Source organism: Porphyromonas sp. oral taxon 275, assembly GCF_018127745.1.
Classification (GTDB): Bacteria; Bacteroidota; Bacteroidia; order Bacteroidales; family Porphyromonadaceae; genus Porphyromonas.
The window spans coordinates 864610-1095295 of sequence record NZ_CP072333.1; the positions used below are offsets into that span (position 1 = coordinate 864610).

The following is a 230686-nucleotide window of genomic DNA, read 5'->3' on the forward strand; positions in this document are numbered from 1 at the left end:
TCATCCCCCCCGATATGGAAGTACTGGCCTGGGAAGAGGGGGACTACCTCGTCGAGGACGTCCTGGATGAACTGGAAGGTCGATTCCTTACCCGCGCAGAAGACGTCCTGCTCTACGCCCCAGATGTTGCGCACCTGATAGACGCGGCGGTAGGGGAAGCAGGTCAGCTCAGGATAAGAGGCGATAGCCCCCATGGCATGGCCTGGTAGCTCTACCTCGGGAACGATGGTGACGAAGCGGTCGGAGGCGTACTTGACGATCTCCTTGATCTGCTCCTGAGTATAGTAGCCACCATACTCCTTGCCGTCGCCCTCGATACGCTTGGAGCCGACACTGGTCAGGCGAGGGTACTTCTTGATCTCGATGCGCCAGCCCTGATCCTCCGTGAGGTGCCAGTGTAGACGGTTGATCTTGAACATGCTCAGGAGGTCGATGTGCTGCTTCATATCCTCGACGGTGAGGAAGTGGCGGCAGACGTCGACCAGCGCACCGCGGTACTCGAAGCGGGGTTCGTCCTGGATGGTGACCGCAGGGATGCTCCAGCGTGTCGTCTTCACGAGGCTAGGGGACTCGACCTCAGCAGGCAGGAGCTGCAGCAGGCTCTGCATCCCATAGTAGAGGCCTGCGCCCGTGCGGCCTACGACCTCGACCCCGCGGGGGCTGCTCTTGAGCTGGTAGCCCTCGTGCCCAAGCGGTAGGCTGGGATCAATGCGGAGGTAGATCGCTCCGGGCTGAGCACTAGAGGAGGAACGAACGGGAAGCTGGTAGCCCGTGGAGCGCTGGAGCTTCTCGGCGAAGAAGCGCGCGATGATGTAGGCGGAGTCGCCCTGGGCCAGCAGCGGGGTCTTGGCCGTGAGGGCGAAGCTCCCCTTGCCCTGGATGAGTTCCTTGGGCTGTGGGATGATATTGATCCCTTGGTTGTAGGAGGCAAGGGAGGTCTTCATGGGTGCAGCCGTCGCGAGGTAGCCCAAGCTAAGGGCACAGGCTAGGCTGACGAAGAGCTTGTTCATTGATCGTGGTCTTGAGTGTCTATAATGGGGAAGGCTCAGAGAGCCCAGCCAGCGTGAGGCTGGAGCTCTCTGAGTCCTCGACGAATCAGCAGTGCTGCTAGTAGGCGAACATGGGATAGGTGACCATCAGCTCGTTGACCTCACGACGTACGGCAGCGATGACAGCCTCGTCCTCAGGGGCGGAGAGCACGCGGTCGATGAGCGATACGATGTAGTCCATCTTGTCCTCCTTGACGCCGCGCGTGGTGATGGCAGGCGTACCGACACGGATGCCCGAGGTCTGGAAGGCCGAGCGGGAGTCGTAGGGCACCATATTCTTGTTCACCGTGATGTCGGCAGCTACCAGTGCCTTCTCGGCGACCTTACCGGTGAGCTCAGGGAACTTGCTGCGCAGGTCGATCAGCAGGCAGTGATTGTCCGTGCCGCCCGAGACGACGCCATAGCCACGGCGTACGAAGGCCTCACCCATGACCTGGGCATTCAGCTTGACCTGACGGCCGTACTCCTTGAAGGAGGGCTGGAGGGCCTCATAGAAGGCCACAGCCTTAGCTGCGATGACGTGCTCCAGTGGGCCGCCCTGCACACCTGGGAAGACAGCGGAGTCGAGTAGGGCAGACATCTTCTTGATCTCACCCTTGGGCGTGGTCTTGCCCCAGGGGTTGTCGAAGTCCTTACCCATGAGGATGATGCCCCCACGAGGACCGCGCAGCGTCTTGTGTGTCGTGGAGGTCACGATGTGGGCATACTTCACGGGATTCTCCAGCAGGCCTGCTGCTATGAGCCCAGCGGGGTGCGCCATATCGACGAGGAAGATCGCCCCGATCTTATCCGCGAGAGCACGGATGCGGGCGTAGTCCCATTCGCGTGAATAGGCCGAGCCCCCAGCGATGATCAGCTTGGGCTTGTGCTCCAGGGCGCGCTGCTCCATCTGCTCGTAGTCTACGTAGCCCGTATCCTCGCGGACGTTATAGTCTATCGCCTTGTAGAGGAGCCCCGAGCTATTGACGGGCGAGCCGTGAGAGAGGTGCCCGCCGTGAGCGAGGTTGAGCCCCATGAAGGTGTCTCCGGGGTTGAGGCATGCCAGGAGCACAGCCATATTGGCCTGAGCCCCTGAGTGCGGCTGCACGTTGGCCCACTCGGCGCCGAAGAGCTCCTTGATGCGGTCGATGGCGAGCTGCTCGGACTGGTCGACCACCTCGCAGCCACCATAGTAGCGCTTGCCAGGGTAGCCTTCGGCGTACTTGTTCGTCATGCAGCTGCCCATGGCCTGCATGACCTCATCGCTGACGAAGTTCTCCGAGGCGATGAGCTCAATGCCCTTGAGCTGGCGTTGGTGCTCCTCTTCGATGAGCTTGAAGATTGCTGAGTCGTTCATAGTTCCCTTAGTTGTTGATGATGTATAGAGGTGGGGCGTAATGTCCTCACCTAGCCCCTCGGGAGAGGCTAGGACAAAGATAAGGATACCTCCGTAATTATCCTAGCCCGCGCGGCCTAAAATTTAGAGCTCGCCTCCTCATTAGCGAAGAGCTGGTCTGCTAAGCCTAGAACCTAGGCTGTGAGCCTTGGCGAACGCGAGGTCGCAGCGGCGTAAGCACCTTCGTCTAAGGGAGCTCGAGCAGGCTCGTATCTAGGCTAAGAAAACTAGCTCAAGCCCGGTCAGCGAAGGTTGAGAGGCAAGGGAGCGAGGCCTGAGCTAAGGGCGAGCTCGGTGAGGGTTATCCCTCAGCTCGCTGACTCATATCCCTCGGGCTCGTGACCGACGTCCCTCAGCGAGTCCACTGATATGCCTCAGCTGAGCACCAGCCTTAGCCGCAGCGTGCCTAGGTATGGGTCGTCGCCCGAGCGGAGCAAGGAGGATGTGGCCTTGCAGTAGCTGCGCTGCCTGCTTCCTCCTAGCTCAAAGATGGCTGAGGCTTCGGGCGAGGAACTTGGCCTTCCTAAGACTGAGGTGCTTCGAGCCTCCTCCTTGCTCCCCTTTGTCCGAGTATGAGCGAAGCCCCGAGTACCATGCTGTACTTGGGGCTTCGTATTCGAGGTAGGGGAATGAGGGAGCCTGGCTTGGCCTCAGTCCTCTAGGCGGCTAGCGGTAGCGGAGCCAGCGCCAGAGCTCCTTGAGGCCGGGGCGCTTGCCGTAGAGTAGGATCCCTGTGCGGTAGATGCGCCCTCCGAGGTAGCTCGTGCCGACGAAGGAGGCGTAGAGCAGCGAGAGGCTCAGAGCCAGCTGCCAGAGCGGTACGCCGAAGGGGAGGCGTACCATCATCACTACGGGCGAGGTAAGCGGGCACATCGAGGTCCAGAAGGCCAGCGAACCGTTGGGGTTCTCTGCCCCAGCCATCCCCGCATACATGGAGAAGACCAGCAGCAGTACCAGAGGCATCATCAGCTGGCCTGCCTCCTCATCCGAGGAGACTGTCGCGCTCATCGCCGCCAGGATGGAGGCAAAGAAGAGGTAGCCCCCGACGAAGTAGAGGAGGAAGGAGATTAGGATGCCGACATAGTCCAGACGAGCCAGCTGGCTGAGGATGGCGCTCCAGCCCTCGGTAGAGGCCGCCGCGGCCAGCTTGGGGTCGAGCGATATCCCTAGAGCGTGTGTCGCTACTCCCGCACCTACGAGGATGAGCAGCGCCCAGATGAGGAGCTGGAGGATGCCGACGAGTCCGATCCCGATGATCTTGCCCATCATGAGCTGCTGCGGGCTCACGGAGGAGACCATGATCTCGACGATACGGCTCTTTTTCTCCTCCTGCACGCCCTGCAGCACCATCCCGCCGTAGGTCATTATGAAGAGGTAGCTGAGGAAGGTCAAGACGATGCCCACGATGCTGAGGACCTCACTCTTGGTCTCACGGCCTCCTTGGGGAAGTTGGTTCCCAGCTGCGGAGAGCTCCTCTCCTCCTTCGTCTCCGCCGCCATCAGCAGGCTCGATCTCATCCCAGCGATAGGTGCGTACCTGGATGTGCGCCTGCGTCTTGGCGATGGCCTCGCGTAGCTCGGGGATGTGATAGGAGGCGATGCGCTGCTGCGTCACATACTCCGATAGTCGGGCACTCAGCATACGCTCCAGCCCGAGCGGTAGCTGCTGGTGCGAGAAGAGCTGCACCGCCTCGGGGTGTACACTGAGGTCATCGGTAATGGCGAGGATGGCTGGAGCGGAACTTCCCCCCTCGGTCTTGTAGCTGTCGAGCGGCTTGTCCCCAGGGATGAAGCGATAGGTCTCGTCGCTCTGGAAGAGGGGGGCGTACTGCCCGGTAGCATCGAGGACGATGATCTCCTGCCGCTCCTTGCCCGCCTTGCTGAGCCAGATCGGGGTGGCCCCGATCCCCAGCATGAGGATGGGGAAAAGGAGGCTCATGACCCAGAAGGATCTCATGCGGATGCGCGAGCGGAACTCCCGCTCGATGACGAGGTATAGCTTATTCATGAGCGAGAGGATGGCTGAGGGACTGACTGACGGCGCTGAGGAAGATCTCATGCATAGAGGGTAGCTCTCGCTCGAGGCTGCACAGCTCGAGTTCCGCAGGGAGGCTCGAGACGAGCTCACGTAGGGAGAGCCCCTCGGCATCGAGCCACAGAAGGCCGCCCATGCTGGAGGCCTGCCGCTCTAGGATACGGACGTCGGAGGTGACGGACGGGGGGAGCACTCCATCATAGGCCAGGCGTACGCGTCCCGTGCTGTAGCTGCGACGTACCTCCTCGGTCTGCCCTCTGAGGACGATCTGCCCCTGATTGATGAGGACGATGTCGTCACAGAGCTCCTCGACGCTCTGCATGTTGTGCGTCGAGAGGATGATGGTCTTGCCCTCAGCCTTGAGGCGGAGGAGCTCCTGCTTGAGGAGCTCGGCGTTGATGGGGTCGAATCCGCTGAAGGGCTCGTCCATGATGAGGAGCTCAGGGTCGTGGAGCAGGGTGCAGACGACCTGCACCTTCTGCTGCATCCCCTTGGAGAGCTCATTGACGCGCTTATCCCACCAGTCGGCCCCCTCGAGCCGAGCGAGGAGCTCGCGGGCTCCTCGCTCGGCTTGGCTACGACTCATCCCCTTGAGTCGAGCCAAGTAGACGATCTGCTCCCCGACCTTCATCTTAGGGTAGAGCCCACGCTCCTCGGGTAGGTAGCCGATACGGCTGAGGTCCTGCTGCTGCAGTAGGTGGCCGTCGAAGAAGACCTCGCCGCGGTCGGGCGCTGTGATCCGGTTGATGATGCGTATCAGGCTGCTCTTGCCCGCGCCATTGGGCCCTAGAAGGCCTAGGATACGCCCTTGGCGCGCGCTGAGCGATACCTGATCGAGGGCGACCTTGGTATCGTAGTGCTTCGATACCATGTCGATCTCTAGGAGGCTGGGAGCTGTCATAGAAGGGTGTCGATAATCAGTGGAGGAGGGCTAGAAGGCCTCGAGGACGGTGTCTAGAACGAACTGGAGCGCGTTGTCCTTCGTCGAGAGCTGTAGGGTGACCTCGCCCTGCGTCCTGTCCGCGACCATGAGGACGTACTGTAGCTTCTGTAGGCGCTGGTAGGCTACAGGCTTGGTCATAGCCTGGAACAGAGGGGTGAGGAAGGAGCGCTGGATAAACTGCTCGAGGTCGAAGAAGAGGTAGGCATGCTTGCCCTTGATCTGCTCGGCGTAGACAGGTGTAGGGCGGCCAACCTGCGGCTGCAGGAGCTCGCCGACACGTGCACTGCTGATCAGGTAATTGATCCCATTGCGATGCCCCATGTCGAAGGTCATCCCATCATGCTGTATACGGTACTGATGCGCTCCTGTAGAGTCTACTGCAGCGAGTCCTTCCGACCCGATCCACTTGGCTACGCTATCTATGGCGTCGGGCTGTGTGCTCTCTGCATAGGCATAGGCATTATTGCTAGACCCAAGCTCGGAGATGGCCAAGACCCCCTCTCCACTGATGAGGGAGTTGAGGAGCATCATATAACCCAACTCTTCTGTATTAGATGTCGCGACTAGGCCTAGCTTCTTCATAGCTGCTGCCATGTTACTATTGATGCCGACTACGAGGTCGGGGGACTTGGGGAGATACTTGTCGAGGGAGCCCGTGATGCTCTGGGCGTAGATGAGCTTCATCCTATTCTCGATCCTTTGCTGTTCTACCTTGTCCTTGTATACGGGCTGTGCTGTGACACGCAGTCGTCCCGATTCAAAGTTCGCTCCGAAGACCATCTTACTCACCTCTGTGGCGGCGTAAGCTGGCAGCGTCGAGCTCTTGTCGAGGCTCTTTAAGTCTAGGTAGATACGGATATCGCCCTTGGTCTGCTGGAGCTGCTCGAAGTACTTCGTCTCAGCGAAGGACTGCCCTTTCTTCGGCTTCATCGTCTCCTGGAGGAGTTGCTTGATCTGTGTGCCGACCTCAGGGACGGCGATGAGGAGCGTCTTCTTGTCGTAGGCTACGATCTCTTGCTCCTCAGGACCCGACTTGGGACTAAGTAGGGTGTAGCCCTGCTCCTCTGTCTGCTTGAACTCTGTACTGCTGAAGAGCTTCTTGAGCTGCTTCTCGAGATCGTCGCGGTCGCTTACGCGCATCAGAAAGGCCGCCTTGGCACGCGGGCTATGATAGAAGTAGATGGGGGAGCGGAGGTCGATCCCTAGCTTCTGAGGCTCAGAGAGGAGGCTCTGTAGGAAGGGCTTGGTATCGGGCGATACGAGTCCTTTCTCCAGCGCTTGCTGGATCTTGGCCTTGCGCGTCTTGTCCTCTAGGCCAGCCTTCTGCGCTAGCTGGTCGAGGTGGATGGCGGTGACGAGCTCAGCATCTCGAGGGATAGCCTGCTCGTAGGAACTGGACTTGCTGCAGCTCGCTAGGAGGAGGATACCTAGGCCTAGGGTGCATGCCGTGCGGTGTAGACGTGTGATGTACATAGTGTTTCCTTTTAGAATGAGTGTATTCCGTGCTGTAAATGTAGTAATTCTATAGCAATCTAAGCTGCAGCCTTCCCTCGTCGCTTAGTGTGCTGTCGCATGGGGGCAAAGGTGACCTAGCCCAAGTGTAGAGGAGGAGCAAGCAGACAGGGGGTAGAGACCTGCTGGGGACTCGAGCAAAGGGAGCTAGAAGCCCCAGCAAGGTGACAGCGTAGTCCCAGCTTCGCGAGGGATATCAGTCAGGGAGCTGAAGGCTATCCCTCACGCCCGTCACTGACGTCTCTCAGCCCCCTGACTGATATCCCGCATGGAGGCTCAGCCTAGAGCTACATAAGGCTGAGCCTTAGCCTAGGCTATAATGCAACTCGCCCCTAGATGTACTGTGACATCTAGGGGCGAGTAGGCAATGTAGGGAGCGGGCTTACTTGTACTCAGACCAGCTCTTGATCTGGAGCTCCTCGACAGGGAGCGTGCAGAAGGAGGTGATGAAGGCCGAGGCCAGGCGCGCGTTGGTCAACAGCGGGATGTTGAGGTCGATGGCAGCACGTCGTAGGCGGTAGCCATTGGTGAGCTCGCCTGCGGTGAGGTTCTTGTTGATATTCACTACCATGTCGATCTTCTTCTCGTGTAGCAGGTCCAGTGCCTGTGGGTGCTTGCCCTCATCGGTCGGCCAGTAGACGAGCGTGGAGGGGATGCCGTTCTCAGCCAGCATGTCGTGCGTGCCCTGCGTCGCGTAGAGCTTATAGCCACGGGCGTGCAGCAGCTGGGCCGCGTCGAGCATGTCGACCTTCTGCTTGTAGCCTCCCGTGGAGAGCAGCACGCTGCGCTCGGGGATGCGGTAGCCGACGGAGAGCATGGACTTCAGCACCGCCTCGTTGGTATCGTCACCGAGACAGCCGACTTCCCCCGTGCTCATCATATCGACCCCGAGGACGGGGTCTGCCTTCTGTAGGCGTGCGAAGGAGAACTGGGAGGCCTTGATCCCCACGTAGTCGAGGTCGAAGGCACTCTTATTGGGCTTCTCCACGCGCTGACCCAGCATGATGCGGGTCGCCAGCTCGATGAAGTTAATCTTGAGCACCTTGCTGACGAAGGGGAAGCTACGGGAGGCGCGCAGGTTACACTCGATGACCTTGATCTCATTGCCCTTGGCGAGGAACTGGATGTTGAAGGGACCCGAGATGTGTAGCGCCTCGGCGATCTGGCGACTGATGCGCTTGATGCGGCGCACCGTCTCGACATAGAGCTTCTGCCCTGGGAACTGGATGGTGGCATCGCCCGAGTGTACCCCTGCAAACTCGATATGCTCGCTGATGGCGTAGGCTACGATCTCACCGCGCTGGGCTACGGCGTCGATCTCGACCTCCTTGGCGTGCTCGATGAACTGGCTTACGACCACGGGGTGCTCCTTCGATACATCGGCTGCGAGCTCGAGGAAGCGATAGAGCTCCTCCTGATTGGAGCAGACATTCATCGCAGCCCCCGAGAGGACGTAGCTGGGACGTACGAGTACGGGGAAGCCCACCTCCTCGATGAAGCTGTCGATATCGGAGAGGCTGGTGAGCTCCCGCCAGCGGGGCTGGTCGATCCCGAGGCTGTCGAGCATGGCGGAGAACTTGTGTCTGTCCTCGGCGTTATCAATGTCCTCGGCCTGCGTCCCGAGGATGGGGATACGCTGGGAGTGGAGCTTGAGGGCAAGATTATTGGGGATCTGTCCGCCCGTCGAGAGGATGACGCCGCGCGGGGTCTCTAGGTCAAGGATATCTAGGACGCGCTCGAAGGTCAGCTCGTCGAAGTACAGCCTATCGGTAATGTCGTAGTCGGTGCTGACGGTCTCGGGATTGTAGTTGATCATCACCGAGCGGAAGCCCTGCTGACGGATCGTCTGCAGCGCATTGACACCGCACCAGTCGAACTCTACCGAGCTGCCGATACGGTAGGCGCCCGAGCCGAGGACGACGACCGAGCGTGCATCCCCCTCGTAGTCAATGTCGCTCACCGTGCCGCTATAGGTAAGGTAGAGGTAGTTGGTCTCGGCGGGGTATTCGGCCGCGAGGGTGTCGATCTGCTTGACCACGGGTACGATGCCGAGCTTCTTGCGCAGGGCGCGCACCTCGAGCGCCTCCTTGTCCCGAGCCTTGATACCCTGAGCCTCGAGGACGAAGCGAGCGATCTGGAAGTCCGAGAAGCCCTGGCGCTTGGCGTGGCGCAGCAGTTGCTGGGGTAGGGCTGCGATACTTGTCTGCTGGTGCAGCTCCTCTGAGGTGCGCACGATGCTCGACAGCTTGTCGAGGAACCAGCAGTCGATCTTGGTCAGCTGGTGGATCTGCTCCACGCTATAGTCAGCACGCAGTGCCTGGCTGATGGCGACGATGCGGGTGTCGGTCGGGGCCTTCAGCGCCTCGTCCAGCTCGGCACCCGAGAGCTCCTTGGTATTGTTGCCCACGAAGCCGTGCATGCCCTGGCCGATCATACGTAGCCCCTTTTGCATCGCTTCCTCGAAGGTGCGGCCTATGGCCATCACTTCGCCGACGGACTTCATGCTACTGCCGAGCTCGCGGGAGACGCCGTGGAACTTGCCGAGGTCCCAGCGGGGGATCTTGCACACGACATAGTCCAGAGCGGGCTCGAAGAAGGCAGGCGTGGTCTTGGTCACCGAGTTCTTGAGCTCGAAGAGCCCGTAGCCGAGGCCGAGCTTGGCGGCGACGAAGGCCAGCGGGTAGCCCGTCGCTTTGGACGCCAGAGCCGAGGAGCGCGAGAGGCGCGCATTGACCTCGATGACGCGGTAGTCCTCACTGTCGGGGTCGAGGGCATACTGCACATTGCACTCGCCGACGATGCCGATGTGACGGACGATGCGGATGGCGATCTCGCGGAGCTTGTGGTACTCGTTGTTGGTCAGCGTCTGCGAGGGAGCGATGACGATGCTCTCCCCGGTGTGGATGCCGAGGGGGTCGAAGTTCTCCATATTGCAGACCGTGATGCAGTTGTCGTAGCGGTCACGGACGACCTCGTACTCGACCTCCTTCCAGCCCTTGAGACTCTTCTCGACGAGCACCTGGGGGGAGAAGGCGAAGGCCTTGCTGCAGAGCTCGTCCAGCTCCTGCTCGTTGTCACAGAAGCCACTGCCGAGCCCCCCGAGGGCATAGGCCGCGCGGATGATGACGGGGTAGCCGAGGCTGGCGGCTGCCCGGCGTGCCTCCTCTAGGGTCTCCGCTGCATGGCTCTGGATGGTCTTGACAGAGATCTCGTCCAGCTTGCGGGCGAAGAGGTCTCTGTCCTCCGTGTTCATGATGGCCTCGACGGGGGTACCGAGCACCTGCACCTGGTACTTGTCGAGGACGCCACTCTGGTGTAGGGCGACGCCGCAGTTGAGTGCCGTCTGTCCGCCGAAGGCCAGCAGGATCCCCTGAGGGCGCTCCTTCTCGATGACCTTCTCGATGAAGAAAGGCGTCACGGGGAGGAAGTAGATCTCATCGGCTATACCCTCCGAGGTCTGTACGGTGGCGATATTGGGGTTCACGAGGACGGTGTGGATCCCCTCCTCACGCATGGCCTTCAGCGCCTGCGAGCCCGAGTAGTCGAACTCCCCAGCCTCACCTATCTTGAGTGCTCCAGAGCCGAGGAGCAGCACCTTCTGTATCTTGTTCTTGTCGCTCATATCCTTGGTAATCGTTTAGTCGTAGTGTCGTGCCTAGAGCAGCTGGAGGAACTCCTCGAAGATGAAGACCGTGTCGGTCGGCCCGCTGCAGGCCTCGGGGTGGAACTGGGCTGAGAAGTAGGGGAGCGTCTCGTGGCAGATCCCCTCGTTGGTGCCGTCGTTGAGGTTGATGTACTTGGCGCGCCAGCCTGGGCCGAGCGTGGAGGCATCCACTGCGTAGCCGTGATTCTGGCTGGTGATGTAGCAGCGCGTCGTGCCGACCTCCTGCACGGGCTGATTGTGACTGCGGTGGCCGTACTTCATCTTCGTTACCTTGGCGCCAGCGGCTGCGGCGAGGAGCTGATTGCCCATGCAGATGCCGCAGATGGGCTTCTTGCGCTCCAGCGCCTTGCGGATGTGCTCGACGGTGATGCTGCACATATTGGGGTCACCGGGTCCATTGGATAGGAAGAGCCCATCGTAGTCGATCTGGTTGAAGTCATAGTCCCAGGGCACGCGGTAGAGGGTGATCTCGGGGCGGATAAGGTTGCGGATGATGTTGTTCTTGGCGCCGCAGTCGACGAGGACGACCTTCTTGGGACCATTGCCGTAGACCTGTACCTCCTTGGGCGAGACCTCCGCTACGAGGTTGCGTGCGTTGGGGTCGTCGAAGGGGATGTCTGTCCCTCCCTCGAGGATGATCTTACCCTTCATCGAGCCCTTCTCTCGGAGCGTCTTCGCCAGCTCCCGGGTGTCGATGCCCGTGAGGCCGAAGACCTGCTCGCTGCGTAGCCACTGGCCGAGCGAGCTCTGAGCGTTCCAGTGGCTGTGCTCCTCGGAGTAGTCGGAGACGATGATGCCAAGGGGATGGATCCTGTCGCTCTCGCGGAAGTAGGCGATCCCGTGCTCGTCGAGCTGGGGGGAGGGTACGCCATAGTTACCTACTAGGGGGTAGGTCATTACGAGGATCTGCCCGCGGTAGCTCGGGTCGGTAAAGCTCTCGGTGTAGCCCGTCATAGCGGTAGTGAAGACGACTTCGCCTGCTACGGGGGCCTCGTGGCCGAATGCGTAGCCTTCGAAGCGGCTACCATCATCGAGGATCAGCGTGGCTCTTTTGTACTCTTGCATAGGACGTGTATATATGAAGGTAGGTGAGTGACTACTGCGCTACCAGACCCCTAGATAAAGAAAAAGCCGCCTCGCAAGCAGTGCTTGACGAGCGGCCTCTATATCTTGTCATGCTCTCGGGGAGCAAGGATCTAAGTATCATCGTATCGGTGTAGATTAGTGATAGCGGGGGAGGCTAAGCGCCTGCCCTTTCGGGCAAAGGTACGCAAAAAAGCCAAGATGGCAAGCCCCAGCGCCGTGCCCTAGCCTAGAGGGCCAGCACCGCCCCTAATGCAGCGAGGCTCGCCTCAGAGGAGATCATCCTCCGAGGCGAGCCTCGCTTGTCTTAGCCGCTAGCCCTAGGGCAGGCGGCTAGGCTAGGGCAAGCCTACTTGATGCGCTTGTAGCCGTAGACAGCCAGGTCACCGAGTTCCTCTTCGATGCGGAGGAGCTGGTTGTACTTAGCCATACGGTCGGTGCGGCTGAGCGAACCGGTCTTGATCTGGCCAGAGTTCGTAGCGACAGCGATGTCAGCGATCGTAGCATCCTCGGTCTCCCCAGAGCGGTGCGAGGTGACAGAGGTGAAGCCGTGGCGGTGAGCCATATCGATCGCGTCGAGGGTCTCGGTGAGCGTACCGATCTGGTTGACCTTGATGAGGATGGAGTTACCGCAGCCCTCGGCGATACCACGACGGAGGTACTCGACATTCGTCACGAAGAGGTCGTCACCTACGAGCTGGATCTTCTTGCCGAGCTTATCGGTGAGCTTCTTCCAGCCTTCCCAGTCGTTCTCAGCCATACCGTCCTCGATGGAGTCGATAGGATACTTCTCTACGAGCTCGCTGAGGAAGGCTACCTGCTCGTCGATGGTACGCTTGACACCGTGCTCACCTTCGAACTTGGTGTAGTCGTAGATACCATCCTTGAAGAACTCAGAGGAGGCGCAGTCCATAGCGATCGTGATGTCCTTGCCAGGTACATAGCCAGCCTTCTCGACAGCCTTGAGGATAGACTCGATAGCGTCCTCCGTGCCATTGAGGGCAGGGGCGAAGCCACCTTCGTCACCTACGGCCGTGCTCAGACCGCGGTCATGCAGTACCTTCTTGAGGGCGTGGAAGACCTCAGCACCCATGCGGAGACCTTCGCGGAAGCAGCATGCACCGACAGGGCGGATCATGAATTCCTGGAAGGCGATAGGAGCATCCGAGTGCGAGCCCCCGTTGATGATGTTCATCATGGGCACAGGCAGTACGTAGGTGTTGGTACCGCCGATGTAGCGATAGAGGGGGATGTCGAGGTACTGGGCAGCAGCCTTAGCCACGGCGAGCGAGACGCCGAGGATAGCGTTAGCGCCGAGCTTGCTCTTGGTCTTGGTGCCGTCAAGGGCGATCATCTTGAGGTCGATCTCACGCTGGTTGAGGGCGCTCATACCATAGAGCTCAGGGGCGATGACGTTGTTGATGTTCTCAACAGCCTTGAGGACGCCCTTACCGAGGTAGCGGTCCTTGTCTCCGTCACGGAGCTCCAGAGCTTCGTTTTCCCCTGTGGAGGCACCACTAGGTACAGCAGCGCGGCCGATGATGCCGCTAGCCAGATGTACGTCTACCTCTACGGTAGGATTCCCACGCGAGTCGAGGATCTCGCGGCCGACGATCTTAATAATTTCCATATCTAAACTAGAATTAGTAAATCTGATACTAAGGCAAAGATACAAATCTTAGCGCAAACTAGAACTAATTATTTAATCGCTCTGCTCAGCCCCCGCTTGGAGCCTCGTCCTAAGGCCTTGCGAAGCATCCCTTTTCCTTTGCTTTAGCGCCCTTCCCAGTGAGCTGCGGGGCTGCTTCGAGCCCCTTCCGTTGGGTTGCTGCTGGGCCCCTTAGCGCCCTCCTCCTCCCCCAGAGCGCAGGCTGACGGATATCCCTCAGCGCTCTGACTGCTATCCTTCAGGCTCGTGAGGGACGTCCCTCAGCCTCGTGACTGATATCCCTCAGCGAAGCCCTCCCTTAGCCCTCAGCACAGCGCGTAGCCGCCCCGCCTACCGCGCCTTACTCCTGGGGCTTCGTCGCGTGCCACCCCTTCCCTCCAGTTGGCCTCCTTTCTCGTGAGGCTGGAGCAGCGCAGAGCCCCTTTGCCCAAGGCATAGAGCGTATGCACTAGATGACTTATCTTTGTGAAGGCGCTCGGGACACCGGCGCCCGAACACCTATACTAAGCACATCTCATCAAGATGCCGAAAATCAATGCGAAGCAGGTCCTCACAGACGCTGCGCTGATCCTCTTCGGATCCTTCTTCCTCGCCGTAGGCTACAGCCTGTTCTTGACGCCAGCGCATATCAGTCCTGGTGGTGTGTATGGTCTGGCTATGGTGCTGCGCGAGCTCGCCAAGACGCTCTTCGGCCTAGATCTCGGTGTCGGGACGATCGCCCTCTTCTTCAACATTCCTCTCTTCCTGCTCGCGATGCACGGCCTGGGTAAGTGGTCGGCGGTCAAGACCGTCGTCACCTTCCTTCTCGTCGCCCTCTTCTCTGACCTCATCGAGCTGTGGGCGGCGGGCAAGCCTCTGGTTGAGGAGCCCATCCTCTGCAGCTTCTACGGCGGCGCCATCCTCGGGATCAGCGTCTGGATGATCTTCCAGGCACAGAGTACCTGTGCGGGCACGGACACGTTGGCGCGCGTACTCTCACGCATGTTCAATACGAAGGTGGGGACGCTCATCATGATTATTGACTCGCTGATCGTCCTGCTCGGGCTGTGGGTCTTCGAGGACTGGAAGGTGCCCCTCTACTCCTGGATCGCTATCTTCATCTACAGTAAGGTCGTCGAGGCACTGCAGCCGCAGAATCCCCACAAGTCAGTCTTCATCATCTCTGACCGTATGGAGGAGCTCCGTGAGCAGCTCGTCGGACGTATGGGCGTACGTGGGACCTTCCTCCACGGCAAGGGGATGTACACGGGGCAGGAGCGTGAGGTGCTCTTCATCATCATCCAGCGCAAGAACTTCCAGCCACTCAAGAACCTCGTCCTCGAGCTCGACCCCAAGGCCTTCATCACCACGGCCGACGCCTCCAACGATACCCTTCCCATCCTCATCTGATCTCTATCGCTATGCTTCACCGCTGTCTACTCGGCCTCGCGGCCCTGCTCCTCTCTGCTGCCTCGCTCCTAGCGCAGGCGCGCCCTCAGGTACTTGTCGAGACCTCCAAGGGGCCCTTCATCCTCGAGCTCTTCAATGAGACGCCCATCCATCGGGATAACTTCCTCCGCCTCGTCGACAGCCGTGCCTACGAGGGTGTGCAGTTCCACCGAGTGATCAAAGACTTCATGATCCAGACGGGGCACCTCGGTACGAAGGGGCTCAATCGTGATGCTCCGCTGCCTCAGGACTCTACTGAGGGCACGATCGCAGGCGAATTCCATCCCGAGCTTTTCGTCCACGTCCGTGGGGCCCTCGCAGCTGCCCGTCAGCCCGACGATATCAATCCCGAGATGCGCAGCTCGGCCTGCCAGTTCTACATCGTCACGGGCAAGTACTACACGGACTTCGACCTCAAGGAGCAGGAAGCGGGGCGGAGCTGGAAGTACAGCGAGGAGCAGAAGAAGCAGTATATGTTTGAGGGCGGAGCTGCCCACCTCGATGGCACCTACACGGTCTTCGGTCGTCTGCTGGACGGCTGGGGGACGGTAGACAAGATCCAGCGCCTCGAGACGGACAACGAGGACCGCCCGCTGAAGAACGTCATCATCAAGCGCATGAGTCGCTATACGCCTAAGGCGAAGTAGGCAAGCAGACAAAAGGCGCGGGGGCTGCCAGATCCGATCGAGATCCAGCAGCCCCCGCGCCTTTGATGTCTATCGGCACAAACTAGAGGAGCGGTGCGAAGAGACGCATGAAGGACTCGGCGAAGCGCACCCGCCAGCCGCGCTGTGCCCAGCTCTCTGCCTCTAGGCGGAGGCAGGAGCGCTTGTCCTCCTCGAAGATCTGCCTCAGGCGTCGTGTCATACCCTCGTCGTAGAGGATGCCCGCGATCTCGAAGTTGTGCTCCAGACTACGGAAGTCCATATTGGCCGAGCCGATCGAGGCGATGCGCTCGTCGATGAGGAGCAGTTTGGAGTGGAGGAAGCCCGCTTGGTAGCGGTAGACTTCGACCCCAGCCTCGAGGAGCTGCGCGAGGTAGGAGTTGGCCGCGTAGGTCGTCAGTCGAGAGTCCGTACGGTCGGGGATCATCAGCTCGACCTTGACCCCTGCCAGCGCTGCCGTGATGAGCGCGTTGTTGAGATTCTCCGTCGGGAGGAAGTAGGGGGTCTCGATGGCGATGGAGCGATTGGCGCGGCTGATAAGGTAGATGATGGCCTGCTCGAGGACGTGCCAGTGGGTGAAGGGGCCGCCCTGGACGAACTGGATGGAGGGCGAATAGGCATTAGCTAGGGCGTTGGGGTCGAAGTAGCGATCCATGTTCACCACCTTGCGCGAGACAGTGTACCAGTCACTGAGGAAGGAGCTCTGCAGTCCTGCCACCGCTACCCCCGTGATGCGGAAGTGCGTATCACGCCAGCGCCCGAGCTGGTTCCCCGTGAGGTAGCGCTGGGCAAAGTTCATCCCCCCGACATAGCCGATGGAGCCGTCGATGACGACGATCTTGCGGTGATTGCGGTAGTTCACCGTCGTGGAGAGTAGAGGGAAGGCTACGCGCATGAAGGCATAGACCTGTATCCCCGCCTCGCGCATACGGCGCCAGTAGCTGCTGGGGACATCGTAGGAGCCGAGGTGGTCGTAGATGATGCGTATCGTGACGCCCTCCTCGGCCTTGCGGACGAGGAGCTCCGTCAGGCGGTCGAGCACCGTGTCCGCACCGAAGATATAGGCCTGTAGATGGATGTACTCCTCGGCTCGCTCGAGGTCGACGAAGAGCGCCTCATACATATCATAGCCCCAGGTGTAGACCTCCATGGACTCGAGCTGGAGCAGCGGGCTGTTGGAGTTGCGCTGTAGCAGCTGTATGATCTGCTGGTGCTCCTCGGTGACCTGGCGACGCTTGAGCAGGTGCTCGGGGAGGGCTAGGCGCTGAGGGCGCCGCATCAGACGCCGATAGAAGCGCCTGCTGATGCTATGCAGTCGCCGCTGGTCCTGCCCGAAGACGATATAGGCCATGAGGCCGAAGACCGGGATCAGCCCCACGATGAAGATCCAGGCGGAGGCCTTCAGTGGGTTGCGGTTCTCGCTCAGGACAGTCGCGATCACCCCGAGGATGGTGAGTATGTAGGCAATCACTAGCCAGGCGGAGAGCTCCATAGTCCGATACTAATTAGCAATGAGGAGGCGGTAGCGATCCAGCGGGTGCACACGATAGCGCAGTAGGGGGCTACGGGCTGGGCCTGCAATGGGGGCGCCGAGGCCGCTTAGCAGCTCGTAGCTGCTATGGCAGGAGGGGCAATCGAGCTGCCTGTCTCGCAGCTCGAGGCGTACCAGCTGCCCCAGCTCGTGGGGGCAGGCCAGGTCGTAGGCGAAGTAGTCCGCTTGGCCCGTGAGGCCGTGGACGACCGCAAGCCCGCGGAGGCCTATGCGGGCGCTAGCCGTCGGGGGCTCGGTGACTGTGGCGATACCTCCTGGGGAGAGGAGCGGGCGGTAGCGGCTATCCTGCAGCTCGAGGCGACAAGCGACGGAGCCTGCAGGAGACACCGGTCTATCGGTCTCACTGCAGGCTCCGAGGAGGAGGGCTAGACCGAGGAGGAGGTATCCAGCTCGGAGGGGCTCCATGGCGTCTAGTAGTTGTAGGGGATCATCGCCAGCATATCAGCGAGCTTGTCTACGCCTTCCTGTAGCTTGCCACCGATCATCTTCTTGAGGAAGAAGTTGAGGTCGGCGCGTAGCGTGAGGCGGAGGCGTGTGTCTCCTGGGGCTGGCTCGAGGAGCTGTATCCAGATCGTGAGATCGATCGGGGACTGGTCGGTGGCGAGCTTGATCGTCTCCTCGGGGCTGCGCTCCACGATACGCAGGACGAGGCGTCCCGCAGCGGGGATGACGAAGGCACAGCTGTCGTTGTCTATAGCCTCGATGCTGATCTTCTCGCGTGCCTCCTCGGGCAGTCGATCCTGAATGGAGGCGAGGCCCCCGAGGTTGGAGAGGCGATCGTATACACGGCTGCGCGAGGCAGCGATAGTCTTGATATTACTTACGTAGTCACTCATTGTGGATTCCTATTGATTAGCTACTGACGGCGGGGCTAGGGGCGTCCCGTCCACTGGTCGGGGGCCTTACGCCATTCCTTGAGCAGGGCCTCATCCTCAGGGCTGATGTAGCCTGTGGCCAGTGCCTGAGCGATGACGGCGTCGTAGTGGCTGAGGGTGACCAAGCGAAGGCCTGCTGCGGCAAAGGCCTCCTCTGCCTGTGGGAAGCCGTGGGTGTAGACGGCTACCATCCCGAGGACTTCGCTGCCTGCACGACGCAGCGCCTCTACGGCCTTGAGGCTGCTGCCGCCCGTGGAGATCAGATCCTCGATGACGAGTACGCGGCTCGCGGGGGGCAGCTCGCCCTCGATCTGGTTGCCCATGCCGTGATCCTTAGCTGCAGGACGCACGTAGACGAAGGGCAGCCCCAGGAGGTCTGCCACGAGGGCGCCCTGAGCAATAGCACCCGTAGCTACCCCGGCGATGACCTCGGGCTCGCCGAACTCCTCACGGATGGCAGCTGCCAGCTCGGTCTTGATCAGGCTGCGGACCTCGGGGTAGGAGAGGGTGACGCGGTTGTCGCAGTAGATGGGGGACTTCCAGCCTGAGGCCCAGGTGAAGGGCGCGTCGGGTTGGAGCTTGACGGCCTTGACCTTCAGGAGCGCCTCGGCGATGCGCTGTGCGCGTGATGTCGTATTCATTGATCTATATGAGTAGGGTTGGTGTCGTAGTACTTGGTGCTAGAGCTCAAGGGTGAAGCGGTCGGCGTCTGCCCAGACGGGGAACTTACGCCGCAGCTCGCTGAGGGGCTCGTAGCTGAGGCTGCCACAGACCACCTCCTCGGCACCTGCTGCAGCCTCGGCGATGACCTCACCCCTCGGGGTGATGAGGGCGCTGTCCCCTGTGTAGATGAGTCCCTGTGGGTCGGTGCCGACGCGGTTGACGCCAACGACGTAGCAGAGGTTCTCCATTGCACGGGCTCGTAGCAGCGTCTGCCAGACGGCGCGGCGGGGCTTCGGCCAGTTGGCCACCACGAGGATGAGGTCGTACTCCTTATCCACGTTGCGGCACCATACGGGGAAGCGCAGGTCATAGCACACCAGCGGAAGAATGTGCCAGCCTCGATAGCTGAAGATGCAGCGCTCGGTGGCGGGCTGTACGTAGCCGCGCTCTCCACCTGGGGCGAAGAGATGCCGCTTGGGCTGCAGCTGTACCTGTCCCTCCTCGTCGATGAGGAAGAAGGCATTGTACAGCTGCCCCTCGAGCGCAGTGAGGAGGCTTCCCGCGATGGCCTTGCCGTAGCGGCGCGCTAGGCTGCTGAGCTCCTCCAGCTGTCGTCCCTCACGATCTGCATAGTCGGCTGCAGTGGCCGAGAAGCCCGTGAGGATGGTTTCGGGGAAGACGAGCAGGTCGGCAGTCTCCTGACCTCGGAGCTGCTCCTCGATATAACGGAGGTTGGCCTCGGGCTCATTCCATAGGATGGGGCACTGGACGGCGGCTACTCGGAGCTCAGAGCTCGGCTGCATGATGCGGGTGATGGGGCTTAGGGGGTGAACTGCTCGGGGTACTTCGCCTGTTCGGCGCTGTAGCGGCTGCGGATGTAGGCAAGGTCGCGCTCGAGGTCACCCGTAGGATGGAAGACCTCGGTAATGCCTACGACCTTATCCTTATAGTTGATGACCGCGAGCTCTATGGGGAGGCCTGCAGCCTGTGCTATATGGTAGAAGCCGCTCTTCCACTTCTCGCCTCGCTTACGCGTGCCCTCGGGGGTGATGGCGATGTGCATCTCGCCGCGCTGACGCAGCAGCTCCTGGATGCGCTCCACGGTCTGGCTGCGCTCCGAGCGGTTGACGGGCACACCACCTAGGGCTCGAAGAATGGGTGAGAGGGGGAAGAAGAACCAGTCGCTCTTCATCAGGAAGCCCGAGCGTATACCTACAGCCCAGGAGAAGAGTAGACCGATGAAGAAGTCCGCATTACTGGTGTGCGGGGCGACACAGATGACGCTGCCTGCAGGATGATCCTGCGGCAAGGCCTCGACCTTCCAGCCGAGGATGCGGAGCAGTGTCTGTGCAAGTTTCTTTCGCAAAGTCGTATCGATATCTTGTGATGCGGGCTAAGGCCTTAGCCCTTGATGCCGTAGATCCCCTCGACGAAGAGGTCAAGGCGATCCGAGAAGTCCGCCACGTGCTGGGCGATGTGCTGACGCAGCCCACGGTAGTAGGCTCGGATAAGGCGGGGATTGTCCTTACCGTCGGGGTGAGCCACGCGGCGGAGGCTGTCGTCCGTCAGCACCATGATGTCATCCATCAGTTCCTCCAGCTCCAGCTCCATGCTCTGACCTGTCGCCAGAGAGCGCAGGATGATCGCTTCGTCGAAGAGCTGGGTCACCTCTAGGATGATTTCTTTCTTGAGTTGTCGCTTACTAGCCATAGTCCTTCGAGTGGGCTGGGGGATCAGGAAGCCTAAGGAGAGCTCCCTCGCTTGGCCCCTCGCCACAAGGTCAAAGATACTAGAAATCCCGCTATTCCCTACCGCAAGGCCTTTGGACGCGGCTCGTGAGGGATAGCTCTAGCACGTCGCGTAGGCTGCGGGGGAGCACATTCCACGGAGCGCTCGAGGGCGCTATCTCCCTAGACTAAGCGCTGATGTCGGTGAGGAAAGAGAGGGATGCCTAAGTATCTTCACGCTAGTGGTGAGCGGCTTAGACGCCTAGAGCGGCTGCTCGCTGGCACGCTGTGTCCAGGGACAGAGTAGCGCCTCGAGGAGGTCGATGAGGACGAAGATGCTAAGCCCAATCACGCTCAGCAGGGCGATCCCTGCATACATATCTAAGTAGTCGATGCGCATCCAGGCGTCCGTGATGTAGTAGCCTAGCCCAAGTGTCGTGCCGTAGGTCTCGGTGACGAAGAGCACAGATATGGCAGTGCCTAGCGCGATGCGCAGGGCGGAGAGAAAGGCGGGCAGTACCGCGGGCAGAAGGATGTGCCGTAGGCGCGCGCTCCAGCTAGCTCCGAGGCTCTGCAGGAGGGCGAAGTGCTCCACAGGGATCTGCAGGAGGGCATCGCGCATCGTCACCGCCAGCTGGAAGAGGATAATCAGGACGATCATGATGACTTTGGTCGCCTCGCCGAGCCCAGCTAGGAGCATGACGACGGGCAGTAGAGCCAGCTTCGGAATGGGGTAGGAGAAGTAGATGAAAGTCGAGAGGCTACGCCCGAAGCGCGGCAGGCTGACCATGCCGAGTGCGAGGAGCCAGCCGAGGAGGCTCGCCAAGGCAATGCCCCAAGCGATGCGCGCAAGGCTCTGCAGGCTGTGCTCTGCGAGAGCCGTCCAGTCCATCTGCAGCATGTGTCGGTAGACCTGCCAGGGGGCGGGCAGCACCTCGCTGTGGAGTGCTAGGTAGCCGATGATCCAGAGGACGTGTAGGAGCAGCGCCCCCAAGGCGAGCTGTAGGAGGTGGGATCTAAAGCGTCTCATAGCTCTGGCGTAGTCGCTGGGTGAGGAGCTCGAGGCTCGGTGAGCTAAGATCGGCCAGGAGCTGGCTGGGCTGTCCTCCGAAGACAAGGGTGCGCCGAGAGAGCTCCAGCGTTTCCTGAGGACTGTGCGTCACGATGAGGGTCGGGGTAGGGTAGGCGTGCCAGAGCTCGAGGAAGAGCTGGCGCGAGCGCTCGGCCGTGGAGATGTCCAGCGCGGAGAAGGCTTCGTCCAGCAGCAGTAGATCGGGCTGCATGAAGAAGGCTCGGGCTAGGGCGATACGCTGGCGCTGGCCACCGCTGAGCTCCTGTGGATAGCGGTCGAGGAGCGTACTGAGGCCTAGGATGTCGAGGATGGCGCGCTGCTGCTCGGGCTGGACGAGGCGCTTGCCGAGGGCGGCGGGGAGCTGGAGATTATCGCGCACGCACTTCCACGGCAGGAGGCCGTACTGCTGCGGGACGAGGGCGATCTGCTGGTGCTGTGGGTCGAGTGGCTGCCCCTTGAGTCGAAGGCTGCCGCTCGTAGGCGTGAGGATGCCCGCCAGGGTATGCAGGAGGGAGGACTTGCCGCAGCCTGAGGGGCCCATGATGCAGCAGATCTCATCCTCGGCCAGCGACAAAGAAAGACCAGAGAGCACCGCGGTTTGCTGGTGCCCTCTGGAGGGGTAGCTGATGCTGAGATCGGTAATCTCTAGTGCCATGTGTCTCGTGGGCGAGTGCTTACTGCAGGTCGGGGAGCGGAGGCACGAGCCCTGTAGCCTGATAGCTGTGGGGGACGAGCTTCTTGGTCTTCATCCACTCGAGGATGGGGGCAAAGTGCGTCGTGTCGGGGCTGGCGGCTGGATGATAGTCGGGGAGCTGCAGCTGTAGGGCTACCTCGGGGGGGATGCCTAGGAGCTGGACGATAGAGCCCACCCACTCCTCACGCGGGGCCTCCTGCATGTAGGCTATAGCCTCATTATAGCCCTTGATGAGGGAGACGACGGCGGAGCGCTTGGTCTCGTAGCTCTTGCGGAGAAGGGCGAGGCCTGTGATATGTTCGATGATCCCATCGGGTAGGCTGACCACACGCAGCCCCTTCGTCGCAGCGAGGGTAGCGAAGGGCTCGGGCAGGATCGCTGCGTCGAGCTCACCCGAGCGCAGCATCTCTAGGCGGATGGGTACCTTCTGCACCTCCACGGGCGTGAAGGGGAGGGTCTTGCCCTTAGGGGATACCAGCGCCTTCTCCGTAGCGTACTCGATGACGGTGTGGGAGGAGAGGCCGATATGCTTGCCTTCTAGGTCGGAGAGGCGCATGAGATCTTCATTGTGCCCGAAGACGAGGCGGAAGCTCCCCTGAGTAGCCACGGGGAGGACGAGCTCCTGCCCCTTGCTTTGCAGCAGCATAGCGCTCATGTAGTCTGTGATCGATCCGTCCACCGAGCCCGTCTGTAGGGCGGCATCGCGCTCCATAGGAGAGGAGAAGCGGACGAGCTCCACGGAGTCGTCGAAGAAGCCATGCTCGGAGGCAATCGCTATAGGGAGGTAGTCTACCGAAGGCATGATCCCCAGGATGAGGGCGGGCTGTGCGCCTGCCTTGCGTCCTCCAGTGAGGCACGAACTCAGGATCCCCGCGGTGAGCGCGAGGCCTAGGGCGAGAGTGCCTAGAAGGGCCTTCCGATGCTTGGGCTGCTGTACCATGACTAGTTCTTTGATGATTTGCTTTGCTTACGTTGGGCCGCAGCGTAGTAGCGGCAGAGGGAGCTCAGTCCGCACTCCGAGCACTTAGGCTTGCGAGCTAGGCAGACATAGCGCCCGTGGAGGATGAGCCAGTGGTGCGCCTTGGGGATAAGCTCCTCGGGGATGTACTTGATGAGGGTGAGCTCGGTGGCGAGCGGCGTCCTGGAGTTCGTCGTCAGCCCGATGCGGTTCGCCACGCGGAAGACGTGGGTGTCGACGGCCATCGTCGGCTGCTGGAAGATGACGGAGGCGATGACGTTGGCGGTCTTGCGTCCGACCCCCGGCAGCTTCATCAGCTCCTCTCGCTCCTCGGGTACCTCACCGCCGTAGTCCGCGACGAGGCGCTGCGCTGTGCCGACGAGGTAGCCCGCCTTGGCCTTGGGGTAGCTGATGCTGCGGATGAGCTCGAAGATGTCCTCCACCTCAGCCTGAGCCATCAGCTCAGCCGTCGGGTACTGGAGGAAGAGGGCGGGCGTCACGAGGTTCACCCGCTTGTCCGTGCACTGTGCCGAGAGGATGACGGCCACCAGGAGCTCGAAGGGGCTGCGGTAGTCCAGCTCCGTCTCGGCCACTGGCATGTGCTCCTCGAACCATGCTATGACGCCCCTATAGCGCTCGCTGCGTGTCACGCCTTATTCTTGTTGCTAGCGCCCCGCGCCCTTGAACTGCTCGAGGAAGCGCACATCGTTCTCCGAGAAGAGACGCAGGTCACTCACGCGATACTTGAGGTTGGTGATGCGCTCGATACCCATGCCGAGGGCGTAGCCGGAGTACTTCTTGCTGTCGATACCGCAGTTCTCCAGCACGTTGGGGTCCACCATGCCGCAGCCGAGGATCTCGACCCAGCCCGTGTGTTTGCAGAAGTTACAACCCGTCCCCCCGCAGATGTTGCAGGAGATATCCATCTCGGCAGAGGGCTCGGTGAAGGGGAAGTAGGAGGGGCGCAGACGGATCTTGGTATCGGTGCCGAAGAGCTCCTGCGCGAAGTAGAGGAGGACCTGCTTGAGGTCGGCGAAGGAGACGTTCTGGTCGATGTACAGCGCCTCTACCTGGTGGAAGAAGCAGTGCGCACGGTAGGAGATGGCCTCATTGCGGTACACGCGCCCTGGGCAGATGATACGGATCGGTGGCTCAGAGGACAGCATGGTGCGCGTCTGTACAGAGGAGGTGTGCGTGCGCAGCAGCGTGCCAGGGACATTGCTCACAAAGAAAGTATCCTGCATGTCGCGTGCGGGATGATCCTCTGCGAAGTTGAGCGCGGAGAAGACGTGCCAGTCATCCTCGATCTCGGGACCCTCGGCGATAGAGAAGCCGAGGCGGGAGAAGATCTCCGTGATCTCCTGCTGGACGAGCGTCAGCGGGTGGCGCGTACCGAGGGGCGTGGGGTAGGCGCTACGTGACCAATCGATGTCGCTGTGGCTCGTCCCTTGGCCTGCGAGTGCTGCACGCAGCTCGTTGATGCGGCTCGTGGCGAGCTCCTTGAGCTCGTTGAGCTGCTGCCCGACCAGGCGCTTCTGCTCACTCGGCACGGTCTTGAAGGCATCGAAGAGCTGGGGAATGAGTCCCTTCTTGCTGATATACTTGATGCGCAGCTCCTCCAGCTCCTGCGCGGTCTGTGCGCTGAGCGCGAGGAGCTCGGCCTTTAGCTGTTCTATTCTCTCTTGCATGATGGTGCTTGACTTGTTGCGCGCAAAGTTAAGGAATTCCGCGCACCTACCTGGGGAGGAGTGTGGCAGCATCAGGTAGGAGTTCTCGTAATGAGCGCGGGACGAGGCTCCTTGGCCCTCGGGAGCAAGCGCCCTCCTAAGCTCAAGGGAGGCGGAGCCCTAGGGGGAAGGCTCGTGAGGGATATCAGTCAGCGAGATGAGGGACATCCCTCACGCCCGTCATGGACGGCCGTCAGCTCCTCGACTGCTATCCCTCAGCGAGCCAGCTCTTGGCTAGGGGCTCTCTAGCTCCCTGAGGTCGCATGCCGGAGAAACTTGGTCTAGCCTCCTTTGCTTCCTAGAACAGAAGCTACCTAAGGCGCTCCGCAAGAGCTGAGCTTCGCGACCAACTAATGCCCTGCGGCGGCATGTCGCTTCACCTCTAGGAGCTGCCGCAGGGCTGTCTCCGCAAGGTAGGAAATTTCCGTGCGCAAGAAAATAAATTTCTGTGCGCACACAAATAAATTTTCTTGCGCACGGAAATTTGGGTCCCTCCCGAGGCCTGGCGATGGCGCTCACAGCAGCGCGTGCCTTCATCCTTCATATACGGAGCGCGCCCCACGGAGTAATGTCTCCGCGGGGCGCGCCGTAGGGATGTACTAAGGGCGAGCCTTAGATGATCGAGTGCTTCTTGGTGAACTCTACGATCTCATCGATGTAGCCGAAGGCCAGACCCGTGACGGTGTCGGCGCAGCCGTAGTAGATGGCGATGCGGCCCGTCTCAGCGTCGTGCAGGGCGGCGCAGGGGAAGGTCACGTTGGGCACATCACCCATGCACTCGTACTGCTCGCGTGGGGAGATGAGGTAGGGGCCGGAGCGGAACTTGACCTTCCAGGGCTCGTCGAGGTCAAGCAGCGCGGAGCCGAAGGCGTAGACGAAGCCATTGCAGGAGGCCAGTACCCCGTGGTAGATCAGCAGCCAGCCTTCGCTCGTCTCGATGGGGATGGGCCCCGCACCGATTTTGGTGCACTGCCAAGCGCTGTCCTCGAAGGGCGCAGGGCTCATCACGTGACGATGACGACCCCAGAACTCGAGGTCGGGCGACTCGCTGTAAAAGATGTCGCCGAAGGGTGTGTGGCCGTTGTCGCTGGGGCGGCTCAGCATGGCGAACTTGCCGTTGAACTTGCGGGGGAAGAGTACGCCATTGCGGTTGAAGGGCAGGAAGGCGTTCTCCAGCTGGTGGAAGGTCTTGAAGTCGAAGGTATAGGCTACGCCGATCGTGGGGCCGTGGTAGCCGTTGCACCAGGTCACATAGTAGCGGTCCTCGATGAAGACGACACGGGGGTCATAGCCGTAGACCCACTCCCCGATCTCCTTGTCCTCGCACTCGAAGGTCAGGGGCTCGGGGTTGATATTCCAGTTGATGGCGTCGTCGCTGAAGCCTACGTGCAGGCGCATACGGCGGTTGGTGTCATCGCAGCGGAAGACCCCAGCGTAGCCTTCGCCGAAGCGGACGACGGCGCTATTGAAGATGCTATTGGAGGTGGGGAGGAGGTCGCGAGGGATGATGGGGTTAGCGCTGTAGCGCCATACAACTTCCTTGGAGCCCTCGGGGCGTTCTTCCCAGGGCATGTTGGGGAGAGCCTCCCCGACGATCTTGAGCTTGCTCATATACGAGATATAATGAATAATGAACGGAGGATAATGCTTAGGCAGCTGCCTCCTGCTTGGTGCTGTGAGCGAAAGGCAGGCGCAGGGAGAGGAGGATGACAGGGACGGTCACCAGCAGGACGAGGTAGAAGAAATACTCGTATCCCAGGCGCTCGGCGAGCCAGCCGCTCAGCATCCCTGGAATCATGACGCTGAGGTTCATCAGGCTATTGGCAAAGGCGTAGTGCGCCATCTGGTACTTACCCGGGGCGATCTGCTGCATCATGAAGAGCGTGATCCCGACGAAGCCGAAGCCATAGCTGAAGTACTCGAAGACAATCCCCGTGGCGACCCACCAAAGGTTCTGCGGCTGGTAGATAGCGAAGAGTAGGTAGACGACGAAGGGGATGTTGAAGATGCAGACCAGGGAGAAGAGCGTGCGCTTGAGCCCAAGGCGAGCGATGTAGTAGCCCGAGAGGATGGAGCCGAGGATGAAGGCGATCGTGCCTGCCGTACCGTAGATGAGGCCGTAGTGCTCGTTGCTCAGCGCTAGCCCGCCCTTGTCCAGACCATCCTTGAGGAAGATGGGGGCAATCTTCATCGCCAGCCCTTCGCCGAGGCGATAGAGGAAGATGAAGCCTAAGTAGAGCCATATGTAAGGCTTGGTGAAGAAGCTACTGAGGATCTCCATCAGCTCCTTGAGCCCCTCGTCGGCACTCAGCCGATCTCGCTTGGGCTCCTGGGGGAGTACCACCATGTGGTAGAGAGCCAGCAGCAGCATGATGCCCGCACAGATGCCCATGATGATCATCCAGGCCTTGGTCAGCCCGAGGCTCTTGGAGAGCGTCCCCGCTAGATAGACGAGGCCGCCATTGGTGAGGATCTTGGCCAGGTTATAGAAGGCGCCCTGCCAGCCCGCGTACACACCCTGCTCCTGGGTGCTGAGCTGCTGCATGTAGACGCCGTCGCCAGCGATGTCGTGCATAGACCCGCTGATGGCCATGACGCCCATGATCCCGACCGTCACGGCAAAGAAGCTAGGCAGTGGCAGAGCGAATGAGACGAGCCCAAACATCAGCGCCGTCACCGCCTCCGTCATATAGACGTACTGGCGCTTGGTGCCGAAGAGCTCCATGCAGAGGCTGAAAAGGGGCTTGAGCGACCAGGGGAGTACCAGCAGGGAGGTCCATAGCGTCACGTCCTTCTTGTCTACCCCGAGGTCGGTGAACATGAGTACCGAGACGAGCGACAAGGCTACGTAGGGGAGCCCCATGCCGAAGTAGACGCTAGGTACCCATGCGATGGGATTGAATCGTTTTGCCATTGTGCTGGGGCTTTAGTCCTGCTGCTGTCGTGCCGCCTGCAGCGTATTGAGCATCAGGGAGACGATGGTCATCGGCCCTACACCCCCTGGGACGGGCGTGATGAAGCTCGCCTTGGGCGCTACCTCTCCGAAGGCGACGTCTCCCGAGAGGCGGAAGCCGTTCTTCTTCGTTGCATCGGGGACACGCGTCGTACCCACGTCTATGATCACCGCTCCAGGCTTGACCATATCGCCGCGCAGGAACTCGGGGACGCCCAGTGCCGCTACGATGATGTCGGCCTGCAGGCAGAGCTCCTTGATGTTGGGGGTACGGCTATGACAGACGGTGACGGTGCAGTCGCCTGGGTTGCCCTTGTGTAGGAGCAGTTGGGCCATGGGCTTCCCGACGATATTACTACGCCCGAGGACGACGCAGTGCTTGCCTCGGGTGTCGATCTCGTAGCGTCGGAGGAGCTCAATGATCCCTTGGGGTGTGGCGGAGACGAAGCAGGGGAGGCCGATGCTCATACGCCCTACATTGATGGGGTGGAAGCCGTCGACGTCCTTGGCTGGGTCTACGGCCTCGATGATCTTCTGCTCGTCGATATGCTTAGGCAGAGGGAGCTGTACGATGAAGCCATGCGCGTCGGGATCCTCGTTGAGCCGCTTGATCTCAGCGAGCAGCTGCTCCTGGGTGACGTCGTCCTCGAAGCGTATGAGACTGGAGCGGAAGCCTACCTCAGCGCAGGTCTTGATCTTGGAGGCTACGTAGGTCTCGCTGCCGCCGTCATGACCGACGAGGATAGCGACGAGGTGAGGGGCGGGCTTGCCTGAGGCCAGGCGTGCAGCGACCTCCTGGGCGATCTCCTCCTTGATGCGGGCACTGGTCCCCTTACCATCTAGGAGCGTATAGCTTTGTTCTGCCATAGTAATGTGTTTGTATTGTCGAAGCGTAAATGCGTTTCAAAGATAGCTAAAAAAGGACAAAGGACGAGCGGTCAGCCGCCCCTCGGAGGGGATAGCTGACCGCTCGTCCTTGTGGCACCTGTAGGCTCTGGCGGCTACTTATTGCTTACGCCGAGCTTCTTGGCGATATCGTCGGGCAGAGCCTTGCGGTTGATGACGATGTTCATCGTCTTACCCTTGACGAAGTTATAGGAGGCATACCAGTGCCCCTTGTACTTACCGGCCTCGCCCCAAGAGTTCTTGACGAGGAAGAACTTACGCCCGTTCTGATTCTTCGCCGTGCCGTAGATGACCATGCCGTGGTCGTCCGTCAGCTCGTAGTTGTCGAAGCCCTGCTGGCGGTACTCCTGCGTGGGGTTGATCTCGGGGACGTTGGCTGAGTGGATCACCTTATTGATGTAGCTGGCGCGGTCGTTGACGCTCAGGCCTACCCAGCGAGCCTGGTCGGAGCCCTGCGTCTGGATCTCCTCGAGGTCGGCTAGGACAGCGATCCCGTCGCGGGTGAAGCCGCGCTCACTGACGTCCGAGCCCCAAGCGATGGTGAAGCCCTTGTCAATGGCGTGCTCCATGACGCGCATGAACTCGTCGATGGGCAGGTTGTAGGACTCTGACCAGCGCCAGTTGTCCTCGATCTCGAGGGCGAACTTGGAGTAGAAGGGGTGGTGCGTGAAGGAGGTCAGCGATACGTAGTCGTCCGCGTTGAGCCCGATGGCCTCGGCGTAGCTCTTAGGCGTGTACTTCTTTCCATTGTAGGTGAAGCTCTCGGGGAGCTTGCCCAGGTAGCTGTCGATGATCCCTTCGTAGGCGGGATACCAAGCTGTGGAGAGCTTGCCGTTGGGCTTGGCGACGATAGCGTCGAGGAAGCCCTTGAGCCCTGCCTCCAGCTCGCTGTGCTGATTGCGCGCCGTACCGTAGTTCAGCCCCATCATCACCGAGCGGGGTACTGCCCCGTAGTGCTTGAGGACGTAGAGTACGTCGTAGAAGGAGCCGCCCTGGCCGTAGTTGAGCTTGCCGTGCAGGCGTACATACTTACGCCCCTTGTCGCGGTAGGAGTGGCTGACGACAAACATTTCGGAGAGGTCGAAGTTACCCTTCCCTATACGGATGAGCTCGTCCTCGAGGAAGCTCTGTGCCGAATAGGCCCAGCAGGTTCCTGAGTTTGCTTGGTCCTTGACCGAGGTGATACGGGCGTCCTTCACGGTCGTGAAGACGTTGGCCTCGCCATCCGTCTTGGGCTGCTGAGGCGTCTGCGCCCATAGTCCAGCGCTGAGACTCACTACAGCGGCTAGTGCGATTAGTTTCTTCATCTCCTTTTACTTCGTTTTGTGTGAAATAGTTTCAGACTAAGGCTCCCCAGGGAGGAGCTATGTGTCCAAAGATAGCTAAATATCTGCTATCGTCCTAATGTGGAGGGCTGCCCGCCTTATCCTGGCGCATCGTGCTGCCCAGGCCTCATTGCCGCTCTCCACCCGCGAGGGATGAAGGGACAGGCCTCTGCGGGCCTCCTCACCCAAAGCCAAAGAGGGGAGGCGAGCCGTGTGTAAGCGTACTCCCCGCAGGGTAAAGTGAGACTGAAGGAATGCAGCTCATGTACCCCAATATAATGAGGAGGAAGGTCGCTGCTCGTGCGGCAGCGGCGCGAAGCTATAGGGAGAGGTGCCGTGAAGGATATCAGTCAGGGAGCTGAGGGACGTCAGTCACGAGCCTCAGGGATAGCAGTCAGCGTGCTGAGGGATATCCCTCACTGGAGGTGCGGCTTGCCTATCGCTTTGCTGGGGCACTTGGCTTGCCACACTGAGCGGGGGCTGAGGGCTAGGCGTCGAGGACGCGTGTGACGAGCTCCTTGTAGAGCTCGGAGCTCGGGATACTAGCGTCTACGCCCTTGGAATAGGCGTCGAGCAGGCGCAGCTGACGGATGATGGCGAAGACCTGAGCCGCATTATAGTTCGTCCGCGCGAGGTTGTAGTCACGGGCAGCGTAGGGTGAGATCTTCAGCCCCGCGGCTATGCTACGCTCGTCCCGAGCACCCATATAGTGCACGGCCATGAGGTTGCTGAAGAAGCCGAAGAGCATGGCGAGGATCTGCTGGATGGGGTGGTTGCGCTCGTTGGCCGAGAAGTAGAAGGCGATGCGATAGGCGCGGGCAGCGTCACGCTTGATGAGGGCAGACTGCAGCTCGAAGCCGTTGTACTCCTTGCTCACCCCTATATACTGCTCGATCTCGTCCAGCCCCACCTGACGCTGTTGCCGGGCACTCAGCGCGAGAGCGATCTTCTCGACCTCGCCCAGGATCTTCTCTAGATCGTTCCCCGTGGCCTCGGCCATGAGGCTAGCTGCCCGTGGGTCTATGGCGAGCTGCTGCTGGGCAAAGCTCTTAGTGATGAAGTCGGGGAGCTTGGAGTCATAGATGCGGCTGGACTCGTAGACGGCACCAGCGGCCTCGAGGCGCTTGTAGAGGGCCTTGCGTTTGTCGGGCTTCTTCTTGTAGCACAGCACCAGGCAGGTCGAGGAGGGGAGGGCCTCGAGGTGCTCTGCCAGGAGGTCGAGGTCCTTGATGAGCTGGGCCTCTCGCACCACGACCAGTACCCGATCCCCCATCATAGGGAAGCGCATGGCCTCGGTGAGTATGTCGCGGGCTCCGACCTCAGCGCCATAGAGCACGCTGAGGTTGAAGTCACGCTCCTCCTCGGGGATCAGCGTGTCCAGCAGGAGCTGTGCCAGTCGGTCGATGTACAGCGGCTCCTCACCGGCTAGCAGATAGGCGGGAGCAAGGGACTTAGACTTGATCGCTTTGGTCAGCTCATCATAGGTGGGCATAGGGCTCGCATTAGGTGCCGCGAGGGCGTGACTGATTATTTAGGTATCTTAGCGCTTAGTCTCATCTCAGAGACAGCACAAAGATACGCATCATGGAGCTAAACCTGCCTAGCTACGAGCCACGCCTCAGCCAGCGCTCGGGCAAGACCTATATATATGATGAGCTACGTCGCAAGGCGGTGCGCCTCACCCCCGAGGAGTGGGTGCGCCAGCACTTCGTGCACTACCTCCTCAGCTATCTAGGCTACCCCTCAGGGCTGATGATGAATGAGGTGGGGCTGGAGCTCGGACAGACCAAGAAGCGCTGCGATACGGTCGTCTACGACCGCCAGCTGCGCCCGCTGATGCTCCTCGAGTACAAGGCGCCCCAGGTGCCGATCACCGACAAGGTCCTCCAGCAGATCGTCCGCTACAACTATGCCCTGCGCGTCCCCTACCTAGTCCTGAGCAACGGCCTCACACACTACGCCTGGCGCATCGACTACGAGGGGCAGAGCTACAGCCCGCTGCCGCAGCTGCCCCGCTATACGGAGCTCTAGCCTCCGACACCACAGAAGACACAGCCCACTACCTTATCTCCCCACCATGGAAGCCTTCCTTCACTACCTCTGGCTACATCAGCGCTACGATCAGCTCATCCCTACGGGAGCGCTGGCTGGTGCACGCATCGAGGTGCTCGACCCAGGCGAACTGAACCTCCATGCAGGCCCCGACTTCTTCGCCGCCCGCATACGCATCGACCAGCTCCTATGGGTGGGCTGTGTCGAGATCCATCATGCCGCCTCCGAGTGGTTTGCCCATGGGCACCACGCAGACCCTGCCTACAGCTCGGTGATCTTGCATGTCGTCGAGGTCGACAATCGGCAGGTGGCGGGGCTCAATGGACAGGAGCTGCCGACCTGCCTCATCCTCGTCCCCCGCACTCAGCCCGAGGAGCAGGCGGCGCTGGTCGAGCAGCTCTACAGCCGTTCCTCAGCGGAGGCGCTCCTTAGCCTCAGTGCAGAGGAGCGCTCCAGCCTCCTCCTTTGTCTCTATAGAGCACGCATGCAGGCCAAGGTGCAGGCCTGCGCGCAGCTGCTGGAGCGTGCCTCGGGAGACTGGGGGCAGTGCTTCTGGGCACAGCTGTTACGCTACTTCGGCGGCGCGCTCAATAGTGAGGCCATGGAGCGCCTAGCCTTTGCCCTGCACCTGCACCTACTGCAGAAGCACAGTGACCGCCTGGATCAAGTGGAGGCGCTCCTACTGGGGCAAGCTGGGCTCATCGAGGTACTGCCCGAGGGCGCCTATAGGACGCAGCTCGCCGAGGAATATCACTTCCTGCGGCATAAGTACGAGCTTCGCGCGCTGGGAGCAGGCACCTTCCGCCGTGCACGGACGCGTCCCGCCAACCTCCCCGAGCGTCGTCTGCTGCAGCTCGCTGCCCTCCTCACGCGCCGTGACTTCCTCGGGGATCGCTGCCTGAGAGCAAAGACGCGCCGCGCGCTGCACGAGCTCTTCACACTACCCGCTGCTGGGGCGGAGGTCGAGGGACAGCCAGCACGCGCCGCGATCACGGGCAGCCTCTGCGACCTCCTGATCATCAATGTCGTCTTGCCCTACCAGGTCCTCTACGCGCAGCGGCAGGAGGGTCTGAGGGACGCTGCCCCAGATCTCGAGCTCCTCAGCTCTATCCCAGCCGAGGACAATAGGGTGACGCGCCTCTACCGAGCGGCAGGGCTAGAGCTGCGGGATGCCCTCGATAGCCAGGCGATACTCCAGCTGGAGCACTACCGCGAGGCGCGGGAGCGTAGGCTGAAGGGCTAGGCAAAGTCCTTCGATCCCCATAGCTAAGCCCGAGGTCCCCCGATACAGATCCGCCCCCACCACGAGCCCATACATGAGCTCGCGGTGGGGGCGGATGTCTTTTGTCCCAAGGCGGCTGCTAGAGCGAGAGGCCGAGGGAGAGGTAGTAGCTACGGCCTGGGGAGGTCGAGCCCGTGACGTTCAGCGTCTCGGGGTGGTAGTCGAAGAGGTTGTCTATCCCTGCCCCGAGACGAACGTGATCGCGCCAGGCGATGCCCGCATGGAGGCGGGAGAGGGTGAAGCCCTCATGCCGCACGGCGAGGTAATCCTTGAGGTCGGTATTGTACTGAGCGGTCTCTACGCTGCTCGACCCACGTAGGGTATAGCTAGCGCTGAGGGCGTATCGACCTAGGCGATGCTCCCAGCCGAGCGTGCTGGTGAAGTTGTGCGGACGCGTGCTGGCGAAGGGGAGCCTGCGTCCAGACTTACTCATCACGCGGTCGAGATCCCGTAGCCATACGTAGTCCCCAGCGAAGTGGAAGCCTAGCGGCAGACGCCAGCGCAGGCTAGCCTGCAGGTTCAGGAGCTGCGCCTTGGTGGAGGTATTGCGATAGCGCTGGGTATCGCCGCCGTCCTCCTCGACCATGCTGATGCGGTTCTTAATCTCATTGTAGGAGGCGATGAGGGTGAGGTTGAGCTGCTGTGTCTGCCACTCGGAGGAGAGGCTAAGCATACGGCTGGTCTCGGGGCGAAGCCCGTCGTTGCCCTTGATGAAGAACATCCCGAGGTGGTCCCAGCTCATGAAGAGCTCCTTGATCGAGGGCGAGCGGAAGCCCTCCGAGTAGGAGGCTCGGAGGCGCATACGGTCTACGCTGTAGAGTACCGAGAGGCGCGGAGAGAGGTGCCCCCCGAAGCGGCTGTGGCTGTCGTAGCGGAGTCCGCCCACCACGGAGCAATGCTCAGTCGCATGCCACTCCCCTTGGGCGTAGAGCGAATAGAGCGCGGCGCGGCGTGTAGCGCCGTCCTCGGAGATGCGGTTGCCCTTGAGGTCCTCGGCGTAGAGCTCGCCACCGATATTGGCCAGTATGGGTGTGGAGCCCTCCTTACCATAGTTGTACTGCAGGCGTGCCGTATGGGCATGGAAGAGGAAGACAGGGCTCTTGCTACCTACGTAGGTGTACCAATAGGAGCGGTCGTAGAGCTCGTTGTTGTAGTCCAGGCTTAGGCTGGAGCGGTCGGAGAAGGCGTAGTAGCCCTTGCCGCCGAGGTTGTGTGTGCGGTAGTGATTGCGCGTGGCGCCGTCCTGCTCCTGGTCGCGGAAGCTGTAGCGGACGAAGGCCGAGAGCTCGAGTCGATCCCCCTCGGGGCGGTAGCGAAGGCTCTGGCCGAAGTATTGGGTCTTGCTCCCCATCACCGCGTTCTGCGCCAGCTGGTCGGTCGCCCCACTACGTGTGGGGATGGTGTAGCCCTTCAGGTCGGTGTAGCCGAGCGAGGTGCTGCTGTAGAGCCCCTTGTAGCGCGCCATGAGCCCTGCCGTATAGCGTGTCTGCCCCTCACTGCTGTAGTCGAGGCCAGCAGTGGCCTGGAGCCGCTTGCTCGCCTTCTTGGTGATGAAGTTCACTACGCCACCTATAGCATTGGAGCCATAAAGGGCGGAGGCAGCCCCACGGATGATCTCGATGCGCTCGATGGTCGTCATGTCGATGCGATTGAGGTCTACCACCCCGTTCCCCTCGGAGGTGATCTTCTCCCCGTCGATGAGGAAGAGGATGTAGTCCCCCGTCATGCCCTGGATTGACACGCGGTACTGTGCTCCGTGGACGGTAACGTTGACCCCTGGGATGGTCATCTGCAGGGCATCGGCTGCCGAGCGTGGCTGCACGCGCTCCAGGTCCTTGCGACTGATGACCTGGGTCATGATGGGGAGCTTCTTCAGTAGGCGCGGGGTCTGTGTCCCCGTGACGACGACCTCTGAGATGGCGTAGCTGCGCGCGACGCTATCCTGCGTAGAGGTCTGTGCCAAGAGCTCGGGCGACAGGCTGAGCGCCGAGAGGGAGAGGAGAGGTAATACTAAGCGCATGGGGTAGGCTTTAATGGGACGCCCCAAGCACGAGTCGGATCGAGGTCGTGCTTGGGGCATACCGTAGGGGCGTGTGGCCTAGGGCCGCATCGCTGCTAGTCGATAGGGTATACGTACTGGAGGGTAATGACGGCCGTCACATCGGCCTTGCCATTGAGGATGCCCTTATGGGAGAGTACCTTGACCTTGGCGTGCTTCCCAGTGGCCGTACGCACGATGTAGACCTTGTCGCTGACCACCGTGCTGGGGCCGCCTGTATTGCTCCCGCCGAGGTGTACAGAGAGGTCCTGGACGATGGCGCCGCGGCGGATGATTTTGAAGACAGGCATAGGGCTACCGGGGACCTCCTTGAGCTCACGCGTCGTGGTGAGGACGAGGTTGGCAGGCGTGTTGACGTAGGAGTCGAAGAGGCTCTTCGATGGATTGCCGCCGCCAAAGTGGGGGGAGGCTATGAGCTGGGGCTGCATCTTGTCGGTCTCCACGCTCGCGGGGACGGGGATGGAGGCATTGATGTTGGTCTCCGAGGTCTCGTAGGCGCCACCCTTGCCCGAGCCTGAGGTGCCGCTATTGGTGCGGAACTCATAGCGGTGCAGCCCGAGGTCCCAGCTCTGGTCCTTCTTGATGGCCTCGTCGTCGTACTTGGCGGTCTTGACTACCTTGCCCTGCTCGAAGGAGAAGTACACATAGTCGGTATAGCTGGTCGCGTCGATGACGACGGTCTTGGCATTCGCCTTGGAGGGTTCGTCCTTCTTACTGCAGCTCGAGGCGAAGAGGGCGAGGCTAGCGCAGGCGGCTAGTAGAGAGATTCTTTTGATCATTGCGGTTAGGTGTAATCGAGATATTGAGGTTCCTAAACTACGGGTGCAAAGGTACGCTAGCTCCAGAGCCTTCGCCATACCCTCATGTAGTGATTTCGACTTCCTCGGCTACCTATCTATAGTTAGCTCGGGCGCTGCCCTTAGCTTGCTGCCGACGGCTCCCGAAGCAAAGGGAGCTCCCCGAAGGGGATCACCTAATATGATACGGAGAGGCGTCCTCTATATCGGTGCGCGCAGCCCCTCTCATATCGGGGGCTCGCTGACTGATATCCCTCACGGGGCTGACTGGCATCCATCAGGAGCTTGACTGATAGCCCTCAGCGCTCTGACGGATATCCCTCAGCCTCGGGAGAGATAGGGTAGGGCTCCGCCTTAGCCTTGCGGTGCTAGCCTCGAGCCCAAAGGCCCGCACTTGCCAGCCTTCCCCAAGAGTGCTTCTCCTGGGTGCAAAGCACCTCCGGACTCTCTATGCTGTAGGGGATCATTGCCTTAGCCCCAGGGGGAGGGCGCAGCAAAAAGATTCATGCTCTCTATTGGGAATTTAAGCACGACCTTGGGAAAGCCAGTAGATATTCCGTACCTTTGAGCAAAGCGAACTAACAACATCAACAAATCTACCATTACTATGGATCTGATTCAGGACATTATCGATAGAGCTAAGGCTAACCCTCAGCACATCGTATTCCCCGAAGGGACAGAGGAGCGTACTCTTAAGGCAGCAGACCGCCTGCTGCGTGACGGTGTCGTCCGTCTAACCCTCATCGGTGACCCCTACGCTATCCGATCTCGCGCACACGACCTCGGTCTACGTAATATAGATAAGGCCGAGCTCCTCGACCCGAAGAAGCACGCCAAGAAGGAAGCCTATAAGGAGCTCCTGCTGGAGCTGCGCCGTAGTAAGGGCCTCACCGAGGAGCAGGCTGCTATCCTCGTCGAGGATCCCCTCTACCTAGGCTGCCTCATGATCAAGGCCGGCGATGCCGACGGCGAGCTAGCTGGTGCGATCAATGCTACGGGGGACGTGCTGCGCCCAGCACTGCAGATCGTCAAGACGACGCCAGGCATCAGCTGCGTCAGCGGGATCTTCCTGATGTTCCTCCCTCATGGAGACTACGGCGACAACGGACTACTGCTCTTCGCTGACTGCGCCGTCATGCCCAACCCCACTGCGCCCGAGCTCGCACAGATCGCGATCTCCTCGGCCGACTCGGCTCGTGCCATCGCAGGCATCGAGCCCCGCATCGCTATGCTGAGCTTCTCGACCAAGGGCAGTGCCCACCACGAGATGGTAGATAAGGTCGTCGAGGCTACGCGCCTGGCTAAGGAGCAGGCTCCTGAGCTGCTGCTCGATGGAGAGCTGCAGCTGGATGCAGCCCTGGTCTCCAAGGTCGCCTCGCTCAAGGCTCCCGATAGCCTCGTAGCAGGCAAGGCCAATGTCCTGGTCTTCCCCTCCCTCGAGGCTGGGAATATCGGCTACAAGCTGGTGCAGCGCCTAGCTGGGGCAGAGGCTGTTGGGCCTATCCTGCAGGGTATGGCTGCCCCCGTCAATGACCTGAGCCGTGGAGCTTCGGTCGAGGACATCTACAAGATGGCTGCCATCACCGCCAATCAGGCCATCGCCCTGAAGGCCAAGAAGGCCTAGCTCCGCCCCCTTAGTCTCACCATCCCAGGATAAACCTTATGAAGATCCTAGTCCTCAACTGTGGGAGCAGCTCGCTGAAGTTTGCCCTCATCGAGCTCCCTACCTACCGTGTCCTCACCTCGGGGAATGAAGAGCGTGTCGGTATCAACGACTCCTTCATCCGCTTCAAGCGTCCCGACGGCACCAAGGAGGAGCGTCACCTACCCATCCCCGACCACACGCGTGGTGTAGAGATCATCCTCGACATCCTCCGCGAGGAGCACTTCGTAGCCTCCTTCGATGAGATCGACGCTATCGGCCATCGCCTCGTGCACGGAGGTGAGCGCTTTGCCTCCAGCGTCCGTATCAATGCCGAGGTCCTCGAGAAGCTCCGTGAGTGCGTGCCCTTGGCTCCGCTGCACAACCCTGCCAACATCCTCGGGATCGAGGCCGTGACCAAGGTGCTGCCCCAGGTGCCTCAGGTGGGTGTCTTCGACACGGCCTTCCACCAGACGATGCCCGAGCACGCCTTCATGTACGCGCTGCCCTACGAGTTCTACTCGGAGTTCGGCATCCGTCGCTACGGCTTCCACGGTACGAGCCATCAGTACGTCAGTGAGGTAGGGGCCGAGCTGGCAGGCATAGACCTAGCGAACTCCAAGATCGTGACCGCCCACGTGGGTAGTGGTGCCTCTATGGCTGCGATCCTGAACGGTCGCAGCATCGATACCTCTATGGGACTGACGCCCAACGAAGGCCTCATGATGGGTACGCGTGCTGGGGACATCGACAGCGGGGTACTAGACTTCCTCCTGGCGAAGAAGGATTACCGTCCCGAGTTCATCGCGCCTTACCTCAAGAATGATAAGGAGGTGGGCAAGACTGAGCTGAGCCTGCAGGACCTGACGCACCTCCTGACCAAGAAAAGTGGGTTGGAGGGCATCAGCACCCAGGGCTCGGATATGCGCGACGTCGCTAAGGCCGCCGAGGGAGGTAGTCACCGCGATCGTCTAGCCATCACTATGCACGCCTATCGAGTGAAGAAGTACGTCGGCGCCTACGCTGCCGCGCTGGGTGGTCTAGACCTACTGATCTTCACCGCTGGGGTAGGGGAGAACCGCCCCCCTATGCGTACCGAGGTGTGCCAGGGGCTGGAGTTCCTCGGCATCAAGATCGATGAGGAGCTGAACCAGCAGGCCATGGGCCGCACGATGCTGATCAGCGCCCCCGATAGCCGCGTTAAGGTCGCTGTCGTAGCCACCGACGAGGAGTATATGATCGCCAAGGATACCTACCGTATCGTCAGCGAAGGCTAGCGACCGCCTTCCTATATAAATAAGGAGAGGGGCAGAGAGCGTCTGTAGCACGCTCCCTGCCCCTCCTCTGTTGTTCTTTGCTTTTTCTTTACCTTTGCCCTAGGGAGTTCTTAGAGCTCCCCATCGTACACGATAACAAACTATGGCTATAATTATGGAGAACAAACAGGAACTTGACTGGAGCTCGCTCGGCTTCGGCTATCATCCCACCCACTACAATGTACGCTGCTACTGGCGTGATGGTGCCTGGGGCGAGCTCGAGGTCTCTGACTCGGAGATGATCACGATTCCGATGGCGGCTACCTCGCTTCACTATGGACAGGAGGCCTTCGAGGGACTCAAGGCCTTCCGTGGTCGTGATGGCAAGGTACGCGTCTTCCGCCCTGAGGAGAACGCCGCGCGCCTGCAGTCCACCTGCCGAGGCATCCTCATGCCCGAGCTCCCTACGGAGCGCTTCCTCGAGGCGATCGACCGCGTCCTGGAGCTCAACAAGGACTTCATCCCTCCCTATGAGAGCGGAGCCTCGCTGTATATCCGTCCCCTACTGATTGGACTAGGGAAGCAGGTCGGGATCGCCCCTGCCAACGAATACCTCTTCCTCGTCTTCGTCACCCCCGTAGGGGCGTACTTCAAGACGGGCTTCCGCCCCTCGCCCATGGCGATCATGCGTGGCTACGACCGAGCTGCACCCCTGGGTACGGGTACCTATAAGGTAGGGGGGAACTATGCCGCTAGCCTCAAGTCCGGTGTCCTCGCCCACGAGCTGGGCTACTCCGCCGTCATCTACCTCGATGCAAAGGAGAAGCTCTACATCGATGAGTGTGGCCCTGCGAACTTCTTCGGCATTCGTGAGAACACCTACATCACCCCTAAGAGTAGCTCTATCCTGCCCTCGGTCACCAACAAGAGCCTCATGCAGCTGGCTCAGGATATGGGGCTCAAGGTAGAGCAGCGCCCCGTGCACGTCGATGAGCTAGCGACCTTTGAGGAGGCTGGCGCCTGCGGTACCGCTGCGGTCATCAGCCCTATCCTGCGTGTCGATGACCTCGATGAGCACAAGCAGTACATCATCAGTAAGGATGGCAATCCTGGCCCTATCTCGACGGCCCTCTACGAACGTCTACGTGCCATCCAGTACGGCGACTACCCAGACGAACATGGGTGGGTGCGCCTCTACGAATCGCTCTAGGCCTGGGAGGAAGATCCTCTAAGGCTGGGGTAACAATAGCCTAGCCAGCCTAAGGCGTCCCTAGTATCACCATTAAGACAAAGGAACAATGAAGAAAATCCTCATCCTCACCACACTCCTCACACTGACCGCCTATACGGCCAGCTCCTGCGGCAGCAAGAATGATGAGCCTAACAAGGAGATCACCGAGCCCAACAAGGCCAAGCCCGAGGCGTCTGCTGCAGCGTCTTCCGTAAAGATTCGTCTGGCAGCAGGTCAGCGCCTACAGATCGTCGCACCCAGCACGGGGCTGACGATCTCGGGGGCTACGCAGGAGGGTAACAGCTTCGTCGCGGGGGCCAGTGGCCTCGTCGGCATCGATGGGATCCGTGACACGCTGAGCATCGAGATCCCCGAGGCTACCGAGCTTGTCCTCGACCAGGATCTCCCCAGACTGAAGAAGCTCGCCGTATCAGCTACGGGCTCCAAGCTCGCCAAGCTCTCCTTCAAGGGGCTCCCTAATCTAGAGGACTTCTCCCTCGTAGGAGCAAATACGCAGGAGGCTCTAGACTTGTCGCACTTCGGTAAGCTCAAGCATCTGACCATCGGCCGACGTCCTACTGCGGACATCGAGAAGGCCGACCTGAACTCGCTCCGCCGCTGGCTGAATGACAATATGAATGATGTCAGTACGACGCTAGGTAAGCTCGTACTACCGCGTAGCCTTGAGACGCTCCTTCTGTATCGTCCCGTCTTCGCCGTCGAGGGCTGGGCGCAGCTCCCTGAGCTGAGAATGCTCGTCCTGCATACGCCCGATGCGGCTAAGCTGGGTACGATCGATCTCGTCGAGAGCAAGAAGCTGCAACGCTTTGGCTTCTCGCATGTTTTAGGATTTACCCCCTTAGCTCGTCTCGCCCTGAAGAACAAGCCACAGCTGCGCGACCTCTTCTGGGGGCCTTCGATCGCTATGGATGTCGTCGAGCTAGATGGGGCCAATCCGAAGCTGGGACCTGTAGGACAGGCTCGCGTTCGTGACCTGCAGCTCCACAACCTAAAGCAGGCGACGATCCTTGGCCTTGTAGGGTATCTAACTCAGGGCCTACAGAGCCTAGACCTCCGAGAGAACCCTGATGTTACCGAAGCTCAGCTCGTACAGATCATCGAGAAGCTCCCTGCCTACAAGGCAGAGCTGGTGCTCTCTGGGAACCAGGCTACCGAAGCCGTGCGCAAGGCTCTCTCTAAGGCTACGACCTGGAGCCTCAGCGTGAAGTGGTAGCTCCACACTCATCTATATATAGGTATCCCTCTAGCGTACGGCCACAAGGTCTAGGCTAGGGGGATCCTTATCTTGATACCCATCGAAATGCTTATCTTTGCCTCAGCGCACACGAGTGCACGAGACGTCGATATATAACTATTATACACATAAGACACATGGAGCAAAACGATCTCCTCGCCCAGGTGCGAGCTAAAGCCAGTGCCTGGCTTGCCCCAGGCTATGACGCTGAGACGCGTGCTGAGGTACAGCGTATGCTAGACAACCCCGATACAACAGAGCTAGTGGAGGCCTTCTACAAGGACCTAGAGTTCGGCACAGGTGGGCTGCGTGGGATTATGGGCGTAGGCTCTAATCGCATGAACCGCTACACGGTAGGGGCTGCGACGCAGGGGCTAGCCAACTACCTCAAGCGCGAATTCGCCTCGCTCCCGCAGATCGCCGTAGCTATCGGCCATGACTGCCGCAACAATAGCGATGTCTTCGCCCGCATCACGGCAGAGGTCTTCTCCGCCAATGGCATCAAGGTCTATCTCTTCGAGAGCCTCCGTCCTACGCCAGAGGTCTCCTTCGCTATCCGCGAGCTGGGCTGCCAGAGTGGGGTGATGATCACCGCCTCGCACAACCCCAAGGAGTACAACGGCTATAAGGCTTACTGGAGCGATGGTGCCCAGATGATCGCCCCGCACGACCGCAATACGATCATCGAGGTGAACAAGGTGACCAAGGTCGAGGATATCCGCTTCGAGGCACGCCCCGAGCTCATCGAGTACATCGGGGAGGACTTTGATAAGAAGTTCATCGAGCGTGTGGCTAGCCTCTCCGCTCCCCAGCGCGAGTCCATCGCCCGCCACCACGACCTCAAGATCGTCTATACGCCCATCCACGGCACGGGCGTACGTATCATCCCTGAGACACTACGCGCCATCGGCTTCACCAATATCATCAACGTCCCTGAGCAGGATGTCGTCAGTGGCAACTTCCCCACAGTCCACTCGCCCAACCCCGAGGAGCCCGCTGCGCTTGAGCTCGCGATCCGTAAGGCTGAGGAAGTAGGAGCAGACCTCGTGCTAGCCTCTGACCCCGATGCTGACCGTATCGGGGTAGCCGTCCGCAACACGGAGGGCAAGATCGTCCTCATCAATGGGAACGAGATCTGCTCCCTGCTGGTCTACTATGCGATCATGAGCCGCAAGGAGTCTGGTCGCCTGCAGCCCCAGGACTACGTGGTAAAGACCATCGTTACGACTGAGCTGACCCGCGCCATCGCAGAGAAGAACGAGGTAACGCTCTTCGACTGCTACACGGGCTTCAAGTGGATCGCCGACGTCATCCGTCAGAACGAAGGCAAGCGCAACTACATCGGTGGCGGAGAGGAGAGCTATGGCTTCCTTCGCGAGGACTTCATCCGCGACAAGAGTTCGGTCTCGGCCTGCGCCATGTTCTGCGAGCTTGCAGCCTGGGCTCTGGATAAGGGTCTCTCGATCTACGAACTGCTGCAGCAGGTCTTCCTTGAGTACGGTCTGTACAAGGAGCAGGGCGTAAGTGTCGTCCGCAAGGGCAAGAGCGGCGCCGAGGAGATCGAGGCTATGATGAAGAACTTCCGCGAGAACCCGCTGAAGACACTAGCAGGCAGCCCGGTCGTTGAGGTGCTTGACTACGCCAAGCTCGAGGGCCGCTGGATCGACAAGGGTGAGGTATTCACGCTCGACATGCCCACGACGAGCAACGTCCTCCAGTACAAGACGGCGGACGGTACCAAGGTCTCTATCCGCCCCTCGGGGACGGAGCCTAAAATCAAGTTCTACATCGGGGTGCGCGGCAAGCTCACCAAGATCGAGGAGCTCGCCGAGGCCGAGGCAGCGTGTCTGGACAAGATCGCCACCATCCGCCAGGAGCTAGGAATCTAAGGTGCCCAGGCTATATGTCGCGCCTTTATCCTCATTACCCTAGAGCTTAGGCTTCTTATTAGTAGAGCCTCCTGTATCCCCCGAGCGGGATGCAGGAGGCTCTTTAGCTATCTGCATGAACATCTATCTCTGTCCTTCCTCCGAGCTCTATCCGCTCTACCATCGCCTAGGCTGCTGTGTGATCGTCGTCGATATCTTCCGCGCCAGTACGACCATGGTGACAGCGCTGGCCCATCGAGCACGCAGCATCATCCCCGTAGCTAGTACCGAGGAGGCCGAGCGCCTGGGGCAATCTGCAGACTGCCTCGTCGCAGCAGAGCGAGACACGCGCCGCTGCGCCTTCGCCCAGCTGGGCAATGACCCTGCCGAGTATAGCTACGAGGCCGTAAGCGGCTGTGACATCGTCTTCACGACGACCAACGGTACCCGCTCCATCACCATCGCCCAGCAGCATGGGGCTGAGGAGCTCCTCGTCGGGGCCTTCATCAATCTCAATGCGACCCTAGAGCATTGTGCTGCCGCGGGGCGCGACATCCTCGTCCTAGCTGCAGGCTGGCGCGGGCAAGCCTCTATGGAGGATATGCTCTACGCGGGAGCCTTGGCCCATCGAGCTGAGAAGCTCGGACTAGGCCAGGCGGCTGACGACGCTACCCGCATGATGTGCGACCTCTGGCGAGCACATTGTCTGAGCCTAGGGGAGCGCGTCCGCTACCTCAGAGAGAGTGAGCACTATCAGCGCCTCGTGGCCTCGGGCTTTGCTGACTCCGTCCCCTATTGCCTCAGCCTCGATCTCCATCCCTTGGTAGCCAGGATGGAGGGCGATAGACTCCTCGCTCTGAACGAACACCCAGCTTATACCTAACTCATACCTATTTCATGATCCGATCTATCACGACATGCGCCCTAGGTCTCCTGCTCCTCACGGGAGGGCAGCTAGAGGCGCAGCAGCTGACTCACGGCAAGCGCTATAGCGAGATCAGCCTGAGACGGCCTATGCTTATCGACTCGGTCAATGTGCAGAATCGCCCCTTCGACCTCCTGAGCCAGATCAAGCAGCCCTATGCCCTCAAGGAGCATAATGCCCAGCCCATCGCGGCCTCAGCGGGGGGGATCTTCTCCGTGCCCAGGGCGCCGAAGGGAGACGCCGCCACGCTGAGCATCTACTCCTTCAACCTCGTCTCCCCAGGCTACACGCGTGGCAAGATCAAGCTGCATGGCCGCGGACGCTATGCCCTCTACCTCGGGGAGCGCCTCCTGGGCTCCAACGAGCAGCGCCCCGCCACCTCAGACTCCGAGCCCGCCCTCTCGCTGCCGCTGAGCCTCGAGGCGACGCATGGCACGCTTCAGGTGCGCGTCCTCGGGATGCCAGGGGATAGTGTCAGCGGAGACTTCCGCCTGGCGTATGAGCCTGAGGCGAAGTTCGCCCCGCTTGACTCCGCTGCTAGCACAGCGGGTACCCGCTACATCGACTGGAACTATATCACGCATGGTAAGCAGCTCTACTCCGCTGCGGTGTCCCCCTCGGGGCGCTACGTCCTGGTGACCTACTCCGACCGAGCTCCAAAGAAGGGTGCCACCTATCAGGAGCTACGCGATGCCTCGGGCAAGATCATCCGCACCACGCAGCACCTCTCGGGGGCTCAGTGGATGCCCAAGCAGGATATGCTCGTGCTGCAGCGCTACAATGGTCTTTCGCAACAGCTGCTCAAGATCAACCCTGCCACGGGCGAGAGCTCGGTGTGGGTGGATCAGCTCCCGGGCACCAGCTATGCGATCGGTCCCGATGAGCAGACCCTCTACATCTACCAGCAGGACAAGGGCCCAGAGAAGCACCCCATGGCCATACGCCGCCTCTCACCCAATGACCGTATGCCAGGCTGGCGCCATCGTACGAGCATCTACCGCTACGACATCCGCACAGGCGCCTATACGCCGCTCCTCTACGGGCTGCACTCGGCCTCCATCCAGGGGATAACGGAGGATGGCAAGCAGCTCCTCATCTCGGAGCACAAGACCAAGTGGACGGAGACGCCCTACAATCAGACGACGCTCTACCGCTACACGCCCGAGACGGGACGCATCGACACGATCTTCCGCGATCAGTTCAATATCGCTGGTACCTCCTTCATCCCTGGCACCGATGACCTGCTCATCGAGGGCTCACCCGATGCCTTCGGTGGCATCGCCAATACGCTAGGCCGTACGGCCAACGGCTACGAGCACGAGCTCTTCCGCCTGCATATCCCTACGGGCAAGGTGACGGCACTGACGCGCGACTTCGACCCCAACGTGGAAGCTGTCCACTACGTGGGGAAGCTCCACGCCTTCGTCTTCACGGCGGAGAACGGCAGCCGCAAGTCGCTCTACAAGCTCGATGTCCGCAGCAATAAGATCAGCCAGATCCCCACGAGCGAGGAGGTCGTCCGCTCGCTAGGCGTGGCCCGCTTCGGTAGTGACCTCTGGTACATCGGGCAGAGCCTCAACAACGCGAGCCGCCTCTACCGCATCGCAGGGGCGAGCAAGGAACAGCTCGTCTGGGACCTCTCGGCCGAGAAGCTGCGCGATGTACGCTTCACCGCTGCCAAGGACTTCGTCTACACCACACCCGATGGCGTGAAGATCGATGGCTGGTACTACCTGCCGCCCAACTTCGACCCCAAGAAGAAGTATCCGATGATCGTCTACTACTACGGGGGCACCGTGCCCCTGACGCGTCAGCTGGAGACGACCTACAACCTCGCGATGTTCGCAGCTCAGGGCTATATCGCCTACTCGCTGAACCCACGAGGCTGCACAGGCTACGGGCAGGCCTTCGCTGCCGACCATCTGAATGCCTGGGGCACTAAGACGGCAGACGATATCATCGGGGCTGTCAAGACCTTCGCCGCGGAGCATCCCTATGTCGACATCAAGAAGATCGGCTGCTGTGGTGCTAGCTACGGCGGCTTCATGACGCAGTACCTGCAGACCAAGACGGATCTCTTCGCTGCTGCCATCAGCCACGCAGGGATCAGCTCCATATCCAGCTACTGGGCTGGGGGCTACTGGGGGGTAGGCTACAGCTCTGTGGCCTCGGCCTCCAGCTATCCCTGGAACAACCCTGAGCTGTACACCAAGCACAGCCCGCTCTTCAACGCCGACAAGATCCACACACCGCTCCTGCTGCTACACGGCACCTCAGACGTCAACGTGCCCCCCAGCGAGAGCACGGCGCTCTACAATGCGCTGAAGATCCTCGGTCGCCCTGTCGAGCTGGTTGAGTTCACGGGCGAAGACCATCACATCCTCGAGCCCGAGCGCCAGGACATCTGGATCCGTACCATCTGTGCTTGGTTTGCCAAGTACCTGCAGGACAAGCCCGAGTGGTGGGATATGCTCTACCCTCGTACGCCCTACGATAAGTAGCAGTGCCTCGCTCCCCTAAGTAGAGAGCGCCTCCTCCGATACTAGTGATCGGGAGAGGCGCTCTTCTTTTTTGCTTGCCCTCCGTCGCACAGTGGGGGACGAGCCTCCGCTTGTCGCGCGAGGGTTAAGGCTAAACAATGCTCGCCGCTTGCCTGGCCTCCTTCGGCAAGGAGCAAAAGGAACAGCTTGTAAAGGCTCACGTCGTCATCCCTTGCTCGTGTCAAGTAGGGGAGCGGTCCTCCCAAGAATGCTATCTCATCGCTGGGAGAGGGTGGTATCCCTGCTGCTGCGGCTGCTCGCAGATATAAGGGGGAGGACTGCTGAGGGATACCAGTGAGGAAGTTGAGGGGTGTCCGTCACGAGCACGAGGGATATCTATCCAGAGGCTGAGGGATATCCTTCACGGAGCTTAGCCTAGGCGATCGCCTCCTTGCTTCGCTGTGCGCCCTTGTCTGGGACAGCTTGGGTGAGCCGCTGCGACTTATCTATTAGTTCGAGCTCCCGCCTCTGTACTTAGGGCTTTGCTTCGCAGTGCCGCTTGGCGAGCCCCAAAGGCCATCCTTCCTCGATCCGATACGGATAATGCCTTGGCCTTTGCTTGTAGCAAGGGTAGGCTAAGGCTTTGTCGTACCTTTGCGGCATGAATAAGATCGATAGACAGACCTTGCTGGCGCACCTGAGCCTCCTTGGGGATGCCTGTTGCTGGGGACTGATGGCACCGCTCGGGAAGGATGCGATGCAGCATGGGATCACGGGCTTCACCTTGGTAGCCTGCCGCTTACTCGGAGGAGCTGCTCTGTTTTGGATTGCTTCGCTCTTCGCCCCTAAGGAGGGCGTAGAGCGGAAGGATCGTTATCGCTTCATCCTCGCGGCGGTCTTCGGGCTGCTGTGCAACCAGTGTTGCTTCACACTCGGGCTGAGCCTTACGAGTCCCGTGAACGCAGGGATCGTCACGACGACGATGCCTATCTTCGCGATGATCCTCGCGGCGCTGATCCTCGGCGAGCCCATCACGGGCAAGAAAGGCCTAGGCGTCTTCCTAGGCTGTACGGGCGCGCTGCTCCTGGTCCTCGGTAGCTCTCGGGCAAGTGGTACCGCTCCTGGGGGCAATATCTGGGGCGACCTGCTCTGTATGGGTGGCCAAGTGAGCTACGCACTCTATCTAGCGCTCTTCAGCAAGCTGGCACGGCGCTACTCCGTCTTTACAGTCAATAAATGGATGTTCCTCTGGGCCTCGATCATGGCGCTTCCGCTGACCGTGGGAGAGCTAAGCGCCACGCCCTGGAGCTCCCTCAGCCTCAAGACGGGCCTAGAGGTAGGCTATGTCGTCTTCTTCGGCACCTTCGTCAGCTACCTCCTCATGATCAACGGACAGCAGAGCCTACGGCCGACAGTGGTGAGCATGTACAACTATGTACAGCCCATCGTGGCCGTCGTGGTGAGCGTGGTACTCGGGCTGGCCTCCTTCGGCTGGCTGCACCTCGCGGCCATCGTCCTCGTCTTCCTCGGGGTATGGCTCGTGACGATCTCGCGCGCCAAGGCCGAGGAGAAGCGTGCCGCTTGAGGCAAGGCGCTCATCTTGGCTGGGCTAGCCTTCCTCTAAGACGTAGCTCCGCCCACCTTAGAGCCCCGAGAATCACGAGGCTAGGCTGAGCGCAAAAAGAGCAAATACAGAGCCCAATATATCGCTGCTCGAGCTGCTCGCATAGCCCCGCTATAGCAGGCTTCTGGGGTGCTTGATAAGGCAAGAAAGGCAGTGGTATAGATGGAATCTATTACCTAGGCGCACAATATCTCATTTATGTGTTATCTTTGTGCAGTCAACATAGCAATAGGCGCACTTATTGAAGAAAGAATTCCTTTAATAGGAGGGCGTACTGAGAGGACTAAGGAGTGAGGGCTATGGAGACACGGAGCGAGCGGCTCTCACGCTGAGCGCTCAGAGCATAGAGACAAAGAGTATCAAACATTTATACAGTTATGGCAAAGCTTAAGAAAGAAGATCTGCTGGAGATGTACCGCAAGATGGAGGATATCCGCAACTTCGACAACAAGGTGAACCAGCTGGTGCGCCGAGGCGAAGTCCCTGGGATGACCCACTTCTCCGTAGGGGAGGAGGCCGCTAACGTCGGTGCTATCTGCGGGCTCGAGAAGGGTGACCTCATCACCTCCAACCACCGTGGTCACGGTCAGAGTATCGCTATGGGGATCGACCTCAATGGCATGATGGCTGAGATCATGGGTAAGGCCAATGGTGTCTGTAAGGGTAAGGGTGGCTCGATGCACATCGCAGACGTAGACGCTGGTAACCTCGGTGCCAACGGTATCGTAGGTGGTGGTATGGGTATCGCCATCGGTGCAGCCCTCACGCAGAAGATGAAGAAGACGGGCAAGATCGTCATCTGCTGCTTCGGTGATGGGGCTACCAACGAAGGCTCCTTCCACGAGACCCTCAATATGGCAGCGATCTGGGATCTTCCCGTGATCTTCTACTGTATCAATAACGGCTACGGTATCTCTACGCCCATCAGCTCCGTGATGCGCACCAAGCACGTCTATGAGCGTGCAGCTGCCTACGGCGTCCCCGGGGTCTTCATCGAGGATGGTAACGATGTGATGGCCGTACGTGAGACCATGGATAAGGTGATCAAGGACGTCCGCGCAGGCAAGGGTCCCGTGCTCGTCGAGGCTATCTCCTACCGCTGGTATGGCCACTCGACCTCCGACCCCGGTAAGTACCGCACCAAGGAAGAGGTAGACGAGTGGAAGAAGAAGGATCCTATCCTCAAGTTCCGCAACTATCTCGTCGACAAGAAGCTCGCCACGACCGAGGAGCTCGATGCCCTCGAGGCTGCTAGCCATGCAGCCGTTGATGAGGCTGTCGACTTCGGCCGCAAGGGACCAGAGCCCGCTCCCGAGTCTGCCTTCGAGGATATCTTCACCGAATAGCATTCGGGCCTTCCATTAACCCCAAGCAAACAAGTAGACTATTATGATAGAAGGACAAGAAACAAAGGTGATGTCCGTGCGTGACGCCATCATCGAGGCTATGAGCGAAGAGATGCGCCGTGAGGAGAACGTCTTCCTCATCGGTGAGGACGTCGGTGTCTATGGTGGTGACTTCGGTACCTCTGTAGGGATGCTGGAGGAGTTCGGTAGCGAGCGCGTCCGTGATACCCCCATCTCGGAGAATGCCATCTCGGGTGCTGCCGTAGGGGCAGCTCTGACGGGGATGCGCCCCATCGTGGACGTGACCTTCATGGACTTCATTGTCTATATGATGGACAACATCGTCAACCAGGCTGCCAAGACGCGCTATATGTACGGTGGTAAGGGCTCGGTACCCGTAGTCTTCCGCTGTGCTGCTGGCTCGGGCCTTGGTTCGGCTGCTCAGCACTCGCAGAGCCTAGAGGCGTGGTTCTGCCACATCCCTGGCCTCAAGGTCGTAGCCCCTGGTACCCCTGCTGATGTCAAGGGTATCCTCAAGGCTGCCATCCGTGATAACAATCCCGTGATCTTCCTTGAGTACAAGGCTCAGTACAACATGAAGGGCGAGGTACCTACCGACCCCGACTTCGTACTGCCCATCGGCAAGGCTGACCTCAAGCGTACGGGTAAGGACGTGACCGTCGTCACCTACGGCCGTATGCTGGAGCGTGTCCTCAAGGCTGCCGATATGGCCCTGGAGAAGGGCATCGAGGTTGAGGTCGTCGACCTGATGACGCTCATGCCGCTGGACAAGGAGGCGATCATCAACTCCGTGAAGAAGACGGGCCGCGTGCTGCTGGTCAATGATGCGCACAAGACGGGCGGCTTCCTCGGCGAGATCGCAGCCGTGATCACCGAGAGCGATGCCTTCGACTACCTCGATAATCGCATCCTTCGCCTTGCAGCCGAGGATATCCCTACGCCTTACAACCACTCGCTGGAGGTCGCTATGCTCCCCGATGCCAACCGCATCCTCGAGTACATCGAGCGCCTCTACACCAAGCGCTAGTTCGCCAATCATGCAGATATCGTGTATAGCCCTCCCACACTGTGCGAGGGCTATGCACCTTAATGAATAATCTATATATGGGAAATGATAAACTAAGAGCCACACCTGCGGCTCGCTCACTGGCACACCGCATGGGGGTCGAGCTGAGCGAGATCGTCGGCTCTGGCTTCAAGGGACGCATCCACGCTGAGGATGTAGCTGACTTCAGCTACGAGCAGGGTGGGGGGATCACGCCCCTAGCAAAGAAGATCGCAGAAGTCTTTGGTCTGGATACTTCCTCCATCAAGGGGACGGGCTTTCGTGGCAAGATCCGCCGTGCGGACGTCGCTGCGGCACTGGGTGATCGCTATACGACCAACCTTGAGCAGATCATCGATCCCTTCACGGCTACTCCCTCTGCTGCTAAGGCTGCTCCTGCGGCTGCTGCGCCCAAGGCCGAGGCTCCCGCTGCTCCTGCAGCTGCGGCACCTGCAGCCCCCGAAGGTGGTGTCGAGATCGTACCGATGAATATGATGCGTCGCGTCATCGCCAAGCGCATGAGCGACAGCTACTTCTCCGCACCGACCTTCGTACTGAACTACGAGGTCGACATGTACGAGGCTACCAAGCTCCGCAAGCAGCTCCTCGAGCCCATCAAGGAGAAGACGGGGAAGAAGCTCACGGTCACGGACATCATCTCCATCGCCGTGGTGCGCACGCTGATGAATCATCCCTATATCAACGCTTCGCTCTCGCCCGACGGCTCTCAGATCGAGCTGCACCACTACGTCAACCTCGCTATGGCAGTAGGTATGGACGAGGGTCTGCTGGTGCCCGTAGTGCATGGCGCTGAGAAGCTCAGCCTCGTCGAACTGATGCTCCGCCTCAAGGACATCACCGAGCGCGCCGTGGGCAAGAAGCTGACGCCCGCCGATCAGGAAGGCAGCACCTTCACCATCTCCAACCTCGGGATGTACGGCGTCGAGTCCTTCACCTCGATCATCAACCAGCCTAACTCGGCCATCCTCTCCATCGCAGGTACGAAGGAAATGCCTGTCGTACGCAATGGCGAGGTCGTCGTCCGTCCGATCATGAAGATGAGCCTCACCTCCGACCACCGCGTCATCAATGGGCTGGCTGCGGCTAAGTTCATGCAGGAGCTCAAGGCTACACTGGAGTCGCCACTGCCTCTCCTCGTTTAATCCCTCTCATACGAACCACAAAAGAAGATCCTAAATAGATATGGCAACAGAGATCATCATGCCCAAAACGGGCCTAGACATGACAGAAGGTGAGATCGTAAGCTGGCGCAAGAACGAGGGTGACCCCGTGCAGGCTGGTGAAGTCCTCCTAGAGATCATGACCGATAAGACGAGCATGGAGCTCGAGGCAGAGGCCTCCGGCGTCCTGCTCAAGATCACCCACCAGGCAGGCGAGACCGTGCCCATCGCTGAGGTCATCGGCTATATCGGTGAGGCAGGCGAGAGCCTCGACACCGTCCCCTCCAAGGATGAGATCATCCCTGAGAAGAAGGAAGGCCCCGCACACGAAGGTGCTCCCCAGCCCCTCATCCACCTCGACGGCTCCTATCACCTCTGCGTCATCGGTGGTGGCCCTGCTGGCTATGTAGCTGCTATCCGCGCTGCTCAGCTCGGTGCTAAGGTCGCTATCGTAGAGAAGGCTGAGTTCGGTGGTACCTGCCTCAATAAGGGCTGTATCCCTACCAAGACCTTCCTGCGCAACGCTGAGATCCTCGACGGGGTAGCTCAGGCAGCTGCTCGCGGGATCAACTTCGCTGACATGAGCTTCTCTGTCGACATGAAGAAGCTCGTCAAGTACAAGGATGGTGTCGTCAAGAAGCTCACCGGTGGAGTCTACTCGCTGCTCAAGAGCAATGGCGTAGAGGTCTTCCGCGGTGTCGGTAAGATCAATCGCGACAAGGACGTCGTCGTCGACGGTAAGGACATCATCAAGGCGGATAAGATCATCCTCGCTGGTGGCTCCAAGGTTGGCCGCATCAATATCCCAGGCATTGATCACCCCGCTGTACTGACCAGCGATGACATCCTCAGCCTCGAGGAGCGTCCTGAGAGCCTAGTCGTCATCGGTGGCGGTGTCATCGGTGTCGAGATGGCCGAGGCTCTGGTCTCGCTCGGGACGAAGGTCACCATCATCGAGATGGCAGACTACATCATCCCTGCTCTGGACAAGGAAGTATCGCAGACGCTACGCGGCGAACTCGAGAAGCGCGGCGTGACGATCATCACCGGTGCCGCCATCGACAAGATCGAGGACCGCTCGGGCAAGCTCGCTGCTATCCTAAAGGATGGCCGTGCGATCGAGGGTGAGAAGGCGCTGCTCTCCATCGGTCGTGTGCCCGACCTCGAGGGTGTCGGCGAGATCGAGTTCGAGATCGAGCGTGGTCGCATCAAGGTCGACAAGTATATGGAGACGAGCGTCAAGGGTATCTATGCTCCTGGTGACGTCAACGGTCTGAAGATGCTTGCCCACACGGCCTTCCGCATGGGTGAGGTCGCTGCTGAGAACGCGCTGCACGGCAACGAGCGCGAGCTGAAGATGCTCTCCGCTCCCTCCGTTGTCTACACGCGTCCCGAGGTAGCTACCGTCGGTCTGACCGAAGATCAGGCTCGCGAGCACTACGGTGATATCCGTGTCGGTAAGTTCCCCTTCGTGGCCAACGGCCGTGCCCTCGCCTCTGGTGAGACCGAAGGCTTCGTCAAGGTCATCCTCGACAACAAATATGGCGAGATCCTTGGGATCCACATCATCGGCGCTATGGCTGCCGAGATGATCAGCCAGGCTTCGCTCATCATGGAGATGGAGGCTACTGCAGAGGAGGTCATCGCTACGATCTACGGTCACCCCACCTATTCGGAAGCCCTCTACGAAGCGATTGCTGACGCTCTTGGTCTGGCTATTCACCTGCCTGCCAAGAAGAAGTAGGCTTCGCCTAGTTTCCACTTACGACGGCCGCCCGATCTACTCCAGCAGTAGGTCGGGCGGCTGCTTTTATGCTCGCTTCCTTTGTGGGGCGCCTTCGCTCAGCCTCAGATGCCAGCTAGGGCCCAAACCTTCCTCCGCTGCTTATGATTTGCTCTAAGCTAAGGGAAGAAGATAGCCCAGCAGTTCACGAGCATAGGAATAGGGCTTCTAAGGGATATCAGTGGGGGCGCTGAGGGACGTCCCTCACGAGCGTGCGGGCTATCAGTCAGGAGGCCGAGGGATATCCCCCGTGGAGCTTGCAGCAGGGCTTCCCTATGGAGGAGTCCTTGGCAGAGCGCTGCGCACTCATGCTAAGTCTAAGCCCTTCAAGAGGCTTAGGGCAAGCTCCCTTAGCAGGAAGAGAAACAATAGGAGCCTGTTACACCTAGGTCGAAAGGTAAAGGAGACGAAGCCCGTAGCGTAAAAAAACAAAGCCCCGAGCAGTATCAGTGCTCGGGGCTTTGTCTTTAGGGAAATAGGGTGGAGCGGCTCTAGGGCAAGGCAGGACGCGGGACTACGTACTCTAGACTGACATTCGGGATCCAGCCATGACGTCCATCGGGCAGGGTGATAGGAATGCGCTGGAGGGCTGTAGAAGGCTCACCCTTGATGCGAATGAGCGTACCCTCATGCAGGCTAAAGAGCGCCTCGGCATCCGCGTCTCCCGAGGCAAATACCGAGATCTCGGGATGGATAATGACCGCTCGATGGCGAGCCTCGTGCTGCTCGTGCACCCAGTGAAGGATGAGGGCCAGCGTGAAGAGGCTCAGGGCAAGCGAGCCCAGCCCCGTGTAGAAGCTCCAGCGGCGAGCGCTGCGCCGCCTCACGAGGAAGAAGCGCACGAAGGCTGCCGCTGCCAGTGCGAAGAGCAGCAGGCTGAGGGCTATCAGTAGGGGCAGGGGTAGGGTATAGGCCATCTGCTCCCCAGTACGCTCTACCCAGCCTTTGCCGTCGGCCAGGCGGTCAATGCTCTTGGCTCGGATGAGCTGACGATTGGCCTGGGCTGCTTCGTCTCTGGGATCAAGCTGTAGGCTACGCTCTATATAGAGGCGTGCGTGCCCTAGATCCCCCAGCTGATAGTAGCAGGAGGCTAGATTATAGTAGATGCCAGCACGTGGCCCCTCCTGCTGGAGAAGTTGCTCGTAGCGAGTGATGGCTTGCTTGTAGTCCTTGCCTTCGTAGAGGCTGGCTGCCTGCTCCCAGGGCTTAGCCTCGGAGGCAGCAGCCGTGACGCTGCCCACCGAGAGGGTCAGGGCAAGCAGGAAAGCGTGAAGTCGCTGTGTCATGAGTGAGATCTCTATCGGCTGAGGTGATGACTATCCATATGACTGATGAGGCGTGCCGTATCGTCATAGAGCTGCTGCATATCGCCCTCCTGGGCTGGTGCGTAGCGGGCGAAGTCTGCCGCGTCAAGTAGGTCGGTGATCTGCGTGATCAGTTCGTCAGGCAGCTGACGCTCGCGTAGCAGCTCGGAGATGCTGCTGCGGCTAAGCTCGGAGAGGGGCAGACGGAGCTTATCTCCGAGGTAGCCCCACAAGGCCTTGGTCAGCTCTTCGTAGAAGGCTTCACGCTTCCCAGCTGTAAGAAGCTCGTGCGCCGTACGCAGGCGACGCGTCGCGACCTTGCTTGCCTTGCTCGCACGATAGCCTACGCTGTCAGCCAGCAGCGCCCGATGTCGGCGCAGCAGGACGTAGCTGAGGAGTGCAGCCAAAGCGATAAAGACGAAGGAGAGGTAGTAGACGAAGCTCTGCACGAAGCCGAGGCCACGGATGGCACGGGCTCCCAGCTCTTGCTTGAGCGGCGCGAGGCTGAGGAGCTGCTGATCGGCGCTGACGACTTCATCCTGGGGGGCATTCTTCCCCTGGGCTATATCGAGGCGGAATGATTGGCTGCGGATCGTCTCGTAGCGCTGCGTCTGCGGGTTGAAGTAGCTGAAGCTGACGGCCGGGATCGTCACGATCCCGACGCGCTTGGGGATGGCATAGTAGTCGATCACCTTATGCCCCTGGACATTGTTCGCCCCGACCTTCTGCTCGTAGCTCTCCTTAGGGTCATAGACCTCGAAGGTATCGGGGAACTTGACCTCGGGGGCCTTCGCGAGCTTTAGGTTGCCTTGCCCCTGCAGGGTGATGCGTAGGGTGAGCGCCTCATTGGTCTTGAGCTTCTTGCTCAGGAGCTCAGCCTTCATCGTGAAGGCTCCCACAGCTCCAGAGAAGTCTGCGGGGCGGCCTTCAGTAGGGAGCGGCTTGACCGAGATCGTCACGGGAGCGGAGCTGACCGTGCGCTCCATGACGCTGGTAGCCCCAATGAAGAAGTCATCTTCGTCCTGAGCCATAGGTGCTGGGACACGCAGCCCAATCTCGCTGGCAGGGATGGTCAGCTGACCACTGCGCTGGGGGAAGAGTACTTCTTGACGCATGACGACGGTACGCCAGTTGCGCCCTTGATAGCTCTCGAGGACAAGCTGTCGGCGTCCATCATCGGGCTCCATCTGTGAGAAGAAGCCCTCGTACTCGGGGGCCTTGAGCGAAGCGATCTCGAACTCCGTGGAGGCATACAGCTTGTACTGCATCGGGATGGCCTCCTGCTCGTAGACCGAGCTGCGCCCAGGGATAGCGCGGTAGAGGTAGTGCCCTACGCTGCTGGCCTGGGCAGACTGCTGCCCAGGCTCCCCTGGGAGGACCTTGATACTGGCCCCGCGTACCTGGACTTGGCGTCCTCCCACAACGGCCGTCGTGGGGGCGATGGAGACTGTACCTACCTTATCGGCCAGGAGGGTATAGGTAAGCTGCGTGGAGACCGAGCTGGTGGTCCTACCATTGACGCTGCTGAAGGAGCTGGAGGTCTGACGCGCTGGGCCGTAGAGGAGATTGAGGCCCGTGAGCTTGGGGGCATCGAGGCGCTCGAGCTCAGCCGAGCCCTGCAAAAGATATACGAGCTGAAAGGGGCGTCCCTTGATAACAGTCGCTGGCACCTCGACCTTGATGGTCTGAGCTGCCAGGGAGACTAAACCTAGGAAGGTCGCCGCACCAAGTAGGGACGTACGGCGGAGAGGCGTGCGAGATATACTTACCATCGCTTCTTGTTCTTGTTGCTATTCTGACTCTGCTCTTCCCGCTGGCGCTGCTCTACGCGTCGGCGTGTCTTCTCGTCGTCGGAGCGGAAGGAGTTGAGGAGCTGCTCGGCTTGCTCCTTGGACATCTGTCCAGGGCGAGGCTCAGCGGGCTTCCCGCCCTGCTGCTTGTCGTCCTGCTTCTGCTGAGCGTTCTGCTGCTGGTCCTGCTTCTTCGGATCCTGCTTGTCCTTCTGCTTGTCTTGCTGTTGCTGTTGCTGGTCCTGCTTATTCTGCTGCTGCTTGTTATCCTTCTGCTGCTCCTGCTGCTTGAGGAGACGCTGCGCTAGGACTAGATTGTAGCGCGTGCCCTCGTTCTGAGGGTTGCGGATCAGCGACTCCTCATAGGCCTCGACGGCCGCACGGTAGTCCTTCTGCTTCATCGCTACGTTGCCGAGATTGTGTAGGACGTCGGCCTGATGACGCTGAGGGAGCTGCGCAGACCCCGCCAGACGCTCGAGGTAGCTCTTGGCCTGATCATAGTGCCCCTCCTGATAGGCGGAGTTAGCCAGGCCGAAGTTAGCCTTAGCATAGAGGCTGTCCTTGAGCAGAGCGCGTCGATATTCGGCTGAGGCAGCGGCATAGTTCCCCTTCTTGTAGAGCTTGCCCGCACGGCGGATATCGCTCTTGATCCACTGGGCCGAGCTGCTGCCATAGGTGAAGGCAGTGAGGCAAAGGATATAGATGAGCTTACTTCTCATGACCGAAGATGTTGTAGCGGATGAGGAACTTGTTGCGGCGTCCCATAATGCCGAACTCCAGGACGAGGAGCACGAAGGCTGCCCACAGCCACGACTCGTAGTCCTCGATGGCGCTGCTATCGGAGCCCCCCGAGACACTGCCCTTAGGTAGCTCGTCGAGCTGCTTCTTCAGCTCCTTCACGACACTCGCCTGTGAGGCTGAGCTGACGAAGACGCCTTCGCCCGCCGAGGCCAGCGACTGGCACATCTCGGGATTGAAGCGCGTGACGACCATGTTGCCCGTCTCATCGGTCAGGGGTCCTCCGCTCGTGGGGATATTGCCCCCCTCGCTGGTGCCGACCCCCACTACATTGATGCGGATGCCAGCAGCCTTAGCCGCCTTGGCCGCCTCGAGGGCATTGTCCTCGAAGTCCTCACCGTCTGTCAGTACGATGATGGCCTTCCCTAGGTCCTTGCGGTCAGAGAAGGACTGACGAGCGAGGTCGATCGCTGCGCCGATGGCCGTACCTTGGTCGGAGATCATGTTCGGGGAGATGTCCCCGAGGAACTCCTGGGCGGTGCTTAGGTCGGTGGTGATGGGGAGCTGGACGAAGGAGCTACCAGCAAAGACGATGAGCCCCACGCGGTCGCTCTTCATCTCGTCGAGCAGCTTGGATATTGTCCGCTTGGCGAACTCAAGTCTATTCGGGGCAATGTCTTCGCAGAGCATCGAGTTGGAGATGTCGAGGCAGATCATTGCCTCGATCCCCTTGTTGTCCTCGCTAGCACCCGCAGTACGGCCTGCGATCTGAGGACGTGCCAGCACGATGAGCAGTAGTGCCCCAGCCAGGAGGATCATCAGGTCCCTCAGGAGCAGCTTGCGTCCCGTAGCCAGCGGCATGATGAGCTGCTGCATCTCAGGGCTAGCATAGCGGGCCAGCTGCCTGCGACGCTGGAAGAAGCGCCACACAGCCCAGCCCAGAAGGGGCAGGAGCCCCAGGAGGAAGCTGAGATACTCGGGGGACTGGAAGTGTATGTTCATACCCTAGGGATTGAGTCGGAAGATGGTAGAGCGTAGCAGCCACTCCAGGAGTAGGCACAGTGCTGCGATGAGGACGAAGAAGGCGAACTGCTCGTAGACCTTGTGGTAGCTGCGTGTCGAGAGCTTGGTCTTCTCTAGACGGTCGATCTCCTTGTAGATCTTGGCTAGGGACTGATTATCCGTAGCGCGGAAGTACTCCCCGCCAGAGATCTCCGCGATCTGACGCATCGTGGGCTCGTCGAGGTCGACGGGCATATTACGCACCACGGTGCCTACAGGTGTCTCTATAGGGTAGGGGGCTTCGCCTGAGCCTGAGCCTACACCGATCGTATAGACCGATATGCCTAGCGTCTTGGCTAGCTCTGCAGCCATAGAGGGAGAGATATTGCCCGTGTTGTTCGCGCCGTCTGTCAGGAGGATGACGACCTTGCTCTTGGTCTTGCTGTCCTTGAGGCGGCTGATGGCCGTAGCCAGCCCAGAGCCGATGGCCGTCTGATCCTCGATGATCCCGGGTTTCATTTGGCTCAGCCTATTGACGAGCGTCGCGTGATCCTGCGTGAGCGGGCAAGCGGTGAAGCTCTCCCCTGCAAAGACCACAAGCCCGATATTGTCATTGGGGCGATTGGCGATAAAGCGCATGGCGACCTCCTTGGCAGCCTCGACGCGGTTCGGTTCGAAGTCCATGGCGAGCATGCTCGTGGATATGTCCATCGTGAGCATGATATCGATACCCTCCACCTGACTCTCCGTCCAGCTGGTGGAGCTCTGTGGACGAGCAAGGGCAATAATGATGGCCGAGAGCCCGAGGAGACGTAGGATGAGGACGAGGTGCCGTAGACGTACGCGCCAGCCAGCGCCTGCCCCTTGGAGTAGCTGCAGGGAGGGCGTGCGTAGCGTAGCCTGCTGCTTGCGCTGCCAAAGGATGTAGAAGAGGGCTAGCGCGGGGATAAGGAGCAGCAGCCACAGGACGTGGGGATGGAGGAAGGTCATGCCGTCACCTCCTTTCTCTCTGAGCCCTCAGGACGCTGAGCAGCATAGAGCTCACTCGCCAGCTCTAGGGCTAGACGACTGGACTCGTGGGCTTCGCTAGGCATCGGGAGGCTCTTGGCGAACTTCACGAAGTCCGCTTGGGCGAAAATCCCTTCTAGGTGCCGCAGTATACGAGGATCGACTTGGCGACCGCTCAGGGCTGCGATGAGCTCCGAGCTAGTCAGCTCGAGGGCCTCAATCCCCCATAGCTCGAGGAAGTAGTGACGCAGCCCCTCGGTCAGCAAGGAGTAGTAAGCCTTGAAGTCCTGCTGGGTCTCCAGCGGAGCCTTCGCAAGTGGGGCGAGCCGCTTCTGCAGCTGCTCTAGAGGCGTATAGGTACGGACTGGGATAGGCTTCACGGGCTTCATATACCGCGCCCTCCTCTTGTACTCGTATACGAGGATTGCAATGAGGAGCAGGCCTGCTATGACGTAGCTAATCCAGCTTGACCAAAGGATAAGGAAGAGATCCAATAGGGTATAGGGCTCCTCCCAGGGATCCATGATGGGCTTGAAGTCGTCGGGCTTGGAGACATCTACCTGTGGGGCGATGACGTTTAGGGCTAGCGCCTTAGAGCTCGCCTGCCCAGAGGGAGTCTCGACGATGATGGGAGGGAGGTTGACAAGTGTCGAGTCGAAGGAGGTCACGATCATACGCGCCTTGATCTCCTTGACCCCATTCCCTATGTCGAGGGTGTCGAGAGCGCCGAACTCAAGGACACGGAAGCGCGCATTGCCCGTGCTGTCCTCGCTGAGCCAGAAGCGTGTCTGAGGTAGGTTGTCCGTGCGGATAATCATATCTATAGCCGCGGGCTCCCCGATGCGTATCTCGGGACGATCCAGGCGCGTCTGTATAGAGACGTTCTGCCCCGAGGCTAGATGGACAGCCCCCAGCATCAAGATACCTGCTAAGCTATAGCGTCTTGTCTGTAGTGACATAGTGTTAGGATCTGCGTCCGAAGAGGCGTAGGAGCTCGGGCGTATAGTCTCGACCCGCAGCGAGCTCGATGTGGTCGACTCCCGAACGAAGGCAATTTTGATGGAAGGCTGCGAGCTGGGCCTCTAGCTGCTGCTCATAGGCCTCCCGTAGGCTACGGGAAGAGGTGTCTACCCAGCGGCACCGCCCAGACTCAGCATCCTGGAGCTGCACCAGCCCAAGGCGTGGCAGCTGCATCGCCCCCGCATCATAGGTACGGATGGCGACCAGGTCATGACGCCGAGCAGCGAGGCTGAGCGAGGTACGATAGTCTGCCCCCCAGTGCAGGAAGTCAGAGATCAAGAAGGCGGTGCAGCGTCGCTTGATGACCTGATTGAGGTAGCTCAGAGGGACGTTGAGGTCCGTCCCTTGGCTCTTGGGCTCGAAGGACAGCAGCTCACGGATCAGGTAGAGGATATGCTTGCGCCCACTACGTGCGGGGATGAAGAGCTCTATCTGATCGGTGAAGAAGATGGCCCCTACCTTGTCGTTGTTCTGTATCGCGGAGAAGGCGAGCGTAGCCGCTAGCTCGGTATTGAGCTCGCGTATGCTCTCGCTTTGCGTCCCGAAGGCGGTGCTACCCGTCATATCTACGAGGAGCATGACCGTCAGCTCGCGCTCTTCCTCGAAGACCTTCACAAAGGGATGCGCATAGCGTGCCGTGACATTCCAGTCGATATCGCGTACGTCATCGCCGATCTGATAGTTGCGCACCTCGCTGAAGGCCATACCGCGTCCCCTAAAGGCCGAGTGGTACTGCCCAGCAAAGACCTGCTCGGAAAGCCCCCTTGCCTTGATCTCAATGCGGCGAACTTTCTTGAGTAGCTCTGTGGCTTCTTGCTTCGATTTCATCTATACCTGTTTCCTGCTCCGATCTTACTTGTCCAGTGTCCTAGTGGGCGACTCCCGCTAGGGCACCTCTACCTTATTAAGGATCTCCTTGATAAGCTCGTCGGCCGAGAGATTATTGGCTTCGGCTTCGTAGGAGAGGCCTATGCGGTGGCGCAGGACATCGTAGCAGATGGCGCGCACATCCTCGGGGATGACGTAGCCGCGGCGCTTGAGCAGCGCGTAGGAGCGAGCCGCGAGGGCAAGGTTGATCGAGGCGCGAGGCGAGGCACCGAAGGAGATGTAGTTCTTGAAGTCCGCCAGTCCGTACTCCTCAGGGCGGCGCGTGGCGTAGACGATATCGACGATGTAGCGCTCGATCTTCTCGTCGATGTAGACCTGGGAGGCCGTAGCGCGCAGGTCGAGGATATCAGCGATGCTGACGACGTGCTTGACCTCGACGGGCTCAGGGCGTATCTGCTGGCGTACGATGAGCGCCTCCTCCTCCTTGCGAGGGTAGGAGATAAGCACCTTGAGCATGAAGCGGTCTACCTGTGCCTCGGGTAGGGGATAGGTACCCTCCTGCTCGATGGGGTTCTGCGTCGCCATGACGAGGAAGGGGTTGGGGAGCTTGAAGGTCTGCTCACCCACCGTCACCTGATGCTCCTGCATGGCCTCCAAGAGGGCACTCTGTACCTTGGCTGGAGCTCGGTTGATCTCGTCGGCGAGGATGAAGTTGGAGAAGATCGGCCCCTTCTTTACCTGGAAGTCCTCGTGCTTCTGGCTATACATCATCGTCCCGATGACGTCGGCAGGCAGCAGGTCGGGGGTGAACTGGATACGCTTGTAGTCGGCCTGTATCAGCTGGGCAAGCGTCTTGATCGCGAGCGTCTTGGCAAGGCCAGGCAGCCCCTCCAGTAAGATATGCCCTCCCGAGAGCAGGCTGATGAGGAGGGAGTCCACGAGGTGTTCCTGCCCGACGATCGCCTGACGCATCCCCGTGCGGAGGGCATCGATGATGTGGCTCTTGCGCTCAATCTCGGCCGTGAGCATGCGTATGTCTACTGATTCCATATATGTCTAAAGTCTAGTGCGTGCTATGATTTTACTTCTTGTTCCAAAGGTTGCGCTGTAGTACTAACGCACGCCTCACCGAATTCGTATCAAGGGCGTTGATACGGTATTTGGAGGCTGCGGGCAGCGTGATACGCTTCCCTAGTGGGAGCTTGTCAGGGTCCTGTAGCTTCGCCTCGTTCTCCTGATAGATGTAGACCCAAAAGGCCTTGTGCCCATACTTCTGATAGGCAAGGCGTGTCAGGCGATCTCCTGGACGCAGCACGCGTGTCTCCGTGCTGTCCCCTCGAAGCCTGGGCTCTAGGGCTCGGGCCAAGCTATCCCGACGAGCACTGTCTAGCCGCAGCTGAGTGCTATCTAGCTGGGCGGATTGGGTAGGACGTGCTGAAGGAGGGGCGGGGAGTGTCGGCTGTGTTTTCTTCGGCTTAAGCGAAGCCGAAGACTGGGGCCTTAGATGCACATTATATAGGTAGTAGCCTCCGAGCCCGAGGAGTAAGCCAGCGAGTAGCCCAAGTAAGAGTAATGCCCACGAGTAAGGGCGGGGCTTTGCCTCCTCTGAATCAGGGGCGATCGTCACAGCAGGCTGTGAGCTTTCTCCCACCAGTGTGTGAGCCTCCTGACTGACGTCAGTGACGGCCTTGACTGGTAAGGGGAAGCTAGGCCCGTCCGCTGCTGGGGATACGCCCTCTGTAGATGGGGCTTCCTTCACCGATAGCGTATCGGCTTCGTGTACCGGGGCGACTTCCTCAGAGAGGACAGTAGGCTCCTCCGGTATAGGTTCGGGCTGACGTGCCTCGTAGCGTAGCGTCGAATAGCGGCTAGCTAGGGATTCAAGGGAGCTCAAGGGGCGCTGCTCCAATTCCCCCTGGGGGAGGTAATCGGGACCAAGTCGTACGGGGACGAACATGGCGAAGGGCTTGTTCAGCCCCTCTGCAAAGCTGGAGCTTAGCTGCAGCGTATAGCCTTCGGGAGCTAGGCGGAAGATACCCAGTCCAGGCCAGTGCAGGAGCTGATGCTGCTCTAGGAAGGTAGCCCAATGGCGAGGCAGGAGCTCCAGCCAAGCGGAGACGAGCCCAAGGCTAAGTTTGCAGGCTTCAGAGAGGGCCGTGGCGAGGGCTGGGAGAGCAATGCTCCCCCCCTCAGTAGCTTCGGCCTCGAGCTCTAGATGCAGCTGCGGAGGGATGAGCCACAGCTCTCCGTCGGGGAGCTCCGCGATCCATTCGATCTCGGTGCGCAGGCTCCAGCAGCCCAGCTCCTGTAGGTCTAGCGTCTGACCCGCCAGGAGGCGCTGCTCGAGCTGAGCGCCCAGCGCCTGCAGCAGCGACTCTACCGTCGTCAGCTGCAGACCAGCGTGCTCCGCTAGACGCAGTACCCAAAGTTCCTCCTGCAGCATCTTAGCTAGGCCTTGAATTGTCCGTAGAGATCAAAGGTGTCGGCGGAGGTGATCTCGATGGGGTAGAAGTTCCCCACCGTGAGCTCGGTCTCCTTAGTGACCAGGACCTCCTGATCGACCTCGGGGGAGTCGTACTCGGTGCGCCCGATGTAGTACTCATCCTCGGCTCTATCGATGAGGACCTTGAAGGTCTTGCCTACCTTTGCTGCATTGAGCTCGGTGGCGATCTCCTCCTGAGTGCTCATCAGTCGATCCATACGCTCCTGCTTCACAGCAAGGGGGATGTCATCCTCGTACTTGTCATAGGCGAAGGTCCCCGTCTCGTGTGAGTAGACGAAGGCACCCATGCGATCGAAGCGAATATCACGGACGAACTGCAGGAGCTCCTCGAAGTCCTGCTCCGTCTCCCCTGGGTGTCCCGTCATCAGCGTCGTACGCAGGTGCAGGCCAGGGACGGACTCGCGCATATAGCCGAGCAGCTCGTAGGTCTCCGCCTTCGTCACGCGGCGACGCATCTGTTCCAGCATGGGGTCACTGATATGCTGTAGGGCTATGTCGAGGTAGTTGCAGATGTTCTCACGCTCCCGCATCACGCTGAGGATCTCGCGAGGAAAGTCCGCGGGATAGGCGTAGTGCAGGCGTAGCCACTCGAGCCCTTTGACATCAGAGAGCCGCTGCATGAGCTCGGCTAGGCTGTTCTTCTTGTAGCGGTCGAGGCCATAGAAGGTAAGGTCCTGGGCTATGAGCTGGATCTCCTTGACGCCCGAGGCTACGAGGGACTCGGCCTCAGCGACCAGCTCCTCCATGGGGCGAGACTGATGCTTGCCCGTGATGAGCGGGATAGCACAGTAGGAGCAGCTGCGGTTGCAGCCCTCCGAGATCTTCATATAGGCGTAGTGGGATGGGGTCGTGATGCTACGATTGCCCCCGAGTGGGTCGTGGTGGTACGCCTTCCCGAGGTCGGTAAGGAGGTTCTTCCAGTTGAACTTGCCATAGTAGCCATCGACCTCGGGGATCTCTGCCTTGAGCTCGTCCATGAAGCGCTCCGTGAGGCAGCCCATGACATAGACCTGCCCGATGCGCCCCTGCTTCTTGGCCTCGACCATGCTGAGGATCATGTTGATCGACTCCTCCTGGGCATCACCGATGAAGCCGCAGGTATTGAGGACAACGATCTCTCCGTTGACTGTGGGCGAATTGTGCTGGACCTTGTAACCGTTTGCCAGGAACTGGCGGATGAGCTGCTCCGAGTCCACTAGATTCTTGGAGCAGCCTAGAGTGATAACGTCGACTTTATTCTTTCTCATTCTCCGAATAAGGAGTCTACAAATGCTTTCTTTCGGAAGAGCTGAAGGTCGTCAATGCCTTCGCCTAGTCCGATATACTTTACTGGGATCTTGAACTGATCGGAGATACCGATGACGACACCGCCCTTGGCCGTGCCGTCGAGCTTAGTGACCGCTAGGGCGTTGACCTCGGTGGCTGCGGTGAACTGCTTGGCCTGCTCGAAGGCATTCTGCCCCGTGGAGCCATCGAGGACGAGGAGGACCTCATGTGGGGCATCGGGGAGGACCTTCTGCATCACGCGGCGGATCTTGGTCAGCTCGTTCATCAGCCCTACCTTGTTGTGCAGGCGGCCTGCCGTGTCGATGATGACCACGTCACTGCCCGCCTTGACTGCAGCGCTGAGCGTGTCGAAGGCTACCGAGGCAGGGTCGGCCGACATATGCTGCTTGATGATGGGCACACCTACACGCTGCGCCCAGATGTCGAGCTGCTCGATGGCGGCTGCGCGGAAGGTGTCTCCCGCCCCGAGCATCACGGAGTAGCCCTGCCCTTTGAACTGATGGGCCAGCTTGCCTATGGTCGTGGTCTTACCCACGCCGTTGACACCGACGACCATGATGACGTAGGGCTTCTTCCCCTCGGGGAGGGCAAAGCTCTCTCCATCCTCCGAGCCGCTCTCCAGTAGGAGCTGGGCGATCTCGTCACGAAGGAGGGCGCTCAGCTCACTCGTGGAGACGTACTTGTCTCGGGCTACACGCTCCTCTATTCGCTTGATGATCTTGAGGGTCGTCTCGACCCCGACATCACTCGTCACGAGGATATCCTCTAGATCATCCAGCACGGAGTCGTCGATGGTACTGCGCCCAGCCACAGCTCGAGCGATCTTACTGAAGACGCTCTCCTTGCTCTTGGCGAGCCCTTCGTTAAGCTCTTCCTTCTTCTTACGGGAGAAGAGTCCAAATAGTCCCATGATCCTTGCTTTAGTTGATGAATCGATGATGTGGGCAGTCTCCACTCCCCATGCGGTAGGGTAGTGGAGACTGTCCTTCGGTGACTAAGCCTCGCAGCTGGCGCAGGTCACCAGGTTGGTGAGCATATCCTTGGAGACACTATTGCTGCGCTGATAGTAGAGCCCCTTCACCCCGAGCTTCCAGGCCTCGATGATGAGGCGGTTGAGGTCCTTGATCGGCATCTCGGGCGGGATGTTGAGGTTGAGGCTCTGCGACTGGTCGATATACTTCTGACGGATGGAGGCCTGCACGATGATGTCCTTCTGAGAGATCTCGCGGAAGGTCTTGAAGACCTCCTTCTCGTGGTCGCTCAGGAAGTCGAGGTGCTGCACCGAGCCTGCATTCATCATGATCTCACGCCATACCTCATAGGTATCCTTGCCCTTGCTCTCGAGGAGCTCACGCAGGTAGCGGTTCTTACGAATGAAGTTCCCCTTAGCCAGCCCTACCTTATAATAGTTGCTCGAGTAGGGCTCGATGCCAGGGCTGACCTGGCCGAGGATGGAGGAAGAGGAAGTCGTCGGGGCGACAGCTAGGCGCGTTGTATTGCGGTACTTGACGCCCTGATAGCTGCCTTCCTCGAAGATAGGCGCTGGCCCGAGGAGCTCTGCCAGGCGCAGGCTCTCGGCCGTGGTCTTCTCCTGGAGCTGCTTGAAGATCTCGGCCGTCAGCTGGTTGGCCTGGAGTGACCCGAAGGCGATCATCTTGCTCTGCAGGTAGGAGTGCCAGCCGAGGACGCCGATGCCGATAGCGCGGTGACGCTTGGCGAAGTTAGCCGCGTACTTGAGGAACTTCTTACCCTCCGTCTTGGCGATGTACTCGGAGAGGATGCCGTCAAGGAACATCACCGCCAGCTCGGGCAGATCGCTGTCGCGCCACTCATCGTAGAGGGCGAGGTTGAGCGAACAGAGGCAGCAGATGAAGGTCTCCTTGTCCGAGTCGGGCAGAGCGATCTCGCTGCAGAGGTTGCTATGGGTGATGTTGCAGCCGAGGTACTGATAGATCTCGGGCTTGTTGATATTATTCGTGTCGCTGAACCAGATGTAGGGGAGTCCCTTCTCTCGGCGCGACTCGAGGACGCGTGCCCAGATCTTGCGCTTGGCCTCATCGCCCTCGATCATCTCTACCATCCAGTAGTCGGGGACGCATACGGCGTAGAAGATATTCTGCAGCTCGTTACCGATGTCCTTGATGGCAAGGAACTCCTCGATGTCCGGATGGTCAATATCGAGATAGGCGGCGAAGGAGCCACGACGCGAGCCCTGCGTGACGACGGTCATCACCGTGTCAAAGAGCTTCATGAAGGATACAGCGCCTGTGGACTTCCCATTGTTGGCGATCGAAGCCCCACGGCCGCGGAGCGAACCGAAGTAGGCAGAGGTCCCCGCACCCATCTTGGTGTGCATCATCACCTCGCCGAGCTTGGTCGTGATGTCGGCGATGCTATCCCCGATATAGCATCCCTGGCAGGATATAGGCAGCCCACGAGAGGTGCCGGCATTGGTCCAGATAGGGGAGGAGAGGGACAGCCATCCCTTGTAGATGGCATCCTTGAATCGCTCCTGCAGCTCGGGTGTGCCGAGCTCGCCCAGGTGCTGGCACACCGAGGCTGTGATGCGGTCTATGGCATCGTGTATCGTCTCCCCGTTGAGGAGGTAGCCGCGATCGAGTACCGCACGGGACTCATCGTTGTACCACCAGGGTTCTTGTCTTGTTTGGTTCATCTTGTCTCTAGGCTAGGGGCTAGAATAGGTCGTTAGCGGTGACGGGTTTGTCGTGCTTGGTGTAGGCGGTCGGACGCTTGGCGAAGAAGTCGTCAAGGTCGTTGGCGAACACGTACTCATCAAACCACTCCATGGGCATGTATTGTTCGGTGCTGATGTTGTAGACCTGCCCGTAGGACATCTGCGTCAGGGCCTTGTCGACACGGTACTTCATGAAGTTCAGCATGTCCTGCTTGCTGAAGAAGTCCAGCTCCCCAGGCTCGTAGATCCAGTTGAGCAGCTCCTCCTCGTAGCTCAGGTAGCTACGCACCATACGCTCTACCTCGCTGTAGTCGAGGCGAAGGTCTGGGCGCTCCTCGAAGATCTTATTAATAATGTATACCCCCGCATCGGCGTGGCACTGCTCATCGATACTGCTCCAGGAGACCATGTTTGCCGTGTTCTTCAGCATACCACGGAAGTGGGAGAAGGCCACCATATTGGCGAACTGCGAGAAGAGCGAGGAGTTCTCGATGACGATGGTGAAGAAGAAGAGCTTATGGATGAAGTCCTGCTGGCTCGTCAGATGCTCCTCCGTGAGCTCCAGCTTGCGCTTGAAGACGGGCACCTCAAGGATGCGCTTGAATTCCTCCTCCAGCCCGACGACCTCCAGGAGACGAGCATAGGCCGAGGAGTGGCGGCATTCGGATTCGCTGAAGGTAGCCCCGAGGTCGTTGAACTCAGGCTTGGGGAGGAAGTCGTAGAGCTTCCCCCAGAAGGTCTTGACCGTCACCTCTACCTGGGCGATGGCCAGGAGGCTTCGCTTGATGACCTCACGCTCCGTGTCGCTGAGCTGCGTCTTGAAGTCCTGTATGTCGTCGCTGAAGTCCACCTCCGAGTGTACCCAGAAGGTACGGTTCATATTGTCGATGAAGACCTGAACCTCGGGGTACTCGAAGGGCTTGTACTCCGTGCGCTTATCGAAAATCATAGTTATATCTGTTTGGCTGAATAGGTTTGGCTCTAGTCCATACGCCCCTTGTAGTCGCTGTAGTCAAAGGTGCGTAGCAGCTCTACCTCGCCTGAGCTCCTCAGCAGACTGATGCTGGGGTGGGAGATCCCGTTGAACATCGTAGTCTTGACCGTCGTGTAGTGCAGCATATCCTCAAAGATGATCTGCTCGCCGATCTCTAGGGGGTGGTCGAACTCCCAGTAGCCGATGAAGTCGCCACTCAGACAGCTATTCCCCCCGATACGATAGCAATGGGCCTCGGGACGATACTCCCCGCTGGTCTTAGCCCCGCGGATCGCAGGCTGATAGGGCATCTCGAGGCAGTCAGGCATGTGGCAGGTGAAGGAGACGTCGACGATGGCTGTACGTATCCCGTGGTGCTCCACGATGTCGACGATGCGAGAGGTGAGGAAGCCGGTCTGCCAGGCGAAGGCACTCCCAGGCTCGAGGATGAGCTGGAGCTGGGGATGACGTGCCTTGAACTCCTGCAGCACGCGCACGAGGCGCTCCACGTCGTAGCCCTTACGCGTCATCAGGTGTCCGCCGCCCATATTCAGCCACTTGATGCGGGGGAGAATATGGGCAAAGTTACGCTCGATGAGGCCAAGCGTTACCTCGAGGTCCTCTGCCGAGCCCTCGCAAAGGGAGTGGAAGTGCAACCCCTCGATCCCCTCGGGGAGCTCTGAGAGCTCGCAGGCAGGGACGCCGAAGCGTGAGCCTGGGGCACAGGGATTATATAGGTCGGTCTCGACCGCTGAGTACTCGGGATTGATGCGCAGCCCGAAGGACACGCTGCCGTCACGTGGCATCAAGGGGCGCATACGCTCGATCTGCGATAGCGAGTTGAAGCTAACGTGCGAGCTGTAGCGTAGGATCATGGGGAACTCCTCCTCGTTATAGGCGGGACTGAAGGTATGCGCCTTAGCGCCCATCTCCTCATAGGCTAGCTGCGCCTCCCATATGGAGCTGGCCGTGCTGTGGGCGATGTACTCACGTATGATGGGGAAGGTCTTCCACAAGGCATAGGCCTTGAAGGCTAAGATGATCTCCACGCCTGCACGGTCGGCGACACTACGGATAAGGCTTAGGTTGGCTCTCAGCTTATCTTCCTCGAGGACGTAGCTCGGTGAAGGTAGCTTGAGGGTATCTAGGGATGGGGCTTGAGTCACTGTTGTTACCTTTCTGTTGATTGAGCTGCAAAGATAAGTAATAATAATCGGAGCGCTTCGGAGAGGCTGACTGTGCTTAATGCTAGCTGCGATGCGTCCGCTCCCTGAAGGGAGGGACTGCCAAGGGGGAGGGCTGAGCTGTCTATGCTATGCGTGCAGCAATCACCGCCACATACTAATTAAACATAACACAACTAATCATTTGATAGGCTCTGCGGAATGAGCTGATGGATTGCTGTGCGGCACGGCGCCCGTTTATCGGACCTTTGTCCCAAGCCGAGGGACTAGCCCTTGGAGGGCAGCTGGAGAGCCCCGACTAGGTCACTGACTGAGGCGAAGCCATGACGGCGCATATAGTCCTCGATGCCGTCTACGATCTTGACTGTGGCCGTGGGGTCGACAAAGTTATAGGTACCGACCTCGATCGCGGAGGCCCCTGCGAGCAGGAACTCGATGGCGTCACTGGCAGTGGCGATCCCTCCCATACCGATGATGGGCAGCTTGATCGCCTGCGCCGTCTGCCAGACCATACGCAGCGCTATGGGCTTGACCGCAGGTCCCGAGAGCCCTCCTGTGACCGTCGAGAGGACGGGACGGCGACGCTCGGCATCGATGGCCATGCCGAGGAGCGTATTGATCATAGAGACGGCATCCGCCCCCTCTGCCTCTACGGCACGGGCGATCTCGGTGATGTCCGTGACATTGGGCGAGAGCTTGACGATGAGCGTCTTGTCGTAGACGGCGCGTACGGCGCGCACCACGGAGGCAGCCCCAGCACAGGTCACGCCGAAGGCCATACCGCCCTCCTTGACATTGGGGCAAGAGATATTGAGCTCGATGGCAGGGATGCGCTCTAGGGCATTGATGCGCTCTGCCGTAGCGATATAGTCCTCTACCTGCGAGCCACTCACGTTGACGATCATAGCCGTATCGTAGTCCTTGATGCTCGGGTAGATGTGCTCACAGAAGTAGTCGACGCCCTTATTCTGCAGCCCTACGGCATTGAGCATCCCCGCTGGGGTCTCGGCCATACGCGGATAGGGATTCCCCTGGCGCGCATGCAGCGTCGTCCCCTTGACCATGATCCCGCCGAGGCGCTGCAGCTCTACGAAGTCCTCGTACTCTAGGCCATAGCCGTAGGTGCCCGAGGCCGTCATGACGGGATTCTTGATGTAGAGCCCTCGCCCGATATGTACGCGCGTATCTAGTGTATTCATCATCACTTATTTCTTGAGTAGGCGGGAATCGAAGACAGGCCCCTCAGTGCACACACAGGTGTTGCCCTGGTCGACGAGGTCCTCCACGCAGCAGAGGCAGGCTCCGATACCGCAGGCCATAGTGTTCTCCAGGGAGACGAAGCAGGGGATCCCACTTGCCTCGGCGACCCGTGCTACCGCGAGCATCATCACCTTGGGCCCGCAGGTATAGATGCGATCAAAGGCTCCCTCCGAGAGAATGGGATGATCGGTCACCCTGCCCTTGAGGCCATCCGAGCCGTCATCCGTCGTATAGTAGACATCCCCCAGCGCCTCGAAGTGCTCGCGCAGCACGATATGCCCTGCTGTGCGCCCCCCCAGGAGAATGCTCGGGCGGAGGCCACGCGCGGCAAAGGCCCGCGCCAGATAGAGCATAGGCGCTATGCCGACACCTCCACCGATGAGCAGGGGGCGATGTACGCCCTCCATAGGGAAGGTGTTGCCCAGCGGGAGCAGGAGGCTAAGCTCCGTACCGTCGGGGAGCTGCGTGAGGACAGAGGTGCCCGTGCCCACCCGTGCGATGAGTAGCCATAGCTCGCGCTGCTCGGGCAGCACATTACAGATCGATATGGGGCGTCTGAGCAGGACAAAGCCACCAGGTACAGCGACCTGGACGAACTGCCCCGGGCGCATCTCGGGGAAGTCTCCAGCCTCACGGGGCAGCACCAGGCGCAGCAAGTGGTTGCCTGCACCCAGTGCCTGCGTCTCCACGAGCCTAAAGCGGAGGGAATATTTTTTCATTGATCTATGCGTAAGGATTAGCTCTACAAAGATACTCCTTATTATATAGAGCCCCCAGCGCTACTCTGTAGGGAGCTCGCTGCGGAAGCGCTCGAAGCTATGATCACTGTAGTAGATGGCGATGTGGTCTATGCTCCTCGTGTGGCTGAGCGCTGCCAGCTCGGCCTTCAGCCGCTCGATCTCTAGGCACTGCGCCTCCAGCCGATCCAGCAGCAGAGCTAAGGCTGGACTATCTGCTGCAGCATCCGCACGAGGAAGCTGACTCGCCCCCTCGAGGGGAAGCGCCTCACCGCCTCCGAAGAGTAGCCAATAGGGATCCAGCTCCTCAGCGCTATGCGTCGCGATAACCTTATTGATGATGGGGACATTGATCTCCTGCTTGGCATTGAGGATACCCGAGAGGGTCGATTGAGCTATGCCCACCTTCGCAGCAAATTCCTTTGCCATCATCCCACTTCGTTCGTAGAGCTCTCGCAAGCGTTGAGAGATAGCTCCGAGGTCGAGAAAGTCTGCCATTACGTCTCTGTTTTAGCGGTTCCAAACTGTGATACAAAGATACACAATTAAGTATTCGCGATTAGCTAATTCTGAATTAAGAAATCGCTCATCGCGAAGCTCGATCTAAGTCAAACAAGTGTATTTCCACTCTTTGCAAAGCCCTAACTGACACAAGTAAAACTTAACAAATCAAGGACAAAATACTGGGAAACAATACACTAAGCATTTCACCACAAGACGCAGGCCTCTATTCAGATACTCCAATGAGCAAGCGTACTAAAGCGTTTCGTGATACTACGGCTTAGAACGAAATGAATGCAAGATACTTACGTCACCCGATCGACAGCTAAGTCGCGGCGGCAGTTCGACCTACCGAACCGCTACCGCCCCACCCGATGCAACCCCGCTCCCCTACCCTTCAATTCGCTCCTTCGATTTATGGATATGCGCTATTCGGAATATACTAAGCGCTTGCTGATTGATAAAATTCGGGATCATCAAAGCAGTGACAGCTTGTCACGCTCCTTATACAAAGGCTCAGCTCCTAAGCCTTCGGGAAGAAAGCAGACTGCAAGCACGAGTGGCAGCCCGAGGCGAGACGTAGTCCAGTCCAAGCTCGGAGAGCAGCAAGCCCTCCCCAAGCGAGGCTAGAACTTCGGAGGCAAGATGAAGGGAAAAGGAACGAGCTATGCCGAGCGGCAAGGATAGGCCTCGGCTCCGTGAGGGACATCAGTCAGCGCCGTGATGGATAGCAGTCAGCTCGCCGAGGGATATCTGTCAGCAGGCTGAGGGATATCAGTCACGGCGCTAGGCGTCGTCAGTCAGACGAGCGAGAGAGGAAGTTCAGACTAGACAGCCAAGCCTGGACGGAAGCCAGCAGGATGAAGCTGGAGCTTGAGAGGCTAAGCGAAGAGAGGCGAGAGGCGGACAGCAAGGCCCTTGAGAGCACCACACCGCACGCTTCTTCAGCTCCTCAGGCAAGGAGGCGGAGCAAGTCGGGATTTGTCCGCCACGGCCTTTTTTCGTACTTTGGCTTAGCCCTAGGCGGCTGTCCCCAGCATGATGGAGCTAGCCTGCCCGTGGCCCCTTATCCTAAACTCGATACATTATTATATATATGGAGAGAAGCATCAAGATCAACTACCAGGTGCTCCAGCGCAGCGAGCTATCCGAGGAGCAGCTACGCCTAGAGGTCGCCGCACTCAAGGCGGCCGAGGGAGCCTACGCCCCCTACAGCCACTTCCATGTAGGGGCAGCCGTTCTGCTCGATAATGGCGAGATCGTGACGGGCTCCAACCAAGAGAACGCTGCCTACCCCTCGGGGATCTGCGCCGAGCGTACGGCCCTCTTCTGGGCAGCCTCCCAGTGGCCCGAGGCGGCAGTAGAGTGCCTGGCCATCGTGGCGACGAACGAGGCTGGGCGCGTCCCCTTCATCTCCCCCTGCGGTGCCTGTCGCCAGGTCATCCTCGAGACCGCTACCCGCTACCACCCATTCCCCGTGCTCCTCTGCGGGGAGCAAGAGGCCTTCCTGCTGGAGGACTCCCGTCAGCTGCTGCCCTTCGGCTTTGATGGTAGTGCCCTATAGCCCCTAAGACCACCCGCTATGACCCATCTCAGACGACGGGGACAGCACTTCCCCTACATAGAGCGCGACACGAGCTGGATGTACTTCAATCGGCGCATCCTCATGGAGGCCATGCGCGAAGACCTCCCACTGCTTGAGTGCTTCAACTATCTCGGGATCTACTCCAATAATCTAGACGAGTTCTTCCGCGTACGCGTGGCCTCCCTCAGACGCGTAGTCGACGCTACGACAGAGGCGACCGAGCCCGAGCGTCGCAAGGCCAGGGAGACGCTGCGCAGCATCCTGAGGCTGAACCAAGAGTACTCCGAGATCTTCGAGGAGACACTCGAGGCGCTCATGCGTCGCCTAGCCGAGGAGCACATCCACTTCGTCAACGAGCAGGAGCTATCGCCTGCGCAGGCCGAGGAGGTCCTAGACTTCTTCATCCGCAAGATCAATGGCACGACGAGCCCGATCTTCATCAATAGCCCGACCTTCAGCCCTGAGCGCCACCTCCGCGAGACACTCTACCTGGCAGTCGTCCTGTGGCACGAGGCCACGGAGCCCGAGGAGAAGCACGAGATCGCCCTCTTGGAGGTGCCGACGAAGGCGCTGGGGCGCTTCTTCCGCCTCAAGGATCAGGGCGGCGAGAGCTACCTCATGTTCCTCGACGACGTGCTGCGCTACTGCCTCCCCTATATCTTCGTAGGGACGAACTATGCCCGCTACGAGGCCTATGCCTTCAAGTTCACCAAGGACGCCGAGTTCGAGATCGAGCAAGACCTGCGCACCAGTGTCATCGAGAAGGTCTCGCGCGGCGTCAAGCGCCGCAAGCGTGGCGAGACGGTACGCGTGGTCTTCGACGCCGCTATGCCTCCAGACGTCCTGAAGCGACTGAGCGATATGGCGGAGCTCAACTTCAGAGACACGCGCGTCGGGGGCGGGCGCTACCACAACATGCGCGACCTGATGACGCTCCCCGACTTCGGGCGCCGCGAGCTGCGCTTCGCCCCTCAGCCCCCGCTGCGCCCCTCGGCACGCTGCTACCGAGAGAGCCTCATCGAGCGCATCCTGCAGCGTGACCTCTGCATCCACCTCCCCTATCAGAGCTTCGACTACATCCTGAGGCTACTGCAGGAGGCGGCGATCAATCCTCTCGTCACCGAGATACGCATCTCACTCTACCGCGTAGCGCACAACTCCAAGGTCATCCGCGCGCTCACCGCCGCTGCGCTCAATGGCAAGCGTGTCACCGCCGTCATCGAGCTGCTCGCCCGCTTCGACGAGGAGTCCAATATCGGCTGGAGCAAGAAGATGCAGGACTCGGGCATCAACGTAGTCTTTGGGCACGAGAAGCTGAAGATCCACTCCAAGCTCATCTACATCGCCACCAAGCAGGGCAATATCTCCTGTATCGCCTCGGGCAACCTCCACGAGGGCACGGCTGAGCTCTATACTGACCTCATGCTGATGACCGCCCACGAGGGGATCTGCGCCGATGTGGCACGTGTCTTCGACTTCATCGAGCGCCCCTTCCTCACCACCAAGTTCAAGGAGCTGCTGGTGGCGCCGAACGAGCTGCGCGGCAAGCTCTACCAGCTCATCAACCGCGAGATCCGCCTCGAGCGCAGCGGACGTAAGGGGCTGATCCGACTCAAGCTGAACCACATCGTCGACGAGCGTATGGTGCAGAAGCTCTACGAGGCCTGCCAGGCGGGGGTCCAGGTGGAGCTCTGCCTGCGCGGCAACTGCTCCCTCGTCCCCGAGGTCCCAGGCTACAGCGAGGGGCTCTACATCAATGCCATCATCTCCCGCTATCTGGAGCATACGCGCATCTACATCTTTGGCAACGACGGGGCTCCCCGCTACTTCGTCGGCTCCACGGACTGGATGCCGCGCAATCTCGATAAGCGCGTAGAGGTCATGACGCCCGTCTACGACCCCGACATCCAGCGTGAGCTCGACCTCATCGTAGAGGCAGGGCTCGCCGATACCTCCCAGGGCTACTATACCCGCGAGGGCGTCGTCCATGCCCGCCGCGAGGAGCTCCCCCCAGGCACCGAGCCGTACAACTCACAGCAGGTGCTCTACCAGTATTACAGCGATCGACAAGCCAAGGAACATGAGTAAGTCCCACTACGCAGGTATAGACATCGGCTCCAATGCCGTGCGCCTGCTCATCAAATGCCTCAACGAACCCGGGAGCAGCGAGCCCCTATCCAAGGTGCAGCTCGTGCGCGTGCCCCTTCGCCTCGGGGAGGACGCCTTCACCGAGGGGCGCATCTCCAAGAAAAAGGCTAAGCAGCTCGTCTCCCTCATGAAGGCCTATAGCTCCCTGATGGAGATCTACGAGGTGACAGCCTGGCGCGCCTGTGCCACCTCCGCCATGCGTGACGCGGAGAACGGGCAGGAGCTCGTCGAGCGCATCTACGAGAAGACGGGCATCAAGATCGAGATCATCGACGGCAAGGAGGAGGCTCGCCTCATCTCGGCCGACCTGATGCGCTCGCTCGCTGGGCGCGATGGCGACACCTATTTATATGTAGACGTCGGTGGGGGGAGTACGGAGCTCAACCTCGTCCAGGGCGATCAGCTCATCGACTCGCGCTCCTTCGACATCGGTACGATACGCCAGCTCAATGGGCGGGTGCGCGACGAGGTGCGCGAGGCCTTCGCGGGGCACATCCACGAGCTACATGCACGCTTCGGAGAGTTGCAGCTGGTGGGTACTGGGGGCAATATCAATAAGCTCCTACGCCTGGGTGCCCCCTCCGAGCGCGCCAATATCAACATCCTCTCGGTCGATAGCCTGCGTGAGGTCGCCGATCAGCTGCGTCAGCACACGCCCGAGGAGCGCATGCAGCTCTTCCGCCTCAAGCCCGACCGCGCCGAGGTCATCGTACCCGCAGCAGACATCTTCCTCACCGTCTCCGAGCTTACGGGCGCCAGCGAGATCATCGTCCCGACGAAGGGGCTCGCCGACGGTATCGTAGATTCCATCTGCCCTATCCTGGCAGGCTAAGCATCCCCAGCGAGCGCCCCTAGCGACTGAGCCGCCCCGTAGACCACCTCGTCCGCGGAGCGGCTCAGCACTTCGCTAGCCCAGCCCTCCTAGCTCTATCGCACATCACGTAGAGCCTACGCCCCTTTCCCCCTCCTCTCTACACAAAGCCTCTTCAAGGGGACGACAGCGAGGGTAAGACCTGCCGCAAGCGGGCACTCCTGAGCGATTTGCCTAGGCTCCGAGCAAGCAGAGACCCCAGCTCCACTGCAGTTAAGGCTTTTTGTTACCTTTGCAGCCGGAGGTGCGACGAGCCTTCCCCAGCATTATATACGTAGGTGCAGCCAAATCAGACGATGAACCTAGTCATAGTAGAATCCCCCAAGAAGGCCGAACTCATCCAAGGCTTTCTCAAGAAGCATAAGCTCAACAACTATAAGGTCATGGCTAGCGCAGGTCACGTGCGTGACCTCAAGAGCCATTCCTTCAGCATAGACGTAGCGGACAACTTCCGTCCCGAGTACGTCATCACGGAGGACAAGAAGAACCTTGTGCGCGAGCTGAAGGAGCAGGCCAAGAAGGCCGACATCGTCTACCTCGCCTCCGATGAAGACCGCGAGGGAGAGGCCATCGCCTGGCACCTCAAGGAGGCGCTGGAGCTGAAGCCAGAGAAGACCAAGCGCATCGTCTTCCACGAGATCACCGCCGAGGCCTTCCTTCACGCCCTAGAGCATCCCCGCGACATCGACATGCACCTAGTGGACGCGCAGCAGGCGCGCCGCGTGCTTGACCGCATCGTGGGCTTCGAGCTCTCGCCCGTACTCTGGAAGCGCATCCGTCCCTCGCTCTCCGCAGGGCGTGTGCAGTCCGTAGCCGTGCGCCTCATCGTAGATCGAGAGCGCGAGATACGCAGCTTCGTCGCCCAGAGTAGCTATCGCGTGCAGGCCGACTTCCTCCTCCCCTCGGGGCAGACCCTACACACCGAGCTCAATGAACGCTTCGCCAGCGAAGCCGAGGCCCAGGCGCTGCTCGAGCGCTGCATCGGTGCGCCCTTCCAGATACAGAGCATCACCCGCCGTGCAGGTCGCCGCTCCCCCGCCGCACCCTTCACTACCTCTACGCTGCAGCAGGAGGCCGCGCACAAGCTCGGCTACTCCGTCTCGCAGACCATGCGCCTGGCGCAGTCGCTCTACGAGTCGGGCTACATTACTTATATGCGTACCGACTCGGTGAACCTCTCGCAGCAGGCGCTGGCGGCTATCGGCCGACAGATCGCCCAGCATCCAGGCGTCGAATACCATCAGCCGCGCCAGTACCATACCCGTAGTAAGGGAGCCCAGGAGGCGCACGAGGCTATCCGCCCCACCTACATCGACCGCGCTCAGATCGAGGGCAGCGCACAGGAGCAGCGCCTCTATGACCTCATCCGCAAGCGCACACTAGCCTCGCAGATGGCCGACGCCCAGCTGGAGCGCACGACCGTGAGTATCCCCGTCGAGGGGACAGAGCATGCCTTCGTCGCTCAGGGCGAGGTGATCACCTTCCGAGGCTTCCTAGACGTCTATATGAGTGCCGGGGATGAGGAGCAGGGCAAGGCCAACCGCATCCTCCCCCAGGTCGCCGAGGGCGAGGCACTCAGCCTCCAGAGTCTGCAGGCCGAGGAGCGCTTCACCCAGCGCCCCGCCCGCTACACCGAGGCCTCCATGGTCAGCAAGATGGAGGAGCTAGGCATAGGCCGCCCCTCGACCTACGCCCCGACGATACAGACCATACAGAATAGAGGCTACGTCGAGCGCGGTGACCGCCCTGGTAAGGAGCGTAGCTATACCATTCTCCAGCTGCAGGACGGCCAGATCAAGCGATCGACCAAGACCGAGATCTACGGCGCCGACAAAGGCAAACTCCTACCGACAGATGTCGGCATCGTCGTCAATGACTTCCTCGTCGAGCAGTTCCCCAACATCGTGGACTACAACTTCACGGCGCGTGTCGAGGAGGACTTCGACACCATCGCCGAGGGAGGCACGCAGTGGGATGGCGTCATCGGAGACTTCTACACGGGCTTCCATCCCGAGGTGGACCGCGCTATCAGTGAGCGTAGCGAGCACCGTGTGGGGCAGCGCGTACTAGGGGTAGATCCCGCCACGGGGCTACGTGTATCGGTGAGCATAGGCCGCTATGGCCCCATGGCGCAGCTCGGGACGCAGGAGGACGAGGCCAAGCCTCGCTTCGCCTCCCTCCAGTCGGGGCAGTCCCTCGAGACCATCACGCTGGAGGATGCGCTGGAGCTCTTCAAGCTACCCAAGGTCATCGGCCAGTACGAGGGTGAGGACCTCCTCGTCGCCACGGGACGCTTCGGTCCCTATGTACGCCACGCAGGGAAGTTCTACAGCCTCCCCGAGGGACTGGACCCGCTGAGCTGCACCGCCGACCAAGCCATCAAGCTGATCCAGACCAAGCGTCAGGCCGAGCAGCAGAGCCTGCTGCGTAGCTTCGATGAGGATCCCGAGCTTGAGATCCGCACGGGACGCTTCGGCCCCTACATCAAGTACAAGGGCTCGAACTACAAGCTCCCCAAGGACAGAGATATCCCCTCCCTCAGCTACGCGGCTTGCCTCGAGCTAATCCAGAGTAGCGGCAGCAAGCCTAGCCGCAAGGGCTCGAGCCGTGCACGCTCCAGCGCTACGACGAGACGACGGAAGTCCTGATGCGTTACTTCATCAACCTTCTCTATAAGGGTACGGCGTATAGCGGCTGGCAGACGCAGCCCGACGCCCCGACGGTACAGGAGACCATCGAGCGTGCCTTGACCTTGGTCTCTCGCAGCCCCAAGCCTATCAGCATCGTGGGCGCAGGACGTACTGACGCTGGGGTGCATGCCCGTGCCATGGTAGCGCACGTCGATCTCGACCTAAGCCCTGAGGAGGCTGAGGAGCTACGCTTCCGCACCGACCGCTACCTGCCCCACGACATCGCCCTACGCAGCATCGTCCCCGTCAGCGAGGACGCGCATGCCCGCTTCAGCGCTACGGCCCGCACCTATCGCTACTATCTGACGACGAAGAAGAACCCCTTCGCCGAGGAGCAGATGCTACGCATGCACTTCGACCTTGACTTCGAGCGCATGAATGCCGCAGCCGCCCAGCTGATGGCGTACAGCGACTTCACGAGCTTCAGCAAGCTACACACCGACGTCAAGACCAATAACTGCCGCGTCACCGAGGCCTATTGGCAGGCAGGGGCCCACGACGGCGAGTGGGTCTTCACCATCACGGCAGACCGCTTCCTCCGCAACATGGTGCGCGCCATCGTCGGCACGCTGCTGCAGGTCGGCAAGGGTCGCCTGAGCCCCGAGGACTTCGCTGCCATCATCGAGTCCAAGGACAGAGGCCGAGCAGCCGCCTCTGCCCCAGCACATGCCCTCTATCTAGAGCATGTCGCCTATCCCCCCTCCATTTACCTATAGCCCTATGCGTATCCTTACGATCATCCCAGCACGCTATGCCTCCACCCGCTTTCCCGGCAAGCCACTAGCCAAGATCGGAGACAAGGAGATGATCCTCCATGTCCTTGAGCGGGCCAGTCGTATTAGCCCCAGCCTCTACGTCGCGACCGATGACGAGCGCATAGCCAGCTGCGTACGGCAGGCGGGCTACGAGGCCATCATGACCTCGAGCGACCTACGCTCGGGCACAGAGCGCTGCATCCAGGCCTATGAGCGGCTGGGCCAGGAGGCCGACATCCTCGTGAACCTGCAGGGAGATGAGCCCTTCATCGCCGCCGAGCATATCGAGCTGCTGCTCTCTGCCTTCGAGAATCCCGAGGTAGACATCGCTACCCTAGCGCAGCCCTTCGGCGAGGAGTGTAGCGATGAGGAGCTGGCGAACCCCAACGCCGTCAAGGTCGTACGCGGCCAGCGTGGACAGGCGCTCTACTTCAGTCGCTCGGTTATCCCCTACCTAAGAGGCGCGCAGGAAGGCTGGGCTCGCCAGCATCGCTACCTCAAGCACATAGGCCTCTACGCCTTCCGCACCAAGATCCTCTCCCAGCTACAGCAGCTCCCCGACTCCCCGCTGGAGCTCGCCGAGAGCCTAGAGCAGCTGCGCTGGCTCGATGCAGGCTATTGCATACAGGTGCAGTACACCGAGCTCGGGACCGTCGGTATCGACACGCCTGAAGACCTCGAGGAGCTCAGCGCGCTGATCCTCGAGCGCGGCCACACGCAGGACTAAGGGTATGATAGACCAGCAGACCCGACAGCGCATCATCGATACGGCGCAGATCCTCGATGTCGTCAGCGACTTCGTCAGCCTACGACGTCAGGGGATCAGCTACGTGGGTCTGTGCCCCTTCCACAGCGACCGTCACCCTTCCTTCTACGTCACTCCCTCCAAGAATATCTGCAAGTGCTTCTCCTGCGGTGAGGGCGGTACGCCGCTCAACTTCATCATGAAGCACGAGCAGCTCTCCTACACCGAGGCGCTGAAGTACCTGGCGAAGAAGTACAACATCGAGGTCGTAGAGCGTGAGGAGACCGAGGAGGAGAAGCAGCGCAACAACGAGCGCGAGAGCCTCTTCATCGTCAATGACTTCGCTGCGAAGTTCTTCCAGCAGCAGCTGACGGAGACCGAAGAGGGCCGCAGCATAGGTCTCAGCTACTTCCGCGAGCGAGGGATACGCCCCGAGACCATCGAGAAGTTCGGCCTGGGCTACTCTCCCGAGGACAAGTCCGCCCTCAGCACACAGGCGCAGAAGGCAGGCTACAGCCTCAAGCGCCTCATTGACGTAGGGCTGTGCTCGCAGTACGAGGATAGGCCTGGGCTCGTACTGGATCGCTTCCGTGGGCGCATCATCTTCCCCGTGCGCAACCTAAGTGGACGCTACGTAGCCTTCGGGGGACGCGTCATGAGTAGCCAGGCCAAGACGGCGAAGTACGTCAACTCCCCCGAGAGTATCATCTACTCCAAGAGCCGCGAGCTCTACGGCCTCTACTGGGCTAAAGGTGCGATCTCCAAGGCCAATAAGTGCTACCTCGTCGAGGGCTACACCGACGTCCTCTCCATGCACCAGGCAGGGATAGAGCACGTCGTCTCGAGCTCGGGGACGGCGCTTACCCTCGATCAGATCCGCCTGCTACGACGCTTCACGCCGAATATCACCGTCCTCTACGACGGCGATGCTGCGGGCATCCGCGCTGCCCTCCGCGGGATCGACCTTCTGCTGGAGGAGGGCTGTCGTATCAAGGTCGTCCTGCTCCCCGAGGGCGAGGACCCAGACTCCTTCGCCCGCAGCCATAGCCCGAGCGAACTGAAGGCCTTCCTCGATGCCGAGGAGACGGACTTCATTCACTTCAAGATCCAGCTCTATCAGGAGGAGATGCAGCGCGACCCTATGCGCCGTGCCGAGCTGATCTCGGACATCATGCGCAGCATCGCCCTCATCCCCGACAGCATACAGCGCGCCGTACTACTCCAGTCCTCGGCGAGCCTGCTGCGTATGGACGAGCAGCTGCTGATCTCTGAGGTCAACAAGCTACGCCGCCAGGGCATCACCGCTCATCCCTATGCCACAGCTCCAGCTCGTCCCGCCCCGCTAGCGCAGCCACAGCAGAGTGCAGCGACTGCAAGCCCAGTGCCCCAGCCCAGCTCGAGTACCCCCGCGGCTGCAGCAGCCGACAGTGGCCCAGCCCCCCTAGCCTCTCCCCCAACTCCTTCCCAGTCCATTGCCCCAGCGGAGCGAGAGCTCATGCAGCTGCTCCTGCTGCATAGTAGGCAGACGATCCTCATCGGTACGGGACTGGCTAGCCCCGATGAGGAAGGTCAGCCCTACCCTAGCGAGCCCACAGAGTTCGTCCTCGGCCCCTTCGTCCAGCGAGAGCTAGAGATCGATGGCCTCAGCAGTCTCTACACGCCCCTCTTCGCCCACTTCATGGAGGAGCTCCAGGCATTGCCCCCAGAGGGACAAGATCCACTGAGCTACTTCACCAACCACCCCAACCCCGACCTACGTAGTCTCTCCACCGAGCTCCTTAGTGGTAGCGAAGCGCTCGAATACCGCCCCAGCTACACCAGCTCCCTAGCCTTCACGCGTATGATGGGCCAGAGCTCGGAGGCTGACGCCGAGAGCCAGCTCCTACAGCAGGCCGAGGAGACGCTCTACTATGGCTCCCTCACGATGCGCGTGTGCAATAGCTACAAGATGGCCATGCTGATCAAGTACATGGTGGAGATCAACCAGCAGATCAAGCAGGCCCAGCGCGCGGGGGATCTAGAGACCCTCACCGAGCTCGTCCAGGAGCTCAGCCTGCTCAACGAATCCAAGCGCCGCCTCTCCGCCCTGCTCGGAGACCGCACCATCGTGGGCTAGTCAGCCTATCCCTAGCCGCGGCCTAAGCCTAGCCCCGACAGCCCACATTCACCTTTACCCAAGCAAGATGACCGTACCCTTTCTTCCTGGCGAGCTCGAGCTACTCCAGGCGATCAATGGCACGCATAGCCCCTTCTGGGACGCAGCCATGTGGCTGATCTCGAACTTCGCCGCATGGATCTACCCAGGCCTCGCCCTACTCTTCTTCCTCTTCTGGCGCAAGCCCACGAGCGAGGCCCTACTCCTCCTACTCTGCGTCGGGCTCTGCATCGCGCTAGGAGATCTGATAAGCTCGGGTATCGCGAAGCCCTTCTTTGCCCGTCTCCGCCCCACGCACAGCCCTTGGCTGCAGGAGGGACTGCACTACGTCTACGGCTACCATGGGGGAAAGTACGGCTTCTTCTCGGGACACTCGGCCAACTATACTTCGGTAGCTACGCTCCTCTGCCTCACCTTCCGCGACCGCCGCTTCTCCTTAGTGCTGGCTGTGCTCGTTGGCTGGGTCGTCTATAGTCGTATGTACCTCGGGGCACACTTTCTCTCGGATTGCCTCGTAGGCATCGCCGTAGGGCTCGTGGTAGCGCAGCTCGTCTACCGCATCTACCTCTGGCTGCGTAGGCAGCTCCTCTCCACGGGCAAGCGTCAGCCTCAGGCGATCTACCGCCCAGGGCTAGGCTACCTAAGTCTCGCGCTGGCGATGACCATCCCCCTGACGCTGACCATGGCGCTGCAGGTGAGCCGCATCGTGCGAGATGCACTGGCAGCGGCGGCCTAAGACGCACATCCTCCCAAGCAATAAAGCGGGGCGGCTACACTACTGTAGTCGCCCCGCTTCGTTTAATGAGGCTCTGAGCACCCCTCGGGTGCATAGATCAGTTGGACTGCATGCTGCTGATAGAAGACTTAGCCTCGCCCAAGGAGACGGTCACGAACTAGGCTGATTCGCCTAGCTCAAGCCACCGATAGAGTGGCTTCGGTTAAGTAAAGCAAGCTGCCATCCTTCGACGAGCTTACCGAGGGATATCCCTCAGCCGCCTGACAGCTGTCCCTCTCGCCCGTCATGGATGCCCCTCAGCCCCCTCACTGATATCCCTCAGGAGCCCCTCCCCCATAAGCGAAGCGCCCCGCTGGAGCTATATGCTCCAGCGGGGCGCCTAAAGGATGAGGAAGGCGGACTATCAATCCGTCAGCCCTCGGCGGATAGCCTAGCGCAGGCTCAGCTCCTCGATGAGGCGGGGGCACTTACCCCACTTGTCGATGGTGAAGAGGACGTAGCGGATGTCTACGACGATCGTGCGCTGCAGCTGGGGCTCGAACTCGATATCACCGCTCATCGCATCCCAGTTGCCGTCGAAGGCAAGCCCGAAGACACGCCCGTTCTTATCGAAGACAGGGCTACCCGAGTTACCACCGGTGATATCGTTGTTGGAGATAAAGTTGACATGCAGTTCGCCGCTCTTGTCCGCCCAGCGTCCCCAGTCCTTCTTCTTCAGCAGATCGAGGAAGGAGTCAGCGACCACATAGTCGGGGTTCGCGGCGTCGGCATTCTTCTCCAGGATACCACGAGGCGTGGTGAAGTAGTCGTACTCCGTAGCGTCGGCAGGCGAATAGGGCTTGATAGAGCCATAGCTGAGGCGCATGGTCGAGTTGGCATCGCTAGGCATGGGCTTCGAGGGGTTCATCTGCTGACGGCCTGCGAAGTAGAGGCGATTACCACGGCTGATGGCCTCATCGTAGCGGTTCAGCTCCTTGCCGAGTGGGAGGATGATCTCACGCAGGCTCAGAGCGAGCTTGTAGGCAGGATCCTCCGCGAGGACGTGGGAGAAGTCCTCACGCTCGATCGCAGCCAGCACCTTATCCTTGTAGGGGACGATGCTCTTAGCGAAGAGGGCCTTAGCATAGGCCTTCGTGTCGCCCTTGTAGTCGCGGTCGATCTGGGCGAAGAGCGCCGCTACACGCTCAGAGCTGACGCGCTGGCGCAGGATGTCGAGCATCGCGGGGAGGACGCGCTCATCGAGGCTGGGGACGTAGTTCTTGTACACATCCTCGATACCGGCCTTGATCTTAGCGCCATTCTCGGCCATGTCCTTGTAGCGGATGTCCTTGAGCCCGTAGGCAAGGGCCGCAGCCTCCATACCGCTATAGGCCTCGGTGAGGTAGGTATAGTCACGCATCAGCGCCGCCTGCCCCTTATAGGCCTGCTCCATCTCGGAGAGAAGCCCCTGGTAGACCTTGGTAGCCTTGCCACCCTGGGCGACCCACTGGTTGAAGGCCTGCTCCTCGGCGCGCTTAGCCCCGAGGACATCGAGCTTGACCAGGGCCTTGTTCATCCCGATGGAGTTCTTCCAGTAGTTGGAGCTGCGGGCGTACTTGGAGGCGTACTTGATGCGCGTCGCCTGATCGGCCTGCATCGCGGCCCACCAGAGCTCCTGCTTGGCGCCACGCACCTCGATACGAGGGGCGTTCTGGTCCGCCATACGGTTCTGGATCGCGAAGGAAGGGATATAGCGACTCGTCGATCCGGGGAAGCCGATGGTCATCGCGTAGTCGCCCTTCTGATAGCCCTCGGTGGAGACCGTAGCGTGGTACTTAGGCTTGTAGGGGACGTTGTCCTTGCTGTAGTCAGCGGGCGCATTGTCCTTGCCAGCGTAGACGCGGAAGACGGAGAAGTCCCCCGTCTGGCGAGGCCACATCCAGTTGTCCGTATCACCGCCGAACTTACCTACCGATCCCGGAGGAGCAAAGACAAGGCGGATGTCGGTGAAGACGTCGTAGGTCAGCAGATAGTACTTATTGTTGGCGTAGTAAGGACGCACCTCGATGCGCTTGTGGTCCGACTTGAGGCGGCGTCCCTCAGCGATCTCCAGCGCATCACAGATCTTGCGGATCTGAGCTAGGCGGTCGAGCTCATCCTTGGGCTTCTTGAGCTGAGCGAGGATCTCCTTGGTCACATCCTTGATCGAGCTCAGGTAGCTGATGGTGAGGCCCTCGATGGGGAGCTCCTCGGAGAACTGCTGCGAGACGAAGCCGTCACGCAGGTAGTCATGGTCGACGGCACTCACCGACTGGATAGCGTCGAAGCCACAGTGGTGATTGGTGAAGACCAGCCCCTTATCCGAGACGGTGACCCCCGTACAGCCGCGTCCGAAGATGACGACAGAGTTAGCGACGCTGGGCTTATCCAGCGAATAGAGGGAATCAATGGGCAGACGGAAGCCAAGCTCCTTCATCTGCGCAATGTTCTCCTTCGTGAGCTCGTTGAGGAGCCACATCCCCTTGTCGGCACGTGCCTGTACGCCCAGCGAGAGCGCAGCGACACCGAGGACAAGAGCCTTGCGAAGTAGTTGCTTCATTGGTTCATTATTATAGGGTAATCGTGAATGTACGTATCGTCCGAGAGCGGCTAGGCCTCTAGCCCATCTCGGCGCAGGAGCGCTGCGATGCTTGCCTCCTTGCCTCTGAAGGCCTGGTAAAGCACGGCGGCATCACGCTTGTCGCCATGAGAGAGGATCTCGCGGCGGAAGCGCTCGGCCGTCTCCTGAGAGAAGATCCCCTCCTCCTGGAAGGCGGCGAAGGCGTCGGCGTCAAGCACCTCGGCCCATTTGTAGCCGTAGTAGCCAGCGCTATATCCTCCAGAGAAGATGTGCCCGAAGGAGGTGCTCATCAGGCAGGGAGCGGGCGCTGCTGGCAGCAGGACAGCCTTAGCCCAAGCCTCTTCCTCAAAGGCCTTCGCGTCCAGATCCTCGGGCAAGGCCTCCCTAATCCCATGCCAAGCAAGGTCAAGGTAGCCGAAGCTCAGCTGGCGGCAGGCAGCATAGCCCACGAGGAAGTGGCGTGCACGATCCATACGCTCTAGGAGCGACTCGGGTAGCGCCTCGCCGCTCTGATAGTGATAGGCGACGCTCTCGAGCCAGCGACGCTCGTCGAGCCAGTTCTCCATCAGCTGGCTAGGCAGCTCGACGAAGTCACGGACGACGTTCGTCCCGCTCAGCGATCGGTAGCGACAGGCCGCGAACATCCCATGCAGGGCATGGCCGAACTCGTGGAGGAAGGTACGTACCTCCCCTGGCGTCAGCAGCGCAGGGCGCTCAGCCGTAGAGGGCGTGAAGTTCATCACCAGGACGATATGCGGACGATGGTCCTCACCCGTAGCCTCGTGATACTGCTCCTGCAGGTTGTTCATCCAGGCCCCACTCTGCTTACCCTCCCGAGGGAAGAAGTCCGTATACAGCAGTCCGAGGTACGAGCCTTCACGGTCGTGCACCTCGTAGGTATGTACGTCGGGATGATAGACGGGGAGGTCCTTGCGCTCATGGAAGCTGATGCCATAGAGCGTCTGGGCGAGGCCGAAGACGGCCTCCGAGACGTGGGAGAGCTCGAAGTAAGGACGTAGCTCCTCCTCGTCCAGCTCATAGTAGGCTTGCTTGTAGCGCTCAGCCCAATAGGCCCAGTCCCAGGGCTGTAGCGGGAGTGTCTGTCCCTTCTTCTGGGCAAAGGCTGCGACCTCCTCCAGCTCCTGCTCGGCTACGGGCTTATAGGCCGCCAGTAGCTCGTCCAGCAGCTTGTAGACAGCTTCGGGAGAGCCTGCCATACGCTTCGAGAGGACCTTCTCAGCATAGGAGCCCGCACCTAGGAGCTGGGCGTACTCCAGGCGGAGATTAGCCAGACGGCGAACGATGGCTCGGTTGTCATACTCATCGTCCTTAGCCCCTAGGCTCATCTTCGCCACGTACATCTGCTCTCGGAGCTGGCGGTCGGGGCAGTGCGCCATGAAGGGGAAGAAACTCGGGGCCGCGAGTGTGAAGACCCAGCCCTCGAGCCCACGAGCTCGCGCAAGCTCGGCTGCAGCCTCTAGGCTTACAGCGGGTAGACCTGCCACCTGCTCGGAATCGGTGAGGTGCAGGCTGTAGCGCTGCTGATCCTTGAGATTGTTCTGCCCAAAGCGTAGGCTCAGCTCGCTCAGCTCCTGCTTGACCTGACGGAGTCGCTCCTTCTTCTCGGGCTCTAGGGCCGCCCCACTCTCACTGAAGTACTCCCAGGTACGCTGCAGCAGGCGTGCATCCTCCTCGTCTAGGGCCAGCGAGGCACGCTGCTCCCAGAGCTGGCGCACGCGAGCGAAGAGCGGCTCGGAGAGGAGTATATAGGAGGAGAGCTCGGAGAGCTCGGGCGTCAGCTCCTGGCTGATCTCCATCAGCTCGTCGCTCGCCTCGGCATGCAGGAGGTTGTAGAAGATCCCCGAGACCCACTCGAGCTCGGCGCCGCTACGCTCCAGGGCAAGGATCGTATTGGCAAAGGTCGGCTCCTCCCTCTGGGCGATCAAGGCGTCGACCTCCACACGCTTAGCTGCGATGGCTCGGCGGAAGGCCTCTCGGAAGTCCCCAGCCTGCACTTGGTCGAAGGCATAGGCTCCGTGCGGTAGGGTGCTGGACGAATAAATGCTATTCATACACTAGGATAAAAAGACAAGAGGCTACCTGCCCTCGCTCCTCCGTATCGGGAGGAAGAACGGCAGGTAGCCTCTAGGCGCACGCAGCGAACCTTAGGCGGCAAGCCTAGAGGATCGGTCAGCGTGTGATTGATTAGATACGGTCGTTCGAACCGAGGACGTTGAGCACCTTGTGCATGTACAGCTTCTTGAGCGAGTCACGAGCTGGGCCGAGGTACTTGCGGGGGTCGAACTCTGCGGGGTTCGTAGCGAAGACCTTGCGGATAGCAGCGGTCATAGCCAGACGGCCATCGGAGTCGATGTTGATCTTGCAGACAGCGCTCTTAGCAGCCTGACGGAGCTGCTCCTCGGGGATACCGACAGCATCCTTCAGTGCACCGCCGTACTGGTTGATCGTAGCGACCTCGTCCTGGGGCACGGAGCTGGAGCCGTGGAGCACGATGGGGAAGCCAGGGATCTGCTTCTCGATCTCAGCGAGGATGTCGAAGCGGAGGGGGGGAGGTACGAGGATGCCGTTAGCATCGCGCTTGCACTGCTCGGGCGTGAACTTGTTAGCCCCGTGCGAGGTGCCGATCGAGATAGCGAGCGAGTCTACCCCCGTCTTGCTGACGAAGTCGATCACTTCCTCGGGCTCGGTGTAGGTGTGGTGCTCAGCTACGACATCGTCTTCGATACCAGCCAGGACACCGAGCTCACCTTCTACCGTGACATCGTACTGGTGTGCGTAGTCTACGACAGACTTGGTCAGCGCTACGTTCTCGTCGTAGGGCAGGTGCGAGCCGTCGATCATCACAGAGGAGAAGCCCATCTCGATACAGCTCTTGCAGAGCTCGAGGCTATCGCCGTGGTCGAGGTGGAGAGCGATCTGGGGGTTGGGGCAGCCGAGTTCCTTAGCGTACTCTACAGCACCCTGTGCCATGTAGCGAAGGAGAGTTTGGTTAGCGTACTTGCGTGCGCCACTGGACACCTGAAGGATGACAGGAGACTTCGTTTCAACGACAGCGCCGATAATTGCCTGGAGCTGCTCCATGTTGTTGAAGTTGAATGCTGGGATAGCATAGCCACCCTTGATAGCCTTAGCGAACATCTCGCGCGTGTTCACCAGGCCGAGTTCTTTGTAACTAACCATTGTTGTTATAACTGTTAATCTAGGTTTGACTTCGTAGTTGGACTTCGTTGTCTATACCGCAAAGATAAGGCAAAAAAGGATACGGCCGTCGCCTTTCCTTAAATTATTCACGAATCTACCTAATCCTTGCTAGTCAGCGTAGTAAGACGGCTAGCTCTGCGGTCTCGAGAGACGCGGAGCTAGCCGTCGCGATATGGCTGCGAGCCTCGCTCCGTGGAGCGTCACAGCGAGAGCTGACTTAAGCGTTCAGGTCGAGAGCTGCGCCAGCCTTGAACTTGACCGCCTTGCGTGCGGGGATCTTGATCTTTGCCTTGGTGGCGGGATTGATGCCTTCGCGAGCGGGCTTATCCTGAACGGAGAAGGTACCGAAGCCTAGGAGAGAGACCTTCTCACCCTTCTGCAGCTCCTCTGCGACTACTGCTGCGAATGCATCAACAGCCTTGCGAGCCTGTTCCTTGGTCAGACCAGCCTTCTCAGCTACGCCTGCGATGAAATCAGTTTTGTTCATAAACAACGATCTTATTATAGGTTGGACAAATTGCGTTGCGCCTTATGCTCTGGCTCGGCCCCTTCCCTACTGAGCGGAGGCCACTAGTCCAGTACTTTGTGTATCCAAATGTACTACAAATCTTGGACTATGCAAGCCCTGAGCCGCTTAGGGACTCAAACTGCTGCTCCAGAGGCTAGCTAGCGGCCTAGGCTAGCGCTACTTCGGCTGCGTCAGATAGCGTAGCTCACCAGCCCCCGTCAGCTCTGCGTGCGTGAGTCTATACTTATTGCTATACAGCTTATTAGCCACTTGGATCTGGGTGAAGTAGTCGCCTCGCTCGGCTCCCGCAGCGCCCTTATGGATGACCAGCTTAGGCTGCTTGTAGTACTTAGAGTCCAGATGGATCGTGACCTTGTCAAAGACGGGCGTCGTCAGCGCATAGCTCGTACTACCCGGACAATCGGGGTAGAAGCCGAGCATACTATAGATGGCCCAGGCGCTCATCGCACCCGTATCATCATTGCCAGGAATGCCGCTGGGGCTATTGTGGTAGTACTTTTCGAGGAGCTCCTTCACCAGACGCTGCGTGCGCCATGCCTCCTTGGGGAAGTAGGTGAAGAGGTAGGCGTAGGCGATGTCAGGCTCATTGGCGGGGTCATAGTTGCCCTGATCGAAGATCCCCTGCAGCTTAGAGACGAACTTCTGCTCGCCGCCCATCAGCTTGCTCAGCCCCTTGATGTTGTGGGGGACGAAGAAGCTATAGTTCCAAGAGTTCCCCTCGTGGAAGCCAGGGTTGGGCTCGAAGTCACGCCCCAGCGTAGGATTGAAGGGCGTGAGGAACTTGCCATCGGGCAGGATAGGACGCAGCAGCCCCGTCTCCTTGTCGTAGTAGTGGCGGTAGCCCTGAGCCCTACGCTCGTAGAGCTGCGCCTCCTTGGTCCTGCCCAGGCCGCGGGCGAACTGACCCAGATTCCAGTCTGCTATATAGTACTCCAGTGCATGGGAGACGGAGTTGTCGAACTTCTCACGCAGGGGCACATAGCCTCGGCTCAGGTAGTCATCGTTGTCGGGGCGCAGCAGGTTAGCCTTGCCCGGGGTATCGGCACCCTTGCGCATGGCCTCATAGGCCAGCTGCACGTCGAAGTCACGGATCCCTCGCTGCCAAGTGTCATTGAGCACGATGATCGAGGGGTCACCCTCCATCGTCATCGTCTCCTGCGAGTAGAGCTCCCACTTCGGGAGCCAGCCCCCCTCCTTATACATATCGAGCATCGTCTGCACCATCGCTAGTTGCTTGCGCGGATAGAGCAGCGAGAGCAGCGGATGCACATTGCGGTAGGTATCCCACAGCGAGTAGACGGTGTAGCGATCGTGCTGTGTCTTGCCCGTCTTGAGGCTGCCCATCATCGGGTACTCGCCGTTGACATCCTGCAGAATATTGGGGTGGATGAGCAGGTGGTAGAGTGCAGTGTAGAAGACCGTACGCTGCTCCTGGGTCCCGCCCTCGACCTCGACGACACGCAGCGCGTCCTCCCACTGCTGCTCGGCAGCTGAGCGGACGGCGGCGAAGTCCAGGCCGGGCTGCTCGGTCTGCAGATTGAGCAGCGCATTCTCCTCACTGACGAAGGAGACGCCCGTCTGCACGTAGATGACCTCTCCGGGCTGCGTCTGGAAGGAGAACCATACCCCGACGTCGTTGCCGCTCATCTGCTTGCGGTAGTTGGGATAGAGCTTGTAGCGGCCATGATCCTTGTCCCACTCAGCCTCTACACCCTGCATCGGGGGCTGCTTCTTCCAGTAGCCGCTCTGGGGAGCACGGCGACTGATACGGATGGCAAAGTACTGGTTGAAGACTGCCTGCGGATTGTAGCAGAAGGTCCCCATCAACTTGCTCCCCACGAGCGTCGAGTCATTGAGGAAGCGCACCGTCGCACCACTCTCATTCGTCAGCCCCTGACCGAGGTTCACGAGGATATGGCTCGGGCCGCCCTTGGTGAAGGTAAAGGCCGTGATGGCCGTACGGGGCGTAGCACTCACCTCAGCACGCACCTGATGCTTGTCAAGGGTCGCACTATAGTAGCCCGGGTGAGCACGCTCCGCACTCAGGGTCGTCCCGTACTGCGTGTAGTCCACGTTGAGCTGCCCCGTCGAGGCGCTCACAAGGATACTCCCCAGCTCGGGGCAGCCTACCCCACTGAGGTTGACATGGCTGAAGCCCGTGAAGTACTTGTTGTCCGCCGTATAGGGCGTACTCCACCAGCGGGCATCCTTGTCATACTTGTTCAGCTCTCCTCCGCCCATCACGTTGAAGGGGGTGATGCTCATGAGCCCGTTAGGTACGACAGCACCGGGATTGGTCGTCCCGAAGTTGCTCGTCCCGATGAAGGGGTTGACTTCATCGATCAGTCGGCGCTGCGACTGAGCTGCAGCGCCGAGGCTAAGCAGCAGCACGAGGGCTACCGCCCTCACGGGTCGCGTCTTCTGTAGATTCATTCGTATATTCTTGTATGTATGGATACGTGTCTGTTAGCTGCAAACATAAGGAAAAGCAGGCAACTATGCGGTACGGACGTCTGAGCGAGCAACGCCGAGGCCGCATCCGCATCGCAAGTTCGGCGGGTAAGTCTTAGGCCTCACTTCCCTCTTGAGCGAAGCACCGAGCCAAGCCAAGGAGCAGTATTCTACCAAGGGATCCAGCCTAAGCGAAGGAGCAGACGGCAAGATCTCGGCCAAGCGCACCCAGCGGCGGCGCGCCAGGAGGGGCAGCGAGGTGCTAGTCTTGCCCTAGCTTCGCGAGGGATATCCCTCAGCGGGCTGACTGACGCCCTTCACGCGCCTGACTGACGTCCCTCAGCCTCGTGACGGATATCCCTAAGCAGCCCCCTCCCTAGAAGCTGACAACGGCGACGCACAAGCCGTACCCCAGCGCAGCAAGGATCAAGCACAGCAGACAGCTGCTTTGCTTGCTCCTTACCTACTGCTACGGGCAAAGTTATCCCATTAGGGGCTTGGCCCCTTCTCTGAGTGACGTAAATTCTAGGAGATAGCTAAAGCCTTCCCTGAGGTATCCATCCTATCTAAGGATACCCTTAGCTTACAGCGGGGGAAAGGCGCAGGCGGAGTATGCGCTGCGTGTACTCGGTGACTCGGTAGCGACGATCGGCCAGGTGCCCCACGAGCCAAAGCACTTCGTCTCCACGACACAGGAGGAGTGCAGCTCGGCGCTCGGCAGGGGCGAACTTCCCATCAATGAAGATGCGCCTCAGGAGCTTCTTCCCCTTCATCCCATAGGGGTACAGCACATCGCCCTCACGGCGATGGCGTAGGACAAGACGGTCAGTACCCAGCGCCTCATAGTCAAAGGCCGCCTCGCCCTCCGCCAAGGGAAAGAGCTGCGCTAGGTCTCGAGGTCGAGGCTCGATCTGCCAGCTCAGGCACTGCCCGCTCGGCAAAGCACACTCCCCCGCCTCCCCGATCGAGAGCTCCTGCTGGTAGACCTCCTCGGAGGACTGCACTCGGGGCCGCAGCTCGAGGTAAGTCTGCCCGCGCAGCAGCTGGTGCGTCGGGCTATCGAAGCGAGCCCCTGCGTGTCCCACATGCAGCTGGGCCATCACGCCACGCACGGTCTCGGGGCTGAAGCCGTAGGGGCGCAACAGCTCGTAGAGTAGCGCCTCGGGGTACTGCTGTTCGAGGAGCCTCATGATGTGGATGCCCCGAGGCTCCAGCACGTGCTGACGCAGCTGCTCGACTCGCTCGAGGTAATAGCATTCGCTCGCTCTGAGGTGCGCGATAGTGCGGGTGGCAGCCTCGGCGAAGGAGGGATTGAGTTGCTCGAGCAGCGGGATGAGCCTATGTCGGATCAGGTTGCGCTTGTAGCGCGTATCGGCATTAGAGCTATCACTGCGGTAGTCCTGCCCTTCGGCAGCTAGGTAGTCGAGGATCAAGGTGCGGGGGCAGTCCATGAGCGGGCGAATGATGCCCTCCTCGACCTTGTGGTAGGGCATGCCGCTGAGGCCGCGGATGCCTGTGCCCATAGAGAGATTGAGCAGCAGCGTCTCCACCTGGTCATCAGCATTGTGCGCGACGGCTACGACGCTCGGTGTGGGGTCTGCGGCACGCTGCTCGGCGAACCAGCGGTAGCGAAGCTCACGCGCCGCCATCTCGATGGAGATGCCACGCTCCCGAGCATAGCCGCCGGTATCGAAGCTCGTGACGCGCAGCGCTACCCCGAGTCGCCTACAGAGCTCCTCGACAAAGCGCTGGTCGCCCTCACTCTCCTCTGCCCGCAGGCGGAAGTTGCAGTGCAGGGCTACAAGCCTAGCCCCATAGCCAAGACGCAACATAGCCATCAGCAGAGCGAGCGAATCCGGTCCTCCACTGATGGCTATGTATAGGATCCCCGCTGGGGGTAGTAGCTGCTGCTGTCGCAGCGTCAGCTCAACTTGGTCGAGCAGGGCATGCTGCAGCATAGCGAGCTAAGATGGGCAGCCTGCTAGTGCTGCTGATGAGCCTCCTCTACGAGCTCGGGGTCGACGAGGATACGCCCGCAGTATTCGCAGACGATGATCTTCTTATGGAGCTTGAGGTCTACCTGACGCTGGGGTGGGATCTTGTTGAAGCAGCCACCACAAGCATCGCGATCTACGGGCACGACGGCCAGGCCATTGCGTGCACCCTCACGGATACGAGCGAAGGCATGCAGCAGGCGCTCCTCGATGTGCTCCTCGAGCTGGAGGGCCGTAGCACGTAGCGCCTCTTCCTCCTGCTTCGTCTCGCTCTTGATGCGAGCTAGCTCCTCCTCCTTGGCCGCGAGGTCAAGACGACGCTCAGCGATGGCCTCACCGAGGGCAGCGATACGCTCGGTACGCTGCTGCAGGTCGCCTGCGGCCTCGTTGATACGCTTCTGCGAGAGCTCGATCTCCAGTCCCTGGAATTCGATCTCCTTCGAGAGGTTGTCGTACTCGCGGTTGTTCTTGACGTTGTCTAGCTGCTCCTTGTACTGGGCGATCTTAGCCTCTGCCTCCGTGATGCGTGCCTTCTCGGTGGCGACCGCATTCTTCTGGCGCTTGTTGTCCTCCTCGAGGTGGGCTAGGCGGGTCTCCATGCCCTCGATCTCGTCCGAGAGATCCTGTACCTCTAGGGGAAGCTCTCCGCGAAGCGTCTTGATGTGATCTATCTTCGTGTAGGTCTCCTGCAGGCGGCTCAGGGCGATCAGCTTGTCTGCGACGCCACGATCGGCTGCGGCTGCTGCCGCAGGTGCTTCAGCAGCAGGGCTAGCAGTCTTGGTAGCAGCCGCCTTCTTTGCTGAGGATGTCTTCTTTGTAGTTTCTTTCGTAGCCATTATAGTGCTATGACGCTATTTATAGGGTTGGAGTCGATCTCGCTTTGGTAGACCGCAAAGGTAGCTAATTTCTGTGACAATAGCTCGGTAAAGAGCTGTGCGCTGATGCGTTCGCTCTCGTAGTGGCCCACCGTCGCAAGGATGGGGGCGGACTCGCAGTCGAAGTAGTCGTTGTACTTCGCCTCTCCTGTGATCAGGATATCTGCCCCAGCTCGGCGCGCCTCGGGCCAGAGGAAGGCCCCAGCCCCACCACAGAGGGCGACACGCTGGATCAACCGCGTCGCCTCAGCTCGGCTATAGCGCAGCTGCTCGGTAGCAAAGTAGCGCTTCACCTGGGCAAGGAAATCACCAAGAGCTACGGGCTGCGGGAGCTCACCGACAATGCCTGCGCCCGTAGTGCCGCGCGTATCAAGGAGCTGCGTAAAGCTATAGGCGGGGACCTCGTAAGGATGTGCCTTGAGGAGGGCTGCCTCCACGCGAGCTCTGAGGTGACTCGGGAGCACCAGGCTAAGCCGCTCCTCGGGCTCGTAGTGCAGCGCTCCGAGCTCACCGACGTAGGGCTGGGCACCTGCCAAGGGGCGGAAGGAGCCTCGTCCCGAGCAGCGCCAGCTGCAGCGGTCGTAGCTCCCTACCCGACCTGCACCCGCTGCCCACAGCGCCTCTGCCACCGCAGCGGTAGCGGCCTCGGGGACGTAGACCGTGAGCTCCAGTAATCGGTCGGTCTGGGGAAGCAGGACACGCGGCTGCAGTAGGCCGAAGTCCTGAGCGAGACGCCAGTTGAGCCCCTCGGCGGCATTGTCCACCGAGGTATGCGCTGCGTAGATCGCTAGGTCATGCTTGAGGGCGAAGCGCACGCAGCGCTCTATATAGGATGAGGTGCCGAGGCGCTTGAGCCCCTTGAAGAGCAGGGGATGATGGGCGATGACGACATTGCAGCCGCGCTCTACGGCCTCCTGGAGCACGGCCTCGGTGATATCCACGCAGCAGAGTACCCCAGTGGCGATCGCCTCGGGGTCGCCTACCTGCAGGCCACAGTTGTCATAGCTCTCTTGGAGCGAGGAGGGGAAGTGCTCCTCGAGCACCTCCCATATCTGGGCGACACGTAGCATCATACTAGTTATCCGAGTCTTGTTGGGGACGAGGCTTCCTTGTCTTGAGGCGCTTGAGGCCCGTCATGAGGACGATCACCGAGACCAGACCAAAGAAGAAGATGAAGAGATCCGTCCCCCACTGCCCGAGGAAGGGCTTGTAGAGGCGGCCTGCGTGCAGCTCCAGTGCGGCCTGCCACAGGGAGTAAGGTGTTTCGTTCAGCTCCTTAGGTTGGGCGACAAAGGAGGTCGCAGCGCTGAAATCTCCCCCTCGGAGGAGCCCCTGATCGTAGAGGAAGACGCGATCCTCGGCAGGCGTCGCCCCCAGGATAGCCCCAGCGATGAGGTGCCCGCCTATAGGACGTGAATAAGGATCGGCAAGGACGGTCTCCCCACTGAAGTAGTCTCGGGGGGCGTCATCTTGCTTGGGGGTGAAGCAGCTCATCCCGCTGAAAGAGCCGATCACCCAGCTGCTATCCGCACGCTGCTCGAGCACGTTGACCCCCATAGGGCTGACCTGAGGCTGCCCCCACCAGTACTCGGGCTGTCCCTGCAGCGAGGCAGGGAGCATGAAGAAGCCCTCACTCGTGGAGAGCAGCCAGTTATCCTCGACCTTATTGTAGCGCAGGGCACGCAGGCGCTCGAACCATGGGTTGTCACTCCCCAGCTCGCTCCACCCAGCAGGGCGCATCTCATTGAAGATCAGCGGCAGCATCAGGGGCGGACGAAGCACCCAGCCCGTGACGACGACGAAGGTCGTCAGCCAGATGAGGCGCTTCCCGAGGAACTTGTGCCAGCGGAAGTGCCAGCCCAGTCGGCGCATCAGCCCTTGCTTGCGCTGCACGCCCTCGGGGCTATGCTTGCGGGACTTCCAGCGCTTGAGCCGCTCCTTATATAAGGTATAGAAGATCCCTGTCAGGCATAGGAGCATGATGACGACCCCTATGAGGTCGACAACGAGTCGCCCCACGAGGCCGAAGTACTCTCCACTATGCAGCGCCCAGACGATACGGAAGAGCGTGATCTCCCCCGTATAGGTATCATGCGCCTCCCAGGAGATGGGCTGCCACTGGCTCTGCCCTGGCGCACGGAGGTAAAGCCGTGAGCGCGAGAGCAGCAGTAGGCTATCACCATGCGCTACGAGGTCGGCAAGGCGGCCATGCACACCCTCGGGTAAGGGCTGCTCCTGCCAGCGCCGACGCTGCTGGTCGAGGCGGTAGATGCGGAACTGTGAGGCCAGCCAGATATCACCCGAGCGCAACTGAGCCATGCTCATCACCTTGCGCTCGTCACCCCCAGGAGCGAGGCCATCATTGAGCGCTACGGCGGGAGCCTGCATCGCGCTATCGCTCCGCCACACGCCCGCCGACCCATAGAGGTAGCTGTCCGTAGCTGTGCGCAGGGCCGAGCGTACTGCTCCGCCACTCCAGTTGGTATAGCTGTACTCGCTGGGCAGGAGAGCACGCGGGACATCGACCGAGCGCAGGAGCTCACGATGGTTCAGGAGGATCCCCGACAGGGCAGCCAGGAAGAGCAGGACGCAGAGTGGTAGCCCAAGCCACTTGTGCAGCTGGCGAGCATTTGGCCGCCTCATAGCGCAGTAGCAGCTAGAGCCTTCCGCTGGTTGCGCAGCGGATTGGCGTACATCGTGAGGATGCAGTGTCTGAGGAAGGCCTTATCAGGCTCAAGCCCCTCGGGCAGCTGCACCAGCTGGAGGCGTGCCTCGATGTAGCGCAGGGCCTCTGCTCGCTCCTCGGCCGTGTAGTGCTCGGAGCTGTCCGTGCCCTCGAGCTCGTCGTAGGCGACGTAGTTGAGCGGATAGAGGACATAGTAGCGATGGATCTCCGCATCCATGAGGCTCGCCAGCTCCTCTACGCTCAGCTCCGAGGCGTCGGCGGGTAGTAGCTGGTTTAGGGGACGGCCGATGTGGAAGATCACGCGTCCCTTCCAGCCCTGGATCCCCGTGCGCATATTGATGCCATCGTCGGCAGGGCTCTTCTTGTAGCCCGCGACGTCACGCTTGAGCTGCATCTCCTGCGCCTTGAGGTAGTCACAAGGGTCGTACTCGTAGCTGCAGGTCACGGGGACGATGTTGAGCGAAGCTAGGGCGGCGGCAGGCTGACGCTCGGGACTACCCATCGCCAGCATCTTGAGGAGCGCTGGCTGCGTATGATCCGAGGAGTCCTTCGCCCTACCCTCGCGCTGCGCGATCCAGATGCTCTGTCCCTCGGCCACCGCCTCGTGCATGTACTCGGAGAGGAGCTTGGCCGCGAGCAGCACCTGACGTCCCTGCAGTCCACGACGCACGAGGAAGCTCCCATTGAGCTTAACCAGCGTCTCCACCCAAGGATAGATCATCAGGTTGTCCCCGATGGCGATCTGCGGATACTTAGCCCCTACGTCCGCCAGGAGTACGTTGAGGAAGGCCGAGTCCAGCACGATGTCTCGGTGATTGGAGACGTAGGTATAGGCGCTGCCTGGGCGCAGCTGCTCGGTTCCTGTGAGCTCGACGCTGGTGCAGCAGCCACGCATCACCTGCTTGACCCAGTGGTAGCTGACCCGCTGCTTGAAGTCCTCCACGCTGCGGCAGCTGCGCAGGAGCGCGCTGAGCTCCTCCCAGCTCCAGCTGAGGCCCAGGCGCTCGTAGATCGCGCGCAGCTCGGGCAGCGCGATGAGGCCCTCGATGGCACCCGGCACCTCCTCGGGGAGCAGCGGGCGTATATCGTCGTACTTAGCGTAGTCCATGATTACACATATATAAAGGGGTTAATGCTGGGCGGGACGAAGGCCCTCCTCAATGAGCGCCGTCAGCACCTGGGACATCTCGAGGCCTGCGGCGCGCACCTGCTGGGGGATGAAGCTTGTGGGGGTCATCCCTGGGGTGGTATTGACCTCGAGCAGCGTGGGATAGCCGTCGGCCTCGATGATGAAGTCCACGCGGATGATCCCACGGGCATCGACATAGCGATAGATCTGCTTGGTCAGCTCCTGCACCAGCTTGGTCTGCTCGGGACGGATGCGGGCGGGCGTGATCTCCTCGACTGCTCCATTGTACTTGGCGTCGTAGTCGAAGAAGCTATTCTTCGGGACGACCTCGGTCACGGGCAGCACCTGCAGTCCTCCGCCAGCCTCATAGCAGCCACAGGTAACCTCTGTGCCCGAGATGAAGCGCTCGAGCAGCACCTCCTCACATTCGGTGAAGGCCTCGTTGATAGCAGACTCGAGTTGCTCGATGGTGTTGACGCGTGAGGTAGCCACGCTCGAGCCACCCGCGTTGGGCTTAGCGAAGAGGGGGAGCCCTAGCCTATCGAGGATATCGGCAGTGCTGGGGCGCGGGAGATCCTTACTGAGGCGCAGCGAATTGGCCGTACGCACCTGAGGGAAGGAGGAGAGGAAGTGATTGCAGTAGTACTTATTGAAGGTCAGCGCCTCCGTCAGCACCCCCCCCGTATTGTAGGGGATGCCGAGGAGGTCTAGGTAGCCCTGCAGCAGGCCATTCTCTCCAGGCGTACCGTGGATCGTGATATAGGCGTACTCAGGACGGATGCGCCCTTCGGGAAGCTGGCAGCTGAAGTCATTCTTATCTATAGGATAGCGCTCGCCCGAGCTGAGCTCTACCCACCAGCCCGTGCGATCGATCAGTACGAGGTAGGGCGTGTAGCGCTCTCGGTCGATCCAGGACAGGATACCTGCAGCGCTGCGCAGGGAGACGGGCTGCTCGCCCGAGAAGCCGCCTGCGACGACGGCGATAGTACGTGGACTCATCTGTTGAGTTTATATAGTCTGAGTTTGGTTCGAGATTTAGCTTACGTATACAAAGGTAGGCCTTTCCCCTAGCTACGGCAAAGGCAAGGCTAGCCCTATAGGCTACGGCACCTAGTCTAGGGCCTCCCAGCGAGGCCCAGGCAAAGGCGCAGCGAGGCGACAGTCCTAGCCCAGCTCCGTGAGGGATATCCCTGAGGAGGCTGATGGATATCCCTCACGCGCTCTGACGGATATCCCTCAGGAGCCTCCCCCCTTATATGTGCCTGCCGCCCCTGCCTATTCGCCCCAGGGCCTTGCCCCGCCTGTGAGGGCGAGCGAGGGCGGCATGACACGCCCCGCCCCACAGCTTCGGCAGCGGCACTCCGCTAGTCTTTGGCGCTTTTCGTACATTTGCATTCACAAATCATAACCATAGGGCGCATCCGTGCCTATACAATAGACAAGCGAACGATGAATATATCCTACGACCTGCTACGCTCCTATGTGGCTACCGATCTGAGCCCCGAGGGAGTAGCAGAGGCGCTCACCTCGATCGGCCTTGAGACCGGTGGTATCGAGGAGGTAGAGTCCATCCCTGGCGGCCTGAAGGGGCTGGTGCTGGGGAAGGTGCTGACCTGCGTCGAGCACGAGAACTCCGACCACCTCCACGTCACGACCGTCGATGTAGGGGACGAGGAGCCCCTGCAGATCGTCTGCGGAGCGCCTAACGTAGCCGCAGGCAAGGGCGTCGTCGTAGCTACCATCGGCACGGTGCTGCCCGCAGGAGAAGAGAGCTTCACCATCAAGAAGGGCAAGATACGCGGCGTCGAGAGCTACGGCATGCTCTGCAGCGAGGTAGAGATAGGCGTAGGCACAGACAACTCGGGGATCATCCTCCTCGAGACTGACAGCATCACCCCAGGGACGCCCGCGGCGAGCCACTACGGCGTCAGCTCGGACTACATCCTCGAGGTAGACATCACCCCCAACCGCGTAGACGCCACCTCGCACTACGGCGTAGCACGCGATCTGGCTGCCTACCTGACGCAGCAGACGGGCTCTGTAGTCAGCGCTCAGCTCCCCGAGCTCAGCGCCTCTCCCAAGGCTGGCAGCTGCCCCCTACCCGTCTCGGTCCAAGTCCCCAGCACGCTCTGCCCCCGCTTCCAAGGGCTCGTTATCCGCGGCCTCAAGGTCGGGGAGAGCCCCAAGTGGCTGCGCCAGACGCTGGAGCGCATCGGGCTGAAGCCCATCAACGTCGTGGTAGACGTCACCAACTTCGTCCTGCACGAATACGGACAGCCCCTACACGCCTACGATCTCTCTAAGGTCGGGGCTGGGCTACGCGTCAAGCTCGCCGAGGAGCAGAAGATGACGCTCCTCGACAAGAGCGAAGGCCAGCTAAGCGGACAGGACCTCGTGATCGCCTCCACCGACGGGACGCCGCTCTGCGTGGCGGGTGTCATGGGAGGGCTCGACTCGGGCACTACGGAGCAGACGACGGAGATCTTCCTCGAGGCAGCGAACTTCAACGCCAGCTCCGTACGCAAGACGGCACGACGCCTTGGCCTAAATACCGACTCCTCCTTCCGCTTCGAGCGCGGGCTCGACCCCGAGCGCACGACCTGGGCGCTGCTGCGTGCTGCGAGCCTCATCCTCGAGCTCTGCCCCGGCAGCAGCATCGACGGCGGCCTCTTCGACCACTATCCCGAGCCCAGCGAGCCCTATGCGGTGACGCTGGACCTGGGGTACATGCACCGCCTCATCGGGCAGGAGATCCCCGAGTCTGACGTAGCCCGCATCCTCGCCAGCCTCGAGATTGAGGTCACCGAGCGCCAGGGCAAGCTCTGGTCGCTGCGTGTACCCCGCTACCGCGTCGACGTCACGCGCCCCAGCGACGTCGTCGAGGAGATCCTCCGCATCTATGGCTACAACCGCATCGAGCTGAGTGGCTACATCCATGCCAACCTCAGCCCTAAGGGCGCCGTCGACCGCTCCTACAGTCGCAAGCTCCTCCTCTCGGAGCAGCTGACGGGCGCGGGCTTCAACGAGCTGCTCAATAACTCCCTCTCCTCCGAAGCCTACTACGAGGGCCTCACGAGCTACCCTGCCGAGCGCCTCGTACGCCTGGTGAATCCGCTCAGCGGCGAGCTGAACGTGATGCGCCAGACGCTGCTCTTCGGCGGACTGGCGGCCATCAGCCGCAATCTACGCCGCCAGCAGCGCAGCTTCTACTACTATGAGTGGGGCAACTGCTACGAGGCCGCACCCGAGCAGACCAAGTCCGACGCGACGACCCTGGCAGGCTATCGCGAGCGTCAGACGCTGGGCCTATGGGTCGCAGGAGAGCGTGTCACGGGCAGCTGGGCACACCCTGACGAGGCAGCCTCCCCCTTCGAGCTCAAGGCACAGGTAGAGCATATCTTCGAGCGCCTAGGCATCGCCCTCTCCGGGATCAAGACGAGCTTCGTCGAGCGCGATATCTTCGCTGGCCCCGGCTACGCCTATAGCACCTATGAGGGCAAGGAACTCGTCGTCCTCGGGCAGGTACATCCACGCCTCGTCGCCGCATGGGACATCGAGCTACCCGTATACTTCGCCTCGGTCGACTGGGAGCAGATCAATCGACTCGCCGAGCGGGTCAAGCTCGAGGCCAAGGAGCTGGCGAAGTACCCCATCGTCAAGCGTGACCTTTCCCTCCTCATCGACAGCAAGACGACCTTCGCCGAGCTCGAGCAGGCTGCACGCCGCGCCGAGAAAAAGCTGCTCAGGAGCGTCAGCCTCTTCGACGTCTATGAGGGGAAGAACCTCCCCGCAGGTAAGAAGAGCTACGCCCTCTCCTTCTACCTCCAGGACACGGAGCGCACGATGAGCGACAAGCAGATCGACGCCATCATGAGCAAGATACGCAAGAGCCTCGAGGACGGCTTCGGGGCCGAGCTACGCTAGTATAAAGACTGATTGACAACACTATATTCACGACATACACATTATGGGAAGAGCATTTGAATATCGTAAGGCTCGTAAGATGAAGCGCTGGGGTAATATGGCCCGCGTCTTTACCAAGCTCGGCAAGGAAATCACCATCGCAGCTAAGGCTGGCGGTCCTGACCCCGAGACCAACCCCCGTCTACGCGTCCTGATGCAGACTGCCAAGAAGGAAAACATGCCCAAGGACAACGTAGAGCGCGCCATCAAGAAGGCGACGTCCAAGGACTTCTCCGACTACAAGGAGATGAACTACGAGGGCTATGGCCCCTTCGGTATCGCCATCTTCGTCGAGACCGCTACGGACAACACGACGCGTACCGTGGCCAACGTGCGTAGCTACTTCAACAAGTTCGGTGGCAGCCTCGGCACGACGGGTAGCCTTGAGTTCCTCTTCGAGCACAAGTGCATCTTCCACATCGTCAAGAAGGAGGGCATGGACATCGAGGAGCTGGAGCTGGAGCTGATCGACTATGGCGTCGACGAGCTGGAGGACGATGAGAACGAGATCATCCTCTACGGGGCCTTCAGCGACAACGCGCAGATCCAGGCCTATCTCGAGAGTGCTGGCTACGAGATCACCTCGGCGGAGTTCGTCCGCCTGCCCAATGACACCAAGCCTGTGACAGCTGAGCAGCGCGAGACCCTCGCCAAGCTCATCGACAAGCTCGAGGAGGATGAGGACGTGCAGAACGTCTTCACCAACATGCAGGAAGAGGAAGAAGAGGAATAGCCTCCCTCCCCTCTGACAGAAGACAAGCACCCCCAGGGAAGCCGCACGAGCTGGCTTCTCTGGGGGCGCTCACATTATGGGTTGGAGGCTGAGGCCTATAGGCTGCGCGGGGCGAGCGCCCTACCCTAGGGCATGCTGAGGGATATCAGTCAGGAGGCTGAGGGACGTCCATCACGGTGCTGAGGGGTAGCAGTCAGCCCGCCGAGGGATATCAGTGACGAGGCTGCCTCTTGCCCCTGCCCCACGCTCCCCCACAGCTGGCGGGACGGGGAGCTACGCCCTAGGATGCATCACGTGCAGACCTTGAGGCAGATATAGTCCTTTTTCGTATCTTTGCCTTAGTACGCCCTGCCCTGGCTGCTGGACGCTGACGCTGCCCCACCGGGCCGCATCTTAGTCCCCCCGAGCACCGTACAGCATATCAGCCTACTAGACATATTCAACATCGCGATAATGAACACGCTACAACTCGACCTCACGGGAATCTATCCCTTTGTATCCCAGGACACCGTCTACAGCTGGGCAGACAAGAGCAATGCCTACCAGGCCGCCCTACATGCGGGCACAGGCCTCGGCAATGACTTCCTCGGATGGATCAAGCTCCCCAGTGAGATCAGCGAGCAGGACTTCGACGCTATCGAGGCAGCCGCTCGCACGCTACAGCAGCACTGCGACTACGTCATCAGCATCGGCATCGGGGGTAGCTATCTAGGCGCCCGTGCCGTCATCGAGGCTCTGAGCCCCAGCTTCGCCCCCAAGACAGACGCCCCCCAGGTGATCTTCGCTGGGCACAATATCGGCGAGGACTACCTGAGCGAGCTCGTCAGCTTCCTCCGCGGCAAGCGCTTCGGCATCATCAATATCTCCAAGAGCGGCACCACTACGGAGCCCGCCATCGCCTTCCGCATCCTCAAGGCGCTCCTAGAGGAGCAGGTCGGCAAGGAGGCCGCTCGTGAGCGTATCATCGCCGTCACGGACAAGGCTAAGGGCGCCCTGCGCAGCCTCGCCACCCAGGAGGGCTACCAGACCTTCGTCATCCCCGACGACATCGGCGGCCGCTTCTCCGTACTGACCCCCGTAGGGCTGCTGCCCATCGCCGTAGCAGGCTTCGACATCCGCGAGCTCGTACGTGGCGCTCGGGATATGTCCGCCCTCGTAGGGGAGGATGTAGCCTTCGAGCAGAACCTCTCCGCCCTCTATGCCGCTGCCCGCAACAGCCTCTACCAGGCAGGCAAAAAGATCGAGATCCTCGGTAACTACCACCCCAAGCTGCACTACATCGGTGAGTGGTGGAAGCAGCTCTACGGCGAGAGCGAGGGCAAGGACGGTAAGGGCATCTTCAACGCCTCGGTAGACTTCTCCGCCGACCTGCACTCCATGGGCCAGTGGATCCAGGAGGGCGAGCGTAACATCTTCGAGACGATCATCAGCATCGCCCAGCCCGACAGCGAGCTGCGCATTGCCCCAGATGCAGAGAACCTCGATGGGCTCAACTATCTAGCGGGCAAGCGCGTCGACGAGGTCAATAAGATGGCCGAGCTCGGCGTACGTATGGCACACATGGACGGCGGCGTGCCCAACATCCGCATCACTCTCCCTCAGCTCAACGCCTACTACATCGGCCAGCTCTTCTACTTCTTCGAGAAGGCTGTCGGCATCAGTGGCTACATGCTCGAGGTGAACCCCTTCAACCAGCCCGGCGTAGAGGCGTACAAGAAGAACATGTTTGCCCTCCTCGAGAAGCCCGGCTATGAGGAGGCTACCCAGGCCATCAAGGCACGCCTCTAATCCACTTACCTCAATGAGTATAGGATACAACAACCAGCTCCCCGAGATCATCATGCCTGAGTATGGTCGCAATATTCAGAACATGGTCGAGTACTGCAAGGGGCTCACGGATCGCGACGAGCGCAATCGCTGCGCCCACGAGATCGTCCGTGCTATGGCTGCCCTCGCCCCTGAGAAGGAACAGGGCTTCGGCCGCGAGACCATCTACTGGGACCACCTGGCGATCATTGCTGACTTCGAGCTCGACGTAGACTATCCCGAGGGCACGATCACGCGTGAGAAGATCGACCTCAAGGCCGACAAGCCCGAGTACCCAGGGGCCGAGATCAAGTACCGCTACTACGGCCGCTTCATCGAGGGTATGATCCAGAAGGTCTGCGCCATGGAGCTCGGCCCCGAGCGAGCAGCCGCCGAGTACTTCATCGCCCTGCAGATGAAGCGCGACTACATGACTTGGAACCAGGGCAACGTCGAGGACTTGAAGATCTTCAAGGACCTCTTCGAGCTCTCCGACGGACAGATCCTCCTGACGCCCGAGAACTGCAAGCTCAACATCAACCCCAACACTATTGACCGCCCTGGCAAGCTCCAGAAGCCACTCAATAGTAAGAAGGGCAAGAAACGCTAACTACGTACACATATACTCTAGCAACACTAGCGCATGGCATCATACGTCATCGAGGGCGGCTACTCCCTACAGGGGAGCATACGCCCCCAGGGCGCCAAGAACGAGGCCCTACAGATCATCTCCTCTGTCCTGCTCACCCCCGAGCTCGTCACGATCCACAACATCCCGAACATACTGGATGTGAACAACCTCATCGACCTGCTACGGCAGATCGGGGTGAAGGTCAGCCGGCTCAACGACGAGGGCAGCTACAGCTTCCAGGCAGACGAGATCAGCATCGACTACCTACATAGTGAGGAGTTCCTCAATCGTAGCCGTGCCCTGCGTGGCTCCATCCTGATGGCAGGTGCCCTCCTAGGACGCTTCGGCTATGCGCTCTTCCCCAAGCCCGGGGGCGACAAGATCGGCCGCCGTCGTCTGGACACGCACCTGATAGGCTTCCAGGAGCTGGGCGCTAGCTGCCGCTACGACAGTGACAAGCAGAGCTACGTGCTGGAGGCCAGCCAGCTCAAGGGTAAGTACATGCTCCTCGACGAGGCCTCCGTGACGGGTACAGCCAATATCCTGATGGCCGCCGTACTAGCCGAGGGCACGACGACGATCTACAATGCCGCCTGTGAGCCCTACCTGCAGCAGCTCTCCAAGCTGCTGGTGCGCATGGGTGCCCATATCGAGGGCATAGGCTCCAACCGCCTCACCATCGAGGGCGTCAAGGAGCTGCACGGCGCCGAGCACACCATGCTCCCCGACATGATCGAGATCGGTAGCTTCATCGGCATGGCCGCCATGACGAACTCCGAGCTACGTATCACCGACGTCAGCATCCCCGACCTCGGGATCATCCCGCAGGCCTTCCGCCGCCTCGGGATCACCATCGAGGAGCAGGGCGACGACCTCTTCATCCCCCGCCACCCCAACGGCTACGAGATCGACACCTTCATGGACGGCTCGATCCTTACCGTGGCGGATGCTCCTTGGCCAGGGCTGACGCCTGACCTCCTCAGCGTCTTCCTCGTCACCGCCACGCAGGCTAAGGGAAGCGTACTGATCCATCAGAAGATGTTCGAGAGCCGTCTCTTCTTCGTCGACAAGCTCATCGACATGGGCGCTCAGATCATGCTCTGCGACCCCCACCGCGCTGTGGTCATCGGCCTCGGGCAGTCGCACCGCCTGCGCGCCTCTACGATGGCCTCGCCCGACATCCGTGCTGGGATCGCGCTCCTCATCGCTGCGATGAGCGCCGAGGGGACAAGTGTCATCAACAACATCGAGCAGATCGACCGAGGCTATCAGGATATCGCAGGCCGCCTCAACGCCCTCGGCGCACGTATCTCTCGCCTATAGCCCCGCTCCTATGCTGGATAAGGCAGACTTCGAGCCCATAGGCCGTCTCGGCCGCACACACGGCATCGGTGGCGAGCTCAGTGCCAAGCTCTCGGTAGACCTCAGCGTCCTTTGGGAGGAGGACGAGCGACTCTTCCTCTTCCTCGAGGAGCAGGAGCTGCTCATCCCCTACCGAGTGCGCAGCCTGCGCGCCAAGACCGATGAGCTCGACCTCATCGCCTTCATGGACGTCATGACCAAGGAGGCGGCCGAGGCGCTCGTGGGGCGTGAGCTGTGGCTGGAGCGTGCCTACCTCGACCACGACGAGGCGGAGGCCGTCCTCGGCCTAGAGCACTACGTCGGCTTCGAACTCTACGAAGCGGACTCGGGGCAGTACCTAGGACGCATCACGGACGTCGACGACAGCACGCTGAACGTACTGATGCGGGTCGAGACGCCCCTCGGGGACGAACTCGTACTGCCCATCGCCGAGGAGCTCGTCAGTGAGGTGAAGCTCGCCGAGCACCAGCTCTACCTACAGGTTCCCCAGGGCCTGCTTGATCTCTAGCTAGGGTATGATGACCGGGACGAACACGCAGCTCAAGGCGGGCATCTATACACTGCTGACGCTCTTCGCGCTCTTCCTGCTGGTCCAGCTGCTGCTGGGAGCCCTCTACATGCTCGTCTCTCCAGGGGCGCTCAGCAGCCCCTCCTCACTCGAGCCTTTGCTCCTCATCACAGGCCTCTCCTTCATCACGCCGCTGCTCCTGCTTCCGCAGGGGCGAGCGGCGTTCGCTTTACTACGCCTCCCTCGACTGAGCCGCAGGAAGCTCGGGCATTGCCTCCTCGCCTCGGCCGCTATCCTCGCGCTGGCCTTCGCCGTCGATGAGCTGGAGTTTCGCCTCTTCTCCTGGCTGGGCTGGGAGCTCAAGGACGAAGCGACGGAGCTTATATGCCAGGCGATCAACTCTGGCACGCCTAGGCTAAAGCTGATCCCCTACATATCCCTCCTCCCCGCCTTCGCCGAGGAACTCTTCTTCCGCGGAGCCGTACAGGGTACCCTAGAGCGCCTAGCTCCCAAGCGGCCACGGCTGGTCTGGGGACTGACGTCGGTACTCTTCGCCCTCATGCACCTGAGCATCCTCGGCTTTGTCACACGCTCCCTCCTCGGCTATGGCTTCAGCTATCTATGCAGCAGGACGCACAGCCTCTGGCCAGGGATCGCCCTACACGCGCTCAACAACCTCATCGTACTATACCTACTCTAGCCCAACGCCCCCAAGCTCATGACTACATTACTACAGAATGCCCTGATCATCAACGAAGGGTGCAGCTATACCGCCAGCCTCCTCATCCGCGACAGCCTCATCGCAGCCATCTACGAGGGGGAGCACAGCTACCCCGAGGCGCTGGAGCGTGAGGTGGACGAAGTGATGGACTGCACGGGGCTATGGCTCCTACCAGGCTGCATCGACGATCAGGTACACTTCCGCGAGCCGGGGCTGACGCACAAGGCGACCATCGAGAGCGAGAGCCGCGCTGCGCTGGCAGGCGGCACGACCTCTTTCATGGAGATGCCCAATACCAATCCCACCACCACCACCCTCGAGGCCTGGCAGTGGAAGATGGAGCGCGCTGCCGAGAGCTCCTGGGCCAACTACTCCTTTTTCTTCGGCGGGAGCAACGACAATGCCGACGAGCTCCGACGCATCGACCGCCGCCACACGCCAGGGGTCAAGCTCTTCCTCGGCTCCTCGACGGGCAACATGCTCGTAGACGATCCCAAGACGCTGGAGCGTATCTTCGGGGAGACGGACCTCGTGATCGCGGCGCACTGCGAGCGCGAGGAGATCATCCGTGCCAACCGCCAGCACTACCTCGATACCGTGGGGGCCGAAGGCCTCGACGTGCGCTACCACCCCCTGATCCGTAGCGAGGAGGCCTGCTACCGCTCCTCGAGCGAAGCGGTAGCACTAGCCACACGCCTCGGCAGCCGCCTACACATCCTGCATATCTCCACAGCACGCGAGCTCTCACTCTTCAGAAACGACCTCCCGCTCTCCGAGAAGCGCATCACCGCCGAGGCCTGTGTGCACCACCTCGTCTTCTCCGATAGAGACTACGAGCACCTAGGCAATCGCATCAAGTGGAACCCCGCCGTCAAGCGCCTAGAGGACCGCGAGGCCCTACGTGCCGCCGTGGCCTCGGGGCTCATAGATGTCGTCGCTACGGACCATGCCCCCCACCTCCTGAGCGAGAAGGAGGGCAACTGCCTCACGGCTGCCAGCGGGGGGCCGCTGACGCAGCACGCACTCGTCGCCATGCTCGATCTAGCGGCCGAAGGGCTCTTCAGCCGTGAGCTCGTCGTCGAGCGCATGGCACATGCCCCAGCGCGGCTCTTCGACGTCGACCGCCGCGGCTTCGTCCGAGAGGGCTACTTCGCCGACCTCGTGCTGGTGGATCCGCAGCGCCCCACCCTGGTCACACCAGCCTCCATCCTCTCCAAGTGCGGCTGGTCGCCCTTCGAGGGGCATAGCTTCGGGCACAGCATCGCGGCCACCTTCGTCAACGGCTGCTGTGCCTGGCGCGGGGGCGAGCTCTCTCAGGAGCGCCCCGAGGCACATGCCTTGACCTTCAACCACTGACCTTAGAGCCCCATCCCGATATACCATGTCCACACTCCCTCGCATCCCCTGCCGCGCGCTACGTCCTGGCGAGCGCCTGCAGGACTTCGTCGCCTTCGACTTCGAGACGGCGACCTACCAGCAGATGCCTTGCTCGCTAGGCATCACCCACGTCGTCCATGGGCAGATCCGATCCAGCTTCTCCCAGCTTATCCAGCCCCCAGAGAACCGCTTCGATGAGGCGCTGACGAGGATCCACGGCATACGCCCCGAGCATACCAAGGACGCCCTCGAGTGGCCTGCCCTCTGGCACATCCTCGCACCCTACTTCGAGTCGCACCTGCCGCTGGTGGCGCACAACGCCCCTTTTGACCTCGGCGTCCTCACCAAGGCCTGCCTCCACTACGAGCTGACGCCACCGAGCCTCGACCTCGTCTACTGCACCTACAAGACGACCAAGATCCGCCTGGCGAAGTGGATCGCCCACCTCAACCTCCGTGAGGAGGATCACCACGAGGCGGCCTTTGACTCCAAGGTCTGCGCGCTCCTCGCTCTGGAGTACCAGCGCGACCCCAGCCTAGGCGGACTCATCTAGCTAGGCTAAGGCTGCCTAAGGCCTGCCTTGCTCGACTAACTAAGTCCCCCACGTCTAGTCTCAGAGGCTGGACGTGGGGGACTGCTTCGCTAGCTATAGCGAACAATAAGCCACACAAGCTATTATATAGTAGTAAGGCGCTAAGTAGAGCGTCCTGATACGCAACTCTAAGAACGATTCAATGCAACACGCTAAGCGCTACAAGGCGCTACTCCTCGACGTAGACAATACGCTACTGTCCTTCCGCCCCTCCTCCGAGGCCGCCCTTAGGAAGGCCTTCCAGATCCATCACCTGCCCTACGAGGACGTCTACTACGAAGTCTTCTACTGGGTGGGCGAAGTGCTGTGGGAGCAGCAGCGACGGGAGCGTCTGTCGGTCGATGAGATACGCACGCTGATCTTCCCCCGACTCCTCTCCGCCATCGGGATAGAGGCCGACGGGAATGCGCTTAGTGATACCTTCCACCTCCAGCTACACGAGGAGGCCGTGCCCGAGCCTGGTGCCGTCGAGACGATCGCCAAGCTCAGCGAGCGCTACCAGCTCTACGTGGCCTCCAATGGCGTCCTAGAGATGCAGCGCTCACGCCTCGAGATCGCAGGACTAGCGAACTACTTCACCGACCTCTTTGTCTCAGACGACATCGGTGCGGAGAAGCCCTCGGAGCGCTTCTTCCACGAGGCAATGCGCCGCAGCAAGACTGAGCCCAGGGAACTCCTCTTCGTGGGGGATAGCATCGAGGCCGATATGATAGGCGCTGCCCGCTCGGGGATCGACCGCTGCTGGTACAATCCGCAGCAGCTCACTGCCCCTGCCCGCCCCAAGCTCAACTACACCATCACCGCCCTGAGCGAACTGCCGCGTATCCTCTAGGCATAGGGCTGAGGCTCCCTCAGGGATATCCATCAGAGCGCTGAGGGACGTCCGTGGCGCGCCCCAGGGATATCAGTCAGCCCCCTGAGGGATAGCCTTCACAGAGCTAAGCTAAGGCAGTCGCCTTGCTGCGCTCCTTAGCAGCCTATCCTAAGGCACTCGGGCTGGATGCTAGAGGCTTCGTGCTGAGCGCTACAGCCGTAGGGAGGCGAGGTCGGCTAGACTGAGCCCCTTGACCTGCTCTGCCTGATGCCCAAGGAAGCGCACAGACCTAGCATAGCCCGCCTAAGCCTTCCCTGCGGGTGAAGCGATAGCGCTGCCTCAGCGCCTCGTGCACCCTAGAAAAGAATAGACCAGAGCCCCAGCACTCCCCCACCGTACGATGAAGGGGAGCGCTGGGGCTCCGGTCTATTGCTAAGCTAAGCCTGGGAACTTAGCGCTGCGGGACGAACTCGAAGATATAGTCCTCGGGGCGTGCCTCGCGTCGGTAGTGGATGCGTAGCTTGCCCTCCTTAGTGACGGCCCACATGTAGCCGAGCTTATCGAGGGAGTTCTGCAGAGCGAAGTGACCCTGAGCGTCCTTATGCAGGGTGAAGCACTCCTTCGTCAGGTCGGCCTGCTGCAGGAGCTTGAAGTCCGTAGTCACGATACGCTGATCCTGAGCCGAGCGCATGGTGTAGCGCCCCGCCGCATTGTCGTAGCTGAGCAGCCAGAGCTGACGCTGAGGATTGATGCTATCGAGCTCGGCGACGATCTGAAGGCCCTGCTTGGGATCCATGCTGTTGGAGAGATAGCCACCTGCTACACGGATGAGGTACTTGCCCTCCTCAAGGGGAGGCTGAGGCAGCAGCTGTGCCTGGTAGCCGAAGCCCTTACGGTAGTCGGCATAGAGCTCACGCTTGAGTTGTGCAAGGAAGGGGGCGAGCACCGCATCGGCTGGCTTGGGGAAGGGGGCGTTGATCGAGCCCTTGAAGTCACGCGAGCGGATGGCACCCTGCAGGGCCTCCAGCACCTGCAGCTGCTTGAAGCGCTCGATGAAGCCCGTGCTGTCCTTAGCCGCGAGGAGGCGCTGCATGTCGATCAGCACCTTGCCCTGACGTGCCATGTACTGGTAGACCTCGAGCCAAGGCTTGAGCTCCTCCTGCATGTCCGCATTGTGCTTGTCTGCCAGTAGCGTCGCTGCATCCTGCTCCATACGATCGAAGTGCTGCCCCAGGGCCTGACGCAGCTCGTCCGTCACCGAGCCCGCACTATAGGCAGCCTTGTACTGCTCTACGATGGGGCGTAGGTCTAGGGACTCCCCCTCGATGCGGAAGCGGTGACCATTCGTCCCTGGGTCGACATTATCCAGCGCGAAGCGGCGGAAGGCCTCCGTATTCTTGGGATAGAGGTAGCGCGTAGCCTCACGCCAAGAGCGATCGGCATCGTAGTCCTGCATATTCCACAGGTAATCCGCTACGGCGAAGACACCCACCTTAGAGGCCTCGGCGTACTCCATGGGGTTGGAGACAAAGCCGCTGAAGAGTGGAGCCAGGTCCTGCTCGTTGCCCTTCATCGGCCCGAGTAGCAGGTGGTCGACGGCGAAGTCAGAGACGGGATAGTTCAGCCATACGTAGCCCTTGCGGCGTATGCGGCTATTGACGTACTCCATCGTCTTACGGTCGATCATCGTCACCACGGTCTTCCCCGTCCACATGATATGGATCTCGGGATCCATCGTCTGCCCCAGGATGTCGAGGTAGCCACCGCGTGCCCAGGCTTGGTTGTACTGCGTGGGGCAGAGGATGAGCGACTTGACCTGCATCCCTGCATTTGGGAAGTAGCGCCACAGGTAGTTGAGGAGCTCAGCCTGGTGGCGTGCGCTCTCATCATCGGCACTGATGTCGTCGAAGAAGACCGCGAAGGAGCGCACCCCGAGGCGATATATGTCCTCCAGCTTGCGCACGACGGCCTGTCTGTCCTCCTCCGTCCACTTGATGTCTAGCCCCGGATGGATCGCCCAGACGAACTGCACGCCGCGGGCGTGGGCTGCCTGGACGAGCTCCGCGATGCGCTGACGCTCTCCCTCGGGGTACAGCTCACGCCACTTCTCTCTGTGGTAGCGGTCGTCCTTAGGCCCATAGATATAGGTATTGAGCTTGGTGTCGCCGTAGAAGCGGAACTGCTCGAGGCGATTGCGGTGGCTGTAGGGATTGCCGTAGAAGCCCTCAACGACGCCACGCAGGGCCACGTCTGGCCAGTCGGTGATGGTTGTGGCCTTGAGGCGGGGCTGGTGTAGCAGCTGGCGTAGCGTCTGCAGTCCATAGTAGAGACCGACCGAGTCCACGCCTGCCAGCGTGATGCCCTGAGGCTTGACCTCCAGGTAGTAGCCCTCGGCCTGCGCGGGGAGCTTAGCCGCGACAGAGGCTACCGCCGCATCCCCCTTGACCCCTAGACGAAGGCGAGCCTGAGCGAAGATACGCCGCTGCTGCCCGATGTAGGGCATCGTGAGCGTATCGAGCGTGCTGCTGAGGCGGCGCATGATGGGGGTAGAGACACGCACCTGAGACGAGGCTGTCGTCATCTGCTGCGGCTTCGGGAAGAGCTCGGACTCGGCCGAGAGGAGCGTAGCGCTGCTGAGCGCTAGTGCGATGCTAAGTAGTGTACGCATAGATGGTAGTTGATTAGGGATAGGCTTATGATGGTATGAGGCATCGATCAGTAGAGGAAGCCGAAGAGCCACACGGGGATGCTCTTATCACGGGTGAAGTCCCCTTGGCGCAGGGCGTAGTGGCGGTCGCTACGGTAGCGCCCCTCTAGGCTGTCCTCGATCTGCAGGAGCCAGTGGCCGTCGATCTCAAAGAGGGAGCGGGCCCCGCGAGGCGAGAGGCGGAAGTCATGCTCCTTGCTCAGCTGATTGAAGACGAAAGTACGCAGGTGCTCCCCACGGTCGGGGTGCTCGGGCTGCAGCACTTGGTAGAGGTTGGGATTGCCTAGGTAGACCTGCGAAGGACGACGCAGCTCGCTGTCGTCCTGCTTGAAGACGGGACGCAGCACACGGGCATCCGCGAGGTAGCGGATGTAGTTCATCACCGTGAGGCGAGAGGTCTCGATCGCGGCCGCGAGCTGGGAGACATTGAGCGCTGTGTGTGGGGGCTGCTGCGCCAGCAGGTAGATGAGCTTGCGCAGCTTGTAGAGGAGGCGCTGCTCCAGCTGCTTGATGAAGAGGAGATCCACCTCAAGGGTCATGTTGAGCGTCTTCAGCAGGTTCTCCGAGTAGAGACGGGGCTCGAGGTGGAAGGGATAGTAGCCGTACTCGAGGTAGCGCTCCAGCCAGAGGTCGGGGTTGAGCGTGCGGGCAAGCTCTGCCACCAGCTCCTGGGGACGCGTCATGACGTCCTCTAGGCTCACCGCAGGCAGGGCGATACCGCTGTCCAGCTGGATGAATTCTCGTAGCGAGAAGCCCGCTAGATGGTAGATGGCTGCTAGGCGTGCCAGCTCGGGGTCGTCCTCCTCGAGGTTCATCACCGCCGAGGCCGTGAAGATGATCCGTAGCTCGGGATGGCGATGGTAGCACTGCTTGAACTCCTCCGTCCAGTTGGGATACTTGAACACCTGGTCTAGGAGCAACGTGCGCCCACCTTGCTCCACGAAGCTATCGACGAAGCTCCCGAGGGAGTCAACCGTAAAGCAGAACTGGTTGAGGTTGATGTAAAGACACTCCCGCGAGGTCGGGGCATAGTGCCGACGGGCGTAATCGAGCAGGAAGGTGGTCTTCCCTACTCCACGTGACCCACGTATCCCGATGATACGCTGGCTCCAGTCAATCTCCTCCATGAGCGAGCGCTGCAGCCCCCGACGGGTATGCCTCAGCAGGTACTCATGCGTGCGGTATAAATGATCCACTCGGTCTTAAAGCATTAGCATCTAGTACTACGGCTCATCCCTGACCCTTGAGGGAGCAGACTGAAAAGCCGACAAGACAAAAATACGCCTTTCCCCCCGAATAACCAGTACTTGCCGCTCTTTATCGTGACAGCTGCCTCCAAGCCTCCCTCTCCCCCGCTACAGAAGGCTGCTCCTCCCCTAGGGGCAAGGCCGCCTCAGAGCATACTAAGGTGACCCCAGCGGGAAGGCAAGACCTCCCTCAAACGCAGAGAGGCCACCCAGCTGAGCTGGGTAGCCTCTCCCTATACCTTTCTACAGATCTTACTACAAGCGCCTAAGCCTTCTTCGACATCACGATGTGACCGAGGTAGCCAAGGACTACGAGCACGAGCCCGATGCCAAGGTAGGTATTAGCGTTCTCTACCTGATCAGTGAAGTAAGTGAAGATCTGGAGCAAGGCTCCGATGAGCATAACGATGATGCCGAGATACTGCTTCATAAACGTCTCTGTGTATTATGTTGATTACTTATTCTATACCTGCAAAGTACGCAATAATTTGCCAAATAACGAAATCCTCCCGCTGCCCCAGGGGGCCCCCTAGGCTATCCCTTTAGTTCTAAGGGCACTAGAGGGTCGATATAAGGGAGGCGCCTGGGGCTGACTGCTTGCAGCCCCAGGCGCCTGGCCTAGGATAATCCAATCGTGTCGCGGGCGACTAGCGAGGACGACGCTCGGGACGAGGACGACGCTCGGGCTCCTTGTAGCCCTCGGGTTTCTCGAGGAGGGCGCGGCGACTGAGCTTGAACTTGCCCGTCTTCTGGTCCACGTCGATCAGCTTGATCTCGATGGGCTGACCAGCCTCAAGGCCCGTCTCCTCGATGGTCTCATAGCGCTTCCAGTCGATCTCGGAGATGTGGAGGAGACCATCCTTACCGGGGAGGAACTCGACGAAGCAGCCATAGGGCATCACGGAGCTGATCTTACCCTGATACACCTCGCCTACCTCAGGCATAGCGACGATGCCCTTGATCAGAGCTACGGCCGTGTCGATAGCTTCCTTGTTAGAGGCGCTGATCTCTACGACGCCCACACCATCGACCTCGTCGATGCTGATGGAGGCACCGCTCTTCTCCTGCATACCCTGGATGACCTTACCACCAGGGCCGATGACAGCACCGATGAATTCCTTACCGATGCGCAGCGTGACGATGCGTGGAGCGTGGGGCTTGAGGTCATCGCGGGTCTCAGGCTGAGCCTCCATGATCTTACCGAGGATGTGCAGGCGACCCTCTCGAGCCTGAGCCAGTGCACGCTCGAGGATCTCGTAGCTGAGGCCATCGACCTTGATGTCCATCTGCGTGGCGGTGATCCCGTCAGCCGTACCCGTTACCTTGAAGTCCATATCCCCGAGGTGGTCCTCATCGCCGAGGATGTCGGAGAGGATGGCATAGTTCGTACCCTTATTCTCGGAGATCAGCCCCATCGCGATACCCGATACGGGCTTAGCCAGAGGCACCCCAGCATCACGCAGGGCAAGCGTACCGGCGCAGACCGTAGCCATGGAGGAGGAGCCATTGGACTCGAGGATATCCGATACGACGCGTACGACGTAGGGGTAGTCCTTGGGCAGCATGCGCTTGAGGGCGCGGTGTGCGAGGTTCCCGTGACCGATCTCACGACGACCTACACCACGCTGTGGGCGAGCGTCACCCGTGGAGAAGGGAGGGAAGTTATAGTGCAGCAGGAAGCGCTCCTTGCCGTAGTTGAGCACGTCATCGACGAGCTTCTCATCGCTCTTGGTACCGAGCGTAACAGTCGTCAGTGACTGCGTCTCACCGCGGGTGAAGACAGCCGAACCGTGGGGACCTGGGAGGTAGTCAGTCTCGATCCAGATGGGGCGGATCTCCGTCGTCTTACGACCATCGAGACGCTTGCCCTCATCGAGGATAGCGCGACGCATAGCTTCCTTCTCTACGTCGTGGTAGTAGCGAGCGATCAGCGGAGCCTTGGTCTCGAGTTCCTCTTCGGTAAACTTAGCCTTGTACTCCTCGACGATTGCTTCGAAGGCCTCAGCACGAGCGTGCTTGTCCGTGCCCGAGATGGCGACAGCATAGGCCTTGCTGTAGCAGGAGTCATGGACGTCCTTGCGCAGCTCCTCGTCGTTCTCCTCGTGGCAATAGGTGCGCTTGACGAGCTTGCCTACTGCTTCGCTGAGCTCGAGCTGAGCCTGGCACTGTACCTTGATGGCTTCGTGGGCAGCCTTGATAGCCTCGAGCATCTCGGCCTCCTGGACCTCCTGCATCTCCCCCTCGACCATCATGATGTTGTCCAGCGTAGCACCGACCATCAGCTCGATGTCGGCACGCTCTAGCTGCTCGAAGGTGGGGTTGATGATGAGCTCGCCATCAACGCGCGCTACGCGCACCTCACTGATGGGGCCATTGAAGGGAATGTCGGATACAGCCAATGCAGCAGAGGCAGCGAGCCCAGCCAGTGCATCCGGCATATCTACCCCGTCGGTAGAGAAGAGGATGACGTTGACGAAGACCTCTGCATGGTAGTCATCTGGGAAGAGGGGACGTAGTGCACGGTCGACGAGGCGGCAGGTCAGGATCTCATAGTCCGAAGCCTTGCCTTCACGGCGCGTGAAGCCTCCAGGGAAGCGACCAAAGGCGGCGTACTTCTCCTTGTACTCCACCTGCAGGGGCATGAAGTCTACCCCGGGGTTGGCGTCCTTGGCGGCGCATACGGTAGCTAGCAGGACGGTGTTCCCCATGCGTAGGGTAACAGCACCGTCAGCCTGCTTGGCTAGCTTGCCTGTCTCGATGACGATCTCTCTGCCATCGGGAAGGATGATTGTCTTGCTAATTGGCTGTAGCATTTTATACTTACTTGAATGATATAGTCCTTGAAAAGTCGGGGACAAAGGTAGTCAAATTAACGCTATTCGCCCTACTCCACCTCATAGATCAGACTAATTAGGCTCACAAAGGTGCTCTGTGAAGGCTCAGAACGCCCCTGACAGCGGGGGCCAAGCCTAGCCCTCCCGCTCGTCGTGCACTCCACGTAACAGCAAGCGAACGAGCTAGCTACAAAAGATGAGAGCCAAGGGATCAAGGGTAAAAGCAAAGCCCCAGCCTCCTTGCTGTGCCTGCAAGCCTTAGGCGAAGCGCTCAGCCCACGCTGCACACAAAAACTCCGCGAGGGCGCTTAGCCCAGAATTCCTTCCAAGGGGGAGCTAGGCTGAGGGATATCCCTCAAGGCGCTGACTGACGCTCCTCAGCGAACTGACTGGCGTCCATCAAGAGGCTGACTGATATCCCTCAGAGCCGCCCGCCTTAGCTTGGTTTATCTCAGGACACAACTCGGAGCACCCCAACTCGGACGCTAAGCCCTAAGTCCTACCTACATAATAAGGTAGCGAGCCACCCATATAAAGGTAGCGAGCACACATGACGCAGCGAGCTACGAAGGTAGCCGCACAAGGACTCAAGGCTTTTCCTTATCTTTGATGGAGAGGGAACTGGATGCAGTTCGCCTATACATCAGTCACACATCACAAAAGCTATAGAGCGCCCTATGGATATCAACGAAGAACGGCTGCACCATCCTGAGAACGACCCCGCCTACCTCGGGCTCAAGGTCAACGAGGGGGTGAGTGCCAAGCCCATGATCAACCCCAACCTACGCCGCGTAGCACGACGCAACTATACCGTAGATGAGTATGTCGAGGGTATCCTGCAGTCGGATATCACCTGCCTCAGCCAGGCCGTGACCCTCGTCGAGAGCAATCGCCCCGAACATCAGGCCATAGCACAGCAGATCATCGAGCGCTGCCTCCCCTACTCGGGCAAGTCCATGCGTATAGGCATCACAGGGGTTCCTGGGGCGGGTAAGAGTACCTCGATCGACAGCTTCGGGATGCATCTCGTCAAGCAGGGACGCCGCCTGGCGGTCCTCGCCATCGACCCCAGCAGTGAGCGCTCGGGCGGGAGTATCCTCGGGGACAAGACGCGCATGGAGCAGCTCTCCCGCGAGAAGAATGCCTTCATCCGCCCGAGCCCCACGGCTGGATCACTGGGCGGCGTAGCGCGCAAGACCCGCGAGACGATCATCCTGTGCGAGGCTGCGGGCTTCGACACGATCTTTGTAGAGACCGTCGGGGTCGGTCAGAGCGAGACGGCCGTACACTCGATGGTAGACTTCTTCCTCCTCATCCAGCTCGCTGGGACGGGGGATGAGCTCCAGGGGATCAAGCGCGGCATCATGGAGATGGCCGATGCCATCGTCATCAACAAGGCCGATGGCGACAACATCGACAAGGCCAACCTCGCGGCCACCCACTTCCGCAACGCCCTGCACCTCTTTCCCCCCACGGAGTCGGGCTGGCGTCCGCGCGTGCTAACTTACTCGGGCTTCTACGCCCTCGGCATCAAGGAGATCTGGGACATGATCGATGAGTACCGCCACTTCGCCATGGACTCGGGCTACTACCACGAGAAGCGTCAGCGTCAGGCCAAGTGGTGGATGTACGAGAGTATCAACGAAGCGCTGCGCAGCTCCTTCTACCTCAATGAGGAGGTGAAGGCCCTGCGCCCCCAGGTCGAGCAGCAGGTGCTGGGCGACGAGCTCTCTTCCTTCATCGGCGCACAGCGATTGCTGGAGTGCTACTTCGCCTCCCTCGGTGCACGCAAGAGCTACCTACGGAGCTCAGCTAGGAGCTACCTAGGCATATAGCACTACGAGACGGGGAGTGCCCCTAAGAGCACTCCCCGACCGCTATCTATTGCCTATCCAAAGAATTGCTGTATATTTGCACGGCAAAAAAAGGAAGAATTCATATCATATAACAACCCATCGACTATGACGAAAGCAGAAGTGGTGAGCGACATCGCTAAGACTACAGGTATAGATAAGGAGACCACGCTGGCTGTTGTAGAGGCCTTCATGGACTCAGTGAAGGAGTCCCTAGTGCGTGGCGAGAATGTCTACCTCCGTGGCTTCGGTAGCTTCATCATCAAGGAGCGTGCAGAGAAGACGGCTCGTAACATCTCACAGAAGACTACGATCATCATCCCCAAGCGCCGTATCCCTGCCTTCAAGCCCTCTAAGCTCTTTGCCTCCAAGGTGAAGTAGCCCACTAGACCAAGCTCAGATCATCACATAATCATATAATAAGAACAGCTATGCCAAGCGGAAAGAAAAGAAAGCGCCATAAGATGGCTACGCACAAGCGTAAGAAGAGACTGAAGAAGAACAGACATAAGAAGAAGAAATAATGTCTTGTACGAGGGGACTGGATCAGCTTGCGAGCTCGCTCCGTCCCCTCGTGCGCTTCTTAGCACTCCCTCTTACTCACCATTTATAACAGACGCAGCCAGTGACCAGTGAACTAATCGTAGACGTCTCCGCTCGTGAGATCTCTATGGCTCTACTCGAGGATCAGAAACTCGTGGAGCTGCAGAGAGAGCGTAGAGACCTAGCCTTTGCCGTCGGGGATATCTACCTCGGACGGGTCAAGAAGGTGATGCCTGGACTCAATGCGGCCTTCGTCGATGTGGGATACAAGAAGGATGCTTTTCTTCACTACCTAGATCTCGGCATGATCTATCAGGCGCAGCAGCGCTTCCTCGAGCAGATCGAGAAGACGAAGAGCGTGCCTGCCCTACACAAGATCCCCAGCTTCCCCGACCTCCCCAAAGACGGCAAGATAGCAGACTACATCAAGGCGGGACAGAACGTCCTCGTGCAGGTCGTCAAGGAACCCATCTCTACTAAGGGGCCCCGCCTCTCGGCGGAGATCTCCATCGCAGGACGAGACCTCGTCCTCGTCCCCTTCTCAGACAAGGTATCCGTCAGCTCCAAGATCGAGTCCCCCGAGGAACGCACGCGCCTCAAGCAGCTCGTGCTCAGCATGAAGCCTAAGAACTTCAGCGTCATCATCCGCACCTCGGCCGAGGGCAAGCGTGCCTCAGAGATCGACCAAGAGCTACGTCGCCTGATCCGCCGCTGGGAGGAGAGCATACAGAAGCTGCCCAAGATCACCAAGACACCCAAGATCGTCTACGAAGAGTCCAGCCGTGCGCTGGGGATCCTCCGCGACACCTTCAATCCCTCCTTCCAGAGCATCTTTGTCAACGACAAGGCCTACTACGAGGAGATCCGAGAGTACGTCGCCCAGATCGCCCCAGGCCGTGAGGACATCGTCCGCTACTATACGGGCAAGCTACCCCTCTTCGATGAGAAGGGTGTGACCAAGCAGATCAAGTCTGCCTTTGGCCGCACAGTCACCTGCAAGAGCGGTGCCTACCTCATCATCGAGCAGACGGAGGCGATGTTCGTCGTGGACGTCAATAGCGGCAATCGCTCCCGCAAGAGCACCGAGCAGGAGGGGACGGCCATCGACGTCAACCTCATCGCTGCCGAGGAGCTCGCACGCCAGCTACGACTGCGCGATATGGGCGGGATCATCGTGGTGGACTTCATCGACATGCACGATCAGAAGAATAGGCAGCTGCTCTTTGAGCATATGACCAAGCTCATGGAGAAGGACCGCACGCGCCACAACATCTTGCCGCTAAGCAAGTTCGGCGTCATGCAGATCACCCGCCAGCGTGTCCGTCAGGCCACTCAGATCAATACGGATGAGACCTGCCCCACCTGTCTGGGCACGGGCAAGATGAAGTCCTCCATCCTCTTCACCGATCAGCTAGAAGAAAAGCTCCGAGACCTAGTCCTCCGACTGGGTATCACTCACATCAACGTCCACGTACATCCCTACGTGGCCGCATACCTCACCAAGGGTCTCTTGATGTCCATCGCTCGCCGATGGAAGGTACAGATCGCCCGTGGTATCCGTATTACCCCTAACGAGAGCCTCGGCTTCCTCGACTACAAGTTCCTCGACTCTGAGGGCAACGAGTTCGAGGGTCTAGAGGAATAAGGCTCCGCAGAAGGTCTATAGTCATCGCCCCCTCGGTGGGAGGATGATTATAGGCCTTTTTTATTTCGCCCCCACTACAGTCCCAGCCTCCTCAGTCTCATGACAGCCTATCCCTCCAAGCTCGTCGAGCGTGCTGTCGAGCAGCTCTCCTCCCTCCCTGGGATAGGACGCAAGAGCGCGCTACGCCTAGCGCTGCATCTCCTGGGGCAGCCCGAGGGGATGGCGCACAGCCTAGCCGACTCGCTCGTGGCGATGCGTGACGGCATCATCTACTGCAGGGAGTGCTACAACATCAGCGACACCGAGCTATGCCCCATCTGCGCTAGCCCGGCGCGCGACCGCTCTACTGTCTGCGTCGTGCAGCACGTGGGCGATGTCCTCGCCATCGAGAACACAGGGCAGTACCGCGGCCTCTACCACGTCCTCGGCGGAGTCATCTCCCCCATCGACGGCATCGGCCCAGAGGACCTGCGCATAGACGAACTGATCGCACGCGTAGCCTCGGGCGAAGTTCGCGAGGTCATCCTTGCCCTCGGGACGACGATGGAGGGGGACACGACGAACTTCTTCATCCACCGCAGCCTGCAGGGCTACGAGGTACAGGTCTCCGTAATCGCCCGAGGCATCGCCATCGGGGACGAGATCGAGTACGCCGATGAGGTCACCTTGGGCCGCTCTATCCTGAGCCGCACCGACTTTGACCATTCAATTAGGTTCTGATGCTACACCAAGATCGTCTGAAAGGCCAGCACATACGCCTACGTGCCCTTGGGCAGGCTGACCTCCCCGACCTCATGCGCTGGGAGAACGACCCTATGGCCTGGAGCTCCAGCAAGACGATCAATCCCCTCTCCCCAGACTTCATCCAGAGCTACATCACCTCCTCGACGCAGCACATCCTCGAGACGGGCTGTATGGGGCTGGTCATCGAGCTCATCGCCCCCCCGGCTACAGCTGTGGGGCACCTGATGCTCTATGACTACTCAGCCATCCATCGGCGCCTTGCTCTAGGGCTCTACGTAGCTCCCGAGCATAGAGGCCGAGGCTACGCCCGAGAGGCACTGAGCTGCGCCATCGCCTACGCCTTCGAGCAGCTGCGCTGTGAGCAGGTCTACGCCGAGATCCTCAGAGACAACCTTCACTCGCGGCAGCTGGTCAAGGACCTAGGCTTCGTCGAGACAGCCTGCCTCCCGCGCTGGCACTGGGACACGAGGACCTACCAAGACTTATTCTACTATCAGAAATGGAACGAATAGAGGAGCACATCGAGGAGCTGCGTAGGGCCATCGCCCAGCACGAGCATGCCTACTACGTGCTCTCCTCCCCTACCATATCGGACTACGACTTCGATCAGCTGGTCAAGGAGCTCGAGGCTCTAGAGCAGCAGCACCCCGAGCTCGTCACCCCCGACTCCCCTACGCAGCGCGTGGGCTCGGATAGTACGGAGGGCTTCGTCCAGGTGGCTCATCGCTACCCCATGCTCTCCCTGGGCAACACCTACAGCTATGAGGAGGTCGAGGCCTTCTACCAGCGCGTGGAGAAGGAGCTCGGTGGTAAGCGCTTCACGATCGACGCAGAGCTGAAGTACGATGGTCTCTCCATCTCCCTCATCTACGAGCAGGGACGCCTCACGCAGGCCATCACCCGCGGCGATGGGACTATGGGCGACGACGTGACGAAGAACGTACGCACGATCCGCTCCATTCCCCTGCGCCTACAGGGCACAGGCTGGCCGGACGAACTCGAGATGCGCGGGGAGATCCTGCTGCCCTTCGCAGAGTTCGACCGCATCAATGCAGCACGCGCTGCCGAGGGTCTGCCGCTCTTCGCCAATCCCCGCAATGCAGCTAGCGGCACGCTCAAGCAACTCGACCCTGAGGTCGTCGCAGAGCGCAGGCTCGATGCCTACTTCTACTACGTCCCCGCTCACCCCGAGCTCCCCGACAGCCACTACGAGCGTCTGGAGCTCTGCCGCAGCTGGGGGCTCAAGGTCTCCCACGCCATCCAGCAGTGCACGAGCCTCGAGGCCATCCTAGAGTTCCTCGACCGCTGGGAGGTGGCTCGTCATCAGGCGCCCGTAGCTACCGATGGCGTCGTACTCAAGGTCGACTCCATCGCCGAGCAGGAGGAACTGGGCTACACGGCCAAGAGCCCACGCTGGGCTATTGCCTATAAGTTCGCCGCCGAGCAGGCCAAGACGACGCTCCGCTCCGTAGACTTCCAGGTCGGGCGCACTGGGGCAGTCACCCCCGTGGCTAACCTCGATGCCGTCAGCCTCTCGGGGACGCAAGTGCGCCGCGCCTCGCTACACAATGCCGACTTCATCGCTTCCTTTGACCTCCACCTCGGGGATCAAGTCTTCGTGGAGAAGGGCGGTGAGATCATCCCCAAGATCGTGGGCGTCGCCTCCGAAGAGCGTCAGCCCGGAGCCGCCCTCGTCCTCTTCCCCAGCCATTGCCCTGCCTGCGGCGCCCCGCTACACCGCAGCGAGGGCGAGGCCGCCTATTACTGCACCAATCAGATGGGCTGCCCTCCCCAGCAGACTGCACGTATCGAGCACTACGCTGGGCGCAAGGCTGCCGACATCCGTATCGGGGAGGAGACGATCGCACTGCTTTTCGAGCACGGCCTCGTCAAGAATATCGCCGACCTCTATAGGCTCAGCGTAGAGGATCTGCTGGGACTACCAGGATTCCAGCAGCGCAGCGCCTCGCGCCTCGTGGAGAGCATCGCTGCCTCCAAGGAGCGCCCCCTACGTGCCCTCCTCTTCGGCCTCGGTATCCGCTTCGTCGGTGAGACGGTGGCCAAGACCCTCGTGCGCTACTACCCGAGTGTCGACGCCCTCTCCAAGGCCAGCGTCGAGGAGCTGACCCAGCTGCCCGATATCGGTAAGGTCATCGCCCAGAGCGTCGTGGACTTCTTCGCCTCGGAGGATAACTGCCGCTTCATCGCTGAGCTCCACGCACTCGGCCTAGCTCTGCAGCGCCTCCCAGAGGAGGAGCCCCTAGAGGTGAAGGCACACGCGGAGATCGAGGGCAAGAGCTTCGTCATCAGCGGAGTCTTCACCCAGCACAGCCGCGAGGAGTACAAGCAGATGATCGAGTCCCTCGGCGGCAAGAACAGCTCCTCGATCTCGAGCAAGACGGACTATGTCCTAGCGGGGGCTAATATGGGCCCTGCGAAGCTCGCCAAGGCCGAGCAGCTCGGCATCACCATCCTCAGCGAAAAGGACTTCCTCGAGCTCATCGGCTCCGCTGCACCTACACCTTCGGTGGATGAGCCTACGACAGCTGCAAGCCCCGTAGAGGACCTCTTCCCCCTGACATGATACAGACATTCACCACTACTCTCTAGCATATTCTCTATCTCGTGTAATGGAAATTATCTTCATCTGCATCCTGGGCTTCCTCTTGATCCTGGCCTGCTTCGACCTAGTGGCGGGAGTGAGCAATGACGCTGTGAACTTCCTGAACTCTGCTATTGGGGCTAAGGCAGCTCCCTTCAAGGTCGTCCTTGGGGTAGCAGCCGTAGGGATCTTCCTCGGGGCATCGCTCAGTAACGGGATGATGGACGTAGCGCGCAACGGGATCTACAACCCCGCCTACTTCACCTTCCAGGAGGTGATGACGATCTGCCTCACGGCTGTCGTCACGGACATCATCCTTATCAATATCTTCAATACCCTAGGGCTCCCGACCTCGACGACAGTATCCATGGTCTTCGAGCTCCTTGGGGCGGCCTTCTGCATGGCTATGCTCAAGAGCATTGACGACCCCTCGCTGCCCATGCTCGAGATGCTGAACACCTCGAAGGCGCTGCAGGTCATCATCGCCATCTTCCTCTCCGTGGCCGTGGCCTTCTTCTTCGGCTCGGTCGTGCAGTGGATCACGCGCGTACTCTTCTCCTTCAACTATAAGAAGACGCTCCCCTACCTAGCAGGGATCTTCGGTGGCATAGCCCTGACCTCCATCGTCTACTTCATGCTCATCAAGGGGCTGCAGGAGTCGACCTTCGCCTACAAGGACTGGGTCAACACCCACACGGGAGAGCTCGTCTGCTACTGCCTCGCGGCGAGTATCGTCCTGATGCAGATCCTGCACTGGTGCGGCATCAATATCCTCAAGATCATTGTCCTGGCGGGCACGCTGGCCCTCTCCCTTGCCTTCGCGGGGAATGACCTGGTGAACTTCATCGGGGTACCCCTCTCGGGGCTCTCGGCCTATCAGGACTACGTGGCCAATGGCAATGGAGCCTACGACAGCTACCTCATGGCGGCCAATAATCTCCCTGCCAAGACCCCCTACATCTTCCTCCTCGGATCGGGTATCATCATGACGCTGGCCCTCTTCTTCTCCAAGAGTGCGCAGAATGTCATCAAGACCTCGGTCAACCTCTCCCGCCAGGACGACGGTGAGGAGACCTTCGGCTCCTCACGTATCGCCCGTGGCCTCGTACGTACCAGCAGCGGTATCGGCAACTTCCTCGAGCATGCCGTATCCAGCCGCGTACGCCTGTGGATCGACTCGCGCTTCAACAAGCAGGAGCTAACCCTCGAGCAGGGGGCGGCCTTCGACCTCGTACGTGCCTCGGTCAACCTCGTACTCTCGGGGCTCTTGATCGCCGTCGGTACCTCCTTCAAGCTCCCTCTGTCGACGACCTACGTCACCTTCATGGTCGCCATGGGCTCATCGCTCGCCGACCGCGCCTGGGGACGTGAGAGTGCCGTGGGGCGCCTGACGGGGGTGATGAGCGTCATCGGGGGCTGGTTCGTCACCGCAGGCGCCGCCTTCATCATCGCCATGGTCATCGCCACGATCATGCGCTACGGAGGCTTCCCCGCTATGGTAGTACTGATCGGGGTGGCACTCTTCCTCCTCTTCAACTCACATCTGCTCAAGCGCAAGAAGGACGATGCCAACGATGAGCTCTTCGTCGCCATCCTCAACGCCGAGACGCCCGAGCGTATGTGGACGCTCCTCTCTGAGCATGTGCGCCTCAATCAGACGACGCTCCTCGACCGGGTCAGTACCGACTACCTAGCCCTCACGAATGGTATCTTCCACGAGGACTTCAAGACACTGCGCAAGCTGCGCCACCACCTGGAGAACCACAAGCGCGCCTTCAAGACCATGCGTCGCAAGGAGACTATCGGGCTGCGCCGTATGGCCACCGACGAGGATGTACTGGAGCGCAACATGTGGTTCCACCTCGGGGCCAATACCTGCCTACAGATGATCTACGCCCTCGAGCGTGCTGCTGAGGTGGGCTTCGACCACGTGGACAACAACTTCAACCCCATTCCCGCACCCTACCGTGAGGAGTTCGAGCCCATCCGCGACCGTGTCGTCGACTACATTGCCCAGGTGCATCAGCTCATCGCCAGCGAGCGTATGGAGGATGCCAAGAAGGCGAAGAACATGGGGAAGGAGCTGCGCAACATCGTTAAGGACATGCGCAAGACGCAGATGAAGCGCACCCACAAGATCGCCCGCGAGGATCTGCGCGCCTCTCTCGTCTACCTGAACCTCCTCATAGAGACCAACGAGCTGCTCAACAACCTCCGTCACCTGGTAGGCTACAGCCAGCAGCTCCTCGACGAAGAGGCCGAGGAAGCCTAGCCGCCCAGCTAAGCTCATACAAGCATCAAGGGGGCGCTCTCCAGCTGGAGAGCGCCCCCTTGTAGTTATGCTCCGTAGAGGACGGCAGCTAAGCCCCCTCTAGAAGACGAAGCCGATGCGCAGGCCACCGAGCATACCAGTAGCTACATTGGTGAAGCTAGCTTTCCGGCCTCCGGCCTCGATGCTCCCCACGTGCAGGCCTAGGCCAGCCTCTGCCCCGACGTAGATCTTAGGCAGGACATAGTAGTCTGCACCGAGCAGGAGGTTCAGCCCGACGGCATGCCCATCTCGCTGCCCCGTGTGGATCCCGCCGCCATTGGTGTCAGCGTTCAGCAGCGACAGCTTGAGGTCGGCACCTACATAGGGGGATAAGCGGCGCGTGCCGCGGAAGTGTCTCTCGATACCAAGGCCAAGGTCGAAGAGCGTGCTGCTCACCTTCTGAGAATTCACCTCCTCGCTCATGATGCCGAGCCCTAGGCTACCACGTAGCGCCAGCTGATCCTGCAGGAAGTAGCGGGCACGCAGCGCACCCGTACCGAATCCCGATACCTGTGACCCGTCCTGCAGCTGCAGCAGAGGATTACTCCCCTTGAGCGAGAGGGCGAACTCGGTGGTCACCTTACCCTTGCTTGCCTTGAGGCCAGACTGTCCCTTGCAGCAGCTAGGAGTCAAGGGGAGACAGCTCTGTGGATGCTTAGGACTCTGTCCCTCGGGATGATGCTGTGCCTGTAGGGATCCGACCGCAGCTACAGCGAGCACTGCGGCGAGAATCATCTTCTTCATACTTTCCGAATAATGTGGGTTACTTGTTCCTTTATCAGGGCTCTATCATGAGCCCTGTCCACGCAAAGGTACGATTTCTCCTCAGTCGGCAATGCACAAGCATTGAGTAAGCTGTGATGCGGTCGCAGCCCCTGCCTCTCCCTTATGGAGAGCAGCTAGTCGAAGAAGACCAAGCAGCACGCCCTCCTAGGGGGGGTATCCTAAGCGCTATCAGTCAGGGAGCTGACAGCTATCCCTGAGCGGCGTGAAGGACGTCTCTCAGCTCCTTGACTGATATCCCTCAAAGCAATGGGACGAGGCACTTGCCGCACTTAGCTCCTTAGCTAGGATACCTCGGACGAGAACTCAAAGCCACCCTATAGGACAAGGCGAGGTAGCCAAAGCAAAGACTAAGAGGCACATCCTCCCCTAGCCTAAGTGAAGCAAGCACTAAAAAGGCAGCCGCCCCGAGACCGCCGTAGAGGACTCGCGGCAACTGCCGTAATTAGGGAAGGAGCTGGCAAGGAGATCCCCCTAAGCACCAGTGAGGAGAAGGCTAACTAATGAGCTTGACCTGGAGCTCCCCCTCGGTGATGTAGCAGAGGTAGCCCGTCACGCGCTCGTAGCCCATGGCACGCATCAGCTGCATGTAGCGGCGCACCTGCGCGGGATAGCCAGGCTGAGGCTTGCCGAACTTATAGTCTACCAGCTCAACCCGCTCCCCTTGCTCATCCTCGTAGAAGACGATACGGTCGGGGCGGCGTACCTCGTGACGCTCCCCGCCGATGATCGTAGCCTCGGTACGCACACGCCCTGAGCCGTCAAACCAGCGCCGCGTCGCCTCCGCAGTCGTGATCGCCTCGAGCTGCTCCTGGATGCTAGGGCGGTGCTCCTCACTGACGAGGCCATCCAGCACGGCCTCATCCAGGGCAGCGGGGATATCAGCCGTCGTCGTGATACGCTCGAGGATGCCGTGCATCACACGGCCATTGCGTATGGGGCTGTCCTCGATGAAGTGATCCAGCCCCTCCCTAAGGACAGCGATACGCCGACTCGAGGGATAGGCCTCTAGCTGCTGGATACGGAGGGGCAGACCTTCCTCCGCCGCTGCGCCCTTCGGGCTATAGCTTGGGAGCTCGGGTAGGCTATAGGCCAGCGGATCTGTAGCTGGCGTCGTCACAAAGCGCGGCGAGGAGCCTCCGAGGCTCGAGAGCAATTCCTCTAGCCCCAGCATCGTGAGGAGCTCAGCCACTGTGCTCGCCTGGGGCTTCTCCTTGGCCTCCTCGGGCTGAGGCAGCCACAGATGGAGCTCTCGGGCGGGGCGTGTCGTCGCCACATAGAGGAGATTGAGGGCATCGAGGGCACGGTTCACACGATCCTCGTAGTACTCGGGGGCAAAGGAGCTATAGGCGAGGCTACTGGTAGCCTCCACGGGGACGTAGGCCACGCGCGGCACCGCCCCCAGCTCCTCATCGCGGCGCATAGGCAGCTGGAGCTCCTCGGGGAAGCGCTCCCGCTCGAGGGGGCACCACAGCATCTCAGCTCGCCGCCCTCCGTCATAGATCTTCCAGTCGAGGTCGGGGAGTAGGACAGCGGGGAAGTCGAGCCCCTTGGACTTGTGGATCGTCATGAGGCGGAGGTTGCGCTCGTCTTCTGGGGCAACGATAGTCAGCCCTGATCCGCGCTCATCCCAGTAGCTGAGGAAGGCCGCTAGATCCGAGCCCTCATGCACCTCATGCTCCTGGAGGAGCTCGAGGAAGAAGATCACGTAGGCCTCCTCCGCCTCAAGGAGCAGGCGGCCGAAGTAATGGATCAGCAGTTCGCCGAGCTCGAAGAGCCCACGCCGCCCAGCATGCGCCAGCGTCGCGAGGAAGGACTCAGCTAGCTCTCCCGCCTCCTCCAGCTCGGAGAGATGAGGAGCCTCTTCGCAGCCTAACTCCTGCCCCTTCTGCAGCCGCAGTTGCTCGTAGTAGAGCTGCAGATATGTACGATGGTAGCGCGACGAAGGCTGGGCGATGTAGCGGAAGACCGAGATGAGGAAGCCTACACTATAGGCTCCGCCTAGGACAAGGGCCTCCTGAGAGGTGAAGTCGAGGCTACAGCGCTCGGCCTCCTCACTCGGGAGGACGGTCGTCTGCAGCACCTCGGCGATAGCCTGAGCCTCCTTACTCCCACGCACGAGAATAGCGATATCGCAGGGTCGATAGCCGCGCCGCTGGAGGTCAAGGATGACGGGGATGATGGATTGGTAGCGGCTGGCGTCGACCTCGCCCTCTTCGCTTCCCTCCGTCTCGGAGGGCTCAGGCTCCGTCTCCTGCTGGGCTCCGAGGTCGACATAGTGCAGCGCGACGAGCCCCGCACGCTCGGCATGTGCCTCGGGCACCTGCTGGGCGACCTGCTCGGTGCTGTAGATGCCGAAGGACTGATCGATGAGCTGGCGCAGCCGCTGCTGCTCTGCTGCCCCGAGCCCGCTCTCCTCGACCTGCTGCTGATCGGCTAGGAGGCGTGCCAGCTCGGGATAGAGCGCGTTGTTGAAGTGGATGATCTCGGGGGTGCTGCGCCAGTTCGTATCCAGCGGGATGGTCTCGGCAGCCTCCTCACCGAAGTAGCTCCCGACGGACGAGAGGAGCCTGCTATCGGCATTGCGGAATCGGTAGATGCTCTGCTTGGCATCCCCGACGAGGAGGCTGTCCTGCCCGTTACCCACGGCCTCGCGCAGCAGCGGGAGGAAGTTCTCGTACTGCATCTGGCTCGTGTCCTGGAACTCGTCGATCATGTGGTGCGCGATGCGCGTGCCGATACGCTCGTAGAAGAAGGGCGACTGCCCAGGGTCGACGTGCCGCAGCAGGTGGGCGATTAGCGTAGGCGCGTCACTCAGTACGCTGAGGCGCTCGGTATTGCGCAGCGTGTCCAGCTTCTCCTTGATCTTGATGAGGAGCCGGTAGAAGCTCAGCTGCCTGAGCATCGCTGTCACGGCCTCGAGGCTAGGGGCATGGTCGCGGCAGAGCTGGTCGAAGGCCTCCCCGAGCTCCCTTAGAGTCGCCGCCGAGAGCCCTGCGGCCTTGCCCTCCTGCCCCTTCTTCAGGAGCCCCTCCACGTTGTAGCCCGTGGCCTTCCAGTCCCTCCAGCGCTTGGCACTGGTCAGGGGAGCCTTAGCCTTGAGGAGGCTCGTCCCCTCGAGCTTCGCGGCATGGAGCACTGCTGCCAGCGCACCCTGCTCACCGTAGCTGAGGTCCTGGAGTGCCAGTCCTGCCTGCTGCAGCTCATCGAGGAGGCCTCGATGGATGCGTATGACCTCGGCCTTAGCCCAGGCGCGATAGGCTCGGAGGCTCTGCTCCAGAGCGTCCAGATCCTCGTGATGGGGGAAGGTGCCCGCGATCAGCTGCTTCTTCACAGCCTCGCGCTCCAGCTGCCCTGCGAAGTTCTTCAGCCCTGTCTCAACCCGTATGCTCCGCCCTTGGTCTATGCTATCCAGGGCTAGGTGCATGATCCAGTCCCTAAGGGTCTTGTCGGCCTTGCCCTGGTCGATGTCGGCGAAGAGGGCCTGGATGGCGTAGCTGTGGACGTAGACCGTATCCGTCTCCAGACGTAGCGCTCCGCTGTGCCCGAGCTCGTGGGCAAAGCTGCGGATGAGCTCCTGGAAGAAGGAGTCAATGGTACGTATCCTGAAGCGCTGATACTCCTCGAGAAGCGTGCGCAGCATGAGGCGAGCGCGACGCTCCAGCTCAGACGAGGAGCAGCCGAGCTCCCTGAGGAGCTCGGCTGCCATACGAGAGCGCCCTTGACTCAGCTGATGGAGCTCCTCTAGGATACGCTCCTTCATCTCCGCAGTGGCCTTTCGGGTGAAGGTCACTGCCTGTATGCCTTGGTAGCTGCGCGGGTCTCCGTCGAGGGCGAGACGTAGGTATTCGCGCACGAGGGCATAGGTCTTACCCGAGCCTGCCGAGGCGGTGTAGATCTTTAGTGGGGGGGCACTCATAGATTGTAGCTAGGGGGGAGCGGGGCGCTAGTAGTCGTCGCGCACAGCGCTGAGGTCTATGCGCTCATCGTCGCGGCCCCTATTGTGGTAGTGACGGCGCAGGGGGTAGCGTGTCGCCTCGTCATAGCGCTGACGGCAGCGATAGATATCCAGCGCCCAGTAGATGGCCGTACGTAGACTGGTGGGGTCAGCGATCCCCTTGCCCGCTATGTCGTAGCCCGTGCCGTGGTCGGGAGAGGTACGGACAAACTGTAGCCCCAGCGTCACGTTGACGCCCTCGTTCATATAGAGCGCCTTGAAGGGCGCCAGTCCCTGATCGTGGTACATGGCCAGGATGCCGTCGAAGCTATCCACCTGGGAGCTTCCCCAGAAGCCATCTCCAGGGTAAGGGCCGAAGACGAGCTGCCCCGCATCGGAGGCGCGCTGCAGCGCAGGACGGATGATGGTGTCCTCCTCCTTGCCGATCAGCCCCTTGTCTCCCGCATGTGGGTTCAGCGCTAGCACCGCTAGACGCGGCTTGACGATGCCGAAGTCACGCTGCAGACCCTGCTCCAGCAGGCAGAGCTTCGTCAGTATGAGCTCCTCACTGAGACTACGGGCGACCTCCGCCACAGGGATGTGTGTCGTCGCGAGCGCCACGCGGCAGTCCTGAGCCCCGAGTACCATGAGGCTCTCGCCAGGCGTCACCGCCCCGAGGGCGTCGAGATAATCGGTGTGCCCCTTGAAGGGGAAGAGCTGCTGCGGCATGACCGCCTTATTGATCGGAGCCGTGACGAGGACGTCACAGAGGCCATTGCGCAGGTCGGCCGTAGCCCGCTCCAGCGCCTCGAAGGCAAGCATCCCCGCCTCCTCATGCGCCTCCCCAGGATGTACCTCTACCTTGCGCGAGCCTGCGCAGTCGATGAGGTTGAGCTGTCCCTCCCGTGCCTCCTCGGCGCCCGTGATAAGCTGCCAGCTGACGGGCTGCTCCAGCTGGAGCTGTCGCTGCCACCATTGGGCGGCAGCCTCCGAGCCATAGAGTACAGGCGTGCAGAGCTCCGTCATGCGCTCATCGGCGAAGATCTTGAAGAGGAGCTCGTAGCCTATGCCATTGATATCGCCGTGCGTGATGGCGACCTTGATACGTCGTGCTGCCATCTCTCGCTAGAAGCCCTTAGTGTAAGCGGCCTTGAGGATGAGCTCAGGGTCGAAGGCCTTGACGCTGCTGGGGCGCAGGCTGTAGAGCGCTGCCTCCATCATGCGGATGAGGTGCAGCTTATCCTCGTTGGGGCGGTAGACGAAGCCCTCGAAGACGAGGACACGCTGCGCGGCCTTATCCAGGATCGCGTGGCTGACGAAGGGACCGCCCATCATGGCGCCGCCCGTCATCTTCCACAGGCCGCGCACCTCGGCGCGTGGGCTCTCCTCGCCAGGGAGCTGTACGCGGCGGTAGAGCAGGCCGTAGTTCTGCTCCGTGCAGGGATAGCTGCCCTCGAATTCGCCTGCAATATTGGTACGCAGCACGCTATCGCGCTTGGCCACGAGGGCATCGAGGCCCATGCTCTTAGGCCCTGTGTAGGGGTAGCTATAGACGAGGATATCGTGACGCGAGCGCATGGAGGAGTTGGACATCCAGAGGAAGTCCTTCGCCACCTTCTGATTGCGGATGTCCTCAGGGACGTTGACGCTACGTCCGAAGAGGCTATCGGTGAAGTGCTGGGCACGCGTGCTGTACTGCTTAGCTAGCAGTTCGCCGAAGAGGAAGAGCTCGTGGCGCACGAAGACGTTCATGATCCCCTCGCCCTTGCTCCCTAGATAGTTCATGATCGAGTCGGGGGTGGGTGAGGTCATACGCATCACGACCTGCCCCTTGGCCCAGTCGTCGTAGCTGTACTTCATCGAGGTCGTCGTGTAGCGCTCCTTATCTACGTCGACGATGAGGACATTGCGCACCAGCTGCATGAAGCCCGTGAAGGACTGTGTCGGCACGCGCGAGATGCGCAGGCTGGGCTCAGCCTGAGGCAGGGAGGGGGCATCCTCCTCGAGGAGATCGTAGAGCTTGAGCCCCATAGGAGCCTCGAAGTACTGCTTGTCCATGACGAGCATCAGCTCGCCGGGCTTACCCGTGGCCTTCTGCTGCAGGGCGCTGCTGCCCGAGCTCTTACAGCCGACGAGCACGCTTATCCCTAGGGCGAGGCAGGGGAGCCCTAGGCTAATCCATCGCTTCATACTATATATATGTATAGGTTGACTTGTGTTACTGATAACGCAAAGATAAGGATTCTGCTGAGCCTAGCCCTCGCTACCACCAGGCTGAGTCACCGCACGGCAGTGGCTCGGATAAGGCCCGCGGCCTGCTACAGGCTAGCCCCCACCGAGCTCCGAGCTAAGGCGGGCTGAGCTGAGGGATATCCCTCACGGAGATTTCTTATATTACTTTTAGCCAATTATTATATTACTTTCAGCGGATTATTATATAACTTTCCTCCAATTATTATATTACTTTTGCCCGTCCCCCATATCCCTCAGCTTCGTCAGCCTTATCCCTCGCCCCCGCCCAACGAGTCTTGGAGCTCGGGGAGGCTAAAGGCGAGCCCGGACGCGGTATAGATCGGGACGAAGACGAAGGGCCAGGGAGGGTGTACGAAGGCAGTCCACGGAGGGCTGGTGCTAGGCGGCTGAGCGGTTTGGGGACTAGCAGCGAAATATGTACCTTTGGTATGCTGTAGTCCAGCTACAGACCTTGACTCACTAACATTATCACTATAGCACCGTTCGCCTATGAACACCAATGACTTCTCCCTCCGCCATATCGGCGTAGGAGCCCAGGATGCCGAGGAGATGCTACGCACCATCGGGGTCAAGACCCTCGATGAGCTGATCGCGCAGACCCTCCCCGACAACATCCGTCTCTCCGAGCCCCTCGACCTACCCGAGCCCATGACGGAGCGGGAGTTCGCCGAGCATATCGCCGACCTCGCCTCCAAGAATGAGGTCTTCACCTCCTACATCGGTCAGGGCTGGTACGACACCGTCCTGCCCCCAGTCATCCAGCGCAACGTACTGGAGAACCCCGCTTGGTACACCTCCTACACGCCCTATCAGGCCGAGATCTCGCAGGGACGCCTCGAGGCGCTCTTCAACTTCCAGTCCGTCATCACTGACCTCACGGCGCTGCCACTGAGCAACTGCTCTCTGCTCGACGAGGCTACGGCTGGGGCGGAGACGGCCTTCCTGCTCTTCAACGAGCGCAGCAAGGCCAAGACCAAGGCAGGAGCCCGTCGTCTCTTCGTCGACAAGGATGTCTTCCCCTCCACGCGCGACGTCATCACCACGCGCTGTATCCCGCAGGGTATAGAGGTCGTACTGGGCAAGTGGCAGGACTTCGACTTCGGGGCGGACTACTTCGGGGCTGTCGTCCAGTACCCCGGGGCTATGGGTGGAGTCAACGACTACAGTGACTTCGTAGCGAAGGCACACGAGGCAGATATTAAGGTAGGGGTCGCTGCTGACCTCCTCGGGCTTGTACTGCTGACGCCTCCAGGCGAATGGGGCGCAGACGTGGTCTTCGGCTCGGCACAGCGCTTCGGCATCCCCATGTACTTCGGTGGCCCCTCGGCAGGCTATATCGCCTGTCGCATGGAATATAAGCGTACCCTCCCTGGCCGCATCATCGGTCTGAGTAAGGACCGCATGGGCAAGGAGGCCTACCGCCTAGCGCTGCAGACGCGCGAGCAGCACATCAAGCGTGAGCGCGCCACGAGCAACATCTGTACGGCGCAGGCCCTGCTAGCGTCGATGAGTGGCTTCTACGCCGTCTACCATGGTCCCGAAGGGCTAAAGCATATCGCTCGCCGCGTACACTCCTACGCGGGCTTCCTCGCGGGCAAGCTGCGCGATCTGGGATACCGTCTGCTGCATGAGGACTTCTTCGACACGCTCTGTGTCGTCCTGCCTGAGGAAGCTGGCTTCGCCGACAAGCTGCGCGAGCTCGCCCTTGAGTGCCGCGTCAATCTATTCTACGCACCCTGCGGCTGTGTCGTCCTTCTGAGCATCGACGAGACGACCCTGCCCGAGGATCTGAGCGTGCTCTGCTACATCTTCGCCTCGGCCCTCGGCAAGGAGAGCAACTTCAACGACGAGGTCAGCGAGCACAGCATCTACATCCAGCGCAAGCATCTGCGTACCTCGCCCTTCCTCTCCTACGAGGTCTTCAATAAGTACCACACCGAGACCGAGATGATGCGCTACATCAAGCGCCTCGAGCGTAAGGACATCTCCCTGGCGCACTCGATGATCTCCCTCGGCTCCTGTACGATGAAGCTCAACGCCGCCAGCGAAGTCATTCCGCTGAGTAATCCCGCCTTCTGCAACATTCATCCCTACGCGCCCGAGGACCAGGTGGCAGGCTCGCTGGAGCTGCTGGAGAACCTCAAGGAGCTCCTGGCGACAATCACGGGCCTACCCGTCGTCTCCCTCCAGCCCAACTCGGGAGCAGCGGGCGAATACGCAGGTCTGCGCACCATACGCTCCTATCACGAGGCGCATGGCGGTGGGCATAGGGACAAGGTCCTCCTACCTGCCTCGGCCCACGGCACCAATCCCGCCTCGGCCTCGCAGTGCGGCTACCAGTGCGTCATCGTAGCCTGCGACGCGCAGGGCAACGTCGACTGGGACGACTTCATGAAGAAGACCGAGGAGCACCGCGACAGCCTCGCAGCGATGATGATAACCTATCCCAGTACGCACGGGATCTTCGAGACGAACATCATCGACCTCTGCAAGCGGGTCCACGACTGCGGCGCGCTGGTGTACATGGACGGGGCGAACATGAATGCTCAGGTAGGCCTCACCAACCCAGGATTCATCGGTGCTGACGTCTGCCATCTCAACCTACACAAGACCTTCGCCATCCCCCACGGCGGTGGTGGCCCCGGTAGCGGCCCGATCTGCATGACTGAGGCCCTCGCTCCCTACCAGCCCACGCACGGCTACGGTGTAGACTTCGAGCCCATCGAGGGCAATGTCGTAGCGGCCTCTCCGCTGGGTAGCGCCGGGATCGACGTCGTCTCCTACGCCTACATCCGTCTACTGGGGGCTAAGGGCCTGGAGCGCTCCACACGCACGGCCATCCTCAATGCCAACTATCTGGCCGTCCGCCTCAAGGATACCTACGGCATCGTCTACACGGGTGCTACGGGACGCGTCGGGCACGAGCTCATCCTCGACTGCCGCCGCCTCAAGGACACCTGCGGCGTCGATGAGAGCGATATCGCCAAGCGCCTCATGGACTTCGGCTACCACGCCCCCACCCTCTCCTTCCCCGTCCACGGCACGCTGATGATCGAGCCTACCGAGAGTGAGAGCAAGGCCGAGCTGGACCGCTTCCTCGAGGTCATGCAGTGCATCTGGGAGGAAATCCAAGAGGTCAAGGAAGGGCGCATAGACGCCGAGGACAACGTCCTGAAGAATGCCCCGCACCCCGAGTACGAGGTCGTCTCCGACAGCTGGAGCCACAGCTACCCACGCGAGAAGGCAGCCTACCCGCTGCCCTACCTGCGTGAGAACAAGTTCTGGATCAACGTCGCACGTGTCGACAACGGCTTCGGGGACCGCAACCTCGTCCCCTCCTTCTGCGCCTGCATAGCCCCTTCGACTGAGGGCTAGCCATTCAACCGACGATGCCCCCGCGGCTCCCTCCTAGAGAGCACGCGGGGGCATTATCTTTATCCCGATTATGCATAGCTACATCGTACTCCTCAGAGGCGTAATGCCCAGCGGCAAGAACCGCATCCCCAAGATGTCCGAGCTACGTGAGGCCATCGAGGCGGCAGAGTTCGCCGACGTCACGACCTACATACAGAGTGGGAATATCGTCCTGCGCTCGCCCCTATCCCCAGAAGAGACCTCCGCACGTATCGCCGAGATCATACGCGCCTACTGCGGAGCCGAGCTCGGCGTCATCACGACCACGGCCGAGGAGCTGCGGGCGCACCTCGCCTGCAGTCCCTTCGGTACGGACTACCTCGAGGAGCGCGTCTTCTACCCCACGACGATGGACACGATCGACCCCGAGCGACTGGAGGCTCTATGTCAGGAGGACTACGGCGCCGAGGAGCTGCGCGCCGTCGCGGGACGTCTCTACCTCTATATTCCCACGGACGCCAGCCGCTCTAGGCTCAGCAATAACTTCGTAGAGAAGAAGCTAAAGATCACCGCCACCACGCGCAACCGCAAGACCCTCGCCCGCCTCATCGAGCTCGCCGAGGCCCTCTCCCCCGCTTAGCCCCTCCTATATAATAAAGGAGTAGACGCAGGGAAGCAAGGAGGTCGAAGAGCGCCAGCAGCGAGCCCCAGCCTCGGTCTCGACGGAGCGAGCCAGGAGGCGAAGCGAAGCGGCAGCCTCCCTTGAGCTCCGCGAGGGATATCCCTCAGCGGCGTGACTGATAGCCCTCGCGCGCGTGATGGACGTCCCTCAGCCTCCTGACTGATATCCCTCAGTGCTCCTTCCCCTATGCCCGCATCGCGCTAGGGGCTCTCTGCCCCTGAGCTACGCCCCAAGGCAGAGCCGAGAGGAGGGGAGCCTCCCCCTACCCGAGCGCTTTGCCTTAGGGCGCATTGGGGCAAAAGGCGTATATTTGCGAGACACATAATACAACATAGACGCAATGAAGTTCGTAGTATCCAGCAATGAGCTTTACCAGCAGCTACAGACCGTAGCCAAGGTAATCAATAGCAAGAGCAGTGCAGCCGTACCTGTACTGGAGAATATCCTCTTCTCGCTATCCGGAGCAGAGCTAACCCTCGTAGCTGCAGATCAGAGCAATCGCATGACCAGCAGGCTCTCCGTCGAGAGCCTCGAGGGTGATGGCAGCTTCGCCGTACGCGCAGACACCATCCTCAACGCTCTACGTGAGCTCCCCGATCAGCCCATCGAGCTGGAGGTGCAGGAGGGCAAGGCCAACCTCGTCTACAGCAATGGACACTACAGCTTCCTCGCCATCGATAGCGACAGCTTCCCCGAGTCCATCGCCTTCGACCCCGAGCACAGCATCGAGCTACCCGCCCCCGCACTATTGCGCGCCATTGAGTCGACGGTCTTCGCCGCTAGCGACAACGAGCGCCGCCCCATCATGACGGGGGTCTTCCTCGACTTCTTCGAGGAGAAGCTAGTAGCCGTGGCCTCCGACGGACGCATCCTCGTACGCTATACGGACAATAACATCAAGAGCGGGCAGCAGATGTCCTTCTGCCTCCCCTCGCGCATCGCGGCGCTCCTCTCCCGCTACCTCCTGGTGAAGGAGACAGGCATGGTACGCATCCGCTTCAACCAGCAGAATGTCTCCTTCGAGCTTCCCCACGTCGAGCTCACGGCACGCCTCCTAGAGGGCAAGTACCCCAACTATAATTCGGTCATCCCGCCCTCCTCGACCCATCACATCACCGTCGACCTGCCGCTACTGATCTCTGCCAGCAAGCGCGTGGCGCTCTTCGCCAGCAAGGCCAGCACGCTCATCATCTTCGACTTCACCGAGGGCAGCGCACGCATCTCCGCTCAGGACTTCGACATCTCGACCTCTGCCGAGGAGACCATCCCCGCCAGCGGTCAGGCTGCTGGGAGCCTCGTACGCATAGGCTTCGACTACAACTGCCTACAGAGCCTACTGCAGAGCTTCGCTGGCGAGCAGATCGAGATCGCCCTCACCGACCAGACGCGCGCTGGGATCATCACCCCGCTGCAGACCGAGGAGGGCATAGAGATCTGCACGCTTATCATCCCTATGAAGCTCATCGGCGAGTAGACGCCAGGCTATCCCGACAGACATGAAACTACAGCTCCAACGCCCTGCCGTAGTCTTCGACCTAGAGACTACGGGGGTGCAGATCACGCGTGACCGCATCGTCGAGATCTCCATACTCAAGGTACATCCCGACGGCGAGGAGGAGACCAAGACACGCCGCATCAACCCCGGCATGCCCATCCCCGCCGCCGCGACGGCGGTGCATGGCATTACCGATGAGGATGTGGCCGACCAGCCGACCTTCGCCCAGGTAGCCCGTAGCCTCTACGAGTGGATCGACGGATGTGACATCATTGGCTTCAATTCCAATCGCTTCGACGTACCCATGCTCGTGGAGGAGTTCCTTCGGGCAGGGATCGCGGTAGACTTCAGCGACCGTCGCTTCGTGGACGTGCAGACCATCTACCACAAGCTGGAGCGTCGCACCCTCGAGGCTGCCTACAAGTTCTACTGCGGCAAGGAGCTAACCAACGCCCATGCTGCGGATGCTGACACCCAGGCTACCTACGAGGTGCTGCAGGCACAGCTGGATCACTACCCCGACGAGCTGCAGAATGACATCGCAGCCCTAGCGGAGTTCTCCAGCTATGGGCGCACCGTGGACTTCGCTGGGATGCTAGCCTACGACGAGCAGGACGAGATCATCATCAACTTCGGCAAGTACCGCGGGCAGCGGCTGCAGGAGGTGCTACTCCGTGACCCAGGCTACTACGGCTGGGTACAGGGCGCACAGTTCCCCCTCGAGACCAAGGCTTGGTTCACCCGCGTCTATCAGAGCCTCATCGCGAAATAAGGATTATGGGCGTACTACAGGGCAAGCACATCGTACTGGGCATCTCGGGGAGCATCGCGGCCTACAAGGCTGCCTCTCTGACACGCCTGCTCGTCAAGGCAGGGGCGGAGGTGCAGATCGTCATCACCCCCGCAGGGAAGGAGTTCATCACCCCGATCACCCTCTCGGCACTAAGCTCGCGGCCCGTCATCAGCGAGTTCTTCAGCGGTCGAGACGGTACCTGGAATAGCCACGTAGATATCGGTCTTTGGGCCGACGCTATGGTCATAGCGCCCGCCACAGCCGCCACCATCGGGAAGATGGCCCACGGCGTAGCGGACAACATGCTCATCACGACCTACCTCTCGATGAAGGCGCCCGTCTTCGTCGCCCCCGCTATGGACCTCGACATGGCGGCCCATCCCTCCACCCTCGACAACCTCGAGCTGCTCGCCCAGCGAGGGAACTACATCATCGAGTCTCAGTCGGGCGAGCTCGCCAGCCACCTCGTAGGTAAGGGACGCATGGAGGAGCCCGAGGTCATCGTCTCCATCCTAGAGGACTACTTCACCGAGAGCCTCGACTTCGAGGGGCGTCGCGTACTGATCACAGCAGGCCCCACCCATGAGGCCATTGATCCAGTGCGCTTCATCGGGAACCACTCCTCGGGGCGCATGGGCATAGCTCTGGCGGATGAGTTCGCTCGCCGCGGAGCTGAGGTCAGCCTTGTCCTTGGACCCAGCAGCCTCAAGCCCAGCGAGCGCGTGGAGCTCATCTCCGTGACGACGGCCGAGGAGATGCTGGCAGCCTGTCAGGAGCGTATCGGGACGGCACACCTAGCGATCTTCGCTGCCGCCGTAGCCGACTACCGCCCCCGCTACAGCTCCGCGACCAAGATCAAGCGTGAGGGGGAGGACTGCCTCGAGCTGGAGCTCGTACAGAATCCCGACATCGCCGCGACTCTCGGCGCTGCTAAGGAGCCGTGGCAGTACTTCATGGGCTTCGCCCTCGAGAGTGACGCGGGTGTCGAGGAGGCCAAGCGGAAGATGCAGCGCAAGCACTTAGATGCCATCGTCCTCAACAGCCTGCAGGACGCTGGTGCGGGCTTTGCCCATCCAACCAACAAGGTTACGCTCTTCGACCGCGAAGGGGCTATCGAGGCCTACGAACTAAAGACCAAGGAGGCCGTCGCCCACGACATCGCAGACTTCGTCGCCAAGCGTCTCGACGCCTAGGCACGGCCGTCCGAGCCGCGAGGAGACTACCTTCCCCCCTCTGCCCACCCTAGGCTCACCGCACCGCTCCCCCTTGCCCCACATCTTCCCTACCCCTAGTAACGGATTATGCTTACACGACTCAGCATTAAGAATTTCGTCCTTATCGAGGAGCTCGTCATAGAGTTCTCGCCTCGCTTCTCCGTCATCACGGGGGAGACGGGAGCAGGTAAGAGCATCATCCTCGGCGCCATCGGGTTATTGATGGGCCAGCGGGCAGATAGCTCTACCCTACTGACGGGCGCCGAGCGCTGCGTCATCGAGGCACACTTCTCCCAGCTAGATGCTGCTGCCAGTGCCATGCTGGAGGAGGAAGACATCGAGGCTGACGAAGAGGAGTGCATCATCCGCCGCGAGATCACGGCCAAGGGCAAGAGCCGCGCCTTCGTCAACGATACGCCAGCCTCGCTGAGCCTACTGAAGCGCCTCAGTGAGTACCTCATAGACATACACTCCCAGCACAAGAACCTGCTGCTCGGGGACGCTCAGTTCCAGCTCTCCGTCCTAGATCTCTACGGCGGGAGCGGCGCGCTGCTGCACGACTACCAGCGGCAGTACCATGCCTACAAGGCGCTGGCCAAGCAGCTCGAGGAGACGCAGACCCGCGCGGAGAGCCTACGCAAGGAGCAAGACTACCTACAGTTCCTCTACGACCAGCTCGAGGAGGCAGACATCGAGGCCGAGGAGCTCGAGGGGCTCGAGGAGGAGGAGAAGCAGCTCGCCCACGCCCAGGAGATCCAGAGCATGCTGCAGCAGGCCGTCTCCGCCCTAGAGGACGATGAGTCGGGAGCTATCCAGGCCCTAGCCTACGCCCTCAAGTCCGTCGAGAGCATACGGTCCTACCACGGCTCGGCCGAAGAGTGGTGCGAGCGCCTGCAGAGCCTGCGCATCGAGGCCCAGGACCTAGCGGCGACGCTGAGTGACGAGGGTGAGAGCATCACCTTCAGCCCCAAGCGCCTGGCACGCATCCAGGAGCGCATCGACCTCATCCGTGGACTGCTGCACAAGCACAATGTGGAGGACTGCAGCGAGCTCCTAGAGATCAAGGACCAGCTGTCCGATCAGCTCACCCAGATCACCAGCTCAGACGAGGAGCTCAATCAGCTCAGAGAAGCACTCGCCACGGCAGGTGAGGCACTCATGAGCAAGGCACTCGAGCTACGCGAGCTGCGCATCACTGCGGCCCGAGCTATTGAGGGCGCCCTCCTCGGCTCGCTCCGAGAGCTCGGGATGCCCTATGTCCGCTTCCTCATCGAGCTGCAGCAGCTCGATAGCCCAGGGGCTATGGGCATAGACCAAGTTACCTTCCTCTTCTCCGCCAACAAGGACATAGCCCCCGAGCCCGTTGCTGACATCGCCTCGGGTGGGGAGATCTCGCGCCTCATGCTCGCCCTCAAGGCGCTGATCGCTGACCGAAGGAGTCTCCCCACGATCATCTTCGACGAGATCGACACAGGCGTCTCGGGAGAGACTGCCGAGCGTATCGCCACCATCCTACGCCGCATGGGGCAGAGCATGCAGGTCATGGCCGTGACGCACCTACCACAGATCGCGGCCGCGGGCGTAGACCACTTCTACATATATAAGGAGCACGGCTCCGACAGCACACGCAGCCATATCCGCCACCTCTCCGAGGAGGAGCGCGTCGACGAGATCGCTCGTATGCAGAGCGGTAGCCAGCTCAGCCAGGTGAGCCGAGCCGCAGCACGCGCCCTGCTCGACTCTGTCAAGGACTAAGCCAAGAGGCAAAGTATGATCGATATAGCCATCATCGGCGCAGGGCTCACGGGCCTCACCGCAGCCCTCCAGCTACAGCAAGCGGGATACAGGGTACAGATCCTAGAGCGCGCCCAGCGCATCGGCGGCGTGATCCAGAGCCACCATGAGGCAGGCTTCACCTTCGAGCAGGGACCGAGTACGGGCGTCATTGGGAACGCCGAGCTCGCCGAGCTCCTCCAGCAGTTCCCCGAGCTCAAGCAGATCGCCGACCCCAGCGCCGCGCGTCGCCTCATCCTCAAGACACACAAGGGCAAGCAAAGCCTCTTCCCCCTCCCCTCAGGGCCCAAGTCTGGGCTACAGACCCCGCTTTTCTCCTTCCGAGATAAGCTGCGCCTGCTCACAGAGCCCTTCCGCGCGGCCGGCAGCAATCCCAACGAGCCTCTGGCCGAACTGGTGCGCCGTCGCCTCGGCAGGGACTTCCTGCGCTACGCCGTAGATCCCTTCATCGGCGGGATCTATGCGGGCGACCCCGAGCGCCTCATCACCCGCTTCGCCCTGCCGAAGCTCTACGCGCTGGAGCAAAACTACGGCTCCTTCATCCGCGGAGCCATCGCTAAGCGCAAGGAGCCTAAGAGCGACCGTGATCGGCTCGCGACCAGGGAGGTCTTCTCCGTCCATGGCGGCCTGCAGCAGCTAGTCTCGACGCTCGGCGAAGCACTCGGAGAGGAAGCCCTCATCCTCGGGGCGGAGAGCTGCCAGATAGCTCCCGAGGGCGACCACTGGATCATCCGCTACACCCGTGACGGGCAGCTACAGCAGCTAGAGGCACGCCAAGTCATCTCGACCGCCCCAGCCTACGAGCTGCCGACGCTACTCCCCTTCCTCTCTGAGGCCGAGCTCACCCCCATCACCGCACTACGCTACGCCCCTATCGTACAGGTTGCCTGGGGCGTGGAGCAAGCCTTACCTCAATTCCATACCTTCGGAGGACTCTTCCCCTCCTCGGAGGATAATAAGGTCCTCGGCATACTCAATCCAGGCGCCTGCTTCCCCGATCGCGTGCCCCACGCAGGGGCCTCGATGCTCTCCATCTTCTTAGGCGGCATGCGTGCTCCCGAGGTGATCGACTATAGCGACGAGGAGATCAGGCAGCTGGTCACGGAGCGTCTCGAGCGCATCCTAGGGGTCACCACTCCGCCCCGAGTCTTCCATATCTTCCGCCACCGCTACGCCATACCTCAGTACGAGGCGGGCAGTCAGGAGCGCCTCGAGCAGATCCAGCGTCTCGAGGCACAGTACCCTGGGCTCCACCTCGCTGGGGCTATCCGAGACGGCATAGGCATGGCAGATCGCGTCAAGCAGGCCACCCTCATCACAGACTCGATCATAGGCTCGAGCCATGGAGCGCAATGCTAGCAGGCTAGCTCCACGCACGGAGAAGATCCTCAGGGTCACGCTCCTAGGGAGCCTCTCCAATGCGCTACTCGTCGTCCTCAAGCTCACCGTCGGCCTCCTCGGGCATAGTAGCGCCATGATCGCTGAGGCGATCAACTCACTCTCCGACTTCGCCACCGACCTCATTGCCTTGATCTTCATCCGCATCTCGGGCAAGCCTCAGGATGAAGACCATCACTATGGGCACGGCAAGTTCGAGACGCTCGCCACCCTCGTCATGGCGGGCGTCATGCTCGGCGTCGGGGGCTCCCTCCTCTATCGGAGCCTCAGCACGACGCTCCAGCTGCTGCTAGGCAGGCTCGTTCTCCCCCAGCCGAGTAGGCTTACCCTACTGATTGCAGCCCTCTCCCTCCTTATCAAGCTCGTCCTCTACCTCTATACCCAGCGCTGGGCCCAGCGCCTCGACAGCTCGGCGCTGCGTACCAAGGCCCTCGACCACAGAGGCGACATGCTCACGCTCTGCGCCGTACTGCTGGGGATCACGGGGGCTATTGCGCTCGGGCCTCGGGGGCTCTTCCTCGAGCCGCTCGCAGCGGCCATCGTCAGCCTATGCATCATCTACATGGGCTGGAGCTCCCTACTGCCAGCGTGCAAAGAGCTCACTGAGGTCTGCCTCAGCCCCGAGGTCGAGGAGGAGATCCGCAGCATCATCTACACCGCCGAGGAGGTGCAGGGGATCAACCAGCTCCATACGCGTAGCCTCGGCCAGTGCTATGCCATCGAGGTCGACATTCTCGTCTCGGGGAGCATGACCGTACACGAGGGGCACGAGGTGACCATAAGGCTAGAGGAACAGCTACAGGCACGCTTCGGCCAAGAGACACATATCAGCATCCACGTCGAGCCCGCTTAACTTGGCCTTCCCGGCTGAGGCTAAGCTACACCCCTAATCCCCCCTCAGCTCCTATTCATTAATATATAGAGCGAGGGATGAAGAAGCCCTCAAGCGGCTAAGCCTCCAACACAGCCTAAGCAAAGACAGAGCCCTACGAAGGCTACACGCAGATCACAGCAGCATCAGCTGCTCGTCCCGCGTGTCGCCTTCCTAGGGCTCTATTCGTTTGGGCTGTAGGCTCAGGCTTGGTCTGTTCTTAATGACGACAAGGCTGCGACGCGCCGTGAGGCAGCACACAGTATCAGGGGGAGGCTCCATGAGGGATATCCGTCAGCGATCTGAGGGACGTCCATGACGCGCGTGAGGGATACCCGTCAGGAGGCTGAGGGATATCCCTTGAGAGCACTGCGCCTTGGCTGTCGCCGCGCTGCGCTGCCTCGCTTACGCTGGCGAGCGTACTGCGGCGGTAAGCCTGCGACCTGCAGGAGCGCTTAGCCAGTAGACGAGCGGTACGGACTTAGGGCTATCCCTCACGCGGATGATGCTGATAATCTACCCGCTCTAGGAGTCAAGAGCAAGCATTTATCTTGGCTATGTGCGAAGTTTTTGTATATTTGAAGTCGCAATATCCGCTCCTTAATATACAAGCAATAGACTACACTTGCTATGAGCAACAAAGCACAACTCGACCCTAAGGCCTTCCAAGGGGTCGTCGACGGCAAGGAGGTACGCCTCTACAGCCTCACCAATAAGCAAGGCGCCGAAGCACACTTCATCAACCAAGGCGCCAAGCTCGTCTCCCTCATCGTCCCTAGCCGCTCGGGCTGGACGGATGTCGTCATCGGACACGACAGCCTCCAGGAGTATCTCGATAGCGAAGAAGCCTACTTCGGTGCCATCTGTGGCCGCTATGCCAATCGCGTAGCCAAGGGCAGCTTCAGCCTCGACGGGGAGAGCTACCAGCTCCCGATCAATAACGGCCCGAACACACTGCACGGCGGCCTCAAGGGCTTCAACGCCGTCATCTGGGACGCCGAACAGACTGCGACGAATAGGATCGCCTTCCGCTACGTCGCTGCCGACGGCGAGGAGGGCTACCCTGGCGAGCTCCACGTAGAGGTCGTCTATACCCTTACGGAGGAGCACGAGCTGACGATCGAGTACCGCGCTACCACGAGCAAGCCCACCATCCTCAATCTGACGAATCACTCCTACTTCAATCTCTCTGGCGACGGGGATGCCTCTGTGCATGACCACAGCCTGCAGATAGACGCCAAGGAATACCTCCCCACCGACGAGACAGCTATCCCCTACGGAGCCCCCGCGGCAGTAGAGGGCACGCCCATGGACTTCCGTGAGCCTCATCTCGTGGGCGAGCGCATCGACACTGCCTGGGACCAGCTCGTCTGGGCACGCGGCTACGACCACACCTACATCCTCGACAAGCCCCTGGGCAAGCTGGGTCGCGCCGCACGCTGCTCCTCGCCCAAGACAGGCATCGTCATGGAGGTCTACACCGACCAGCCTGGTGTGCAGCTCTACACGGGCAACTGGATGAGCGGCAATATGCGTGGCAAGCACGGACACCGCTACCCTGCGCGTGCCGCTCTCTGCCTGGAGACGCAGCACTACCCCGATAGCCCCAATCGTCCCGAATACCCCTCGACGCGCCTCGACCCAGGGCAGGAGTTCCGCTCCACGACGGCCTTCCGCTTCACCGTAGAAGGCTAAGGCAACGCTAACTAACAAACTCCATTCACATAAACAGTAAGTAATGACACAACAGAAACAGACGCAGAGCTACCTCGTGCCCTTCGTCATCATGGTAGTGCTGATGGCCCTCGTGGGACTGATCACGAACCTAAACGGGCAGTTCCAGGCACCTATGCAGGCCGCCTTCCTGCAGAAATCAGGCTCACTGACCAATGCGCTCACGACGTTCATCACCTTCGCCTTCTTCAGTGGCTACCTAGCGATGGGTATCCCCAGTGCTAAGAGCATCGAGAAGAAGGGTTACAAGACGACGCTCATCAGAGGGCTGTTCGGGCTGATCGTAGCCTTTGGCCTGTATGAGCTCTCAGCCTATACATTCGAGGCCGTAGACCTGGCAAAGTTCCAGGCTGTTCAGGACGATCCCAATGCAGTGATCATACCGGTAGCCTACTACATCTTCCTCTTTGCAGGCTTCGTCGCAGGCTCGGCTATGACCTTCCTGCAGGCAGTGCTCAATCCCTACATCGTCGCTTGTGACGTGAAGGGTACGACGGGGGTCACGCGTCAGTCGATCGCAGGTACGGCTAACTCTACGATGGCTACGATCGCTCCGCTACTTGTGGCTTCGGTGATCTTCGCCGGCAAGAGTGGTCTGGACATCGCTCTTAGCTCGCTCTACATCCCCTTCCTCATACTCATCGTCCTGGTCGGTGGCCTCATCGTCGCTCTGATGAAGATACACCTTCCCTCGATCGCTAGCGCAGAGAAGAAGGAAGGCGAAGTCCTCGAGAAGAGCGTCTGGAGCTTCAGCCACCTCGCCCTCGGCGTCGTCGCCATCTTCATGTACGTAGGGGTAGAGGTCGCTGTCGGGAACAACATCAACCTCTATGGACAGAGCCTCGGCTTCCAGCCCAAGGACGCTGCCCTACTGGCTACGATCTACTGGGGCCTGATGCTCGTCGGTCGTCTCTGTGGTAGCTTCCTCAGCAGCATCAGCGCCAGCAAGCAGCTCACCATCACGGCTAGCGGCGCTGGCCTCCTCGTCCTGGGAGGTATGCTCCTAGACAATCCCTACCTCCTCGTCGGTGCTGGGCTCTTCCACTCCGTCATGTGGGGAGCGATCTTCTCACTGGCTATTGACAAGCTGGGTAAGTACACCTCGGCTGGCTCTGGTGCGCTGATGATGGGTATCGTCGGTGGTGCTATCCTACCTTTCGCACAGGGTATTCTCGCCGATAGCCTCGGTGGCTGGCAGTGGACCTGGATCATCGTCGTGGTGGCAGAGGCCTATCTCCTCTTCTACGCGCTGAGTGGTCACAAGGTCAAGCAGCTCCCCTAAGCACGCTACTAAGCATCACTCCCCATGCTCCTGGGCGCCGCGTGCGCTCCTGGAGCATGGGGAGTCTCCTCTACACACACATATCAATACACAGACACAAGACATGGACACGACACAGATCCGCAGCAAGTTCGCCGAGCTCTATGGCGAGCCTGGCATCCTCTTCACCTCCCCTGGACGTATCAACCTCATCGGGGAGCACACCGACTACAACGGTGCCTTCGTCTTCCCCGGTGCGGTAGACAAGGCCATGGTCGCTGAGATCCGCCTCAGCGGCACCGACCGCGTACGCGCCTACGCCCTTGACCTGGGCGAGAGCGCAGAGTTTGGTCTCAGAGAGGAGGACGCTCCGGAGCAGTCCTGGGCACGCTACATCTTCGGCGTCTGCCGCGAGATCCAGAAGCGTGGCGGCAAGATCGGTGGCTTCGACACGGTCTTTGCTGGCGACGTGCCTCTGGGTGCTGGGATGTCCTCTTCGGCTGCGCTGGAGAGCACCTTCGCCTTCGCGCTCAACGACCTCTACCACCTCGGCATCGAGAAGATGGAGCTGGCCAAGATCGGTCAGGCAACGGAGCACAACTACATCGGGGTCAAGTGCGGCATCATGGACCAGTTCGCCTCCGTCTTCGGCCAGGCAGGCAAGCTCATCCGTCTCGACTGTAAGAGCATGGAGTACGAGTACCACCCCTTCGATCCCAAGGGCTATCGTCTGCTGCTGGTAGACTCCGTCGTCAAGCACGAGCTCGCTAGCTCGGCCTACAACAAGCGCCGCGAGAGCTGCGAGGCTGCCGTCGCTGCGATCGCTAAGCGCCACCCTGAGGTCAAGTTCCTCCGTGACGCCTCCTTCGCCATGCTCGATGAGGTGAAGGCTGAGATCAGCGAAGAGGACTACAAGCGTGCCTCCTACGTCATCGGCGAGGTAGACCGCGTGCTGGCCGTCTGCGAGGCCCTCGACAAGGGCGACTACGAGACCGTAGGGCAGAAGATGTACGAGACGCACCACGGCATGAGCAAGCTCTACGAGGTCAGCTGCGAAGAGCTAGACTTCCTCAACGACCTAGCCAAGGAGCTGGGCGTCACGGGCTCGCGCGTGATGGGCGGGGGCTTCGGTGGCTGCACCATCAACCTCATCAAGGACGAGCTCTATGACCGCTTCGTCGCTGAGGCTAAGAGCCGCTACGAAGCTAAGTACGGCCGTACGCCTAAGTTCTACGACGTAGTCATCTCCGACGGCTCGCGTCGTCTCTAGGAGCGACTCCACCTATATCCAAGTGGCAGGCCGCTGCTCCTCACGCGAGGGGCAGCGGCCTGTCCTATTCTGCGACACCCTAGAGCCTACGCTCCTGACAGATATCAGTGAGTGCTCCGAGGGACGTCAGTCAGAGCGCTCACTGGCGTCCCTCAGCGCGCTCCGACTATAGCCTAAGGAGAAGCCCCTCAGTATCCGCCCGCGGGGAGGCCTTGACTGAAGCATCCCCTGAGGCCTAGAGTAGCTCTCTGCAAGGCTAATTAGCACCTCTTCCCTCGCCGTACACTGGGCTGCGCCCTAGCTACACGCATCTTGCTGCCCCTAGGGTGATTAAGGCTAAAAACGTATCTTTGTAGCGCTTTTGAGACCAGAGTGAGGCAAGAGCGCCACGTGCGTGCACCCTCTGAGACAGTTAGACCTAAATAGAATAGATACGCTATATGAGCTTCAAATTCCCTGAATACGAGGGGCTCAACCTCTCGGGAATCAACAAGTCCGTGCTACAGCGTTGGCAGGACGAGCACCTCTTTGACCGTAGCCTCCAGCTCCGTGAGGGAGCCCCTTCCTTCGTCTTCTACGAAGGCCCTCCCTCAGCTAATGGGATGCCTGGTATCCACCATGTCATGGCGCGCTCGATCAAGGATATCTTCTGCCGCTACAAGACCATGAAGGGCTATCGCGTAGATCGCAAGGCGGGCTGGGATACCCACGGCCTGCCCGTAGAGCTCGGCGTAGAGAAGGCTCTCGGTATCACTAAGGAGGACATCGGGAAGAAGATCAGCGTAGACGAATACAATGCCGCCTGCCGCCGCGAGGTGATGAAGTACACGCAGGAGTGGGAGGAGCTGACCCGCCAGATGGGCTACTGGGTCGACATGAAGCACCCCTACATCACCTACGACAACCGCTACATAGAGACCCTATGGTGGCTGCTGGGCGAGATCTACCAGAAGGGGCTGCTCTACAAGGGCTTCACCATACAGCCCTACTCCCCTGCTGCGGGTACCGGCCTCAGCTCGCACGAGCTGAATCAGCCAGGCGCCTACCGCGACGTCAAGGATACGACCTGCGTGGCGCTCTTCAGCATCCTCGACCCGAAGGCTGAGCTCCTCGGGCACGGCGCGCCCTACTTCATGGCCTGGACGACCACGCCCTGGACGCTGCCCTCCAATACCGCCCTCTGCGTCGGCCCCGAGATCGACTACGTAGCCGTACGTACCTTCAATCCCTACAGCGGCGAGCCCATCACGGTCGTCCTCGCCGAGCAGCTGCTCCACAGCTTCGTCTCTGCTGAGCACGAGGGTGAGGAGGCGCTAGCCGCCTACCAGCCTGGCGACAAGAAGCTCCCCTACCTCATCGTAGCCCGCTACAAGGGGCAGGAGCTCGTCGGCACCCGCTACGAGCAGCTCCTCCCCTGGATGCGTCCCGACGGCGAGGCCTTCCGCGTGATCGCGGGGGACTTCGTCAGCACGACCGATGGTACGGGTATCGTACATATCGCCCCCACCTTCGGGGCCGACGACAGCAAGGTGGCTAAGGCCGCTGGCATCGCTGGGCTCACGGTGCTGGACCGCGAGGGCAACATCCGCCCCATGGTCGACATGCAGGGACGCCTCTACCCGCTGGAGCAGCTCGACGAGCAGTTCGTCCGTGATTTCGTGAACGTAGACCTATATAAGGAATACGCTGGGCGCTACGTCAAGAACGCCTACGACGATACGCTGGGGGATGACGATGAGACGCTCGACGTGACGATCGCCCTCCTACTGAAGGGGCAGGGCAAGGTCTTCCGCATCGAGAAGCACGTGCACTCCTACCCCCACTGCTGGCGCACGGACAAGCCCGTCCTCTACTATCCGCTGGATAGCTGGTTCATCCGCTCCACGGCTTGCCGCGAGGAGATGATGCGCCTCAATGAGACCATCAATTGGAAGCCTGAGAGCACCGGTACGGGCCGCTTCGGCAAGTGGCTGGAGAACCTCCAGGACTGGAACCTCTCCCGTAGCCGCTACTGGGGTACACCGCTCCCAATCTGGCGCACCGAGGATGGCAAGGAAGAGCGCTGCATCACCTCCGTCGCCGAGCTCTATGCGGGCATAGAGGAGGCGGTAGCTGCGGGCTTCATGACCGAGAACCCCTGGAAGGACTTCGAGCCTGGGGTCTACACTGAGGAGAACTATCAGAAGATCGACCTCCACCGCCCCTACGTGGACGACATCATCCTCGTCTCCCCCTCGGGCAAGCCTATGCGTCGCGAGACCGACCTCATCGACGTGTGGTTCGACTCAGGTGCCATGCCCTACGCTCAGGTACACTATCCCTTCGAGAACAAGGAGCTACTGGACAGCGGCCGCGTCTTCCCCGCAGACTTCATCGCCGAGGGCGTAGACCAGACGCGTGGTTGGTTCTTCACCCTGCACGCCATCGCTACGATGGTCTCGGGGACGAACTCCTACAAGGCCGTCATCTCCAACGGGCTCGTGCTGGACAAGAACGGCAACAAGATGAGCAAGCGTCTCGGCAATGCCGTCGACCCCTTCGCGACGATCGAGCAGTACGGCTCCGACCCGCTGCGCTGGTATATGATCAGCAACTCCTCGCCTTGGGACAACCTCAAGTTCGACCTTGAGGGCATCGACGAGGTACGCCGCAAGTTCTTCGCTACGCTCTACAACACCTATCAGTTCTTCGCGCTGTATGCCAACCTCGACGGCTTCGACACCGAGGCTCCACAGGTAGCACTTAGCGAGCGCGCCGAGATCGACCGCTGGATCCTCTCCAGCCTCAATAGCCTCATCCTCCAGGTAGACAGCGACCTCAACGACTACGAGCCCACACGTGCTGCCCGTGCTATCAGCGACTTCGTATCCGAGCAGCTGAGCAACTGGTACGTACGTCTATCGCGGCGCCGCTTCTGGGCTGGGGAGATGACCACGGACAAGCTCGCCGCCTACCAGACGCTCTACAGCTGTCTCGTGACGGTCGCCAAACTCATGGCCCCCATCGCACCCTTCTACGCGGACCAGCTCTACCGCGACCTCGTCGCAGGCCGTGCAGATGCTACCGAGAGTTCGGTGCATCTGGCGGACTTCCCCGTGGCGGATCGCAGCTGCATCAACAGCTCGCTGGAGCGTAGCATGGCCCTCGCCCAGTCCATCTGCTCGATGGTACTCGCCCTGCGCCGCAAGGTCAGCATCAAGGTACGCCAGCCCCTACAGCACCTACTCATCCCCATCGTCAACGAGGAGGACAAGCTCGCCATCGAGCCCGTCGTACCGCTGATCCTGAGCGAGGTGAACGTCAAGGAGCTCAAGTTCGTCTCCGACGGCGACGGCGTCCTCGTCAAGAAGATACGCCCCGACTTCAAGCGCCTCGGCCCACGCTACGGCAAGATCATGAAGGCCATCGCGGCCACCGTCGCCGAGCTGAGCCAGGAGCAGATCTCTACCATCGAGCGCACGGGCTCCCTCCAGCTGACGATCGCCGACACGCCAGTCGTCATCGAGCGCGAGGACGTAGACATCTACTCTGAGGATATCCCTGGCTGGCTCGTAGCCAACGAGGGGACACTCACCATAGCCCTAGACATCACGCTCACCGAGGAGCTTCGCCTCGAGGGCACGGCGCGCGAGCTGATCAACCGCATACAGAACCTGCGCAAGCAGAGCGGCTACGAGGTCAGCGACCGCATCACGATCGTGCTCCCCGAGGATGATGAGCTGACGCGTGTACTCGCTGTGTATGCCTCCTACATAGCCAAGGAGGTACAGGCCGACAGCCTCAGCCAGAGCGCTAGCCTCAACCCCACAGCAGAGCTAGAGCTGGACGACAAGCAGCTACCTATAGCTATCCAACGAGTCAATTAACCGTACTTCGCCCCACCATGCAGCCTTTCGGGACCGCATGGTGGGACTTACTCCACTACCCCCTATCCTATGAGTATCGAAAAGACTGCGTACACCGAGGAAGAACTTCAGGAATTCCGCGAACTCATCGAGGCCAAGCTCGAGCAGGCCATCCGTGACTACGAGCAGCTGCGTGAGAGCGCCACTAATTCCTCTGAGAATGACGTCGCAGACACCCTCCCGACGTTCAAGGCCGTGCACGAAGGTGCAGCCTCCCTCTCCAAGGGCGAGGCAGGGCGCATGGCCGAGCGTCTGCTCAAGTTCATTCATAACCTACAGGCCGCACTGCGCCGCATCGAGAACCGCACCTACGGCGTCTGCCGTCAGACGGGGAAGCTCATCCCCAAGGAGCGCCTACGTGCTGTCCCCCATGCGACGCTGAGCATCGAGGCCAAGCTCAACGAGAAGAAGTAACATGACATCAAGCAAGGGCACTAGCAAGGCTCTAGCCCTATGTAGCGGGCTCATCCTCCTACTCCTCATCATCGACCAGGCCTCCAAGATCTGGGTCAAGACCTCTATGGTAGAGGGCGAGATGATCGAGATCGCATCGTGGTTCAAGTTCTACTTCGTGGAGAACGAAGGCATGGCCTATGGCATCACGATAGGGAGCAAGCTGCTACTGACGCTCTTCCGCATCATCGCGATGAGCGCCGGGCTATACTACCTCATCCGCATCATACGGATGCAGCGCTTCTCGCTGGGCTTCTTGCTCACCCTATCGCTGGTTATCGCTGGAGGCTTCGGCAACATCATCGACTGCCTCTTCTACGGCGAGATCTTCAGCTCCAGTAGAGGAGCTGTCGCCCAGCTGGTACCCTGGGGCTCGGGCTACGGGGACTTCCTCCACGGCAAGGTCGTAGACATGCTCTACTTCCCCATTATCCGCACCACTTATCCCGAGTGGAGCCCGGTGCACGCGGGGGAGCCCTTCATCTTCTTCAGCCCGATCTTCAACTTCGCTGACGCCTGCATCTCTGTCGGGGTAGCGCTCCTGCTGCTCTTCTACAGACGCAGCTTCTCGCTCGCCCTAGAGCTCCTCTCGCCCCAGCGCACCGAGGAGACAGACAGCACAGCCCAGTAGTATGGCTCGTCCCTCGCGTCACGCATCCTCCCTCGCGCTGGGCTGCGGCCTTGCGCTAAGCCTCAGCCTCCTCTCCAGCTGCGGCTCCAAGCCCTGGAAGCGGCTTGGGGTCAAGACGATGCAGGAGCTGCTGCCTGAGATGGTCATCGCCGAGCAGAACTTCGCCGAGCGTAGCCTCCCCGACAGCCTACGCCTGGTGGGCTATGCGGCTATCCTTAGCCGTCACGACGCCACGCTCGCCGACTGGGATAGCTCGCTCGTATGGTACAGCCAGCATGACCTCGAGAGCTACAAGGACATCTACGACGCAGCGCACAAAGAGCTCGAGCAGCGGCGGCAGCTCTTGCAGGCTCGTAGTGACAGCCTCTCTACCCTTCAGACCAAGCTCTGGCAGTGGCAGGCGGGCAACGTCGACTCCGTGAACCTACTGCGGGATAGCGTCAGCTTCCACGCGGGGAAGGCCTACCTGGAGCGGAGCTTCAGCTACACGCCGGACCAGAGCTACGCCGCGGGCACGGAGCTGGCTTTCGTCCTGCGCCTCTCGGGGCAGTCTGCGCAGACGAAGCGAGCGCTACGCATGGAGCTCAGCCTCTGCTGCACGGACTCCACCGTGATACGCAAGACGCTTGAGCTCAAGGCCCCAGGCAAGCTCTACCGCATCAGCCTCCGCGTCCCCGAGGGCAAGCAGATGCGCTCCTCCTTCGGCCGCATCGTAGGCTACGTCCCCCAGCTCCCCAAGCGCGGCTTCTGGGCGATCGACAGCTTCAGCTTCGCTCGCTACACGGCCGCTGCTCTGACGGCACCGCCCCCTAGCCTCAATGGAGGAGCGGATACCCTACGAGACGCGCCAGCTCCAGGCAATGAAGTCCCGCCACCTCCGACGACGGCGGATACGGAGAGTAGCTTCTAGTACGTTTAGCTGATGCCTACCCCTCCCCCTAGCTACGTGAGCCATTACCTGCAGGTAGGCTCCCTGCTCTGCCCCATGGTGCTGGTGCGTCCGCTCGAGCATGGAGGCTTCGAGCTCGAGCCCTTCACTGGCGAGTGTGCCCGCACCGTCTTCCTCGAGGGGACGCTCCGACTGGAGGCTCCGACCTGCCCCTTGGCTGCCGAGGCTCGTCGCGCCCCGCTCGCCGAGCTGCAGCAGCTCCTCGCCAAGCATAGCGGCTGGCAGCTGCTCCTACCCTCCGTCCAGTAATCACTTACGGTCCACACATCTAACACCTCATTACCGATGACTAATAGAAAGGTCCGCGTACGCTTCGCCCCCAGCCCTACAGGGGCGCTCCACATCGGTGGCGTGCGCACAGCACTATATAACTACCTCTTCGCTAAGCGCCACGGCGGCGAGCTCCTGCTGCGCATCGAGGATACCGACAGCCAGCGCTTCGTCCCTGGGGCGGAGGCCTACATCATCGAGGCCCTCCAGTGGCTCGGGATACACTTCGACGAAGGAGTAAGCTACGGCGGCGACTGCGGCCCCTACCGCCAGAGCGAGCGCCGAGATATCTACCGCAAGTATGTGCAGCAGCTCCTCGACGCCGGCAAGGCCTACATCGCCTTCGACACGCCCGAGGAACTCGAGGCGCAGCGCAAGGCGCAGGCCAACTTCCAATACGATGCTACGACGCGCGGCTCGATGCGTAACTCTCTGACGCTCCCCGCTGAGGAGGTCGAGCGCCTCATCGCAGCAGACCAGCAGTACGTGGTGCGCTTCCTCGTAGAGCCCAATGTAGAGGTCGAGGTCGACGACATGATCCGTGGACGCGTCAGCTTCAACAGCTCGGTGCTCGACGACAAGGTCCTCTACAAGAGTGCTGATGACCTGCCCACCTACCACCTGGCGAACATCGTGGACGACCATCTGATGGACATCTCCCACGTCATCCGCGGCGAGGAATGGCTCCCCAGCTCTCCGCTGCACGTGCTCCTCTACCGCGCCTTCGGCTGGGAGGACACGATGCCCCGCTTTGCCCACCTGGCGCTGCTACTCAAGCCCGAGGGCAATGGCAAGCTGAGCAAGCGTGATGGCGACCGCCTTGGCTTCCCCGTCTTCCCCCTGCGCTGGGTCGATCCCAAGACGGGCGACGTCTCCTCAGGCTACCGCGAGAGCGGCTACCTTCCCGAGGCGGTGGTGAACTTCGTCGCACTCCTGGGCTGGAATCCCGGCATGGAGCACAGCGAGGTCATGAGCATGGAGGAGCTCGTCCAGTACTTCAACATCGAGAAGTGCAGCAAGGCTGGGGCTAAGTTCGACTACGAGAAGGGCAAGTGGTTCAACCATCACTACATCCAGGAGGCGTGCAACGAGCGCCTAGCAGAGCTGCTCCGTCCGCGCTTCGAGGAAGAAGGTATCCGCTACGATCAGGCCTTCGTCGCTAAGGTCATCGCGCTCGTCAAGGAGCGTGCCCAGACGCTGCCCGAGCTCTTCGATCAGGCCCTCTTCTTCTTCGTCGCACCTACGGAGTACGACCCCAAGACGGTCTCCAAGCGCTGGAAGGAAGATAGTGCCGCCCAGATGCGTGCCCTCGGCGAGCTCCTCTCAGGCCTCCAGCCCGAGCTGCCCGCAGGCAGCACCGAGGAGCAGGTCAAGGCCTGGATCGAGCGTGAGGGCTACGGCCTCGGAGCGGTGATGAACTGCTTCCGTCTCGCTCTGGTAGGTGCCGCCAAGGGTCCTCACCTCTTCGATATCACAGCGCTCCTCGGTAGGGAGGAGACCCTGCGTCGCCTCGAGCACGCGATTAACCAGCTAGGCTAAGTCACCGAGTTTGAAGAATCCGCTCTATAGCTTCGCGGGTATCCTTGCCTCGGCAGGGCTACACCTAGCGGCACGCTTCAGTCCCAAGGCACGCCTCATCATCGAGGGGCGCAAGGACACGCCGCTGCGCCTCGGGCGACTGGACGCGACGCGCCCCGTCGTATGGTTCCACGCCTCCTCGCTCGGCGAATTCGAGCAGGGACGTCCCCTCATGGAGGCCGTGCGTCGTGCGCACCCCGAGTATCAGATCCTGCTGAGCTTCTTCAGCCCCTCGGGCTACACCGTACGGCAGGACTATGCGGGAGCTGATGTGGTCGTCTATCTGCCCTCCGACCGCAGCTCCTCCGTCCGCCGCTTCCTCGACCTAGCACGTCCGTCCAAGGCTATCTTCATCAAGTACGACTTCTGGCCGACGATGCTCTACGAGCTGCGAGAGCGTGGGATACCGACCTATCTGATCTCGGCGATCTTCCGCCCTGACCAGCTCTTCTTCCGCCCCTGGGGCAAGTGGTACCTGCGCCTGCTGACGCTCTTCGAGCACCTCTACGTACAGGATGAGGACTCGCGCCAGCTGCTACAGCGACACGGCATCACGGCCGTCTCTGTGGCGGGGGATACACGCTTCGACCGCGTCATCGAGATCGCCAGCACCGCCCAAGAGATCCCCGAGGCAGCTGTCCTAGAGGGCAAGGTACTCGTCGCAGGCAGCACCTGGCCCGAGGACGAGGCCATCCTACTGCCCTACTTCAATCGCCTCTCGAGCGAGCACAAGCTCATCATCGCCCCCCACGAGATCCACGAGGAGCACCTCCAGGCCATCGAGGCTCAGCTTACCCGCCCCTATATGCGCTACAGCCAGCTGAAGGCAGGAGCGACGGGGGACTACGACTGCCTGATCATCGACTGCTTCGGCCTGCTCTCCTCCATCTACCGCTACGGGCGCTACGCCTGGGTCGGGGGAGGCTTCGGCAAGAGCGTACACAATACGCTGGAGGCAGCCGTCTACGGCATCCCCGTCTTCTTCGGGCCCGAGGTGCACAAGCACCGTGAGGTGCGCGAGCTCATTCGGCGCGGCCTCGGCTTCGTCCTCCATAGCGAGGAGGACTTCGCTGCCCTACTGCAGCGATTCGACGACGAGGCCGCTTGCCGCGAGGTCGCCCAGCAGCTCGAGCACTTCTTCGCAGAGCAGCGTGGAGCCACCGAGCAGCTCCTCAGCGAACTCTTCTAGGATAAGTCCTATATAAAGGCCAAGCCCCCGCATCTCGGATGATGCGGGGGCTTGGCCTTTTGGGTAGCTCGCGTACGGAGGCTAGTAGACGGCCTTGTAGCGGCTAGGGGTAAGGCTGGGGTCAAAGAACCACAGCTGTAGGTCCAGCAGGTCCAGCACCAGCTGAGGCTGTAGCTCGGCACGCAGCTGCTCGAGCTGTCGCCCGAAGCGGGGCCGCGACAGATGGGCGAAGAGCATCAGCTCGGGGCTCTGCCGACAGAGCTCCTGGAGCTGACACGTCAGTTCGTCTAGCTCCGCACCCTCCGTGGGCCAGCTCTCGAGGATGAGGCAGCTCCGCGGGGCGAGCTCCTGCGTCTGAGGCTCCAGCCCGAGGCAAGGCAGCCCCGCATGCTCTAGGTAGCGCGGCAGCATGCTCACGGCAGCCGTTCGGTAGGCGACCTCACTGGGGCGAAGCTCCTGCAGCAGGCGGTAGATGAGCTCCAGCGCTGCAGGGCTACGCAGCGCCTCCTGCGAGAGGCTACGCGCACGGACTCGGAGCTCCTCGCGCAGCGGAGCGAAGCAGTAATAGGGACGGCGGTTGCGTATCACGCTATGGATCAGCCCAAAGGCGAAGGGCGAGTGCACGCCGTCGCCACGCTGATTCAGCAGCAGGCGCTTGGCTCGCTTGAGGCCTTGCCCGAGCTGGAGCTTAGCCCCCAGCCGTGGTAGGCGGCGACGCAGGCGGGTGATGCTAGGCCTGCGCACCTTCTACTGCATCAGGCACGCCCTCAGCGCGCAGATAATAATAGAGCTGGGCAAAGTAGAGCCGCAGCACGGGATAGGCGATATAGATGCCGAGGACGAAGCTCGAGGCGAGGAAGCTAAGCCCCAGCGCAAGCCCCAAGGCTGCGAGCTGGAGGTAGAAGTGCCCCTCGGTCAGACGCCACGAGGCACGTAGCGCGGCCCATACCCCAAGGCCTTGGTCTACACTCAGGCTAGGAGCAAAGCTGAAGCGTAAGAGAAGGTAGGCACCAGGCACAAGCATGAGGCTGCCCCCTACTAGGAAGACCAGCTGCAGCACCAAGGCTAGGCCCATATAGGGCAACCAGCGGCGTAGCGCCTCTTTCCAGGGGAGGCGGTAGCTGCGGTCCCCCGTCTTGATCATCCCGAGGGTCGTCTGCGTCAGCCTGAGGTCAAGGAGCTGAGTGAGGCTCCACCAGACGAGGATAGGGAGGATGTAGCCCAGCAGCGATAGCGAGCTTCCCCCCTGCTCTAGCCCCAGCAGCAGCTTATCTAGAGGAAGGATGCTCCATACCCAGAAGCTGCCTAGACAAAAGATATAGAGGAAGGTCAACCATACGAGCCCCCGACGGCGCGTCAGGAGCAGCCAGCTGTGCCGCAGCGTGCGCCGATGCTCGAATGGTGGGAGAGGATGCTGTATCATAATGGAATAAGTTAATCGAGATTGACTCAAAAGCAACAGGACAAAGATACGGAATAAGGCTCCTTAGCGCAAGCAAACGCCGCTTCCCTGCTGGAGCTAAGGCTCCATACCGCCCGCTTAGCCCTTAGCCTAACTTACGACCAGAAGAGCCAGCACCTCAGCCCCAGCGGCGCACAGCTATGGGTGGAGTGCCCGTGAGGGATAGCAGTCAGCCCCCTGAGGGACGGCAGTGACGCGCTCCAGGGATATCCGTCAGGAGGCTAAGGGATATCTCTCACGAAGCCGAGGCGAGGCAGTCGGCGCACTTAGACTATACTCGGACTTAACCAAGGGCCTTCTGAGAAGATCTACAGTTCCTTGACTTACAGGTTCTTCATGAGCTCCACCAGGCATGCGCAGGCCGCTCCCGCTGCCTCTACATCCCAGCTAGATAAGTAGCGAGTGCTTAGGGCGAGTAGCCTTACTCGATGGACGAAGTGCAGGTCTTCCCCAGCCCTTAGAGCGCGGCTCTAAGGAAGGGAAGGTGCTTGGTGTGCTCCTTGCGCGCTCTATGTGCGGTAGTATCAGATAGTTTTTATACCTTTGTGGCACTTTTCACCCGCCCGTCTGAGCGCTGACTCCACGCGAGGGGCACGGCAGGGGCGGACGAGAGGTAACTCGTGTGTAATAATTAGTATGTTTAACTCAATGGAAAATTTGAACGCTATCAAGCCACTCCAGGACTTCAACTGGGATGAGTTTGAGCAGGGAGAAGTCTTCGGCACTGGCTCGCGCCAGGAGCAGGAAGCAGCCTACGAAAGCACCCTCAGCAAGGTGAAGAACCAGGAGGTTGTAGTAGGTACAGTCACGTCTATCAACAAGCGCGAAGTAACGGTCAACATCGGCTTCAAGAGCGAGGGGACGATCAGTGCCTCCGAGTTCCGCTACAACCCTGAGCTGCAGGTAGGCGACAAGGTAGAAGTCTTCATCGAATCGCAAGAAGATAAGAAGGGCCAGCTCGTGCTCTCGCACAGACAGGCTCGCATCGCACGCAGCTGGGATCGTATCAACGAAGCCCTCGAGAAGGACGAAGTGGTACGAGGCTACGTCAAGAGCCGCACGAAGGGCGGTATGATCGTCGACATCTTCGGCATCGAAGCCTTCCTCCCAGGTTCACAGATCGACGTACGTCCTATCCGTGACTACGATGCCTATGTAGACAAGACCATGGAGTTCAAGATCGTCAAGATCAACCAGGACTTCAAGAACGTCGTCGTATCGCACAAGATCCTCATCGAGGCTGAGCTCGAGGCCCAGAAGGCTGAGATCATCAGCAAGCTCGAGAAGGGCCAGGTCCTCGAAGGGGTCGTCAAGAACATCACCACCTACGGGGCCTTCATCGACCTCGGTGGTATCGATGGTCTGGTACACATCACGGACCTCTCTTGGGGCCGTGTACAGCACCCCAGCGAAGTCGTATCGCTCGACCAGAAGCTCAATGTCGTCATCCTCGAGTTCGACGAGGCCAAGAAGCGCATCGCCCTTGGTATCAAGCAGCTCCAGCCACATCCCTGGGATTCGCTCGATCCTAACCTCAAGGTGGGTGACAAGATCAAGGGTAAGGTCGTCGTCCTCGCTGAGTACGGTGCCTTCATCGAAGTCGCTCCCGGCGTCGAAGGGCTCGTACATATCTCAGAGATGTCCTGGACCCAGCACGTACGCTCCGCTCAGGATGTCCTGAAGGTAGGCGAAGAGGTAGAAGCTGTCATCCTCAGCCTCGACCGCGAAGAGCGCAAGATGAGCCTCGGCCTCAAGCAGCTCAAGGAAGACCCATGGGAGAACATCGACAAGCGCTTCCCCATCGGCTCGCGCCACACGGCACGTGTCCGTAACTTCACCAACTTCGGCGTCTTCGTAGAGATCGAGGAAGGCATTGATGGCCTTGTGCACATCTCTGACCTCTCCTGGACCAAGAAGGTCAAGCACCCCAATGAGTTCACCGAGGTTGGCGCTCCTCTGGACATCATCGTCCTGGAGATCGACAAGGAGAACCGTCGTCTCTCGCTCGGCCACAAGCAGATCGAGGAGAACCCTTGGAACGCCTTCGAAGCTAACTTCCGCGTAGGTAGCATCCACGAAGGTACGGTCAGCGAGATCGTCGAGAAGGGTGCTGTCATCGCTCTGCCCGAGGGTATCGAAGCCTTCGCTACGCCTAAGCACCTGGTCAAGGCCGATGGTACGCAGGCAGTCAAGGGCGAAGTCCTTCCCTTCAAGGTCATCGAGTTCAACAAGGATGCACGCCGCATCATCGTCTCGCACAGCCGCACCTTCGAGGACGAAGCTAAGGCTGAAGCTCGTGCCGGCGAACGTGCCGAGCGTGCTGAGCGTCAGCAGCGCCATCAGGATGCTAGCGCAGCCGTAGCAGCTACCAACGCCGCTACGGAGAAGGCCACCCTCGGTGACCTCGATGCTCTGGCTGCTCTGAAGGAAAAGCTCTCCTAAGAGCTCGCTCCTAGCAAGCTAACGACTCGCCCCCCTGAGGTTCATCCTTAGGGGGGCGAGTCCTATTATATATAGGAGTGGTGGGACTATGCTTGGCCCGCCCCACACAGAGAGCAGCGGCAGGGCACAGGGGTTTTACCCTACCCCTCTGAGGCTATAGGGAAAGACTCAGGAGAAAGCAATTGAGGGCGGGCGCCCACCCTTGGGGAGCCTTTCTCCCCTTGAAGCAGGGACTGGACCCGCTACCTTATTGAGGCTCGCGAGCATCCCCATTGGAAGAGGCTAGGAGAATGTGCTACCTTTGTGGCCGGATCTTCGAGACCAAGACTTAACTCTATTAAGCAAGCAGCAGGCTATAACTATAATGATACTTATCTTCGGTGGCACGACGGAGGGACGCATCGTATGTGGCGTCCTCGATGAGTCGGGCAAAGAATACTATTACTCTACCAAGGGAGCCTTCCAGGAGCTCGAGATGGTACACGGCAAGCGTGTCTCGGGCGCGATGACGCATGAGGTGATGCGCCAGTTCATCACCGAGCAGGAGATACAGCTCGTCATAGACGCGGCGCATCCCTTCGCTGCCGTCCTCCACAAGACGATCGGTGAGGTGACGGCCGAGCTCGGCATCCCTGTCATCCGCTACGAGCGACGCTACAGCGAGCGCACGGGGCAGGTCATCGAGTGCGCCAGCTATGAGGAGATGATCGCCAAGCTCGAGGCGCAGCCCTGCCATCGGCTCCTTGCGCTGACGGGCGTCAATACCATCGCTCCGCTCAAGCCCTTCTGGTCGCGCCACGAGAGCTACTTCCGCATCCTCGACCGAGAAGACTCGCGGGAGAAGGCAGAGGCAGCAGGCTTTCCCTTCGACCATATCGTCTACTTCCAGCCAGGGGAGGACCAGGAGCTCTTCGACCGCATACAGCCCGACGCCGTCATTACCAAGGAGAGCGGAGAGAGTGGCTTCTTCGACGAGAAGATCGCCCCTGCCCTCGCTGCGGGCGTCCCCGTATATATGATCACGCGCCCGGCTCTGCCCGAGCACTACCAGTATGTCTACGGCCCCGTAGGGCTGCGCAAGGCTGTGCAGCGCCTTGCCCCTGATTTCTTCCCGCTCAAGACGGGCTTCACCACTGGAAGTACTGCCACGGCGGCGACCATGGCGGCACTGCACGCCCTGCTCCATGACGGAGAGGCGCTAGAGCAGGCTACGATCATCCTGCCCTCAGGGGAGGAGGTCGAGCTCCCCGTCGAGCTCGTCGAGCCCACAGAGCGCGGCTACCGAGCTCGCGCCCGTAAGTACTCGGGCGACGACCCCGACGTCACCCATCTGGCAGAGATCTACTCGGAGGTCGTACTGACCGAGGAGCACAGCGGCATACGCTTCCTGCAGGGCGAGGGCGTAGGGCGCGTCACCCTCCCAGGCCTAGGCCTCGAGATCGGCGGCCCAGCTATCAACCGCGTGCCACGCAGCATGATGGAGGCCGTCGTGCGCCGTGCCTACCCCGTGGGAGGTGTAGATATCACCATCAGCATCCCTACGGGCCGCGAACTGGCCGTCAAGACCTTCAACCCCCGCCTGGGTATCCTCGACGGGATCTCCATCGTCGGCACCTCGGGCGTCGTCAAGCCCTTCTCCTCGGAGGCCTTCATCGCCTCCATCGTACGTCAAGTAGATGTGGCGCTGGCCCTAGGCGCTGATACCGTCGTGATCAATTCGGGCGCTAAGAGCGAGAAGTACCTCAAGGGAGCCTTCCCCGAGCTGCCCTTCCAGTCCTTCATCCAGTACGGCAACTTCATCGGGGAGACCCTCGAGAAGCTCTCCACCCTCTCCGTCCCCAAGGTCTACATGGGTATCATGCTCGGCAAGGCGGTAAAGCTCGCCGAGGGCAATATGGACACCCACAGCCGCAAGGTCGTGATGAATAAGGAGTTCATCCACCGAATGGCCGAGGAGGCGGGTTGTAGCGAGGCAGCGCACAGCCTTATTGATGGGCTCACGCTGGCCCGTGAGCTGTGGAACGGACTCAGTCCCGAGGACCTCGACCGACTGATGCTGCGCGTCGTCGACGCCTGCTACGAGGCCTCGAGCCGCCTTGTCCCAGACTCTGAGCTCTCCCTGCTCCTGATTGACGACGAGGGGAACATCCGCTACACCTACCCCCACGACTTCCTCTCCCAGCGCTAGCGTATGGCCAGTATCTTCTCTCAGCTCGCCGAGTTGCTCGTCTCGGGTGAGTTCTTCGGGATCCTCTTTGATAAGGACCTCTATCCCTTCTTCTGGATCCCTATCCTCCTTGGGGTACTACCCATGTTCCTCGCCTTTCTCCTCGATCGCAGGCTGGGGGATCCCGAGGGCGCACCACATCCCATCATCACCTTCGGGCGCTGGATCGCCTGGGGCGAAAGGCGCTTCAATCAAGGCACGCACCGACGTCTCAAGGGAGCGCTGTATAATGGGCTGCTCGTCCTCCTGGTCTTCGCCCTAGGCTCCCTTCTCTCGGGGATGGTCCTCTTCTTCGCCTTCTCCATCGTGCCCTACCTGCTGTACATCGCCCTCTGCTTCTATATGTTGGCGGGGCGTACCCTAGAGCGGGAGGTCAAGGCTGTCTTCACGGCCGCCGATCAGGGACTAGAGGAAGGACGAAGGCAGGTAGCGCGTATCGTCGGGCGCGATACCTCGCAGCTCAGCGACCAAGAGGTACGCAAGGCCGCCCTCGAGACCCTCGCGGAGAACCTCAGTGATGGAGTCATCGCGCCCATGCTCTCCTGGGCCTTCCTCGGACTGCCTGGTATCCTCAGCTACAAGATGATCAATACGCAGGACTCCATGGTCGGTTACCTCACCAGCCGCTACCGCGCCTACGGCTACTTCTCGGCAAAGCTCGACGACCTGGTAAACCTCCTGCCCGCTCGCCTGACGATGCTGCTGATGCTCCTCGCCTCGGGCGATCTCGCGCTCCTGCGTAAGGTATGGCGTCACGGAGGGCGCCACCTGAGCCCCAATTCGGGCTACCCCGAGGCCGCCCTAGCCTTTGCCCTCGGTCTGCGCTTCGGAGGCCCACACGAGTACCACGGCGAACTGATCGACAAGCCCTATATCGGGGAGAACGACCGCGCCATCCTGCCTCAGGACGTAGACGACGCGATCGCGATCACTCGCCGAGCCTCCTGGATGGGCCTCGTCCTCTGCCTCCTCATCCGTACCGTGGTACTGGCGCTGCTGAGCTTCGTCCTATTCGTCCTTTTCTGTGGAGCCCTTGCTGAAGCCTTAGCGGCGTTCGACTAGAAGCCTCTTCCGTATAGGGTCTAAATAAGGCCTCTCAGCCCAAGCCCTCGCTACCGCCTAAGTCTGCCTCTACGGCAGGTTTAGGCGGTATTCTTTTGTCTCCTAGCGAAGAGCGCTCTAGCCCACAAGCTGTGCAGCCAGCGCACAAGCTCTCCCGACACAAGCCGGAAGGCGCCGCAGCAAGGCGACTGCCTTGCCCCAGCGCGCTGAGGGATATCCCTCAGCCTCGCCACCGATAGCCCTCACACGCGTCACGGCCCTCCCTCAGCGCCCTGACTGATATCCCTCACGATCCCTACCCCTATATCCATAGGATGCCGAGTCTTACCCGCCCCTTCGCTTTGCGTAAAGGCGGGGTAAAGCGGGCGGCGTCCTCGGGCGTCCGCCGAGCAGGCTGACAGACGTCTACGCCCAGGGGCGGCAGATTACTTGTATCTTTGCTGCAGCGGGGTGCGCGCCTAGGAGGTACAGCCACCCCGAGAGCTAACTATGGACTTCAAGACACAACTCGTCTATCAGGCAGCCAAACTGCGCCTGCGCAAGATCGAGCGCTACACCGCCGAGGCAGAGGACCTACAGCGTGCCCAGCTGCGCCACATCCTCAGCCGAGCGCGTGGCACCGAGCTCGGCGAGCGCTATGACCTAGGTCGCGCTACCGACTACAAGGACTTTGCCCAGCGCCTCCCCCTCGTGGAGTACGACGCCGTCAAGGGCGACATCGAGCGTATGATCCGAGGCGAGCGCGACGTACTCATCCCCGGAGGCTGCCGCTGGTATGCCAAGTCAAGCGGCACGACCAGCGACCGCAGCAAGTATATCCCCGTACCCTACCTGCACCTACAGGACTGCCACTACCGCGGCGGTAGTGATGCCCTATGGATCTACCTGAGGAACTACCCCGACAGCCGCTTCTTCTCTACCAAGGGGCTCGTCCTCGGCGGCAGCCACAGCCCGATCAGCCTCGGGAGCCAAGCCTCCGTAGGCGACCTCAGCGCCATACTCGTGGAGCACATGCCCCTGCTGGGCAACTGGCTGCGCGTCCCGAGCCGCGAGACGCTGCTGATGAGCGAGTGGAATGCCAAGATGAGCGCTATCGTCCACGAGGTCGCCCAGGCGCCCGTCGGGAGCCTCTCGGGCGTCCCCTCCTGGATGCTCGTCCTGCTACGTCAGCTGCTGGAGTACACGGGCGCAGCTGACATCAGTGAGCTATGGCCCCAGCTGGAGGTCTTCTTCCACGGAGGGATCAGCTTCAGCCCCTACCGCAGTATCTACCGCGAGCTCATTCCCTCTCCACGGATGCGCTACGAGGAGACCTACAATGCCAGCGAAGGCTTCTTCGCCATACAGGACGACCCGAGCGAGAGCGGCATGCTGCTGATGCAGGACTACGGGGTATTCTACGAGTTCATCCCCATGGACGAACTGGAGTACAGCGCCGAGGGCTCTGTCGCAGGGCACGTACGCGCCGTCCCGCTCTGGGAGGTAGAGCAGGACAGAGACTACGCCCTCGTGATCACGACCCTCGGGGGGCTCTATCGCTACCTCATCGGGGATACGGTGCGCTTCACCTCGACCGCCCCCTATCGCATCGTCATCACGGGGCGTACCAAGCACTTCATCAATGCCTTCGGCGAGGAGCTGATGGTCACCAATACTGATACGGCCATAGCACGGACGACGGAGCGCACGGGGGTGCAGGTCGCCGAGTACACGGTGGCACCGCACTTCCTCCTCGATGAGGGTAAGGGCTACCACGACTGGATGATTGAGTTCGTCGAGCCCCCCAGCGACCTCGCCGCCTACGCACGTATCCTCGACGAGGAGCTGCGAAGGGCCAACTCCGACTACGATGCCAAGCGCTACGACGACATGACGCTCCTGCCCCTACAGCTCGAGCCCGCCCCCGCAGGCCTCTTCCACCGCTGGCTCGAGGAGCAGGGCAAGCTGGGCGGGCAGCACAAGGTACCCCGCCTCTCGAGCTCACGCCACTACCTCGAGGAGCTCCTCGAGCTCAAGCAAAGACTTAGCCCCGCCGCTCCCCAGCTATGAGACGCATCCACCTGAGCTACCTCCTGATCCTCCTCTACCTAGGGGGCTTTGCCTTCTTCACCTACCCGCGTGCCGAGGGCATGCAGCAGCCCGAGCGCGGCAGCTGGTGGCTGAGCTTCGGGCTCTGCCTCCTCGTCTGGGCGCTGGCCTATGCCTTAGCCTGGTACCGACGCCGTCGCACCACGCGCTACGAGTACGGCTACTACCCTGAGCACAAGGAGCTGAACCAAGGCTAGGTGCAGGGCTTTGCGTATCTTTGTGCGACTGATAAGACAACTAGAATAAGGACATGGCGTCAGAAGAAACGATCCTGAGCTACCAGGGAGTACAGATAGCGAGACGTGAGCACATCCTCTTCGAGGACTTCGACCTAGAGCTCAGCGCGGGCGAGTTCGTATACCTCGTAGGCCCAGTAGGCGCGGGTAAGAGCACGCTGCTGAAGACCATCACTGCCGAGGTACCCATAGCTAAGGGCTCGGCGCGCGTACTCGACTACGAGCTCACTCGGATCAAGCGCCGACAGCTCCCCCAGCTGCGTCAGCGCCTCGGCATCGTCTACCAGAACTTCCAGCTCCTGCCCGATATGACCGTGCAGGGCAACCTCGACATCGTGCTCCGCGCCTACGGCGTCAAGCCCCCTGCCGAGCGTGCCCGCCGCATCGAGGAGGCTCTGCGTGAGGTAGGCCTCGAGCTGAAGAACTACAAGTACCCCCACGAACTCTCGGGAGGCGAGCAGCAGCGCGTAGCCATCGCACGTGCCCTGATCGGCCACCCCGAGCTGATCCTAGCCGACGAGCCTACGGGCAACCTCGATAGCGCCAGTGGTCTGGCCATCGTGGAGCTCCTGCAGCGCCTAGCTGCCGAGCGAGGTACAGCCGTCATCATGGCCACGCACAATCGCCTCGTCCTCGAGCGCTTCCCCGCCCGCTGCATCCATCTCGAGGGGCACAAATAGCGCCCCTTCCCCTAATCCCCCTCATAAAGACATCGCTGGTGAAAGTAATGAAGTTCGGAGGTACCTCTGTGGCCTCCGCCGAGCGCATATCCCATGTAGCTGACCTCATCACGGCTACGGACGAAGTAAAGATCGTGGTCCTCTCCGCTATGGCAGGGACGACGAACGCCCTCGTAGAGATCGGCCACCAACTCATGGCCCATCACCAACACGAGGCACTGACCATCCTCACCAAGCTCAAGCATAAGTACGAGGCCGAGACCCGCCTGCTCTTCCCCAATCCACAGAGCTACGACAAGGCCTGGACGCTGGTCAATGAGACCTTCTTCTTCCTCGAGCAGATCTGCTACGCCGAGAGCTTCACCCTCTTCGACGAGAAGAAGATACTGGCGCGCGGCGAGCTCCTGAGCACCGCGATGATGCTGCGTCACCTCACCGACCGCGGGGTGCAGGCCATCGGTCTGCCCGCCCTCGAGTACATGCGCACCGACAAGCAGGCCGAGCCCGACGAGGGGTACATACGCACGCACCTCGAGGAGCTCATCAGCCGCGCCCCCGAGGGGACACGCCTCTTCATCACCGAGGGCTACATCTGCCGCAATGCCTTCGGCGACATCGACAACCTGCAGCGCGGGGGGAGCGACTACACCGCGACGCTCGTGGGATCGGTGCTGCGCGCCGACGAGATCCAGATCTGGACAGACATCGACGGCATGCACAACAATGATCCCCGCTACGTCGATGCTACGCGCCCAGTGCGTCGCCTGCACTTCGAGGAGGCCTCCGAGCTCGCTTACTTCGGGGCCAAGATCCTCCACCCTACCTGCATCCAGCCCGCCAAGCGCCACGGCATCCCCGTGCGCCTGCTGAATACGATGGAGCCTAGTGCCCCAGGGACGCTCATCTCTATGGATACGGACAAGGACATGATCAAGGCCGTCAGCGCCAAGGACAACATCACCATGGTACGCGTCCGCAGCAGCCATCAGCTCTCGCACTGGAGCTTCATCGGCAAGGTCTTCTCCGTCTTCGAGCACCACTGCATCCCGATTGACATGATCGCCTCCACCGAGACCTCGATCTCGCTGACCATAGAGCGCAGCCAGCTCCCCAGCGAGGTGCGCCGAGGTCTAGAGCAGCTCGGGACGGTCGAGGAGGAGCGTGAGCTGACCATCATCTGCGTCGTGGGGGACATGGAGTGGGAGAACATCGGCTTCGAGGCACAGATCCTCAAGGCGCTCGAGGAGATCCCCGTACGGATGATCTCCTACGGCGGGAGCGACTACAACCTCTCGCTGCTGGTCTCGGCTGCCGATAAGCGCCGCACGCTGCTCGCCCTTAGCCGCCAGCTCTTCGGGGCTGCTTGTCCAGGCTAGGCCATGCAGCAGTCCGCCTCCTCCCCAAGTAAGCTGAGCCTCTGGATCGGCCTCACGCGACCCAAGACGCTCTTCTCTGGCCTGAGCTCAGTGCTTGTAGCCATCTTCTACGCAGCCTCGCTCGGCGCTATCGATGTCCTACGCACGCTGCTCCTGGTCGTAGTAGCGGTCGCGGCACAGATAGCCAGTAACATCGCCAACGACCTCATCGACCACCGCAAAGGGGCGGATACCGACGAACGCAAAGGCCCTCTGCGCCCCCTCTCCCGCGGGCTCATCAGCGAGCGGGAGGTACGCATCGCCCTCTACCTGAGCCTCGCTGTGCTCCTCGCCAGTGGCCTCAGCCTCATCGCTCTGAGCTCCTGGTGGCTGCTGCTCGTGGGGCTCGCCGTCGTGCTGGGGGTCTTCGCCTACTCGGGCGGGCCCTATCCCCTCTCCTACCACGGCTGGGGAGACGCTGCTGTCCTCGTCTTCTTCGGCTGGGTCCCCACCGTGACGAGCTTCTATATCCTACGCGGCTATGTGCTCGACCAGACGCTCTGGCAGCTAGCCACCGCCATAGGACTCAGCAGCGTCAATATCCTCGTCGTGAACAACTACAGAGACGTCGCCGAGGACAGCAAGGCAGGCAAGCGCACCCTCATCGTCCGCATGGGACAGGACTTTGCCCCTAGGCTCTACCTCACCTGCGGACTACTCTCGATGGGGCTCCTCTACCCTATCTACTCCTTCTGGGGCATGCTCCTACTGCTGCCCTACGTGCTCCTCTTCAGCCAGACGCACCGTGCGCTCCAGACCAGTCGCGGGGCGGAGCTCAACGGCGTGCTTGCTCGGACGGCACGCAATGTCTTCCTCCTGGCCCTCCTCATCGGTGCTATGCTTTGGCTCAAGCCTTAGTTCAGCGCGCTCCTTCCCCCTTCCTCAGCCCCTCCCTCTAGGCCCTAGCCTAGGCGGAGGGGCGCTTTGCATTTGCAGGGAGGCAAAGGAGCGGAGTACTAAGCGCCCCCTGTCACCTCCTCCCCTCCTAAGTCAGGCGACACCCCCTATAGGGGGTGAAGGAGGCCAAGCGCCCTCCACTCATCTAGGTATATTGGTCTTGCAGCCTACCTAGAGGTAAGTATTTTAGTCCTCCTTCCTAAAGCGTGAGGGCTAATTGTCCTTACTTTTGACGCGCTATAGAGCACCTAGTATTAACACTTTATCTTATTCATCCTCTATGCGAAAGATCTATTCGCTATTACTACTGCTAGGCCTAGCCCTCCTCTCCGTGGGGCTGCCAGCCGAGCTCCGGGCACAGAGCAAGCCCCCTACTGACGCTAACGTCATGGGGCACGTGGTCGATGCCAAGACGGGCGAGCACCTAGCAGGTATCACGATTGCCATCAAGGGCAGCACCTACGGCACCGCTACCGATGCCACAGGGCACTACTTCCTGAAGAACCTCAAGCAGAAGCACCTCACGCTCGTCATGCGCGGCCTAGGCTACCTCAGCCAGGAGCGTAGTATCACCATACAGCCAGGGAAGACCATCGAGGTGAACTTCGACGCAGAGGAGGACAACGTAAAGCTCGACGAGGTCGTCGTCTCCTCCAACCGCCAGGCCACCCTGCGCCGCCTCGCTCCGACGCTCGTCACAGTACTGGACACGAAGCTCTTTGAGAACGCCAATGCCAACAACCTAGCTCAGGGACTGATCTTCCAGCCTGGCGTCCGCGTGGAGAACAACTGCCAGAACTGCGGCTTCAACCAAGTACGCATCAATGGGCTCGACGGCCGCTACTCACAGATCCTGATCGATAGCCGCCCCGTCATGAGCGCGCTGGCTGGCGTCTACGGGCTCGAGCAGATCCCTGCCAACATGATTGACCGCGTAGAGGTCGTCCGCGGTGGGGGCTCGGCGCTCTTCGGCTCCTCCGCCATCGCAGGGGTAATCAATGTCATCACCAAGGATCCCTCCAGCAATAGCTTCAGCTTCAACGAGAGTGCTGGCTTCTCAGGCTTCAAGAGCCTCGACAACAACCTCTCCTTCAATGGCTCGCTCGTCAGTGCTGACGGTCGTGCCGGAGCGATGCTCTTCTCACAGGCACGCTACCGCAAGGAGTATGACGTCAATAGCGACGGCTACAGCGAGCTCGGCCGCCTCGACTCCCGCTCCCTCGGTGCACGTGGCTACATCCGCCCCAGCGACCTGACGCGCGTGACTGCCGAGCTGCACACCTTCTCGGAGGCACGTCGTGGCGGCGATCATATCGACTGGCCCGAGCACGTAGCAGGCGTGGCAGAGTCCATACGCCACTCGGTCTACAGTGCCAACCTCAAGTTCGACGCCTTCACCGCCGACCTCAAGAGCCACTTCCAGCTCTACGCCTCTGGCCAGCACATTACCCGAAATAGCTACTACGGGGGTATCGGTGAGCCCAAGGCTAAGGATAAGGACGGCAATGAGGTACTCGTCGGGGGCAAGACCGTCCCTGCAGGACGCCTCGGCTACCCCATCCACAGCTCGGACTACGGCACCAACTACGGGGTGACGCGCGGGCTGACAGCCGTCGTCGGGGGGCAGTACACCTACGACTTCGAGCGCCTCTTCTTCATGCCCGCCCAGCTGCTGGCTGGGGTCGAATACAGCTACGACAGACTGCATGACGAGATGCCGCTGCGTGGCTGGACGACGGAGAAGAGCAATGCTGATGGCTACGACCCCTCCAGCAATCCCGTCGCGCTCTCTCCCGCCCTCCATCAGGTGATCAAGAACGCCAGCCAGTTCGCCCAGCTCGAGTGGAAGAACGACCGCTGGAGCATCCTCCTCGGGACACGTCTCGATGAGAACTCCGCCGTCAAGAAGGCGATCTTCAGCCCACGCGCTACCCTACGCTTCAACCCCACGAAGAACATCAACCTCCGTGCTACCTACGCCAAGGGCTTCCGCGCTCCCCAGGTCTTCGACGAGGATCTACACGTAGGGGTAGTCAATGGAGAGGCGCAGAAGGTGGTGAATGCTGATGACCTCCGTCCCGAGGTCTCGCACTCCTTCAGCCTGAGCAACGACATGTACTTCCGCGTCGGCCAGACGCACCTCAACATCCTCCTCGAGGGCTTCTACACGCGCCTGCTGGACGTCTTCACCAACTATAAGACGGGCACGCGCGATGGCATCACCTACTTCACGCGCCACAACTATGGCATCGATGACCAGGGCCGTCAGGTAGCCTCGGGAGCCAAGATCCTCGGGGTGAACCTCGAGGGGAAGCTCAGCTACAGCTGGCTCTCGCTCCAGGGCGGACTGACGCTCACGAGCAATAAGTACGACGTCGCCCAGGAATGGGGTGTACGCAGTAAGGTCAAGGAGGACATCTCCGACGCTGCCTACATGAGCTACGTCCCCAAGGCCGATGGATCGTCCTTCGACCCCGTAGCGCAGGATGACGAGGTGCAGACGGTCTCGATGACCAGCAAGGAGATCATGCGTACCCCCTCTGCCTACGGCTACTTCACCATCAGCATCAACCCCATCAAGCCCCTCAATATCGCGCTGACGGGGACCTTCACGGGCTCGATGTACGTCCCACACGCCGTCAAGTGGGGGCAGAACTCTGCCGTCACCGACCGCCAGGCGATCGCTGCAGGCCAGCGCATCGAGGGCTATCAGCTCGCCCTCACCGATGCTCAGGGCAAGCCCATCATGGATGGCACTGCCCCCAAGAAGGTAGACGTAGACTGGAACGAGCTGACCCGCTCCCAGTCCTTCTTCGACCTAGGGATGAAGGTCAGCTACGACCTCCGCCTCTTCAAGAGCAAGGTGCAGCTCTACACGGGCATCAGCAACCTCTTCAACTCCTTCCAGAGCGACTACGACTTCGGTCCCAATCGTGACAGCGCCTATATCTACGGCCCCACGACCCCTCGCTCAGGCTACTTCGGCGTCAAGCTCAGCTTCTAGCGCCAAGGCCTAGACACGATACCGCCCTAGTGGCGTCAGCTCCCCGAGGATACGACTGCGTATCCTCGGGGAGCTTGTTTTTGTAGCCTCCCTGCCTAAGGGAGGACGTACTGTAGTGCTCGGGGGAGCGCACAGAAGGGATAGCTATCGAGGCGATTGACTGATATCAGTCAGCTACCTCAGGCCTATCCCTAAAGCAGCTGACTGATATCCCTGAGCTAGGCTGAGGGATATCCCTCAGCGCGCCCTAGCCCAGGGAGCAGCTCGGGAAGTCCCTAGTCGGGGCACGGATAGCCTACTCGGTGGAGGGCTCTCGGAGCAGGAATTTAGCCCCAGAGGAAGAGGTGCCTGGGGGCGGGGACTGAATTATATAAGATTATGTATATTTGTCACATAGCGAGTCGTGAAGACACGCTAGGGCCATACACAAACACTACAGACAGCCTCGGGGAGGCGTGCGCTGTAAAGCTATGAAGAGACGATGAAGAAGGCAATGCAACTGCAGGATAGCCGTGCCGAAAAATTCTGGCGAATAGAGACCATGGGCGTAGACCTCATGGTCAACTGGGGGAAGAAGGGTTCCTCTGGTCACTACGAGATGTATCGCTTCCCTAGCGAAGACCACTGTCTCAAGGAGGCGGCGAAGCTGAGCCAAGACAAACAGGAGAAGGGCTACAGCGACTACCCTGAGTTCGACCCTATGGACATCTACTACTATGACGACGACACGATGGGGCTCCACCCCTTGACGAGCCACCCCCTCTACCGCAAGTATTTTACCTCCCCCTTCTACTACTCCAATACTGAGCGCAGTGTTCCCTTCGGCAGCGACGAGGGCAGCGATGCCCTGTGGGAGATGGAGGAGGTACTGCGCCGCCGTCCTAAGGCCGACCTGAGGGACTTCCCCGCCCACGTCCTGCGCAAGCTCCATTCGCTAGCCTACTACCCTCCCCACGGCGAGAGCATCGAGGAGCTGCGGCGTATCGATGCCGCAGCCAGCGCCGAGGCACACCCTAGCCTCAAGGAGCTGCGCAGCACCGACCGCATGATCATCGCCTCAGCCCTGGCACAGCTCAAGATCACGGGGAGCCTCAGCGAGCAGCTCTATCAGCTGGCCTTGCTCGCCATCGCACGCCTGGAGCGCATACGAGGCCTAGGCCAAAACGTCTGGCTCACCTCCTCCATGCTGATGACCATACAGCGCGACCTCAAGCTCTACCGATCGAGCTGCCCCACCGCCCAGCAGGCTGTCGGCGCCTAGTCCGCGCAGCCCTCGCAATAAAGTAGCGCCCCCATACTCCACGTGGAGTATGGGGGCGCAGTGCTTAGGGGGAAGTTCGTGCTAGGTCAAGCCGAAGCCTAGCCTAGAGTCTAGGGCGCATCGGGTGTGAACATAGGATCCCAGGCGGGGAGCTGTACGGGCTTGGTCTTCAACAGCTCCAGCACCTTGGCCGTCGCATACTTCTTGTTCACCACGAGACGGAAGGTATAGGCGTCGAACCACCCGTCCGTCATGATGATATGGCCCTTGACGCCCGACTGCTCACCCCAGCTATTCTCGACCTTCCACTTGGTAGGCTTGCCCGAGGCATCTAGGTCTACGGCCTTGAGCGTCATGGCGTGCGTCGAGCCGCTATCGAAGCTCTTGATACGCTCGGCCTTGTCCATCGTGAAGTCATAGCCCAGGAGGGAGGCATAGTCGTAGTTATTGAGCGCGGCGATGCCCTTAGAGCGGTCGAGCTCACGGCCTACGTCGCAGGAGTAGTACATCATCGTATTGTCCTTGAGCGAAGCGATGGCCATGCCCTTGATCTCCTCCATGGGGAGGTTGACGTAGGTCCAGTTGCGCCCGTCGTAGCTGTGGCGGTCGAAGTCGATCTCGTAGGTCTTGTAGTAGGGACGCGAGGGGTCATTCATCAGCATGACGAACTGATCCTTGAGGTCGATCCCCACGAAGCGCTGGTAGAAGCTCTGCGGCGTGTAGGTGTCGGTAGAGATCGCCTCACCCTTGGCATTGCGCAGCGTGTAGCTGAAGCTCGTAGGGGGCTCCCCGAGGTTCAGGCTCAGGATGCGGTAGACCTGCTTGAGGCAGGCCTCCTTGCGCTCACGCAGCTGCGCGAGGCTCTCACCCTTAGCAGAGGCCTTACGCAGGGCTATCCCTGCCTGACGTAGGGTACGGGTGATCATCTGCCCCATCAGACGCGTGTCATTGCTCGAGGCCGTCTCAGGCATGACCTCCGCAGGTACGACGCCGTACTTGGAGAGGATGTCCGAGATCCCCGTGAACTGGCCGCCGTCGCTGAGCGGATGCTTGAAGAGCCACTCTACCTTCTTATCGTCATCGCTCGCCTTGCGGGTCTCGATGATGCCCTCGAGGAAGAGGTTGGCCTTCTCAAGCTGGTCCCAGAAGAAGCCATAGTTCTGCGAGAAGAAGAACTTGCCCGACTGCTCGCGCGCCATCAGCTGGGCACGTAGCACATTCAGCCCCGTGAAGAGCCAGCATCGACCGCTCTGCTTCTGGTCCGTGATGCCCTGGCTCTTGACCTCGATGCTGAACTTGTCCTCCAGCTCGCGGGGACGCTTCGGGTTGACGAAGAAGTCCTTCATGCCCTGCAGCGCGATGGCGTTGTGTAGCGCCTGCTCGCTGGGGCTCTTGGACTCACTCTTGCGTAGGGACTCCAGGATACGTGGCGTGATAGCACCGTCCTTGGTGGACTGCGCCGAGAGGGAGGTGCTGAGGGCGGAGGTGAGGCCGAGGGCTAGCACCAGGCTTAGTTTAAGCTGCATAGTAGTATCGTATGAGAGGGGTGAGACTTAGCGCGGGGCGGCGTTCTCCTCCTGGTCGAACCACGAGGCGTACATCTGGTAGTTGTTGGCAATGCGCTCATTGAGCTCCTTGCTCTGCTCGGGGGAGACCTTCTTGATGAACTTGGCAGGGGTCCCAGCCCAGAGCGTGTAGGGCTCGATGAGGGTATTGGCTAGGACGACAGAGCCTGCCGCGACGATGGCGCCCTCGCCGACGACGGCGTGGTCCATGACCACGGAGCCCATGCCGATGAGCGCGAGGTTCTCGATCTTGCAGCCGTGGAGCGTGACGTTGTGCCCGACCGAGACGTTGTCGCCGATCTCTATGGTAGACTTCTGATAGAGCGTGTGCACGACGGTGCCGTCCTGGATATTGACGTTGCGCCCGATGCGGATCGAATTGACGTCGCCGCGGAGCACGGCGTTGAACCATACGCTGCAGCCCTCGCCGAGGACGACATCACCGACGATGGTGGCGTTGACGGCGAGGAAGCAGCCTTCGCCGATCTGAGGCTCGAAGCCTCGTACCTTCTGTATATAAGCCATAGTAACTATGTTGGGATAATGCTGTGATTATAGGGCTAGGCACTCGGGCCTAGGGGTTAGGAGAAGCGGCGCTTGAGCTTCGCCAGTTGCTCTCGAGGCAGCTCGTAGTAGCCCACCACGAGAACGAAGACGAGCAGCAGCACGCTATTGAGCCCGAGGCGTAGATAGACGGACTCGGGCAGTAGCTGCGTGAGGCCAAGCTCGAGGGCATAGAGCGCCATGCAGAGGAGGCTGTAGCCGAGGAGCTTCGCCAGCTGATAGCGCACGGGATAGTAGCGCTGCCCGAGGAAGTAGGAGGCGACCATGACGGCGCCATTGGCCACCACGGAGGCCCAGGCACAGGCCATGAAGCCGTAGCGCGGAGCGAGTAGGACGATCATCACCACGGTGAGCGCACAGCCCAGCACCGAGAGGATCGTCCCCCAGTAGGTACGGTCGGTGACCTTGTACCAGAGGGAGAGATTGAAGTAGACACCGAACATCAGCTGCCCCATCATGATCCAGGGCACGACGACGAGCCCTGGGTAGTAGGCGGGCTTGATGAGGAACTTCAGCACGTCGATATAGCTCATCACCCCGAGGAAGATGAAGAGGGTGAAGAGCACGTAGTAGGTCATCGCCGAGGAATAGGCACGGCGTGCCGCCTCGTCCCCCTTCTTGGTCTCAGCGAAGACGAAGGGGTCGTAGGCATAGCGGAAGGCTTGGGTGAAGAGCACCATCACGACGGCGAGCTTGTAGCAGGCGCCGTAGATCCCCAGCTGCGTGTGGGCGTAGTGCACGTCGTCGAAGAGCAGGGGGAAGAGCACCTTGTCGGCCTGGTTGTTGAAGTTACCCGCCAGCCCCAGCAGCAGCATCGGCAGGGCATAGCGCAGCATCTGCCCCAGCAGCCCGAGGTCGAGCCGCCCCCGCGCCTTGCGCAGCGTGGGGAGTAGCATCACCAGCTGCAGAGCGTTCCCCAGCAGATTGATCCCTAGGATGATGGGCAGCGCCGTCTGGCGTGGATCTAGCCCTAGGCCGAGCTGCGGGTAATGCGCTGAGAGCCAGGGCAGGCCGTAAAAGGCGAAGAGCGTCGCTAGGATGGTGAAGAAGACGAAGCTCAGGCGGATGACCGTGAAGCGCCACGGCCGCTGCTCGTAGCGCAGGTAGCCCAGCGGGATGGCCATGAAGGCATCGGAGGCGACAATCAGGAGCAGCAGGCTGAGCAGCTGACGCTGCCCCTCGACCTGCAGCGCTGCGGCTAAGGGGTCGAGGAAGAGCCAGCCCAGCAGCACGAAGAAGCTGGAGCTAATCCCCAGCGCACTGAGGGTCGTGACGTAGACATCCCCAGGGCGCTCGTGCTTATTGGCAAAGCGGAAGAAAGCCGTCTCCATCCCGTAGGTCAGGAGGATCATCAGGAGCGCCGTCCAGGCATAGAGGTTGGTCATCTGCCCGAACTCCTCCGGCTGCATCACGCGTACGTAGACATAGGTCAGCAACCAGTTGAGGAAGCGGCCAAACATACTGCTCAGCCCGTAGAGCGCGGTGTCCTTGACCAGAGACTTGAAGGTACCCATAGCTGTGTGTCCTTAGCTTAGTGATCGCTCTACTACTCCTCGTCGAAGAAGATGCTGGCTGGTCGTACACGGGGCGTACGCCCGAGGTGGCTGTAGGCGAGGTCTGTCGCCTCACGGCCGCGAGGCGTGCGCTTGATGAAGCCCTCCTTGATGAGGAAGGGCTCGTAGACCTCCTCGATCGTCCCCGAGTCCTCACCGAGCGCCGTGGCGATCGTGCTCAGACCGACGGGACCGCCCGCGAACTTATCGATGATGACACCCAGTAGCTTGTTGTCTATATAGTCCAGGCCGTAGCGGTCGATATTCAGGGCCTCGAGGGCATAGCTGGCGATGGCTTGGTCGATGCGTCCGTCGCCCTTGACCTGAGCGAAGTCACGGACGCGGCGCAGCAGGGCGTTGGCGATACGCGGCGTCCCGCGGCTACGTGAGGCCACCTCGACGGCAGCGCTCGTATCACAAGGGCTACCGAGGAGCTCGGCCGAGCGTAGGACGATCCCCGCCAGCGTCTGTACATCGTAGTACTCGAGGTGGAGGTTGATGCCGAAGCGGGCTCGCAGGGGCGCCGTCAAGAGGCCGCTACGCGTCGTGGCTCCGACGAGGGTGAAGGGATTGAGGTCGATCTGTATGGAGCGAGCACTGGGGCCCTTGTCCAGCATGATATCGATGCGGTAGTCCTCCATGGCGGAGTAGAGGTACTCCTCTACGACGGGACTGAGGCGATGGATCTCGTCGATGAAGAGCACATCGTTGGGCTCGAGGGAGGTCAAGAGCCCCGCGAGATCCCCAGGCTTATCGAGCACTGGGCCTGAGGTCACCTTGATGCCGACCCCGAGCTCCGAGGCGATGATGTGTGAGAGGGTCGTCTTGCCCAGCCCCGGAGGGCCATACAGCAGGACGTGGTCTAGTGCGTCGGAGCGCAGCTTAGCGGCTTGGACGAAGACCTTGAGATTCTCCACGGCCTTGTCTTGACCGCTGAAGCTAGCGAAGGACAGCGGGCGTAGCGCCTTGTCTATATCTTGCTCCTCCTGCGGGAGCACCTCTTGATTGCGTATGTCGAAGCTATCGGGATAGGGCATTACTTAGTGCTGTGGGGGAAGTTGGTCGAGGAAGCGGAAGAGCTGACGATAGGCCTCCGCGTAGGCCGCGCTATCGCTCGAGAGGAAGAGATCGTGCAGTCCGCCTACGATGCGGACGGGCTGCACCTTGTCCCCGAGCATGAGGCCGTAGCGCTGGATGTCGTCTACGTCGAGGACGAGATCAGCACGTCCGTAGGCGGGCTGCCAGGCGCCACGAGCACGAATGGAGCTGTCGGAGCTCATCAGCAGGATGGGCATGCGCAGGCTGAGGCCGCGCTGCACCTGCTGGTGGCCGCGTCGTATAGCACGCAGCCACTCGAGACGAATGGTGTGCCCCTTAGCCTTCTTCCACTCCGTATTATAGTCCCACAGCCCGTGGTAGCGCTTCAGGAGGCTCTGCGCGTAGAGGTCGGGCTCCTCCGAGATCCCAGCGACGATGGTGCGGGGACTTACTCGGCCTATGCCATCAAGCATGGGGATGACGAGCCGCTCCTGCACCTTGCTGAAGTTGAAGTCAAGGAAGGGACTATTGAGCACCAGTGCCTGGATGCTGTCGCTATTATGCGTGTCCTCTAAGTAGAGGCTGGTGATGAGGCCGCCCGTAGAGTGCGCCATGAGGACGAGCTCCCGAGCGCCCCCCGCCTTGATCTGCTGGATGGCCTTGGCTAGGTCAGCGTAGTACTCCCTCAGGTGGCGCACCTCGAAGGGGTCCTGCCTGCTGGAGAGGCTGCGCCCATACTTGCGCAGGTCTAGCGCGTAGAAGGCATAGCCGTGCCGTGTGATGCTGTCGCCGAGGGCAGACTGGAAGAAGTAATCGTTGTACCCGTGTACGTACAGCAGGGCGCGCGGTGCCTCGAGGAGCGTGTCGCACCGTACGAGCGTCGCCGTGACGGGCCCAGAGTAGTCTCGCCCTTGGTCTATGGTGAGGCAGCTGTAGCCCTCGAGGATATCGGGCCGCCACTGAGCCTCGGCTCGGGAGACCAGCAGAAGCGGCAGCAGCAGGAGCAGTCCCAGGAGGAGCGCTCGGTGGTGGAGTCCTTTCGTCACTAGCATAGGATCATAGGAATTAGCGTACCGTGAGACGGCAGACGAGGGTCTGTGTGGGGAAGATCGCACGCAGGAGATAGACGCCTGCGGGCAGCTGTAGGGGGACCTCACGGCTGCCGCGGGCGGAGAGGAGCTTACGACCTGAGAGGTCCATGATGTCGAGCTGCGTGAGTTCGGTCGAGGCTCGCAGCTGCTTGCCATAGAGCCAAACTCGCGAGATCTCCTGCACGCTATTGGCCTGGTCGGTGGCCCTGAGACGCGTGCTCTGAGCCTGGGAGCTACGGTAGTAGAAGCCCCCGATGACATTCCCCCCTGAGATGAGATAGGTGCCGCCATTGGTCAGCTCCACCGCCCCATGCTCTGGAGCGGCGAAGATGCGTGTCGTCAGGCGAGGCGTCTGGATGCGCTTGGTCAGCGAGGGGAAGCGTGTGACGGTGTCGGCTAGCGCATTGTAGCTCGTCGTGTAGGCGGCGTACTGGTAGCCGGGGCTCTGTGCCTGCAGTCTTGGGGTAGCCAGTAGGCAGAGCCCGAGCGAGAGCAGGGCAAAGCGGCGAGACGTGCGGTGGAGGGTCTGTCGGAGCATGAGGACGGCTATTCTTGGGTGAGCAGCTGGCGCAGCTCCTCTGGGGTGATGTCTACGAGGATCTCCCCGCTATAGGCCAGAGAGATCGTGCCACGCTCCTCGCTGATGATGATGACCTTGGCATCGGTCTTCTGCGCTAGGCCGAGTGCCGAGCGGTGGCGAAGCCCCAGGTCCTTATTGAGGTCAGGGTTGCTCGCTACGGGCAGGATGCAGCCCGCGGCACAGATCTTCCCCCCGGCGATGATCATCGCCCCGTCATGCATGGGGCTATTCTTGAAGAAGATGTTCTCGATGAGTCGGGCATTGACGCTGGCTGTGAAGCGCTCCCCCGCGTGCTGATAGGACGAGAGGTCCATAGAGCCCTGCACGGCGATGAGTGCCCCCGTCTTCTTACGCGCCATATTCATACACGCCAGGACAATAGGAGCGATGTACTCGGCCTCAGACTGCTCCTCCTGCCCTACACGCAGCAGGCGCCGTAGGCGACGCCAGCGCTGGGCCGAGCCTATGGTAACGAGGATCTTGCGTATCTCCTCTTGGAAGATGATCACCAGGAGCAGCACCCCGATGTTGGCAAACTTGTCGAGGAGCGCCCCCATGAGGCGCATCTGGAGCACCTGGGAGATCAGCAGCCAAAGGACGACAAAGGCGATGATCCCCGAGAAGAGCGAGCGGGAGCCTGAGTAGCGCAGGGTCACATAGGCGTAGTAGAGGCAGGTCGCCAACATGAGGATATCGATGATATCCTTGATCGAGATCTGTAGCCAGGCAAGCATATAGTCAGTCGAGATGAGCTAGTAGGATGAAGGGAGCACGCTAGCGAGGCTCAGCCTCGTCGTGGGGCGTCAGAGAGTCACGCCGCTCGTAGTAGTGTAGCGCCTCGTCAGCGCGCTTGTAGGGCTGGAGCTGCTGCCACAGACGCACGGCCTCGACAGCCGCCGCCACATCGTGGACACGCAGGATGGAGGCGCCTCGCTCTAGGGCAAGGGTATTGAGGACGGTGGTACCGTTGAGCGCCTCCTCAGGGGAGATGCCGAGGCTACGATAGATCATACTCTTGCGCGAGACGCCTACCAGCAGGGGCTGAGGCAGGAGGCGATGCAGCTCCCCAAGGCGCTCCAGGAGCTCGAAGTTCTGCTCCAGCGTCTTGCTGAAGCCGAAGCCTGGGTCTAGGATCAGGTCGTGTAGCCCCAGCGCCGTCAGCTCCCCGACGCGCTGGATGAAGTAGTCGAGGACCTCCAGCGTGACGTCCGCGTAGTCCGTCTGCTGCATCATGTCCTGCGGTGTCCCGCGCATGTGCATCAGGATGTAGGCTACCTGTAGCTCGGCTACCGTGCGGTACATCTCGGGGTCGAGTGCTCCGCCAGAGATATCATTGATGCAGGCTACACCCTGCTCCTCGACGGCCCAGCGTGCGATGTCGGCACGGAAGGTGTCGAGCGATACGGGTAGCTCGGGATAGTCGCACCGTAGGATGCTGAGGACGAGCTCCAGACGCTGGCGCTCCTCCTCGGGGCTCACCTCGGCTGCCCCTGGACGCGAGCTGTAGGCTCCGACATCGGCGATGCTGGCCCCCTCGGCAATGAGCTGCTGGATACGCACATGCAGCGCCTCCTCCCCCCCGACACGGCTCCCCGCGTAGAAGGAGTCGGGAGTCACGTTGATGATCCCCATCACGAGCGGAGTGTCGAGGCTGTAGAGGCGAGAGCCGAGCCTAAGGGTAGTGCGTCGCAGCATGTATCTATAAGGATGCGTTAGGGGTAAATCAATTCGTCCATCGGAAGGTCCCAGTCCTCGCGGGGTAGTCGGTCTACGCGCTCTATGCCGTAGCTGACCCCAATGCGATAGGCACCCGTCCGACTGAGGTAGCGGTCGTAGTAACCCTTGCCGCGGCCGAGGCGATAGCCCTCGCGGTCGAAGGCCAGGGCTGGGATGATGAGTAGCTCCAGCTCCTCGGGGGCTATGGGCTGCGCGCCCTCTAGCTCGGGCTCCTCGAGGCCGAAGTGCCGCGAGCGCTCCAGCTCCATCCCTGGGCTGTAGGGAAGGTACACGAGCTCCGTATCGGAGACGACGCGCGGGAGGTAGAGCTCCTTGCCCGAGCGAGCCATCAGCGGGCTCAGGTCGGGCTCGTCGGGCAGCGCCCGATACAGCCCCACACGCCGAGCGGCCTGCCAGCGGGGGTGCTGCTCTAGCTGCTCGACGATACGCACGCTCCAGCGCTCACGCTCCTCGGCGGTGAGTAGCCTGCTGGCTGCACGTAGCCTCTGACGTAGCTCCTGCTTCGACTCCATGATGGGACGGGCGGGCACTTAGCCCTTCTTCGGCTTCCAGTCGGGCGACTCGAGGATCTCCAGCGCTTTGATCACCTCGGGATCACGCTCGTTGCGCAGCTCGTAGAAGAGGTTCCTGTCCCCGCCGATGAGGTCGGCGATGAGCGCGATGAGATCACGGCGTAGGAGCGGCGCGCACTCCAGCAGCATCCCAGGACGCTGGGGTACTCCGTAGCGCTGCGCATAGACGGCATAGCTGGAGACCAGCTGGTCGCCTATGCCCTGCAGGTGCTTGTCGAGGGCGCTGGCGGTCTGGTGCGCCAGGAGCTCCGTACGGTGCGCATCGGCGTAGCTGAAGGCGAAGCGCATCAGCGTCCCCGAGCGCATCAGCCGCACGTAGTAGGCATTGAGCCCCGTGCTATCGCGGGGGACGAAGATATCGGGCGTGATGCCGCCGCCGCCATAGACGACGCGCCCCATGCGCGTGTAGTAGCGGGTCGTGTCGGGACGTGAGACGCTGTCGGCCGAGAAGAGCTCACCATGTAGGTAGCGCTCCTCGATGTCCTCGGCGTAGGCCTCCAGTCCCTTGGCATAGCTCTTCTGTATGCTACGCCCCGAGGGGGTGTAGTAGCGGGCTACGGTCAGGCGCAGCACGCTGCTATCCGAGAGGGTGAAGGGCACCTGGACCAGCCCCTTGCCGAAGGTGCGACGCCCTACGATGAGGGCGCGGTCTAGGTCCTGCATCGCGCCAGAGAAGATCTCGCTGGCGCTGGCGCTATTCTCATTCACGAGCACCGTCACGGGCGTCTGACGTAGACGCCCCGTGCGTGGGCTGGTGAAGTTCTCACGTGGGTAATGTGCCCCTTGGTTATAGACGAGGAGGTTGCCCTTATCGAGGAACTCGCTGAGCAGCGTCGTAGCTGCCTGCAGGTAGCCCCCGCCATTGTCTCTCAGGTCGATCAGAATGCGCTCTATCCCCTCGGATGCGTGATCCGCCCAAGCCTGCTGGAACTCCTGAGGCGTCTGCGCGCCCCACTTATTGAGCCGCACATAGAGCACGTGCGGACGTATCATATAGGCGGCATCGATGCTCGAGACAGGCACCGCACCGCGCACGACAGCGCTCTCAAAGGTCTTCACCCCGCGCTTGATGAGCAGCCGCACGACGGTATCCTCAGGGCCCTTCAGCGCCTTCATGATCTCCTCGGTGGTGATGGAGTCCTTGACGAGGTTCGTCTGCCCTGCCTTGAGGATGCGGTCCCCAGGCTTGAGGCCCGCACGCTCACTCGGCCCTCCCTCGATCACTCGGACGACGACGACGGTATCCAGCAGCGTATTGAACTGTACACCTATCCCTGCGAAGGAGCCTTCGAGTCCCTCCGTCTCCTGGCGATTGGCCTCGGCATTGAGGTAGACCGAGTGCGGGTCGAGCTGAGAGAGGATGAGGGGAAGGGCCTGCTCCTGCAGGCTATCGAAGTCTACCGAATCGACATAGTAGCGCTCTATGAGCCCGTAGATCGTCCCGAGCTTACCGAGGCCAGCGGAGGAGCGACCTAGACCTAGGTACACTCCCGTGAAGATGCCCCCGAGGAAGAGGAGGCAGATGATCGTGATGTAGGCGAGCCAGCGCAGGAGGCGTCCCCCCTTGGACTTGGGGGCTGGAGCCTCGGGCTGGGAGGGCTGGGCGTTTGCGTCCTTGAGTTCTTGCATACCCTTATATATACGGTGTATTATTGGTCGGTCGTGTGTGTCCTCGGGCGGGGAGGCCTAGGCCTCGTCCTCGAGCGGGATATAGTCCACCTGGATGCCCGCACGCTCCAGCAGGTCGATCCCGTCACGCAGACGGTACTCTATGCTGTAGACGACACGGACGATATGGCTCTGGATGATGAGCTTGGCGCACTCGATACAGGGGGCATCGGTGACGTAGACGGTAGCACCTATGCTGCTCTGAGTGCTGCTGGCGAGCTTGGTGATGGCGTTGGCCTCGGCATGGAGCACATAGTGCTTCGTCAGTCCGTCCTCATCCTCACAGACGTTCTCGAATCCCACGGGCGTGCCGTTGTAGCCGTCCGAGATGATGCTCTTATCCTTGACGATCAGGGCGCCGACCTTGCGGCGCTCGCAGTAGGAGTTCTCCGCCCAGATCTTAGCCATACGCAGATAGCGTCGGTCGAGTGCGAGCTGCTTATCGTCCTGCTCCTTGGTGCTGCTTACTCCCATCATTAGAATACTGCTTAATAAGTCTTTCCGCAAAGATACGGCTTTTGACCGTTCGGGGGGACGCCCCAGCGCCCGAGCAGGTGAGGGGAGCAGCCTCCGAGCCCAGCTAGGCTAGCCGAGGTACTGCGGGGAGCGCCCATAGCTGGGATTCAAACGCCAGCCCTAGGGCCTCGTGCGGCGCGTGCCTCCTAGCCCCTTCCCCTCAGCTCACAGCGAGACGCCACTATAAGGGGAGACGCGCTGAGGGATATCAGTGGGCGCGCTGAGGGACGTCCATCAAGGCGCTGAGGGATATCAGTCAGCCTGCTGAGGGATATCTTTCGTCGCAGGGCAAGGCGGCGAGGAGCTCGCTGCACCGCTTCGCTCCCTTCATCGGAAGGGCTTGGGCTGAGCTCCGCAGCCCGCTTAGCAGCTTGACTTCGTACCGCTCGGCGAAGGCCACGACTTCGCCTGCCGTCGCGACATCCCGAGGGCCGGAGGAACACCTTAGCACTACTCACCTAGCCCGCGTCGCTCAGCTGCGGCAGGCTCCATGGCGTGGGTAAGTGGGCGTAAGTGGGGGATTTAGTATATTTGCTACGGCCTTGGGACCTACGAGAAGGCTCCCCAGCAGCCGAAGTAACTCACAGCAAGAGACACATTAGAACGATATGCTTGACAACCACTACCACGAGGCAGCCAACTACCTAGCCTCACGCCTCCCTAAGGACATCAAGACCGCTATCATCCTCGGCAGCGGCCTAGGTAAGCTCGGCGAGATGCTCCAGCAGCCGACTGTCATCCCCTACAGCCAGATCCCCCACTTCCCCCACTCTACCGCCATCGGGCATAAGGGGAACCTCATCGCAGGGACACTCTCTGGCGTACCCGTGCTGTGCATGCAGGGACGCTTCCACTACTACGAAGGCTACCCCATGGAGCAGGTAACCTTCCCCATCCGCGTGATGAAGCTACTCGGCATCGAGAACCTCCTGGTATCGAATGCAGCTGGCGGGATCAACAAGAACTTCCGCGTCGGTGACCTGATGATCATCCGTGACCACATCAACAACCTGCCCAACCCACTGATCGGGCCCAACGCAGAGATGTTCGGCCCCCGCTTCCCCGACATGACGCGTGCCTACGACCGCGAGTTCATCACCAAGGCCAAGGCCATCACCCAGGAGCTCGGCATCCCCACGCACGAAGGGGTCTACGTCGGCCTGACTGGCCCTTCCTATGAGACGCCAGCCGAATATACCTTCTGGAGTCAGGTCGGTGGCGATGCCATCGGGATGAGCACCGTACCCGAAGTGATCGTAGCCCGCCATGCAGACATCCGCGTCTTCGGGATGTCCGTCATCACCAACGAGGGTTGGCACTTCGACGACGACTTCGTCAACGACGGAGAGGATGTCATCCGCGCCGCCAACGCTGCCTCCGAGCGTATGGGACGTATCTTCAGCGAACTCGTCCGCCAGCTCTAAGGCACTTACGCCAAGCACACTACACGAGGGGCTCCTACCGCACTAGCACGGTAGGAGCCCCTCGCGCTTAGTCTCCGACAGCGGAGGCGCTGGCCTCGCCGCAGGCAGTCACTTCGGGCAGATAATTTCTTGCGCAGAATATGTATATTTGTGTACCAACACAAAGGCACGATGAGACAGCTCAAGCACGACTCCTTGGACTGGAAGTCCTACTACACTACACACACGACGACAGCTCGTGCTGCCGTCCGCGCAGCCGTTCAGGACGGCGCCCACCTCGTCTTCGGCCACGCCGTAGCAGCCCCCGAATCTATTGCCGAGGCGCTCTTCCTCGAGCGCGAGCACTTCCGCGACCTTACGATCTTCCACATGCTCTACTTCGCTACCCCCTGGCACCTACGCCCGGAGATGGAGGGGCATGCACGCGGCCGGCTTAACTTCCTGGATAAGCACAGCCGTCCCGTAGTGCGCGAGGGACGGGCAGACTTCGTCCCCTGCCACTTCCATGAGGTGCCGCGCCTCTTCCGCGAGGGGCTCTACCCCGTAGACATCGCCGCCGTGCAACTTAGCCCGCCCAACGCCGAGGGCTACTGCTCGCTCGGCGTCTCCTGCGACTATACCAAGGCTGCCATCGAGGAGGCCAAGGTCATCATCGCCGAGGTCAACGAGCAGATGCCCTTCATCGCGGGGGACAACCTCGTACACGTCACCGAGCTCGACTACATCATCCCCGTCGACCGCCCCCTCACCGAGATACCGCTGCCCGAGATCGGGGAGGTAGAGCAGCGTATAGGTGAGGTCTGTGCCGCACTCATCCATGATGGCGACACCCTGCAGATCGGGATAGGCGCCATCCCCGATGCCGTACTGCAGTGCCTGGGGGACCGCAAGGACCTGGGGCTACACACCGAGATGTTCACCGACGGGGTGATGCACATGATGCGCCGCGGGGTGATCACGGGCGCACGCAAGACACTGCACCCTCGCAAGGTCGTCAGCTCCATCGTCATGGGCTCACGCGAGCTCTACGACTTCGTCCATCAGCACCCCGACATCGAGCTCTACCCCGTGGACTACACCAATGATCCCTACATCATCGGGCAGAATGAGGACTTCGTCTCCATCAACTCCTGCCTCGAGATCGACCTCTGCGGACAGGTGGCCAGTGAGGCCATCGGGCAGGATCAGTTCAGCGGCACGGGCGGGCAGGTGGACTACCTCCGAGGCGTGCGCCGTGCCAAGAACGGGCGCTCCATCCTGGCCTTCACCTCCACGGCCAAGGGCGGGACGGTCTCCCGCATCGTCCCCACGCTCAGCGCTGGAGCTACCGTCACCTCGGGACGCAACGAGGTGGACTACATCGCCACGGAGTACGGTGCAGTGCGCCTGCAGGGTCTGACGCTGCGCGAGCGAGCGCTCGCACTGGTGAGCATCGCCCACCCCGACTTCCGCGAGGCACTCCTAGCAAGCGCCGAGGAGCGCTTCCCCCAGTAAAGCCCGTCCTCGAGCTACCCGACGACTCGGCCAAGGCAAACCTTGAGGACCACAAAAGCAGCGCGGCACGGAGATCAGTATCTCCGTGCCGCGCTCTTATTTAGCTAGCTAGGCCTTAGCCTGCGAAGGCAACCTTGAGCTGCTCCAGCCAAGCGGCAAGGCGCTGGTCGGTCAGCTCGGGCTGATTGGTCGGATCCAGCACGAGGCCAAGGAAGCGGCCATCGCGCTCCGCTACCGAATGCTCGTAGCTATAGCCCTCCGTCGAGGTCTCCCCGACGATCGTAGCCCCCAGCTCCTCCATATAGGAGGCGAGGAGCCCCACGCCATCGGCGAAGCTCACGGGATAGTGCTGCTGATCGCCGAGGCCATAGACAGCAACCTTCTTCCCCGAGAGGTCGGCATCCTCCAACTCGGGGAGGAACTCATCCCAGCTATCGGGCAGCTCGCCGTCGAAGTAGGTCGGCGTGCCGAGGATGAAGCGCTCGTACTTCATCCAGTCCTCCAGACGCGTCGTATCAGGGTCGAGGTAGACCACCTCCGAGCCCCAGGCGGCAGCGATGCGCCCCCCGAGCTCTGCGGTCTGTGCTGTGTGCTGGCTGTACACCAGTGCTACAGTCTTCATATACTCTAGTTTATTGGTTTAGTACTCGATGAGTTCCTTGGCTGCGGCGTAGATCTTCTCCTCACTGGGGAGCGTCGTCAGCTCGAAGCACTTGTGGAAGCCCACGGGCGTGCCCAGCGACCCGACACGATATACGGGCGCATCTAGATCACGGAAGGCCTTCTTGGCGATCGAGGCCGCCAGCTCAGCACCGAAGCCGCCGAAGACGCGGTCCTCGTGGACGATCAGCACCTTGGAGGTCTTCTTGATGGAGGCGTAGACCGTCTCCTCATCCCAGGGCGAGAGGGAGCGCAGGTCGATGACCTCTACGCTCTTACCCAGGTCACGCTGGATCTGCTCGGCCACGTGGAGCGATAGGAGCAGCGTATTACCGTAGGTGACGAGCGTGATGTCCGAGCCCTCTCGACGGATACGTGCCTTACCGAAGGGCACCTCGAAGTCCTCGGGGATGACGGCCGCAGCCTCAGTATTGTTGTACTGTCCCTTGGGCTCCATGAAGACCGTCACCCCACGCGAGCGCATCGCTGTACGTAGCAGCCCCGCGGCATCATCGGCAAAGCAGGGGTAGACGACACGCGCCCCAGGGAAGGTCGTTAGTACCGCCTCGATGTTCTGCGAGTGGTAGAGCCCGCCCTGGATGTAGCCCCCGGAGGCCAGGCGGATGGTGATGTTGGGAGAGAACTGCCCATTGCTGCGCCAATACTCGTGCGTGCAGTTGACGAACTGCTCCATCGCTGGCCAGAAGTAGTCAGCGAACTCTGCCCCCTCGATGACCACACGGATCTTGTCGCTGAAGCGGCTCATCCCGTTGGCCGTACCGACGATGTAGTCCTCGGCGATCGGGGCGTTGAAGACACGCTTGTGCCCGAACTCCTGCAGCATCCCCTTGGTCACATTGAAGACACCGCCCTTGTCCTTATTCGCTACGTCCTGCCCCCAGATGAAGGTATCGGGGTTGTGACGGAACTCCTGCTTGAGCGTCTTATTGATCGCCTGCACCAGCGTCAGCTCTTCACCTGTGCCGTCGGGGATCCCTGAGCCGTACTTGTCGCCCGGATAAGCCTCCCCGATGACGTAGTCCATGACGGTATCACTCGTGGGGTCGGGAGCCTGCAGAGCGTTGCGGTTGGCTACCTTGAGCTCCTCGCGCGCCTCGGCCTCGATCTGCTGCAGCTCCTCCTCGGTGAAGCGCTCGTAGCGGAGCAGCATGCGGCGGAACTTAGGTAGCGGGTCGGCTGCCTTAGCTCGGTCGAGCTCTTCCTGATCGCGATAGAGGGTGTGCTTATCCGAATTGGAGTGCGCCCCGATGCGTACGCAGGAGGCGGTGACGACGACAGGCGTACGATGCTCTACGGCGTATTCGCGCGCTGCCGCCATGGTGTTCATGGAGTCGAAGACGTCCTTACCGTCGCAGAAGAGTACCTTGAGGTGGCGGATACCGGCGTAGTTCTGCCCTACACGTGGGTTCGCCGTCTGCTCATGCGTCGGTACGGAGATGCCGTAGCCATTACTCTGCAGGACGAAGATCACTGGCAGACGCTCGCGAGCGGCACCGTTGATCGCCTCGTAGACGTAGCCCTCGGAGGCCGAGGACTCCCCATGGGAGGCGATGGCACAGCCGTCGACCTTGTAGTAGTCCAGGGCACGCGCCAGACCCACAGCCTGGGAGTCGTGCGCCGCGACGCAGGAGGAGATGTTGTGTATGCCCCACTCTACCTTGGCGTAGTGGTCGGACATATGGCGGCCCCCACTGGTGGGGTCGGTCGCCTTGGAGATCCCATTGAGGATCATCTCCTCAGCGGTCATCCCTGCTGAGAGGGCAGCGGTGAGGTCTCGGTAGTAGAGGAAGAGGTGGTCCTTACCCCGCTGGAAGGTCTGCCCTATGGCCAGCTGGATCCCATCATGCCCTGCATTGGAGGCATGGAACTGCCAGCCGATGGACTGGAGGAGATAGCTAGGGGCCTTCTCGTCCAATAGGCGTCCTAGGTAGAGGAGGTAGTACCAGCGACGGAGGGTCTCCTTGTCCGTCTTCTTGATCCCGTATCTTTTCTTTACTGCGTTCATAGGGCTCTAGTCTTGCTTCCAGTCCTCGAGGTGCTGTGCTATGGCGTGCAGGAAGGCACCGCCTAGCATACCATCGATGATACGATGGTCAAAGGACAGGGAGAGGTAAATCTTGTGGCGGATAGCGATGACATCGCCTGCCTCGGTCTCGAGGATGCTAGGCTCCTTCTCGATCGCCCCAATGCCGAGGATGGCCACCTCAGGCTGGTTGATGATGGGCGTACCGAAGAGCGTGTGTGAGGCGCCATAGTTGGAGATGGTGAAGGTGCTGCCCGCCATCTCGTCTGGGCTCAGCTTGCCCTGGCGGCTCTTGGCCGCAAGAAGGCTCACCTGCTCAGCGATACCGGAGCGGCTCAGCTTGTCGGCGTCACGCACCACGGGCACGACGAGGTTGCCATCAGGCAGCGCCACGGCCATACCCACATGGATATGCTTGCGCTCGATGATGTTATAGCCATCGACAGCGGCATTGATGCGGGGGAAGTCCTTGAGCGCCTTGGCCACGGCCTCGATGAAGGGCGTCATGTAGGTCAGAGCGACGCCCTCACGCTGCTTGAACTCGTCCTTGTGCGCCTCGCGCCACTTCACGAGGTTCGTGATGTCGACCTTGATGAAGCTCGTCACATGAGGCGCTACCTGCACGGACTGCACCATACGATCGGCGATGATGCGGCGGATGGGATCCATGGGGATCACCTTGTCCTCGGGCCCTACGCTGACGGCAGGAGCGCTGACGGCGGGGCGTGCAGGCGCTGCGGCAGCTGCCGCGGGCTGTGCGGCACGTGGCTGCGGAGCGGGAGCGCCCTTCTGCTGCTCGATGTAGCGGGTGATATCGGCCTTGCTGACGCGACCGCCGAAGCCCGTCCCCGAGATCTTGTCGAGCTCGTCCTGACTTACCTTGGCCTTCTTCGCTAGCTCAAGGACGACGGGCGAATACCAGCGCTCGATGCTCCCCTTGGTGAGCGTCTGCTCGACGACAGGGCTCGCTGAGGGCTGCGCGCTCACCGCTGGAGCGGGGCTAGCTGCAGCGGTAGGAGCCGCTGCGGGCTCTGCGGTAGCACCAGCTGCGGTATCGATGACTAGGAGCACCTGCCCCACGGGGACCGTCTCGCCCTCCGTATAATTGATCTGCACGACCTTCCCTGCCACGGGCGAGGGGACGGAGGCAGCGGTCTTTGCCGAGGTGACCTCAAAGAGTTCGTCATCCTCCTGGACGAGGTCCCCGACCTTGGCATGGATGACGGTGATGGTACACTCGGTGACGCTCTCCCCAGTCTTGGGGATCTTGATGTCGAATGTAGGCATAGCTTAGTTCTTTATCTTGCGTGTGTTGTTTGCTTAATGTAAGGCTCAGGAGGCCGAGCTCTAGGAGAGCAGTACTTCGTGCAGGATCTCCCCGACCGTAGGATGCGGGAAGACGTGGCGGCGGAAGTCCTCGACGCTCGTACCGTCGGCAATGGCGATGCCCGCCAGGAGGATCAGTTCGCTAGCGGGCGTGCCGAGGATGTGGCAGCCGAGGATGCGGTCGTTCTCATCCACCAGCACCTTGCACAGGCCAGGTGCCTGTCCCTGCTCCACGACATAGCGACCAGCGTAGGCCATAGGGAGCTTGAGCGCGCGGTAGTAGCGCCCCTCAGCCTGCAGCTGCTCCTCGGTGGCGCCGACCCCTGCCAGCTCGGGATGCGTATATACAACGCCTGGGATGGCATCGTAGCGCATAGGATGCCCCGCCCCAGAGACGATATGCTCTACGGCTACCTCACCCTCGCGGATGGCGGTATGTGCCAGCAGCGAGAAGCCCGTGAGGTCGCCCACGGCGTAGACCTGCGGGTGCGAGGTCTGCATGTATTCATTGACCACGACGGCGGCACGATTCTGCTGGATGCCGAGGCTCTCGAGGCCAAGGCCTACGCTAAGCGGACGGCGACCTACGCTCAGCAGGATCTGGCTGGCGGCGATGAGCTCCCGCTCGCCCTTCTTGGTCTCGATGGTGACGCCCTCGGGCGATACCTCTACGACCTTGCTCTCGAGGTGGAACTTCACCCCGCGCTTCTTGAAGAGCTTGCGCAGCGTGGCGGAGGTCTCCTTGTCCATAGCCCCGAGGATCTCGGGTGCCATCTCGATGACGGTCACGGGCACCCCTAGGCTAGCATAGACATCGGCGAACTCCATGCCGATGACGCCCCCACCGATGATGGCGATGTCCCTCGGGAGCTCGGTCGCAGCCAGCGCCTCACGGCTCGTCCAGTAGCTGACGCCGTCCAGCCCTGGGATGGGCGGGATGACGGTCTCGCTCCCCGTGGCGAGCAGGACGTAGCGCACTAGGTAGGTCTCCGTATCGGTGGCAACACGGATCAGCTCCCCCTCCTGCCCCTCGAGGCGTGCGGAGGCGGGGACGACCGTCACCCCATGCTGCTTCATCTTGTAGGCTACACCCGAGGTGAGGGTCTTGACGACCTCATCCTTGTGCGCCGCGATGCGGCTATAGTCGGCCTTCACCGAGCCCTCGATCTCTATCCCGAGGGCAGCGCTAGAGGCCACGTCGTGGTAGAGGTGTGCCGCGTGCAGGAGGCTCTTCGTGGGGATACAGCCTTCGTTGAGACAGACGCCCCCCAGCGTAGCACGCTCGAAGAGGATAACCTGAAGACCCTGATCTGAGGCCTGAGCCGCAGCATTATAGCCTGCTGGCCCACCGCCAATAATCGCTATGTCGAAGTTCATGATGCTTGTACACTTAGGTATGTTAATGTACCCAAAGGTACGTTTTTTTTACCCAAGAAGCAGTGCGTCCCGTCCCTTGGCTTCGGGAGGGCTCACTCCCGCGGCGCTAGGGGCTTTGGAGCAACCTTGCTAAGGGTATCGGGGCAAGGGCTTCACTCCCCAAGACTTAGAGCTCCTGCGGCCTTAGCTTGGCACCCGTCCGAGCTAAGGGGAGGCGCGGGCTCGGCGAAGCCTTGCCGAGCTGAGGGATAAGGGAGGGTGAGGATTCTTATATTACTTTTCGGGAAAAGTTATATTACTTCTCAGCAATTATTATATAATATTCGGCGGAAAGTTATATTACTTTTCTCCAAATATTATATCATTTTTCGCCCTAAGCCACTGCTCGGAGCTCGGCGAGACCGAAGGGGGAGCTTCGCGCGACCAGGCAGCGAGCCTCGACAGTAGTTCGGCGGAGCGGAGCGCAAGGAGGCAGTCCACCGCTTACGACGAGGCAGCGTACCCAGGCACAGCTCCTCCCGAGCGAAGCGGCACGAGAACCAGCGTAGCCCCCAAGGCCTCCCCGCAGCGCGCCACGCTATAGCTCGTATCTTAGTCGTATCTTTGCAGCCAAGATGAAGCATATACGCAACTTTTGTATCATAGCCCATATTGATCATGGGAAGAGCACGCTGGCAGACCGCCTCCTAGAGACGACGCAGACCGTCTCGGGTAAGGACCTACAGGAGCAGGTGCTTGATAATATGGATCTCGAGCGCGAGCGCGGGATCACCATCAAGAGCCACGCCATCCAGATGAACTACCGCCTGGACGGGCAGGACTATGTCCTCAACCTCATCGACACCCCAGGACACGTGGACTTCTCCTACGAGGTCTCCCGCTCCATCGCCGCCTGCGAGGGCGCGCTGCTCATCGTCGATGCAGCTCAGGGCATCCAGGCACAGACCATCTCCAACCTCTATATGGCGCTCGAGCACGACCTCGAGATCATCCCTATAGTAAATAAGGTAGACCTCCCCAGCGCTATGCCCGAGGAGGTCGAGGACCAGATCATCGAGCTGCTGGGCTGCAAGCGTGAGGAGATCATACGCGCCAGTGGCAAGACGGGCCTCGGCGTCGAGGAGATCCTCCACGCCATCGTGGAGCGCGTCCCCGCTCCCGTAGGCGACCCAGAGGGGCCGCTGCAGTGCTTGATCTTCGACTCGGTCTTCAATCCCTTCCGCGGGATCATCGCCTACTTCAAGGTCGTCAATGGCTCCATCCGCAAGGGGGACCACGTCAAGTTCATCGCCACGGGCAAGGAGTACGACGCCGATGAGATCGGGGTACTCCGCCTCGACATGGAGCCGCGCACTGTCGTCAGCACGGGCGACGTAGGCTACATCATCTCGGGCATCAAGACCAGTAAAGAGGTCAAGGTCGGGGATACCATCACGCACGTCACGGGCGGCGCAAGCGAGGCTATCGCAGGCTTCGAGGAAGTCAAGCCTATGGTCTTCGCAGGGCTCTACCCCATCGAGAGTGAGGACTTCGAGAACCTGCGCGCCTCGCTGGAGAAGCTGCAGCTCAACGACGCCTCCCTAACCTTCCAGCCCGAGAGCTCTATAGCGCTCGGCTTCGGCTTCCGCTGTGGTTTCCTCGGTCTGCTGCACATGGAGATCATCCAGGAGCGCCTCGACCGCGAGTTCGGGATGAATGTCATCACCACCGTGCCCAACGTATCCTATAAGGTCTACGACAAGAAGGGCGGCGAGCACGAGGTGCACAACCCCTCAGGCCTACCCGACATCACGACCATAGACCATATCGAGGAGCCCTACATCCGCGCCTCGGTCATCACCAACACAGCCTACATCGGCCCCATCATGACGCTCTGCCTCGGCAAGCGCGGGCAGCTGATCAAGCAGGAGTACATCTCGGGCGACCGTATCGAGATCTTCTTCGACCTGCCGCTCGGAGAGATCGTCATCGACTTCTATGACAAGCTGAAGAGCGTCTCCAAGGGCTATGCCTCCTTCGACTACCACCTCAGCGACTTCCGCCCCTCCCGCCTGGTGAAGCTCGACATCCTACTCAACGGCGACCCCGTGGATGCCCTCTCGACGCTGACGCACGTGGATAATAGCGTGGCCTTCGGGCGCCGCATGTGCGAGAAGCTCAAGGAGCTCATCCCCCGCCAGCAGTTCGACATCGCCATCCAGGCAGCCATCGGCGCCAAGGTCATCGCCCGCGAGACCATCAAGGCCGTGCGTAAGGACGTGACGGCCAAGTGCTACGGCGGTGACGTCTCCCGTAAGCGTAAGCTCCTGGAGAAGCAGAAGGAAGGGAAGAAGCGCATGAAGCAGATTGGTACCGTCGAGGTGCCGCAGAAGGCCTTCCTCGCTGTCCTCAAGCTCGACTAAGGATCAGATAAAGCACCAGCTAAGATGCCAGCACCCAGCCAGCCCAAGGTAGCTCGGAAGCGCCCCACCACAGTGGCGCCGCTCGAGCTAGACGGGCGTATCCCCCCCCAGGACTTAGCCATCGAGGAGGCTGTCCTCGGGGCGCTTCTCCTCGAGAAGGACGCCTACCCACGCGTCAGCGAGCTACTCCGCCCCGAGACCTTCTACCTACACACCCACGAGCTGGTATACACCGCCATGACGCAGCTGGCTATGGAGCAGAAGCCCATAGATATGCTGACCGTCATCGAGGAGCTGCGCCGCATGGAGGTACTGGAGGAGGTCGGCGGCCAAGCCTTTATCGCGGGGCTCTCGACCAAGATGCTCTCGACCTCGAGCCTTGAGGCCCACGCCGAGATCCTCGCGGACAAGGCCCTCAGCCGCAGCCTCATCGGCATGGCCTCCCAGACGCTCAAGGACGCCTTCGACGACGTCGTAGCCGTCAAGGAGCAGGTACAGCGTGCCGAGGCTAGCCTCTTCGAGCTGTCGCGCGACGAGAAGAAGGGCGACTTCGAGCCCATCCGTCCGCTGGTCAAGAATGCCATCGAGGAGATCCAGATCGCGGCCAATAGGACGGAGGGGATCAGCGGCCTGTCGACGGGCTTCCCCAAGATCGACGAGATGACCTCAGGCTGGCAGAACTCCGACCTCATCATCATCGCGGCGCGTCCTGCCATGGGTAAGACGGCCTTCGTCGTCTCTATGGCGCGCTACATGGCCGTAGACCAAGGGATCCCCGTAGCACTCTTCAACCTCGAGATGAGCTCCGTGCAGCTCGTCAAGCGCTTCCTATCCAACGTCTGCGAGATCGATGGGCAGAAGATCAAGAGCGGACGTCTAGACGACGTCGAATGGGCACGACTGAATAACCGCATGGCGGGTCTTGAGGCTGCGCCACTCTACATCAACGACACGCCCTCGCTCTCGGTCTTCGAGCTACGCACCAAGGCGCGTCGCCTCGTGAGCCAGCATCAGGTCAAGCTGATCATCATCGACTACCTCCAGCTGATGAATGCCAGCGGGATGAGCTTCGGCAACCGTGAGCAGGAGGTCAGTACCATATCGCGCTCACTAAAGATGCTGGCCAAGGAGCTGAATATACCCATCATCGCCCTCTCCCAGCTCAACCGCGGCGTAGAGAACCGCCAGCAGGGCGGTGACGCCAATAGCAAGCGCCCACAGCTCTCTGACCTCCGTGAGTCGGGGGCTATCGAGCAGGACGCCGACATCGTGTGCTTCATCCACCGCCCCGAGTACTACAAGATCACCGTAGACAGCGAGACAGGCGAGTCGCTGAAGGGTGTCGGCGAGTTCATCATCGCCAAGCACCGTAACGGGCCCGTCGGTGAAGTACGCCTCGCCTTCAAGTCCGACTTCGCCCGCTTCTCCCCTCTGGAGGACCTGCAGCCAGGCACGGAGGCCGATGCAGCCCGCCCCACGACCTCGCTCTCTGGGCGTAGCCTCACGGCCGGACCTGCGGCAGCAGCGCCATTGGCCCCAGCCTTCGACCCGCTCGCCCCGGATAATAACTTCCCTGGCGGCCAAGTGCCCTTCTAGCCCCGCCGCCCCTTTACCTTTCCCTAGGTTCACCATCCCATGCTCCACCCCGACTATCTGCTACGCCAGCAGCGCCTCCAGAGCTACATGCAGGAGGCAGGTATCGACGCCCTCGTGCTTAGCTCCAATGTCGCCCTACTCTATGTCTACGGCCAGGTCTTCGCTGGGCTAGCCGTGCTGCTCCAGCAGGGCGAGGCTCACTACTTCGTACGCCGCCCTCAGACACAGCCCGAGACCAGCCAGCTCCACCACATCCGTAAGATCGAGCAGCTCCCCGAGTGGCTCGACCTCAAGCCCCTTCGGCGCGTCGCCCTCGAGCAGGACGAGCAGAGCTACAGCGACGTACAGCGCATGGCGCGCATCTTCGAGGGAGCAGAGATCGTCAACGCCACACCGCTGCTGCGCCGTGCCCGCATGGTCAAGACGCCCCTAGAGCTCGAGCAGCTCTGCCAGTGCGCGGCACAACACGTCGCCGTCTACCGCGAGGTCCCGAAGGCCTATCGTGAGGGGATGACGGACAGAGACCTGCAGATCGAGCTGGAGCGTGTGATGCGCCAGCATGGCTCGGTGGGGCTCTTCCGCTGCTTCGGCTCGGCGATGGAAATCTTCATGGGTAGCCTGCTGGCAGGAGACAATGCGGGCACGGCCTCGCCCTATGACTTCGCCCTCGGAGGTGCTGGGACTACGGCGCTGCCTCTAGGGGCTAACGGGACGCCCCTCACCGAAGGCACCGCGGTGATGGTCGACATGGCGGGCAACTACGGCGTCTATTACTCCGACCTCACCCGTACCTATTCCGTCGGCCAGCTTCCTGCCGAGGCCTACCGCCTGCACGAGCTGAGCCGCCAGCTGCACCGCGAGGTCATGCAGACGGCAGGCCCAGGGAGCTCCTGCGCCGAGCTCTACACGCACTCGCTGGAGCGGGTCACGGCGGCAGGTGCTGCGGACTACTTCATGGGGACGGAGCTGCAGGCACAGTTCGTCGGGCATGGGATTGGCCTTCAGATCAATGAGCCACCGGTGCTCACCCCTCGCAGCCGCGACGTCCTAGAGCCTGGGATGGTCATCGCCTTCGAGCCTAAGTTCGTCCTCCCTGGTGTCGGTGCCGTAGGGATAGAGAATAGCTACCTCGTCACGGAGACAGGCGTCGAGAACCTCACGCCTGCCCCCGAGGAGATCATCGACCTACGCACAGGTCTCGCCCACGCCTAGTCCTATGAAGCGCATAGCCCTCTACGCTGGCTCCTTCGACCCCTTCACGCGGGGTCATGCCGATATCGTCAGCCGCGGCCTCGACCTCTTCGATGAGGTCATCGTCGCCATCGGGACGAACGAAGCCAAGCGCAACCTCTACACCGCCGAGCAGCGCCAACAGCAGATCAGCCGCTACTATGCCGACCAGCCCCGCGTACGTATCGTCGTCTATACGGGACTGACGGTGACGCTCGCTCAGGAGCTCGGTGCGCACGTCCTTCTCAGGGGCGTACGCAGTAGCACCGATATGGAGTACGAGCGCACGCTGGCCGACCTCAACCGCCACATCGCCGATATGGAGACCGTTCTACTGCCCGCCTCACAGCGCCTGACCCATATCAGCTCCTCCGTTGTCCGCGAGCTCCTACACTACGGAGCCGACGTCTCGGCCTTCCTCCCCGAGGGCTTCGTCCTTGATCCCATAGTCTAAGTATGGCTGACTGGAAAGACCGACTGGGCGTGCTCTACAGCACGAACCCCGACTTCGAATACACGACCGAGCAGGTCGAGGAGCCCGACACGCTCGAGCCCGCACGCCAAGAGCTGCGCATCAGCCTCAGCAAGAAGCAGCGCGGCGGCAAGGAGGTGACGCTCATCACGGGCTTTGTCGGGCGCGAGGAGGACCTAGCAGAGCTAGGCCGTCTCCTGCGTCAGCGCTGTGGTGTCGGGGGCTCGGCTAAGGACGGCGAGATCCTCATCCAAGGCGACCAGCGTACCAAGCTCCGTAGCCTCCTCCCCGCCCTCGGCTATACCCGCACTAAGGGCTAAGACCCTCTGCACCCCTCTCGGGACGCAGTATATATATAAAAGGCTATCCCCCTCCCAGCATGCCTCGGGCAGCTTGGGAGGGGGATAGCCTTTTACTTAGGGTACTTGCCACTCCTCGTCGGAGCCTCGGCAGGCAATCTTGGTGACTCAGGAGGGGTCACCAAATATACGCATTATACGCTATATAAAACAGGGGGTTTCGTTGTCTTAGGTTGGTTGCAATGCGAACGGTTGTGCGAATGCCTTATGCGGGCAATGAGGCTTGGGGATCACTCAGGATCGTCCGCCTTAATCTTCTATTAGCTCCTTCCAGTCGGGGTAGGCTGACATGAGAAGCATATCCAGCTCGTTTGCCTTGCGCTTCATCCCTATAGCCCCGAAGATGCAGGATACTAAAACCGTGGGGGCTGCAATTACGCCAGTGCCAACAGATGTATTGCTGCCCACTGAATAACCCAGTAGTACTGCCGCGAGTGCAAGTAGGATACCTATGGCGATGAGCCACTGGGCTCGATTTCGCATCCCCTCGTGCTGATTGAATGCGTTGATTACATACTCCTTGCGGCTTGTTTTGCGCAGAAATGCGATACGTTCGCTTGTCATGATAACTTGGTGTTTATGGTGAATGAATGTTTACTCGTAGTGGCGGATGCCGCCGAGGACCTCGAAGACCGCGGCGATCTGGTCCTTCGGGATGTCCTGCTTATCGTAGGCAGGGTTGATGGGCTCTAGCTGGTAGGCCTCGGGGCTTGGTCCCTTACGCAGGCGCTTGATCGTGCGCTGCCCCTGCTTGGTGACTATGGCGTACACCTTGCCCAGTAGCAGGTAGTCCCACCAGCCCTCCACGGGGCGAAGCGCAAGCAGGTCGCCGCCGTTGAACTCAGGCGCCATGCTGTCGCCGCGGAGATTGACGTAGAATACGCCCTTGCGATTGTAGGGCTTGAAGTCGATGAAGTACTCAGGGCGCGCGTCCTCGGGGTGGTCCACGAACTCCCCGTAGCCGCCCAGAAAGTCTACATCGTAGTAGGGCTGCCCGTCTCCCGGGGCTTCCTTGACCTTCGCCCAGTTTCCCTCTTCATCTTCGTCAGGGCCGCGCTCGCCAGTGCGCTGACCGACAAGCATAGGACCTTCGCCCGTTAACAGCCACGGCAAAGACACATCAGGGAAACAGTCTACGATAATGTTTATATCATAGGTGTTTCTTTTCTTCCACGCGCTCAAACGTTGCGGTGAAACACCGAGGATCTTAGCGAAGGAAGCATCATTATCTATGCCTTTCTGCTCTCTCAACTTCTTGATATTGAGAGATACATCTGCGGTTATGTTGTTAGCCATCATCTTCTATTTTGATAGGTCAACAAAACTGTTTACCTTTGCAGTGCAACCAACCAACAAGGCGACGGGGAGGGGGTGACCCTGAGGCAAGCGGCCGACGGCACTTCTAGACACTATCTATTGCAGTACAAAGTTAGTCATCTCCTCCCTAATCGCCAACCAACAACAATAAGCAGTATAAGTAATGAAAGTAGAAGACTTCCAGAACAAGATTGCCAGCATGCAGAAGCATGAACTAGAGCTCGTGGAGCGTGGCGAGATCCCGAGCGAAGCGCTGCCCTATGGTCAGCGTCTGACGGTCGAGGCATACAACAAGGTGCTGGAGGAAGGCGGCGTGCACGTCTATCGCTTCGTGAATGACACGGAGGCTATGCGCTCTGGTCAGATCATGACGGCGCACAATAGCAAGCGCCAGCCTTCGGGCTCACGTAGGTGGCTCGCCTACCGCCACCGCAAGAGTGCCCTCGCGGGGCATCTGCTCTTCCTCGGATGTATCACAGAGCCGCGCACCAAGCGCTCGTAGGCCATGAGCTGCACCGAACAGGAGGTAGCGCAGCTGCGCTCGGTCGTCGAGACGCTATCTGAGACTGTAGCGCAGCTCCGTGGAGAGGTGGACCAGCTAAATAGGTCCCTGAACGTACGTGCTGCCGCTCAGGCTGCGATGATGGATCGCCTGAAGATGTACACCCAGCTGGAGCAGCGGCGCCACATTCTTATGATCGAGGGCTTCTGCGGGGAGCACCGGGACCAATGGATTAGCTCCAAGGATACCCTCGGGCGCCTAAGGATCAGCAACACGCAGCTGACGCGCCTAAGGATCGATGTGCTGACGATGGAGGACGCCGATAAGGTCGTCCCTAAGCGCATCCGCGCCTATCGCCCTGATGGGCTCCACTGGGTATACCAGCTGGAGGACATCCTTCGCTACGTCGCCTATTGCCACGGCAACAAGGCTGCGTGGAATGCCCCTGACGGGACATTCACCAACAACGCGGAAATGGCCGCGCACTACAAGTCGCTCCGAGAGGCAGCTGGCCTCATCCGCCAGGAGCAAAGTACACACTAACTCACATTACGACTATGAACACTAAGACAGCAAAGGTGCTGCTTGAGTCGCTGCTCTTGCTCATCGCCTTTTACTCCTTCGGCTGCCTCGAGGTGGCGGAAGATTGGCCTATGGTCCTCTTGTCCTCCCTCATCAGTATCGGATCGCTATCCGCGCTGTGCTACATGGTGTACCGCTATCACTCCCCAAAGTGCTAGGTATCCCCTAGAGACAAATCCTTCCATCTATGTGCAAGCATCGCTATCTACCACTCTACCTCGATGCCCTTGATGACGACAAGGTGGAGCGCCTGCGCTACGCCAAGGGTGAGGCAGGCTGGGGGCTCTACACAGCCCTGCTCATACGTCTTGCCTCGAACGATGAGGATGACTACCGACTGACGACGGACTTCAATTTCCTCAGATATTCGATGAAGTCTAAAGCGCCACTCAGCCTCTTCGCCTACTTGGTGAATGATTCGGGCTTGTTCGCGACCGAGGACGAAGGGCGCTACTTCTACTCCCCAAGGCTCCGCGCTGCTATGACCGAGCTGAGCCTCAAGATGGAGCGCAGAGACGACCGAGCGTCTAAGGAACTAGACGACGCTAGTGCTAGCGAAGCCACCGACAATGCGCCCAAGGCTAGAAGCCGCGCAGGCTGGACGCCTGAGAAGCGTGCCGCACAAGCGGCGCACGGTCGCACGGGCGGCGCTCTGAGTAAGCGGACCAAGGGTATTGCCTCCGAGGATAAGGGTATTGATAAGGGTATTGCTTCCGAGGATAAGGGTATTGATAAGGGTATTGCTTCCGAGGATAAGGGTATTGATAAGGGTATTGCCTCCGAAGATAAGGGTATTGATAAGGGTATTGCTTCCGAGGATAAGGGTATTGCCTCCGAGGATAAGGGTATTGATAAGGGTATTGCCTCCGAAGATAAGGGTATTGATAAGGGTATTGCCTCCGAAGATAAGGGTATTGGGGGGACTATAGGGGGGCTAAACGCCCCCATAAGGGAAAAGAATAAAAGGGTGAAGGTTAAAGATTATCTCCCCCCAAGCCCCCCAGGGGGGGGAGAGAGAGAGGAGAGGCTAAATGAAAAATTGCTTCGAGATAGGGAGGAGCTCAATGCGGCTCTAGCGGGTATCTCTGACGAGACAGAGCGAAAACGAGTAGCCGATATCCTAAATCCTCCGACCACGGACGGCAAAATATGGGCTCAGATACTCGGAGATGTGGCCTCAGAGCGCCTACACGAGCTGGATGCCTACAAGTCGATGATCTCCTACTCGGCGAAGCTGAGCCGAGAGGCCTACAACATGTGGCGCTGTTTGACCGCAGACGCTAAGGAGAAGTTGGGGATAAAGCTGGCGGAGGGAGAGATACCGAACGCATCTGATCGCGTGCTTATAGCAACTACTGCGCTCAGCCTATGGAGGAGCATGCTGGACAGGGCGGCAGGATCTCGGGACTTCCTACGGACGAACTCCTCGATGCTCAACCTCTCTTGGCTCGCCCAATATGAGAACTACGTCAAGGTCGCCAGTGGGGTCTACGATCCACCCACAGAGACCGCTACAGCTAAGCAGCCGCAAAAGACGGGGCTCTACCGAGACGCAGATACCTGGGGAGAAGACAGAAACAAAGTAGACGAGTCAAAATGGAAACTATAGCAGCAAAGGGCAAAAACGAACAGCCCAAGATCTCCAGCATAAAGAAGCTGTCGGAGATCGTCAAGTCAGGAGAGGTTATTGCGAGCCCGATCTACTCAAGGAGATTTTCCAATCCCCCGAAGGTGGAGGAGATAGATAGCGTATTCCTAGAGGAGGCCGTCAAGGTCGTACCGGGGTTCGTATGGGATGAGACCAACAACGACGCGATAACTCGAATCATCGATTGGGCAGTCGGGGATAGGTCTCGAGGGGTAGACCCGAACAAAGGCCTCCTCCTCATGGGCCCAGCTGGCACTGGAAAGACTTCGCTCCTCCTAGCGCTTAGAGCCTTCTGCCAAAGGATAGGCGCCCAGTTCTTCATTAGCCGCAAGTCCTCAGATGAGGCTGATGATGGATGGCGCCCTCTCCTTTGGATGCCTAGGCACACGATTGACGTCGTGGAAGAGTATCGAGAGTTGGGGCACATCCCCAACGTGTCCGCCCCAGTGTATGCACTAGACGACCTAGGCACAGAGGTAGACGTACGGCGCTGGGGCGAGTCGGCGGTAAACGTCATCCGCATTCTGATCGCTCGAAGGTGCGAATGGAATGCCCCCCTTCTGACACTGATATCAACAAACCTCGACGCCCACGCTCTCCAAGAGCGCTACGACGACCGCACTATCTCACGCCTTAGGGGAGAGTTTAACATCATCCCCGTACTCGGGCGCGACAGGAGACAGCATAAGTAATCACCAATCATAGCAAACTCAATGAATAGCAGTATGCGCCCCCGCCTCATCGTAGGCCTCGATCCCGACAGCGAGGCTACGGGCTACGCTGTGCTGGACACGGAGCTGCGTCAGTTATCGCTGGCGCGCCTAGGCTTCCCTGAGCTACTCGAGTGCCTGCGCCTCCACCAAGGACAGCCCGTGCTCTACGTCCTCGAGGACGTCTTCAGCGTCACTACGAACTGGCACGTCAAGCGCGGGCAGTCCATAGCAACGGTGGCCAAGATAGGCTACGACCTAGGGCGCTGTGCGCAGACGGGTCGGATGATCCAGCAGCTGGCGCAGTCAATGAACCTCTCCCTCATCGTGCAGCACCCCCTCTCCAAGCGCTGGAGAACGCCCACGGGCAAGGTGAGCCATCAGCAGCTGCTTGGCGAGCTGCAGCGCCACCGCGTGACGCTCGCCGCCTCCCGCAGCTCACAGGACGAGCGCGACGCAGCTCTGCTCGCACTGCATCATATCGCTACCCGGCTCCCTGCGAGCCTAGATGATAATTAACAGAAGGAATACGATGCACGAACCAAATGATATAGTAATCCCCTTAGAGGAGCAGACGCCCGAGCGCTACACTATCGAGCTAGAGGAGGCTCAGCGTAACGCCCATCGCATGCGAACCGAGCTCAACAAGGCGCTAGGCTCTCTAGACGCTCTTGACCACATCATCGAAAAGGCCTCTGAGCCGAGGCTGTGGGAGGAGGACTACCACAACTACACTAAGGCTGCCGGCGACGCTCTGTGGAGCGCGATCGAAGCCACATCCCTAGCGACCTCTCAAGGACATGAAGCCAACAAGCACATTTTTGCCGTCCTGCGTGTGTTTATGCACCGAAGATGGAAGAAAATGCGACTAGAGCGTGAGGCACGCGGCGCAGAGCAAAAGGCGAAACGTAAGACGAAGAACCCCAAATAACATCATAAGCAATGACAAGAGAAGAAGTAAAAGCCCAGCTGGCGAAATCACCTCTGGAGTGGACTAGCAGCAACGAACCAGATGGAAAGAACGTGCACACGGCGACTATCCCGTTTGAGTTAGAGCCTAATAGCTTGTATGGATACTCCTTTGAGTATAGGGTAATAGAGGTATGCGGGTACGCGGATCTAGAATTAGCTATTTACGAGATAAAAGGGCACGACGAGATATCTTGCGATATCTTTTTCCACGAGGGCGAGGTGTCCGAGGTGAAGGAGTACTCCGAAGAGCACCGTCTGAACCTCGTATGCTCCCTGCTAGGGATAAAGGAATAACCATATAGAAAGCTGAAACGCAATGAAGATAGACCAAATGACGCCCCAGGACTGGAGCTCCCTCGCCGAAAAGGCGCACCGAAACGCAGTAGCAAATGGATTCTACGCCCAAACTCCCTCCGATGAGCACCTCCGAATGCTCGCCATCTGCGAGCTGGCAGAGGCTATCGAAGCCGACCGCAAGGGGCGGCGCGCTGTCGCCGACGAATGGATTGACAACTGCTCGGACAATCTCGCATTCCACGCCGGCTTCAACCATCATATCAAGGACACCGTCGAAGATGAGCTTGCCGACTTCATCATCCGATGCCTTGAATACGTCGGGTGGAGGATTGAAAAGAAAGAGTGGAGCACCAAGTTCGATGTTCCTTTTGAGTTATACCAAAAGGATGTTTGGGATACCAAGGACAAGCTGACCAATATGGCATACCTTGCCACAGATTGCATGTTTGCATACGTGCCTGATGCTATGGAGTGCGTCCTATCCTACTGTCAGTTCGCAGGCATAGACATAATGCGCTACGTCGATATCAAGATGCGCTACAGCAAGATACTCCTACTCTGGCGCAGGAAAAAGCACTAATAATCACAAAGACAAGATCATGCAAGCAATAGTATTCATATTTACGACCGGGGCCGTCGTTTTTGTCGGTATGCGCCTACTGATCTGGTACGTGCAGCGGATGAATTTCGGGGCATTGGATCGCGCCCGCCTCAAGGAGTTAGAGGTGCAGATGGCCCGTATGAAGGATCAGCTAGACGAAGTGGCCACAGGGCAGCGCTCGGATAGCCGCTACATCGGTAGAATCCTCCCCCGAATCAAGCGCTGCGAGACCGCTATAGGTATTACAGAGGGAAGACGAAAGGCGCGGCGCGAGAACCCTTTGCGTAGCGACGGAGCTATCTGGCGCGAGAACCCTTTGCGTAGGGACGAATCTAGTTTATAAGTAGGCCTTATGACTGAGATCCCATATGAAGACCCCCTCAAGGGGGTGGACGCTGACCGTATGCGCCGAATGGTTACAGCATGGGTAGTTAGTGAGGTGGAACTTAGCTTCCGCAGGAAAGGACGCGGCTATGAGGCGGAGACCCCGATAGGCAGATATCAAGTGTCACTTCAGGACGGTGTATGGTATCTCACTGACTGCTATGGATACGAGCATCATAACTTCTTCTATTCTGCTCGGGAGGCCATGGGCACAGCGATGAAACACTACCTCGATGTGGTATTGCGGGCAATGAACATCCAAGACTATGAATGAACGAAATAATGAGCACAGTGGCGCGGCCTACGTACGTGTAAGGTTGACCGCACAAGATAAAGATAACCTCACGGAACTCCGTGCTAAGCATGGGTTCAAGAGTAACTATGCTTTTCTGCAGGCCTCAGTCAGAATCACACTCAACCTCCTACGAAGGGCAGAGGAACATCAATTGAGGCTGGAAGGGGCGGGGGATGTCGCTCAGCTCTTCGCCGCACTGTCTGAGTGGGAGAACCCCGACTGGATAGAGCATACGACTCCCCGGGGCCGTGTACTGGCGGAACATCTACTTGGCCTAAGTCAGGAGGGGGACACGGAGGCTCTGCAGGCTCCCAAGACCCCTAATAAATATGAGCAGTGGTACAAAGAGTGGCTAGGCAAGGACTACAGCAGGCACTTCGCGGACTTTGCCAAGATCCCTCAGCGGGCAGACAGCAAGGGCTATACGGCACTTGATTATTATCAGTCGCTCGCTATCGAGCTATCCCGATGCCCGCTAGAGCTAGAGCGTGAGGATGAGTGGCTCGATTGGGCAGAATCTAAGGTATCGGCTAAGCTCAAAGAGCTAACGATACACAGTTCGAGGGTTCGTGAGTACTATAAGGAGAGGGGGGCTAATTCTTAGCACTCGTATAGGGGGAGGATTTTATTCGTAAGTCACGGGGCTAGGATTATCGGGCTAAGTATTCTCCCGAAGATTTAGATGTAAGTATTATGGCAAAGTACAGGCGAAGCGTCGCCTATAGTCGCTTGTTGAACACCCAACGCTGGCGCAAGCTGAGGCGTGAATACCTTAGCGCTAATCCTCTCTGTGAGGACTGCCTTATCAGAGACCTGAGCCGTCCTGCTCAGTGCGTTCATCACATTCAGCCAATAGAGCGAGCCTCAGGCAATGACGCGCTGATGGCGCAGCTGGCCTACGACTGGTCTAACCTGCGTGCGCTATGCAATCCGTGCCACAGTGCTGCTCACAGATTGCTGGGATCGCAGGGTGCTGCTGAGGCCAAAGCTCGCGCAGAGTCACAGCTACAGAGCTTTGCTCAGCGCTATCTAGCTCCAGCCGTGGCTGACCACTCAGCCAACATCAGCGAATAGTAATCCGTTCGGGAGATAATGGGGCTCGACTTGTCGCGTGATGGATGGAGCGCATAATGGATAAATAGAAAATTATTGGTTGTGTGTAGGCCAGCTCTCCGCTTGCTAGAGGTATGCCTACACTATATTGAGAGGGTAGCAGTCCGTGAGGATAGCTGCCCTTGCCTTTTTCTATAGCGACTTCGGTATCTGATGCCCTTGCCCTATGTCCCTGGCGGTATCGTCGAGATAGCGGGCCGCGCATGCCTGGTTGCCGTGGTGCTTGGCATGCTTCGATCTCCCCTATGCCTGTCTCTCTATCTTGAAGCTGCGTCGCTTGGAACGAGGCGCTTGATGTCCCCCACCCTGAGCTTTCATCACGAGCGATAGGGGTGGGGGTGTGAGCGCCATTGGATTCTACATAGCTCAGCCTCTCTAATATATGATTCCCCTATGTCGCATACCCCTATTGTACAAGTTTTTATCCTAGCCCTCTTGCGCCCGTTTTTTTGTGCTGCGGCGATACGGATGCGGTGCTATAGTGCTACGTCAGCGGTACGGCTGTGCGGCTGTGCTCCTACGGCTGAGCTGCTGCATTACTCCAGCGGGACGGCTGCGCTGCTATAGTCCTGCGCTACGGCACGGCTCCAGCGGGACGGCTGCGCTGCTATGGTCCTGCGGCGCGGCTGTGGACCTACGGGGCGGTACTGCCCCAGCGGGCGGCTGCGGTACTATGGACCTGCGGCGCGACACCACCCCAGCGAGGCGGCTGCGCTGGTATGGTCCTGCGGCGCGATACGGCTGCGACACGGCTGCGGTACTATGGACCTGCGGCGCGACACCACCCCAGCGAGGCGGCTGCGCTGGTATGGTCCTGCGGCGCGACACGGCTGCGACACGGCTGCGGTACTATGGCCCTGCGGCGCGGAGGCGCAAGCGGGACGGCTGCGCTGCTATGGCAATGAGGCGCCCCGCCTCTACTTGTGCAGGGGCGGGGCGGTTGTTGGTGTATCGTCCTCGGCTACCTTGTCAGCGCCTCGGCGTTGATATTAATCATCTGATTGAGCGCCTCCCTATCTGCGACGTAGTCGCGTAGGCTATCGCTGCAGTCGATATACATCCGTTGATCAAGCTTGTCCGTCCATATATGGGCGGAGTAGACGATGTACGTGCCGTCGGGATAGCTCTCCTCGATCACAGCGGTGTACTCCTTAATCTCGGTTACCCCTGGGGTGTTGCGCACTAGCTCCTCAGCCATCCCCTGCACGAGGTCGATGAGGTACTCATGTGCAGATTGCCAGCTGTCTACGCCCTCTACATAGTGCCTTGTTATATCGTCAAGGTACTCGGCGACGGTCTTAGGCTGCTCGATCTCGAGCCGTGCGGTCGCCTTGTAGTACTCAGCCTCTCCGCTGCATGATACGGGGACGTAGTAGTTATACTGTACATCGTGGTCGGCTGGGGTGACACCTGATACAGTGTGATAGTAGTAGGTGTTGCGGCTTGTCTGTCTCATTGTCTTGCTGTTATAATGTGGGTGATCTTGTTAATCTCTGTATAGGTATACATGCCCTGAGCTCCCTTGTAGGGTCGTATGGTATAGCTCCATGTCACGGCGCCACTCGGTGAGGTCGAGATACTGCCCCCTCCCTGTGATATCGAGGAGGTCCCTGTAATAGTCGTCTATCTCCTCTATCGTCGTCGCCCCCGTATAAGCGTCTACGTAGTCGTTATATAGTCTTGTCGCGTCGGTATCTGTAGGTACTTCGCCCCTTGACAGGGCGTAATACTCAGATGCGTACAGGGCTAGAGGCTCAAGGTCCTCAGCGGTTAGCTCCTCGCCGTATAGCTCTACTGTCTTTGTGTACAGGTCCTTGGCTTGGCTATCTAGGTGCATTATATCCATTGTCTTCATCTTTGTTGCTGTTTTTTGTATCTTTGCCTTAGCTCAGGGCGGTACAGGTCCCCGCCCTGAGCTTATAGGCAAAGCTTACGACCTTCGCCGTATGGTGATAGTCACCACCCAGGCGCGGAAGCTTAGCCTAATACTTACGCTTTTCATCTCGTTGAGTATTAGGCGCAAGCGCTTTACTATTAGGTGGCTTGCCTAGACCTTCAATAGCGGTTATCTTTAGGGGTGACCGCTATTGCTGTTTATACCCCTTTTGTCTGTGTTAGCTTGTATCCATATTTGTTGTTTCGGAGATTTGTTCCCCGTTTGCATTGCAAAGATAAGGGTAAAATACAGTCACAAGCAAACTTCAATACACTGATATTGAGGAGATTAAGATAATGACCCGGGGGGCATCATTTTTAATAATGCCCAAGAGGTCGTTATACCCTCACTCGCTCCTTTTTTTGCGCGCGAGGTGCTAAAGTTCGGTGGGGGAAGGGCGTTTGAGGGTATAAATTCGCCTAATTATAATCCTAGGAAAAACTTTGGGGGGGTATAGTCCATATCCTGCTCCTCTACTCCTTTAATATATGAGGTGCTCTATGCGCCTTGATGATGTGATATGACAAAGGAGGAGATAACCCATTTCTTTCGAGACGGCTTGCGTGCTTTGGGCTCTTATAGCCCAGCCTTTGAGCTGCTGATAGAATCTGCAGCTGAGGTTGCGGAGATACGCGCCATTGCCGCAAGCCAGCTAAGAGCAGATGGTATTGTCCTCACAGAACTTAGCCGAGAGGGCGAGGAGCGCAAGCGTTATCATCCAGCTTGGCCCGTGTTCCTTGAGTCCAGCAAGGAGCTTAGAGCCGTTCTCGGGGAGCTGGAGATGACGGTTAAGAGCGCCAAGTTTACTAGCGGTGACGAGTTCGACAAACTTAATATCAAGCTACAACAGATATACGATGAGGTCACTAAGCAATCAGGAGCTCCGCCAGCTAAAAGTCGACGTGGTCGACCAGCTAAGGGCAAAGCGAATTGACTATAGGCGGATCTCGAGGCTGGACAAGAGGCTGACGGAATACCTAAAGGGCTGCATCGGTCATCCTGATGGACATAATCTGTACGAGCTACTGGCAGTGCGCCACTTCCTCGGGATGATGGAGCGCTACGAGCTGCACGATGCTCGTGTACGTCACTTCATTACTTTCTACGAGAGTATACGCTTCCCCTCCGACCGAGGAATGCAGCGTTTCGACCTGACGCCTGTACAGGTCTTCCAGTTCGTCAGTATCATGTGGTTTTGGCATAAAGGAGGAGAGAAGCGTGTCGTGCGTGAGGCGTTGCTCTTCGTCCCCAGAAAGTTCAGCAAGACGACCTCTGTCGCATCGCTAGCTGTGTATGACCTCCTCTATGGAGATGCCAATGCACAAAGCTACGTAGGCTCGAATAGCTACGACCAGTCTCAAGTGTGCTTCTCTGTCATCAAGCAGGTGCTGAAGGCTCTCGACCCGAAGCTCAGGCGCTTCAAGGTCAACCGTGAGCAGGTCTATAACCTCTGCGCTGGTAAGACAAGCTTCGCACGCTGCTTGGCCAGTGAGGCGGACAAGCTCGATGGGCTTAATGCTTCGCTAGTGATTATCGATGAGTATGCTCAAGCGGAGAGCGATGCACTGAAGAATGTCCTTACTAGCTCGATGGGTGCGAGAAAGAACCCGCTAACGGTGGTCATCACCACAGCCAGCGACAAGAATGATACACCCTTCACCGAGATGCTCGAGGGCTACAAGGCGGTACTACGTGGTGAGCTAGATAATGATAGCATCTTCGCCCATCTCTTCGAGCCTGATGTGGATGATGAGGAGGACGATCCGAAGACATGGCGTAAGGTACAGCCTCACCTTGGTGTAACGGTTCAGGAGGACTTCTATCCCGAAGAGTGGAAGAAGGCGCAGCTGACTAGTGGCGCACGCAAGGAGTTTCGAAACAAGCTCCTGAACCTCTTTGCCCGCGATGATCGGAAGATCTGGATCGAGAGGGAGGCGATCGAGAGGCAATTTCGAAAGCTGCCTATGGAGCTGCTTCGAGGCTCAAAAGCTATGTGCGCAGTTGACCTTTCGGTCAAGGATGACTTTAGCGCTGTGACCTTTGTCCTCTTCACCCCCGGGCGAGTGGATGAGGGGACCGTTGGAGAGTGTCCATTTCACAGTATTACGTATTACTACTTCCCCGAAGGCGCGTTAGAGGGACATCCCAACAAAGAACTCTATAAGCGTTGGGCCTCAGAGGGGTATTTGATACTTTGCTGCGGGCGCACCATAGACTACCAGCAGATCGTGGACGACATCCTCTCGCAGCCTCTTTACACGCTTATGGTGGGCTATGACGCTTATAAGGCGCTGGAGTTTGTGAACCTCCTTAGCAGCGCCCCAGGTGTGGGCAAGGAGCATCTACAGGCTGTTCCACAGACAAACGGGAGCTTCAACGCAAGCGTAGATAGCTTCGAACTAACGATAGATCAGGGCAAGATCACCTTCGACCCCAACCCAATAACCGCCTATTGCTTTGCGAATGCCGTGATCGATGAGGATAGGATGGAGAACCGAAAGCCCATCAAGGAGCAGCAGACCAAGAAGATCGACGGAGCCATCACCAACCTGATGTGCTTTTGGCTGTTTCACCACTTCCAAAGTGTCGTCTAGACGACTCCTTTACATATCACTAATTGAAAGATTATGCTAGAACATATTATTCGGTACTTCAGTCGCTCACGTAGCGTTCATGCAGCCGCAAAAGAAATCACCTCCTATGACTTCATGCTCCCGCCCAGCACAGGGGCGCAGATCCGCAGTCCTGAGGCGGCTATGACGATAGCCGCTGTCTACCGATGCGTGGATATCCTATCGGGGACGATAGCAGCCCTCGATCTTGAGTATCAGCAGCGTTCGGGCAGCGTATGGCAGCTAGAAGAGGAATCCGAGATCAGCTCCCTCTTCGCTGGGGAGGCGAATGAGCGACAGAACTTCTTCGTCCTGATGCAGAATGCAATCATCCGCATGCTCCTATCGGGCAATGCCTACCTCTACCCGCGCTGGGGAAGAGACGGAGCGCTGAAGAGCCTCTGCTTGCTCTCCGATGGAGCAGTGAGCTACGAGGTGGAGCGCAACATCTACCACGTGGATGATTACACGTGGGGCGTGCATGGCTCGTTCAAGCCCAGCCAACTAATTCATCTGAAGAACAAGAGCCTCGATGGAGGCTACACAGGGGTATCAACTATCCAGTACGCAAGCGCCTCAATGAGCCTCAGCGCCAACGCTGACCGACAGACCAATGAGGGGATCATGTCGGGCAACCAGCGATCAGGATTCCTGACAGGCGGCGACGCCACAAAGGGCCTCGGAGCGCTATCCGACAGCACTGCAGACGAAGTAGCGGAGCGCATCAATCGCCAGATACGCCAAGGACATAGGATCATACGAGTGCCCGGGTCTATGTCATTCGTCGAGAGTAGCATGAGCAACTCGGATGTGGAGCTTCTGGAGATCCGCAAGTACACGGTGCTGGATGTGTGCCGTTTCTTCGGGGTGCATCCCTACATGGTGTTCGCTGACCAAAGCACGAACTACAAGGAGGCGGAGAACTCCCAAATCAACTTTCTCAATCAGACGCTCCGTCCTATCCTACGGCAGATCGAGCAGGAATTTAGCATAAAGCTTATTCCCCGAAGCCTGAGAGCCAAACGGCGTGTCTGCTACGATCTCAAGGGGTTGTTCGCCACCAGCCTCAATAGTAGGTCGGAGTACATCAAGACGAGCATTGAGTCAGGGACGATGACGCCGAACGAAGGGCGTATCCTCGAGGGCCGACAGCCTCTCGAAGGAGGCGATCGCCTATTCATAACGTGTAACGTTGCTCCAGCCGACGCCCTTGCTGCAAAATTAGAGTCCAACTATAAGCCATCGTCCGCTAAATCTATAGATAACGTATAAACTAGTCGTGACGATGAATAAGAAACATAGCCCGATCACCGAGACGCGCAGCTTTGCTGGAGCATCCGCCCCTCGGGCCACCAACTCTGAAGGGCGTACAATCGAGGGCGTAGCTATCGTCTACGAGACGCACAGCGAGGTGATGTACGACTTTTGGGAAGGTCGATCCTTTAAGGAGATTATCCACCGAGGTGCTGTAACGCCTGAGCTGCTCGCGAGCAGTGATGTACTTGCGCTCTACGAGCACCAGTCGGATAAGCTCCTAGCTAGGTCTACCTCTGGGGAAGGTACTCTCGAGCTAAGTATAGAGGAAGATGGGCTGCACTACCGCTTTGACGCACCTAGCACTCAGCTAGGTGAAGACATGCTCCAAATGATCCGACGTGGCGATCTCAGGGCTAGCTCCTTCGCCTTCGGCTTGCGCAAGGGAGACGCCCGATGGGAGGAATTGAGTGACGGCACATGGGTTCGTCATATCGATCATATCTCCTACCTAGGTGATGTGTCGATTGTCGCAACCCCGGCATACAGTTCAACCAGTGTAGACGCGCGTAGCATGGCCGCCATTAAGGAAGAGCAGATGCCAAAGCCCCCGGAGGCTAAGACAACGAAAGAACTGTCTCTGCTCGAGCGCAGAGCTGTAGCTATGCTCAATTTGTAAAATTATAGAACCAACCTATTAACCAAAACTATGGACAAGGACTTAGAAGAAATCATCGAGCTGCGTGCGCGGCTCGGTGAGCTGAACAAGAAGCGAACCTCACCAGATGGGCTCACTGATGAGGAGGAGCGATCGTTCGCTCAAGTGTGCGCGGAGATCCAAGAGCGAAGCGCCGATCGAGCTGCCCGGATCGCGATCGAGCTGTCGAGTCGAAATTCGGCAGAAGATCTCTATGAGCTCGACAAGCGATTCTTAGATCAGTCGCTCGAAGCGTTGAAGACGAACACATCGGTAGCGATCGAGTTACGTGCCGCCACCGTGACGGCAAATGTGGTCAAGAGCCGACCTGAGATCTTCCAAGAGCTGCTCAAACCTCTCGAGGATGAGCTCGTACACTCCAAGCTCGGTCTAAAGATGCAGACAGATGTCCATGGGCAGCCTGTCTGGCCATTGATCGCAGGGGTTGAAGCTCATATCAGAGACGAAGCTGTAGACCTGCAGGATAGCAATATCAGTGTAGACAAGATCTCTGCATTGCCTACGCGAGTAGGTTGCATCGTCCCTATCTCGATTCAGGCAATCAATGCCTCGAATATCAAACTGCGATCTGTGATATTCGAACGTATGGGGATGGCGATTGGGACTCTGCTGAATACTCAGCTTTTTAGCACGACCGCAACCATATCTGCTCCTAATAACGGGATTCACTCGATTCTAGCTGCGGCCTATGCATCGCCAGCAGTCCAATACGCTGCAGCTACAGGTGTAACCTTTAAGGACATCGTTGCACTCGAGACTTCTGTTCTTACTAGGAAAGTCAAGCTCAATGATTCGGCCGCATACGTGATGAATGCCAGGATGTATGGCGATCTCAAGTCTACCCCTATCGAGAAGGGGAACCCTCATATGATCCTCGAGGGTGGTCAAATCAACGGATATCCCGCCATCGTGACCAACTTCATGCCTGATGATGCCGTCCTCTTCGGCGTGTTCAGCTATTCTGTGCTCGCTGAGTATGCAGATGGCCCCCGTATCGCGGCAAAATACGACGGGCGTAAGGATGTCATGGAGTACTCTATTAACGTCGACCTCTCCGCGACAAACCTACGCGCCGAGGCCTTCGCCTGCCTCAAGAAGAAGTAATCACTATGCCTAGCTACCTCAGACTGGAAGAAGTCAAGCGTCATCTCAATGTTGAGCATGACGAGGACGACGCCTATATCACTGAGTTGATGGAGGTGGCGGAGGCGCAGCTGGCGGAGACCCTTGCACGACCGCTCTACGACGTGGAGTGTTCGTGTGGGGGGCTGCCCGCCACGCTACGGCATGCACTACGATTATTGGTGGCACGTCACTATTCGGATCGAGAGGGGTACAGATCAGGCAGAATGACAGAGCTACCCTTTGCGCTCTCTTGTCTCATCGCACCATATCGCAAGGAGTCATGAACGCAGGAGCCTTCATTCACAAGCTGGACTTCTACGGGCATGTTCGTTCGCAGAGCCTCTCTGGTGCTGTGCGAGAGCAGAGAGCCTTCCTATTCAGTGCGCGTGGATGGCTCAAATCTCAGCGCCAGAGCTACGATAAGGACGGACTAATGGCTCGTGAGGAGTTCAGCGGTGCGACACTCGTGATGGTGGTCCGTCAGGACCGCCGTCTAGACCATGTACGCTGGGTGCTCTGGCGTGATCAGCTTTTTGAGGTGATCATGCGTACCCCTCAAATTGATCGGACAGAGATGCTTTATCTAGTCAAGCGAGATGAGTAAGGACTTCGCAGAGCTGAGCATACAAGGTGACAGAGCGCTCAGTCTCTACCTCAAGCGTGCCGAGCGTATCACCGAGAATGAAAGCCTTCGAGAACCGCTCTTTGAGGCTGCGGCGGTCTATCAGCATAGGGTGTCGTCGCTTCTGCAAGCTCGCTATAAGCGTCGATGGGTAAGCCGTGACGGTAAGCGATCACGGGTGTACCCTAACCCTCATGGACGCTTGGAGCGCGGTGTACGTAGGCGTATGCCGCGAGCTCAAGCTCAAGGTGCTCTTCGTGTTCATGTGGGTTGGTACTACAACTGGCAGGACAAGGACGCGGCAAGCCACGTGCACCTACTAGAACGAGGCACAGCCAATAGATGGACAAAGCGGGGGCAGTTTAGGGGTAAGGTCGAGCCAATGAGATTCTGGCGCGATGCTGTCGCAAGCTCAGAGGCCGAGGCCCAGGAGATCATCCGTTCAGGCGTCAAAGGAGCGCTAAGTATATAGTAATGCAAGGTGTAAGCATAGATCTAAGCCGTAAGTGGCGTGCAGCCCAGTGGGTGCGCACTCGACTGCTCGATGATGAGGAGCTGAGAGATCGGATCGGTCAGAGAATCTATCCGGTTATTGCACCTTCTACGGAAGACAGCTACATCATCGTCTACCGCTCTGGCTACGGGAGGGAGCGAAGCAAACGAGAAGAGTACCGAAATACCTGCTACGTGGAGGTGGTCATCTTCTCCGATAGCTATGATGAATCCCTATCCTTAGCCGAACTCGTAGACCGTGTCCTGGATAATGGGCTGCCAGAGATCAAGGTCTTCGAGGAGGATACACTCGCTATCCTCGATTCAAGCGAAGAAGGATATACCGACAGTAAGTTTTACCAGCAATTAAGTTTTGAAATCAAGTAAGAAGTATGGCACAGCAACCATCACCAGCTACGCCTCAGACAAAGGCGGCGCAGACATTTGACAAGAATAGGGACTTGAACCTCGGGGAGCGCACCTATGTATTCCTCGCAGGCTACCCTATCGCATACGTCAAAAGCGACGATCTGAAGTTCACCCCGTCTCAGCAGGACGTATCGAGCAAGCTGTCAGGGAAGTACGACGACAAGATCGGAGGGAAGGTCGACTGGAGTCTCACCGTGGAGGCAATCCTCTCGCAGACGAAGGGGCACATGAGCTTCGACGCCTTGATGAACCTGTCAGCAGGCGGTCAGTCTGTTGATATGGAGATCAAGCGTGTTGTGGTCAAGGACACCAACGGAGTGCGTACAGTCTCCGATCCAGTAGCCTACCTCAAGGGTAAGGTTACGGTCAGCGACCTGTCGCGCAAGAGTAGCCGAGGCGAGCATGAGACGTTCAGCGTGACACTCTCGGGGTCTGGTCCTCTGCTCGACGCGACAGGCAAGGAGGTCGGATCGGACGAAGCTCTTGCAGCTACTGGCATCACCCTCTCCTAACCCTCGATCCTGAGCAATGGACGGATTGCGCCCACTGCGTCTATCACTCCGTGCCGTGTGTCTGTATGAACAGATCACGGCACGGAGCTTTAGCACGCTCGACCTCTCAGATGGGGCAGATGTGGAGGCTCTGAGCTATGCGCTGTGGTATTACGCTACGGACGAGGCGCAGACGCTCGATCGTTGGCGCGTGGCCTTGGAAGCCCCCAGTCTAGCGACGCACTTAGCTAGAGAGCTGGAGCGAGTACTATCTCTGCTCGAACAGCTGAGCGTACAGCGTACATCGGCATCTTCTGAAGGCGATGACGACGCAAAGCCAGGGTATATGACCCCAATCATCACACGCCTTGCCTATTCGCTTGGTGCAGAATTTGTCCTTGACCGCATGGAGCTTTGGGAGCTCCCGCACTACCTCGAATCGGAGGAGCAGCGTAGACGTCAGGAGTTGGAGGAGCAGCGCCTGTTCACGTGGCTCTCTATGCTGCCTCACCTCTCGAAGGACAGTGCACGCTCGGCCGAGGAGCTTCTCCCCTTCCCCTGGGAGGCGGAGCGCAAGGAGGCGGAGCAGCAGCTCGACCTAGACGTCCTCGGGGAGCTCGCCCTGAGGGGGGCTGCTAGAGAAGAAGAATAACCCACTTGAACCTTACCGACAATGAGTAATCTTGGAATTTCAGTCGTCCTTCAGCTGGTGTCTCGAGGCTTCCAGCAGGGCATGGATGCAGCACGTGCAGGAGTGGAGCGTCTGCGCCATGGTCTAGGAGCTCTTGACTCTGGACTTCGTCGCTCGAGTGAGGAGCTGCGCCAGTTACGGAGTGAGGCGGGACGCAGCAGTAGCAGCCTATCGGGTCTACGAGGTGTGGTGGCTCAGCTCGTCGGCAGCTTCGGTCTAGGCCTTAGCTTGGGTAGCTTCGTGTCGCGTCTGGCGAGCGTAAGTCGTGAGGCAGCCCGTGCTAGGATCGTGCTGAAGAACGTCAGTGCCACGACTACGGACTTCGCTAAAAGCCTAGCCTTCGTACGTGAGCTGTCCTCGACCTATGGGCAGGACATTACGAAGGTGACAAGTGCCTTCGCCAAGTTCAGCGGTGCTGCCAATGCCTCAGGGATGTCGCTCAGGGAACAGCAGCAGATCTTCGCAGATGTCACTAAGGCGATCAGCGCCTTCCAGCTCTCAGGAGAGGAAGCCAACTTGACCTTCCTTGCCATCACGCAGATGATGAGCAAGGGGAAGGTCTCCAGTGAAGAGCTGCGCAGGCAGCTGGGCGAGCGCATGCCTATAGCGATGCAGGCTATGGCTAATGCTGCTGGCGTGTCGATTGCAGAGCTGGAGGGCAAGCTAAAGCGAGGAGAGCTTCGAAGTGCTCAGGTCATGAGTAAGTTCGCCAGCGAGCTTGCACGACTCTCGGGGGACGTTTCTACGGACAACCTTGAGGCAAGCCTAGGGCGGCTGGGAAACGCCTTCACCTCTCTTGGTGATAGGCTGGACATCTCGGGGCGCTTCAAGCAGGTAGTCGATAGCCTCACGGGTATGATCGAGTACCTCAAGGGGCATCTTTCGAACTTCGTCCTATGGGCCTCTGGACTACTATCTCTTCGTCTCTTCTCTGGCTTCCAGCGGAGGATGAATAGTATCAGCACATCGCTCAATGAGGCTCGCGCGCTGCATGCATCCGAGGCGGCGAAATATGAGCAGCAGGCTGCGATAGCCGAGGCAAAGCTCAAGGCTGCTCAGGCGAAACTAAAGGAGGTAGAGGACTCACCCCTGACAGGCAAGCAGCAGAAACGCCTCGCGGACGTGGCGAAGCTTGAGGGAGACCTAAGCAAGACGCAGGAAGCGATCGCCAAGCGTGAGGCTGCCCTCCTTGGCTCTGAGCAGCGCATAGCATCCGAGAAGAGTAGACTGGAGGACGCCTTTGCTGCAAAGAAGCAGGCGCAGCTGGAGCGACTAGCAGCAGCCGAACGTAAGGAGGTCTTTCGGAAGGATGAGCTTGAGCGGGGCTTGGCGGCAAGCCGCTCGGAGGTAGAATCGAAGCGCCGAGCGGTTGCCCGGGCTAGGATCTTGAAGCGTAGTCTTGAGGGAGATTTTAGGCTGTCCCCTCAAGACGAAGCGGGGAACAACACCCCTTACTACCAAATCACCAATGCCCGCGAGCGCCGTGCCTTCGAATCTGAGGCAAAGCTCTACAGGTACAAGGAGCTGGAGGCGAGGAACGCGCAGCAGCGCGCAGCAGCCCTCGCAGCATGGCAACAGCGACAGGATGAGGAGCGCACCAAGCTGCGTCTCCGTGCAGCGGAGCGGGTGGACAAGGAGGAGCGTGCGCTTGCTGCTGCTCGAGCTAAGCTTGCCGACCCGAATAATCAAAGTGGCAAGCGCTATCAGCTTGAAGAGGCTCAGCGTGCTAGTCTGAAGGCGAAGGCGGAGATAAACGCCCTTGAGCGCCGATACTCAGAGGAGGTGAATGCGTCCAATAAGGCTATCAAGGCGCAGCGTGTGGCGGACGAGAAAGAGCTGCACGATCTACGCAGTCGCTACGCATCTGATGAGGATAAGGTACGGCAGGCGCGGATGAAGGCTGAGCTAGCCAATGAGGAAGAGCGTAGGGCTAAACGCAGTGAGGCTCAGGGGCGTATCAACACCTCCAAAACGCAGTTAGAGGAGGCAAAGAAGTTAGCCGCGGAGCATCAGCGTGCAGCCTCCGCTACGACGGGGTTCTGGGGACGTGCAGCGCTGACAATGCGCAGCGCTTGGGCGTCTGCCATAGCAAGCATCAGGGCGATGATGTCCTCCCTTGTGCCTATGGCTATCATAGGTGCGGTCTTCTCCATACTAACCATGCTCAAGGACTGGTATGAACGCACCAAAGAGATTGCCTCCATGCAGGGGCGATATCGCAACGAGCTGGAGCACATCAAGGGAAGCCTCGGAGAAGAAAGTCGGGAGCTTCTTCGCCTATTCGATGTCTACAGATCACTCCACGGGAAGACCAAAGAGCAGCAGGCCGTGCAGCATCAGATCGAGAGATCCCTGGGACTACAGGAGGGCGCCCTGAACCGTCTCGCTGGGAAGTACGACCAGATCAAAGCCATCATCGGCGATACCATCAAGCTCAAGGAGCTAGAGCGACAAATCGAGTTCAACAAGAATTCCGAACAGGAATGGCGCTCACAGCTTGATAAGTATGCGGTAGAGTACAACAAGGAATATGGCCACACCCTGACCGAAGACGACAAGCAGGCGATTACCGAAGCCCTAGCCGTCGCTAGAGACCCAAAGTATAAGCCTACTCGATCTGCTATTGTGGGCGAGATGTACCGCAGAGGGCGTAATCAATTCGATGGGGATGCGTATGTGCAGATAGAAGCTGAACTAGCTTATCAGAAGAAGACGGGGAAGCAGCTTTCCTCGAAGCAAAGAGGCTTCATATATAGCCTGACCGATGGGGATTGGAATAATGCGGACTACAAGGAGGCAGCAGCAAAAGCTGCCGTAGCGCAACAGGCTTCAGTCGAGAGAGCAGCAGCTCTCAGGAAGCTGGCTGAGGCTGAGACAAAGCGAGGCGAGACGTTGCAGTCTCTAGGTGTCCCCACCGATCGAGTCGACGCAGGCGTGAACGATGAGGGGAAAAAGGCGAAGAAGAGCGAGCTACAGAAGCTGCGTGAGCGCATAGCCCAGGAGGAGCGTGAGCTCCTGAACAGAAGAGCAGCGGGCGACATATCCAGCAATGAGGAGCTACGCCTAGCCCAGCACCAGCTAGCCGAGCGCTACCGTACGCAGCTCGCCTCCCTCATCGGGGGGCAAGCGCTCTACGACAGACAGTATCAGCAGCTGGGCGGATACCTCATCGCGGACAAGGCACTTCTCGATGCCAAATCAGAGAGCGCCAAGCGCCTCACCGAAGCGAGCGCCCTCGAACGAGCGGGACTAATAAGCAGCGAGGACCTGATACGACTCAGGGCTGATCGAGCAAAGGCAGAGCTGGAGGCAATGATCGCTACACGTGGCGAACTAGACCTCAGCGACAGTTATACGCAGCTCAAGCTCGAGGAGCTTAGTGCCACCAGCGAGCTAGCCGAGCTAGAGCGGTCCTATGCTCATGCGCTCGAGCGACTCACGCTATCCCTTGAGGCTGGGACGATCTCGCAGCAGGAGTATCAGAAGGAGCTGCAGAAGCTAATCGGGGATACCCGACGCAGCGCAGCCGAGGCTAAGGCTCATAATCCCCGAGAGGAGGGACAGCGCAAGGTCTTAGTGCGTCGCCTCAGCCAGGATGCCTCAGCCCTTGAGCGCCCCACGCTTCAGGCGCGTGATGCGACCTTTGACTACAAGAAGGACAAGAGTGCCATCACCGAGGAGCAACTGCGCCTCATGGAGGAATACGTCCTAGAGCTAGAGCGCTTCGAGAAGGCAGGTTCGGACGTAGCAGACGAGCTGGCTAAGGCACGTAGGGAGGCAAAGAGCTTCGAGGAGTCCTTTAAGCTGCAGCGCATCGAAGATGACCTGAAGAGCTTCCAGCAGAGCCTTCGAGATAAGACCTTCAGAGGCATTAAGCAGGTAGGCCAAGCTGCCAGTCAGCTACAGAGTTCCTTCGAGGGGCTGAGCAAAGCCTTTGACCCCGAGCAGAACGCCTCAGCATGGGAGCGCTTCTTCTCGGTATTCAATTCAGGCATACAGATGGTGGATACAATAGCCAGTATCGTATCTATGCTTGAAGAACTAGGGAAGGTCAGAGAGGCGATAGGTGCAGCGGAGTCTGCTCGCACACAGCAGCAGTTGCTCCTATCACAACAGCAGATGGCTGTTAACGCACAGCAGACAGCACAGGAACTAGCGGGGAGTGCAGCCCGAACGGCTGCGACTACTGTCGAGACAAAGGCGGACGTCGTCTCCGCTGCAGCCAAGGCGTCTAAGGCGCACGCGGCGATCCCCTTCGTCGGTGCAGCGTTGGCTGCTGGGGCTGTCGGCGTCCTCCTCTCTCTCATAAGCCGTAGTGCAAGCTCCATACCTAAGTTCGCGAATGGGGGGATAGTCCCTGGTGGTGATGGGCATGGGGATCGTGTCCTTGCTCGTGTGAACCCAGGAGAGCTGATCCTCAATAAGGCGCAGCAGGGGCGACTTGCGAACCATCTTACTGACGCACAGAGCCTGCGTGTCTATGTCGAAGGGCGTATATCAGGTAGGGATACGCTACGTATTACAGGGGCTGCTCAGAGGCGCCTCGATCGATGAGTCTAATTTGACGCTATTCTCTCATTCAAAAAGAAATTATGTCAACAGCCAGCTATTACGGCCTATTCGTAGACCGAAACGGAGTGCAGCATGCGCTCTGTATTGATTACCCGCAGCGGGAAAATGGCGCGGTTCGTCGATTCGTCTCCTTGGGCGTTCCCCCAGTTCGGTTGAGCTATGAAAGCGAAGATCTTCTTAGCCCTATAGTGGAGGGCCGCTGTAGGTTCAGTATTTACAGCGAAGACGACCAGCAATTTGTCCATCTATGCCGCAGTCGAGAAGGAGAGGTGCGAGTGTCGCTATTCAAGCTGGGTGTCCCCCGAGAATGGACACTCGACGAGCTACAACATCTAAGCGGAGCAGCAGGCGTTCAGCTCCTATGGCAAGGAACTCTTGACCCTGAGAGCTACAGCGAGCCCTATACCTCTCGATCTGGCTATATGGTTGAGTTGGAAGCTTGCGACCTCGGGGTGCTCAAGCGTAAGAAGTTCGTCGCGCCGAAGGAGAGCCGCTTGGAGCTCCGCCAGCTCATCTCTAAGCTCTCTTCTCCAGCGGGCGTGGATGTGGCGTTCAGCGGCAGCCAGTGGGTCACTGAGGCCGTTTCGCGAGACGGCGATGGATCATTTCGTGTAGCTCCTGCCAATTTATATGTATCCTCGGCCCTCTTCAATCAATCTGGCAAAGAGGACGCTGAGGGTAAGACTTGCTATGAACTCCTTGAGGGGGTACTTAGGTCCCTTTCCTTGCGCATAGAGCAGCGAATGGGACGCTTACTCGTCTACGATCTGAACAGCATGTCGTCTACGGATGATTCGGAGCGCCGAGCGCTCCTCACGTCAGCCCCTCAACGCTTGCGCCCTATGGGTGATGACGCCGAAGTGATGGGGACGCGTGTGTATGATCAGCTCTTGCTCTCCGTTGATCAGGGTCTAGGATCTGTCCGCGCCTCGTATCGCTCAGCTCTTGAAGGGTCTCTAGATAGTCGCACGCTAATGAGTGTGCCTAGATTGGACACGCTTGGAGGGTATGATTTGATTGGATATAAGTACGCACGCGAAGGTAATGAGGCGATCTCTCGAAAGGTGACGATCGGGGAGGATGCAGCGATGCTCGTAGTTTCTTGGATACCTGAGGCTAGTCACGGTGTTGGTCTAGTGTATAGCGGAACTCGTCACCAGTGGGTGCTAGCTCCCATGCTCTATCATTCGGCGTCCTCTAGGCCTGTATTCGTGGACGAGGGCAATATCATCCAGCTTTCCAATGGGCACGTCCGTACAACTCGCTTCCTCGATCGCTCTATGGAGGAGGACAAGAAGGAACTTAGCGTCCCGTTTGGTACAGAGGAGCGAGATGGGGCACTTATTGCTCTTCGTCCTGCTTTGGCTGGCGTGCACGTCTATAGTTCTAGTGCGAACGCTACAGAGGTGTACAAGTCCCTCAAGGAGCAGTGCAGGAGGCTAAATCCTAAGGTGGGGGATTCGCTGTATCGACTTACATCTGTAAACCTGAACATACCTCATGTGACTGTGGACGTTCAGAAGTCGTCGAGCTTGCGATTGTCGGCTATGATGCTGCTATCTCTATCTCCTAGTATCTTCCAGCCACTGGATCAGTCCAACATTATTATCCTTCGCGGGGATAAGCGCGCTACGTCGAAAGACGAGGACGATACGTATTTCGGCGATCTGAACGCCAAGATGCTCGATTATCTGAATTCGCTCGGGAAGCGTTACCCCCAGATGCGTATACCTTTTGATCTCGTCGCTTATGACGAGACGGGGAAGTCGTGGCGCCTGAAGCTAGGGCGAGATCCTAAGGCAAAGGTTGGCGACTACGATAGGCCTAATAGAGCGGAGTGGGTGTACTTAGATGGGGCATTTTATGGGCTTTGGTGGGAGCCAGCTACCTACGATGTAGAAACATACCGGGAAGACCTCCCCTTTCTACAATGGGGCTATAACACGAAGGAGTGGGATAATAGCATCCAGTCGGAGCGTAGCTTGAGCTTCTCATCTAGTTGGCAGAAAGCAAACGAAAGATTGCTCGGTAGGCCTTTTTCGATGAGCCACCCTGACCTTGGAGAAGGTATGGTCATCCCCATGCCTCCGGTTGGGGCTACACGTCTCTCTCTAACCATCTTCGCCAATGGGAGATTCTTCCGAGGAGGTAGGCCAGTTGAACTGCCAATATGGGACGTGCCAAATTATATTCTGCTCAAGGATATCTCTCTATCCTTGTCTGACACGGATGCAGCCGAGGGAGTAGAGACTAAAGAGCGTCGCCTACTATACACGTATCATGAGGAGGGGCAGGAGCGTCTTGAGCACAAGCTCCTGCTTAGCGATGGATTTGGCATGCACCCAGCGTCTCCAGCGATCCTTCGGACGGGAAATGGTCGAAGCCTGTATGACTTCTATGCAGAATCACGGCCGTCCTTCCGCTCGCGTTATGACGGACGGCACGCCTATGGAGGTGTGGGTACATTACCCGATTTCCTTGCACTCCTCTGTGGCTATAACTACGGATCTCAGGCTACGCGCCCTATGGAGCTTAGAGGGACGTTTGCCGCCAGTGATGATGTCGGGATCAAGGAGTATGTGGGCCGCCAGTACATACGCATAAGCGAGGAGGTGGATGTTCAGGATGGCAGTAGCAAGATGGTCCTTCACGAGCTGCGTCCTCAACTTGGGGGAGCTGCCTTTGTGCCGCAGATCCTGCAGCTAGGGAATAGCGCGCGCCCGGTCCTTCCTAACGTCGATTGGTCACGCTACGGGCAGCTGATTGACTCTGAGGAGGCAAAGCGTCTAGCTGCCGAAGAGGCTGAGTCCAAGGCCGAGGAAGCCAAGCGGCATGCAGAGGAAGAAGCAAAGGCACGAGCTAAGGAAACGAGGGAGGAGGCGGTGCGCCGTATCAAAGAGTTATCCGAGGAGGACGGGAAGCGATACCGTGACGCTATGATTATGTGGGGGAAGGAGCGTGATAAGGCATCGGAAGCTCTCAGGTCCTACACTGATGAGAAGACCGAGGAGGCCAAGGGCTACGCCCGTACGTGGGATAAGCACAGCCACACCTTCGATCTCTCTGCACTTGACTCCTCGAAGTACTATGCCTGCATCGTGTGGCTCTCGGGGACGCCCTACAAGAATCCCAACAGCGCCCGAATCAGAGTCTACTGCGGGCTAGGAGCAGCAAAGGCTGCGCCGACCTACGCGACGAACGCGACGGGATTCGGTCTGCAGCTTGAGTGGACGGTCAACGGCGAGGGCTGGGGTGGTCGCTCCGCCGAGCGCGTGATCACAGGCTATCAGACGAGGTTCGTTAAGCAGGGCGAGGAGGTCTGCAGTGTGCCGAAACAGCGTGAGGAGATTAGCGCCGAGTACGTCTACCTGCGTGGCGGCTACGTCTATACGATGGACGTGTGGACAGAGCAGGAGCCCCGCGGCTTCTTCCTCGCCGAGACAGACTGGGCTGCTAAGGGCTATGAGACTAGGACGGTCTTTAGCCCTGTGACGAGCGTCACGCCTCCCAAAGTGATATACAAAGAGCTGCGCGACAGCATCGACGAGGGCGACAAGGCAGCACTCAAGGGGGCCAAGAACTACTACGACAAGGAGCGGGAGAAGATAGACGCAAAGATAGACGCCAATACGCGCGAGCTAGCAGGGCGGATCACCTCGAGTGACGCCAAGCTACTGGAGACTCAGCAGGCGATGCAATGGCGATACGCCTCGTTACTAGAGGCCCAGCAGGCGATGCAGGCGGAGCTGCAGCGCCAAATCGACAAGCAAGTAGAGAGCCACTACGGCGAGCAACCGCCCTCTGGGCGCTACGGATGGACGGCTGCCGAGGACGCCAAGCACGAGGGCGACACCTACACCTGCCGCGCCCCTGAGGGCGTCACCATCACGCCCGAGAATGCGGCGAAGTACCCCAATGTCGGGAAGAGCTGGCGATTCAGCCGAGGCGGCTGGGTGGAGCTGGCGGATACCGACCTGACGCGTGCCTTAGCTTTGGCGGGGCAGGCGAAAGCATCCGCCGACGGTAAGGTGACGCACTACCGCGGGGATGCTATCCCCACGGGTTATCGAGAGGGGGATCTGTGGACGCTGACGGCGGCTTGGAGCGGCTTCCGCAAGGGATCTATACTCACTGCCATCAAGGACGAGGTGGTGGGGCAGTACAATCCCGCTCACTGGCGCGAGGAGCTGAGGTACACCGACGACAGCGCGTTGCGCGATATGCAGCTGGGCGGTCGCAACTACGCTAAAGGCACAGCTGGCGTCAAGGAGGGCAGCGGCTATATGGTCTCCGAGTATCGTGTCGGTGCTCCGTGGGTGGCTGGGGTGGACTACACGGTAAGCTTTGTCCTTGGCTCGGAGGACCCCGATATGATTGTCGCCCTCTATGTGGACGGATGGAGTGCATCGGACTGCGCTGTACGTGCCGAAGGCACACCCACTCAGGGAGCTGACAGCCTCTACTACGCGCGCTACAGCGCGACCTTTCGGACGACTGAGGAGCGCATAGCCCTGAGCGTTAAGCGTATCGCGGGAGGCAACGGAGGCTTCCGCCTCTATAAGACGAGGAGGGCTGGGGCTAGCGACCAAGGCCGCTACGTCTTGTCTCGAGTTATGCTGGAGCGTGGCAATAAGGCCAGCGATTGGTCGCCTGCGCCTGAGGACACCGACGAGGCCATTAGCAAGGAAGGCCAGGAGGGTCGCAAGTACACCGAGGGCAAGACAAAGGAGGCGAAGGACTACGCGGATACGAA

General features: G+C 60.0%; 185 protein-coding genes and 1 pseudogene (2 of these 186 running past the window's edge). 101 read left to right on the top strand and 85 right to left on the bottom strand.

Features of this window, described 5'->3' with window-relative positions; translation table 11 throughout:
- From J4862_RS03440 to eno, 8 genes are all read right to left on the bottom strand, one after another.
- Nucleotides 1-1010, bottom strand: partial view of a family 20 glycosylhydrolase gene (locus J4862_RS03440; RefSeq protein WP_211789337.1) — the beginning only. 1345 nt of this gene lie to the left of the window's left edge; 1010 of the gene's 2355 nt are visible here — the first part of the coding sequence; it begins with the start codon at nucleotides 1008-1010; the stop codon falls past the left edge of the window.
- 97 nt (nucleotides 1011-1107) lie between these two features.
- Nucleotides 1108-2385, bottom strand: a complete 1278-nt coding sequence (gene glyA, locus J4862_RS03445; protein ID WP_211789338.1) for a serine hydroxymethyltransferase — start codon at nucleotides 2383-2385, stop codon at nucleotides 1108-1110.
- Nucleotides 2386-3090: 705 nt separating this feature from the next.
- Nucleotides 3091-4431 carry an ABC transporter permease gene (locus J4862_RS03450; protein ID WP_211789339.1) on the bottom strand — a complete coding sequence of 447 codons (1341 nt, stop codon included), beginning with the start codon at nucleotides 4429-4431 and terminating at the stop codon, nucleotides 3091-3093.
- Nucleotides 4424-5359, bottom strand: coding sequence for an ABC transporter ATP-binding protein (locus tag J4862_RS03455; protein ID WP_211789340.1), 936 nt, complete (start codon nucleotides 5357-5359; stop codon nucleotides 4424-4426). The genes J4862_RS03450 and J4862_RS03455 overlap by 8 nt, the downstream gene beginning before the upstream one ends.
- A gap of 30 nt (nucleotides 5360-5389) precedes the next feature.
- Nucleotides 5390-6874: a DUF4836 family protein gene (locus J4862_RS03460; protein ID WP_211789341.1), complete on the bottom strand. Its 1485-nt coding sequence runs from the start codon at nucleotides 6872-6874 to the stop codon at nucleotides 5390-5392.
- Between the two features lie 421 nt (nucleotides 6875-7295).
- On the bottom strand, nucleotides 7296-10535 hold the full coding sequence (carB, locus tag J4862_RS03465; protein WP_211789342.1) for a carbamoyl-phosphate synthase (glutamine-hydrolyzing) large subunit: 3240 nt from the start codon (nucleotides 10533-10535) through the stop codon (nucleotides 7296-7298).
- A 33-nt stretch (nucleotides 10536-10568) separates the two neighbouring features.
- The gene (gene carA / locus J4862_RS03470; RefSeq protein ID WP_211789343.1) at nucleotides 10569-11642 is read right to left on the bottom strand and encodes a glutamine-hydrolyzing carbamoyl-phosphate synthase small subunit; all 1074 of its coding nucleotides are present in this window, start codon (nucleotides 11640-11642) and stop codon (nucleotides 10569-10571) included.
- 367 nt (nucleotides 11643-12009) lie between these two features.
- Entirely contained in the window at nucleotides 12010-13290 is a 1281-nt protein-coding gene (gene eno / locus J4862_RS03475) for a phosphopyruvate hydratase (protein WP_211789344.1), read from the bottom strand.
- 561 nt (nucleotides 13291-13851) lie between these two features.
- Here eno and J4862_RS03480 point away from each other — a divergent pair.
- Together J4862_RS03480 and J4862_RS03485 are read left to right on the top strand one after the other, a co-directional pair.
- Nucleotides 13852-14718, top strand: a complete 867-nt coding sequence (locus J4862_RS03480) for a YitT family protein (protein ID WP_211789345.1) — start codon at nucleotides 13852-13854, stop codon at nucleotides 14716-14718.
- An 11-nt stretch (nucleotides 14719-14729) separates the two neighbouring features.
- Nucleotides 14730-15404: a peptidylprolyl isomerase gene (locus J4862_RS03485; protein WP_211789346.1), complete on the top strand. Its 675-nt coding sequence runs from the start codon at nucleotides 14730-14732 to the stop codon at nucleotides 15402-15404.
- A gap of 82 nt (nucleotides 15405-15486) precedes the next feature.
- On the opposite strand, the gene cls is transcribed toward J4862_RS03485, so the two are convergent.
- The 17 genes from cls to holA form a co-directional block, all read right to left on the bottom strand.
- Nucleotides 15487-16914, bottom strand: a complete 1428-nt coding sequence (gene cls, locus J4862_RS03490; RefSeq protein WP_211789347.1) for a cardiolipin synthase — start codon at nucleotides 16912-16914, stop codon at nucleotides 15487-15489.
- Nucleotides 16915-16923: 9 nt separating this feature from the next.
- A complete protein-coding gene (locus J4862_RS03495; protein ID WP_211789348.1) occupies nucleotides 16924-17379 on the bottom strand; it encodes a hypothetical protein in 456 nt (151 codons plus the stop codon).
- Nucleotides 17380-17384: 5 nt separating this feature from the next.
- Nucleotides 17385-17810, bottom strand: coding sequence for an SRPBCC family protein (locus J4862_RS03500; protein ID WP_211789349.1), 426 nt, complete (start codon nucleotides 17808-17810; stop codon nucleotides 17385-17387).
- Nucleotides 17811-17845: 35 nt separating this feature from the next.
- Entirely contained in the window at nucleotides 17846-18490 is a 645-nt protein-coding gene (pyrE, locus tag J4862_RS03505; RefSeq protein ID WP_211789350.1) for an orotate phosphoribosyltransferase, read from the bottom strand.
- Between the two features lie 39 nt (nucleotides 18491-18529).
- Complete coding sequence (locus tag J4862_RS03510) at nucleotides 18530-19315, bottom strand: amidohydrolase (protein ID WP_211789351.1); 786 nt, start codon at nucleotides 19313-19315, stop codon at nucleotides 18530-18532.
- 17 nt (nucleotides 19316-19332) lie between these two features.
- Nucleotides 19333-19878, bottom strand: a complete 546-nt coding sequence (locus J4862_RS03515) for a 1-acyl-sn-glycerol-3-phosphate acyltransferase (RefSeq protein WP_211789352.1) — start codon at nucleotides 19876-19878, stop codon at nucleotides 19333-19335.
- A 35-nt stretch (nucleotides 19879-19913) separates the two neighbouring features.
- Complete coding sequence (locus J4862_RS03520; RefSeq protein ID WP_211789353.1) at nucleotides 19914-20222, bottom strand: hypothetical protein; 309 nt, start codon at nucleotides 20220-20222, stop codon at nucleotides 19914-19916.
- 279 nt (nucleotides 20223-20501) lie between these two features.
- Nucleotides 20502-21269, bottom strand: a complete 768-nt coding sequence (locus J4862_RS03525) for an ABC transporter permease (RefSeq protein WP_211789354.1) — start codon at nucleotides 21267-21269, stop codon at nucleotides 20502-20504.
- Complete coding sequence (locus J4862_RS03530; RefSeq protein ID WP_211789355.1) at nucleotides 21256-21966, bottom strand: ABC transporter ATP-binding protein; 711 nt, start codon at nucleotides 21964-21966, stop codon at nucleotides 21256-21258. The genes J4862_RS03525 and J4862_RS03530 overlap by 14 nt, the downstream gene beginning before the upstream one ends.
- A 19-nt stretch (nucleotides 21967-21985) precedes the next feature.
- On the bottom strand, nucleotides 21986-22945 hold the full coding sequence (locus J4862_RS03535; protein ID WP_211789356.1) for an ABC transporter substrate-binding protein: 960 nt from the start codon (nucleotides 22943-22945) through the stop codon (nucleotides 21986-21988).
- A gap of 2 nt (nucleotides 22946-22947) precedes the next feature.
- The gene (gene nth, locus J4862_RS03540) at nucleotides 22948-23613 is read right to left on the bottom strand and encodes an endonuclease III (protein ID WP_211789357.1); all 666 of its coding nucleotides are present in this window, start codon (nucleotides 23611-23613) and stop codon (nucleotides 22948-22950) included.
- A 15-nt stretch (nucleotides 23614-23628) separates the two neighbouring features.
- The gene (gene pheS / locus J4862_RS03545) at nucleotides 23629-24651 is read right to left on the bottom strand and encodes a phenylalanine--tRNA ligase subunit alpha (RefSeq protein WP_211789358.1); all 1023 of its coding nucleotides are present in this window, start codon (nucleotides 24649-24651) and stop codon (nucleotides 23629-23631) included.
- 651 nt (nucleotides 24652-25302) lie between these two features.
- Nucleotides 25303-26301, bottom strand: coding sequence for a glycoside hydrolase family 130 protein (locus J4862_RS03550; protein WP_211789359.1), 999 nt, complete (start codon nucleotides 26299-26301; stop codon nucleotides 25303-25305).
- Between the two features lie 37 nt (nucleotides 26302-26338).
- Nucleotides 26339-27604 carry an MFS transporter gene (locus J4862_RS03555; protein ID WP_211789360.1) on the bottom strand — a complete coding sequence of 422 codons (1266 nt, stop codon included), beginning with the start codon at nucleotides 27602-27604 and terminating at the stop codon, nucleotides 26339-26341.
- 12 nt (nucleotides 27605-27616) lie between these two features.
- Nucleotides 27617-28510, bottom strand: a complete 894-nt coding sequence (folD, locus tag J4862_RS03560) for a bifunctional methylenetetrahydrofolate dehydrogenase/methenyltetrahydrofolate cyclohydrolase FolD (protein WP_211789361.1) — start codon at nucleotides 28508-28510, stop codon at nucleotides 27617-27619.
- 134 nt (nucleotides 28511-28644) lie between these two features.
- Complete coding sequence (locus J4862_RS03565) at nucleotides 28645-29856, bottom strand: aminopeptidase C (protein ID WP_211789362.1); 1212 nt, start codon at nucleotides 29854-29856, stop codon at nucleotides 28645-28647.
- Nucleotides 29857-30361: 505 nt separating this feature from the next.
- Nucleotides 30362-31366 (bottom strand): DNA polymerase III subunit delta, encoded by a 1005-nt coding sequence (gene holA / locus J4862_RS03570; RefSeq protein WP_211789363.1) that lies wholly within the window; start codon nucleotides 31364-31366, stop codon nucleotides 30362-30364.
- A gap of 89 nt (nucleotides 31367-31455) precedes the next feature.
- Between holA and J4862_RS03575 the strand changes: the two genes are divergently transcribed.
- Both J4862_RS03575 and J4862_RS03580 read left to right on the top strand, forming a co-directional pair.
- The gene (locus J4862_RS03575; RefSeq protein ID WP_211789541.1) at nucleotides 31456-31905 is read left to right on the top strand and encodes a type I restriction enzyme HsdR N-terminal domain-containing protein; all 450 of its coding nucleotides are present in this window, start codon (nucleotides 31456-31458) and stop codon (nucleotides 31903-31905) included.
- A gap of 46 nt (nucleotides 31906-31951) precedes the next feature.
- On the top strand, nucleotides 31952-33169 hold the full coding sequence (locus tag J4862_RS03580) for a DUF2851 family protein (RefSeq protein ID WP_211789364.1): 1218 nt from the start codon (nucleotides 31952-31954) through the stop codon (nucleotides 33167-33169).
- 118 nt (nucleotides 33170-33287) lie between these two features.
- Here J4862_RS03580 and J4862_RS03585 read toward each other — a convergent pair whose 3' ends face one another.
- The gene (locus J4862_RS03585; protein WP_211789365.1) at nucleotides 33288-35228 is read right to left on the bottom strand and encodes a TonB-dependent siderophore receptor; all 1941 of its coding nucleotides are present in this window, start codon (nucleotides 35226-35228) and stop codon (nucleotides 33288-33290) included.
- 95 nt (nucleotides 35229-35323) lie between these two features.
- On the bottom strand, nucleotides 35324-36046 hold the full coding sequence (locus tag J4862_RS03590; protein WP_211789366.1) for an HmuY family protein: 723 nt from the start codon (nucleotides 36044-36046) through the stop codon (nucleotides 35324-35326).
- A 625-nt stretch (nucleotides 36047-36671) separates the two neighbouring features.
- Here J4862_RS03590 and pta point away from each other — a divergent pair.
- The 12 genes from pta (at nucleotide 36672) to lpdA (J4862_RS03650) (ending at nucleotide 53682) form a co-directional block, all read left to right on the top strand.
- The gene (pta, locus tag J4862_RS03595; protein WP_211789367.1) at nucleotides 36672-37688 is read left to right on the top strand and encodes a phosphate acetyltransferase; all 1017 of its coding nucleotides are present in this window, start codon (nucleotides 36672-36674) and stop codon (nucleotides 37686-37688) included.
- Nucleotides 37689-37726: 38 nt separating this feature from the next.
- Nucleotides 37727-38983: an acetate/propionate family kinase gene (locus tag J4862_RS03600; RefSeq protein WP_211789368.1), complete on the top strand. Its 1257-nt coding sequence runs from the start codon at nucleotides 37727-37729 to the stop codon at nucleotides 38981-38983.
- Between the two features lie 154 nt (nucleotides 38984-39137).
- On the top strand, nucleotides 39138-40172 hold the full coding sequence (locus J4862_RS03605) for a branched-chain amino acid aminotransferase (RefSeq protein ID WP_211789369.1): 1035 nt from the start codon (nucleotides 39138-39140) through the stop codon (nucleotides 40170-40172).
- Nucleotides 40173-40260: 88 nt separating this feature from the next.
- The gene (locus J4862_RS03610) at nucleotides 40261-41427 is read left to right on the top strand and encodes a hypothetical protein (RefSeq protein ID WP_211789370.1); all 1167 of its coding nucleotides are present in this window, start codon (nucleotides 40261-40263) and stop codon (nucleotides 41425-41427) included.
- Between the two features lie 158 nt (nucleotides 41428-41585).
- Nucleotides 41586-43337 (top strand): phospho-sugar mutase, encoded by a 1752-nt coding sequence (locus J4862_RS03615; protein ID WP_211789371.1) that lies wholly within the window; start codon nucleotides 41586-41588, stop codon nucleotides 43335-43337.
- Between the two features lie 115 nt (nucleotides 43338-43452).
- On the top strand, nucleotides 43453-44199 hold the full coding sequence (locus J4862_RS03620; protein ID WP_211789372.1) for a 2-phosphosulfolactate phosphatase: 747 nt from the start codon (nucleotides 43453-43455) through the stop codon (nucleotides 44197-44199).
- A gap of 14 nt (nucleotides 44200-44213) precedes the next feature.
- A complete protein-coding gene (locus J4862_RS03625) occupies nucleotides 44214-46742 on the top strand; it encodes a S9 family peptidase (protein ID WP_211789373.1) in 2529 nt (842 codons plus the stop codon).
- 640 nt (nucleotides 46743-47382) lie between these two features.
- Nucleotides 47383-48306 (top strand): DMT family transporter, encoded by a 924-nt coding sequence (locus J4862_RS03630; protein ID WP_211789374.1) that lies wholly within the window; start codon nucleotides 47383-47385, stop codon nucleotides 48304-48306.
- A 416-nt stretch (nucleotides 48307-48722) separates the two neighbouring features.
- Entirely contained in the window at nucleotides 48723-49691 is a 969-nt protein-coding gene (locus J4862_RS03635) for a thiamine pyrophosphate-dependent dehydrogenase E1 component subunit alpha (RefSeq protein WP_211789375.1), read from the top strand.
- A 43-nt stretch (nucleotides 49692-49734) separates the two neighbouring features.
- Nucleotides 49735-50739 carry an alpha-ketoacid dehydrogenase subunit beta gene (locus J4862_RS03640; protein WP_211789376.1) on the top strand — a complete coding sequence of 335 codons (1005 nt, stop codon included), beginning with the start codon at nucleotides 49735-49737 and terminating at the stop codon, nucleotides 50737-50739.
- A gap of 77 nt (nucleotides 50740-50816) precedes the next feature.
- Nucleotides 50817-51920, top strand: coding sequence for a dihydrolipoamide acetyltransferase (locus J4862_RS03645; RefSeq protein ID WP_211789377.1), 1104 nt, complete (start codon nucleotides 50817-50819; stop codon nucleotides 51918-51920).
- Nucleotides 51921-51960: 40 nt separating this feature from the next.
- Nucleotides 51961-53682: a dihydrolipoyl dehydrogenase gene (lpdA, locus tag J4862_RS03650; protein ID WP_211789378.1), complete on the top strand. Its 1722-nt coding sequence runs from the start codon at nucleotides 51961-51963 to the stop codon at nucleotides 53680-53682.
- Nucleotides 53683-54212: 530 nt separating this feature from the next.
- Here lpdA (J4862_RS03650) and J4862_RS03655 read toward each other — a convergent pair.
- From J4862_RS03655 to J4862_RS03735, 17 genes are all read right to left on the bottom strand, one after another.
- On the bottom strand, nucleotides 54213-55007 hold the full coding sequence (locus J4862_RS03655) for a tetratricopeptide repeat protein (RefSeq protein ID WP_211789379.1): 795 nt from the start codon (nucleotides 55005-55007) through the stop codon (nucleotides 54213-54215).
- A gap of 11 nt (nucleotides 55008-55018) precedes the next feature.
- On the bottom strand, nucleotides 55019-56797 hold the full coding sequence (locus J4862_RS03660) for a BatD family protein (protein WP_211789380.1): 1779 nt from the start codon (nucleotides 56795-56797) through the stop codon (nucleotides 55019-55021).
- Nucleotides 56791-57534, bottom strand: a complete 744-nt coding sequence (locus J4862_RS03665) for a tetratricopeptide repeat protein (RefSeq protein ID WP_211789381.1) — start codon at nucleotides 57532-57534, stop codon at nucleotides 56791-56793. The genes J4862_RS03660 and J4862_RS03665 overlap by 7 nt, the downstream gene beginning before the upstream one ends.
- A complete protein-coding gene (locus tag J4862_RS03670; RefSeq protein ID WP_211789382.1) occupies nucleotides 57524-58555 on the bottom strand; it encodes a VWA domain-containing protein in 1032 nt (343 codons plus the stop codon). The genes J4862_RS03665 and J4862_RS03670 overlap by 11 nt, the downstream gene beginning before the upstream one ends.
- A gap of 3 nt (nucleotides 58556-58558) precedes the next feature.
- Nucleotides 58559-59545, bottom strand: a complete 987-nt coding sequence (locus J4862_RS03675; RefSeq protein ID WP_211789383.1) for a VWA domain-containing protein — start codon at nucleotides 59543-59545, stop codon at nucleotides 58559-58561.
- Nucleotides 59542-60522, bottom strand: coding sequence for a hypothetical protein (locus tag J4862_RS03680; RefSeq protein ID WP_211789384.1), 981 nt, complete (start codon nucleotides 60520-60522; stop codon nucleotides 59542-59544). The genes J4862_RS03675 and J4862_RS03680 overlap by 4 nt, the downstream gene beginning before the upstream one ends.
- Nucleotides 60523-60526: 4 nt before the next feature.
- Entirely contained in the window at nucleotides 60527-61411 is an 885-nt protein-coding gene (locus tag J4862_RS03685) for a DUF58 domain-containing protein (RefSeq protein WP_211789385.1), read from the bottom strand.
- 57 nt (nucleotides 61412-61468) lie between these two features.
- On the bottom strand, nucleotides 61469-62461 hold the full coding sequence (locus tag J4862_RS03690; RefSeq protein WP_211789386.1) for a MoxR family ATPase: 993 nt from the start codon (nucleotides 62459-62461) through the stop codon (nucleotides 61469-61471).
- 31 nt (nucleotides 62462-62492) lie between these two features.
- Nucleotides 62493-63854, bottom strand: a complete 1362-nt coding sequence (locus tag J4862_RS03695) for a LysM peptidoglycan-binding domain-containing protein (RefSeq protein WP_211789387.1) — start codon at nucleotides 63852-63854, stop codon at nucleotides 62493-62495.
- A 5-nt stretch (nucleotides 63855-63859) separates the two neighbouring features.
- Nucleotides 63860-65161 carry a 30S ribosomal protein S12 methylthiotransferase RimO gene (rimO, locus tag J4862_RS03700; RefSeq protein ID WP_211789388.1) on the bottom strand — a complete coding sequence of 434 codons (1302 nt, stop codon included), beginning with the start codon at nucleotides 65159-65161 and terminating at the stop codon, nucleotides 63860-63862.
- Nucleotides 65158-66111 carry a signal recognition particle-docking protein FtsY gene (gene ftsY, locus J4862_RS03705; protein WP_211789389.1) on the bottom strand — a complete coding sequence of 318 codons (954 nt, stop codon included), beginning with the start codon at nucleotides 66109-66111 and terminating at the stop codon, nucleotides 65158-65160. The genes rimO and ftsY overlap by 4 nt, the downstream gene beginning before the upstream one ends.
- An 84-nt stretch (nucleotides 66112-66195) precedes the next feature.
- Nucleotides 66196-67875 (bottom strand): ribonucleoside-diphosphate reductase subunit alpha, encoded by a 1680-nt coding sequence (locus tag J4862_RS03710; protein WP_211789390.1) that lies wholly within the window; start codon nucleotides 67873-67875, stop codon nucleotides 66196-66198.
- 19 nt (nucleotides 67876-67894) lie between these two features.
- The gene (locus tag J4862_RS03715) at nucleotides 67895-68845 is read right to left on the bottom strand and encodes a ribonucleotide-diphosphate reductase subunit beta (protein WP_211789391.1); all 951 of its coding nucleotides are present in this window, start codon (nucleotides 68843-68845) and stop codon (nucleotides 67895-67897) included.
- 32 nt (nucleotides 68846-68877) lie between these two features.
- Nucleotides 68878-70035, bottom strand: a complete 1158-nt coding sequence (gene nspC / locus J4862_RS03720) for a carboxynorspermidine decarboxylase (RefSeq protein WP_211789392.1) — start codon at nucleotides 70033-70035, stop codon at nucleotides 68878-68880.
- Between the two features lie 284 nt (nucleotides 70036-70319).
- Nucleotides 70320-71255 carry a dihydroorotate dehydrogenase gene (locus J4862_RS03725; RefSeq protein ID WP_211789393.1) on the bottom strand — a complete coding sequence of 312 codons (936 nt, stop codon included), beginning with the start codon at nucleotides 71253-71255 and terminating at the stop codon, nucleotides 70320-70322.
- Between the two features lie 3 nt (nucleotides 71256-71258).
- A complete protein-coding gene (locus J4862_RS03730; protein ID WP_211789394.1) occupies nucleotides 71259-72032 on the bottom strand; it encodes a dihydroorotate dehydrogenase electron transfer subunit in 774 nt (257 codons plus the stop codon).
- Nucleotides 72033-72092: 60 nt separating this feature from the next.
- Nucleotides 72093-72548: a helix-turn-helix domain-containing protein gene (locus J4862_RS03735; protein ID WP_211789395.1), complete on the bottom strand. Its 456-nt coding sequence runs from the start codon at nucleotides 72546-72548 to the stop codon at nucleotides 72093-72095.
- 1099 nt (nucleotides 72549-73647) lie between these two features.
- On the opposite strand from J4862_RS03735, the gene cdd reads away from it, so the two are divergent.
- The 8 genes from cdd to J4862_RS03775 all read left to right on the top strand — a co-directional run bounded on the left by cdd (nucleotide 73648) and on the right by J4862_RS03775 (nucleotide 84236).
- The gene (gene cdd / locus J4862_RS03740; RefSeq protein ID WP_211789396.1) at nucleotides 73648-74115 is read left to right on the top strand and encodes a cytidine deaminase; all 468 of its coding nucleotides are present in this window, start codon (nucleotides 73648-73650) and stop codon (nucleotides 74113-74115) included.
- Between the two features lie 18 nt (nucleotides 74116-74133).
- Complete coding sequence (locus tag J4862_RS03745) at nucleotides 74134-76224, top strand: RNA degradosome polyphosphate kinase (protein WP_211789397.1); 2091 nt, start codon at nucleotides 74134-74136, stop codon at nucleotides 76222-76224.
- The gene (locus J4862_RS03750) at nucleotides 76217-77116 is read left to right on the top strand and encodes a Ppx/GppA family phosphatase (RefSeq protein ID WP_211789398.1); all 900 of its coding nucleotides are present in this window, start codon (nucleotides 76217-76219) and stop codon (nucleotides 77114-77116) included. Before J4862_RS03745 ends, J4862_RS03750 begins: the two co-directional genes overlap by 8 nt.
- Before the next feature lie 335 nt (nucleotides 77117-77451).
- Complete coding sequence (topA, locus tag J4862_RS03755; protein ID WP_211789399.1) at nucleotides 77452-79803, top strand: type I DNA topoisomerase; 2352 nt, start codon at nucleotides 77452-77454, stop codon at nucleotides 79801-79803.
- On the top strand, nucleotides 79803-80561 hold the full coding sequence (gene truA, locus J4862_RS03760; protein WP_211789400.1) for a tRNA pseudouridine(38-40) synthase TruA: 759 nt from the start codon (nucleotides 79803-79805) through the stop codon (nucleotides 80559-80561). The genes topA and truA overlap by 1 nt, the downstream gene beginning before the upstream one ends.
- Before the next feature lie 4 nt (nucleotides 80562-80565).
- Nucleotides 80566-81327: a 3-deoxy-manno-octulosonate cytidylyltransferase gene (kdsB, locus tag J4862_RS03765; protein WP_211789401.1), complete on the top strand. Its 762-nt coding sequence runs from the start codon at nucleotides 80566-80568 to the stop codon at nucleotides 81325-81327.
- A 4-nt stretch (nucleotides 81328-81331) separates the two neighbouring features.
- Nucleotides 81332-83461 carry a DNA primase gene (gene dnaG / locus J4862_RS03770; protein WP_211789402.1) on the top strand — a complete coding sequence of 710 codons (2130 nt, stop codon included), beginning with the start codon at nucleotides 81332-81334 and terminating at the stop codon, nucleotides 83459-83461.
- Nucleotides 83462-83528: 67 nt separating this feature from the next.
- Nucleotides 83529-84236, top strand: coding sequence for a phosphatase PAP2 family protein (locus J4862_RS03775; RefSeq protein WP_211789403.1), 708 nt, complete (start codon nucleotides 83529-83531; stop codon nucleotides 84234-84236).
- Nucleotides 84237-84666: 430 nt separating this feature from the next.
- Here the strand turns inward: J4862_RS03775 and J4862_RS03780 are convergent, their stop codons facing one another.
- From J4862_RS03780 to J4862_RS03830, 11 genes are all read right to left on the bottom strand, one after another.
- Nucleotides 84667-86814, bottom strand: a complete 2148-nt coding sequence (locus J4862_RS03780) for a S46 family peptidase (protein ID WP_211789404.1) — start codon at nucleotides 86812-86814, stop codon at nucleotides 84667-84669.
- Between the two features lie 50 nt (nucleotides 86815-86864).
- Nucleotides 86865-88907 (bottom strand): M3 family metallopeptidase, encoded by a 2043-nt coding sequence (locus J4862_RS03785; RefSeq protein WP_211789405.1) that lies wholly within the window; start codon nucleotides 88905-88907, stop codon nucleotides 86865-86867.
- A 133-nt stretch (nucleotides 88908-89040) separates the two neighbouring features.
- Nucleotides 89041-90036 carry a class II fructose-bisphosphate aldolase gene (locus tag J4862_RS03790; protein WP_211789406.1) on the bottom strand — a complete coding sequence of 332 codons (996 nt, stop codon included), beginning with the start codon at nucleotides 90034-90036 and terminating at the stop codon, nucleotides 89041-89043.
- A 238-nt stretch (nucleotides 90037-90274) separates the two neighbouring features.
- Nucleotides 90275-90544 (bottom strand): HU family DNA-binding protein, encoded by a 270-nt coding sequence (locus J4862_RS03795; RefSeq protein ID WP_211789407.1) that lies wholly within the window; start codon nucleotides 90542-90544, stop codon nucleotides 90275-90277.
- Between the two features lie 198 nt (nucleotides 90545-90742).
- Nucleotides 90743-93019 carry a GH92 family glycosyl hydrolase gene (locus tag J4862_RS03800; protein WP_211789408.1) on the bottom strand — a complete coding sequence of 759 codons (2277 nt, stop codon included), beginning with the start codon at nucleotides 93017-93019 and terminating at the stop codon, nucleotides 90743-90745.
- A gap of 596 nt (nucleotides 93020-93615) precedes the next feature.
- Complete coding sequence (tilS, locus tag J4862_RS03805) at nucleotides 93616-94995, bottom strand: tRNA lysidine(34) synthetase TilS (RefSeq protein WP_249107449.1); 1380 nt, start codon at nucleotides 94993-94995, stop codon at nucleotides 93616-93618.
- Nucleotides 94996-95018: 23 nt separating this feature from the next.
- The gene (locus tag J4862_RS03810; RefSeq protein ID WP_211789409.1) at nucleotides 95019-95867 is read right to left on the bottom strand and encodes a zinc ribbon domain-containing protein; all 849 of its coding nucleotides are present in this window, start codon (nucleotides 95865-95867) and stop codon (nucleotides 95019-95021) included.
- Complete coding sequence (locus J4862_RS03815; RefSeq protein ID WP_371742407.1) at nucleotides 95867-96979, bottom strand: Nif3-like dinuclear metal center hexameric protein; 1113 nt, start codon at nucleotides 96977-96979, stop codon at nucleotides 95867-95869. The genes J4862_RS03810 and J4862_RS03815 overlap by 1 nt, the downstream gene beginning before the upstream one ends.
- Before the next feature lies 1 nt (nucleotide 96980).
- On the bottom strand, nucleotides 96981-98549 hold the full coding sequence (locus J4862_RS03820) for a PepSY domain-containing protein (RefSeq protein WP_211789410.1): 1569 nt from the start codon (nucleotides 98547-98549) through the stop codon (nucleotides 96981-96983).
- Nucleotides 98546-99700 (bottom strand): 1-acyl-sn-glycerol-3-phosphate acyltransferase, encoded by a 1155-nt coding sequence (locus tag J4862_RS03825; RefSeq protein ID WP_211789411.1) that lies wholly within the window; start codon nucleotides 99698-99700, stop codon nucleotides 98546-98548. Before J4862_RS03825 ends, J4862_RS03820 begins: the two co-directional genes overlap by 4 nt.
- 21 nt (nucleotides 99701-99721) lie before the next feature.
- A complete protein-coding gene (locus tag J4862_RS03830; protein ID WP_211789412.1) occupies nucleotides 99722-100720 on the bottom strand; it encodes a D-alanine--D-alanine ligase in 999 nt (332 codons plus the stop codon).
- A gap of 450 nt (nucleotides 100721-101170) precedes the next feature.
- On the opposite strand from J4862_RS03830, the gene pheT reads away from it, so the two are divergent.
- The 10 genes from pheT to J4862_RS03880 all read left to right on the top strand — a co-directional run bounded on the left by pheT (nucleotide 101171) and on the right by J4862_RS03880 (nucleotide 112246).
- The gene (gene pheT, locus J4862_RS03835; RefSeq protein WP_211789413.1) at nucleotides 101171-103645 is read left to right on the top strand and encodes a phenylalanine--tRNA ligase subunit beta; all 2475 of its coding nucleotides are present in this window, start codon (nucleotides 101171-101173) and stop codon (nucleotides 103643-103645) included.
- Nucleotides 103646-103688: 43 nt separating this feature from the next.
- Complete coding sequence (locus tag J4862_RS03840) at nucleotides 103689-104417, top strand: YebC/PmpR family DNA-binding transcriptional regulator (protein WP_211789414.1); 729 nt, start codon at nucleotides 103689-103691, stop codon at nucleotides 104415-104417.
- A gap of 453 nt (nucleotides 104418-104870) precedes the next feature.
- Entirely contained in the window at nucleotides 104871-106205 is a 1335-nt protein-coding gene (locus tag J4862_RS03845; protein WP_211789415.1) for a glucose-6-phosphate isomerase, read from the top strand.
- 13 nt (nucleotides 106206-106218) lie between these two features.
- Entirely contained in the window at nucleotides 106219-106833 is a 615-nt protein-coding gene (locus tag J4862_RS03850; RefSeq protein ID WP_249107450.1) for a DUF4290 domain-containing protein, read from the top strand.
- Nucleotides 106834-106866: 33 nt separating this feature from the next.
- The gene (gene murA, locus J4862_RS03855) at nucleotides 106867-108177 is read left to right on the top strand and encodes a UDP-N-acetylglucosamine 1-carboxyvinyltransferase (protein WP_211789416.1); all 1311 of its coding nucleotides are present in this window, start codon (nucleotides 106867-106869) and stop codon (nucleotides 108175-108177) included.
- Nucleotides 108178-108187: 10 nt separating this feature from the next.
- Nucleotides 108188-108724: a ribosome maturation factor RimM gene (locus tag J4862_RS03860; protein WP_211789417.1), complete on the top strand. Its 537-nt coding sequence runs from the start codon at nucleotides 108188-108190 to the stop codon at nucleotides 108722-108724.
- Between the two features lie 7 nt (nucleotides 108725-108731).
- Nucleotides 108732-109424: a CPBP family intramembrane glutamic endopeptidase gene (locus tag J4862_RS03865; protein WP_211789418.1), complete on the top strand. Its 693-nt coding sequence runs from the start codon at nucleotides 108732-108734 to the stop codon at nucleotides 109422-109424.
- Nucleotides 109425-109442: 18 nt separating this feature from the next.
- Nucleotides 109443-110801, top strand: coding sequence for a dihydroorotase (locus J4862_RS03870; RefSeq protein ID WP_211789419.1), 1359 nt, complete (start codon nucleotides 109443-109445; stop codon nucleotides 110799-110801).
- 25 nt (nucleotides 110802-110826) lie between these two features.
- A complete protein-coding gene (locus J4862_RS03875) occupies nucleotides 110827-111375 on the top strand; it encodes an exonuclease domain-containing protein (RefSeq protein WP_211789420.1) in 549 nt (182 codons plus the stop codon).
- A 181-nt stretch (nucleotides 111376-111556) separates the two neighbouring features.
- Entirely contained in the window at nucleotides 111557-112246 is a 690-nt protein-coding gene (locus J4862_RS03880) for a YjjG family noncanonical pyrimidine nucleotidase (RefSeq protein ID WP_211789421.1), read from the top strand.
- Nucleotides 112247-112679: 433 nt separating this feature from the next.
- Here J4862_RS03880 and J4862_RS03885 read toward each other — a convergent pair whose 3' ends face one another.
- The 4 genes from J4862_RS03885 to J4862_RS03900 form a co-directional block, all read right to left on the bottom strand.
- Nucleotides 112680-114896, bottom strand: a complete 2217-nt coding sequence (locus tag J4862_RS03885) for a beta-N-acetylglucosaminidase domain-containing protein (RefSeq protein WP_211789422.1) — start codon at nucleotides 114894-114896, stop codon at nucleotides 112680-112682.
- A 47-nt stretch (nucleotides 114897-114943) separates the two neighbouring features.
- Nucleotides 114944-116131: an AAA family ATPase gene (locus tag J4862_RS03890; RefSeq protein ID WP_249107451.1), complete on the bottom strand. Its 1188-nt coding sequence runs from the start codon at nucleotides 116129-116131 to the stop codon at nucleotides 114944-114946.
- A gap of 316 nt (nucleotides 116132-116447) precedes the next feature.
- On the bottom strand, nucleotides 116448-116612 hold the full coding sequence (locus J4862_RS03895) for a hypothetical protein (RefSeq protein ID WP_211789423.1): 165 nt from the start codon (nucleotides 116610-116612) through the stop codon (nucleotides 116448-116450).
- Between the two features lie 217 nt (nucleotides 116613-116829).
- A complete protein-coding gene (locus tag J4862_RS03900; protein WP_211789424.1) occupies nucleotides 116830-118995 on the bottom strand; it encodes a polyribonucleotide nucleotidyltransferase in 2166 nt (721 codons plus the stop codon).
- A gap of 698 nt (nucleotides 118996-119693) precedes the next feature.
- On the opposite strand from J4862_RS03900, the gene meaB reads away from it, so the two are divergent.
- The 7 genes from meaB (at nucleotide 119694) to J4862_RS03935 (ending at nucleotide 128675) form a co-directional block, all read left to right on the top strand.
- Nucleotides 119694-120851 (top strand): methylmalonyl Co-A mutase-associated GTPase MeaB, encoded by a 1158-nt coding sequence (meaB, locus tag J4862_RS03905; protein WP_249107452.1) that lies wholly within the window; start codon nucleotides 119694-119696, stop codon nucleotides 120849-120851.
- Nucleotides 120852-120977: 126 nt separating this feature from the next.
- Complete coding sequence (locus J4862_RS03910; protein WP_211789425.1) at nucleotides 120978-121250, top strand: HU family DNA-binding protein; 273 nt, start codon at nucleotides 120978-120980, stop codon at nucleotides 121248-121250.
- Between the two features lie 244 nt (nucleotides 121251-121494).
- Nucleotides 121495-123057 carry an Rne/Rng family ribonuclease gene (locus J4862_RS03915; RefSeq protein ID WP_211789426.1) on the top strand — a complete coding sequence of 521 codons (1563 nt, stop codon included), beginning with the start codon at nucleotides 121495-121497 and terminating at the stop codon, nucleotides 123055-123057.
- Nucleotides 123058-123156: 99 nt separating this feature from the next.
- Nucleotides 123157-123777 (top strand): recombination mediator RecR, encoded by a 621-nt coding sequence (gene recR, locus J4862_RS03920; protein WP_211789427.1) that lies wholly within the window; start codon nucleotides 123157-123159, stop codon nucleotides 123775-123777.
- Complete coding sequence (locus tag J4862_RS03925) at nucleotides 123777-124313, top strand: GNAT family N-acetyltransferase (protein WP_211789428.1); 537 nt, start codon at nucleotides 123777-123779, stop codon at nucleotides 124311-124313. The genes recR and J4862_RS03925 overlap by 1 nt, the downstream gene beginning before the upstream one ends.
- A complete protein-coding gene (ligA, locus tag J4862_RS03930; RefSeq protein WP_211789429.1) occupies nucleotides 124301-126385 on the top strand; it encodes an NAD-dependent DNA ligase LigA in 2085 nt (694 codons plus the stop codon). Before J4862_RS03925 ends, ligA begins: the two co-directional genes overlap by 13 nt.
- Before the next feature lie 46 nt (nucleotides 126386-126431).
- Entirely contained in the window at nucleotides 126432-128675 is a 2244-nt protein-coding gene (locus J4862_RS03935) for an inorganic phosphate transporter (RefSeq protein ID WP_211789430.1), read from the top strand.
- A 99-nt stretch (nucleotides 128676-128774) separates the two neighbouring features.
- Here J4862_RS03935 and J4862_RS03940 read toward each other — a convergent pair whose 3' ends face one another.
- The 4 genes from J4862_RS03940 to J4862_RS03955 all read right to left on the bottom strand — a co-directional run bounded on the left by J4862_RS03940 (nucleotide 128775) and on the right by J4862_RS03955 (nucleotide 135624).
- Entirely contained in the window at nucleotides 128775-129458 is a 684-nt protein-coding gene (locus J4862_RS03940) for an outer membrane beta-barrel protein (RefSeq protein ID WP_211789431.1), read from the bottom strand.
- A gap of 535 nt (nucleotides 129459-129993) precedes the next feature.
- Entirely contained in the window at nucleotides 129994-133416 is a 3423-nt protein-coding gene (locus J4862_RS03945; RefSeq protein ID WP_211789432.1) for an exodeoxyribonuclease V subunit beta, read from the bottom strand.
- A 27-nt stretch (nucleotides 133417-133443) separates the two neighbouring features.
- Entirely contained in the window at nucleotides 133444-134553 is a 1110-nt protein-coding gene (gene pdxA, locus J4862_RS03950) for a 4-hydroxythreonine-4-phosphate dehydrogenase PdxA (protein ID WP_211789433.1), read from the bottom strand.
- 6 nt (nucleotides 134554-134559) lie between these two features.
- The gene (locus tag J4862_RS03955; protein ID WP_211789434.1) at nucleotides 134560-135624 is read right to left on the bottom strand and encodes a DUF4837 family protein; all 1065 of its coding nucleotides are present in this window, start codon (nucleotides 135622-135624) and stop codon (nucleotides 134560-134562) included.
- 552 nt (nucleotides 135625-136176) lie between these two features.
- On the opposite strand from J4862_RS03955, the gene gcvP reads away from it, so the two are divergent.
- The 18 genes from gcvP (at nucleotide 136177) to J4862_RS04045 (ending at nucleotide 160528) form a co-directional block, all read left to right on the top strand.
- Complete coding sequence (gene gcvP, locus J4862_RS03960; protein ID WP_211789435.1) at nucleotides 136177-139062, top strand: aminomethyl-transferring glycine dehydrogenase; 2886 nt, start codon at nucleotides 136177-136179, stop codon at nucleotides 139060-139062.
- 70 nt (nucleotides 139063-139132) lie between these two features.
- The gene (locus J4862_RS03965) at nucleotides 139133-139681 is read left to right on the top strand and encodes a DUF1697 domain-containing protein (RefSeq protein ID WP_211789436.1); all 549 of its coding nucleotides are present in this window, start codon (nucleotides 139133-139135) and stop codon (nucleotides 139679-139681) included.
- A gap of 382 nt (nucleotides 139682-140063) precedes the next feature.
- A complete protein-coding gene (gene dnaN / locus J4862_RS03970) occupies nucleotides 140064-141197 on the top strand; it encodes a DNA polymerase III subunit beta (RefSeq protein ID WP_211789437.1) in 1134 nt (377 codons plus the stop codon).
- Between the two features lie 22 nt (nucleotides 141198-141219).
- Nucleotides 141220-141990 carry a 3'-5' exonuclease gene (locus J4862_RS03975; RefSeq protein WP_211789438.1) on the top strand — a complete coding sequence of 257 codons (771 nt, stop codon included), beginning with the start codon at nucleotides 141220-141222 and terminating at the stop codon, nucleotides 141988-141990.
- 5 nt (nucleotides 141991-141995) lie between these two features.
- The gene (coaBC, locus tag J4862_RS03980) at nucleotides 141996-143204 is read left to right on the top strand and encodes a bifunctional phosphopantothenoylcysteine decarboxylase/phosphopantothenate--cysteine ligase CoaBC (protein ID WP_211789439.1); all 1209 of its coding nucleotides are present in this window, start codon (nucleotides 141996-141998) and stop codon (nucleotides 143202-143204) included.
- 108 nt (nucleotides 143205-143312) lie between these two features.
- A complete protein-coding gene (gene recN / locus J4862_RS03985) occupies nucleotides 143313-144980 on the top strand; it encodes a DNA repair protein RecN (protein WP_211789440.1) in 1668 nt (555 codons plus the stop codon).
- Nucleotides 144981-144995: 15 nt separating this feature from the next.
- Nucleotides 144996-146378, top strand: a complete 1383-nt coding sequence (gene hemG, locus J4862_RS03990) for a protoporphyrinogen oxidase (protein ID WP_211789441.1) — start codon at nucleotides 144996-144998, stop codon at nucleotides 146376-146378.
- Nucleotides 146362-147270, top strand: a complete 909-nt coding sequence (locus J4862_RS03995) for a cation diffusion facilitator family transporter (protein ID WP_211789442.1) — start codon at nucleotides 146362-146364, stop codon at nucleotides 147268-147270. The genes hemG and J4862_RS03995 overlap by 17 nt, the downstream gene beginning before the upstream one ends.
- A gap of 648 nt (nucleotides 147271-147918) precedes the next feature.
- Nucleotides 147919-148983 (top strand): aldose epimerase family protein, encoded by a 1065-nt coding sequence (locus J4862_RS04000; RefSeq protein ID WP_211789443.1) that lies wholly within the window; start codon nucleotides 147919-147921, stop codon nucleotides 148981-148983.
- Between the two features lie 43 nt (nucleotides 148984-149026).
- Nucleotides 149027-150304, top strand: a complete 1278-nt coding sequence (locus tag J4862_RS04005; RefSeq protein WP_211789444.1) for an MFS transporter — start codon at nucleotides 149027-149029, stop codon at nucleotides 150302-150304.
- A gap of 103 nt (nucleotides 150305-150407) precedes the next feature.
- Complete coding sequence (galK, locus tag J4862_RS04010; RefSeq protein WP_211789445.1) at nucleotides 150408-151553, top strand: galactokinase; 1146 nt, start codon at nucleotides 150408-150410, stop codon at nucleotides 151551-151553.
- 440 nt (nucleotides 151554-151993) lie between these two features.
- Nucleotides 151994-155419 carry an isoleucine--tRNA ligase gene (ileS, locus tag J4862_RS04015; protein ID WP_211789446.1) on the top strand — a complete coding sequence of 1142 codons (3426 nt, stop codon included), beginning with the start codon at nucleotides 151994-151996 and terminating at the stop codon, nucleotides 155417-155419.
- Between the two features lie 69 nt (nucleotides 155420-155488).
- Entirely contained in the window at nucleotides 155489-155872 is a 384-nt protein-coding gene (locus J4862_RS04020) for a TraR/DksA C4-type zinc finger protein (RefSeq protein WP_211789447.1), read from the top strand.
- 1 nt (nucleotide 155873) lies between these two features.
- Entirely contained in the window at nucleotides 155874-156542 is a 669-nt protein-coding gene (locus J4862_RS04025; RefSeq protein WP_211789448.1) for a lipoprotein signal peptidase, read from the top strand.
- A 1-nt stretch (nucleotide 156543) separates the two neighbouring features.
- A complete protein-coding gene (locus J4862_RS04030; protein WP_211789449.1) occupies nucleotides 156544-157452 on the top strand; it encodes a DUF4296 domain-containing protein in 909 nt (302 codons plus the stop codon).
- A gap of 12 nt (nucleotides 157453-157464) precedes the next feature.
- Complete coding sequence (locus J4862_RS04035) at nucleotides 157465-157740, top strand: hypothetical protein (RefSeq protein ID WP_211789450.1); 276 nt, start codon at nucleotides 157465-157467, stop codon at nucleotides 157738-157740.
- Between the two features lie 36 nt (nucleotides 157741-157776).
- Entirely contained in the window at nucleotides 157777-159300 is a 1524-nt protein-coding gene (gene gltX, locus J4862_RS04040; protein ID WP_211789451.1) for a glutamate--tRNA ligase, read from the top strand.
- 10 nt (nucleotides 159301-159310) lie between these two features.
- Nucleotides 159311-160528 carry a 3-deoxy-D-manno-octulosonic acid transferase gene (locus tag J4862_RS04045; protein ID WP_249107453.1) on the top strand — a complete coding sequence of 406 codons (1218 nt, stop codon included), beginning with the start codon at nucleotides 159311-159313 and terminating at the stop codon, nucleotides 160526-160528.
- 81 nt (nucleotides 160529-160609) lie between these two features.
- Here J4862_RS04045 and J4862_RS04050 read toward each other — a convergent pair whose 3' ends face one another.
- Entirely contained in the window at nucleotides 160610-161272 is a 663-nt protein-coding gene (locus J4862_RS04050) for a hypothetical protein (RefSeq protein ID WP_211789452.1), read from the bottom strand.
- Nucleotides 161259-161951, bottom strand: coding sequence for a hypothetical protein (locus tag J4862_RS04055; protein WP_211789453.1), 693 nt, complete (start codon nucleotides 161949-161951; stop codon nucleotides 161259-161261). Before J4862_RS04055 ends, J4862_RS04050 begins: the two co-directional genes overlap by 14 nt.
- A 687-nt stretch (nucleotides 161952-162638) precedes the next feature.
- Between J4862_RS04055 and rpsA the strand changes: the two genes are divergently transcribed.
- The 10 genes from rpsA to J4862_RS04105 all read left to right on the top strand — a co-directional run bounded on the left by rpsA (nucleotide 162639) and on the right by J4862_RS04105 (nucleotide 177302).
- Nucleotides 162639-164432: a 30S ribosomal protein S1 gene (rpsA, locus tag J4862_RS04060; protein WP_211789454.1), complete on the top strand. Its 1794-nt coding sequence runs from the start codon at nucleotides 162639-162641 to the stop codon at nucleotides 164430-164432.
- A 364-nt stretch (nucleotides 164433-164796) separates the two neighbouring features.
- The gene (gene cbiD, locus J4862_RS04065) at nucleotides 164797-166620 is read left to right on the top strand and encodes a cobalt-precorrin-5B (C(1))-methyltransferase CbiD (RefSeq protein ID WP_211789455.1); all 1824 of its coding nucleotides are present in this window, start codon (nucleotides 164797-164799) and stop codon (nucleotides 166618-166620) included.
- A gap of 96 nt (nucleotides 166621-166716) precedes the next feature.
- On the top strand, nucleotides 166717-167721 hold the full coding sequence (cbiB, locus tag J4862_RS04070) for an adenosylcobinamide-phosphate synthase CbiB (RefSeq protein ID WP_211789548.1): 1005 nt from the start codon (nucleotides 166717-166719) through the stop codon (nucleotides 167719-167721).
- Between the two features lie 489 nt (nucleotides 167722-168210).
- Nucleotides 168211-169770: a GH3 auxin-responsive promoter family protein gene (locus J4862_RS04075; protein WP_211789456.1), complete on the top strand. Its 1560-nt coding sequence runs from the start codon at nucleotides 168211-168213 to the stop codon at nucleotides 169768-169770.
- Complete coding sequence (locus J4862_RS04080) at nucleotides 169767-170006, top strand: hypothetical protein (RefSeq protein ID WP_211789457.1); 240 nt, start codon at nucleotides 169767-169769, stop codon at nucleotides 170004-170006. The genes J4862_RS04075 and J4862_RS04080 overlap by 4 nt, the downstream gene beginning before the upstream one ends.
- 53 nt (nucleotides 170007-170059) lie before the next feature.
- Nucleotides 170060-170725: a cell division ATP-binding protein FtsE gene (locus J4862_RS04085; RefSeq protein WP_211789458.1), complete on the top strand. Its 666-nt coding sequence runs from the start codon at nucleotides 170060-170062 to the stop codon at nucleotides 170723-170725.
- Nucleotides 170726-170763: 38 nt separating this feature from the next.
- Nucleotides 170764-172101 carry an aspartate kinase gene (locus tag J4862_RS04090; protein ID WP_211789459.1) on the top strand — a complete coding sequence of 446 codons (1338 nt, stop codon included), beginning with the start codon at nucleotides 170764-170766 and terminating at the stop codon, nucleotides 172099-172101.
- Between the two features lie 3 nt (nucleotides 172102-172104).
- Nucleotides 172105-172998, top strand: coding sequence for a 1,4-dihydroxy-2-naphthoate octaprenyltransferase (menA, locus tag J4862_RS04095; protein WP_211789460.1), 894 nt, complete (start codon nucleotides 172105-172107; stop codon nucleotides 172996-172998).
- Nucleotides 172999-173317: 319 nt separating this feature from the next.
- Nucleotides 173318-176041: a TonB-dependent receptor gene (locus J4862_RS04100; RefSeq protein WP_211789461.1), complete on the top strand. Its 2724-nt coding sequence runs from the start codon at nucleotides 173318-173320 to the stop codon at nucleotides 176039-176041.
- A 481-nt stretch (nucleotides 176042-176522) separates the two neighbouring features.
- Nucleotides 176523-177302, top strand: coding sequence for a WGR domain-containing protein (locus J4862_RS04105; protein WP_249107454.1), 780 nt, complete (start codon nucleotides 176523-176525; stop codon nucleotides 177300-177302).
- Nucleotides 177303-177412: 110 nt separating this feature from the next.
- On the opposite strand, the gene J4862_RS04110 is transcribed toward J4862_RS04105, so the two are convergent.
- From J4862_RS04110 to J4862_RS04160, 11 genes are read right to left on the bottom strand one after another with little or no spacing between them, the layout of a single operon-like run.
- Nucleotides 177413-178828 (bottom strand): C1 family peptidase, encoded by a 1416-nt coding sequence (locus J4862_RS04110; RefSeq protein ID WP_211789462.1) that lies wholly within the window; start codon nucleotides 178826-178828, stop codon nucleotides 177413-177415.
- Nucleotides 178829-178855: 27 nt separating this feature from the next.
- Nucleotides 178856-179392 (bottom strand): gamma carbonic anhydrase family protein, encoded by a 537-nt coding sequence (locus tag J4862_RS04115; protein WP_211789463.1) that lies wholly within the window; start codon nucleotides 179390-179392, stop codon nucleotides 178856-178858.
- A 56-nt stretch (nucleotides 179393-179448) separates the two neighbouring features.
- A complete protein-coding gene (locus J4862_RS04120; RefSeq protein WP_211789464.1) occupies nucleotides 179449-180945 on the bottom strand; it encodes a lipopolysaccharide biosynthesis protein in 1497 nt (498 codons plus the stop codon).
- A gap of 32 nt (nucleotides 180946-180977) precedes the next feature.
- The gene (ruvB, locus tag J4862_RS04125) at nucleotides 180978-182021 is read right to left on the bottom strand and encodes a Holliday junction branch migration DNA helicase RuvB (protein ID WP_211789465.1); all 1044 of its coding nucleotides are present in this window, start codon (nucleotides 182019-182021) and stop codon (nucleotides 180978-180980) included.
- Nucleotides 182022-182024: 3 nt separating this feature from the next.
- Nucleotides 182025-183068 carry an alpha/beta hydrolase gene (locus J4862_RS04130; RefSeq protein ID WP_249107455.1) on the bottom strand — a complete coding sequence of 348 codons (1044 nt, stop codon included), beginning with the start codon at nucleotides 183066-183068 and terminating at the stop codon, nucleotides 182025-182027.
- 19 nt (nucleotides 183069-183087) lie between these two features.
- The gene (locus J4862_RS04135; protein WP_211789467.1) at nucleotides 183088-183651 is read right to left on the bottom strand and encodes a hypothetical protein; all 564 of its coding nucleotides are present in this window, start codon (nucleotides 183649-183651) and stop codon (nucleotides 183088-183090) included.
- Nucleotides 183652-183659: 8 nt separating this feature from the next.
- Nucleotides 183660-184427 carry a diadenylate cyclase gene (locus J4862_RS04140; protein WP_211789468.1) on the bottom strand — a complete coding sequence of 256 codons (768 nt, stop codon included), beginning with the start codon at nucleotides 184425-184427 and terminating at the stop codon, nucleotides 183660-183662.
- Between the two features lie 40 nt (nucleotides 184428-184467).
- A complete protein-coding gene (folP, locus tag J4862_RS04145; RefSeq protein ID WP_211789469.1) occupies nucleotides 184468-185388 on the bottom strand; it encodes a dihydropteroate synthase in 921 nt (306 codons plus the stop codon).
- Between the two features lie 17 nt (nucleotides 185389-185405).
- On the bottom strand, nucleotides 185406-185942 hold the full coding sequence (locus J4862_RS04150) for a 5-formyltetrahydrofolate cyclo-ligase (RefSeq protein ID WP_211789470.1): 537 nt from the start codon (nucleotides 185940-185942) through the stop codon (nucleotides 185406-185408).
- Nucleotides 185943-185960: 18 nt separating this feature from the next.
- A complete protein-coding gene (locus J4862_RS04155) occupies nucleotides 185961-187631 on the bottom strand; it encodes a S41 family peptidase (RefSeq protein WP_211789471.1) in 1671 nt (556 codons plus the stop codon).
- A gap of 57 nt (nucleotides 187632-187688) precedes the next feature.
- On the bottom strand, nucleotides 187689-188144 hold the full coding sequence (locus J4862_RS04160) for a dCMP deaminase family protein (RefSeq protein ID WP_211789550.1): 456 nt from the start codon (nucleotides 188142-188144) through the stop codon (nucleotides 187689-187691).
- 650 nt (nucleotides 188145-188794) lie between these two features.
- Between J4862_RS04160 and J4862_RS04165 the strand changes: the two genes are divergently transcribed.
- Together J4862_RS04165 and J4862_RS04170 are read left to right on the top strand one after the other, a co-directional pair.
- A complete protein-coding gene (locus J4862_RS04165; protein WP_211789472.1) occupies nucleotides 188795-189610 on the top strand; it encodes a purine nucleoside phosphorylase I, inosine and guanosine-specific in 816 nt (271 codons plus the stop codon).
- Nucleotides 189611-189781: 171 nt separating this feature from the next.
- Nucleotides 189782-191104, top strand: a complete 1323-nt coding sequence (locus tag J4862_RS04170) for an acetyl-CoA hydrolase/transferase family protein (RefSeq protein ID WP_211789473.1) — start codon at nucleotides 189782-189784, stop codon at nucleotides 191102-191104.
- A gap of 115 nt (nucleotides 191105-191219) precedes the next feature.
- Here the strand turns inward: J4862_RS04170 and J4862_RS04175 are convergent, their stop codons facing one another.
- Genes J4862_RS04175 through lpdA (J4862_RS04190) form a run of 4 tightly spaced genes read right to left on the bottom strand, consistent with a single transcriptional unit; the run spans nucleotide 191220 to nucleotide 196511 of the window.
- Complete coding sequence (locus tag J4862_RS04175; RefSeq protein WP_211789474.1) at nucleotides 191220-191726, bottom strand: flavodoxin; 507 nt, start codon at nucleotides 191724-191726, stop codon at nucleotides 191220-191222.
- 18 nt (nucleotides 191727-191744) lie between these two features.
- On the bottom strand, nucleotides 191745-193790 hold the full coding sequence (locus J4862_RS04180; protein ID WP_211789475.1) for a thiamine pyrophosphate-dependent enzyme: 2046 nt from the start codon (nucleotides 193788-193790) through the stop codon (nucleotides 191745-191747).
- 6 nt (nucleotides 193791-193796) lie between these two features.
- A complete protein-coding gene (locus J4862_RS04185; protein WP_211789476.1) occupies nucleotides 193797-195095 on the bottom strand; it encodes a dihydrolipoamide acetyltransferase family protein in 1299 nt (432 codons plus the stop codon).
- A 60-nt stretch (nucleotides 195096-195155) separates the two neighbouring features.
- On the bottom strand, nucleotides 195156-196511 hold the full coding sequence (gene lpdA, locus J4862_RS04190) for a dihydrolipoyl dehydrogenase (RefSeq protein ID WP_211789477.1): 1356 nt from the start codon (nucleotides 196509-196511) through the stop codon (nucleotides 195156-195158).
- Between the two features lie 614 nt (nucleotides 196512-197125).
- On the opposite strand from lpdA (J4862_RS04190), the gene lepA reads away from it, so the two are divergent.
- The 5 genes from lepA to J4862_RS04215 are packed head-to-tail and all read left to right on the top strand — an operon-like array spanning nucleotide 197126 to nucleotide 202531.
- On the top strand, nucleotides 197126-198913 hold the full coding sequence (lepA, locus tag J4862_RS04195) for a translation elongation factor 4 (RefSeq protein ID WP_211789478.1): 1788 nt from the start codon (nucleotides 197126-197128) through the stop codon (nucleotides 198911-198913).
- Between the two features lie 24 nt (nucleotides 198914-198937).
- A complete protein-coding gene (gene dnaB, locus J4862_RS04200) occupies nucleotides 198938-200509 on the top strand; it encodes a replicative DNA helicase (RefSeq protein ID WP_211789479.1) in 1572 nt (523 codons plus the stop codon).
- Nucleotides 200510-200548: 39 nt separating this feature from the next.
- Complete coding sequence (locus J4862_RS04205; RefSeq protein ID WP_211789480.1) at nucleotides 200549-201721, top strand: Xaa-Pro peptidase family protein; 1173 nt, start codon at nucleotides 200549-200551, stop codon at nucleotides 201719-201721.
- Nucleotides 201722-201725: 4 nt separating this feature from the next.
- A complete protein-coding gene (gene coaD, locus J4862_RS04210; protein ID WP_211789481.1) occupies nucleotides 201726-202193 on the top strand; it encodes a pantetheine-phosphate adenylyltransferase in 468 nt (155 codons plus the stop codon).
- Between the two features lie 2 nt (nucleotides 202194-202195).
- On the top strand, nucleotides 202196-202531 hold the full coding sequence (locus tag J4862_RS04215; protein WP_211789482.1) for a translation initiation factor: 336 nt from the start codon (nucleotides 202196-202198) through the stop codon (nucleotides 202529-202531).
- A 288-nt stretch (nucleotides 202532-202819) separates the two neighbouring features.
- Here J4862_RS04215 and J4862_RS04220 read toward each other — a convergent pair whose 3' ends face one another.
- The 3 genes and pseudogenes from J4862_RS04220 to J4862_RS08900 all read right to left on the bottom strand — a co-directional run.
- Complete coding sequence (locus J4862_RS04220; protein ID WP_211789483.1) at nucleotides 202820-203134, bottom strand: hypothetical protein; 315 nt, start codon at nucleotides 203132-203134, stop codon at nucleotides 202820-202822.
- Nucleotides 203135-203164: 30 nt separating this feature from the next.
- On the bottom strand, nucleotides 203165-203653 hold the full coding sequence (locus tag J4862_RS04225) for a S24 family peptidase (RefSeq protein ID WP_249107456.1): 489 nt from the start codon (nucleotides 203651-203653) through the stop codon (nucleotides 203165-203167).
- A gap of 57 nt (nucleotides 203654-203710) precedes the next feature.
- Nucleotides 203711-203869: pseudogene (locus J4862_RS08900) on the bottom strand (helix-turn-helix domain-containing protein); the annotation flags it as partial.
- 181 nt (nucleotides 203870-204050) lie between these two features.
- Here J4862_RS08900 and J4862_RS04230 point away from each other — a divergent pair.
- The 13 genes from J4862_RS04230 (at nucleotide 204051) to J4862_RS08905 (ending at nucleotide 210952) form a co-directional block, all read left to right on the top strand.
- Complete coding sequence (locus J4862_RS04230) at nucleotides 204051-204389, top strand: hypothetical protein (protein WP_211789485.1); 339 nt, start codon at nucleotides 204051-204053, stop codon at nucleotides 204387-204389.
- 3 nt (nucleotides 204390-204392) lie between these two features.
- Nucleotides 204393-204932: a hypothetical protein gene (locus tag J4862_RS04235; RefSeq protein WP_211789486.1), complete on the top strand. Its 540-nt coding sequence runs from the start codon at nucleotides 204393-204395 to the stop codon at nucleotides 204930-204932.
- Nucleotides 204933-204946: 14 nt separating this feature from the next.
- A complete protein-coding gene (locus J4862_RS04240) occupies nucleotides 204947-205129 on the top strand; it encodes a hypothetical protein (protein ID WP_211789487.1) in 183 nt (60 codons plus the stop codon).
- A 29-nt stretch (nucleotides 205130-205158) separates the two neighbouring features.
- Nucleotides 205159-206580, top strand: a complete 1422-nt coding sequence (locus tag J4862_RS04245; protein WP_211789488.1) for a DUF4373 domain-containing protein — start codon at nucleotides 205159-205161, stop codon at nucleotides 206578-206580.
- Nucleotides 206568-207311: a hypothetical protein gene (locus tag J4862_RS04250; RefSeq protein ID WP_211789489.1), complete on the top strand. Its 744-nt coding sequence runs from the start codon at nucleotides 206568-206570 to the stop codon at nucleotides 207309-207311. The genes J4862_RS04245 and J4862_RS04250 overlap by 13 nt, the downstream gene beginning before the upstream one ends.
- Nucleotides 207312-207332: 21 nt before the next feature.
- Entirely contained in the window at nucleotides 207333-207848 is a 516-nt protein-coding gene (locus tag J4862_RS04255; protein ID WP_211789490.1) for a hypothetical protein, read from the top strand.
- Between the two features lie 13 nt (nucleotides 207849-207861).
- Nucleotides 207862-208260 carry a hypothetical protein gene (locus J4862_RS04260; RefSeq protein WP_211789491.1) on the top strand — a complete coding sequence of 133 codons (399 nt, stop codon included), beginning with the start codon at nucleotides 207862-207864 and terminating at the stop codon, nucleotides 208258-208260.
- Nucleotides 208261-208271: 11 nt separating this feature from the next.
- Nucleotides 208272-208595: a hypothetical protein gene (locus J4862_RS04265; protein ID WP_211789492.1), complete on the top strand. Its 324-nt coding sequence runs from the start codon at nucleotides 208272-208274 to the stop codon at nucleotides 208593-208595.
- A gap of 22 nt (nucleotides 208596-208617) precedes the next feature.
- A complete protein-coding gene (locus J4862_RS04270) occupies nucleotides 208618-209178 on the top strand; it encodes a hypothetical protein (protein WP_211789493.1) in 561 nt (186 codons plus the stop codon).
- A 19-nt stretch (nucleotides 209179-209197) separates the two neighbouring features.
- Nucleotides 209198-209542 carry a hypothetical protein gene (locus J4862_RS04275; RefSeq protein ID WP_211789494.1) on the top strand — a complete coding sequence of 115 codons (345 nt, stop codon included), beginning with the start codon at nucleotides 209198-209200 and terminating at the stop codon, nucleotides 209540-209542.
- A gap of 9 nt (nucleotides 209543-209551) precedes the next feature.
- A complete protein-coding gene (locus J4862_RS04280) occupies nucleotides 209552-209857 on the top strand; it encodes a hypothetical protein (RefSeq protein WP_211789495.1) in 306 nt (101 codons plus the stop codon).
- Nucleotides 209850-210482: a hypothetical protein gene (locus tag J4862_RS04285; protein ID WP_211789496.1), complete on the top strand. Its 633-nt coding sequence runs from the start codon at nucleotides 209850-209852 to the stop codon at nucleotides 210480-210482. Before J4862_RS04280 ends, J4862_RS04285 begins: the two co-directional genes overlap by 8 nt.
- Before the next feature lie 89 nt (nucleotides 210483-210571).
- Nucleotides 210572-210952, top strand: coding sequence for an HNH endonuclease (locus J4862_RS08905; protein WP_211789497.1), 381 nt, complete (start codon nucleotides 210572-210574; stop codon nucleotides 210950-210952).
- Between the two features lie 1000 nt (nucleotides 210953-211952).
- Here J4862_RS08905 and J4862_RS04295 read toward each other — a convergent pair.
- Nucleotides 211953-212447: a hypothetical protein gene (locus J4862_RS04295; protein WP_211789498.1), complete on the bottom strand. Its 495-nt coding sequence runs from the start codon at nucleotides 212445-212447 to the stop codon at nucleotides 211953-211955.
- Between the two features lie 30 nt (nucleotides 212448-212477).
- A complete protein-coding gene (locus J4862_RS04300; RefSeq protein WP_211789499.1) occupies nucleotides 212478-212846 on the bottom strand; it encodes a hypothetical protein in 369 nt (122 codons plus the stop codon).
- Between the two features lie 601 nt (nucleotides 212847-213447).
- Here J4862_RS04300 and J4862_RS04305 point away from each other — a divergent pair.
- The 12 genes from J4862_RS04305 to J4862_RS04360 form a co-directional block, all read left to right on the top strand.
- Nucleotides 213448-213861 carry a hypothetical protein gene (locus J4862_RS04305; RefSeq protein WP_211789500.1) on the top strand — a complete coding sequence of 138 codons (414 nt, stop codon included), beginning with the start codon at nucleotides 213448-213450 and terminating at the stop codon, nucleotides 213859-213861.
- Complete coding sequence (locus J4862_RS04310) at nucleotides 213785-215521, top strand: terminase TerL endonuclease subunit (protein WP_211789501.1); 1737 nt, start codon at nucleotides 213785-213787, stop codon at nucleotides 215519-215521. Before J4862_RS04305 ends, J4862_RS04310 begins: the two co-directional genes overlap by 77 nt.
- 33 nt (nucleotides 215522-215554) lie before the next feature.
- Nucleotides 215555-216811, top strand: a complete 1257-nt coding sequence (locus tag J4862_RS04315; RefSeq protein ID WP_211789502.1) for a phage portal protein — start codon at nucleotides 215555-215557, stop codon at nucleotides 216809-216811.
- A 13-nt stretch (nucleotides 216812-216824) separates the two neighbouring features.
- Nucleotides 216825-217472, top strand: coding sequence for an HK97 family phage prohead protease (locus tag J4862_RS04320; protein ID WP_211789503.1), 648 nt, complete (start codon nucleotides 216825-216827; stop codon nucleotides 217470-217472).
- Nucleotides 217473-217502: 30 nt separating this feature from the next.
- Nucleotides 217503-218615: a phage major capsid protein gene (locus J4862_RS04325; RefSeq protein ID WP_211789504.1), complete on the top strand. Its 1113-nt coding sequence runs from the start codon at nucleotides 217503-217505 to the stop codon at nucleotides 218613-218615.
- Nucleotides 218616-218620: 5 nt separating this feature from the next.
- The gene (locus J4862_RS04330; RefSeq protein WP_211789505.1) at nucleotides 218621-218920 is read left to right on the top strand and encodes a head-tail connector protein; all 300 of its coding nucleotides are present in this window, start codon (nucleotides 218621-218623) and stop codon (nucleotides 218918-218920) included.
- Nucleotides 218917-219240, top strand: a complete 324-nt coding sequence (locus tag J4862_RS04335; protein WP_211789506.1) for a hypothetical protein — start codon at nucleotides 218917-218919, stop codon at nucleotides 219238-219240. The genes J4862_RS04330 and J4862_RS04335 overlap by 4 nt, the downstream gene beginning before the upstream one ends.
- A gap of 492 nt (nucleotides 219241-219732) precedes the next feature.
- Nucleotides 219733-220137 (top strand): hypothetical protein, encoded by a 405-nt coding sequence (locus J4862_RS04340; RefSeq protein WP_211789507.1) that lies wholly within the window; start codon nucleotides 219733-219735, stop codon nucleotides 220135-220137.
- A 5-nt stretch (nucleotides 220138-220142) separates the two neighbouring features.
- Nucleotides 220143-220691, top strand: a complete 549-nt coding sequence (locus J4862_RS04345) for a hypothetical protein (protein ID WP_211789508.1) — start codon at nucleotides 220143-220145, stop codon at nucleotides 220689-220691.
- Between the two features lie 325 nt (nucleotides 220692-221016).
- Nucleotides 221017-221322, top strand: coding sequence for a hypothetical protein (locus tag J4862_RS04350; RefSeq protein WP_211789509.1), 306 nt, complete (start codon nucleotides 221017-221019; stop codon nucleotides 221320-221322).
- Nucleotides 221323-221343: 21 nt separating this feature from the next.
- Complete coding sequence (locus tag J4862_RS04355; protein WP_211789510.1) at nucleotides 221344-225915, top strand: tape measure protein; 4572 nt, start codon at nucleotides 221344-221346, stop codon at nucleotides 225913-225915.
- Nucleotides 225916-228389: 2474 nt separating this feature from the next.
- Nucleotides 228390-230686: the 5' portion of a hypothetical protein gene (locus J4862_RS04360; RefSeq protein WP_211787919.1), read on the top strand. The gene runs 1474 nt beyond the window's last position; only the first 2297 of its 3771 coding nucleotides appear in the window; its start codon is at nucleotides 228390-228392; its stop codon lies beyond the right edge, outside the window.

Excerpts from the sequence above, each read along its gene's own strand:
- glyA (WP_211789338.1), bottom strand. The coding sequence starts at position 2,385 with ATGAACGACTCAGCAATCTTCAAGCTCATCGAAGAGGAGCACCAACGC.
- J4862_RS03450 (WP_211789339.1), bottom strand. The coding sequence starts at position 4,431 with ATGAATAAGCTATACCTCGTCATCGAGCGGGAGTTCCGCTCGCGCATC.
- J4862_RS03455 (WP_211789340.1), bottom strand. The coding sequence starts at position 5,359 with ATGACAGCTCCCAGCCTCCTAGAGATCGACATGGTATCGAAGCACTAC.
- J4862_RS03460 (WP_211789341.1), bottom strand. The coding sequence starts at position 6,874 with ATGTACATCACACGTCTACACCGCACGGCATGCACCCTAGGCCTAGGT.
- carB (WP_211789342.1), bottom strand. The coding sequence starts at position 10,535 with ATGAGCGACAAGAACAAGATACAGAAGGTGCTGCTCCTCGGCTCTGGA.
- carA (WP_211789343.1), bottom strand. The coding sequence starts at position 11,642 with ATGCAAGAGTACAAAAGAGCCACGCTGATCCTCGATGATGGTAGCCGC.
- eno (WP_211789344.1), bottom strand. The coding sequence starts at position 13,290 with ATGGAAATTATTAAGATCGTCGGCCGCGAGATCCTCGACTCGCGTGGG.
- J4862_RS03480 (WP_211789345.1), top strand. The coding sequence starts at position 13,852 with ATGCCGAAAATCAATGCGAAGCAGGTCCTCACAGACGCTGCGCTGATC.
- J4862_RS03485 (WP_211789346.1), top strand. The coding sequence starts at position 14,730 with ATGCTTCACCGCTGTCTACTCGGCCTCGCGGCCCTGCTCCTCTCTGCT.
- cls (WP_211789347.1), bottom strand. The coding sequence starts at position 16,914 with ATGGAGCTCTCCGCCTGGCTAGTGATTGCCTACATACTCACCATCCTC.
- J4862_RS03495 (WP_211789348.1), bottom strand. The coding sequence starts at position 17,379 with ATGGAGCCCCTCCGAGCTGGATACCTCCTCCTCGGTCTAGCCCTCCTC.
- J4862_RS03500 (WP_211789349.1), bottom strand. The coding sequence starts at position 17,810 with ATGAGTGACTACGTAAGTAATATCAAGACTATCGCTGCCTCGCGCAGC.
- pyrE (WP_211789350.1), bottom strand. The coding sequence starts at position 18,490 with ATGAATACGACATCACGCGCACAGCGCATCGCCGAGGCGCTCCTGAAG.
- J4862_RS03510 (WP_211789351.1), bottom strand. The coding sequence starts at position 19,315 with ATGCAGCCGAGCTCTGAGCTCCGAGTAGCCGCCGTCCAGTGCCCCATC.
- J4862_RS03520 (WP_211789353.1), bottom strand. The coding sequence starts at position 20,222 with ATGGCTAGTAAGCGACAACTCAAGAAAGAAATCATCCTAGAGGTGACC.
- J4862_RS03525 (WP_211789354.1), bottom strand. The coding sequence starts at position 21,269 with ATGAGACGCTTTAGATCCCACCTCCTACAGCTCGCCTTGGGGGCGCTG.
- J4862_RS03530 (WP_211789355.1), bottom strand. The coding sequence starts at position 21,966 with ATGGCACTAGAGATTACCGATCTCAGCATCAGCTACCCCTCCAGAGGG.
- J4862_RS03535 (WP_211789356.1), bottom strand. The coding sequence starts at position 22,945 with ATGGTACAGCAGCCCAAGCATCGGAAGGCCCTTCTAGGCACTCTCGCC.
- pheS (WP_211789358.1), bottom strand. The coding sequence starts at position 24,651 with ATGCAAGAGAGAATAGAACAGCTAAAGGCCGAGCTCCTCGCGCTCAGC.
- J4862_RS03550 (WP_211789359.1), bottom strand. The coding sequence starts at position 26,301 with ATGAGCAAGCTCAAGATCGTCGGGGAGGCTCTCCCCAACATGCCCTGG.
- J4862_RS03555 (WP_211789360.1), bottom strand. The coding sequence starts at position 27,604 with ATGGCAAAACGATTCAATCCCATCGCATGGGTACCTAGCGTCTACTTC.
- folD (WP_211789361.1), bottom strand. The coding sequence starts at position 28,510 with ATGGCAGAACAAAGCTATACGCTCCTAGATGGTAAGGGGACCAGTGCC.
- J4862_RS03565 (WP_211789362.1), bottom strand. The coding sequence starts at position 29,856 with ATGAAGAAACTAATCGCACTAGCCGCTGTAGTGAGTCTCAGCGCTGGA.
- holA (WP_211789363.1), bottom strand. The coding sequence starts at position 31,366 with ATGCCCACCTATGATGAGCTGACCAAAGCGATCAAGTCTAAGTCCCTT.
- J4862_RS03580 (WP_211789364.1), top strand. The coding sequence starts at position 31,952 with ATGGAAGCCTTCCTTCACTACCTCTGGCTACATCAGCGCTACGATCAG.
- J4862_RS03585 (WP_211789365.1), bottom strand. The coding sequence starts at position 35,228 with ATGCGCTTAGTATTACCTCTCCTCTCCCTCTCGGCGCTCAGCCTGTCG.
- J4862_RS03590 (WP_211789366.1), bottom strand. The coding sequence starts at position 36,046 with ATGATCAAAAGAATCTCTCTACTAGCCGCCTGCGCTAGCCTCGCCCTC.
- pta (WP_211789367.1), top strand. The coding sequence starts at position 36,672 with ATGGATCTGATTCAGGACATTATCGATAGAGCTAAGGCTAACCCTCAG.
- J4862_RS03600 (WP_211789368.1), top strand. The coding sequence starts at position 37,727 with ATGAAGATCCTAGTCCTCAACTGTGGGAGCAGCTCGCTGAAGTTTGCC.
- J4862_RS03605 (WP_211789369.1), top strand. The coding sequence starts at position 39,138 with ATGGAGAACAAACAGGAACTTGACTGGAGCTCGCTCGGCTTCGGCTAT.
- J4862_RS03610 (WP_211789370.1), top strand. The coding sequence starts at position 40,261 with ATGAAGAAAATCCTCATCCTCACCACACTCCTCACACTGACCGCCTAT.
- J4862_RS03615 (WP_211789371.1), top strand. The coding sequence starts at position 41,586 with ATGGAGCAAAACGATCTCCTCGCCCAGGTGCGAGCTAAAGCCAGTGCC.
- J4862_RS03620 (WP_211789372.1), top strand. The coding sequence starts at position 43,453 with ATGAACATCTATCTCTGTCCTTCCTCCGAGCTCTATCCGCTCTACCAT.
- J4862_RS03625 (WP_211789373.1), top strand. The coding sequence starts at position 44,214 with ATGATCCGATCTATCACGACATGCGCCCTAGGTCTCCTGCTCCTCACG.
- J4862_RS03630 (WP_211789374.1), top strand. The coding sequence starts at position 47,383 with ATGAATAAGATCGATAGACAGACCTTGCTGGCGCACCTGAGCCTCCTT.
- J4862_RS03635 (WP_211789375.1), top strand. The coding sequence starts at position 48,723 with ATGGCAAAGCTTAAGAAAGAAGATCTGCTGGAGATGTACCGCAAGATG.
- J4862_RS03640 (WP_211789376.1), top strand. The coding sequence starts at position 49,735 with ATGATAGAAGGACAAGAAACAAAGGTGATGTCCGTGCGTGACGCCATC.
- J4862_RS03645 (WP_211789377.1), top strand. The coding sequence starts at position 50,817 with ATGGGAAATGATAAACTAAGAGCCACACCTGCGGCTCGCTCACTGGCA.
- lpdA (WP_211789378.1), top strand. The coding sequence starts at position 51,961 with ATGGCAACAGAGATCATCATGCCCAAAACGGGCCTAGACATGACAGAA.
- J4862_RS03655 (WP_211789379.1), bottom strand. The coding sequence starts at position 55,007 with ATGACACAGCGACTTCACGCTTTCCTGCTTGCCCTGACCCTCTCGGTG.
- J4862_RS03660 (WP_211789380.1), bottom strand. The coding sequence starts at position 56,797 with ATGGTAAGTATATCTCGCACGCCTCTCCGCCGTACGTCCCTACTTGGT.
- J4862_RS03665 (WP_211789381.1), bottom strand. The coding sequence starts at position 57,534 with ATGAGAAGTAAGCTCATCTATATCCTTTGCCTCACTGCCTTCACCTAT.
- J4862_RS03670 (WP_211789382.1), bottom strand. The coding sequence starts at position 58,555 with ATGAACATACACTTCCAGTCCCCCGAGTATCTCAGCTTCCTCCTGGGG.
- J4862_RS03675 (WP_211789383.1), bottom strand. The coding sequence starts at position 59,545 with ATGACCTTCCTCCATCCCCACGTCCTGTGGCTGCTGCTCCTTATCCCC.
- J4862_RS03680 (WP_211789384.1), bottom strand. The coding sequence starts at position 60,522 with ATGTCACTACAGACAAGACGCTATAGCTTAGCAGGTATCTTGATGCTG.
- J4862_RS03685 (WP_211789385.1), bottom strand. The coding sequence starts at position 61,411 with ATGAAATCGAAGCAAGAAGCCACAGAGCTACTCAAGAAAGTTCGCCGC.
- J4862_RS03690 (WP_211789386.1), bottom strand. The coding sequence starts at position 62,461 with ATGGAATCAGTAGACATACGCATGCTCACGGCCGAGATTGAGCGCAAG.
- J4862_RS03695 (WP_211789387.1), bottom strand. The coding sequence starts at position 63,854 with ATGCTGCAGGAGGAACTTTGGGTACTGCGTCTAGCGGAGCACGCTGGT.
- rimO (WP_211789388.1), bottom strand. The coding sequence starts at position 65,161 with ATGAGAAAGAATAAAGTCGACGTTATCACTCTAGGCTGCTCCAAGAAT.
- ftsY (WP_211789389.1), bottom strand. The coding sequence starts at position 66,111 with ATGGGACTATTTGGACTCTTCTCCCGTAAGAAGAAGGAAGAGCTTAAC.
- J4862_RS03710 (WP_211789390.1), bottom strand. The coding sequence starts at position 67,875 with ATGAACCAAACAAGACAAGAACCCTGGTGGTACAACGATGAGTCCCGT.
- J4862_RS03715 (WP_211789391.1), bottom strand. The coding sequence starts at position 68,845 with ATGATTTTCGATAAGCGCACGGAGTACAAGCCCTTCGAGTACCCCGAG.
- J4862_RS03725 (WP_211789393.1), bottom strand. The coding sequence starts at position 71,255 with ATGATGAATACACTAGATACGCGCGTACATATCGGGCGAGGGCTCTAC.
- J4862_RS03730 (WP_211789394.1), bottom strand. The coding sequence starts at position 72,032 with ATGAAAAAATATTCCCTCCGCTTTAGGCTCGTGGAGACGCAGGCACTG.
- J4862_RS03735 (WP_211789395.1), bottom strand. The coding sequence starts at position 72,548 with ATGGCAGACTTTCTCGACCTCGGAGCTATCTCTCAACGCTTGCGAGAG.
- cdd (WP_211789396.1), top strand. The coding sequence starts at position 73,648 with ATGGAGAGAAGCATCAAGATCAACTACCAGGTGCTCCAGCGCAGCGAG.
- J4862_RS03745 (WP_211789397.1), top strand. The coding sequence starts at position 74,134 with ATGACCCATCTCAGACGACGGGGACAGCACTTCCCCTACATAGAGCGC.
- J4862_RS03750 (WP_211789398.1), top strand. The coding sequence starts at position 76,217 with ATGAGTAAGTCCCACTACGCAGGTATAGACATCGGCTCCAATGCCGTG.
- topA (WP_211789399.1), top strand. The coding sequence starts at position 77,452 with ATGAACCTAGTCATAGTAGAATCCCCCAAGAAGGCCGAACTCATCCAA.
- truA (WP_211789400.1), top strand. The coding sequence starts at position 79,803 with ATGCGTTACTTCATCAACCTTCTCTATAAGGGTACGGCGTATAGCGGC.
- kdsB (WP_211789401.1), top strand. The coding sequence starts at position 80,566 with ATGCGTATCCTTACGATCATCCCAGCACGCTATGCCTCCACCCGCTTT.
- dnaG (WP_211789402.1), top strand. The coding sequence starts at position 81,332 with ATGATAGACCAGCAGACCCGACAGCGCATCATCGATACGGCGCAGATC.
- J4862_RS03775 (WP_211789403.1), top strand. The coding sequence starts at position 83,529 with ATGACCGTACCCTTTCTTCCTGGCGAGCTCGAGCTACTCCAGGCGATC.
- J4862_RS03780 (WP_211789404.1), bottom strand. The coding sequence starts at position 86,814 with ATGAAGCAACTACTTCGCAAGGCTCTTGTCCTCGGTGTCGCTGCGCTC.
- J4862_RS03785 (WP_211789405.1), bottom strand. The coding sequence starts at position 88,907 with ATGAATAGCATTTATTCGTCCAGCACCCTACCGCACGGAGCCTATGCC.
- J4862_RS03790 (WP_211789406.1), bottom strand. The coding sequence starts at position 90,036 with ATGGTTAGTTACAAAGAACTCGGCCTGGTGAACACGCGCGAGATGTTC.
- J4862_RS03795 (WP_211789407.1), bottom strand. The coding sequence starts at position 90,544 with ATGAACAAAACTGATTTCATCGCAGGCGTAGCTGAGAAGGCTGGTCTG.
- J4862_RS03800 (WP_211789408.1), bottom strand. The coding sequence starts at position 93,019 with ATGAATCTACAGAAGACGCGACCCGTGAGGGCGGTAGCCCTCGTGCTG.
- tilS (WP_249107449.1), bottom strand. The coding sequence starts at position 94,995 with ATGCTGCAGCATGCCCTGCTCGACCAAGTTGAGCTGACGCTGCGACAG.
- J4862_RS03810 (WP_211789409.1), bottom strand. The coding sequence starts at position 95,867 with ATGGCTACGAAAGAAACTACAAAGAAGACATCCTCAGCAAAGAAGGCG.
- J4862_RS03815 (WP_371742407.1), bottom strand. The coding sequence starts at position 96,979 with ATGATGCTACGTGTCGCCCAGATATGGGAGGTGCTCGAGGAGCACTTC.
- J4862_RS03820 (WP_211789410.1), bottom strand. The coding sequence starts at position 98,549 with ATGAGGCGGCCAAATGCTCGCCAGCTGCACAAGTGGCTTGGGCTACCA.
- J4862_RS03825 (WP_211789411.1), bottom strand. The coding sequence starts at position 99,700 with ATGGACTACGCTAAGTACGACGATATACGCCCGCTGCTCCCCGAGGAG.
- J4862_RS03830 (WP_211789412.1), bottom strand. The coding sequence starts at position 100,720 with ATGAGTCCACGTACTATCGCCGTCGTCGCAGGCGGCTTCTCGGGCGAG.
- pheT (WP_211789413.1), top strand. The coding sequence starts at position 101,171 with ATGAATATATCCTACGACCTGCTACGCTCCTATGTGGCTACCGATCTG.
- J4862_RS03840 (WP_211789414.1), top strand. The coding sequence starts at position 103,689 with ATGGGAAGAGCATTTGAATATCGTAAGGCTCGTAAGATGAAGCGCTGG.
- J4862_RS03845 (WP_211789415.1), top strand. The coding sequence starts at position 104,871 with ATGAACACGCTACAACTCGACCTCACGGGAATCTATCCCTTTGTATCC.
- J4862_RS03850 (WP_249107450.1), top strand. The coding sequence starts at position 106,219 with ATGAGTATAGGATACAACAACCAGCTCCCCGAGATCATCATGCCTGAG.
- murA (WP_211789416.1), top strand. The coding sequence starts at position 106,867 with ATGGCATCATACGTCATCGAGGGCGGCTACTCCCTACAGGGGAGCATA.
- J4862_RS03860 (WP_211789417.1), top strand. The coding sequence starts at position 108,188 with ATGCTGGATAAGGCAGACTTCGAGCCCATAGGCCGTCTCGGCCGCACA.
- J4862_RS03865 (WP_211789418.1), top strand. The coding sequence starts at position 108,732 with ATGATGACCGGGACGAACACGCAGCTCAAGGCGGGCATCTATACACTG.
- J4862_RS03870 (WP_211789419.1), top strand. The coding sequence starts at position 109,443 with ATGACTACATTACTACAGAATGCCCTGATCATCAACGAAGGGTGCAGC.
- J4862_RS03875 (WP_211789420.1), top strand. The coding sequence starts at position 110,827 with ATGTCCACACTCCCTCGCATCCCCTGCCGCGCGCTACGTCCTGGCGAG.
- J4862_RS03880 (WP_211789421.1), top strand. The coding sequence starts at position 111,557 with ATGCAACACGCTAAGCGCTACAAGGCGCTACTCCTCGACGTAGACAAT.
- J4862_RS03885 (WP_211789422.1), bottom strand. The coding sequence starts at position 114,896 with ATGCGTACACTACTTAGCATCGCACTAGCGCTCAGCAGCGCTACGCTC.
- J4862_RS03895 (WP_211789423.1), bottom strand. The coding sequence starts at position 116,612 with ATGAAGCAGTATCTCGGCATCATCGTTATGCTCATCGGAGCCTTGCTC.
- J4862_RS03900 (WP_211789424.1), bottom strand. The coding sequence starts at position 118,995 with ATGCTACAGCCAATTAGCAAGACAATCATCCTTCCCGATGGCAGAGAG.
- meaB (WP_249107452.1), top strand. The coding sequence starts at position 119,694 with ATGGATATCAACGAAGAACGGCTGCACCATCCTGAGAACGACCCCGCC.
- J4862_RS03910 (WP_211789425.1), top strand. The coding sequence starts at position 120,978 with ATGACGAAAGCAGAAGTGGTGAGCGACATCGCTAAGACTACAGGTATA.
- recR (WP_211789427.1), top strand. The coding sequence starts at position 123,157 with ATGACAGCCTATCCCTCCAAGCTCGTCGAGCGTGCTGTCGAGCAGCTC.
- J4862_RS03925 (WP_211789428.1), top strand. The coding sequence starts at position 123,777 with ATGCTACACCAAGATCGTCTGAAAGGCCAGCACATACGCCTACGTGCC.
- ligA (WP_211789429.1), top strand. The coding sequence starts at position 124,301 with ATGGAACGAATAGAGGAGCACATCGAGGAGCTGCGTAGGGCCATCGCC.
- J4862_RS03935 (WP_211789430.1), top strand. The coding sequence starts at position 126,432 with ATGGAAATTATCTTCATCTGCATCCTGGGCTTCCTCTTGATCCTGGCC.
- J4862_RS03940 (WP_211789431.1), bottom strand. The coding sequence starts at position 129,458 with ATGAAGAAGATGATTCTCGCCGCAGTGCTCGCTGTAGCTGCGGTCGGA.
- J4862_RS03945 (WP_211789432.1), bottom strand. The coding sequence starts at position 133,416 with ATGAGTGCCCCCCCACTAAAGATCTACACCGCCTCGGCAGGCTCGGGT.
- pdxA (WP_211789433.1), bottom strand. The coding sequence starts at position 134,553 with ATGGCAGCACGACGTATCAAGGTCGCCATCACGCACGGCGATATCAAT.
- J4862_RS03955 (WP_211789434.1), bottom strand. The coding sequence starts at position 135,624 with ATGAAGCGATGGATTAGCCTAGGGCTCCCCTGCCTCGCCCTAGGGATA.
- gcvP (WP_211789435.1), top strand. The coding sequence starts at position 136,177 with ATGAACACCAATGACTTCTCCCTCCGCCATATCGGCGTAGGAGCCCAG.
- J4862_RS03965 (WP_211789436.1), top strand. The coding sequence starts at position 139,133 with ATGCATAGCTACATCGTACTCCTCAGAGGCGTAATGCCCAGCGGCAAG.
- dnaN (WP_211789437.1), top strand. The coding sequence starts at position 140,064 with ATGAAGTTCGTAGTATCCAGCAATGAGCTTTACCAGCAGCTACAGACC.
- J4862_RS03975 (WP_211789438.1), top strand. The coding sequence starts at position 141,220 with ATGAAACTACAGCTCCAACGCCCTGCCGTAGTCTTCGACCTAGAGACT.
- coaBC (WP_211789439.1), top strand. The coding sequence starts at position 141,996 with ATGGGCGTACTACAGGGCAAGCACATCGTACTGGGCATCTCGGGGAGC.
- recN (WP_211789440.1), top strand. The coding sequence starts at position 143,313 with ATGCTTACACGACTCAGCATTAAGAATTTCGTCCTTATCGAGGAGCTC.
- hemG (WP_211789441.1), top strand. The coding sequence starts at position 144,996 with ATGATCGATATAGCCATCATCGGCGCAGGGCTCACGGGCCTCACCGCA.
- J4862_RS03995 (WP_211789442.1), top strand. The coding sequence starts at position 146,362 with ATGGAGCGCAATGCTAGCAGGCTAGCTCCACGCACGGAGAAGATCCTC.
- J4862_RS04000 (WP_211789443.1), top strand. The coding sequence starts at position 147,919 with ATGAGCAACAAAGCACAACTCGACCCTAAGGCCTTCCAAGGGGTCGTC.
- J4862_RS04005 (WP_211789444.1), top strand. The coding sequence starts at position 149,027 with ATGACACAACAGAAACAGACGCAGAGCTACCTCGTGCCCTTCGTCATC.
- galK (WP_211789445.1), top strand. The coding sequence starts at position 150,408 with ATGGACACGACACAGATCCGCAGCAAGTTCGCCGAGCTCTATGGCGAG.
- ileS (WP_211789446.1), top strand. The coding sequence starts at position 151,994 with ATGAGCTTCAAATTCCCTGAATACGAGGGGCTCAACCTCTCGGGAATC.
- J4862_RS04020 (WP_211789447.1), top strand. The coding sequence starts at position 155,489 with ATGAGTATCGAAAAGACTGCGTACACCGAGGAAGAACTTCAGGAATTC.
- J4862_RS04025 (WP_211789448.1), top strand. The coding sequence starts at position 155,874 with ATGACATCAAGCAAGGGCACTAGCAAGGCTCTAGCCCTATGTAGCGGG.
- J4862_RS04030 (WP_211789449.1), top strand. The coding sequence starts at position 156,544 with ATGGCTCGTCCCTCGCGTCACGCATCCTCCCTCGCGCTGGGCTGCGGC.
- J4862_RS04035 (WP_211789450.1), top strand. The coding sequence starts at position 157,465 with ATGCCTACCCCTCCCCCTAGCTACGTGAGCCATTACCTGCAGGTAGGC.
- gltX (WP_211789451.1), top strand. The coding sequence starts at position 157,777 with ATGACTAATAGAAAGGTCCGCGTACGCTTCGCCCCCAGCCCTACAGGG.
- J4862_RS04055 (WP_211789453.1), bottom strand. The coding sequence starts at position 161,951 with ATGATACAGCATCCTCTCCCACCATTCGAGCATCGGCGCACGCTGCGG.
- rpsA (WP_211789454.1), top strand. The coding sequence starts at position 162,639 with ATGGAAAATTTGAACGCTATCAAGCCACTCCAGGACTTCAACTGGGAT.
- cbiD (WP_211789455.1), top strand. The coding sequence starts at position 164,797 with ATGATACTTATCTTCGGTGGCACGACGGAGGGACGCATCGTATGTGGC.
- J4862_RS04075 (WP_211789456.1), top strand. The coding sequence starts at position 168,211 with ATGGACTTCAAGACACAACTCGTCTATCAGGCAGCCAAACTGCGCCTG.
- J4862_RS04080 (WP_211789457.1), top strand. The coding sequence starts at position 169,767 with ATGAGACGCATCCACCTGAGCTACCTCCTGATCCTCCTCTACCTAGGG.
- J4862_RS04085 (WP_211789458.1), top strand. The coding sequence starts at position 170,060 with ATGGCGTCAGAAGAAACGATCCTGAGCTACCAGGGAGTACAGATAGCG.
- menA (WP_211789460.1), top strand. The coding sequence starts at position 172,105 with ATGCAGCAGTCCGCCTCCTCCCCAAGTAAGCTGAGCCTCTGGATCGGC.
- J4862_RS04100 (WP_211789461.1), top strand. The coding sequence starts at position 173,318 with ATGCGAAAGATCTATTCGCTATTACTACTGCTAGGCCTAGCCCTCCTC.
- J4862_RS04105 (WP_249107454.1), top strand. The coding sequence starts at position 176,523 with ATGAAGAAGGCAATGCAACTGCAGGATAGCCGTGCCGAAAAATTCTGG.
- J4862_RS04110 (WP_211789462.1), bottom strand. The coding sequence starts at position 178,828 with ATGCAGCTTAAACTAAGCCTGGTGCTAGCCCTCGGCCTCACCTCCGCC.
- J4862_RS04115 (WP_211789463.1), bottom strand. The coding sequence starts at position 179,392 with ATGGCTTATATACAGAAGGTACGAGGCTTCGAGCCTCAGATCGGCGAA.
- J4862_RS04120 (WP_211789464.1), bottom strand. The coding sequence starts at position 180,945 with ATGGGTACCTTCAAGTCTCTGGTCAAGGACACCGCGCTCTACGGGCTG.
- ruvB (WP_211789465.1), bottom strand. The coding sequence starts at position 182,021 with ATGCCCTATCCCGATAGCTTCGACATACGCAATCAAGAGGTGCTCCCG.
- J4862_RS04135 (WP_211789467.1), bottom strand. The coding sequence starts at position 183,651 with ATGCTCCGACAGACCCTCCACCGCACGTCTCGCCGCTTTGCCCTGCTC.
- J4862_RS04140 (WP_211789468.1), bottom strand. The coding sequence starts at position 184,427 with ATGCTTGCCTGGCTACAGATCTCGATCAAGGATATCATCGATATCCTC.
- folP (WP_211789469.1), bottom strand. The coding sequence starts at position 185,388 with ATGCTGCGACGCACTACCCTTAGGCTCGGCTCTCGCCTCTACAGCCTC.
- J4862_RS04150 (WP_211789470.1), bottom strand. The coding sequence starts at position 185,942 with ATGGAGTCGAAGCAGGAGCTACGTCAGAGGCTACGTGCAGCCAGCAGG.
- J4862_RS04155 (WP_211789471.1), bottom strand. The coding sequence starts at position 187,631 with ATGCAAGAACTCAAGGACGCAAACGCCCAGCCCTCCCAGCCCGAGGCT.
- J4862_RS04160 (WP_211789550.1), bottom strand. The coding sequence starts at position 188,144 with ATGGGAGTAAGCAGCACCAAGGAGCAGGACGATAAGCAGCTCGCACTC.
- J4862_RS04165 (WP_211789472.1), top strand. The coding sequence starts at position 188,795 with ATGCTTGACAACCACTACCACGAGGCAGCCAACTACCTAGCCTCACGC.
- J4862_RS04170 (WP_211789473.1), top strand. The coding sequence starts at position 189,782 with ATGAGACAGCTCAAGCACGACTCCTTGGACTGGAAGTCCTACTACACT.
- J4862_RS04175 (WP_211789474.1), bottom strand. The coding sequence starts at position 191,726 with ATGAAGACTGTAGCACTGGTGTACAGCCAGCACACAGCACAGACCGCA.
- J4862_RS04180 (WP_211789475.1), bottom strand. The coding sequence starts at position 193,790 with ATGAACGCAGTAAAGAAAAGATACGGGATCAAGAAGACGGACAAGGAG.
- J4862_RS04185 (WP_211789476.1), bottom strand. The coding sequence starts at position 195,095 with ATGCCTACATTCGACATCAAGATCCCCAAGACTGGGGAGAGCGTCACC.
- lpdA (WP_211789477.1), bottom strand. The coding sequence starts at position 196,511 with ATGAACTTCGACATAGCGATTATTGGCGGTGGGCCAGCAGGCTATAAT.
- lepA (WP_211789478.1), top strand. The coding sequence starts at position 197,126 with ATGAAGCATATACGCAACTTTTGTATCATAGCCCATATTGATCATGGG.
- dnaB (WP_211789479.1), top strand. The coding sequence starts at position 198,938 with ATGCCAGCACCCAGCCAGCCCAAGGTAGCTCGGAAGCGCCCCACCACA.
- J4862_RS04205 (WP_211789480.1), top strand. The coding sequence starts at position 200,549 with ATGCTCCACCCCGACTATCTGCTACGCCAGCAGCGCCTCCAGAGCTAC.
- coaD (WP_211789481.1), top strand. The coding sequence starts at position 201,726 with ATGAAGCGCATAGCCCTCTACGCTGGCTCCTTCGACCCCTTCACGCGG.
- J4862_RS04215 (WP_211789482.1), top strand. The coding sequence starts at position 202,196 with ATGGCTGACTGGAAAGACCGACTGGGCGTGCTCTACAGCACGAACCCC.
- J4862_RS04220 (WP_211789483.1), bottom strand. The coding sequence starts at position 203,134 with ATGACAAGCGAACGTATCGCATTTCTGCGCAAAACAAGCCGCAAGGAG.
- J4862_RS04225 (WP_249107456.1), bottom strand. The coding sequence starts at position 203,653 with ATGCTTGTCGGTCAGCGCACTGGCGAGCGCGGCCCTGACGAAGATGAA.
- J4862_RS04230 (WP_211789485.1), top strand. The coding sequence starts at position 204,051 with ATGAAAGTAGAAGACTTCCAGAACAAGATTGCCAGCATGCAGAAGCAT.
- J4862_RS04235 (WP_211789486.1), top strand. The coding sequence starts at position 204,393 with ATGAGCTGCACCGAACAGGAGGTAGCGCAGCTGCGCTCGGTCGTCGAG.
- J4862_RS04240 (WP_211789487.1), top strand. The coding sequence starts at position 204,947 with ATGAACACTAAGACAGCAAAGGTGCTGCTTGAGTCGCTGCTCTTGCTC.
- J4862_RS04245 (WP_211789488.1), top strand. The coding sequence starts at position 205,159 with ATGTGCAAGCATCGCTATCTACCACTCTACCTCGATGCCCTTGATGAC.
- J4862_RS04250 (WP_211789489.1), top strand. The coding sequence starts at position 206,568 with ATGGAAACTATAGCAGCAAAGGGCAAAAACGAACAGCCCAAGATCTCC.
- J4862_RS04255 (WP_211789490.1), top strand. The coding sequence starts at position 207,333 with ATGAATAGCAGTATGCGCCCCCGCCTCATCGTAGGCCTCGATCCCGAC.
- J4862_RS04260 (WP_211789491.1), top strand. The coding sequence starts at position 207,862 with ATGCACGAACCAAATGATATAGTAATCCCCTTAGAGGAGCAGACGCCC.
- J4862_RS04265 (WP_211789492.1), top strand. The coding sequence starts at position 208,272 with ATGACAAGAGAAGAAGTAAAAGCCCAGCTGGCGAAATCACCTCTGGAG.
- J4862_RS04270 (WP_211789493.1), top strand. The coding sequence starts at position 208,618 with ATGAAGATAGACCAAATGACGCCCCAGGACTGGAGCTCCCTCGCCGAA.
- J4862_RS04275 (WP_211789494.1), top strand. The coding sequence starts at position 209,198 with ATGCAAGCAATAGTATTCATATTTACGACCGGGGCCGTCGTTTTTGTC.
- J4862_RS04280 (WP_211789495.1), top strand. The coding sequence starts at position 209,552 with ATGACTGAGATCCCATATGAAGACCCCCTCAAGGGGGTGGACGCTGAC.
- J4862_RS04285 (WP_211789496.1), top strand. The coding sequence starts at position 209,850 with ATGAATGAACGAAATAATGAGCACAGTGGCGCGGCCTACGTACGTGTA.
- J4862_RS08905 (WP_211789497.1), top strand. The coding sequence starts at position 210,572 with ATGGCAAAGTACAGGCGAAGCGTCGCCTATAGTCGCTTGTTGAACACC.
- J4862_RS04295 (WP_211789498.1), bottom strand. The coding sequence starts at position 212,447 with ATGAGACAGACAAGCCGCAACACCTACTACTATCACACTGTATCAGGT.
- J4862_RS04300 (WP_211789499.1), bottom strand. The coding sequence starts at position 212,846 with ATGAAGACAATGGATATAATGCACCTAGATAGCCAAGCCAAGGACCTG.
- J4862_RS04305 (WP_211789500.1), top strand. The coding sequence starts at position 213,448 with ATGACAAAGGAGGAGATAACCCATTTCTTTCGAGACGGCTTGCGTGCT.
- J4862_RS04310 (WP_211789501.1), top strand. The coding sequence starts at position 213,785 with ATGAGGTCACTAAGCAATCAGGAGCTCCGCCAGCTAAAAGTCGACGTG.
- J4862_RS04315 (WP_211789502.1), top strand. The coding sequence starts at position 215,555 with ATGCTAGAACATATTATTCGGTACTTCAGTCGCTCACGTAGCGTTCAT.
- J4862_RS04320 (WP_211789503.1), top strand. The coding sequence starts at position 216,825 with ATGAATAAGAAACATAGCCCGATCACCGAGACGCGCAGCTTTGCTGGA.
- J4862_RS04325 (WP_211789504.1), top strand. The coding sequence starts at position 217,503 with ATGGACAAGGACTTAGAAGAAATCATCGAGCTGCGTGCGCGGCTCGGT.
- J4862_RS04330 (WP_211789505.1), top strand. The coding sequence starts at position 218,621 with ATGCCTAGCTACCTCAGACTGGAAGAAGTCAAGCGTCATCTCAATGTT.
- J4862_RS04335 (WP_211789506.1), top strand. The coding sequence starts at position 218,917 with ATGAACGCAGGAGCCTTCATTCACAAGCTGGACTTCTACGGGCATGTT.
- J4862_RS04340 (WP_211789507.1), top strand. The coding sequence starts at position 219,733 with ATGCAAGGTGTAAGCATAGATCTAAGCCGTAAGTGGCGTGCAGCCCAG.
- J4862_RS04345 (WP_211789508.1), top strand. The coding sequence starts at position 220,143 with ATGGCACAGCAACCATCACCAGCTACGCCTCAGACAAAGGCGGCGCAG.
- J4862_RS04350 (WP_211789509.1), top strand. The coding sequence starts at position 221,017 with ATGACCCCAATCATCACACGCCTTGCCTATTCGCTTGGTGCAGAATTT.
- J4862_RS04355 (WP_211789510.1), top strand. The coding sequence starts at position 221,344 with ATGAGTAATCTTGGAATTTCAGTCGTCCTTCAGCTGGTGTCTCGAGGC.